General features: G+C 69.1%; 215 protein-coding genes, 10 tRNA genes and 1 pseudogene (2 of these 226 only partly in view). 83 read left to right on the top strand and 143 right to left on the bottom strand.

Features of this window, described 5'->3' with window-relative positions; all coding sequences use genetic code 11:
• Together LQ938_RS08030 and LQ938_RS08035 are read right to left on the bottom strand one after the other, a co-directional pair.
• Nucleotides 1–1,288: the 5' portion of a bifunctional 3'-5' exonuclease/DNA polymerase gene (locus LQ938_RS08030; protein ID WP_223721137.1), read on the bottom strand. It extends 422 nt beyond the left edge of the window; the window shows 1,288 of its 1,710 coding nt (coding positions 1–1,288); it begins with the start codon at nt 1,286–1,288; the stop codon falls past the left edge of the window.
• Between the two features lie 28 nt (nt 1,289–1,316).
• Nucleotides 1,317–2,048 (bottom strand): zinc ribbon domain-containing protein, encoded by a 732-nt coding sequence (locus LQ938_RS08035; protein WP_223721136.1) that lies wholly within the window; start codon nt 2,046–2,048, stop codon nt 1,317–1,319.
• 145 nt (nt 2,049–2,193) lie between these two features.
• On the opposite strand from LQ938_RS08035, the gene LQ938_RS08040 reads away from it, so the two are divergent.
• The 10 genes from LQ938_RS08040 (at nt 2,194) to LQ938_RS08085 (ending at nt 13,165) form a co-directional block, all read left to right on the top strand.
• A complete protein-coding gene (locus LQ938_RS08040) occupies nt 2,194–3,000 on the top strand; it encodes an ABC transporter ATP-binding protein (RefSeq protein ID WP_223721135.1) in 807 nt (268 codons plus the stop codon).
• Between the two features lie 55 nt (nt 3,001–3,055).
• A complete protein-coding gene (locus LQ938_RS08045; RefSeq protein WP_223721134.1) occupies nt 3,056–4,063 on the top strand; it encodes an aliphatic sulfonate ABC transporter substrate-binding protein in 1,008 nt (335 codons plus the stop codon).
• 26 nt (nt 4,064–4,089) lie between these two features.
• Nucleotides 4,090–4,914, top strand: coding sequence for an ABC transporter permease (locus LQ938_RS08050; protein ID WP_223721133.1), 825 nt, complete (start codon nt 4,090–4,092; stop codon nt 4,912–4,914).
• 34 nt (nt 4,915–4,948) lie between these two features.
• Nucleotides 4,949–5,021 (top strand) — tRNA-Val (locus LQ938_RS08055).
• 586 nt (nt 5,022–5,607) lie between these two features.
• The gene (gene aceE / locus LQ938_RS08060; RefSeq protein ID WP_223721132.1) at nt 5,608–8,334 is read left to right on the top strand and encodes a pyruvate dehydrogenase (acetyl-transferring), homodimeric type; all 2,727 of its coding nucleotides are present in this window, start codon (nt 5,608–5,610) and stop codon (nt 8,332–8,334) included.
• 2 nt (nt 8,335–8,336) lie between these two features.
• A complete protein-coding gene (locus tag LQ938_RS08065; protein WP_223721131.1) occupies nt 8,337–9,554 on the top strand; it encodes a PucR family transcriptional regulator in 1,218 nt (405 codons plus the stop codon).
• An 86-nt stretch (nt 9,555–9,640) separates the two neighbouring features.
• Nucleotides 9,641–10,561 (top strand): ACP S-malonyltransferase, encoded by a 921-nt coding sequence (locus LQ938_RS08070; protein ID WP_223721130.1) that lies wholly within the window; start codon nt 9,641–9,643, stop codon nt 10,559–10,561.
• Nucleotides 10,558–11,559 carry a beta-ketoacyl-ACP synthase III gene (locus LQ938_RS08075; protein ID WP_223721129.1) on the top strand — a complete coding sequence of 334 codons (1,002 nt, stop codon included), beginning with the start codon at nt 10,558–10,560 and terminating at the stop codon, nt 11,557–11,559. The genes LQ938_RS08070 and LQ938_RS08075 overlap by 4 nt, the downstream gene beginning before the upstream one ends.
• A gap of 69 nt (nt 11,560–11,628) precedes the next feature.
• Nucleotides 11,629–11,877: an acyl carrier protein gene (locus LQ938_RS08080; RefSeq protein WP_223721128.1), complete on the top strand. Its 249-nt coding sequence runs from the start codon at nt 11,629–11,631 to the stop codon at nt 11,875–11,877.
• 49 nt (nt 11,878–11,926) lie between these two features.
• Nucleotides 11,927–13,165 (top strand): beta-ketoacyl-[acyl-carrier-protein] synthase family protein, encoded by a 1,239-nt coding sequence (locus tag LQ938_RS08085; RefSeq protein ID WP_223721127.1) that lies wholly within the window; start codon nt 11,927–11,929, stop codon nt 13,163–13,165.
• A 151-nt stretch (nt 13,166–13,316) separates the two neighbouring features.
• On the opposite strand, the gene LQ938_RS08090 is transcribed toward LQ938_RS08085, so the two are convergent.
• Complete coding sequence (locus LQ938_RS08090) at nt 13,317–13,820, bottom strand: DUF3145 domain-containing protein (RefSeq protein WP_223721126.1); 504 nt, start codon at nt 13,818–13,820, stop codon at nt 13,317–13,319.
• A gap of 129 nt (nt 13,821–13,949) precedes the next feature.
• Here LQ938_RS08090 and LQ938_RS08095 point away from each other — a divergent pair, with 129 nt between their 5' ends.
• Entirely contained in the window at nt 13,950–15,341 is a 1,392-nt protein-coding gene (locus tag LQ938_RS08095) for a CoA transferase (protein ID WP_223721125.1), read from the top strand.
• Nucleotides 15,342–15,381: 40 nt separating this feature from the next.
• Here the strand turns inward: LQ938_RS08095 and LQ938_RS08100 are convergent.
• Nucleotides 15,382–15,455: transfer RNA gene (locus LQ938_RS08100), tRNA-Ile, on the bottom strand.
• Between the two features lie 32 nt (nt 15,456–15,487).
• Nucleotides 15,488–16,474, bottom strand: a complete 987-nt coding sequence (locus LQ938_RS08105) for a DMT family transporter (protein ID WP_223721124.1) — start codon at nt 16,472–16,474, stop codon at nt 15,488–15,490.
• Nucleotides 16,475–16,516: 42 nt separating this feature from the next.
• Here LQ938_RS08105 and def point away from each other — a divergent pair, with 42 nt between their 5' ends.
• Nucleotides 16,517–17,083 carry a peptide deformylase gene (gene def, locus LQ938_RS08110; RefSeq protein ID WP_223721123.1) on the top strand — a complete coding sequence of 189 codons (567 nt, stop codon included), beginning with the start codon at nt 16,517–16,519 and terminating at the stop codon, nt 17,081–17,083.
• Nucleotides 17,084–17,154: 71 nt separating this feature from the next.
• Here the strand turns inward: def and LQ938_RS08115 are convergent, their stop codons facing one another.
• The 4 genes from LQ938_RS08115 to LQ938_RS08130 all read right to left on the bottom strand — a co-directional run bounded on the left by LQ938_RS08115 (nt 17,155) and on the right by LQ938_RS08130 (nt 23,502).
• Complete coding sequence (locus LQ938_RS08115; protein ID WP_223721122.1) at nt 17,155–18,585, bottom strand: SPFH domain-containing protein; 1,431 nt, start codon at nt 18,583–18,585, stop codon at nt 17,155–17,157.
• A gap of 443 nt (nt 18,586–19,028) precedes the next feature.
• Nucleotides 19,029–20,117: a WxL protein peptidoglycan domain-containing protein gene (locus LQ938_RS08120; protein ID WP_223721121.1), complete on the bottom strand. Its 1,089-nt coding sequence runs from the start codon at nt 20,115–20,117 to the stop codon at nt 19,029–19,031.
• A gap of 86 nt (nt 20,118–20,203) precedes the next feature.
• Nucleotides 20,204–22,174: a purple acid phosphatase family protein gene (locus tag LQ938_RS08125; RefSeq protein ID WP_223721120.1), complete on the bottom strand. Its 1,971-nt coding sequence runs from the start codon at nt 22,172–22,174 to the stop codon at nt 20,204–20,206.
• A gap of 143 nt (nt 22,175–22,317) precedes the next feature.
• A complete protein-coding gene (locus tag LQ938_RS08130) occupies nt 22,318–23,502 on the bottom strand; it encodes a HupE/UreJ family protein (RefSeq protein ID WP_223721119.1) in 1,185 nt (394 codons plus the stop codon).
• 228 nt (nt 23,503–23,730) lie between these two features.
• Between LQ938_RS08130 and LQ938_RS08135 the strand changes: the two genes are divergently transcribed.
• Nucleotides 23,731–24,393, top strand: a complete 663-nt coding sequence (locus LQ938_RS08135) for a hypothetical protein (RefSeq protein WP_223721118.1) — start codon at nt 23,731–23,733, stop codon at nt 24,391–24,393.
• A gap of 74 nt (nt 24,394–24,467) precedes the next feature.
• Here the strand turns inward: LQ938_RS08135 and LQ938_RS08140 are convergent.
• The 5 genes from LQ938_RS08140 to dusB form a co-directional block, all read right to left on the bottom strand.
• Nucleotides 24,468–24,540 (bottom strand) — tRNA-Asn (locus LQ938_RS08140).
• Between the two features lie 52 nt (nt 24,541–24,592).
• Nucleotides 24,593–25,378 carry an ATP-binding cassette domain-containing protein gene (locus LQ938_RS08145; RefSeq protein ID WP_223721093.1) on the bottom strand — a complete coding sequence of 262 codons (786 nt, stop codon included), beginning with the start codon at nt 25,376–25,378 and terminating at the stop codon, nt 24,593–24,595.
• A gap of 33 nt (nt 25,379–25,411) precedes the next feature.
• On the bottom strand, nt 25,412–27,292 hold the full coding sequence (gene dnaG / locus LQ938_RS08150) for a DNA primase (RefSeq protein ID WP_223721092.1): 1,881 nt from the start codon (nt 27,290–27,292) through the stop codon (nt 25,412–25,414).
• Nucleotides 27,292–28,674, bottom strand: coding sequence for a deoxyguanosinetriphosphate triphosphohydrolase (locus LQ938_RS08155; RefSeq protein ID WP_223721091.1), 1,383 nt, complete (start codon nt 28,672–28,674; stop codon nt 27,292–27,294). Before LQ938_RS08155 ends, dnaG begins: the two co-directional genes overlap by 1 nt.
• Entirely contained in the window at nt 28,646–29,800 is a 1,155-nt protein-coding gene (gene dusB, locus LQ938_RS08160) for a tRNA dihydrouridine synthase DusB (RefSeq protein ID WP_223721090.1), read from the bottom strand. Before dusB ends, LQ938_RS08155 begins: the two co-directional genes overlap by 29 nt.
• 49 nt (nt 29,801–29,849) lie before the next feature.
• Between dusB and LQ938_RS08165 the strand changes: the two genes are divergently transcribed.
• Complete coding sequence (locus LQ938_RS08165; protein ID WP_223721089.1) at nt 29,850–30,350, top strand: glutathione peroxidase; 501 nt, start codon at nt 29,850–29,852, stop codon at nt 30,348–30,350.
• A gap of 1 nt (nt 30,351) precedes the next feature.
• Here the strand turns inward: LQ938_RS08165 and LQ938_RS08170 are convergent, their stop codons facing one another.
• Genes LQ938_RS08170 through recO form a run of 3 tightly spaced genes read right to left on the bottom strand, consistent with a single transcriptional unit; the run spans nt 30,352 to nt 32,632 of the window.
• Nucleotides 30,352–31,047: a DsbA family oxidoreductase gene (locus tag LQ938_RS08170; protein ID WP_223721088.1), complete on the bottom strand. Its 696-nt coding sequence runs from the start codon at nt 31,045–31,047 to the stop codon at nt 30,352–30,354.
• A 29-nt stretch (nt 31,048–31,076) separates the two neighbouring features.
• Nucleotides 31,077–31,907, bottom strand: coding sequence for an isoprenyl transferase (locus LQ938_RS08175; RefSeq protein WP_223721087.1), 831 nt, complete (start codon nt 31,905–31,907; stop codon nt 31,077–31,079).
• The gene (gene recO / locus LQ938_RS08180; RefSeq protein ID WP_223721086.1) at nt 31,904–32,632 is read right to left on the bottom strand and encodes a DNA repair protein RecO; all 729 of its coding nucleotides are present in this window, start codon (nt 32,630–32,632) and stop codon (nt 31,904–31,906) included. The genes LQ938_RS08175 and recO overlap by 4 nt, the downstream gene beginning before the upstream one ends.
• 34 nt (nt 32,633–32,666) lie before the next feature.
• Here recO and LQ938_RS08185 point away from each other — a divergent pair, with 34 nt between their 5' ends.
• Complete coding sequence (locus tag LQ938_RS08185; RefSeq protein WP_223721085.1) at nt 32,667–33,368, top strand: trimeric intracellular cation channel family protein; 702 nt, start codon at nt 32,667–32,669, stop codon at nt 33,366–33,368.
• 122 nt (nt 33,369–33,490) lie between these two features.
• Here LQ938_RS08185 and leuA read toward each other — a convergent pair whose 3' ends face one another.
• The 9 genes from leuA to hrcA form a co-directional block, all read right to left on the bottom strand.
• Nucleotides 33,491–35,245 (bottom strand): 2-isopropylmalate synthase, encoded by a 1,755-nt coding sequence (gene leuA / locus LQ938_RS08190; protein ID WP_223721084.1) that lies wholly within the window; start codon nt 35,243–35,245, stop codon nt 33,491–33,493.
• A gap of 132 nt (nt 35,246–35,377) precedes the next feature.
• Nucleotides 35,378–36,274, bottom strand: coding sequence for a GTPase Era (gene era, locus LQ938_RS08195; protein WP_223721083.1), 897 nt, complete (start codon nt 36,272–36,274; stop codon nt 35,378–35,380).
• A complete protein-coding gene (locus tag LQ938_RS08200; protein WP_223721082.1) occupies nt 36,271–37,608 on the bottom strand; it encodes a hemolysin family protein in 1,338 nt (445 codons plus the stop codon). The genes era and LQ938_RS08200 overlap by 4 nt, the downstream gene beginning before the upstream one ends.
• Nucleotides 37,605–38,081, bottom strand: coding sequence for an rRNA maturation RNase YbeY (gene ybeY, locus LQ938_RS08205; protein WP_223721081.1), 477 nt, complete (start codon nt 38,079–38,081; stop codon nt 37,605–37,607). The genes LQ938_RS08200 and ybeY overlap by 4 nt, the downstream gene beginning before the upstream one ends.
• Nucleotides 38,078–39,091 carry a PhoH family protein gene (locus tag LQ938_RS08210; protein ID WP_223721623.1) on the bottom strand — a complete coding sequence of 338 codons (1,014 nt, stop codon included), beginning with the start codon at nt 39,089–39,091 and terminating at the stop codon, nt 38,078–38,080. The genes ybeY and LQ938_RS08210 overlap by 4 nt, the downstream gene beginning before the upstream one ends.
• A 70-nt stretch (nt 39,092–39,161) precedes the next feature.
• Complete coding sequence (locus LQ938_RS08215) at nt 39,162–39,509, bottom strand: HIT domain-containing protein (RefSeq protein ID WP_223721080.1); 348 nt, start codon at nt 39,507–39,509, stop codon at nt 39,162–39,164.
• A 40-nt stretch (nt 39,510–39,549) separates the two neighbouring features.
• Complete coding sequence (locus LQ938_RS08220; protein ID WP_223721079.1) at nt 39,550–40,290, bottom strand: 16S rRNA (uracil(1498)-N(3))-methyltransferase; 741 nt, start codon at nt 40,288–40,290, stop codon at nt 39,550–39,552.
• 3 nt (nt 40,291–40,293) lie between these two features.
• Nucleotides 40,294–41,424: a molecular chaperone DnaJ gene (dnaJ, locus tag LQ938_RS08225; RefSeq protein WP_223721078.1), complete on the bottom strand. Its 1,131-nt coding sequence runs from the start codon at nt 41,422–41,424 to the stop codon at nt 40,294–40,296.
• Nucleotides 41,425–41,470: 46 nt separating this feature from the next.
• Complete coding sequence (gene hrcA / locus LQ938_RS08230) at nt 41,471–42,508, bottom strand: heat-inducible transcriptional repressor HrcA (RefSeq protein WP_223721077.1); 1,038 nt, start codon at nt 42,506–42,508, stop codon at nt 41,471–41,473.
• A gap of 101 nt (nt 42,509–42,609) precedes the next feature.
• Between hrcA and LQ938_RS08235 the strand changes: the two genes are divergently transcribed.
• Nucleotides 42,610–44,034: a carboxylesterase/lipase family protein gene (locus LQ938_RS08235; RefSeq protein WP_223721076.1), complete on the top strand. Its 1,425-nt coding sequence runs from the start codon at nt 42,610–42,612 to the stop codon at nt 44,032–44,034.
• A gap of 27 nt (nt 44,035–44,061) precedes the next feature.
• Here LQ938_RS08235 and hemW read toward each other — a convergent pair whose 3' ends face one another.
• From hemW to lepA, 3 genes are all read right to left on the bottom strand, one after another.
• Nucleotides 44,062–45,276 carry a radical SAM family heme chaperone HemW gene (gene hemW / locus LQ938_RS08240; RefSeq protein ID WP_223721075.1) on the bottom strand — a complete coding sequence of 405 codons (1,215 nt, stop codon included), beginning with the start codon at nt 45,274–45,276 and terminating at the stop codon, nt 44,062–44,064.
• On the bottom strand, nt 45,276–45,917 hold the full coding sequence (locus tag LQ938_RS08245; RefSeq protein ID WP_223721074.1) for a DUF1990 family protein: 642 nt from the start codon (nt 45,915–45,917) through the stop codon (nt 45,276–45,278). The genes hemW and LQ938_RS08245 overlap by 1 nt, the downstream gene beginning before the upstream one ends.
• A gap of 67 nt (nt 45,918–45,984) precedes the next feature.
• Entirely contained in the window at nt 45,985–47,835 is a 1,851-nt protein-coding gene (gene lepA / locus LQ938_RS08250; RefSeq protein WP_223721073.1) for a translation elongation factor 4, read from the bottom strand.
• 60 nt (nt 47,836–47,895) lie between these two features.
• On the opposite strand from lepA, the gene LQ938_RS08255 reads away from it, so the two are divergent.
• Together LQ938_RS08255 and rpsT are read left to right on the top strand one after the other, a co-directional pair.
• The gene (locus LQ938_RS08255; RefSeq protein ID WP_223721072.1) at nt 47,896–48,657 is read left to right on the top strand and encodes an alpha/beta fold hydrolase; all 762 of its coding nucleotides are present in this window, start codon (nt 47,896–47,898) and stop codon (nt 48,655–48,657) included.
• A 118-nt stretch (nt 48,658–48,775) separates the two neighbouring features.
• On the top strand, nt 48,776–49,036 hold the full coding sequence (gene rpsT, locus LQ938_RS08260) for a 30S ribosomal protein S20 (protein ID WP_223721071.1): 261 nt from the start codon (nt 48,776–48,778) through the stop codon (nt 49,034–49,036).
• A gap of 62 nt (nt 49,037–49,098) precedes the next feature.
• Here rpsT and holA read toward each other — a convergent pair whose 3' ends face one another.
• The 5 genes from holA to LQ938_RS08285 all read right to left on the bottom strand — a co-directional run bounded on the left by holA (nt 49,099) and on the right by LQ938_RS08285 (nt 57,175).
• On the bottom strand, nt 49,099–50,127 hold the full coding sequence (holA, locus tag LQ938_RS08265; RefSeq protein ID WP_223721070.1) for a DNA polymerase III subunit delta: 1,029 nt from the start codon (nt 50,125–50,127) through the stop codon (nt 49,099–49,101).
• A 9-nt stretch (nt 50,128–50,136) separates the two neighbouring features.
• The gene (locus LQ938_RS08270) at nt 50,137–52,497 is read right to left on the bottom strand and encodes a ComEC/Rec2 family competence protein (RefSeq protein ID WP_223721069.1); all 2,361 of its coding nucleotides are present in this window, start codon (nt 52,495–52,497) and stop codon (nt 50,137–50,139) included.
• Between the two features lie 4 nt (nt 52,498–52,501).
• On the bottom strand, nt 52,502–53,113 hold the full coding sequence (locus LQ938_RS08275) for a ComEA family DNA-binding protein (protein ID WP_223721068.1): 612 nt from the start codon (nt 53,111–53,113) through the stop codon (nt 52,502–52,504).
• Nucleotides 53,114–53,201: 88 nt separating this feature from the next.
• Nucleotides 53,202–55,781 carry a leucine--tRNA ligase gene (gene leuS, locus LQ938_RS08280; protein ID WP_223721067.1) on the bottom strand — a complete coding sequence of 860 codons (2,580 nt, stop codon included), beginning with the start codon at nt 55,779–55,781 and terminating at the stop codon, nt 53,202–53,204.
• Between the two features lie 47 nt (nt 55,782–55,828).
• Complete coding sequence (locus LQ938_RS08285; protein ID WP_223721066.1) at nt 55,829–57,175, bottom strand: anthranilate synthase component I family protein; 1,347 nt, start codon at nt 57,173–57,175, stop codon at nt 55,829–55,831.
• 41 nt (nt 57,176–57,216) lie between these two features.
• On the opposite strand from LQ938_RS08285, the gene LQ938_RS08290 reads away from it, so the two are divergent.
• From LQ938_RS08290 to LQ938_RS08305, 4 genes are read left to right on the top strand one after another with little or no spacing between them, the layout of a single operon-like run.
• Nucleotides 57,217–57,909, top strand: a complete 693-nt coding sequence (locus LQ938_RS08290; protein ID WP_223721065.1) for a DedA family protein — start codon at nt 57,217–57,219, stop codon at nt 57,907–57,909.
• Nucleotides 57,875–58,966 (top strand): App1 family protein, encoded by a 1,092-nt coding sequence (locus LQ938_RS08295; protein WP_374197461.1) that lies wholly within the window; start codon nt 57,875–57,877, stop codon nt 58,964–58,966. Before LQ938_RS08290 ends, LQ938_RS08295 begins: the two co-directional genes overlap by 35 nt.
• Nucleotides 58,967–58,976: 10 nt before the next feature.
• Nucleotides 58,977–59,696: an SOS response-associated peptidase gene (locus tag LQ938_RS08300; protein WP_223721063.1), complete on the top strand. Its 720-nt coding sequence runs from the start codon at nt 58,977–58,979 to the stop codon at nt 59,694–59,696.
• 36 nt (nt 59,697–59,732) lie between these two features.
• Complete coding sequence (locus tag LQ938_RS08305; RefSeq protein WP_223721062.1) at nt 59,733–60,608, top strand: 3-methyladenine DNA glycosylase; 876 nt, start codon at nt 59,733–59,735, stop codon at nt 60,606–60,608.
• A gap of 41 nt (nt 60,609–60,649) precedes the next feature.
• On the opposite strand, the gene LQ938_RS08310 is transcribed toward LQ938_RS08305, so the two are convergent.
• Complete coding sequence (locus LQ938_RS08310; RefSeq protein ID WP_223721061.1) at nt 60,650–61,756, bottom strand: cupin domain-containing protein; 1,107 nt, start codon at nt 61,754–61,756, stop codon at nt 60,650–60,652.
• Between the two features lie 404 nt (nt 61,757–62,160).
• Between LQ938_RS08310 and LQ938_RS08315 the strand changes: the two genes are divergently transcribed.
• The gene (locus LQ938_RS08315; protein WP_223721060.1) at nt 62,161–63,360 is read left to right on the top strand and encodes an MFS transporter; all 1,200 of its coding nucleotides are present in this window, start codon (nt 62,161–62,163) and stop codon (nt 63,358–63,360) included.
• A 154-nt stretch (nt 63,361–63,514) separates the two neighbouring features.
• Complete coding sequence (locus tag LQ938_RS08320) at nt 63,515–64,096, top strand: hypothetical protein (protein WP_223721059.1); 582 nt, start codon at nt 63,515–63,517, stop codon at nt 64,094–64,096.
• A gap of 11 nt (nt 64,097–64,107) precedes the next feature.
• Here the strand turns inward: LQ938_RS08320 and LQ938_RS08325 are convergent, their stop codons facing one another.
• Entirely contained in the window at nt 64,108–65,049 is a 942-nt protein-coding gene (locus LQ938_RS08325) for a LysR family transcriptional regulator (RefSeq protein WP_223721058.1), read from the bottom strand.
• Between the two features lie 124 nt (nt 65,050–65,173).
• On the opposite strand from LQ938_RS08325, the gene LQ938_RS08330 reads away from it, so the two are divergent.
• Both LQ938_RS08330 and LQ938_RS08335 read left to right on the top strand, forming a co-directional pair.
• Nucleotides 65,174–66,169: a putative oxygenase MesX gene (locus LQ938_RS08330; RefSeq protein WP_223721622.1), complete on the top strand. Its 996-nt coding sequence runs from the start codon at nt 65,174–65,176 to the stop codon at nt 66,167–66,169.
• A gap of 20 nt (nt 66,170–66,189) precedes the next feature.
• Entirely contained in the window at nt 66,190–67,227 is a 1,038-nt protein-coding gene (locus tag LQ938_RS08335) for a methionine synthase (RefSeq protein WP_223721057.1), read from the top strand.
• Nucleotides 67,228–67,287: 60 nt separating this feature from the next.
• On the opposite strand, the gene LQ938_RS08340 is transcribed toward LQ938_RS08335, so the two are convergent.
• The 10 genes from LQ938_RS08340 to rplU all read right to left on the bottom strand — a co-directional run bounded on the left by LQ938_RS08340 (nt 67,288) and on the right by rplU (nt 74,210).
• Nucleotides 67,288–67,360, bottom strand: a tRNA-Ala gene (locus LQ938_RS08340).
• A gap of 136 nt (nt 67,361–67,496) precedes the next feature.
• Nucleotides 67,497–67,874, bottom strand: coding sequence for a ribosome silencing factor (gene rsfS / locus LQ938_RS08345; protein WP_223721056.1), 378 nt, complete (start codon nt 67,872–67,874; stop codon nt 67,497–67,499).
• On the bottom strand, nt 67,871–69,043 hold the full coding sequence (locus LQ938_RS08350) for a hypothetical protein (RefSeq protein WP_223721055.1): 1,173 nt from the start codon (nt 69,041–69,043) through the stop codon (nt 67,871–67,873). The genes rsfS and LQ938_RS08350 overlap by 4 nt, the downstream gene beginning before the upstream one ends.
• A complete protein-coding gene (nadD, locus tag LQ938_RS08355; protein WP_223721054.1) occupies nt 69,040–69,636 on the bottom strand; it encodes a nicotinate-nucleotide adenylyltransferase in 597 nt (198 codons plus the stop codon). Before nadD ends, LQ938_RS08350 begins: the two co-directional genes overlap by 4 nt.
• A gap of 11 nt (nt 69,637–69,647) precedes the next feature.
• Nucleotides 69,648–69,878, bottom strand: coding sequence for a hypothetical protein (locus LQ938_RS08360; protein WP_223721053.1), 231 nt, complete (start codon nt 69,876–69,878; stop codon nt 69,648–69,650).
• Between the two features lie 63 nt (nt 69,879–69,941).
• Entirely contained in the window at nt 69,942–71,228 is a 1,287-nt protein-coding gene (locus LQ938_RS08365; RefSeq protein ID WP_223721052.1) for a glutamate-5-semialdehyde dehydrogenase, read from the bottom strand.
• 9 nt (nt 71,229–71,237) lie between these two features.
• Complete coding sequence (gene proB, locus LQ938_RS08370) at nt 71,238–72,065, bottom strand: glutamate 5-kinase (protein WP_223721051.1); 828 nt, start codon at nt 72,063–72,065, stop codon at nt 71,238–71,240.
• The gene (gene obgE / locus LQ938_RS08375) at nt 72,062–73,552 is read right to left on the bottom strand and encodes a GTPase ObgE (RefSeq protein WP_223721050.1); all 1,491 of its coding nucleotides are present in this window, start codon (nt 73,550–73,552) and stop codon (nt 72,062–72,064) included. Before obgE ends, proB begins: the two co-directional genes overlap by 4 nt.
• Before the next feature lie 73 nt (nt 73,553–73,625).
• The gene (rpmA, locus tag LQ938_RS08380) at nt 73,626–73,883 is read right to left on the bottom strand and encodes a 50S ribosomal protein L27 (RefSeq protein WP_223721049.1); all 258 of its coding nucleotides are present in this window, start codon (nt 73,881–73,883) and stop codon (nt 73,626–73,628) included.
• 18 nt (nt 73,884–73,901) lie between these two features.
• Entirely contained in the window at nt 73,902–74,210 is a 309-nt protein-coding gene (rplU, locus tag LQ938_RS08385; RefSeq protein ID WP_223721048.1) for a 50S ribosomal protein L21, read from the bottom strand.
• A 229-nt stretch (nt 74,211–74,439) separates the two neighbouring features.
• Between rplU and LQ938_RS08390 the strand changes: the two genes are divergently transcribed.
• Nucleotides 74,440–74,712, top strand: a complete 273-nt coding sequence (locus LQ938_RS08390) for a DUF4031 domain-containing protein (protein WP_223721047.1) — start codon at nt 74,440–74,442, stop codon at nt 74,710–74,712.
• A gap of 7 nt (nt 74,713–74,719) precedes the next feature.
• Here the strand turns inward: LQ938_RS08390 and LQ938_RS08395 are convergent, their stop codons facing one another.
• Nucleotides 74,720–77,134, bottom strand: coding sequence for an Rne/Rng family ribonuclease (locus LQ938_RS08395; RefSeq protein ID WP_374197460.1), 2,415 nt, complete (start codon nt 77,132–77,134; stop codon nt 74,720–74,722).
• Between the two features lie 286 nt (nt 77,135–77,420).
• Between LQ938_RS08395 and LQ938_RS08400 the strand changes: the two genes are divergently transcribed.
• From LQ938_RS08400 to LQ938_RS08425, 6 genes are all read left to right on the top strand, one after another.
• On the top strand, nt 77,421–78,023 hold the full coding sequence (locus LQ938_RS08400) for a vitamin K epoxide reductase family protein (protein WP_223721045.1): 603 nt from the start codon (nt 77,421–77,423) through the stop codon (nt 78,021–78,023).
• Nucleotides 78,024–78,141: 118 nt separating this feature from the next.
• On the top strand, nt 78,142–78,546 hold the full coding sequence (locus tag LQ938_RS08405) for a YbaB/EbfC family nucleoid-associated protein (RefSeq protein WP_223721044.1): 405 nt from the start codon (nt 78,142–78,144) through the stop codon (nt 78,544–78,546).
• A 4-nt stretch (nt 78,547–78,550) separates the two neighbouring features.
• A complete protein-coding gene (locus LQ938_RS08410) occupies nt 78,551–78,847 on the top strand; it encodes a WXG100 family type VII secretion target (protein ID WP_223721043.1) in 297 nt (98 codons plus the stop codon).
• Between the two features lie 67 nt (nt 78,848–78,914).
• Complete coding sequence (locus LQ938_RS08415) at nt 78,915–79,337, top strand: hypothetical protein (RefSeq protein WP_223721042.1); 423 nt, start codon at nt 78,915–78,917, stop codon at nt 79,335–79,337.
• Nucleotides 79,334–79,654 (top strand): hypothetical protein, encoded by a 321-nt coding sequence (locus LQ938_RS08420; protein ID WP_223721041.1) that lies wholly within the window; start codon nt 79,334–79,336, stop codon nt 79,652–79,654. Before LQ938_RS08415 ends, LQ938_RS08420 begins: the two co-directional genes overlap by 4 nt.
• A complete protein-coding gene (locus LQ938_RS08425; RefSeq protein WP_223721040.1) occupies nt 79,651–81,189 on the top strand; it encodes a hypothetical protein in 1,539 nt (512 codons plus the stop codon). Before LQ938_RS08420 ends, LQ938_RS08425 begins: the two co-directional genes overlap by 4 nt.
• Before the next feature lie 102 nt (nt 81,190–81,291).
• Here LQ938_RS08425 and ndk read toward each other — a convergent pair whose 3' ends face one another.
• From ndk to ileS, 4 genes are read right to left on the bottom strand one after another with little or no spacing between them, the layout of a single operon-like run.
• Nucleotides 81,292–81,708: a nucleoside-diphosphate kinase gene (gene ndk / locus LQ938_RS08430; protein ID WP_223721039.1), complete on the bottom strand. Its 417-nt coding sequence runs from the start codon at nt 81,706–81,708 to the stop codon at nt 81,292–81,294.
• A gap of 6 nt (nt 81,709–81,714) precedes the next feature.
• Entirely contained in the window at nt 81,715–82,158 is a 444-nt protein-coding gene (locus LQ938_RS08435; RefSeq protein ID WP_223721038.1) for a DUF4233 domain-containing protein, read from the bottom strand.
• A complete protein-coding gene (locus LQ938_RS08440; RefSeq protein ID WP_223721037.1) occupies nt 82,134–83,492 on the bottom strand; it encodes a bifunctional folylpolyglutamate synthase/dihydrofolate synthase in 1,359 nt (452 codons plus the stop codon). The genes LQ938_RS08435 and LQ938_RS08440 overlap by 25 nt, the downstream gene beginning before the upstream one ends.
• Nucleotides 83,489–86,893: an isoleucine--tRNA ligase gene (gene ileS, locus LQ938_RS08445; protein ID WP_223721036.1), complete on the bottom strand. Its 3,405-nt coding sequence runs from the start codon at nt 86,891–86,893 to the stop codon at nt 83,489–83,491. The genes LQ938_RS08440 and ileS overlap by 4 nt, the downstream gene beginning before the upstream one ends.
• A 469-nt stretch (nt 86,894–87,362) precedes the next feature.
• Here ileS and LQ938_RS08450 point away from each other — a divergent pair, with 469 nt between their 5' ends.
• The gene (locus tag LQ938_RS08450) at nt 87,363–87,932 is read left to right on the top strand and encodes a GNAT family N-acetyltransferase (protein ID WP_223721035.1); all 570 of its coding nucleotides are present in this window, start codon (nt 87,363–87,365) and stop codon (nt 87,930–87,932) included.
• A 70-nt stretch (nt 87,933–88,002) separates the two neighbouring features.
• On the opposite strand, the gene LQ938_RS08455 is transcribed toward LQ938_RS08450, so the two are convergent.
• Nucleotides 88,003–88,851: a DUF559 domain-containing protein gene (locus tag LQ938_RS08455; RefSeq protein ID WP_223721034.1), complete on the bottom strand. Its 849-nt coding sequence runs from the start codon at nt 88,849–88,851 to the stop codon at nt 88,003–88,005.
• Nucleotides 88,852–89,101: 250 nt separating this feature from the next.
• Here LQ938_RS08455 and valS point away from each other — a divergent pair, with 250 nt between their 5' ends.
• Genes valS through LQ938_RS08470 form a run of 3 tightly spaced genes read left to right on the top strand, consistent with a single transcriptional unit; the run spans nt 89,102 to nt 94,017 of the window.
• Nucleotides 89,102–91,675, top strand: coding sequence for a valine--tRNA ligase (gene valS / locus LQ938_RS08460; RefSeq protein WP_223721033.1), 2,574 nt, complete (start codon nt 89,102–89,104; stop codon nt 91,673–91,675).
• Nucleotide 91,676: 1 nt separating this feature from the next.
• Nucleotides 91,677–91,928 carry a hypothetical protein gene (locus LQ938_RS08465; protein ID WP_223721032.1) on the top strand — a complete coding sequence of 84 codons (252 nt, stop codon included), beginning with the start codon at nt 91,677–91,679 and terminating at the stop codon, nt 91,926–91,928.
• Nucleotides 91,929–91,959: 31 nt separating this feature from the next.
• On the top strand, nt 91,960–94,017 hold the full coding sequence (locus LQ938_RS08470) for a M3 family metallopeptidase (protein ID WP_223721031.1): 2,058 nt from the start codon (nt 91,960–91,962) through the stop codon (nt 94,015–94,017).
• Between the two features lie 151 nt (nt 94,018–94,168).
• Here LQ938_RS08470 and clpX read toward each other — a convergent pair whose 3' ends face one another.
• The 6 genes from clpX to LQ938_RS08500 form a co-directional block, all read right to left on the bottom strand.
• Entirely contained in the window at nt 94,169–95,437 is a 1,269-nt protein-coding gene (gene clpX / locus LQ938_RS08475) for an ATP-dependent Clp protease ATP-binding subunit ClpX (protein WP_223721030.1), read from the bottom strand.
• Nucleotides 95,438–95,587: 150 nt separating this feature from the next.
• Nucleotides 95,588–96,253, bottom strand: coding sequence for an ATP-dependent Clp protease proteolytic subunit (locus LQ938_RS08480; protein WP_223721029.1), 666 nt, complete (start codon nt 96,251–96,253; stop codon nt 95,588–95,590).
• A 28-nt stretch (nt 96,254–96,281) separates the two neighbouring features.
• The gene (locus LQ938_RS08485; protein ID WP_263317338.1) at nt 96,282–96,959 is read right to left on the bottom strand and encodes an ATP-dependent Clp protease proteolytic subunit; all 678 of its coding nucleotides are present in this window, start codon (nt 96,957–96,959) and stop codon (nt 96,282–96,284) included.
• On the bottom strand, nt 96,913–97,443 hold the full coding sequence (locus LQ938_RS08490; RefSeq protein WP_223721028.1) for a tetratricopeptide repeat protein: 531 nt from the start codon (nt 97,441–97,443) through the stop codon (nt 96,913–96,915). Before LQ938_RS08490 ends, LQ938_RS08485 begins: the two co-directional genes overlap by 47 nt.
• 72 nt (nt 97,444–97,515) lie before the next feature.
• Entirely contained in the window at nt 97,516–99,036 is a 1,521-nt protein-coding gene (tig, locus tag LQ938_RS08495) for a trigger factor (RefSeq protein ID WP_223721027.1), read from the bottom strand.
• A gap of 75 nt (nt 99,037–99,111) precedes the next feature.
• Nucleotides 99,112–99,185 (bottom strand) — tRNA-Pro (locus tag LQ938_RS08500).
• A gap of 173 nt (nt 99,186–99,358) precedes the next feature.
• On the opposite strand from LQ938_RS08500, the gene LQ938_RS08505 reads away from it, so the two are divergent.
• A tRNA-Gly gene (locus LQ938_RS08505) sits at nt 99,359–99,432 on the top strand.
• Between the two features lie 25 nt (nt 99,433–99,457).
• Here LQ938_RS08505 and LQ938_RS08510 read toward each other — a convergent pair.
• Both LQ938_RS08510 and LQ938_RS08515 read right to left on the bottom strand, forming a co-directional pair.
• Nucleotides 99,458–99,994, bottom strand: coding sequence for a gamma carbonic anhydrase family protein (locus tag LQ938_RS08510; protein ID WP_223721026.1), 537 nt, complete (start codon nt 99,992–99,994; stop codon nt 99,458–99,460).
• Nucleotides 99,995–100,020: 26 nt separating this feature from the next.
• A complete protein-coding gene (locus LQ938_RS08515) occupies nt 100,021–102,162 on the bottom strand; it encodes an acyltransferase family protein (protein WP_231341311.1) in 2,142 nt (713 codons plus the stop codon).
• 183 nt (nt 102,163–102,345) lie between these two features.
• On the opposite strand from LQ938_RS08515, the gene LQ938_RS08520 reads away from it, so the two are divergent.
• A complete protein-coding gene (locus tag LQ938_RS08520; RefSeq protein WP_223721024.1) occupies nt 102,346–102,831 on the top strand; it encodes a Dps family protein in 486 nt (161 codons plus the stop codon).
• A gap of 63 nt (nt 102,832–102,894) precedes the next feature.
• Here the strand turns inward: LQ938_RS08520 and LQ938_RS08525 are convergent, their stop codons facing one another.
• The 5 genes from LQ938_RS08525 to LQ938_RS08545 are packed head-to-tail and all read right to left on the bottom strand — an operon-like array spanning nt 102,895 to nt 107,846.
• Nucleotides 102,895–104,388, bottom strand: coding sequence for an amidohydrolase (locus LQ938_RS08525; protein WP_374197454.1), 1,494 nt, complete (start codon nt 104,386–104,388; stop codon nt 102,895–102,897).
• The gene (locus LQ938_RS08530; RefSeq protein WP_223721023.1) at nt 104,385–105,020 is read right to left on the bottom strand and encodes an FMN-binding negative transcriptional regulator; all 636 of its coding nucleotides are present in this window, start codon (nt 105,018–105,020) and stop codon (nt 104,385–104,387) included. Before LQ938_RS08530 ends, LQ938_RS08525 begins: the two co-directional genes overlap by 4 nt.
• A 31-nt stretch (nt 105,021–105,051) precedes the next feature.
• A complete protein-coding gene (locus LQ938_RS08535; protein WP_223721022.1) occupies nt 105,052–106,050 on the bottom strand; it encodes an Fpg/Nei family DNA glycosylase in 999 nt (332 codons plus the stop codon).
• On the bottom strand, nt 106,050–106,598 hold the full coding sequence (locus tag LQ938_RS08540) for a ribose-5-phosphate isomerase (RefSeq protein ID WP_223721021.1): 549 nt from the start codon (nt 106,596–106,598) through the stop codon (nt 106,050–106,052). Before LQ938_RS08540 ends, LQ938_RS08535 begins: the two co-directional genes overlap by 1 nt.
• Nucleotides 106,599–106,619: 21 nt before the next feature.
• Nucleotides 106,620–107,846, bottom strand: a complete 1,227-nt coding sequence (locus LQ938_RS08545) for a ferrochelatase (RefSeq protein ID WP_374197453.1) — start codon at nt 107,844–107,846, stop codon at nt 106,620–106,622.
• Nucleotides 107,847–108,020: 174 nt separating this feature from the next.
• Here LQ938_RS08545 and pepN point away from each other — a divergent pair, with 174 nt between their 5' ends.
• The 3 genes from pepN (at nt 108,021) to LQ938_RS08560 (ending at nt 112,437) form a co-directional block, all read left to right on the top strand.
• Nucleotides 108,021–110,564 carry an aminopeptidase N gene (gene pepN, locus LQ938_RS08550; protein WP_223721020.1) on the top strand — a complete coding sequence of 848 codons (2,544 nt, stop codon included), beginning with the start codon at nt 108,021–108,023 and terminating at the stop codon, nt 110,562–110,564.
• Between the two features lie 137 nt (nt 110,565–110,701).
• Complete coding sequence (locus LQ938_RS08555; RefSeq protein ID WP_223721019.1) at nt 110,702–111,613, top strand: ABC transporter ATP-binding protein; 912 nt, start codon at nt 110,702–110,704, stop codon at nt 111,611–111,613.
• Nucleotides 111,610–112,437 carry an ABC transporter permease gene (locus LQ938_RS08560; RefSeq protein WP_223721018.1) on the top strand — a complete coding sequence of 276 codons (828 nt, stop codon included), beginning with the start codon at nt 111,610–111,612 and terminating at the stop codon, nt 112,435–112,437. Before LQ938_RS08555 ends, LQ938_RS08560 begins: the two co-directional genes overlap by 4 nt.
• A gap of 49 nt (nt 112,438–112,486) precedes the next feature.
• Here LQ938_RS08560 and LQ938_RS08565 read toward each other — a convergent pair whose 3' ends face one another.
• Together LQ938_RS08565 and LQ938_RS08570 are read right to left on the bottom strand one after the other, a co-directional pair.
• Nucleotides 112,487–113,206: an SDR family oxidoreductase gene (locus LQ938_RS08565; RefSeq protein ID WP_223721017.1), complete on the bottom strand. Its 720-nt coding sequence runs from the start codon at nt 113,204–113,206 to the stop codon at nt 112,487–112,489.
• Nucleotides 113,207–113,281: 75 nt separating this feature from the next.
• Nucleotides 113,282–114,148 (bottom strand): SDR family NAD(P)-dependent oxidoreductase, encoded by an 867-nt coding sequence (locus tag LQ938_RS08570; protein ID WP_223721016.1) that lies wholly within the window; start codon nt 114,146–114,148, stop codon nt 113,282–113,284.
• Between the two features lie 49 nt (nt 114,149–114,197).
• On the opposite strand from LQ938_RS08570, the gene LQ938_RS08575 reads away from it, so the two are divergent.
• The 4 genes from LQ938_RS08575 to LQ938_RS08590 all read left to right on the top strand — a co-directional run bounded on the left by LQ938_RS08575 (nt 114,198) and on the right by LQ938_RS08590 (nt 118,075).
• The gene (locus LQ938_RS08575) at nt 114,198–114,773 is read left to right on the top strand and encodes a TetR/AcrR family transcriptional regulator (RefSeq protein ID WP_223721015.1); all 576 of its coding nucleotides are present in this window, start codon (nt 114,198–114,200) and stop codon (nt 114,771–114,773) included.
• Between the two features lie 85 nt (nt 114,774–114,858).
• A complete protein-coding gene (locus LQ938_RS08580) occupies nt 114,859–115,944 on the top strand; it encodes a mechanosensitive ion channel family protein (protein ID WP_223721014.1) in 1,086 nt (361 codons plus the stop codon).
• Nucleotides 115,941–116,408, top strand: a complete 468-nt coding sequence (locus LQ938_RS08585; protein ID WP_223721013.1) for a globin — start codon at nt 115,941–115,943, stop codon at nt 116,406–116,408. The genes LQ938_RS08580 and LQ938_RS08585 overlap by 4 nt, the downstream gene beginning before the upstream one ends.
• A 2-nt stretch (nt 116,409–116,410) precedes the next feature.
• Nucleotides 116,411–118,075 (top strand): FAD-binding dehydrogenase, encoded by a 1,665-nt coding sequence (locus tag LQ938_RS08590; RefSeq protein ID WP_223721012.1) that lies wholly within the window; start codon nt 116,411–116,413, stop codon nt 118,073–118,075.
• 9 nt (nt 118,076–118,084) lie between these two features.
• Here the strand turns inward: LQ938_RS08590 and LQ938_RS08595 are convergent, their stop codons facing one another.
• A complete protein-coding gene (locus tag LQ938_RS08595; RefSeq protein WP_223721011.1) occupies nt 118,085–118,753 on the bottom strand; it encodes a hypothetical protein in 669 nt (222 codons plus the stop codon).
• Between the two features lie 44 nt (nt 118,754–118,797).
• On the opposite strand from LQ938_RS08595, the gene LQ938_RS08600 reads away from it, so the two are divergent.
• A complete protein-coding gene (locus LQ938_RS08600) occupies nt 118,798–119,730 on the top strand; it encodes an acyl-CoA thioesterase (RefSeq protein WP_223721010.1) in 933 nt (310 codons plus the stop codon).
• 15 nt (nt 119,731–119,745) lie between these two features.
• Here the strand turns inward: LQ938_RS08600 and LQ938_RS08605 are convergent, their stop codons facing one another.
• The 4 genes from LQ938_RS08605 to LQ938_RS08620 all read right to left on the bottom strand — a co-directional run bounded on the left by LQ938_RS08605 (nt 119,746) and on the right by LQ938_RS08620 (nt 123,075).
• A complete protein-coding gene (locus LQ938_RS08605; RefSeq protein WP_223721009.1) occupies nt 119,746–120,237 on the bottom strand; it encodes an acyl-CoA thioesterase in 492 nt (163 codons plus the stop codon).
• Complete coding sequence (gene ettA, locus LQ938_RS08610) at nt 120,230–121,909, bottom strand: energy-dependent translational throttle protein EttA (RefSeq protein ID WP_223721008.1); 1,680 nt, start codon at nt 121,907–121,909, stop codon at nt 120,230–120,232. The genes LQ938_RS08605 and ettA overlap by 8 nt, the downstream gene beginning before the upstream one ends.
• 175 nt (nt 121,910–122,084) lie before the next feature.
• Nucleotides 122,085–122,582, bottom strand: coding sequence for a DUF6993 domain-containing protein (locus tag LQ938_RS08615; protein ID WP_223721007.1), 498 nt, complete (start codon nt 122,580–122,582; stop codon nt 122,085–122,087).
• 16 nt (nt 122,583–122,598) lie between these two features.
• The gene (locus LQ938_RS08620; protein ID WP_223721006.1) at nt 122,599–123,075 is read right to left on the bottom strand and encodes a single-stranded DNA-binding protein; all 477 of its coding nucleotides are present in this window, start codon (nt 123,073–123,075) and stop codon (nt 122,599–122,601) included.
• Between the two features lie 232 nt (nt 123,076–123,307).
• On the opposite strand from LQ938_RS08620, the gene LQ938_RS08625 reads away from it, so the two are divergent.
• A complete protein-coding gene (locus LQ938_RS08625; RefSeq protein WP_223721005.1) occupies nt 123,308–123,562 on the top strand; it encodes a hypothetical protein in 255 nt (84 codons plus the stop codon).
• Nucleotides 123,563–123,585: 23 nt separating this feature from the next.
• On the opposite strand, the gene yczR is transcribed toward LQ938_RS08625, so the two are convergent.
• The gene (gene yczR, locus LQ938_RS08630) at nt 123,586–125,016 is read right to left on the bottom strand and encodes a MocR-like transcription factor YczR (RefSeq protein ID WP_223721004.1); all 1,431 of its coding nucleotides are present in this window, start codon (nt 125,014–125,016) and stop codon (nt 123,586–123,588) included.
• 61 nt (nt 125,017–125,077) lie between these two features.
• On the opposite strand from yczR, the gene yczE reads away from it, so the two are divergent.
• From yczE to LQ938_RS08665, 7 genes and pseudogenes are all read left to right on the top strand, one after another.
• Nucleotides 125,078–125,746, top strand: coding sequence for a membrane protein YczE (yczE, locus tag LQ938_RS15530; protein WP_223721618.1), 669 nt, complete (start codon nt 125,078–125,080; stop codon nt 125,744–125,746).
• A tRNA-Arg gene (locus LQ938_RS08640) sits at nt 125,709–125,781 on the top strand. Before yczE ends, LQ938_RS08640 begins: the two co-directional genes overlap by 38 nt.
• Nucleotides 125,782–125,827: 46 nt before the next feature.
• Entirely contained in the window at nt 125,828–126,451 is a 624-nt protein-coding gene (gene orn / locus LQ938_RS08645; protein ID WP_223721003.1) for an oligoribonuclease, read from the top strand.
• A gap of 37 nt (nt 126,452–126,488) precedes the next feature.
• Nucleotides 126,489–126,564: transfer RNA gene (locus LQ938_RS08650), tRNA-His, on the top strand.
• A 40-nt stretch (nt 126,565–126,604) separates the two neighbouring features.
• Complete coding sequence (locus tag LQ938_RS08655) at nt 126,605–126,946, top strand: metallopeptidase family protein (RefSeq protein ID WP_223721617.1); 342 nt, start codon at nt 126,605–126,607, stop codon at nt 126,944–126,946.
• Nucleotides 126,943–127,247 (top strand): annotated as a pseudogene (gene clpS, locus LQ938_RS08660) (ATP-dependent Clp protease adapter ClpS). Before LQ938_RS08655 ends, clpS begins: the two are co-directional and overlap by 4 nt.
• On the top strand, nt 127,244–127,753 hold the full coding sequence (locus tag LQ938_RS08665; protein ID WP_223721002.1) for a DUF2017 family protein: 510 nt from the start codon (nt 127,244–127,246) through the stop codon (nt 127,751–127,753). Before clpS ends, LQ938_RS08665 begins: the two are co-directional and overlap by 4 nt.
• Here LQ938_RS08665 and LQ938_RS08670 read toward each other — a convergent pair.
• The 6 genes from LQ938_RS08670 to gatC all read right to left on the bottom strand — a co-directional run bounded on the left by LQ938_RS08670 (nt 127,705) and on the right by gatC (nt 133,351).
• Complete coding sequence (locus tag LQ938_RS08670) at nt 127,705–128,328, bottom strand: hypothetical protein (RefSeq protein WP_223721001.1); 624 nt, start codon at nt 128,326–128,328, stop codon at nt 127,705–127,707. The two genes, LQ938_RS08665 and LQ938_RS08670, sit on opposite strands and share 49 nt — an antisense overlap.
• On the bottom strand, nt 128,303–128,623 hold the full coding sequence (locus LQ938_RS08675) for a hypothetical protein (RefSeq protein ID WP_223721000.1): 321 nt from the start codon (nt 128,621–128,623) through the stop codon (nt 128,303–128,305). The genes LQ938_RS08670 and LQ938_RS08675 overlap by 26 nt, the downstream gene beginning before the upstream one ends.
• Nucleotides 128,624–128,697: 74 nt before the next feature.
• A complete protein-coding gene (locus LQ938_RS08680) occupies nt 128,698–129,960 on the bottom strand; it encodes a DNA polymerase IV (protein WP_223720999.1) in 1,263 nt (420 codons plus the stop codon).
• 75 nt (nt 129,961–130,035) lie between these two features.
• Nucleotides 130,036–131,535 carry an Asp-tRNA(Asn)/Glu-tRNA(Gln) amidotransferase subunit GatB gene (gene gatB / locus LQ938_RS08685; RefSeq protein ID WP_223720998.1) on the bottom strand — a complete coding sequence of 500 codons (1,500 nt, stop codon included), beginning with the start codon at nt 131,533–131,535 and terminating at the stop codon, nt 130,036–130,038.
• Complete coding sequence (gene gatA, locus LQ938_RS08690; protein ID WP_223720997.1) at nt 131,535–133,055, bottom strand: Asp-tRNA(Asn)/Glu-tRNA(Gln) amidotransferase subunit GatA; 1,521 nt, start codon at nt 133,053–133,055, stop codon at nt 131,535–131,537. The genes gatB and gatA overlap by 1 nt, the downstream gene beginning before the upstream one ends.
• Nucleotides 133,052–133,351, bottom strand: coding sequence for an Asp-tRNA(Asn)/Glu-tRNA(Gln) amidotransferase subunit GatC (gene gatC, locus LQ938_RS08695; RefSeq protein WP_223720996.1), 300 nt, complete (start codon nt 133,349–133,351; stop codon nt 133,052–133,054). The genes gatA and gatC overlap by 4 nt, the downstream gene beginning before the upstream one ends.
• 84 nt (nt 133,352–133,435) lie before the next feature.
• Between gatC and LQ938_RS08700 the strand changes: the two genes are divergently transcribed.
• On the top strand, nt 133,436–135,133 hold the full coding sequence (locus LQ938_RS08700; protein WP_223720995.1) for a long-chain-fatty-acid--CoA ligase: 1,698 nt from the start codon (nt 133,436–133,438) through the stop codon (nt 135,131–135,133).
• Between the two features lie 88 nt (nt 135,134–135,221).
• Here LQ938_RS08700 and ligA read toward each other — a convergent pair whose 3' ends face one another.
• From ligA to LQ938_RS08715, 3 genes are read right to left on the bottom strand one after another with little or no spacing between them, the layout of a single operon-like run.
• Nucleotides 135,222–137,636, bottom strand: coding sequence for an NAD-dependent DNA ligase LigA (gene ligA, locus LQ938_RS08705; protein ID WP_223720994.1), 2,415 nt, complete (start codon nt 137,634–137,636; stop codon nt 135,222–135,224).
• A gap of 55 nt (nt 137,637–137,691) precedes the next feature.
• A complete protein-coding gene (mnmA, locus tag LQ938_RS08710; RefSeq protein ID WP_223720993.1) occupies nt 137,692–138,786 on the bottom strand; it encodes a tRNA 2-thiouridine(34) synthase MnmA in 1,095 nt (364 codons plus the stop codon).
• A gap of 9 nt (nt 138,787–138,795) precedes the next feature.
• Nucleotides 138,796–139,983, bottom strand: coding sequence for a cysteine desulfurase family protein (locus LQ938_RS08715; RefSeq protein WP_223720992.1), 1,188 nt, complete (start codon nt 139,981–139,983; stop codon nt 138,796–138,798).
• A 94-nt stretch (nt 139,984–140,077) separates the two neighbouring features.
• Here LQ938_RS08715 and glgX point away from each other — a divergent pair, with 94 nt between their 5' ends.
• From glgX to glgB, 3 genes are all read left to right on the top strand, one after another.
• Nucleotides 140,078–142,165 (top strand): glycogen debranching protein GlgX, encoded by a 2,088-nt coding sequence (gene glgX / locus LQ938_RS08720; protein ID WP_223720991.1) that lies wholly within the window; start codon nt 140,078–140,080, stop codon nt 142,163–142,165.
• Nucleotides 142,166–142,378: 213 nt separating this feature from the next.
• A complete protein-coding gene (locus LQ938_RS08725) occupies nt 142,379–144,361 on the top strand; it encodes an alpha-1,4-glucan--maltose-1-phosphate maltosyltransferase (protein WP_223721616.1) in 1,983 nt (660 codons plus the stop codon).
• Nucleotides 144,358–146,499: a 1,4-alpha-glucan branching protein GlgB gene (gene glgB / locus LQ938_RS08730; RefSeq protein ID WP_223720990.1), complete on the top strand. Its 2,142-nt coding sequence runs from the start codon at nt 144,358–144,360 to the stop codon at nt 146,497–146,499. Before LQ938_RS08725 ends, glgB begins: the two co-directional genes overlap by 4 nt.
• Before the next feature lie 35 nt (nt 146,500–146,534).
• On the opposite strand, the gene LQ938_RS08735 is transcribed toward glgB, so the two are convergent.
• Both LQ938_RS08735 and LQ938_RS08740 read right to left on the bottom strand, forming a co-directional pair.
• Nucleotides 146,535–147,485 (bottom strand): tetratricopeptide repeat protein, encoded by a 951-nt coding sequence (locus LQ938_RS08735; RefSeq protein WP_223720989.1) that lies wholly within the window; start codon nt 147,483–147,485, stop codon nt 146,535–146,537.
• The gene (locus LQ938_RS08740; RefSeq protein ID WP_223720988.1) at nt 147,485–149,359 is read right to left on the bottom strand and encodes a glycosyl transferase; all 1,875 of its coding nucleotides are present in this window, start codon (nt 149,357–149,359) and stop codon (nt 147,485–147,487) included. Before LQ938_RS08740 ends, LQ938_RS08735 begins: the two co-directional genes overlap by 1 nt.
• Before the next feature lie 152 nt (nt 149,360–149,511).
• Between LQ938_RS08740 and LQ938_RS08745 the strand changes: the two genes are divergently transcribed.
• Nucleotides 149,512–150,567 carry an AI-2E family transporter gene (locus LQ938_RS08745; protein ID WP_223720987.1) on the top strand — a complete coding sequence of 352 codons (1,056 nt, stop codon included), beginning with the start codon at nt 149,512–149,514 and terminating at the stop codon, nt 150,565–150,567.
• Here the strand turns inward: LQ938_RS08745 and LQ938_RS08750 are convergent.
• The 9 genes from LQ938_RS08750 to rpsB form a co-directional block, all read right to left on the bottom strand.
• The gene (locus LQ938_RS08750; protein ID WP_223720986.1) at nt 150,564–151,283 is read right to left on the bottom strand and encodes an alpha/beta hydrolase; all 720 of its coding nucleotides are present in this window, start codon (nt 151,281–151,283) and stop codon (nt 150,564–150,566) included. The genes LQ938_RS08745 and LQ938_RS08750 overlap by 4 nt on opposite strands.
• 1 nt (nt 151,284) lies before the next feature.
• Entirely contained in the window at nt 151,285–151,575 is a 291-nt protein-coding gene (locus LQ938_RS08755; RefSeq protein WP_223720985.1) for a hypothetical protein, read from the bottom strand.
• A 10-nt stretch (nt 151,576–151,585) separates the two neighbouring features.
• Entirely contained in the window at nt 151,586–152,281 is a 696-nt protein-coding gene (locus LQ938_RS08760; RefSeq protein ID WP_223720984.1) for a transglycosylase SLT domain-containing protein, read from the bottom strand.
• A gap of 57 nt (nt 152,282–152,338) precedes the next feature.
• A complete protein-coding gene (locus tag LQ938_RS08765; RefSeq protein ID WP_223720983.1) occupies nt 152,339–152,953 on the bottom strand; it encodes a DivIVA domain-containing protein in 615 nt (204 codons plus the stop codon).
• Nucleotides 152,950–153,978, bottom strand: coding sequence for a phosphatidate cytidylyltransferase (locus LQ938_RS08770; protein ID WP_223720982.1), 1,029 nt, complete (start codon nt 153,976–153,978; stop codon nt 152,950–152,952). Before LQ938_RS08770 ends, LQ938_RS08765 begins: the two co-directional genes overlap by 4 nt.
• 7 nt (nt 153,979–153,985) lie before the next feature.
• Nucleotides 153,986–154,525: a ribosome recycling factor gene (gene frr, locus LQ938_RS08775; RefSeq protein ID WP_263317366.1), complete on the bottom strand. Its 540-nt coding sequence runs from the start codon at nt 154,523–154,525 to the stop codon at nt 153,986–153,988.
• 79 nt (nt 154,526–154,604) lie between these two features.
• The gene (gene pyrH, locus LQ938_RS08780) at nt 154,605–155,321 is read right to left on the bottom strand and encodes a UMP kinase (protein WP_223720980.1); all 717 of its coding nucleotides are present in this window, start codon (nt 155,319–155,321) and stop codon (nt 154,605–154,607) included.
• Between the two features lie 79 nt (nt 155,322–155,400).
• A complete protein-coding gene (tsf, locus tag LQ938_RS08785) occupies nt 155,401–156,228 on the bottom strand; it encodes a translation elongation factor Ts (protein WP_223720979.1) in 828 nt (275 codons plus the stop codon).
• A 100-nt stretch (nt 156,229–156,328) separates the two neighbouring features.
• The gene (gene rpsB / locus LQ938_RS08790; RefSeq protein ID WP_223720978.1) at nt 156,329–157,264 is read right to left on the bottom strand and encodes a 30S ribosomal protein S2; all 936 of its coding nucleotides are present in this window, start codon (nt 157,262–157,264) and stop codon (nt 156,329–156,331) included.
• Nucleotides 157,265–157,565: 301 nt separating this feature from the next.
• Here rpsB and LQ938_RS08795 point away from each other — a divergent pair, with 301 nt between their 5' ends.
• Complete coding sequence (locus tag LQ938_RS08795; RefSeq protein ID WP_223720977.1) at nt 157,566–158,132, top strand: murein hydrolase activator EnvC family protein; 567 nt, start codon at nt 157,566–157,568, stop codon at nt 158,130–158,132.
• A 24-nt stretch (nt 158,133–158,156) separates the two neighbouring features.
• On the opposite strand, the gene LQ938_RS08800 is transcribed toward LQ938_RS08795, so the two are convergent.
• The 10 genes from LQ938_RS08800 to LQ938_RS08845 all read right to left on the bottom strand — a co-directional run bounded on the left by LQ938_RS08800 (nt 158,157) and on the right by LQ938_RS08845 (nt 166,059).
• Nucleotides 158,157–158,768, bottom strand: a complete 612-nt coding sequence (locus LQ938_RS08800; protein WP_223720976.1) for a hypothetical protein — start codon at nt 158,766–158,768, stop codon at nt 158,157–158,159.
• A gap of 10 nt (nt 158,769–158,778) precedes the next feature.
• A complete protein-coding gene (locus LQ938_RS08805) occupies nt 158,779–159,690 on the bottom strand; it encodes a tyrosine recombinase XerC (RefSeq protein WP_223720975.1) in 912 nt (303 codons plus the stop codon).
• A 252-nt stretch (nt 159,691–159,942) separates the two neighbouring features.
• Entirely contained in the window at nt 159,943–161,127 is a 1,185-nt protein-coding gene (gene dprA / locus LQ938_RS08810; RefSeq protein WP_223720974.1) for a DNA-processing protein DprA, read from the bottom strand.
• Nucleotides 161,124–162,653, bottom strand: a complete 1,530-nt coding sequence (locus LQ938_RS08815; protein WP_223720973.1) for a YifB family Mg chelatase-like AAA ATPase — start codon at nt 162,651–162,653, stop codon at nt 161,124–161,126. Before LQ938_RS08815 ends, dprA begins: the two co-directional genes overlap by 4 nt.
• Entirely contained in the window at nt 162,650–163,012 is a 363-nt protein-coding gene (locus tag LQ938_RS08820; protein WP_223720972.1) for a YraN family protein, read from the bottom strand. Before LQ938_RS08820 ends, LQ938_RS08815 begins: the two co-directional genes overlap by 4 nt.
• A gap of 96 nt (nt 163,013–163,108) precedes the next feature.
• Nucleotides 163,109–163,432, bottom strand: a complete 324-nt coding sequence (locus LQ938_RS08825; RefSeq protein ID WP_223720971.1) for a DUF2469 family protein — start codon at nt 163,430–163,432, stop codon at nt 163,109–163,111.
• A 44-nt stretch (nt 163,433–163,476) separates the two neighbouring features.
• Nucleotides 163,477–164,136 carry a ribonuclease HII gene (locus LQ938_RS08830; RefSeq protein ID WP_223720970.1) on the bottom strand — a complete coding sequence of 220 codons (660 nt, stop codon included), beginning with the start codon at nt 164,134–164,136 and terminating at the stop codon, nt 163,477–163,479.
• The gene (gene lepB / locus LQ938_RS08835; RefSeq protein ID WP_223720969.1) at nt 164,133–164,900 is read right to left on the bottom strand and encodes a signal peptidase I; all 768 of its coding nucleotides are present in this window, start codon (nt 164,898–164,900) and stop codon (nt 164,133–164,135) included. Before lepB ends, LQ938_RS08830 begins: the two co-directional genes overlap by 4 nt.
• A 140-nt stretch (nt 164,901–165,040) precedes the next feature.
• Nucleotides 165,041–165,388, bottom strand: a complete 348-nt coding sequence (rplS, locus tag LQ938_RS08840; RefSeq protein ID WP_223720968.1) for a 50S ribosomal protein L19 — start codon at nt 165,386–165,388, stop codon at nt 165,041–165,043.
• A gap of 167 nt (nt 165,389–165,555) precedes the next feature.
• Entirely contained in the window at nt 165,556–166,059 is a 504-nt protein-coding gene (locus LQ938_RS08845; protein ID WP_223720967.1) for an MFS transporter permease, read from the bottom strand.
• 138 nt (nt 166,060–166,197) lie between these two features.
• On the opposite strand from LQ938_RS08845, the gene map reads away from it, so the two are divergent.
• Nucleotides 166,198–166,980 carry a type I methionyl aminopeptidase gene (gene map, locus LQ938_RS08850; protein ID WP_223720966.1) on the top strand — a complete coding sequence of 261 codons (783 nt, stop codon included), beginning with the start codon at nt 166,198–166,200 and terminating at the stop codon, nt 166,978–166,980.
• A gap of 11 nt (nt 166,981–166,991) precedes the next feature.
• Here the strand turns inward: map and trmD are convergent, their stop codons facing one another.
• Genes trmD through rpsP form a run of 4 tightly spaced genes read right to left on the bottom strand, consistent with a single transcriptional unit; the run spans nt 166,992 to nt 168,976 of the window.
• The gene (trmD, locus tag LQ938_RS08855) at nt 166,992–167,681 is read right to left on the bottom strand and encodes a tRNA (guanosine(37)-N1)-methyltransferase TrmD (protein WP_223720965.1); all 690 of its coding nucleotides are present in this window, start codon (nt 167,679–167,681) and stop codon (nt 166,992–166,994) included.
• Between the two features lies 1 nt (nt 167,682).
• Nucleotides 167,683–168,330, bottom strand: coding sequence for a ribosome maturation factor RimM (gene rimM / locus LQ938_RS08860; RefSeq protein WP_223720964.1), 648 nt, complete (start codon nt 168,328–168,330; stop codon nt 167,683–167,685).
• Complete coding sequence (locus LQ938_RS08865) at nt 168,330–168,560, bottom strand: RNA-binding protein (protein WP_223720963.1); 231 nt, start codon at nt 168,558–168,560, stop codon at nt 168,330–168,332. Before LQ938_RS08865 ends, rimM begins: the two co-directional genes overlap by 1 nt.
• A 5-nt stretch (nt 168,561–168,565) precedes the next feature.
• Nucleotides 168,566–168,976: a 30S ribosomal protein S16 gene (gene rpsP, locus LQ938_RS08870; RefSeq protein WP_223720962.1), complete on the bottom strand. Its 411-nt coding sequence runs from the start codon at nt 168,974–168,976 to the stop codon at nt 168,566–168,568.
• A 185-nt stretch (nt 168,977–169,161) separates the two neighbouring features.
• Here rpsP and LQ938_RS08875 point away from each other — a divergent pair, with 185 nt between their 5' ends.
• The gene (locus tag LQ938_RS08875) at nt 169,162–170,319 is read left to right on the top strand and encodes a glutamate--cysteine ligase (RefSeq protein WP_223720961.1); all 1,158 of its coding nucleotides are present in this window, start codon (nt 169,162–169,164) and stop codon (nt 170,317–170,319) included.
• 2 nt (nt 170,320–170,321) lie between these two features.
• On the opposite strand, the gene ffh is transcribed toward LQ938_RS08875, so the two are convergent.
• Nucleotides 170,322–171,875 (bottom strand): signal recognition particle protein, encoded by a 1,554-nt coding sequence (gene ffh / locus LQ938_RS08880; protein ID WP_223720960.1) that lies wholly within the window; start codon nt 171,873–171,875, stop codon nt 170,322–170,324.
• Between the two features lie 18 nt (nt 171,876–171,893).
• Nucleotides 171,894–172,457: a TetR/AcrR family transcriptional regulator gene (locus LQ938_RS08885; RefSeq protein WP_223720959.1), complete on the bottom strand. Its 564-nt coding sequence runs from the start codon at nt 172,455–172,457 to the stop codon at nt 171,894–171,896.
• A gap of 104 nt (nt 172,458–172,561) precedes the next feature.
• Here LQ938_RS08885 and LQ938_RS08890 point away from each other — a divergent pair, with 104 nt between their 5' ends.
• The 4 genes from LQ938_RS08890 to LQ938_RS08905 are packed head-to-tail and all read left to right on the top strand — an operon-like array spanning nt 172,562 to nt 177,520.
• Nucleotides 172,562–174,208 carry an ABC transporter substrate-binding protein gene (locus tag LQ938_RS08890; protein ID WP_223720958.1) on the top strand — a complete coding sequence of 549 codons (1,647 nt, stop codon included), beginning with the start codon at nt 172,562–172,564 and terminating at the stop codon, nt 174,206–174,208.
• 26 nt (nt 174,209–174,234) lie between these two features.
• The gene (locus LQ938_RS08895) at nt 174,235–175,203 is read left to right on the top strand and encodes an ABC transporter permease (protein WP_223720957.1); all 969 of its coding nucleotides are present in this window, start codon (nt 174,235–174,237) and stop codon (nt 175,201–175,203) included.
• Nucleotides 175,200–176,033 (top strand): ABC transporter permease, encoded by an 834-nt coding sequence (locus tag LQ938_RS08900; RefSeq protein WP_223720956.1) that lies wholly within the window; start codon nt 175,200–175,202, stop codon nt 176,031–176,033. The genes LQ938_RS08895 and LQ938_RS08900 overlap by 4 nt, the downstream gene beginning before the upstream one ends.
• Entirely contained in the window at nt 176,033–177,520 is a 1,488-nt protein-coding gene (locus LQ938_RS08905; protein WP_223720955.1) for an ATP-binding cassette domain-containing protein, read from the top strand. Before LQ938_RS08900 ends, LQ938_RS08905 begins: the two co-directional genes overlap by 1 nt.
• A gap of 6 nt (nt 177,521–177,526) precedes the next feature.
• Here LQ938_RS08905 and LQ938_RS08910 read toward each other — a convergent pair whose 3' ends face one another.
• The 3 genes from LQ938_RS08910 to smc form a co-directional block, all read right to left on the bottom strand.
• Nucleotides 177,527–178,027, bottom strand: coding sequence for a DUF2004 domain-containing protein (locus LQ938_RS08910; RefSeq protein ID WP_223720954.1), 501 nt, complete (start codon nt 178,025–178,027; stop codon nt 177,527–177,529).
• A gap of 71 nt (nt 178,028–178,098) precedes the next feature.
• Complete coding sequence (ftsY, locus tag LQ938_RS08915; RefSeq protein WP_223720953.1) at nt 178,099–178,971, bottom strand: signal recognition particle-docking protein FtsY; 873 nt, start codon at nt 178,969–178,971, stop codon at nt 178,099–178,101.
• A 23-nt stretch (nt 178,972–178,994) separates the two neighbouring features.
• A complete protein-coding gene (gene smc, locus LQ938_RS08920) occupies nt 178,995–182,510 on the bottom strand; it encodes a chromosome segregation protein SMC (RefSeq protein ID WP_223720952.1) in 3,516 nt (1,171 codons plus the stop codon).
• 181 nt (nt 182,511–182,691) lie between these two features.
• Here smc and LQ938_RS15460 point away from each other — a divergent pair, with 181 nt between their 5' ends.
• The 3 genes from LQ938_RS15460 (at nt 182,692) to LQ938_RS08930 (ending at nt 184,380) form a co-directional block, all read left to right on the top strand.
• Nucleotides 182,692–182,823, top strand: a complete 132-nt coding sequence (locus LQ938_RS15460; RefSeq protein ID WP_263317336.1) for a hypothetical protein — start codon at nt 182,692–182,694, stop codon at nt 182,821–182,823.
• Nucleotides 182,824–183,004: 181 nt separating this feature from the next.
• Nucleotides 183,005–183,262 carry a hypothetical protein gene (locus LQ938_RS08925; RefSeq protein ID WP_223720951.1) on the top strand — a complete coding sequence of 86 codons (258 nt, stop codon included), beginning with the start codon at nt 183,005–183,007 and terminating at the stop codon, nt 183,260–183,262.
• Between the two features lie 38 nt (nt 183,263–183,300).
• A complete protein-coding gene (locus tag LQ938_RS08930) occupies nt 183,301–184,380 on the top strand; it encodes a GNAT family N-acetyltransferase (protein WP_223720950.1) in 1,080 nt (359 codons plus the stop codon).
• A gap of 31 nt (nt 184,381–184,411) precedes the next feature.
• On the opposite strand, the gene mutM is transcribed toward LQ938_RS08930, so the two are convergent.
• From mutM to LQ938_RS08960, 6 genes are all read right to left on the bottom strand, one after another.
• Nucleotides 184,412–185,326, bottom strand: coding sequence for a bifunctional DNA-formamidopyrimidine glycosylase/DNA-(apurinic or apyrimidinic site) lyase (gene mutM / locus LQ938_RS08935; RefSeq protein ID WP_223720949.1), 915 nt, complete (start codon nt 185,324–185,326; stop codon nt 184,412–184,414).
• A 3-nt stretch (nt 185,327–185,329) separates the two neighbouring features.
• A complete protein-coding gene (gene rnc, locus LQ938_RS08940; protein WP_223720948.1) occupies nt 185,330–186,022 on the bottom strand; it encodes a ribonuclease III in 693 nt (230 codons plus the stop codon).
• Nucleotides 186,023–186,032: 10 nt separating this feature from the next.
• Complete coding sequence (gene rpmF / locus LQ938_RS08945) at nt 186,033–186,242, bottom strand: 50S ribosomal protein L32 (RefSeq protein WP_223720947.1); 210 nt, start codon at nt 186,240–186,242, stop codon at nt 186,033–186,035.
• A gap of 13 nt (nt 186,243–186,255) precedes the next feature.
• A complete protein-coding gene (locus tag LQ938_RS08950) occupies nt 186,256–186,753 on the bottom strand; it encodes a YceD family protein (RefSeq protein WP_223721615.1) in 498 nt (165 codons plus the stop codon).
• Between the two features lie 145 nt (nt 186,754–186,898).
• Nucleotides 186,899–187,399, bottom strand: coding sequence for a pantetheine-phosphate adenylyltransferase (gene coaD / locus LQ938_RS08955; protein WP_223720946.1), 501 nt, complete (start codon nt 187,397–187,399; stop codon nt 186,899–186,901).
• 41 nt (nt 187,400–187,440) lie between these two features.
• On the bottom strand, nt 187,441–189,627 hold the full coding sequence (locus LQ938_RS08960) for an ATP-dependent DNA helicase RecG (RefSeq protein ID WP_223720945.1): 2,187 nt from the start codon (nt 189,625–189,627) through the stop codon (nt 187,441–187,443).
• Between the two features lie 68 nt (nt 189,628–189,695).
• Between LQ938_RS08960 and LQ938_RS08965 the strand changes: the two genes are divergently transcribed.
• Both LQ938_RS08965 and LQ938_RS08970 read left to right on the top strand, forming a co-directional pair.
• Nucleotides 189,696–190,280 (top strand): 1-acyl-sn-glycerol-3-phosphate acyltransferase, encoded by a 585-nt coding sequence (locus LQ938_RS08965; protein ID WP_223720944.1) that lies wholly within the window; start codon nt 189,696–189,698, stop codon nt 190,278–190,280.
• A gap of 54 nt (nt 190,281–190,334) precedes the next feature.
• On the top strand, nt 190,335–190,943 hold the full coding sequence (locus LQ938_RS08970; protein ID WP_223720943.1) for an RsmD family RNA methyltransferase: 609 nt from the start codon (nt 190,335–190,337) through the stop codon (nt 190,941–190,943).
• On the opposite strand, the gene thiL is transcribed toward LQ938_RS08970, so the two are convergent.
• A complete protein-coding gene (gene thiL / locus LQ938_RS08975; RefSeq protein ID WP_223720942.1) occupies nt 190,913–191,902 on the bottom strand; it encodes a thiamine-phosphate kinase in 990 nt (329 codons plus the stop codon). The genes LQ938_RS08970 and thiL overlap by 31 nt on opposite strands.
• Nucleotides 191,903–191,925: 23 nt before the next feature.
• Here thiL and LQ938_RS08980 point away from each other — a divergent pair, with 23 nt between their 5' ends.
• Nucleotides 191,926–192,393 (top strand): DUF3515 family protein, encoded by a 468-nt coding sequence (locus LQ938_RS08980; RefSeq protein WP_223720941.1) that lies wholly within the window; start codon nt 191,926–191,928, stop codon nt 192,391–192,393.
• Between the two features lie 13 nt (nt 192,394–192,406).
• On the opposite strand, the gene LQ938_RS08985 is transcribed toward LQ938_RS08980, so the two are convergent.
• Genes LQ938_RS08985 through leuC form a run of 6 tightly spaced genes read right to left on the bottom strand, consistent with a single transcriptional unit; the run spans nt 192,407 to nt 198,758 of the window.
• Nucleotides 192,407–193,486 carry a D-alanine--D-alanine ligase family protein gene (locus tag LQ938_RS08985; RefSeq protein WP_223720940.1) on the bottom strand — a complete coding sequence of 360 codons (1,080 nt, stop codon included), beginning with the start codon at nt 193,484–193,486 and terminating at the stop codon, nt 192,407–192,409.
• Entirely contained in the window at nt 193,386–194,522 is a 1,137-nt protein-coding gene (locus LQ938_RS08990; protein WP_223720939.1) for an NAD(P)H-dependent glycerol-3-phosphate dehydrogenase, read from the bottom strand. Before LQ938_RS08990 ends, LQ938_RS08985 begins: the two co-directional genes overlap by 101 nt.
• Nucleotides 194,519–195,304 (bottom strand): lysophospholipid acyltransferase family protein, encoded by a 786-nt coding sequence (locus LQ938_RS08995; protein ID WP_223720938.1) that lies wholly within the window; start codon nt 195,302–195,304, stop codon nt 194,519–194,521. Before LQ938_RS08995 ends, LQ938_RS08990 begins: the two co-directional genes overlap by 4 nt.
• Nucleotides 195,304–196,665: a UDP-N-acetylglucosamine 1-carboxyvinyltransferase gene (murA, locus tag LQ938_RS09000; RefSeq protein ID WP_223720937.1), complete on the bottom strand. Its 1,362-nt coding sequence runs from the start codon at nt 196,663–196,665 to the stop codon at nt 195,304–195,306. The genes LQ938_RS08995 and murA overlap by 1 nt, the downstream gene beginning before the upstream one ends.
• A 10-nt stretch (nt 196,666–196,675) precedes the next feature.
• Nucleotides 196,676–197,287, bottom strand: a complete 612-nt coding sequence (leuD, locus tag LQ938_RS09005; protein WP_223720936.1) for a 3-isopropylmalate dehydratase small subunit — start codon at nt 197,285–197,287, stop codon at nt 196,676–196,678.
• 1 nt (nt 197,288) lies between these two features.
• Nucleotides 197,289–198,758 (bottom strand): 3-isopropylmalate dehydratase large subunit, encoded by a 1,470-nt coding sequence (gene leuC, locus LQ938_RS09010; protein WP_223720935.1) that lies wholly within the window; start codon nt 198,756–198,758, stop codon nt 197,289–197,291.
• Nucleotides 198,759–198,997: 239 nt separating this feature from the next.
• On the opposite strand from leuC, the gene LQ938_RS09015 reads away from it, so the two are divergent.
• On the top strand, nt 198,998–200,341 hold the full coding sequence (locus LQ938_RS09015) for an O-acetylhomoserine aminocarboxypropyltransferase/cysteine synthase family protein (protein WP_223720934.1): 1,344 nt from the start codon (nt 198,998–199,000) through the stop codon (nt 200,339–200,341).
• Entirely contained in the window at nt 200,338–201,651 is a 1,314-nt protein-coding gene (locus tag LQ938_RS09020) for an LLM class flavin-dependent oxidoreductase (protein WP_223720933.1), read from the top strand. Before LQ938_RS09015 ends, LQ938_RS09020 begins: the two co-directional genes overlap by 4 nt.
• A 15-nt stretch (nt 201,652–201,666) precedes the next feature.
• Here LQ938_RS09020 and LQ938_RS09025 read toward each other — a convergent pair whose 3' ends face one another.
• A complete protein-coding gene (locus LQ938_RS09025; RefSeq protein WP_223720932.1) occupies nt 201,667–202,728 on the bottom strand; it encodes a TerC/Alx family metal homeostasis membrane protein in 1,062 nt (353 codons plus the stop codon).
• A gap of 142 nt (nt 202,729–202,870) precedes the next feature.
• Between LQ938_RS09025 and LQ938_RS09030 the strand changes: the two genes are divergently transcribed.
• Nucleotides 202,871–203,419: an RNA polymerase sigma factor gene (locus LQ938_RS09030; protein ID WP_223720931.1), complete on the top strand. Its 549-nt coding sequence runs from the start codon at nt 202,871–202,873 to the stop codon at nt 203,417–203,419.
• Nucleotides 203,416–204,516 carry a DUF4349 domain-containing protein gene (locus LQ938_RS09035; protein WP_223720930.1) on the top strand — a complete coding sequence of 367 codons (1,101 nt, stop codon included), beginning with the start codon at nt 203,416–203,418 and terminating at the stop codon, nt 204,514–204,516. Before LQ938_RS09030 ends, LQ938_RS09035 begins: the two co-directional genes overlap by 4 nt.
• Nucleotides 204,517–204,544: 28 nt before the next feature.
• Here LQ938_RS09035 and LQ938_RS09040 read toward each other — a convergent pair whose 3' ends face one another.
• From LQ938_RS09040 to LQ938_RS09055, 4 genes are all read right to left on the bottom strand, one after another.
• Nucleotides 204,545–205,216 carry a copper resistance CopC family protein gene (locus tag LQ938_RS09040; RefSeq protein ID WP_223720929.1) on the bottom strand — a complete coding sequence of 224 codons (672 nt, stop codon included), beginning with the start codon at nt 205,214–205,216 and terminating at the stop codon, nt 204,545–204,547.
• Between the two features lie 14 nt (nt 205,217–205,230).
• Complete coding sequence (locus tag LQ938_RS09045; protein WP_223720928.1) at nt 205,231–205,968, bottom strand: YcnI family copper-binding membrane protein; 738 nt, start codon at nt 205,966–205,968, stop codon at nt 205,231–205,233.
• Between the two features lie 75 nt (nt 205,969–206,043).
• Nucleotides 206,044–206,655, bottom strand: coding sequence for a hypothetical protein (locus LQ938_RS09050; protein ID WP_223720927.1), 612 nt, complete (start codon nt 206,653–206,655; stop codon nt 206,044–206,046).
• Nucleotides 206,656–206,893: 238 nt separating this feature from the next.
• Nucleotides 206,894–206,969: transfer RNA gene (locus LQ938_RS09055), tRNA-Glu, on the bottom strand.
• 110 nt (nt 206,970–207,079) lie between these two features.
• Here LQ938_RS09055 and LQ938_RS09060 point away from each other — a divergent pair.
• Entirely contained in the window at nt 207,080–207,718 is a 639-nt protein-coding gene (locus LQ938_RS09060; RefSeq protein ID WP_223720926.1) for an MBL fold metallo-hydrolase, read from the top strand.
• Between the two features lie 75 nt (nt 207,719–207,793).
• Here the strand turns inward: LQ938_RS09060 and LQ938_RS09065 are convergent, their stop codons facing one another.
• The 5 genes from LQ938_RS09065 to LQ938_RS09085 form a co-directional block, all read right to left on the bottom strand.
• Nucleotides 207,794–208,063: an HPr family phosphocarrier protein gene (locus LQ938_RS09065; RefSeq protein WP_223720925.1), complete on the bottom strand. Its 270-nt coding sequence runs from the start codon at nt 208,061–208,063 to the stop codon at nt 207,794–207,796.
• A gap of 32 nt (nt 208,064–208,095) precedes the next feature.
• Nucleotides 208,096–210,132, bottom strand: a complete 2,037-nt coding sequence (locus LQ938_RS09070) for a PTS fructose transporter subunit IIABC (RefSeq protein WP_223720924.1) — start codon at nt 210,130–210,132, stop codon at nt 208,096–208,098.
• A gap of 23 nt (nt 210,133–210,155) precedes the next feature.
• The gene (locus tag LQ938_RS09075) at nt 210,156–211,100 is read right to left on the bottom strand and encodes a 1-phosphofructokinase family hexose kinase (protein ID WP_223720923.1); all 945 of its coding nucleotides are present in this window, start codon (nt 211,098–211,100) and stop codon (nt 210,156–210,158) included.
• Nucleotides 211,097–211,882: a DeoR/GlpR family DNA-binding transcription regulator gene (locus tag LQ938_RS09080; protein ID WP_223720922.1), complete on the bottom strand. Its 786-nt coding sequence runs from the start codon at nt 211,880–211,882 to the stop codon at nt 211,097–211,099. The genes LQ938_RS09075 and LQ938_RS09080 overlap by 4 nt, the downstream gene beginning before the upstream one ends.
• Nucleotides 211,883–212,009: 127 nt before the next feature.
• Complete coding sequence (locus LQ938_RS09085; RefSeq protein WP_223720921.1) at nt 212,010–212,549, bottom strand: GNAT family N-acetyltransferase; 540 nt, start codon at nt 212,547–212,549, stop codon at nt 212,010–212,012.
• Between the two features lie 18 nt (nt 212,550–212,567).
• On the opposite strand from LQ938_RS09085, the gene LQ938_RS09090 reads away from it, so the two are divergent.
• Complete coding sequence (locus LQ938_RS09090; protein WP_223720920.1) at nt 212,568–213,167, top strand: helix-turn-helix domain-containing protein; 600 nt, start codon at nt 212,568–212,570, stop codon at nt 213,165–213,167.
• Between the two features lie 63 nt (nt 213,168–213,230).
• On the opposite strand, the gene LQ938_RS09095 is transcribed toward LQ938_RS09090, so the two are convergent.
• Nucleotides 213,231–214,004, bottom strand: a complete 774-nt coding sequence (locus LQ938_RS09095; RefSeq protein WP_223720919.1) for a hypothetical protein — start codon at nt 214,002–214,004, stop codon at nt 213,231–213,233.
• Between the two features lie 183 nt (nt 214,005–214,187).
• Between LQ938_RS09095 and LQ938_RS09100 the strand changes: the two genes are divergently transcribed.
• Nucleotides 214,188–216,200, top strand: coding sequence for a DUF262 domain-containing protein (locus LQ938_RS09100; RefSeq protein WP_223720918.1), 2,013 nt, complete (start codon nt 214,188–214,190; stop codon nt 216,198–216,200).
• Between the two features lie 28 nt (nt 216,201–216,228).
• Here the strand turns inward: LQ938_RS09100 and LQ938_RS09105 are convergent, their stop codons facing one another.
• From LQ938_RS09105 to LQ938_RS09125, 5 genes are all read right to left on the bottom strand, one after another.
• The gene (locus LQ938_RS09105; RefSeq protein ID WP_223720917.1) at nt 216,229–216,975 is read right to left on the bottom strand and encodes a formylglycine-generating enzyme family protein; all 747 of its coding nucleotides are present in this window, start codon (nt 216,973–216,975) and stop codon (nt 216,229–216,231) included.
• A 9-nt stretch (nt 216,976–216,984) separates the two neighbouring features.
• Nucleotides 216,985–218,931 carry a glycogen debranching N-terminal domain-containing protein gene (locus LQ938_RS09110; RefSeq protein WP_223720916.1) on the bottom strand — a complete coding sequence of 649 codons (1,947 nt, stop codon included), beginning with the start codon at nt 218,929–218,931 and terminating at the stop codon, nt 216,985–216,987.
• A complete protein-coding gene (locus LQ938_RS09115) occupies nt 218,928–219,854 on the bottom strand; it encodes a carbohydrate ABC transporter permease (protein WP_223720915.1) in 927 nt (308 codons plus the stop codon). Before LQ938_RS09115 ends, LQ938_RS09110 begins: the two co-directional genes overlap by 4 nt.
• Nucleotides 219,851–220,855 carry a carbohydrate ABC transporter permease gene (locus LQ938_RS09120; protein WP_223720914.1) on the bottom strand — a complete coding sequence of 335 codons (1,005 nt, stop codon included), beginning with the start codon at nt 220,853–220,855 and terminating at the stop codon, nt 219,851–219,853. Before LQ938_RS09120 ends, LQ938_RS09115 begins: the two co-directional genes overlap by 4 nt.
• Before the next feature lie 106 nt (nt 220,856–220,961).
• Nucleotides 220,962–222,200 (bottom strand): sugar ABC transporter substrate-binding protein, encoded by a 1,239-nt coding sequence (locus tag LQ938_RS09125; RefSeq protein WP_223720913.1) that lies wholly within the window; start codon nt 222,198–222,200, stop codon nt 220,962–220,964.
• Between the two features lie 177 nt (nt 222,201–222,377).
• Between LQ938_RS09125 and LQ938_RS09130 the strand changes: the two genes are divergently transcribed.
• Nucleotides 222,378–223,382, top strand: coding sequence for a LacI family DNA-binding transcriptional regulator (locus LQ938_RS09130; RefSeq protein WP_223720912.1), 1,005 nt, complete (start codon nt 222,378–222,380; stop codon nt 223,380–223,382).
• Nucleotides 223,383–223,427: 45 nt separating this feature from the next.
• Here the strand turns inward: LQ938_RS09130 and LQ938_RS09135 are convergent, their stop codons facing one another.
• On the bottom strand, nt 223,428–225,062 hold the full coding sequence (locus tag LQ938_RS09135) for a substrate-binding domain-containing protein (RefSeq protein WP_223720911.1): 1,635 nt from the start codon (nt 225,060–225,062) through the stop codon (nt 223,428–223,430).
• 432 nt (nt 225,063–225,494) lie between these two features.
• Nucleotides 225,495–225,566: transfer RNA gene (locus tag LQ938_RS09140), tRNA-Gln, on the bottom strand.
• Between the two features lie 133 nt (nt 225,567–225,699).
• Here LQ938_RS09140 and LQ938_RS09145 point away from each other — a divergent pair.
• Both LQ938_RS09145 and LQ938_RS09150 read left to right on the top strand, forming a co-directional pair.
• On the top strand, nt 225,700–227,715 hold the full coding sequence (locus tag LQ938_RS09145; RefSeq protein WP_223720910.1) for an ArnT family glycosyltransferase: 2,016 nt from the start codon (nt 225,700–225,702) through the stop codon (nt 227,713–227,715).
• A gap of 55 nt (nt 227,716–227,770) precedes the next feature.
• Nucleotides 227,771–227,989: the 5' portion of a bleomycin resistance protein gene (locus LQ938_RS09150; protein ID WP_223720909.1), read on the top strand. 168 nt of this gene lie beyond the right edge of the window; 219 of the gene's 387 nt are visible here — the first part of the coding sequence; it begins with the start codon at nt 227,771–227,773; its stop codon lies beyond the right edge, outside the window.

Genomic DNA, 227,989 nt, shown 5'->3' on the forward strand with positions numbered 1-227,989 from the left:
GCTCCTGCAGGGCGAGCTCGGGAGGCGGCGACGTGCGGCCCAGCCACGTGCGGACGACCCCGCCGTCTTCACCCGTCGCAGCCGCATCGTCGACGAGCGCCATCGCGACCGGATAGGCTCGGCGCAGCCGTGGCACCAGCCGACCGCTTTCGCCCGTCGTCGCCCCGTACATCGCACCGAGCACGGCGTACTTCGCCTCCTCGCGGGTCGCGACCGCGCCCGAATCGACGATGCCGGAGTAGAGATCACGACCCCGCGCCGCGGACGCCAGGGCGAGGTCTCGCGACATCGCGGCGAGCACACGGGGTTCGAGCTGCGCGACGTCGGCGTCGACGACCACCCATCCCGGATCGGGACGTACCGCGGGGCGAAGAAGGCGCGGGATCTGGAGTGCGCCCCCGCCACTCGACGCCCAGCGGCCGGTCACCACACCACCCGGCACGTAGACGGGCCGGAACCGCCCCGCGTGCACCCATTCATCCAGCCACGCCCAACCGTTCGCCACGAGCAACCTGCTCAGCCGCTTGTACTCCAGGAGCGGTTCGACGGCCGGATGCGGATGCTCCGCCAGCTCCCACCGGCTCGTCGAGGCGACCTGGATGCCCGCGCGGCGGAGAGCACGCAGCAGCTTCGGGGGTGAGTCGAGCGACACGGTATCGTCGCCGAGTTCCGCGCGGATGCGGACGGCGAGCTCCTGCATCCGCCGCGGCGTGCCGCCCGGAAGCGCACGTTCGCCGAGCTCGCGCACCAGGATGCGGTCGTGCTCCGCTGCATCCCACGGCAAGCCGCCGGCGCGCATCTCCTCCGCGATGAGCGCCCCGACGGACTCCGCGTGCAGCAGCATCCGAAGCCGCCCGGGGTCGGGAGCCGCGGCCACTGCGCGCCACTGTCGATGGAGCTCCGCCCGTACCTCGTCCGCATCCGGGACCAGCTCGTCGTCGACGGCGAACAGACCGTCATCGCGGTCGACGGGGGTCGCCGCGCCCGCCCAACGGCGCTGGGCTCCGAGCTCGGCGCCGGGGAGCGCGGAGCGCAGGATGCGGTGGCACAAACGCAGATCCCAGGCCCGCGGGACCCGCACGCCGGCCGCGAGCATGCCCGGGTATGTGCGGGCAGTGTCGGCCCACACCCAGCGCGTCAGCGGGCGCGCAGCGACGACCGAGGCGGCTTCGGAGGCCACCCACGGCGCCCGAGAGAGAACCTCGCCGTCCTTGTCCAGATCCACCAGGTCGAGAGCACCGGCGCCCGTGCGGGCGATGACACTCCAGCGGATCGCGTCGGGATTCACCGGCGGCCGCCGCGAGAAACCGAGCGGGTCAGAGCCCGGACTCGGGGGTACGTACCAGGATGCAGTCGCACTGCGGGCAGGTGACCACCGCATCCTCAGCCGCCTGGCGGATGACGTTCAGATCGCTGCCGGTCAGCATCATGTGGCAACCGAGACAGGTACGCGCCTGCACGAGCGCTGCCCCTGCGCTCCGCTCGTGCAGTTTGTCGTAGAGCGTGACGAGGGCCGCAGGAATGCCCGAGGCCACGGCCGCGCGATCGCGGGTCAGCTGCTCGAGGCGGGCCGCAGCTTCGGCGATGTGCTGCTCGGCAGCGCTCGCCAGAAGCGCGTATTCATCCGACGCCGCGGTGATGACCGCCTGCTGATCGTCGACCGCCGCCTGGGCCGCCTCGAGACGCTCCATCAGATCGAGCTGTGTCTCTTCGAGGTCGTCTTTACGGCGCTGCAGCGACGCGAGCTCGTGCTCGATCGCCGTCGCGTCCTTCGCGCTCGACGTCGTGCGCATCAACTCGTTGTCACGCGCGCGTCGCGCGTCAACGACGGCGACGTCGGATTCGATGCGGCGCAGTTCCGCCTGCAGATCGTCGACGGTCCCCTGTCTCTGACCGAGCTCGCGGGCGAGCGCCTGACGGTCGGCGGCGAGCTCGCGCAGCCGGGGAGCCTGCGGGGGGTTGCGCCGCGCGGCATCCGCCTGCGTCCGGCGTGTGTCGGTGGCGGCGAGATCCAGAAGACGAAGCTGATCGGCAGGGGCGGCATTCACTCTCCCAACCTACGCCAGCACACGCGCCTCGGCCGGGGCGCCCACGTGAACCCGTGTTACCTCGCGTGTCGCTCGTCGTGCTTCCGGCGAGGAAGCTCGTTAATTTCGACACATCCCACCCGCTGTGCGTCGAGAGGAGCTTCGCATGACCGCCGCTCTCACCGACATCCCGACAACCGGATCCCGCGAGGTTCCGGCCGCGCGGCTCCGATTCCGCGGACTCGGCCGGACGTTCGGTACACACGTCGTGCTGTCCGACATCGACCTCGAGGTCCAGCCGGGCGAGCTCGTCGCCATCCTCGGAGCCTCCGGTTCCGGAAAGTCGACGCTTCTTCGCATCGCGGGCGGACTCGACCGCGCGAGCACCGGCGACGTTCTGATCGACGACGACCCGGTGACGGGGATCGACGCGCGAATCGCGGTCGGGTTCCAGGAACCGCGCCTGCTCCCCTGGCGGTCGGTCGCCGAGAACATCGCTCTCGGCCTGCCGCGCGGGCTGCCCCGCGCCGAGCGCGACGCCAGGATCGCCGACCTCCTCGACCTCATCGGCCTCACCGACTTCGCCTCCCATCGTCCCCGCCAGATCTCCGGTGGCATGGCGCAGCGCACCTCCCTCGCGCGCGCTCTCGCGCGGCGCCCGGGCGTGCTGCTCCTCGACGAACCGTTCGGCGCGCTCGACGCGCTCACTCGGCTCCGGATGCAGGATCTCCTCCTGTCGGTGCTCGCCGAGGCGCCGACCACGACACTCCTGGTGACGCACGACGTCGACGAAGCCCTGCAGTTGGCCGACCGCATCATCGTGCTCGGGTTGCAGGACGGCGTCGCCGGCGCCGGCATCCAGCAACTCCTCACCGTTCCCGGCGACCGCCCGCGCGACCGCGGGTCGGCGAAGTTGGCCGAGATGCGCGCTGACCTGCTCGGCGCTCTCGGTATCGACCGTCACGCTCATTGACCTCGACGTGCACGCACCGCACGTCCTCCCTCACCGCACCCCGAAAGGCACTCACATGTCTCTGTCCCGTCGCGCACTCGGCTTCACCGCCGGTGTCGCTCTCGCCGCGCTCGCTCTCACGGGCTGCGTCGCCGGCGAAGACTCTCCCGCCGAGCCGGCCGCATCCGGTGCCTCTGCCGAAGGAACCACCCTCCGGCTCGATTGGGCGACCTACAACCCGCTCAGCCTGATCGTGAAGGACCAGGGCTGGCTCGAGGAGGAGGGCTACACCGTCGAATGGGTTCAGTCGCTCGGGTCCTCGAAGGCCAACGAAGCCCTCCGCGCCGGCGCGATCGACTTCGGTTCGACGGCGGGCTCGGCGGCGCTCCTCGCCCGCGCGAACGGCGCACCGCAGCAGATCGTCGACGTCGTCGCACAGCCCGAATGGGCCGCGCTCGTCGTGCCGGCAGGCTCCGACATCAGCTCCGTCGAGGACCTCAAGGGCAAGCGCATCGCGGCAGCGCTCGGCACCGACCCGTACTTCTTCCTCGTGCAGGCGCTCGAGGAAGCCGGTCTGTCGGTCGACGACGTGACCGTCGAGAACCTGCTGCACGCAGACGGCTGGGCAGCTCTGCAGTCCGGTTCGGTCGACGCGTGGTCGGGCCTCGACCCGATCATGGCGACCGCTGAGGCGAGCGGCGCGACGCTCGCGTACCGGAACCTGGACTTCAACTCCTACAGCGTGCTGAACGCGAGCGAGGACATCATCACGCAGAACCCGGATGCGGTCCAGGACGTCGTCGACGCCTACGAACGTGCCCGCGCCTGGGCCCTCGAGAACCCGGAGGACACGGCGCAGATCCTCGCCGACGCCGCATCCATCGATCTCGCGGTCGCCCAGAAGGTCATCGACGAGCGCGAGGGCCTCGACACCGACCCGGTTCCCGGCGATGCCCTGAACAAGGTGCTTGCGCCGATCGGCGCGATCCAGGTGTCGCTCGGTGATGTGGCAGATCAGGCGGCCATCGACAAGGCGCTCGAGACGCTGTTCGCCCCGCAGTTCGCGGAGAACGCTGCCGGCTGACGCCGGACGTACGAAGGACGACACCCATGAGCACGACCGGCACGAAGCCCGCACGAGACTCCGCAGAGCCCCGAACCGGACGAGGACTCCTCGCCCGACCGGGCGTGCGAGTGATCGTCGGCGCGGTCGTGCCGGTCGTGCTCATCGTCGTGTGGTTCTTCCTCACGCTGCCCGGCGACCCGATCGTCCCCCCGTACAAGTTCCCCAGCCCCGCGGCCGTCATTCAGGCGGGCGTCGACCTCGCTGAACGGGGTGAACTCTGGCAGTTCACCGCCATCTCGTTGCAGCGCGTGATCATCGGGTTCGCCGTGGGCGCGCTTCTGGGTATCGCACTCGGCGGTCTCATCGGCCTATCCAGGTTCTGGGATGCAGCGCTCTCGCCGACGCTGGGAGTTGTGCGAGCCGTCCCGAGCCTCGCCTGGATTCCGCTCCTGATCGTGTGGTTCTTGATCGGAGAGCAGTCCAAGATCATCCTGATCGCGATCGGCGCGTTCTTCCCTGTCTTCACGACGGTTTCGATGGCCCTCCGCCACGTCGACCCGCACCTGGTCGAACTCGGCCGGTCGTTCGGCTTCGGAGGTCTCCGGCTCTTCTTCACGGTGCAGTTGCCTGCCGTGCTCCCCTCGCTCTTCTCCGGTCTCCGTCTGGCGCTCGTGCAGGCCTGGCTGTTCCTCGTTGCGGCCGAGTTGCTCGGCGCGTCGATGGGACTCGGGTTCCTGCTCTTGCGTGGGCAGAACAACGGCCGCGTCGACCAGATCGTGCTCGCCATCATCCTGTTGGCCGTGCTCGGAAAGCTCACCGACTCGCTTCTCGCCGTCGTGCAGAAGTGGGCCGTGCGGCGCTGGGGCTGATGGCCGCGGAGTCGCCGCGTAGACTTGTTCCCGAGGGCCTTTAGCTCAGCTGGTAGAGCGCCACGTTTACACCGTGGATGTCGTCGGTTCGATCCCGGCAGGGCCCACGGAGCGAGGGGCCCCGTGCGTCGCGGATGCGACGTGTGGGGTAGCGACGGGGCGGCCCACGGAGCGAGGGGCCCCGTGCGTCGCGGATGCGACGTGTGGGGTAGCGACGGGGCGGCCCACCGAGCAGGGGCCCGCGCGTCGCGACCGCGACGTGTGGGGTGGCAAGGGGGGCGGCCCACCGAGCAGGGGCCCCTGACATGAGGATCATCCGCCGAGGCGAGGGCATATCGGGCCCAGACGTCCTCGTCTCAGCCGATCATCCTCATCTCGCGAGGACCGGATGCGGTGCGCGCAATCTCGCGAGAGCCGGAGGTGGTGCGCGCACGGCGCGAGCTACCTCTTCTCCCCCGTCACGCCCGACGGCGCCCGCGTCCGTGCGGCCGCGCACGGCGGGAGGCACCCCGACCACCACGGCGCACCCTGCACCGCGGGCGACCCCGGCCGGAGTCATATCTCGCGCCAGGGCGATCCGGGCCACCGACCGTTGGCTAAGCTGGTCGATGGTGCGTTGTTGCCGCCGAACAAGGCATGCACCGATCTGATGGTTCCTTCCGGCAAGACCTGCCGTGTGATGAAAGGCGTCTAGTGACTGTCCACGATCAGGATCCGTACTCGCAGGGCCCGCAAGACAGCGACCCCGAAGAGACCGCCGAATGGCAGGAATCCCTCCAACAGCTCGTCGATGCGCGGGGGCACGCTCGCGGTCGCGAGATCATGCTCAGCCTTCTCAAGAGCTCCCGTGATCTGCACCTCGGTGTGCCGATGGTTCCGACCACCGACTACATCAACACGATCGCGCCCGAGAACGAGGCCGAGTTCCCCGGCGACGAAGAGATCGAGCGCCGCTACCGCGCCTGGATCCGCTGGAACGCAGCCATGACGGTGCACCGGGCACAGCGCCCCGGCATCGGGGTCGGCGGCCACATTTCGACGTACGCGTCGTCCGCCGCGCTCTACGAGGTCGGCTTCAACCACTTCTTCCGTGCGGCCGACCACCCCGGTGGCGGCGACCAGATCTTCTTCCAGGGCCATGCCTCCCCCGGTATGTACGCCCGGTCCTTCCTCGAAGGTCGCCTGACCGAGCAGCAGCTCGACGGCTTCCGTCAGGAGAAGTCCGCCGGCGCGAACGGTCTCCCGTCGTACCCGCATCCTCGCCTGATGCCGGACTACTGGCAGTTCCCGACCGTGTCGATGGGCCTCGGCCCGATCAACGCGATCTACCAGGCGATGACCAACAAGTACCTCACCAACCGTGGCGTGAAGGACCTGTCCGACTCGCGCGTCTGGGCCTTCCTGGGCGACGGCGAGATGGACGAGGTCGAGAGCCGCGGTCAGCTCCAGGTCGCCGCGAACGAGGGTCTCGACAACCTCACGTTCGTCGTCAACTGCAACCTGCAGCGACTCGACGGCCCGGTGCGCGGTAACGGCAAGATCATCCAGGAGCTCGAGAGCTACTTCCGCGGCGCGGGCTGGAACGTCATCAAGGTCATCTGGGGCCGCGAATGGGACGAGCTGCTCGCCCGCGACTCCGACGGCGCTCTCCGTAACCTCATGAACGTCACTCCGGATGGTGACTTCCAGACGTACAAGACCGAGAACGGCGCGTACGTCCGCGAGCACTTCTTCGGACGGGACGAGCGCAGCGCCGCCCTGGTCAAGGACTACTCCGACGAGCAGATCTGGAACCTGAAGCGCGGCGGACACGACTACCGCAAGGTCTACTCGGCCTTCAAGGCCGCCGTCGAGCACAAGGGCCAGCCGACCGTCATCCTCGCGCACACCATCAAGGGCTACGGCCTGGGTCCGCACTTCGAGGGCCGCAACGCGACCCACCAGATGAAGAAGATGACCCTCGACGACCTGAAGCACTTCCGCGACGCGATGCACATCCCGGTCACGGACGCGCAGCTCGAAGAGAACCCGTACACCCCGCCGTACTACAACCCCGGCGCCCAGGACGAGACGATCCAGTACATGCTGGAGCGCCGTCGCGAGCTCGGCGGATTCCTGCCCGAGCGGCGCTCGACGCACGTCGGCCTCACCCTGCCGGACGACAAGGCGTACGCGCTGCCGAAGAAGGGTTCTGGCACGCAGGAGGTCGCCACCACGATGGCGTTCGTCCGCCTGCTGAAGGACCTGCTCCGCGTCAAGGACTTCGGCAACCGGATCGTGCCGATCATCCCGGATGAGGCACGCACCTTCGGTATGGACGCGTACTTCCCGACCGCCAAGATCTACAACCCGAACGGCCAGAACTACACCTCGGTCGACCGGGAGCTGCTGCTCGCCTACAAGGAGAGCCCGCAGGGTCAGATCATGCACGTCGGCATCAACGAGGCCGGCGCGGTCGCCGCGTTCACCGCGACCGCGACGTCGTACGCGACGCACGGCGAGCCGCTCATCCCGGTCTACGTCTTCTACTCGATGTTCGGCTTCCAGCGCACGGGCGACGCCCAGTGGGCGGCGGGCGACCAGATGTCGCGCGGATTCATCATCGGCGCGACGGCCGGCCGCACCACTCTGACGGGTGAAGGGCTCCAGCACGCGGACGGACACTCGCACCTGCTGGCGTCCACGAACCCGGCCACGGTTTCGTACGACCCGGCCTACGGTTACGAGATCGCGCACATCGTGCGGTCCGGAATCGAGCGGATGTACGGCGGCGAGCACTCCGACCCGAACGTCATGTACTACATCACCGTGTACAACGAGCCGATCGTGCAGCCCGCGGAACCCGAGGGCGTGGACGTCGAGGGCATCGTCCGCGGCATCCACCGCATCTCCGAAGGCTCCGGCAACGGACACCGCGCGCAGATCCTCGCGTCGGGTGTCGGAGTGCCGTGGGCGCTCGAGGCGCAGCAGTTGCTGCGTGACGACTGGGGCGTCTCGGCGGATGTCTGGTCGGTCACCTCGTGGACCGAACTGCGCCGTGACGGCCTCGCCGCCGACGAGCACACGTTCCTGAACCCGTCCGACGAGCCACGGACCGCCTACGTGACGGAGAAGCTGCGCGATGCGCAGGGACCGGTTGTCGCGGTCAGCGACTTCATGCACGCCGTGCAGGACCAGATCCGCCAGTGGGTGCCGAACCGGTACCTGACGCTCGGCGCCGAGGGTTTCGGTTTCTCGGACACGCGCGCCGCTGCCCGCCGGTTCTTCAAGATCGACGGCCCGTCGGTCGTGGTCCGCACCCTGCAGGGCCTGGCCGAAGAAGGCGTCATCGATCGCTCCGTCATCGCCCAGGCAATTGAAAAGTACCGCCTGAACGACGTCACCGCCGGCACCTCCGGGAACGCGGGCGGCGAGAGCTGAGGATGAGCCGATCCCCGGAGTCGCCAGACAAGGCGGAGACACTCGCCTGGTTACGGCGCATCTCCGGGGATCTGGCCACCATCACCATCAAGCGGCTCGAAGACACCCTGCCGTGGTACGCCGACATGCCGCCCGCGCGGCGGTCGTCGGTGGGGCTGGTGGCACAGGCGGGCATCACCGCATTCATCCAGTGGTATGACGATCCGACATCGACACCCTGGATCGCTGCCGACATCTTCGCCAGCGCTCCGCGTGAGCTGCTGCGGAGCGTCAGCCTGCAGCAGACGCTCCAGCTGATCCGCGTGACCGTCGAGGTCACGGAAGAGCGCGTCGCCGGTCGCGCAGAGGACCTCCGCGAGGCGATCCTGCTGTACTCGCGTGACGTCGCCTTCGCCTCCGCCGATGTGTACGCCCGCGCGGCAGAAGCTCGCGGTCTCTGGGATGCGCGCCTGGAAGCTCTCGTGGTCGACTCCATCCTCACGGGTGAAGCCGACGAAGAGCTGCCCAGCCGCATCGCGGCGCTCGGCTGGCACGGCCACGGCGAGGTCTCGGTACTCGTCGGCACGACGCCCCCGCAGTTCGACGTCGATCAGCTTCGGCGGCGTGCCAGAAAGCTCGGCGTCGACGTTCTCGTCGGCGTGCAAGGGTCGCGCCTCGTGCTGGTCATCGGACGGACGGATCCGTCGCACCAGGCACACGACGACGAGACCGATCTTTCGCTCGCGGAGATCGCCAAGCGTCTCGAGCCGGGATTTGGCCCCGGCCACCTCATCCTCGGCCCCACCGTTCCTGCTCTCATCGACGCGAGTCAGAGCGCCCGCGCGGCGTTGGCCGGATTCGCTGTCGCACGTGCCTGGCGGAACGCGCCGCGGCCCGTGGAGGCCGATGACCTTCTGCCCGAGCGCGCGCTCGCCGGCGACCCGCTCGCCAAGCAGACCCTCGTCGAGCGCGTGTATCGCCCGCTCCGTGCCCACAGCGCCGACCTCGTCACGACGCTCTGGAGCTATCTCGACAACGGCCGATCGCTCGAGGCGACCGCGCGCGAACTGTTCGTGCATCCCAACACCGTGCGTTATCGGCTCAAGAAGGTTTCTGACGTCATCGGATGGGACGCGACCGGCCCCCGCGAGGCGCTGATTCTGCAGACCGCGCTCATTCTCGGGGCGATCGGAACCGACACGACACGGCGACGCTCGTCGGCAACACGCCGCCCGCGCTGACCGACTATCGATCGGCACCAAAGGAAGAACGGATTCTTGTCTGGATTCCACCAGAATGCCGCTCCCGATCTTGGCAGGATGGAATTGTGATCATCGGTCTTTTCCCCGGGCAGGGGTCTCAGACGCCCGGGTTCCTCTCGCCGTGGCTCGAACTCGAGGGCGCCCGCGAGCGCATGGCGGCCTACTCGGATGCTGCGCAGGTCGACCTGATCGCCGCCGGCACCGACGCGGATGCCGACGAGATCCGCGACACGAAGATCGCACAGCCGCTGATCGTCGCCGCCGCGCTCCTCTCGTGGCACGCACTCGCTGAGCGCACCGAGGCCGTGATCGGCGGTGTCGCCGGACACTCGGTCGGCGAGCTCGCCGCGGTCGCCGCATCCGGAGTCCTCACGGACGACGACGCTCTTCGTCTGGTCGGCATTCGCGGCCGCGCCATGGCTGCCGCAGCCGCTGTCTCGCCCACCGGGATGAGCGCGATCCTCGGCGGCGACGAGGAGACGGTGCTCGCACGACTCGCCGAGCTCGATCTGACGCCCGCCAACCGCAACGGAGGCGGTCAGATCGTCGCTGCCGGCGCGCTCGACGCACTGACGGCGCTGGCGTCCGATGCCCCGCGCGGCACCCGCGTCGTACCGTTGCAGGTGGCCGGAGCCTTCCACACGCACCACATGCAGCCCGCGGTCGACGCTCTCGCGCGCGCTGCGGCGGCGCTGGCGCCGAACGACCCCGACCGCACGCTCTGGACCAACTCGGACGGTTCCGTCGTCGCCCACGGCCGCGCCGCGCTCGACCTGCTCGTCGGCCAGGTCGCCGCGCCCGTGCGCTGGGACCTCGACATGGCCTCCTTCGCGGAACACGGCGTGACCGGGCTCATCGAGTTCGCGCCCGCCGGAACCCTCGTCGGCCTCGCCAAGCGCGGCCTGCGCGGCACCCCCGCCGTCGCCGTCAAGACGCCCGACGATCTCGATGCGGCCGTCGCGCTGCTCCCGGAGGAGAACGCATGACCCCCACCATCCGGCAGTCCCAGGGACCCGCCTACACGCGGATCTACTCCTACGGGGCCGCCCGCGGTGAGGTCGCGGTGACCAACGACGACCTGATCGAGCCCATCAACTCGAGCGACGAGTGGATCCGTCAGCGCACCGGAATCATCACGCGCACGCGCGCGGTGCCGGAGACCAGCGCGACCGACCTGGCCACGATCGCCGCGACCGAGGCGGTGGAACGCTCCGGTATCGCCCCCGACCAGATCGATCTCGTGATCATCGCTACGATCAGCAACTCGCGGCAGACGCCGTCGATGTCTGCGGTCGTGGCCGATCGGATCGGCGCCAACCCGGCGGCGGCCTACGATGCCAACGCCGCCTGCGCCGGATTCACGTACGCGGTCGCGCAGGCCGACGCCCTCATCCGCGCGGGTGCCGCGCACTACGCCGTCGTCGTGGGCGCGGAGAAGCTCTCCGATGTCGTCGACCCGACCGACCGCAGCATCTCGTTCCTGCTCGGCGACGGTGCCGGCGCCGTCGTCGTCGGACCGAGCGACACTCCCGCCATCGGCCCTACGGTGTGGGGATCGGACGGCTCGAAGGCGGATGCGGTCGGCATGGACGCGACCCTCACCGAGTTCCGCGACGGCGCTGCCCCGTGGCCGACCCTGCGCCAGGACGGGCCCGTCGTGTTCCGGTGGGCCGTGTGGGAGATGGTGAAAGTCGCGCGACGCGCGATCGAGGCCGCGGGAATCGAGGCATCCGATCTCGCCGCGTTCGTGCCCCACCAGGCCAACATGCGCATCATCGATGAGTTCGCCAAGCAGCTCGGGCTTCCCGAGACGGTGATCATCGGGCGCGACATCGCCACGACCGGCAACACGTCGGCGGCATCCATCCCGCTCGCCACCCACCGGTTGCTGGAAGAGAACCCCGAGCTCAGCGGCGGTCTCGCCCTGCAGATCGGGTTCGGCGCGGGACTCGTCTTCGGCGCCCAGGTCGTGGTGCTCCCATGACGGACGAAGCGACGCATCTAGACTGATTCGCGGTCACCGACCCCCTAAGCCTCAACATAAGGAGACACCATGGCTTTCACCACTGACGAAGTTCTCGCGGGCCTCGCCGAGCTGATCACCGATGAGACCGGCATTTCGGCCGACGAGGTCGCCCTCGAGAAGTCGTTCACCGATGACCTCGACATCGACTCCATCTCGATGATGACCATCGTCGTGAACGCCGAGGAGAAGTTCTCCGTGACCATCCCCGACGACGAGGTCAAGAACCTCAAGACCGTCGGCGACGCGGTCACGTTCATCACCAGCAACCAGGCGTGAGCCGACGCGGTGGGGACCTCGTCCCCACCGCACCGACCAGAGAGAGAACATGAGCCCGTCTCGCATCGTCGTCACCGGAATCGGTGCGTCCACGCCCATCGGCGGCACCGCACCGGAGAGCTGGACCGCCTTGCTCGGCGGCGCCTCCGGTTCTCGCACCCTCGAGCACGAATGGGTGGAGAAGTACGGACTGCCCGTGACCTTCGCTGCGGAGGCGATCGTTCGCCCGGAAGAGGTGCTTGCGCGTCCCGTGGCAAAGCGGCTCGACCCCGCCTCGCAGTTCGCGCTGATCGCCGCGATGGAAGCGTGGGCGGATGCCGGTGCCCCGGAGGTCGATCCCGTCCGTCTGGGCGTCGACTTCGCGACCGGTATCGGCGGCGTATGGACCCTGCTCGACGCGTGGGACACCCTGCGTGAGAAAGGTCCGCGGCGCGTCATGCCGATGACGGTGCCGATGCTCATGCCGAATGCGGCGGCCGGAAATCTCTCTCTGCACTTCGGTGCCCGAGCCTTCGCACGGACGGTCGCCAGCGCGTGCGCGTCGAGCATCGAGTCGATTGTGAACGCTGTCGAGCATCTGCGTGCGGGTCTCGCCGACGTGGTAATCGCCGGCGGCACCGAGTCCGCCATCCACCCGATCACAATGGCGTCCTTTGCCTCGATGCAGGCGCTTTCCAAGCGTAACGACGACCCGGCCACGGCATCCCGTCCCACCAGCATCGATCGTGACGGTTTCGTCATGGGCGAGGGCGCTGCGGCGCTCATCCTCGAGACCGAGGAGCACGCAAAAGCGCGCGGTGCGAAGATCTACGCGGCGGTCGTGGGCGGTGGCGTGACCGCCGATTCGTACCACATCACGGCGAACGACCCCGAGGGGCACGGCGCAGCGCGCGCGGTCACGCTCGCGCTGGAGATGGCGGGCGCATCTCCTGACGACGTCACCCACATCAATGCGCACGCGACGTCGACGCCGGTCGGCGATCCGAACGAATATCAGGCGCTGCGCCAGGTCTTCGGAGCGCGGATCGACGAGATCCCGGTGTCGGCGACCAAGGCTTCCACCGGGCACCTGCTCGGCGGGACCGGTGCGCTGGAGGCGATCTTCACCATTCTCGCCATCCGCGACCGTCAGGCGCCCCCGACGATCAACTTGACCACTCAGGATCCGGCCGTACCGTTCCGCGTGTCGGGTGAGGTGCAGAGCCTCGGCTCCGGCGATCAGCTCGCCATCAGCAACTCGTTCGGTTTCGGCGGGCACAACGCCGTCGCCGCGTTCGCGTCGGTCTGAGCCGTCCCGAGACGATCACCGCAGAGAGATGCCCCCGGAGTACGCTCCGGGGGCATCTCTCGTTTCTGTCGGGCGGCGGTGCGCCTTCCCGGTGCCGGGACGTATCACCGACCTCCGGTAGCAGCACTCCCGCCGCCCGAAGCGTGGGGGCTCAGCCGACCTTGTGCAGCCAGACGATCGGAACTTCATCACCGGCGTGCCGGAACGCCTCGAGTTCTTCATCCCATGCCGCGCCCAGCGCGACCGACAGCTCGCGCTGGAGTTCGATCGGGTCACCGGCGGCGATCTCCATGGCGTACCGGATGCGGTCCTCACCGACGACGATGTTGCCCGCCGTGTCGGTCTGGGCGAAATGGATGCCGAGGTCGGGCGTGTGCAACCACCGACCGCCGTCGCTGCGCGGAGTGGGGTCCTCCGAGACCTCGAAGCGCAGGTGCTCCCACCCGTGCATCGCACTGGCGAGCGCCGCGCCGGTGCCGCCCGGGGCTTCCCAGTAGAACTCGGCACGCCGACTGCCCGGCAGTACCGGCTGATCGATCCAGTCGAAGTTGACTGCGCGCCCGAGGGCACGACCGACAGCCCACTCCAGGTGGGGGCACAACGCGCGTGGCGCCGAGTGGATGAGCACCACTCCGCGCGCCATGTGAGCAGCCATCTTTTCTCCGATCCTCAGGTACGTCTTCCCCTACGACCTGCGCCTCGGAGTGAGGCTGGTTATGCAATTGTTACACGGCTATTATCTCCGGCGCGCCCGGGAATCACAAGTCTGTGATTCGGTGGTGCCGTGAACCTGGGATCGGTGGGCATCGACGTGGCCGAAGCGCTGGGTATGGAGCACGCGCTCGGGCAGATTGCGGAGGCACGCGGATCTCTGCCGTGGTCATCACCGCTCGCCGTCGGAACGCTCGCATGCGACAGCGTCGCTCTTGCTTCGCTGGCTCTCGGCCTCGCGCGGAACGCCCGCACCCCGGCCCCCACCTCACCCGTCCGCGTCGACCGAGCGCGGGTCGCCACCTCCTTCACGAGTGAGCGGATCTTGCAGATCGACGGCCAGCATCCGGCCGTATGGGCACCGCTCTCGGGCTTCCGGACCGCGCGTGACGGTTTCGTTCGCACCCACGCGAACTATCCCCACCACGAGAACGCGCTGCGCCGGGTGCTCGGCCTTGGCGACGGGGCCGACGCGGCCAGCGTAAGCGCCGCGATCGCCGAGCGAGATTCGGTCGAGCTGGAGACCGCCGCAGCACAGGCAGGAGCGGTGGTCGGCGCCGTGCGGACGAGCGAGCAGTGGCGAGAGCATCCGCAGGCGCGCTCGATCGCCGCCGCGCCGATCGTCGAGGTGACCCGCACCGGTGCCGGCCGGCCGCGCGCCTGGACCACGGATGCCGCGCCCCTCGCCGGCATCCGCGTTCTCGATCTCACCCGGGTCCTCGCCGGTCCGATCGCCGCACGTGATCTGGCGCTGGCGGGCGCCGAGGTGCTGCGCGTCGACGCGCCGTTCCTGCCGGAGACAGGGTGGATCCATCTCGACACCGGCCAGGGAAAGCGCTCGACGCTGCTGGATCTCTGCGATCGAACTGACGGCGCGCGGTTCGAATCGCTGCTGAAGCGCGCGGATGTCGTGCTCACCGGGTACCGACCGGGCGCCCTCACGCGGTTCGGTCTCGACCCGGAGGATCTCGCGCAGCGGCATCCCGGTCTTGTCACCGGCTCGGTCTCGGCGTGGGGAACGCAGGGCCCCTGGGCGGGCAGACGTGGCTTCGACAGCATCGTGCAGGCGGTCACCGGGATCGCGGTCGCGGTGACCGCCGATGGCGAAACCCCGGGCACGCTGCCGGCGCAGGCACTCGATCATTCGACAGGGCACTTCTTGGCCGCCGCGCTGACGATGGCCCTCGTCGGGCAGCGCACGGTCGGCGGCTCCGTCGACGTGCGGATGTCGCTCGCCCGGGTCGCCCACGCTCTTCTCGACTCCACCGACGGCGCGACCGTCCCGCCCGATGCGGGCGCACCGGCTGCACCGTGCCGAACGCGTGCACCGAGCGAGAGCCGGCCCTTCTCGCTCACGTACGCGCCGCCCGTCCTCGCCTTCGACGGCGCGCCGGACGACTATGCCGACGTGGGTGGTCCGTGGGGCATCGACGCGCCCGATTGGGCCCGTTCGAACGCGTCGTAGGCATCGGACGGCGCCCGGGACACCCCGCAAGACAACGGAGTAGGGCGGGTGGGACTTGAACCCACGATCGTCGGGTTATGAGCCCGCTGCCTTGACCAGCTTGGCCACCGCCCCCTGTGAGGAAAAGCCTAGTGCCCGGCGCCGGGCTACTTCTCGTCGCCGAGTCGCCCGCGCAGAATCGGGAGTTCCTGGCTGTCGCTCACGATCTGCGGGTGATTCTTCGTCAGCGAGAACACGCCGTAGATCGCGATCACACCGGCCAACACGAAGCCGCCGATCGCCCACGGACCGGCGGTCGCCGCTTCCTGCAGGATGACGAGACCGATCAGCACCGCGACGATCGGGTCGATGACGGTGAGCCCGGCGATCACCAGATCGGGCGGGCCGACCGAGTACGCAGTCTGCACGAAGTACGCGCCGACCGACACGGCCAGCAGAAGTCCGACGATGCACAGCACACTCAGCCAGCCGAAGTCGCCCGACTGGATGTTCTTGATGACGACCTTGGCCAGGGTCGCGACGAAGGCGTACAGCACCCCGGCGGCGGCGATGTAGAACAGCGCCGCGCCGTGCGCACGCCGAAGCAGGAGCCACAGTGTCGTGAGCACCGCAAGAACGACGACCAACAGACCGAGGATCGTGAGCAGCTGACTGTCGGAGATCGGCATCTCGGTGGCGACGAACGCGGCGATCGTGACGAACACGAGAATGCCGCCGATGCAGAACGCGATCGATCGAATCGACGCGCCGGTCGGCTTGTGACCCGAGACCCGTGCATTCAGGAGCGTGGTGATGACCAGCGACACCGCCCCGAGCGGCTGCACCAGGATGAGCGGTGCGAACGCCAGGGCGGCGAGCTGACAGGCGATCGCGAGTCCGAGCATGACGGTACCGGCGACCCACGAAGGGCGGGTCAGAAGCTGCAGGAGCTGCCCGCCGCTCAGTCCGCTCGATCCCGACGAACCCGAGATGCGTTCGACCTTCATGACACCGCGGTGCTGGTACTGCGCGCCGAAAGACATGAACACCGCGCCGAGCAACGCCAGCGGAATGCCGATCAGGATGCCGGGATCCCGGAACACTCCGATGAGCCCATCGGCGACATCGTCCAGGATCACATCGGTCCAGATCACCCTTAGACACTAACGGCGAACCCGGCTCGATAGGCTCAAGGCGTGGCCGTACTCCCGATTCGCATCATGGGCGATCCCGTCCTGCACTCCCCCGCCTCACCCGTCGAAGAGGTGACGGACGAGATCCGCACCCTCGTCGCGGACATGTTCGAGACCATGGACCGCGCCCCCGGCGTCGGACTCGCCGCACCTCAGGTCGGCGTGCCGCTGCGCATCTACACCTACTCGTACCCCGACGATGACGGCACCGCGTGGCGGGGGGTCATCCTTAATCCGGAGCTCTGGATCACCCCGGCCGAGCCGGGCGATCCCGATCCCGACGAGGAGTCGGAGGGATGCCTGTCGTTCCCCGGCGAACGCTTTCCGCTTCGTCGTTCCGAGCGCGCCCGGGTGACCGGCACAGACCTCGACGGTGCCCCCGTGGTCATCGAGGTCGACGGATGGCGTGCACGCATCATGCAGCACGAGTTCGATCATCTCGACGGAATTCTCTACATCGACCGGCTCGGCGACGCCGATTGGAAGACGACTCAGAAGATCGCTCGCAAGCGCGGGTGGGGGCGGCCGGGCAGCGCATGGTTGCCGGGCGTCGACGATCTCGACGCCTGATCCGCCGCAGACGGCAACGACGAAGCCCGGATCGAGGCGGTCATCCCGCCATCGATCCGGGCTTTCGTGGATCAGAAGGCTTCCGCAGTCCCGGGGTCGGTCGTCGCCTTCGGCGCCTGTGCGGGGGTGCCCGCGCTGTGCGCCTGCTCGGGAACCGTTCCTCCCGCGCTTCCCTCGGCGATCGCGTGCCCGATCGCCCGTCCCTGGATGATCTCGGCGAGATCGATTCCCGTCGCGGCGCGGACTGCGTCGAACGTCGCCCGGAGACCGCCTGCGGACTCGTTCGCCAGATGGCTGCTGGCGCCCTCGCCTCCGAGCACGGTGATGGACCCGACCTTGTCGTAGCCCTTCGCGAACTCGGTCATCATGGGCACGAGCGCCTCGAGCGCCCGCTGCGCGAGAAGCGCCTGCTGGTTCTTGCTGAGAGCATCGGCCTCGGCGGAGATCGCCGAAGCGCGTGCCTCACCGGCCAAGCGCACGGCATCCGCATCCGCCTCCGCGCGCAAACGCGTCGCGGCAGCCTCCTGCGTCGCGATCTCTGCCTGCGCCTGCGCGGCACGGATCTTGGCGTACGCATCCGCGTCCGCGTTCCGCTCGCGCTGGTACAGGTTCGCGTCGGCGACCTTCTTGACCTCGGAATCGAGCCGGGCCTGAGTGTTCTCCGCTTCCTGCAGCAGCACCGCCTGCTGGCGTTCGGCGCGCTCCAGCGTTTCGGCCTGCTCCGCTTCGGCGTTGGCACGACCGACCTGCGCCTTCGCGGCCGCGGAGTTCTTGTCGAGGGCGGTCTGCTCGATGAGGTTCGCCTCGTCGGTCGCGATCTGCCGCGCCCGGATCTCGCGGTGGGCGTTGATGTTCGCCACCTCCGCGTCGCGCTTGACGCGCTCGACCTCGGTCGCGCCGAGCGCCGCGATGTAGCCGTTCAGGTCGGTGATGCCCTGGATCTGGAACGAGTCGAGGATCAGACCCTGCGACGACAGATCCGCCTTGATGCCTTCGGCGATCTGATCGGACAGCCGCTGCCGGTCGCGCATGAGCTCTTCGACCGTCAGCGTGGCGACGACCCCGCGAAGCGCACCCTCGAGCTGCTCGGTGGTGAACTGCTCGATGGCCTTGTCCTGCGACGCGAAGCGCTCGGCTGCACGGCGCACGGATTCCGGATCGGATCCGATCTTGACGAGGGCGACACCGCTCACGTTCACCGTGACACCGTTGGACGACTGCGCGGTCGGCTCCATCTTGATCTGTCGCGCGCGCAGCGAGATCATCTCGGCGCGCTGCGTCAGTGGGTTGACGATCGCCCCACCACCGGTGATGACGGTGATGCGCGACGTCTCACCGTCGCTGCGCTTCTGGCGCTTACCGACGATGACGAGCGCTTCGTCGGCCTTCGCCACGCGGTACCAGGCGCGGATGAGAACCGCGACGATCACGAGCACGACGATGAGAATGACGACGCCGATGAGGGCGAACAGTCCGATCGCTCCGAGGGCAGCGAACTCCATTGGTCCTCCTGTGGGGTCGTTCGGCACCGACATTCGGATGCCGCCTTCTCTCCAGCCTATCCGGAGCGGCCCGAGCGACAGAGGGTTTTGGACAGTCCGTCCAAACCGGCGCTCCACCCACGCGCCAGGTTCCTGCTCCCGCGCCTCAGATCGGTAGCGCGGATGCAGGAAAGTGACGCGCGGGGCTGAAGGCTCGCTGCGCGGGGTGTTCTGGGCGGGGCAGCCCCCCGCCGGCCATCGGCCGGCTCCCGCCAATCCCGATGCCAGCCCCGCCCAGAACACCCCGCTCCGCTGTGCGTCCGCGTCCGGTCGTTCCGCCTCGGACGCTCCACCCACGCGCCAGTTTCCTGCTCCCGCGCCTCAGATCTGTAGCGCGGATGCAGGAAAGTGGCGCGCGGGGGCTGAAGGCTCGCGAGGGTGTGGGTGAGTGACGGCGCTCGGGGTCAGTCGCCCGTCGTGGCGCTGGCCTTCGCGCGCTCCTGCGCGAGGGCCTCGGCAACGGCGCGCTCGACCCGTTCGGCCTCCCCCGCATCCCGCGCGCGCTTCCGGCCGCGACGACCGCGGAAGAACAGGACCGCCGCGACCGCCAGCAGCAGAACCAGGATCAGAAGCGTCCACGGCACGGCCCATCCGGTCGCCGACGCCGTGACCGCGTCGAGCGGAGCGGTCGATCCCGCCGCATCCGTCACGAGCGGCGTGAGCGTCGCCGTCGCCGTCAGCAAGACGACGGCCGGCACATCGCGAACCGTGACGGTCTGGGTCCATTCCTCGCCGGGGAGAAGAGTCGGCGTCGGGTCCACCGCATCCGCGTCTGTCGGGAACATCCCGAACAGGCCGCTCACCTGAGCGGTTTGCGCAGCGGATGCGGAGACGTTGCCGGTGTTGTGCAGCGTGTACGTGAGCGTCGCGTCACCTCCGACGAACGGGTTCCATCCGCCGTTCCACGCGACATGCACGTCATCGACGCTCAGCGAAGGCGCGAGTTCCCCACCGACCCGCAGATCGAGGCGCACGGCGAGGCGGCGGTCGACGTTGACCCCGGCGGCCTGATCGGGCACGGTCAGGGAGGTCACGACCCCGCCCGCATAGTCGCCCGGAGTCGCGTTCTGCGGGACCGAAACGGTGAACGGCACGGTCGCGACCTGTCCCGGACCCACGGTGATGTGGTCGTTGTCGGGCGTGACCCACGCTCCGACGCCGTGGGATTCCTCGCCCGCCACGAGCAACGCGAGCTGGCCGTCGTCCGAGGTGTAGCCGTCGATCGCATAGAGATCGAGTTCGACGGCCTGGGCGCCGCGGTTCGTGATCACGATGCCGTCCGACACGCTCGAACCCGGCTCCACGGTGTAGCCGAAGCTCGTTCTGCTGTCCCCTCGCTCGTTCGACGCGGTGCGAACGGTCCACGTCACCTCATCGGCCGTATCGGCGAAGGCGGCGGGAACGGTGAGGAGCGAGGCTGCCGCCGCGATCGTCGCCGCACCGATCAGGATGGCACGGCGGACGCGGCGTGAATACGAGGACGAAGTGTGCACGACGGGGGCTTTCTGTGTGTGGAGATGAACAGGGTCTGCGGGAGGAGGACCCTGGGTCCCCCTCCCGCAGACGACGGGAAACGCGCTCAGCCGGCCAGCGCGGTGACCGTCAGCGTGGCGCGGTAGGTGCCCTTGTCGGTCGCATCCGGGATCTTCAGATCCAGGTCGGCGCCGAGCACCGCAGAACCACGGTCGTGTCCTTGGGCTGCGGAACCGAGCACGCGCGAGATCGCGAGCCCCTTGCCGCCGTCCCACCCGGAGCCGACGGCGGCACCGGCGGTCGCACCCGCACCCGCCGTGACCACGCGCGGCGTCCAGCCGAGATTGTCACCCGGGAAGGTCTTCGACCCGTCCTGGAACTCACCGACGACCGCCGAGAGCGACCAGGGCGACTGCGCAGCCCGCGTGTCCGACACCGCGATCGGGTTGATCGCGCCGGTCGCCTCGAAGTAGCCGTCCTTCTCGACGGCCGTGCCGAGGTCGACGAGGCCGTTCTGACCGTCGATCGTCCAGCCGAACTCGCCCGGGGCCGCCGCAGGCACGTCGACCTGGATCTCCTGCCCGTCACCGTGATCGGGGTGGATGGTCACCTGGTCGATGATCGAGCCGATCGGCTTGGCCGCGGCCGTGCCGTTGTTCGGGCCGCACCAGAGAACCTTGCCGAGCTCGACCGCCGCGTTCGGCGCATCGCACGTGCCGCTGCGGATCCCCTCGACGACCAGAGCGTCCTTCTTCACCTGCACCTTGACGTAGCTGCGCACGTGCTCCTGGTTCTCAACCGAGCCGTACCAGTAGTTGCCCGGGTTCAGCGGGTCGGCGCCGTTGCCCGCGCCGGAAGTTCCGCTCGCGTCGGGTGCGGTGATGTCGTAGTACTTCGAACCGGATGCGGAGTTCGCGGTCACGTACACGACCCCACCCGGCCCTTCGAAGACCTCATCCTGCCCGGGCTGCTCGTCGGGGTTCGCCTTGGCGCCGTTCTTGATCTCGTAGGTGCGGGCGTAGCTGTGGTCGTGACCCTGGAGCACCAGGTCGACGCCGAGGTTCGAGAACGTCGTCGGGAAGTCGACGCGACGCACCTTGTTGTCGGAGTCCTTCGCGTGGTCGGCCGGCGAGTAGATCGAGTGGTGGAACACCAGCACCGTGTACTTCGCTTCGCCGCCGTGCTTGTTCACGACGTCCGTCACGTACGAGACGTGCGCCGCATCGCCGCCACCGGTGGCGTTGTCGTAGCTGTTGCTGTTCAGGTCGATGAACAGCACGTCCTTGTAGATGTACCAGTAATCACCGCCCGACTCCGTGGCCGTGTTGCCCTTGCGGTAGTAGGCCGAGGAGTAGTCCGTGTTCGGCGTGTAGAAGTGCTGCTCGTACGCCTTGCCGCCGACGTCGTGGTTTCCGATCGTCGCCGCCCACGGGTACTGGCGAAGCTGGTCGGGTGCGAGGAACGCGTCCCACTGGGTCTCGGTGTTCGCGGTCTCCACCTGGTCGCCGCCCGACACGAGAAGCTCCGCGTTCGGGTTCGCGGAGGTCGCGACGGCGAGCGTGTCTGCCCAGCCGGCGCCATCCTTCGCCACGTTGCCGGACGAACCGATCTGCGGGTCGCCGAGGAACAGGAAGTCGTAGTCCCCCTCGAAGGACTGCGTCTTGAACGAGTAGGTCTGGGACCACGCGCCATCGGAGCCGACCCGGTACGAGTACTGCGTGTTCTCCTGCAGCCCCGAGAGCGCCGCGTGCCGGTTGTACCCGCCGCTCGAGGCGATGTTCGCTGTTCCCGTCGCCGTGAACGACGTGGCGCCGGTGGCCGGGAACACGCCGCCGACGACGGCCGTGGTCGGGACGAGCTGAACGATCTGCGCGGAGTCGTCGGAGCTGTACCAGGAGACGACGCGCTGCGTCTCATCGGCGCCGACACCGAGCACGATTCCCGTGTACGACGCGCCGGCTGCGTAAGCGGCCGCGGGCACGAGGGACGCACCGATCACGGCGGTCGCCGCGATCGCGGCCGCCGATAGCCACATCGCCGCCCGGCGACGAGGCTGGTGAGATTCGAGCAGGAGCATGGATTCTCTTCTTTCTCAGGTGGAGGGGGAAGTCGCTGCGAGGTCCCCGAATCTGAGAATCAACCCAGAAGCTTGCGAGCGTGTGAACGGACGACGACGCACGCACGCGACGCGCACGAACGGTCGTCATGCACCGGGTGACGTCACTGGCCGAGCAGGCGCTCGACGAACCAGATGAGCCCGAAGACGGTCACCGTGACGGCCATCAGACCCGTCGCCCACGTGCCGATCCGGGGCGAACGGCGACGCAGAAGCACGAGGAGCGGGAAGACGATCACGATGATGCCGAGTTGCACGGTCTCGATGCCGACGTTGAACACGAGAAGAATCCACAGCAGTGTCCACGACCAGGGTTCGTCGATGCCGAGCGCGGAGGCGAAGCCGAGTCCGTGCACCAGCCCGAACAGGAAGACGACCCCGATCCGCAGCCAGCCGGGGCCATCGATCCCGCCGTAACCGCTGCGTGCGGTGAGCTCGGTGGCCACGCGCCCCCGACGCGCGAGGTTCCACAGGTGCCAGGCACCCACGATCGCGATGGACAGCGCGATGATCGGCTCGATGATCGTCGCGGGCACGCCCAGCAGTCCGGTCGCCGCCAGGATGAACGTCACCGAGTGCGCCACCGTGAACGCGGTCGCCGCGAACACCAGCTCGCGAAGGCGCCGGGATCCGGCGATCAGAGCCAGCAGGAACAGGATGTGATCGATACCGCTGAGGAGATGCTCCGCCCCGAGCAGGAAGAACTCGCCGAAACGCTCCCCGATGCTCTGGGCCGTCGAGAACGACGGATGCTCCGCGTCGAGCGCGGCGCTCCCGGTGTGCACCCCGACCTCGTACGTGAGGATGGTTTTCGTCCCCGTGACGAAGCCTTCCGCATCCGGGAACAGATCCGACGCCACCGTGTACGCGGCGTCATCTCCCGCCGCCCCCGGCGGGCAGTCGTAGTCGATGATCACGGCCGCGTACGGGACTCCGTCGCGCTCCGTCATCTCCACCGATTCGCCCACGACCGGAGCGCACGCCGCGTCACCGGCCGCAACCGTGAACCGGTCGCTCACGTACGCCGAAACGCTGTCGCGGTGGCGCTCGAGAGCCGCCGCCTGCGCGTCCGCATCCCCGTCGTCGAACGCCGACGTGCCCTCCTGGAACAACGCATCGTCCGAGGCCGCATCGGCAGCGGAGACGACGAGCAGGTCGTACTCCAGCTGCAGGGTGACCGCCACCCGATCGTGCGTGCGCGTCACGTCGGCGTACACCACCGAGCTGAAGCCGTGCGCGGCGGCGGGCGCGGCAACAGCCACGACCAGCGCGATCGCGGTCAGGAGCAACCCAACCGCTCCTCCCCCCGCTCGAAAGCGCACTGCCGAGGCAGAGGAAGAATTGGACAGGGAGTGTGACGATGATTTCATAGCAGGACGACCGTGCACCCGCGTCGTGAACGGCGGACCGATGGCGGTGGAACGATCTGCAAACATCGGCGCCCCGAGCGCGGATGCTGCGGCCGTATCCCGCAGGGTGGAGACGTCTCCGTTCTCTCCCGTCGAGGTCTGTCTCCCGTGCCCAGTCGCGTACCACCTCTCGCCGCCCTCGCCGCGGCGCTTCTCGCGGTCGCCGTGCTCAGCGCGTGCGCGCCCGATCCCTGGCAACAGCCGCGCGTCGACGCCGGCGCCGTCGGCGCACCGGGCGAGGGCTTCCATCCGGATGACGCACCCGCCCCCGAGGCGACCGTCGATCCCGTGGCGGGATCATGGGAGGGCGTTCGTCCCGCGCCGGGGTACCGCGTCGTGCTGCTGACGGCCGGAGACGATGCGCCGACCGCCACCCTCACCGACGCCGTGGCGTCGTGGGCGGAGAAGGAGCAGGTCACGCTGCGCACCGTGCGCGCGGACGACGACGCCCTCGGCGGCATCGTGGAGGCGATGGAACTGCAGCCGAACCTCATCATCAGCGCCGGGGCGCCCCTGATCGACCCGCTGGCGCTCGTCTCCGCCAGTCACCTCGATGTGCCGTTCCTGGTGCTCGGCGCCGAACTCCCGGAGCCGACGAGCAACGTCACGGCCGTGGAGTGGAACGGTGCCGGCTACCGGGGCGAAGGGCTCGTCACCTCGACCGAGTACGACCCCGCCACCTTCACACCGGAGCGTTCCGCATCCGCCGTCCACGCCGGCGTGACCGCGGTGCTCACGGGGCTCACGGGCGTCGTCATCTGGATCGACTGACGGGCAAAAAAGTAAGGCCAGGGGTGGAAGCCCTGGCCTTGGTGAGAGCCACGTTAGATGACGCAGTACTCTCGCTCCCCGGCTTGGACTCGAACCAAGAACCTATCGGTTAACAGCCGATTGCTCTGCCAATTGAGCTACCGAGGAATATCGCCGTTCTCGCGAAGGCAACCCCACTATCGTAGCAAAGCTCTGGGGGTCACGACGACACCAGACGCCGATCCGCCTCCGAACTCGGCGTCCACACCATCCCCCGCACACCGTGCCCGATGCCCACGACGTGACCCGCTTGCAGCGCGAGCACATCGGCATCGAATCGGGCCACGGTCTCCGGTTCGTTCGCGACCATGAGGAGCGACAGGCCATGTTCCCGCTGGCGCCGCGCGAGGGCGGCGCGGACGATCTCCCGCGCTTCGACATCGAGGTTCGCCAGCGGTTCATCCGCGACCACCAGGCGCGGCTCGAGCATGAGGGTGCGCGCGAGCGCGACGCGCTGCCGCATCCCGGCGCTCAATTCATACGGGTACTTGCCGACCGCTCCGAGCGGCAGGCCGAGTTCGTCCAGCAGCGTCGCCACCCGGAAAGACAGCGCCCGACCGTTGACCTTCCGCTGCCGACTGGTGACCGGCTCGGCGACGATCTCACCGACGGTCAATCGCGCCGGCAGGGTGGCGCCGTCGGACTGTCCGAGATGACCGGTGAGCACACTCAGCAGTCGTCGCTTGCGCCCTGGGCGGCGCACGGAGATGCCCTCGACCACCGCATCGCCCCCGACGATCTCGACGCCGGCACCGGCCGCGCCGGCGAGCACCGCGGCGAGCGTCGACTTTCCTGATCCGGTGGCGCCGAGCAGAACAAGCGCCGTACCGCGGGCCACCGTGAAGGTGACTCCGTCGACGACTCGCTGGACATCGCCGCGCGCACCCGTGTGGGTGATGCTCAGGTCGGAACAGACGATGCTGTCAGCGGCGATGTCGGAAGTCACAGGTGTCATCCTGCCCGCTGCAGCCGGACGGCGCTACTGCTCGCCGGTCAGTCGCTGTCGGTCGGCGTCGAGCTCGCGCAGGCGAAGGCGCACCGTGCGCCCTTCTTCGGAGTCCGCCGCGAGACGTTGGATCGCCGCCACCAGCTCGCGTTTCTCACGCTCGATGCCGCGCAGCCGGATGCGGCGTGCGAGGTCCTTCGCCGAGGTGATCGCGTGCCGGTCGTCGCGGGCGGGAAAGTCGCCCGTGAGCAGCTCTGCCGCGAAAGAGCGGTACGGCTCACGGACGGCGTCGACGGCGGCCGCCGCCCACCCGGGCCGCGTGTGGTCGGGAACGGCCGCGATGCTCGAGCGCACGGCCTCGAGCGCCGGATGCCGGAAGCTCTCATCGAGGGCGGCGCGCAGATCCTCCGGATCGATGCGGTGCCCGTACTGCAGGAAGCCCATCAACGCGTCCCGCTCGAGGGCGACGTCGGGGTCGCGCGGAAGCGTCGCGATCGTGACCCGCGGAACCTCTGCCACGGGCGGAGTCCCACCATCAGGCGTGGGACCGGGGCGGGATGCGGACCGCCCCGACGTCGACGAATCGCCGGCCCGGGAGGCGCGCCCTGCCCGATCGACGGCCTGACCGACCTCGGACAGATCGAGGCCGAGCCGCCGCGCGAGCACGCGCGTGTAGCCCGGGCGCAGGGCGGGGTCACGGATCTCCGCGACGATCGGAGCCGCCGAGCGGAGCGCGCCCGCCCGGCCCTCGACCGTGCTCAGATCGAACGTGCCGACGCGCTGATCGATGACGAACTCGAACATCGGCACCTTGGTCTCCAGCAGTGCCCGCACCGCGCCGTCACCGCGCTGCAAGCGCAGGTCGCACGGGTCGAGTCCGGCCGGAGCGACGGCGACGTAGGTCTGCGCGGCGAACCTCTTCTCCTCGCCAAACGCTCGCAGCGCCGCCTTCTGGCCAGCCGCATCCGGGTCGAACGTGAACACCACTTCACCCGCGGCGGAATCGTCTCCCATCACCCGCCGGAGCACGGTGATGTGGTCGGTGCCGAACGCCGTACCGCACGTCGCGACCGCCGTCGTGATGCCCGCGAGGTGGCAGGCCATCACGTCGGTGTAGCCCTCGACGACCACGACGCGGTGATCACGGGAGACGTCGCGTTTGGCGAGGTCGAGACCGTACAGGACCTGAGACTTGCGGTAGATCGGCGTCTCGGGGGTGTTCAAGTACTTCGGACCCTGATCGCTTTCGAGAAGTTTGCGGGCGCCGAAACCGATCACCTGACCGGTCACGTCGCGGATCGGCCAGACGAGCCGCCCGCGGAATCGGTCGTACACACCGCGCTGCCCCTGCGAGACGAGGCCGGCCGTCGTCAGCTCGTCACGCGTGAATCCCTTCGCGGTCAGCGCGTCGAGCAGCGCAGACCACCCGGGCGGGGCGAACCCGACTCCGAAGTGCGCGGCGGCGCCGGCGTCGAAGCCGCGCTCGCCGAGGAACCGTCGACCCACCTCGGCCTCGGGCGTGAGCAGCTGGGAGCGGTAGAACTCGGCCGCGGCGGCGTTCGCCGCATACAGACGCGCACGCCCGGAGGTCTCGGGCGCGGCGCCGCCCTCCTCGTAGTGCAGCGTGAAACCGATGCGCGCGGCGAGGCGTTCGACCGCCTCGGTGAACGAGACGTGATCCATCTGCCGGAGGAACGTGTAGACGTCGCCCGATTCACCGCATCCGAAGCAATGGTAAAAACCCACTTGCGGACGCACATGGAAGCTCGGGCTGCGCTCGTCGTGGAAGGGACACAGCCCCTTCAGCGAACCGACGCCGGCCGATTTCAGCGCGACGCGCTCCCCCACGATGTCGGCGATGTTGGTGCGGGACTTCACCTCTTCCACATCGGCCTGCGCGATGCGGCCGGGCATCAGAGTCCCTCGAGCGGTTCGGGCAGCGCGTACACCGATCGCGCGAGCGCGCGACCGCTCGGCATCCAGACGTCGAGGGATTCGCTGTCGAGTTCGCCGACCAGCGAGTGATGCCAGCCGAGTGCGCCGCGGTCCGTGAGGCTCGCGACCTGGTCGACGACGACCCGCCGACGCGCCGCATCCGTCTCCGCCTGGGTGAAGTCTTCGGCGTGCAGCGAATCGAGGTTCTCCGGCGCGTCCCAGAGTGCGGTGGCGAGCCGCTTGAGGACGCGGCGCTGCTCTTTGTAGAGGGTCTTGCGGCCTTCGATCGTGACGACGAACGCGCCGATCGTTCCCTTCAGAACAGCCATCTCCGCCTCGATCACACGGGGCACGACAACGTGGCCCCGGTAGCGGGTGAGCACCGGAGCAGAGTAGGCCTCGCGGGTCGCGGCGGTCGCCGCACGGGCGAATCGGCCGATGAGGTCGGAGGTGAGGTTCTTCAGACGCGCGTGCGCCGCACGCGATCCGTCGAACTCCGGCAACCATTCCGGAAGACGCATGAGCCGGAAGAGGGCGTCGGCAAGCTCGTCGCGGGTGAAGTCGTACCCCACCCAGGTTTGGATCGCACTCAGGATCGCCGCGTGCTGACGCGGGTCCGACAAGCGGGCCGGGTCGAGGTAGCCGTTGACGATCGCGTCTTCGAAGTCATGCACGGAATAGGCGATGTCGTCGGACAGGTCCATCACCTCGGCCTCGATGCACCGGATGCGGCCGGGCGCCCCCTCGCGCATCCACCGGAAGACGGCTTCATCTTCCGGGTAGACGCCGAACTTGAGCCGACCACCCGGGTCGGGCACCGGACTGTCGACCGTCCACGGGTACTTGCACGTGGCATCCAGGCTCGCGCGCGTGAGGTTCAAGCCGTAGCTCTCGCCGTCGGCCCCCACGACCTTGGACTCGAGCCGGGTCAGGATGCGGAGCGTCTGCGCGTTGCCCTCGAACCCGCCGATGTCTTCGGCCCACTCGTTGAGAGCGCGCTCACCGTTGTGCCCGAACGGCGGGTGCCCGAGGTCGTGGCTCAGGCACGCGGTATCGACGACATCGGGAGCGAGCTGCAGAGCGGTCGCGAGTTCACGCCCGACCTGCGCCACCTCGAGCGAGTGCGTGAGTCGGTTCCGCGCGAAGTCGGCGGGACTCGCGGGACTCAGCACCTGGGTCTTCGCCGCGAGACGACGCAGCGATGCCGAGTGCAGCACGCGGGCGCGGTCTCGCGCGAAGTCGTCGCGCTGCGAACGGTGCTGCTCTTGCAGGAACCGCTCCGCATCCGTCGTGTCGTAGCCCGCGGGTCTCGTTCCCACCGCGGCGATCGCGTCAGCCCCCACTGTGGCTGAGCTCCGCATCGGCCAGCACACCGGCGGCGTCGGCCGCGAGTTCGCGACTGTTCAACCAGCCATCCGGGAGCGCGGGGCGCTTCGGGGTACCGGCCCGGCCGCGTTGCCCCTCCGCCGCCTCTCCCGGGTACGGAGCGTCGAGTTCCAGCGTCGCGAGCAGGTCGTCGAATTCCGCGAGAGTGGACGAGGTGGCGAGAGCGGCGCGCGTGTCGCCCCCGACCGGATAGCCCTTGAAGTACCAGGCGACGTGCTTGCGGATGTCGCGGCAGCCGCGGCCCTCGTCCTCGAAGAACTCCACGAGGAGCTCGGCGTGGCGGCGGAAGGCGTTCGCGACGAATCCGAGGGTCGCGTCGACCGGCGGGGCCTCCGCGCCGAAGGCCCGGGCCAGATCGCCGAACAGCCACGGCCGGCCGAGGCATCCGCGTCCGACGACGACGCCGTCGGCCCCGGTCTCATCGAGCATGCGCACCGCATCTTCGGCTGACCAGATGTCGCCGTTCCCGAGCACGGGGATGCTGGTCACCGCCTGCTTCAGCGCGGCGATTGCCGCCCAGTCGGCGGTGCCGGAGTAGAACTGCGCGGCGGTCCGCGCGTGCAACGCCACCGCGGAGGCCCCCGCGTCTTCGGCGATCCGGCCGGCGTCGAGGAAGGTCAGGTGGTCGTCGTCGATGCCCTTGCGCATCTTGACCGTCACCGGCACGTCGCCGGCGTTCTCGACGGCCGCGCGAACGATCGCGGCGAACAGGTCGGATTTCCAGGGAAGCGCTGCTCCCCCGCCCTTCCGCGTCACCTTGGGCACGGGACAGCCGAAGTTCAAGTCGATGTGATCGGCGCGATCCTCGTCGGCGAGCAAGCGGGCAGCACGACCGACGGTGAGCGGATCGACACCGTACAGCTGCACCGAGCGGGGAGTCTCCGACTCGTGGTGCTGGATGAGCCGCATGGTCGTCTCGTTGCGCTCCACGAGAGCGCGGGATGTGATCATCTCGCTCACGTAGAGGCCCGCGCCGTACTCGCGGCAGAGGCGACGGAACGCGGTGTTCGTGATTCCGGCCATCGGCGCGAGCACCACGGGAACGTCGACCTCGATGGGGCCGATGCGCAGTGGACGCGCGGGCGCGATTGTCGTGGTCATCGTTCCATTCTCCCATCCCGGAGCCGATGTCGCGGCGTACTGTGGACGCATGAGCGACACGACCGAAACCGACCTCCGCAGCATCCCGTTCACCACCGCGGAGGGCACGGATTCCACGCTCGCCGATTACGGCGACGGCGTGTTCCTGATCGTCAACGTGGCATCGCGCTGCGGCTTGGCGCCCCAGTACGAGCAGCTCGAGGAGCTTCAGCGCACCTACGGCGATCGCGGCCTCCAGGTGCTGGGCTTCCCCTGCAACCAGTTCCTGCAGGAGCTGGGCTCGATGCACGAGATCCTCGAGTACTGCTCCACGACCTGGGGGATCTCGTTCCCCATCCTCGACAAGATCAAGGTCAACGGCGCGAACGCGGCCCCGCTCTACAAGGCGTTGAAGAAGGCGAAGGATGCCGAGGGCAAGCGCGGACCGGTGATCTGGAACTTCGAGAAGTTCCTCCTGACGCCCGCGGGCGAGGTCCACAGGTTCCGCCCGACGGTGAAGCCCGACGACGCGGCGATCGTCGGACTCATCGAACGGAACCTGTCGGCCTGAGTCAGCCGGCGACGGCCGCCGAATCCTCGGCGGCCTCAGCGGCGCGCTCGGCCCACACCTGGCGGGCGATCTGCGAGAACGCCTCCGGGGGCTGTGCTCCGCTCACGCCGTACTTGCCGTCGATCACGAAGAACGGCACCCCGTTGATTCCGTACGCCGCGGCCTGCGCCTGGTCGGCCCGAACGTCCGCGACGTAACGCTCGTCTTCAAGGGCGGCGCGCATCTCGGCGGGGTCGAGCCCGACCTCGGCGGCGAGGTCGACGAGATCGTCGACGCGGCCCACGTGCCGGCCCTCGACGAAGTATGCCGACATGAGTCGCTCCGCCATCTCGTGCTGACGCCCCACGGCCTTCGCCGCGTGCAGCAGTTCGTGCGCCTTCACCGTGTTGGTGTGCTTGACGGTGTCGAAGTGGTATTCGAGGCCGGCCTTCGCGGCCACCTCGGTCACGTTGTCGAGCATCTGCCGAACCTGCGGCCGATCCAGTCCCTTGCGATCGACCAGGAAGTCCAGCTCGTCACCGTCGAAGTCGACGGGTGTGTCGGGCGAGAGCTCATACGAATGGAATGTCACCTCCACCTGGGGGGCATTCTCATCTGACTCGATGTCGCGGAGCCCCGCCTCGAGGTTGCGCTTGCCGATGTAACACCACGGGCACGCGATGTCACTCCATACGTCGATCCGGATCGGGTCTGTCATGACAAACGCAACACCAATCCGGGGTGCGGCTATTCCCCCGCGTCAACCGAAGACGCGTGGGCCTGCGGTGTGTCGATCGCACCGCCAAAGCGGCGATCGCGACCGAGGTACTGATCGATCGCCTGCCAGAGGTCACGCCGGGTGAAGTCCGGCCAGAGCGTGTGGAGAAAGACGTACTCGGCGTAGGCCGACTCCCAGAGCAGGAAGTTCGACGTGCGCTGCTCGCCGCTCGACCGGATGAACAGGTCGACGTCCGGCATCTCCGGGACGTACATCCGGCGCGCGATGAGCTTCTCGGTCACCGCAGACGGCTTCATCCGGCCCGCGGCGACGTCGTCGGCAATCGATCGCATCGCATCGACCAGCTCGACGCGACCGCCGTAGTTGACGCACATCGTCAGCGTGAGCACATCGTTGTCGCGGGTCAGCTGCTCGGCGTACTGCAGTTCTTTGATCACCGATCCCCACAGGCGGGGCTTCCGCCCTGCCCAACGGATGCGGACGCCCCACTCGTTCAACTGATCGCGGCGGCGGTGCAGGACGTCGCGGTTGAACCCCATCAGGAACCGCACCTCGTCGGGAGAGCGCGACCAGTTCTCCGTCGAGAAGGCATACACCGACAGGTGGCGGACGCCCGCCTGGATCGCCCCCGCGACGACGTCGAGCAGGGCGGCCTCGCCGGCCTTGTGCCCTTCCACCCGGGTGAGACCCCGCCCGTTGGCCCACCGCCCGTTGCCGTCCATGACGATCGCCACGTGGGCCGGCACGCTGTTCTTCGGAAACTCGGGCGGGTACACGCCCGTCCAGTCCAGCGGTCGGTACGGCACCGCATCCCGGTGCGTGAAAGGTTTGGGGGTCATCGGGCGCCCTCCACGTGCGACAGCGATCGGATTCCACGCTCCAGGTGCCACTGCGCGTACGCCGCGATGAGACCGGATGCGGCCGCCGAGGTGCGGGCAGGAGCCGCATCGACGTGCGTCCAGTCACCGGAGAGCAGAGCACGAAGTTGCACGGTGGTGTCATCCTCGACACGAGCGGAGCCGACCGGCGCACACGAACTGCACACCATCCCACCCGCCTGCGCGACGAACGACCGGTGCGGACCGGGCGCGCCGCATCGCGCGCACTCGTCGAGCCCGGGAGCCCAGCCCGACAGCGCCAGTGCCCGCAGCAGATACGAGTCGAGGATGCTGCGCGCCGCGTGTTCGCCCTGCGACAGGGCGCGGAGCCCACCGACGAGCAACAGATAGTGCGACGCGGAGGCTTCTGCATCGCCGAGTCGGTCGGCCGTTTCGGCCATCGCGCTCGCGGCGACATAACGGTCGTAGTCCGCGGCGATGTCGGCCCCGTAGGTGCCGAGCGAGTCCGCCTGCTGCACGATGTCGAGAGAACGGCCCTTGTAGAACTGCACGTCGGCGACCATGAACGGCTCGAGCCGCGCGCCGAGCCGCGACGAGGTGCGCCGAACACCTTTGGCGACGGCGCGGATCTTGCCCTGACGCCGCCCGAGCATCGTCACGATGCGGTCGGCTTCACCCAACTTGTGGGTGCGCAGGACCACGACTTCATCGCGATATGTGGGCACCCTCCATTATCCCGCCGTCCGGGACAATAGGGGGGTGACCGAGCCGCTCTTCGTGATCCCGTTGTGGGCAGATCTGACCGCCGTCGCCCTCGGCGGGGTGCAGGGCGCGTTGTTCGCGTCCGGGTTCCGCGGCGAGCGACGCCTCGACCTGCTCGGCGTCGCCATCATCGGCATCGTCGTCGGAATGGGCGGCGGCCTCATCCGCGACCTGCTGCTCGGACTCTCCCCGACGACGCTGCAGAGCAATTGGTACCTGCTCACCGCGACCGCGGCAGCGCTCGTGGGCATGCTCCTGGCGGGCGTGTTCCAGCGCCTCAACCGGGTCATCGTCGGCCTCGATGCGCTCGTGATCGGCTTGTTCGGCGCGTTCGGCACGAGCAAGGCACTCGCGCTCGGATTGCCGCTCGTGCCTGCCGTGTTCGTCGGCGTGTGTTCCGCAGTCGGCGGCGGCATCCTGCGCGACATCATGATGGGCCTGCCGGTGGCGATCATGCACGTCGGGTCGCTCTACGCCGTGGCGGCCGCTGTCGGCAGTCTCGTGCTGGCCTCGGCGCACACGTTCGGCCTGGCGCTGCCGGTCGCAGCGGTCATCGGCGTGGCCGTGACGACCGTCATCCGCATCCTGGCCGTCGTCTTCGACCTGTCCCTCCCCGAACAGCGCATGCTCTACCGACGGAAGGTTGCAGTGGAGACCGCCGCCATCCCGATCGTCCGCACGCCCGACTCCCCTCGCTGACCCGCGCTCCCCGGTCCCTCATAGCCCGCGAGACGGGATCTGCGCGCCGAAGCCGTGGGGTTACCCCAACGTCTCGGCGCGAAGATCCCGTCTCGCGGAACAAAGGGACCTCGGGCGCGGGGTCAGACGGCCGTGAGCTCGCGGGCGCGGGAACGGATGGCGCGGTTCACGCCCGACACGACCGCCTTCAGGCTCGCGGTCGAGATGTCACCGTCGATCCCGACGCCCCACAGGCGCTGACCGTCCACCTGCAACTCGACGTACGCTGCGGCCTGCGCGTCGCCGCCGGCGCTGAGCGCGTGCTCGACGTAGTCGTACAGCGTCACGTCGAACCCCTGAGTGCGCACGATCTCGAGGAACGCGGCGATCGGACCGTTTCCGGATGCGGACGCATCGAACCGGTCGTCGCCGTCGCGCAGGGTGATGTCCAGGCGCACATCGCCCGACATGTCGCTCTGCGTGCGCGTGCTGAGCAGCTCGAACCGTCCCCAGCGGTCTTCGGCGACCGTCGCGGGCAGGTACTCGTCGGTGAAGACCGACCAGATCTGATCGCTCGTCACCTCGCCGCCCTCTTCGTCGGTCTTGGCCTGCACGACACCGGAGAATTCGATCTGGAGCTTCCGCGGCAGGTCGATCGCGTGGTCGGACTTCAGCAGGTACGCGACTCCGCCCTTGCCCGACTGCGAGTTCACGCGGATGACGGCCTCGTAGGAGCGTCCGAGATCCTTCGGGTCGATCGGCAGGTACGGCACCGCCCATTCGATCTCGTCGATGGATCGACCCTCCGCCTTCGCGCGGGCCTCCATCGCCTCGAAGCCCTTCTTGATCGCATCCTGATGCGAGCCGCTGAAGGCGGTGAACACGAGGTCACCGGCCCACGGACTCCGCTCGGGAACGGGCAGCTGGTTGCAGTACTCGACCGTGCGCTTGACCTGGTCGATGTCGCTGAAGTCGATCTGCGGGTCGATGCCCTGCGTCAGCAGGTTGACACCGAGCGCAACCAGGTCGACGTTGCCGGTGCGCTCGCCGTTGCCGAAGAGGCAGCCTTCGATGCGGTCGGCCCCGGCCATGTAGCCGAGCTCTGCCGCCGCGACCGCCGTGCCGCGGTCGTTGTGCGGATGCAGCGACAGGATGACGTTCTGCCGGTGCGCCAGGTGGCGGCTCATCCACTCGATCGAGTCGGCGTAGACGTTCGGGGTCGCCATCTCGACGGTCGCGGGCAGGTTGATGATGACCTTCCGCTCCGGAGTCGGCTCGAAGACCTCGATGACCTTGTTGCAGATGTCGAGCGCGAACTCGAGTTCGGTTCCTGTGTAGCTCTCGGGCGAGTACTCGTAGAACACCTGGGTCTCGGGGATGCGCTTCTCGAACTCCCGGCACAGTCGGGCACCTTCGAGGGCGATGTCGATGATGCCCTGCTTGTCGGTGCGGAAGACGACCTCGCGCTGCAGCACGCTGGTGGAGTTGTACAGGTGCACGATGGCTTGCTTGGCGCCGGCGATCGACTCGTACGTGCGCTCGATGAGGTGCTCGCGCGCCTGGGTCAGAACCTGGATGGTGACGTCATCCGGAATGACGTCGTCTTCGATCAGGTGCCGTACGAAGTCGAAGTCCGTCTGGCTGGCGCTCGGGAAACCGACCTCGATCTCTTTGTAGCCCATCTGCACGAGCAGGTCGAACATGACGCGCTTGCGTTCCGGGCTCATCGGATCGATCAGCGCCTGATTGCCGTCGCGCAGGTCGACGGCGCACCAGCGCGGCGCCTCCGTGATGCGCGAGGCCGGCCACGTACGATCGGGCAGATCGACCCGGATCTGCTCGTGGAACGGACGGTACTTGTGCGTCGGCATGCCCGACGGCTTCTGCGTGTTCTTCATGACTGGTTCTCTCTCGTCTGATGTGACGGGCCGACGACGGGCTCCGCGACGAGAAAGGCCCTAGATCGAGGTCTCGTCGCGGCGGCTAAGGAGAAGTCGCGCACGCATGCGCCCCACCTTACACCGGGTCGGTCAGAACCCGAGTCGGCCCAGCTGCTTCGGGTCGCGCTGCCATTCCTTCGCGACGCGCACGTGCAGGCTCAGATACACGCGCGTGCCGAGCAGTTCTTCGATCCCCGCCCGCGCCTGGGCGCCGACATCACGCAGCCGCGCCCCCTTGCGTCCGATGATGATCGCCTTCTGGCTGTCGCGCTCGACGATGATGTCGGCGAACACATCCGTGAGGTCGGAATCCTCGCGCGCACGGATCTCCTGCACGACGACGGCGATGGAGTGCGGCAGCTCCTCGCGGGCGTCGCCGAGGGCGGCCTCGCGGATCATCTCGGCGATCCGGTCGTCGTCCTGCTCGTCGGTCGCGATGTCGTCGGCGTAGAGCGCGGGACCCTCGGGCATCAGGGCGAGCAGTTCGTCGGCGAGGACGTCCAACTGGTCGCCGGTGATGGCGGATAGTGGAATGACGGCGGTCCAGTCCTCGCGGAGTGCGTCGACCTCCATCAGGCGCTCGGTGATCTGCTCCCGCGTCGCGGCATCCGTCTTCGTGACGATCGCCACCTTCTTCGCGCGGCCGTACCCGTCGAGCGATTCGACGATCCGGCGGTCACCGGGGCCGACCTTCTCGGTGGCGGGAGCGCAGAAGGCGATGACGTCGACATCGCCGAGCACATCACCCACCAGGTCGTTCAGCCGCTGCCCGAGAAGGGTTCGCGGCCGGTGGAGCCCCGGGGTGTCGACGACGATGAGCTGCCCGCCGGGACGATTCACCATCCCGCGGATGGCGCGACGGGTCGTCTGCGGCTTCTCGCTGGTGATGGCGATCTTCTCACCGACGAGGGCGTTCGTGAGCGTCGATTTGCCGACGTTGGGTCGACCCACGAAGGTCACGAATCCACTGCGGAACTGGTCGGTCATCGTTCTCCCCTGGCCGAACCGGCCTTCGTCGTTACGGCGATCTCGCCGGTGCGCGGACGATCGTCGTCCGCGCCGTCTTCCTGTGCTGCCCGCTCGACGAACACCGTCGCGAGACCCCGCCCGCGGCCACGGGATGTGCCGCCCGTCAAGACGAGTCCCTCGTGCACGGCGGTCGCACCCGGCTGCGGAACGCGCCCGAGCGCCTTGCCGAGCAGTCCACCGACGGAGTCGACGTCGTCGTCATCGAGTTCGATGTCGAACAGATCGCCGACCTCGTCGAGCCCGAGACGAGCGCTCACGCGGTACCGACCCGGTTCGATTTCGACGACCTCGGTGGCCCGAGCGTCGTACTCGTCGGCGATCTCACCGACGAGCTCCTCGATCAGGTCCTCGAGGGTCACGAGACCCGCGATGCCGCCGTACTCGTCGACGACCATGCATACGTGCACGGCGTCGCGCTTCATCTGCTGCAGCAGCGCTTCGGCGCGCATCGATTCGGGCACGAACACCGGCGGCCGCGAGATGCGCGACACGGGCTGCTGGTCCCAGTGCAGTTCGTCGCGGAAAGAGAACTGCACGAGGTCCTTGAGGTACAGCACCCCGTCGACATCCTCGCCGTCCTCTGTGAGGACCGGCATCCGCGAAACACCCTTGTCGAGGAAGAGCCCGAGGGCGGTGCGCGCGGTGTCGGATCCGGAGACCGAGACCATGTCGGTGCGCGGCACCATGACGGCGCGGACGAACGTACCGGTGAACTCGAACACCGAGTGGATGAGTTCGCGATCGTCCTCTTCGATGAGATCCTGCTCGGCGGCCTCATCGACCATGCTGAGCAACTGCTCCTCGGAATCGAACGACGACGCGCGTGCGCCACCCGGGGTCACGCGGCTGCTGAGGGCGACGAGTCCGTGCGCGAGCGGGCCGAGCAGGATGCGAACGCCCCGGATGACGGGGGCCGCGCCGCGGAGCAGCGCCCAGGCGTGGCGCCGTCCGACCGCGCGCGGGCTGATGCCCACCGCGACGAACGACATGCCGGTCATCAGGACGACGGCGGCCAGCAGCGCCCAGCCGATGCTGTCGAACAGCAGCATGAACGCGGCCGTCACCAGCACGGCGGCCGCGGTCTCCGCGAACACGCGGATGAAGACGACGACGTTCGCGTGCGCTTCCGGGTCGGCCGCGATGCGGGTCAGCATCCGGGCGTTGCGTCCCGACGACCCGAGATCGGCGAGGTCGGCCCGCGATGTCACACCGAGCGCCGCGTCGATGGCGGCCATGAGCGCGCCGAACGCGATGAGCAGAACGGCGGCGACGAGCAGGAGAAGTGCGGTCATCCGCGCGCCCGGCGGCGCTCCTGGGTGGCGAACGCGACGATCAGGTCACGCTGCAGCCCGAACATCTCGGTCGCATCCTCGGGCTCTGCGTGGTCGAAGCCGAGCAGGTGCAGGAGGCCGTGGGTGGTGAGCATGATCAGCTCGTCCTGCGTCGAATGCGCGGGGGTCGCCTCTCGCGCCTGGGTCTCGGCGACCTGCGGGCACAGCACGATGTCGCCGAGGAGGCCCGGCGGGGTCGGCGATTCCTCGGTTCCGGGGCGCAGTTCATCCATCGGGAAGCTGAGCACGTCGGTCGGACCGGGCTCGTCCATCCACTGCACGTGGAGGGCTTCCATCGCGCCTTCGTCGACGAGCAGGATCGCCACGTCCGCATCCGGACTCACGTTCAGTTCGGCGAAGTTGCTCTCCATGAGCCGCAGCAGGACGGTCTCGTCGATCGCGACGCCCGACTCGTTGGTGATCTCGATCGTCATGGTCGTCCTCGCTTCGGTAGATGATCGCGCGCGCCGCCGCGGCGGTCGGCGCGGTTCGCGAATTCGCTCGCCTCGTCGCGTTCGCGGCGGGTGGCGAGTCGCTGTTCGTCGTATTCGCTGTACGCGTCGACGATTCGTCCGACGAGCGTGTGGCGGACGACGTCCTCGCTCGTGAGCGTCGCGAAATGAATGTCGTCGATGTCCTTCAGCACCCGGGTGACCAGGCGGAGCCCGGACGTTCCCTGCGGAAGGTCTACCTGCGTGATGTCGCCCGTGACGACCATGCGGGTGCCGAAGCCGAGGCGGGTGAGGAACATCTTCATCTGCTCGGGCGTCGTGTTCTGAGCCTCGTCGAGGACGACGAACGAATCGTTGAGCGTGCGGCCGCGCATGTACGCCAGGGGTGCGACCTCGATCGTGCCGGACGCCATGAGCTTCGGCACGATGTCGGGATCGAGCATCTCGTTGAGCGCGTCGTAGAGCGGGCGCAGGTACGGGTCGATCTTGTCGTTCAGCGTGCCCGGCAGGAACCCGAGCCGCTCCCCCGCCTCGACCGCCGGCCGCGTGAGGATGATGCGGCTGACTTCCTTGCGCTGCAGGGCCTGCACCGCCTTCGCCATCGCGAGGTACGTCTTTCCGGTACCGGCCGGACCGATGCCGAACACGATCGTGTTCTCCTCGATCGCATCGACGTACGCCTTCTGACCGAGGGTCTTCGGGCGGATGACTTTACCCCGGGACGACAGGATCGCCTCGCCCATCACCTCGGACGGGCGGATGTCGCCGTCCGCGCGCAGCATCCGTCCCGCCGAGGTCACGTCGGCCGGGCCGACGTCGTGTCCGTCACGGGTCATAGTGAGCAACTCCTCGACAAGCTTCTTCGCCGCGGCGACGTCGGCCGCCGTCCCCGACAGGGTGATCTCGTTGCCGCGGACATGCACATCGACGGTCGGATGTTCGCGCTCGACGACGCGGAGCAGTCGGTCCTGCGGACCGAGGACGCGAACCATCGCGATGCCGTCCGCGAGCAGACGTTCGACGGTGCGGTCTTCATCTCCCCCGGATGCGGGAACGCCGGGATCAGGCACCGGTGCTCACCTCGTCGAGTCCGCCGGCGAGAACGTGGGCGTGCACGTGGAACACGGTCTGGCCCGCCGAAGCTCCGGTGTTGAACACCAGGCGGAACTCGCCGTCCGCGTGCTCGGCGGCGACCCGGTGGGCGAGGTCGACCACCTCGGCGAGCAGTGCGGGGTCTCCAGCGGCGAGTTCGACGACGTCGCGGTACTGCTGGGTCTTCGGGATCACCAGCAGATGCACCGGCGCCTGCGGCGCGATGTCACGAATGACGAAGGCTCGCTCGGTCTCGGCGACGATCTCTGACGGGATCTCGCCCTGCAGGATGCGCGTGAAGACGGAGGGCTCGCTCATTCGTCCAGTCTACCGACGGCGTCCCGCCGTCGGCGGAGCGTCACCACTGCCCCCGCGCGACCTCGAACGCGGCCAACGCGACCGGGCCCGCCGTCGACGTGCGCAGCACGCTCTCCCCGAGCCGCACCGCACGCGCACCGGCGGCGGCGAACGCGTCGAGCTCGCTGCGGTCGATTCCGCCCTCGGGCCCGACGACGAGGAGCACCTCGGTCACCGATTCGTCGAACTCGCGGACGACGTCGGTCAAGCGGTCCGACGCGGTGGGCTCCAGAACGAGGACCACGGATGCGGCGGCGCGCGCGGCGATCCGGGCGGTCGTCGTTACCGGCTCCACCTCGGGAATCCACGCGCGATGGGCCTGCTTCGCCGCCTCCCGGACGATGCCGGCCCAGCGGACGCGACCCTTCTCGGCCTTCTCCGCGCCCCAGCGGGAAACGCTGCGCACGGCCTGCCAGGGCACGATCGCATCGACGCCGAGTTCGGTGGCGGCCTGGATGGCGAGCTCATCCCGGTCGCCCTTGGCGAGAGCCTGCACCAGCACCAGACGCGGCGTGCGCGCCGGCACGTGCCGACGCGCAGTGACGCGCACCGTGACTTCGCGCGGCGTCACGTCTTCCACGGCACCCTCGATCCAGAGGCCACAGCCGTCGCCGACCGTCACCGCTTCGCCCGGGCGCACCCGCCGCACCGAGGCGGCGTGGTGGGCCTCGGCTCCGGTCAGCGCGACGATGTCACCGACTGCGGCCGCGGCCGCATCCTCGACCAGAAAGTGCAGCGCCACCGGTCACCCGTTCCGGAAGCGGTCGCGGAGTTTGGCGAACAATCCCTGCTGGAACTCGGACAGCCTCGGAGCAGGAGCCTTGGTCTTCTTCGCGAAGTCCTCGATGAGCGCGCGTTCCTTCGCGTCCAGGCGCGTCGGCGTCACGACGTGCACTCCGATGCGGAGGTCGCCGCGCTGCGTGCCACGGAGCGGGGTGATGCCTCGCCCCTTGATCGTCAGCACGTCTCCCGCCTGCACGCCCGCGCGCAGTTCGAGATCGACGGGTCCGTCGAGCGACTCGATGCGGGTCGTCGTTCCGAGGATGGCATCGGGCATCGACACATCGAGGGTCGCGAGCAGGTCGTCGCCGTCACGGCTGAAGACCTCGTGAGGTGTGACGGTGATCTCCAGGTACAGGTCGCCGTGAGGTCCGCCCGCCGGTCCGACCTCGCCCGAGCCCGGGAGCTGCAGACGCAGACCCGTCTCGACCCCGGCCGGGATGTCGACGGAGACGGTGCGACGAGCGCGCACGCGACCCTGTCCCTGGCAGGTGGCGCACGGGTACGGGATGGTGGTGCCGTAGCCCTGGCAGGTGGCGCACGGCGCGCTCGTGACGACGTTGCCGATCAGGCTGCGGACCGTGCGCTGCACGTGTCCGGAGCCGTGGCAGATGTCGCAGGTCACGGGGGTCGTGCCCGGCTGGCAGCATCCGCCCTCGCACGTCTCGCAGAGCACGGCCGTGTCGACCTCGAGGTCGCGGTGCGCCCCGAAGACGACGTCGCTGAGCTCCAGGGAGACGCGGACGAGGGCGTCCTGGCCGCGTTCGGCGCGCGACCGGGCGCGGACTCGACCACCCTGGCCGCCACCGCCTCCGCCTCCGCCGAAGAACGTCTCGAAGATGTCGCCGAAGCCGCCGAAGTTCGCGCCGCCGCCTCCGCCGAACCCACCGGAGTCGCCGCCCATGTCGTAGCGCCGACGCTGCTCGGTGTCGCTCAGCACGTCGTACGCGTGCGTGACGAGCTTGAACTTCTCGGCCGCATCGTCACCGGGGTTGACGTCCGGGTGCAGCTGGCGGGCCAGCTTTCGGTACGCCTTCTTGATCTCATCCGTGGTCGCCTCGCGCGAGACGCCCAGTACTTCGTAGTGGTCAGCCACTTTCGCCTTCCCGTCCGCGCCGTGCGCGGAGATCGTCTGCGAGCGCTCAGCGCGCCCGGTCGTCTTCGTCCAGCAGTCGGCTGAGGTAGTGGGCCACAGCCCGCACCGCCGCCAGATTGCTGGAGTAGTCCATGCGCATGGGGCCGAGCACGCCGATGCGGGCCTGCCCCACCGTGGCCTCGTAATCGCTGGCGACCACGGATGCCTCGACCAGGCCGAACGATGCGTTCTCACGCCCGATCGATGCAGCCAGTCCCTGCCCGTCGGCCACCATCTCGCTCATCAGCCGCATGAGCGTCACCTGCTCCTCGATGGCCTCCAGGAGCGGGTAGATGCTGCCCCGGAAGTCGCCCTCGGAGCGAGCGAGCGTCGCCGCCCCCGCCATCACGAGCCGGTCCTGTCGGAACTCGTCGAGTTCCTCCCCCACCACGCGCAGGATGGCGCGCAGCGCGCCGTCCGCGCGGGTCGGTACGGCGGGTGCGGCGACGGCTGCCTCGACCCGGCGGGTGCCCTCTCGCACCGACGCTCCGGTGACGAGTGCCGACACCGACGTCCGCAGCTGTGCGACCACCGTCTCGTCGAGCTCATCGGGCGCGAACGCCACGCGCTGGGAGACACGGCCCGTGTCGGTGACGAGGATCACGACGAGTCGCGACCCCCCGAGGTGCACGAGCTCGACGTGGGTGATGTTCGCACGCTCGAAGGACGGATACTGCACGAGCGCGACCTGACCGGTGAGCTGGGTGAGCGCGCGAACCGTGCGCGCCAGCAGGTCATCGAGGTCGGCGGGGCCGTCGAGGAACGCCGTGATTGCGCTCCGCTGCGCGGTCGTCAACGGGCGGAGCTCGGCGAGGTGGTTGACGAAGACACGGTAGCCCTTGTCGGTGGGCACGCGACCCGACGAGGTGTGCGGCGCGACGATCAGTTCCTCGTCCTCCAGGAGCGCCATGTCGTTGCGGATCGTCGCCGCCGACACACCGAACGAGTGGCGGTCGACGATCGACTTGCTGCCCACCGGCTCTCGGGTCTCCACGTAGTCCTGCACGATCGCGCGGAGGACATCCAGACCACGTTCGCTGACCATGCGGATCCTTCCTGGCACTCGTGTACGGGGAGTGCCAATTCTAACCGGTCGTTCGCGCGGTGGGCAGATGACGGGTCCGTAGACTCGCGGCGGAGGCCCTGATGAACGACACCACCGTACCCACGACCGGCGGCACGATCGCCGGACGCAGCGACGCGGGAATCCGCCGTTTCCTCGGCATCCCCTACGCGCTGCCGCCCTTCGGCGAACACCGCTTCGGCCTGCCGCAGCCCGTTCCCGCGTGGGATGGCGAGTTCCGCGCGACCGACTTCGGACCCACGGCACCCCAGTCCCCGTACCCCGGCGCGATCGGGAAGCTGCTCCCGTCCGTGGCGATCGCGGGCGAGAACATCCTCACGCTGAACATCTGGGCCCCCGAGGATGCGGCGGGAGCGCCCGTCATGGTGTGGATCCACGGCGGTGCTCTCGAGCGCGGGACGAGCGCCCTGCCGTCGTACGACGGCACATCGTTCGCGCGCGACGGCGTGGTGTTCGTCTCGATCAACTACCGCCTCGGCGCGGAGGGATTCTCGGTCCTCGACGGCGTGCCGCGGAACCTCGGGCTCGAAGACGCCGCCGCCGCCGTGCACTGGGTGCAGCGCGAGATCGCGGCCTTCGGCGGCGACCCCGCCCGCGTGACGATCTTCGGCGAATCGGCGGGCGGCGCGATCGTTGCGGCGCTCGCGTCCCGGCCGGACGTCCGCGGCGCCCTCGCGGGCGCCATCGTGCAGAGCGGCCCGCTGGATGCAGAACCCGTCGAACGCGCCGCGCGAGTCACCGCCGCCATTGCGAAGCACCTCGGGATCCCCGCCACCCGGGAGGCGTTCGCGGATGTTCCGCCGGAGCGTCTCGTCGCCGCACGCGATGCACTCGCCGCCCGCAGCTCGCTCCTGCGATCAGCCCCCGGGCACACGATCGCACTCGATCCGGTCAGCCTGCCCGTCAGTCCGCGCACCGCCGTGGGGGATGCGGAGTTCCCGTTGCTGATCGGCACGAACACCGACGAGTACCGGCTGTGGTTCACGCCCGACGCCCTGCAGCGTCTCAACCGAGTCGCCCCTGCCGTCGCCCTCCTCGGCATGAAGGTGCCGTTCCGGGCCTGGCGGGCGTACCGCGACGCGCTCCCGTCCGCCTCCTCGGCCGAGCGACTCGGTCAGGTGTTCACCGACCGCGTGCTCCGCGTGCCGGCGATCGAGCTCGCCTCGGCGCGATCCGCCCCCACCTGGGTCTACGAGTTCGCCTGGCAGAGCCCCGTCCGCGACCTTCGCGCGGCACACGCACTGGAGATCGGATTCGTCTTCGACGGCGTCCAGGACGACGCATCCATCGCACTCGCCGGCCCGGACGCTCCCGTTTCGCTCGCGCAGCGGATGCACGCCGAGTGGGTGCGATTCGCTTTCACGGGCTCGCCCGGCTGGGACACCTGGACGGCGGATGCAGACGGCCCCGTGCAGCGCTACGACGTCGACTCATCGCCCGTGCCGCTCCCCCGCGCCGCGGCATTGCACGCGCTCAGCCGGTCCTGACCGACGGTCGACGCACGTCCGTGCGGGTCACTCCGTGAGCGCGCGGACGACGGCGTCGGCGAGGAGCCGGCCGCGCCGTGTCAGCACGATGCGACCGCCGATGGCGGATGCCCCCTCGATCAGGCCGTCGGCGATGAGCCCCGCGACGGCGCTTCGCCGTACCGGGGGGATCGCCTGCATCGACAACCCCTCGCGGATGCGCGACTGGAGCAGGATCCGCTCGAGGGTGCGGGCCTCGGCATCCGGAACCTCCCGCGCCGCCGCCGGCGACACGTCCTGCGCCAGGCGCTGCGCGTACGCCGCGGGGTGCTTCACGTTCCACCACCGGACGCCGGCGACGTGGCTGTGCGCACCGGGACCGAAGCCCCACCAGTCGGTGCCCCGCCAGTAGGCGAGATTATGGCGCGAGCGCTGCGACGGCGTGCGCGCCCAGTTCGACACCTCGTACCAGTCGAAGCCCGCGGCGGCGGCCGCATCGTCGACGAGCTCGTACATGTCGGCCTGCAGGTCGTCGTCGGGCGCCGGCACCTCACCGCGGCGGATGCGGCGGGCGAGCTGGGTGCCGTCTTCGATGATGAGCGCGTACGCCGAGAGGTGATCGGGCTCGAGAGCGAGCGCGGTCGAGACCGACGTGCGCCAGTCCTCGATGCTCTCGCCGGGAGCGCCGTAGATCAGGTCGAGGCTCACCGCGAGGCCCACGGCGCGCGCCGCGGCGACCGCATGCGCGACGTTCGCCGGATCATGAGTGCGGTCGAGCGCCGCCAGCACGTGCGGCACGGCCGACTGCATCCCGATCGAGACGCGCGTCACACCCGCATCCGCGAGCTCCTGCAGCGACTCCACCGAGACCGTGTCGGGATTGGCTTCGACCGTGATCTCCGCGCCGGGCGCGATGCCGAACGCGTCCCGCACGTCGCCCAGCATCCGAGCGAGAGATCCGGACGGCAGGAGGGTCGGGGTGCCGCCCCCGAAGAACACGGTCTGAGCCGGCCGGCGGTGCTCACCGAGCACCCGCGTCGCCATCGCGATCTCCCGCGACACCGAATCGGGGTAGTCCTCGCGGCGCTCTCCGCGGAGCTCCTCGGCGGTGTACGTGTTGAAGTCGCAGTACCCGCAGCGCACCCGGCAGAACGGCACGTGCAGGTAGACGCCGAAGTCGACCTCCGGATCGGCGACGACACCGTGCGGCAATGCGCCGTCGGCCGGAACCGGGTCACCGTCGGGAAGAACCGAGGGCGACATCAGGTGTACATCGGCGAGATCGCCCGCAGGTAACGGCCGAACAGCTCGCGACGCCGACGCCGAACCAGCACCGGCAGCATCCGGTACGCGAGCGCCACCGGGCGGTCGAACGCGCGCACCGTGAACCACACTTCATCGTCGCTGCGCCACTCGATCATGAACGACTCCTCGCCGCTCACCACCGAGCCCTCGACCGTGCCCAGCGCGAAACCGATGCGACGCTTCTCCTCCACGACGAAGATCACGCGAAGTTCCGCATCCACGCTCATGCCGCCCACGCGGCCGTGGACGTGCACCGTCGCGCCCGCGCCGACGTACGGCGTGCCGTCGGCGTCGAAGCGCAGGTCGGCGTCCAGACGGCTCGGCGCGATCGGCTGACCCTCGTCGTCGAAACTCACACCCGAGTAGGCGGGCCCGGCGGCCGGACGAATGTCGCGCAACTCCAGACCCCCGTCGCGCAGCGCGCGCCACGACAGCAACGCCTCGCCCGCGGCGCGGAAGCGATCTTCGCCGCTGCCGATCTTCCACGACTCCTGGGCCGGAAGACTGCGTTCCGGCGGGTACTGCATGAGATCGGATGCTTGGGTCGCCCCGACGGCGGCATAGTCGACGGTCTCGTCCCGGAAGGTCCCGCGGCGCATATCCCTCAGCCTAACCGTGGTGGTTCGCGGCACGCCCGGCGATCATCCTCCGGAGCGCGCCCCGCCACTACTTCTTGTCTTTGGTTTCCACATCGCCCGAGAGCGCAGCGATGAACGCCTCCTGGGGGACCTCCACGCGACCGACCATCTTCATGCGCTTCTTTCCCTCCTTCTGCTTCTCGAGCAGTTTGCGCTTTCGCGTGATGTCGCCGCCGTAGCACTTCGCGAGCACGTCCTTGCGGATGGCGCGAATGCTCTCTCGGGCGATGATCCGCGCGCCGATGGCCGCCTGGATCGGCACCTCGAACTGCTGGCGCGGGATGAGCTTGCGCAGGCGCTCGGTCATCAGCGTGCCGTACGCGTACGCCTTCTCTCGGTGCACGATGGCGCTGAACGCGTCGACCTTGTCGCCCTGCAGCAGAATGTCGACCTTCACGAGATCGGCCTCCTGCTGTCCCGACGGCTCGTAGTCGAGGCTCGCGTACCCCTGCGTGCGGCTCTTCAGCTGGTCGAAGAAGTCGAAGACGATCTCACCGAGCGGCATGTTGTAGCGCAGCTCGACGCGTTCCTCGCTCAGGTAATCCATACCGAGCAGTGTGCCGCGACGGGACTGGCAGAGCTCCATCACGGTGCCCACGAAATCCTTCGGCAGCAGGATCGCGGCCTTGACCATCGGCTCGGATACGGAGGCGACGCGGCCATCCGGATACTCGCTCGGGTTCGTGACCGTGACCGTCTGCCCGGTGTCGGTCTGCACCTCGTAGATCACGCTCGGCGCGGTCGTGATGAGGTCGAGGTCGAACTCCCGAGCGAGACGCTCGGTCACGATCTCGAGGTGCAGGAGCCCCAGGAACCCGCAGCGGAAGCCGAAGCCCAGCGCGACCGACGTCTCCGGCTCGTAGACCAGCGCCGCATCCGAGAGCTTCAGCTTGTCGAGCGCTTCACGGAGGATCGCGTAGTCGCTGCCGTCGATCGGGTAGAGACCCGAGAACACCATCGGCTTGGGGTCGGTGTATCCGGGCAGGGCTTGGGTCGCGGGCTTGCGGGCCGTCGTGATCGTGTCACCGACCTTCGACTGGCGCACGTCCTTCACGCCCGTGATCAGGTACCCCACTTCGCCCACGCCGAGACCCGTGGACGGCGTCGGCTCGGGGCTCGAGACGCCGATCTCCAGCAGCTCGTGCGTCGCGCGCGTCGACATCATCTGGATGCGTTCGCGGGGCTCGAGCTTGCCGTCGATCATGCGCACGTAGGTCACGACACCGCGGTAGGCGTCGTAGACGGAGTCGAAGATCATCGCGCGGGCCGCGGCGTTCGGGTCACCCTGGGGGGCGGGGATCTCGGCGACGATGCGCTCGAGCAGCTCTTCGACGCCCTGGCCGGTCTTACCGCTCACGCGGAGCACGTCTTCCGGCTTGCCACCGATGAGGCCGGCGAGCTCGGCGGCGAACTTGTCGGGATCGGCGGCCGGCAGGTCGATCTTGTTGAGCACCGGGATGATCTGCAGGTCGTTCTCGAGCGCGAGGTAGAGGTTCGCGAGCGTCTGCGCCTCGATACCCTGCGCGGCGTCCACGAGCAGCACAGCGCCTTCGCAGGCGGCGAGCGACCGACTCACCTCGTAGGTGAAGTCCACGTGCCCGGGGGTGTCGATCATGTTCAGCGCGTAGGTCTGCCCGTTCGACTCCCATGGCATGCGCACGGCCTGGCTCTTGATGGTGATGCCGCGCTCGCGCTCGATATCCATGCGGTCGAGGTACTGGGCGCGCATGTCGCGGTCGTTGACGACGCCCGTGATCTGCAGCATCCGGTCGGCCAAGGTCGACTTGCCGTGGTCGATGTGGGCGATGATGCAGAAGTTCCGGAGCGACTCGGGAGGAGTCGCACTCGGCTGCAGGGACGTAAGCGCGCGCGGTGACATGTTCCGTCGATTCTACGGGCGGCGACCGTGGACCGTGTTCCCCGCGCATAGCCTGGTCGGATGACGGTGCAGGTCGTTCTGGTCCACGGCATCCGCACGTCCGCGTCGATGTGGCGGGCACAGGTTGAAACCCTCGCGGCGCGGGGCATCACCGCGACGGCCGTCGACCTCCCCGGGCACGGAACGCGGATGGCGGAGACGTTCACCCTGGCGGAGGCCTTCGCCACGATCGATCGGGCCGTGCGCACGGCGGCTGAGCGCGGGCCGGTGCTGCTGGTGGGTCATTCCATGGGCGGTCTGCTCTGCACCGAGTACGCGGGTGCGATCGATCCGCCCCCCATCGCGGGCTTCGTCGCGGCGTCGTGCACGTCGATCCCGCGCGGTGTCGGGCTCCGCACCTACCGTGCGCTCGCACGAACCGTCGACGCGCTCCCCGACCGCGGGATGTGGATGACGAAGCGGATGCTGGCCGCCACTTTGCCGGAAGAGACCCGCGCCGACTTCGGCGCGGGCGGGTACGCCTTCGACACCCAGGACCTCGCCCTGAGCCTGCTCGCCACCCTCGACGTCGCGGGAGCGGTCGCCCGCATCCGCGTGCCGCTCTGGTTCGTCAACGGCCAGTACGACCAGCTCCGCCTCCACGAACGCCTCTTCACCCGGCTCGCGCCGCACGCGGAACTGATCGTCGTGCCACGCACCAGCCATCTCGTGACCGCCATGCGTCCCGCCGCGTTCGACGCCGTCCTCGCGCTCGCCATCGCCACGATCGATGCCCGGCACGCGAGCGACCCGCAGGACCACGGGGTTTCCGCGCAGACCTGATAGAGTTGTTCCTTGGCTTGCATGCGGGGATTTTCCCGTCCCTCATGACCGCCGGAAAGCGCCCTCTTCGCCGACCGGCACGATCCTATTTCTCTCAAACGAAAGTCCGACGACACACGTGGCAAACATCAAGTCGCAGATCAAGCGCAACAAGACCAACGAGAAGGCGCGCGAGCGCAACAAGGCCGTTAAGAGCGAGCTGCGTAGCGCGGTGCGCCGCACCCGCGAGGCTGTCGCCGCCGGCGACAAGACCGCTGCGGTCAAGGCCCTCGGCACGGCGACCAAGAAGCTCGACAAGGCCGTCAGCAAGGGCGTCATCCACCAGAACCAGGCGGCGAACCGCAAGTCGGCCATCGCCAAGCAGGTCGCGTCGCTCTAAGCACCGCTTTTGTTCGAAGGCCCGTCGTTCGCGACGGGCCTTCGTCATTTCTGGCGCCGGTCTCAGGCGGAGCCATAGGGAGCGCGCGTCGCAATCACGGTGATGAGTCGCTCCAGGGCGAACACCGGGTCGCGGGAGGCGCCTTTGACCTCGGCGTCGGCACGTGCGGTCGCCTGGATCGCGAGCCCCAGCGCATCCTGGTTCCAGCCGGCGAGATCGCGCCGCGCGCGATCGACCTGCCAGTCCTTCATCCCGAGCCGCGACGCGAGGGCACCGGATGACTCGCGGGTTCCGGCCACCCGCGCCATCGTGCGCAGCTTCATGGCGATCGCCGCGACCATCGGCACGGGATCCGCACCCGACGCCAGCGCCTGCCGCAGGCTCACCAGCGCGTCTCCGTAGCGACCGGCGATCGCGATGTCGGCCACCGTGAACGCCGATGTCTCGACGCGACCCCCGTAGTACCGCTCGACGATCTGGTCGGTGATATCGCCCTCGACGTCGACGATGAGCTGCTGACAGGCCGCCGCGAGTTCGGTCAGATCGTCGGCGAACGCCGCCACGAGCGAGCGCAGAGCGTTCGACGCGATCCGGCGTCCTGCCTCGCGGAACTCCCCCGCGGCGAAGTCGTACCGGTCGGAATCGCGGCGCACCGCGGGGCACGCGATCTCGATGCCGCCACCGGTACCGGCGCGGATGGCCTCGAGGAGCTTCTTGCCACGCACGCTCGCCCCCGTGTGGCGGAGCACGATCGTCGCGCCGTCCTGGGGACCGGCGAGGTACGAGATGGCCTCCGCGAGGAACGCGTCGGAACACTTCTCGACGCTGCTGACCCGAACGAGGCGGGGCTCGCCGAAGAGCGACGGCGCGCTCACCGCCAGCAACGTCCCCGCCGTGTAGTCGGCCGCGTCGATGTCGGAGATCTCGAGACTCGGGTCTTCTGCGCGCAGGTACTCGCGAAGCCGCGATGTCGCGCGCTCCGCGCAGACCTCCTCGGGACCCGAGATCAGCACGATGGGCGCCGGTCGGGGTTCCCGCCATGACACCTGCGGGATGGCCGACCGCGGGGCGGACGGTCGACGAGTAACCATCGCTCCAGCCTACTCAGCCCCACCGACGCCGGGCGGCGCCCGCTCGCGCCAGAGTGTCAGGCGGATGCCGATGTCGGTCGACACCGTTCCGACCAGCACCAGACCGTCCTGATCCGTGCGGGCGATGCTCATGCCCAGGTTCTGCGCCATCCGGAGTGCCTCGTCTCGAGGATGCCCGTAATCGTTGTCGATGCCGACCGAGATCAGCGCGAGTTCCGCCCCGAGGGCGCGATAGAGCGCCGGCTCCTGGTCCGCCGAGCCGTGGTGCGACAGTTTCACGACGCGGTAGGGCGGATGCAGCACTCTCGACGAAAGGAGGGCGCGCTGCGCGTCGGCGCCGAGGTCTCCGAGCAGGATCGTGCGCGGCAGATCGGGCCCTTCGATCTCGACCACCACGCTCGCGTCGTTGCCCGGCGGGAACGCGGCGGAGGCCGGCCACAGCACCCGCCACATCGCGTCGCCGAGCGTGCCGCGCATCCCGACCTCGCCCTGGACGGTCCGCGCCGCCCCGACCCCGGATACCGTGCGTTCGTCCTGCGCCTCACCGACCGGACCGTGCACCAGGAGGTCGGTGCGACCGGCGAGGGCCGCGGCACCACCGACGTGATCGAGGTCGAAGTGCGTCAGCACGGCGACGTCGAGCCGACCGATCCCGAGCCGGTCGAGACACCCCGTGAGGAGATCGGGATCCGGCCCCGTGTCGACGAGCATGACCCGGCCCGCCGAACGCAGGAGCACCGCGTCGCCTTGCCCGATGTCGCACATCGCGATCCGCCAGTCGTGGGGTGTGCGCATCGGCACGATCACGGCCGCGACCACGACCGTTCCCGCGAGCACCCCGGCAGCGATCAGGAGACCCAGCGCGCTCAGGCGGCGCGCAACCAGAGCGATGCGTCGCCGACCCGGCCGGAGGATCACGAGGGTGATGGCCACGCCGGCCATCGTGAGAGCGAGGAGGCCGGGAAGACCCTCCGCCCACGGCAGGATCGCCCCCGGGAGGGCCGAGACCGCCTCCGCCGTCGCCGCGATCCAGGCCGCGGGCACCCAGGCGAGCGCGGTGAGTCCCGCCGCCAGAGCGGGGAGCGGCGCGGCCAGGCAGGCCGAGAGCCCGAGGATCGTGGCCGCCGGAGCCGCCGGCCCCGCGAGGAGATTCGCGGCGACTCCGTACAGCGAGACCCCGGGGGTGATGAGCACGATCAACGGGCCGCAGACGAGCTGAGCCGCCAGAGGCACCGCCAGGGCAACCGCGACCGCGCGGGGCAGAACACGTTCCAAGCCCCGCGCGAGCGGCGGCGCGAGCACCAGGAGCGCACCGGTGGCGGCGACCGACAGGGCGAAACCGAGCGACGACGCCAACCACGGATCCCCGGCGAGCAGCACGGCCACCGACAGAGCGAGGACCGCGACCCCGGCGCCCCGCCGCCCGAGGAGGAGGGCGAGCATCGCCACGGCCGACATGGTCGCCGCCCGAACGACGCTCGGCTCGGGGGTCACCAGGAGCACGAATCCACCGAGGGTCAACAGCCCGGCGGCAACTCGGGCACCCCGAGGCAGGCCGAGCGCCGCGGCCAGGAGGAATGCGAGGCCCACCACGATGGCGCAGTTCGCGCCGGACACGGCCGTGAGGTGCGACAGCGATGCGGCCTTCATCTGTTCGTCGAGCTCGGGCGCGACCTGCGAGGTGTCGCCCACCGCCAGCCCGGGAATCAGGCCGGCTCCGGGCGCCGGCAGACCGCCGCTCGCCGCGAGAAGAGCGGCCCGGAGGCCGGCGAAGACCGCCATCGTCCCCGTGGGAGGTTCGACCACCGCTCCGGACGGGCGGACGCGAACGACCAGCACCGCACGCTCCCCCGCATCGGCCGCGAACGCGGTCGCGTCGGCATGCAGCCGAGCGCCGACGTCGAGACCCTCGGGGCGCTCCTCGAGAAGAAGCGTGACGGGTACGCCGGCAGGAAGATCATGCGCTCCGGCGCGGATGCTCTCTGCGACGGCGTCGACGCGCCACCCGAGGATCGATCGCTCGGGTTTCGCCGTGATCTGCGCGGTGATCTCGAGCGCGCGCGACGTCGCTGACGCGACCGCCGCCTCGCGCGCCGGCGCCGCGACCGCCGTGGTCGCGGCGGCCGCAGCGGCGAACGCGAGCGCGACGATGACGACCGCAAGAACCGTCACCGGATCGACGGCCCGCTCGGCGCGGGTGCTCGGCCGCATCCGGATGCGGATCAGCAGCGCGAGAGCGACGACTACCAGTCCGCCGCATCCGGCCGCGATCGCGCCCGCCATTTCGGGGAAGAACGTCGACGCCGCGGCCGCCGCCCAGGTCGCGACGGCGGCGGGAACCATCCGGAAGGCTCGAGAATCCACCGTCACGCCGTCACACCGTCACGAGGTCGCGGATACCGGCCAGCATCTTGTCGCCGATACCGGGTATCCCCAGCAGGTCGTCCACGCTCGTGAACCGGCCGTTCGCCGTGCGCCAATCGATGATGCGCTGCGCGATCGCCGGTCCCACGCGGGGCAGCGTGTCGAGGCCCGCCAGATCGGCCGTGTTGAGGTCGATCTTGCCGCCCGCGAGCGGACCCGCCGCTCCCGGGCTCGCGGGGTCCGGAGCCTCCCCGACCAGCGGGACGTGCAGCTGCTCCCCGTCGTCGACGGTCCGGGCCAGGTTCACCGCCGCGCGATCGGCTCCCTCCGCGAACCCGCCGGCTGCCGCCACCGCGTCGAACGCGCGGGCGCCGGCGACGAGTTGATACAGGCCCGGCTCGGTCACCGCACCCGAAACGTGCACGAAGATGTGGCCGCTCGCCACGGAGGCGTCACCGGGCGCACTCGATGCCACCGCGGGCGGCACGACCTCCGGACCGCCCGCGGGACGCAGCATCCCGATCCCCGCCGTGGCCGCGAGCGCCAGCAGCACGATCACCACAACCGCTCCGGCTCCTAGGCGCGCACGCGCGCGCGGGGGAACCGGATCGGAGGACGTCACCCGGCCCACGGTAGGCAGTCGCCGCCGTCGAACGAGCGTCGGCCCCCTCCCGTGTGCACAGAAGGGGGCCGACGCGGTGCTGGGGAGGTTACGTCGTGCTGAAGCTGACGACCTTCGGCGGCCGCACGATGGCCCGGGTGATGGCGCGGTCGCCGAGCGCGCGCTGCACGCGGGCGTCCTCGCGGGCGAGGCGCTCGAGCTCGGCGCCGTCGATCCGTGCGGACACCTCGAGGGTCGCTCGCACCTTGCCGTCGATCTGTACGATCGCGGTGATGGTGTCTTCGACGAGCAGAGTGGAATCCGGCTGGCGCCAGACCGCGAGGCCGACGGACGGCGGGTAGCCGAGCTGCGCCCACATCTCCTCCGCCGTGTGCGGCGCGAACAGGTCGAGGATCATCGCCACGGCCTCGGCCGCCTCACGGACAGCCGGGTCGCCCGCGCCGGCACCGGAGTCGATGGTCTTCCGGATCGCGTTCACGAGCTCCATCAGGCGAGCCACGACGACGTTGAACTTGGTCTGCTCGATGAGCGACGGCGCCTCGGCCCAGAGCCGGTGCGTGACGCGGCGGAGCGCCGCATCTCCCTCTGCCCAGACGACATCGGTCGGGCTCGACACGTCGGCGGCGACGCGCAGCGCGCGCGCCAGGAACTTCGTGGCGCCGGTGGTCGAGACGTCCTTCCAGTCCTTGTCGTCTTCCACGGGACCCGCGAAACCGAGTGCGACGCGCAGCGCGTCGGCGCCGTGAGCGTCGAGCTCTTCCTGGAAGAGCACCAGGTTGCCCTTGCTCTTCGACATCTTGGCGCCGTCGAGGATCACCATGCCCTGGTTGATCAGGCTCGAGAACGGCTCGGTGAAGTCCAGGTGCCCCATGTCGTAGAGCGCCTTGGTGATGAACCGTGCGTACAGCAGGTGCAGGATCGCGTGCTCGACGCCGCCGATGTAGAAGTCGACGGGCGCCCAGCGCAGCGCCTCGCGCGATGAGAACGGCTGGGTCGAGTCCCCCGGCGCGAGGAAGCGCAGGAAGTACCACGAGCTGTCGACGAAGGTGTCCATCGTGTCGGGGTCGCGGCGGGCCGGCTCACCCGTCTCCGGGTCGACCGTCGTGACCCACTCGGTCGCCGCGCCGAGCGGCGATGCGCCCTTCGGCGTCAGGTCGAGATCGGCAGCATCTGGCAGGCGCACGGGCAGTTCCGCATCCGGAACCGGCATGATGCGACCGTTCTCGCCGTGCACCATCGGAATCGGGGTGCCCCAGAAGCGCTGACGGGAGATCAGCCAGTCCCGCAGGCGGTAGGTCTTCGATGCGCGACCGGTACCGGCCGCGGTGAGCTCGGCGATGACCCGGGTGATGGCGGTGCGCTTGCTCAGTCCGTCGAGCGAGCCCGAGTTGATCATCCGGCCCTCGCCGGTGAGCGCGATCCCGGTGCGCGCGGGATCCACGTCATCGCCGTCGGCGTCGTCGCCCAGCGGGTCGATCGGCCGACCGTCCGCATCCGTTTCGATGACCGGGATGGCACCGGTGATCGGCGCGGTCGTGTCGACGACCACCCGCACCGGCAGGTCGAACACGCGAGCGAAGTCGAGGTCGCGCTGGTCGTGCGCAGGCACGGCCATGACCGCGCCGTGGCCGTAGTCGGCCAGCACGTAGTCGGCCGCCCAGATCGGCAGGCGCTCCCCGTTGATGGGGTTGATCGCGTACCGGTTCAGGAACACGCCGGTCTTCGGTCGGTCGGTCGCCTGACGCTCGATGTCGGTCGCCTTCTGCACGGTCGACAGGTACGACTGGAAGCGCGCCTGCGCCTCTTCGCCGGCCCCGGCGGCCAGCTCGGCCGCGAGGTCGGAGTCGGGTGCCACGACCATGAAGGTCGCTCCGTGCAGAGTGTCGGGGCGCGTGGAGAAGACCGTCACCTTCTCAGCGCGGCCCTCGATCTCGAAGTCGATGTCGGCGCCGATCGAGCGGCCGATCCAGTTGCGCTGCATCTGGATGACCTTCTGCGGCCAGAAGCCCTCGAGCTGGTTCAGGTCGTCGAGCAGCCGGTCCGCGTAGTCGGTGATGCGGAAGTACCACTGCGTGAGCTTCTTTTTCACCACGACCGTGCCGCACCGCTCGCAGCGGCCGTCGATGACCTGCTCGTTGGCGAGTACGGTCTGGTCGTGAGGGCACCAGTTGACCGGGCTCTCCTTGCGGTACGCGAGCCCGCGCTCGTAGAGCTGCTGGAACAGCCACTGGTTCCAGCGGTAGTACTCCGGGTCGCTCGTGTGCAGCACCCGGCTCCAGTCGAACGAGACGCCGTATGCGCGGAGGCTCTCCTTCTGCTGGGCGATGTTGTCGTAGGTCCACGTGACCGGGTTGGCACCGCGCTTGATGGCCGCGTTCTCAGCGGGCAGGCCGAACGAGTCCCAGCCGATCGGATGCAGCACGTTGTACCCGCGGTGGCGCCAGAAGCGCGCGACGATGTCGGAGTACAGATAGTTCTCGGCGTGACCCATGTGCAGGTCGCCGGACGGGTACGGGAACATCGCCAGGACGTACTTGCGCGGGCGCGTGTCGGCATCCCCGCCGGCGCGGAACGGGTCCTGAGCGGCCCAGCGCTCCTGCCACTTCGCCTGGATCGCGTGCACATCGAAGCCGCCCTCGGCGGGAGCGGTCGGGAAGTTCTCGGACACGTGAAGACCAATCGATGTATGTCGGGAAAGTGCGCATTGCGCGTCTTTCAGGTTACCGGACCCCGACTCGCCCAGTCTTCGGGCAGGGTCGCGCCGATCGCGCGCAGCGGAGCGGACGCCTTGAGCGCCACTTCTGCGACCTCTGCCGCGGGCACCGACGCCCACGTGATTCCGCCGCCGGCGCTGACGTACGCGCCCCCGGGAAAGGTCACGACCGTGCGGATCGTCATGGCGAGATCCAGCCGTCCGTCCTCGCCGACCCAGCCGAAACATCCCGAGAACGCACCTCGCGCCTCTTCCTCGAGACGATGCAGGATCGTCATCGCCGAGAGCTTCGGCGCGCCGGTCATGCTCCCGGCTGGGAACGTCGCCGCCCACAGGTCGCCCACGGTCGCGCCCGGGCGCGGCCGACCCGCGACGGTGCTGACCAGCTGGTGCACCGTTGCGTAGCTCTCGATGTCGAGGAGCCGCTCGACCGTCACCGTCGCGGGATCGCAGACGCGTGCGAGGTCGTTGCGCATCAGGTCGACGATCATCACGTTCTCGGCGCGCTCCTTCGGGTCGGCCGCCAGGTCGGCCGCCAGCGCCGCATCGTCGTCCGCGCTCGCCCCGCGCGGCCGTGTCCCCTTGATGGGGCGGGTCCGGACGATCCCGTCGGCGACCTCGAGAAAGCGTTCCGGACTCGCGCTCACCAGCGCGACATCGCCGGTGCGGATGAGCGTGCCGTGGTGCGACGGCGACGCCGCACGGAGCGCCGCGTGCGCCGCGATCGGGTCGATGTCGCCGCGCACGGTGAACCGCGTCGTGAGGCACAGCAGATAGGCCTCGCCCCGACCGATCGACGCACGGCAGTCTTCGATCAGGCGGGCGTAGTCGTCCGCGCCCACGCGCGCGGCGGCCGTGACCGGCGCCGACGGCGGCGCGGCAACGTCGGCGTCGGGAGCGATGCGGATGCGGCGCGTCACCGCATCCGCATCGCCCGCGACGATCCAGACGCTCCGCGCGGCGTGGTCGAACGCGACGAGGGTGTCGGCGCGCATCCACGACTCGGCCGGAAGGTCGTCGGCGGCGACCGGTGCGCCGGCGTCGGATGCTCCGGATTCGTACCCGAGCCAGCCCACCCAGCCGCCGCGGAAGGGTCCGCCCGTGCGATGCGGTGCGTCCGGCGCTGCTCCCCGGGCCGTCACCGCGCCGTCGCTGTGCAGGCGTTCGAGGGGTGTGCGCCGCAGCTCGGCCGCATCCGCGGGTGATCCGATCCCGACCCAGCTCCAACCCGTCGTGGCACTCGGTCCCGCGTCGAGCCAGAAGGTGTGCGACGCGTCGAGGAAGGCCGCGTGCACCCGCGCGGGGTCGATCCAATCCTCGAGCAGGACGGGCGTGGCAGCGGCGGGCACTCTCCCAGGCTATCGATGCGGCACGCCCTAGGCTTCGTGCTGTGAACGATGTGCTCACCTGGATCCTCGACGCGGTCAGCGCGGTGGACCCCGGGCTGCGCATCTTCCTCGCGGGGATCGCCATCATGCTCGAGACGAGCATCCTCGTGGGACTCATCGTTCCGGGGGACACCGTCGTGATCGTTGCGGGCACCGCGGTCGAGACCCCGCTGCAGGGGATTCTGCTCGGAGTGGCCGTCGTCGTGGGGTCGCTGCTCGGTGAGAGCATCGGCTACTTCCTCGGGCGGTGGCTCGGGCCTGCGATCCGTGCGTCGCGCCTCGGCCGCCGTATCGGCGAAGCGAACTGGCGCCGGTCGGAGCGGTACCTCGAACGGCGCGGGGGTCCGGCGATCTTCCTCTCCCGGTTCCTGCCCGTCCTGCATTCACTCGTTCCCCTGACCGTCGGTATGACGGGCTACTCGTACCGGCGTTTTCTCGCGTGGACGGCCCCCGCCTGCATCCTGTGGGCGACGCTGTACATCGGAATAGCCGCCGCGGCCGCGGGCACGTATCGCGAGCTGGCCGATCAGATCCACTTCGCGGGCTACATCTTCGTCGGCATCATCGTCGTGTTCCTGGTTCTGATCTTCATCGCGAAGAAGGTCATCGAACGCGTCGAGCGCCGACACATGACGGACCCGGATGCGGACCACGCCCCGGATGCGACGCGGGCGCGAGGAGACATGGAAGACTGAGGCCGTGGCCGAATCTTCCCGACCCGCCCTGCCCGTCAAAATTCTCTGGCTCGCCCGCTTGGAACGTCGGTTCCACTCCTGGCGGGAACGCCGCGCCCGCGCGCGCGGTCTGACGCCGACGGTCAGCGCCTTCCCGGGGTACGGCTCCCAGAGCTGGGTGCGAGTGCTCGGGCGCGTCGTCATCCCGCCGCGCGGCGCGCGCGGCCGGAACGGCGACTACTCGGGCGTGCGCGGGTGGCGGAGTTTCGCCGCGGTTCCCGTGGGTTTCGCCCAGGTCGTCGTCACGATCGATGGGGTAGACCACGAGGTGGTCGCCGATCGCGGCGGAGTCGTCGACACGGTGCTTCCGGCAACGCTCGCGCCCGGCTGGCAAGACCTCCGCGTCCGCGTCGAGAACGGCGAGTCGACACGACTGCGTGTTCTGGTCGTCGCAGACGACACCACCTTCGGTGTCGTGTCGGATGTCGACGACACGGTCATGGTCACGGCTCTTCCGCGCCCCTTCCTCGCCGCGTGGAACTCCTTCGTTCTGAACGAACACGCGCGTCAGCCCGTTCCGGGGATGTCGGTGCTGCTCGACCGGGTCGTCGCGGAGTATCCCGGGGCGCCGGTCATCTACCTCTCCACGGGCGCGTGGAATGTGTCGCCCACGCTCGCGCGCTTCCTGCGGCGCCATCTCTTCCCTTCCGGCGCCATGCTGCTCACCGACTGGGGACCGACGCACGACCGATGGTTCCGCAGCGGCCAGGAGCACAAGACCTCGAACCTGAACCGGCTCGCGCAGGAGTTCCCGCACATCACCTGGCTGTTGATCGGCGATGACGGCCAGCACGACGAACAGATCTACACGGCGTTCGCGAGTGCGCATCCCGCGCAGGTCGCGGCCGTCGCCATCCGCCAGCTCACGCCCGCCGAGGCCGTGCTCGCCGGTGGCCGATCGACCGTCGACGACCATTCGGCTGCGTCGGTGCCCTGGGTCACCGGCGGCGACGGCGCGCACCTGTTGGAGCGGCTCGGCGAAGTCGGCGTTCTGAACGATGTCGGCGGTGCGGCGTAGGGTCGGCAGCATGTGCGGTCGTTTCGTCGTAGCCAACGTCGGGTCCGAACTCGTGGGTGTCCTCCGAGTCGACATCGAGAACCCTGAACTCCCCCCGCCCTCGTACAACATCGCCCCCACCGGCACGGCCGCGATCGTGCTCGATTCGGCGAAGACCGACCCCCCGACGCGGCGTCTCGAGCCGGCGCGCTGGGGGCTCGTGCCGTCCTGGGCGAAAGACCCGAAGGTGGGCGCGCGGGCCTTCAACGCTCGCGCCGAAGAACTCGAAGAGAAGCCGATGTTCCGGCAGGCGTTGATCAAGCGCCGGGCCGTCGTGCCCGCCACCGGGTACTACGAGTGGAAGGTGACGGGCGACACGAAGACGCCGCACTTCATCCGTCCCGCCGACGGCTCACCGATGTTCTTCGCCGGGCTGTACGAGTGGTGGCGCGACCCGGCGAAAGCAGACGATGCCGCCGACAAGTGGATGCTCTCGTTCACGATCCTCACCCGCGACGCCATCGGGCACCTGGGTTCGATCCACGACCGGATGCCGCTGTTCCTCGACGCCGACTTCGCCGATGCGTGGCTCGACACCGACACCGAGAACGTGGGCGACGTCCTGGATGCGGCCCACGACGCGGCTCCCGACGTCGCCGAGACGCTCGAGGACTACCCCGTCTCCGCCGCCGTGGGCAACGTGCGAAACGACTCCCCCGACCTGATCGAGCCGGTCGCGACCGAGGGCTGAGCGCCGCGCACGGCGCACACGACGTATCCTCAACCGGTGGAGACCGCGACGGAAACGGTGCTGTCGCGTGCGGATTGGCATGCGCAGGAGTCCGCGCACACCGATCGCGCTGACGCCCTGACCGCGGGTCGACGTGCGCGCGCATCGCGCGGGCAAACGCACCCGGTCGACGATTTCCTCTACACGTACTACTCGTACAAGCCGTCGGTGCTCCGGCGCTGGCACCCGGGCATCGGGGTCGCCCTCGCCGACGCGACCGATTCACCGCGCGCGGCGTGGCGGTGGTACCGCGCCGATACAAACATCCTGCGCGTCGATGCCCCGGCGTACGTCGCCGAACGCGGCGTTCTCCTCCGCGCGGTGCGAGCCATCCTCCGCGGGGCACTCGATCGCCCGGCTTCGTACGGATGCTTCGGCCTGCACGAGTGGGCCATGATCTATCGAGACGACTCCCCCCGACACGACGTGCCGCTGCGCCTGGGCAGCCGCGGCACCGACGACGTGGTCGAGGCCCACGACATCCGCTGCACGCACTTCGACGCGTTCCGGTTCTTCACCCCGGATGCGGTCCCCCGCAACCGGACGCCGTTGGATCGCCTCACGCAACCCGAGCGCGAGCAGCCCGGCTGTCTGCACGCGGGGATGGACCTCTACAAGTGGAGCGTCAAGCTCGGTCCCCTCGTTCCGGGCACAGTGCTTCTCGATGCGTTCGAGCTGGCCCGTGACATCCGCACGCTCGACATGCGGGCATCGCCCTACGACCTGAGCGCCTGGGGATACTCGCCGGTGCCGATCGAGACCGCATCCGGCAAAGCCGATTACGTCGCCGCCCAGCGCGAGTTCACCGCACGCGCACAACCCCTCCGGCGCGCGCTGCTTTCGGCCATCGCCGCCGCATCCGCCGACCTCTGACCGCGGGACGTCATCGGTCGGCGTCCGCCTCGCACCTCGGATCAGGTGCGGAGCGGGGTGATGCCCTGCGACGTGCGCGGGAAGGTCGCGAGCGTGGCCTCGTCGATGTTGAGGTGGGCCGCCACGAGCGACGGGGGCACGTGCGCGAGCCAGTTGGCGAGCGACACCTCCTCGTACCTGTCGGTGCGGAACACCTCGAGGAACTGCAGAACGTCTCCGCCGGTGTTCTCGATGTAGTGGCCGAGATTCTTCTTCACGACCCCGACGTCGCCCGCTCGAAAATCGGTCGTGTTCGCGTGCGGGCCGGTGTTGAACACCGTCATCCGTGCCGACCCGCGCAGGTAGTACTGCCACTCGTCGGCGTTCGGATGCCAGTGCAGTTCCCGCATCGATCCGGGCTCGACCGTGACGAGGGCCGCGGCGACCGTGTTCGACAGCGGAAAGTTGGTGCTGTCCGCGATCTGGATGCTGCCGCCGCTGTTCTTGTGCCGCGGCTGCGACCGCGAGAGCCGGAAGATGATGGGCTCCGCCGCGCCCCATTCCACGCCGGCGTCCGCCTGGTCCTGGGCGAGATCCCCCGGCTCGTCGCCGAGGAAGATCCAGAGGTTGTGCAGCGGGATGTCGGTGAAGACCTCCTGCGCCACGCCGAAGTTCTTCGCGAGCACATCGGGGGGCGTGTGCGCGAACCAGTCCGTCAGCAGCAACGTGTTGGACTCGGACTGATTGCCGTCATCGAACGCGAGGACGAATTCGGCGCCGTCGGGCCCGAGGCCCTGAAGGGAGTGCGGCGTGCCCGCGGGGAAGAACCACACGTCCCCTTCCTCGACATCTTCGACGCTCGGGGCACCGCTGCGGCTCAGCGTCGTGACCCGCGCCTTTCCGCGCGTCATCACCGCCCATTCCGCGGTCTGATGCCAGTGCAATTCGCGGATGCCGCCCGCCTGCAGGTACATGTTGACTCCGGCGATCTCGTCCGAGATGTGGAAGTCCTGTTTCGTCACTTCCCGGGCCCAGCCGCCGTCCTGCACGCGGCGCGGCGAGATGTTGAAGGACGACCAGAAGAACGGTTGGGTGCTGATGTCGGTTCCGGGTGCATCGATCTGGTTCGGGAACTGACTTGCGAGAACCGTGTTCTGCGGTCCGTTCATCTGGCGACTCTGCGGGTGCTGACGCGTGTTGATCTCGCCCTCGGGCGGAAGGTCCGGATTCCCCAGGACCGGGGCTTCATGATGAGGGGCGGCGCTCTCGGACGGTTCCATTCCGTACTCCTGTCTCGACGTGATCACGCGTGGGTTCAGTCTCGGAGCGCGAACCAGCGCGGGCATCCGTCAAAAGTCGTGACATCGTCCGGCCACATCCCGCAGGACGACTCTTCGGCGGCGGACCGCTGCCGCCCTGCCGGTCGCTCTCGCGGAGGCCGGTACGAGATGATGGTCGGGGTGTGCGCGCAAGGCGCACGTCCCGTGCGTGCGGCCGCGAGGGCTCCGTGCGTCGAGCGACGGCGTGTCCGCTGACGCTCCGGACCGCTGATCGAAGGGCAACTCCCGGACCCGTGTACTCCCTTCTGCTTGCGATCATCTACATCGCCTTCGTCAGCCTCGGACTTCCGGATTCACTGATCGGCGCCGGCTGGCCCGTCATGCAGCGAGACCTCGACGTGCCCGTCGCTTTTGCCGGGATCGTCACGACGATCATCGCGGTCGGCACGATCGTGTCGAGCCTCGCGTCAGAGCGCCTGACCCGCCGGTTCGGTGCCGGTGCCGTGACAGCCGTCAGCGTGGGCATGACCGCGGCGGCGTTGTTCGGTTTCTCGATGTCCGGTTCGTTCTGGATGCTGTGCCTGTGGGCCATTCCGTACGGCCTCGGCGCCGGTGCCGTGGACGCGGCGCTGAACAACTACGTCGCCGTGCACTACGCCGCCCGCCACATGAACTGGCTGCACGGGTGCTGGGGCCTGGGCGCGTCGATCAGCCCGTTCATCATGAGCTACGCCCTGACTGCCGGCGCGGGCTGGACGGGCGCTTATCTCGTCATCGGGATCGCGCAGGCGGTGCTCACGGTCGTGCTGCTCGTCAGCCTTCCTCTCTGGGGCAAGGTCAACCCTCTCGCGCCCAGTGCCGGACCCGCTGAGTCGGACGACGACGAGCCCGAGACGCGCGGGGCGCACGTCCCGCTCGGTCGGGTGCTGCGCATCCCGGGGGTCCCCGCCATTCTGGCCGCGTTCTTCGCCTACTGCGCGCTCGAGAGCACGGCGATCCTGTGGGCCTCGACGTATCTGGTCACCGAGCGGGAGATCGCTCCCGCCACCGCGGCCGCGTTCGCATCGCTCTTCCTCCTGGGCGTCACCGCGGGGCGTTTTCTCGCGGGGTTCTTCGCCGACCGGGTCGGAGATCGGAACATGATCCGCGGCGGCTTCGTGACGGTCGGCCTCGGAATCGTGCTGTTGATGCTTCCGCTGGGTACGGATGCGGGGGCGCTGATCGGGCTCGTCGCTCTCGGCCTCGGGTGCGCGCCGATCTATCCCGCGATCATCCACTCCACCCCGGTCAATTTCGGCCGTCGGAACTCGCAGGCCATCATCGGCATCCAGATGGCGGCGGCCTACACGGGTTCCACCGTGGCCCCGCCGCTGTTCGGCGCGATGTCGACGGCCTCCGGGCTCTGGATCTTCCCGGTGTTCCTCGCTGCGCTCGCTGCGCTCGGCCTGCTGATGTCGGAGCGACTGAACCACCTGGTCAGGCGACCGGCGTAGCGCCAGCGGCCTCCGGTGCATCGCGAGCCGCCGCAGTGCTGACCCCGGATTTCGCTGATCCCGGGCCCCGGCGTGGACTCGTCCTTCCGACCGGGGAGACGTCGCAGAATGAGAGACGACAGCGATCGCGATCGTTCGAACGAGGGGAATCACGATGGATGCTGATGCAGAGTCTTCCCGGCCGGAGTTGCCGTCGGGCACGGCAACGCCTGTCGACAACGCACCGCAGCCACTGATGGCGTTCACCTGGCGTGACGTGTGGCGGGGTGCGTGGGCAGCGTGGGGCGTATTCATGCTCATCGTCGTCGGTCTGCTGGTCGCCGTCACGATCGTGAACCCACCCAGCGGCACGTACGCGTCACTGGAGATGTTGGCGTTCGTGTTCTACATCGTCGGATCGGCGATCGTTTCGGCCATCGTCACCGTGATCATGGCGCCGATCGCGCGGGCGATCGAGCAGCGACTTCGCTATGTGGCGAGTCCCGGCATCCATGTCGCCGCGTTCGCCGCGCTCGGCGCGTTCGCCGCGCTCGGCGCGATCGTCGGCGTGGGATTCGTCGTCGCTGTCCTGGCGTGGAGCGCACAGTCCGGGGTGTTCACCGGACTGGAGAATCCGGTGGCGGCGTTCGTCGCGGTCGCGATCGTGGCGTTCTCTACGTCAGCGGGGTGGGCCTACGGGTACGGGCGGGCTCGTCGTGCGCGAGTGGGTGACGACGCGCAGACGCGGGAGGTCTGAGCGGCGCGGAGCTAGCCGAGCAGAACCACTCCGAACCCTGAGACGACGGCGCGCAGTTCGGCGAGATAACGCTCCGCCTGTTCCGTGAGCGGGATGGCGGAGTGGCCGATCCAGCCGATCTCGATCCGTTCATCGATGTCGAGCGGGATGGCGATGATCTCGGGGTCCAGGTCGTCGCTGATGATGCCCGTCGAGATCGTGTAGCCGTCGAGTCCGATCATGAGGTTGAAGATCGTCGCGCGGTCGGAGACCCGGATCTCCTGCGCACTCGAGAGCGTCGAAAGGATCTCCTCGGCGAAGTAGAACGAGTTGTTCGCACCCTGGTCGAAGGTGAGTCGTGGCGAGTCGGCGAGGTCGGCGAGGGTGACGCGCTCCCGCGCGGCGAGCGGGTTGTTCCGGGAGATGAAGATGTGCGGCTCGGCGAGGAACAGCGGGTGGAAGATCAACCCGGAGTCCCGGAGCAGTTTGTCGATAACGTTCCGGTTGAAGTCGTTCCGGTAGAGGATGCCGAGTTCGCTGCGGAGCGTGCGGACGTCTTCGATGATGTCCCAGGTGCGGGTCTCCCGGAGCGAGAACTCGTACTCGGCTGCGCCGCTACTCTTCACCATTCGAACGAACGCGTCGACGACGAACGAGTAGTGCTGTGCCGAGACGCCGAGCAGGCGACGGGACGGCGGCCGACCGAGATAGCGCTGCTCGAGGAGGGCCACCTGTTCGGTGACCTGCCGCGCGTAGCCGAGGAACTCGGCCCCCTCGGCGGTGAGTGTCACGCCCCGCGCCGAGCGCAGGAGAAGGGCGTGGCCCACCCGCGCCTCCAGGTCCTTCATCGCCGCCGACATCGTCGGTTGCGAGACGTAGAGCAGGTCGGCCGCGGCGCTGATGGATCCCTCCGCAGCAACCTCGACGAAGTAATGCAACTGCTGGAGCGTGATTGCTCCTGATCCGCGAGCCATAGATAGAACCTATAGGACCGCATAGCCTGGCCAAGTTACTCGATAGTTCCGGAGGGCCTGCACGATGGAGCGACAGACTTCCGCAAGGCCGAGCCCGGCCGACCAGCCACCGGATTGGCCGCTCATGGCGAACGACTTCGCGTTCCACATCACCACCACCCGCTTCGATGAGGACTACGCTCCGTCCGACAGCTCACGGATCACGACGAACTTCGCCAACCTGGCCCGAGGCGCGCACCGCCGGCAGAATCTCCGCAACGCCCTGACGATGATCGACCGCCGATTCAACGATCTCGCACCCGAAGACAACCCGAACCGGGACCGATACGGAGTCGAGCTCGAGATCGTCTCGGTCGAGGTGAAATTCGCTGCGGCAGGCGCGGATCAGATCTTCCCGCTGCTCGAGGTTCTCGACGTCCATATCGTCGACCACCGGACCGGCGAACGCCATCACGGGATCGTGGGGAACAACTTCTCGTCCTACGTCCGCGATTACGACTTCAGCATCCGCCTGCCAGCGGCGACGGCGGCCGCAGGAACCTTCACGGTGCCCGATGACTTCGGCGAGCTGCACGGCAAGCTGTTCCAGCACTTCCTCGAGTCGCCCGAGTACCGGGAACGGTTCCTGACGCCGCCGGTGATCTGCATCAGCGTCTCCACCAGCAAGACCTACCGCCGGGGCGACTATCGCCATCCGGTGCTCGGCGTCGAGTACCTGCAGGATGACGACTCCCTGACGGACGCGTACTTCGCGCGGATGGGGCTGCGCGTTCGATACTTCATGCCCCCCGGAGGCGTCGCGCCCCTCGCGTTCTACTTCCGCGGTGATCTCCCGAACGACTACTCCGACCTTCAGCTCGCCGGCACGATCGGCACCATGGAGACGTTCCAGAAGATCTACCGACCGGAGATCTACAACGCGAACTCTTCCGCCGCGCACCTCTATCGACCGAGTCTGGAGGGGCAGGACTACACGCCGACAGAGATCGCCTACGACCGCGACGAGCGAAATCGGCTCGCCGCGACGCAGGGCAAGTACACCGAGGAACACTTCATCACCCCCCACCGGACAGCGCTGGAGCAGTGGGCCGCCAACTACCCCGCGCCCGTCGTCCGATGAACAGCGGAGAGACATCGATCATGCACACGCTCTTGCCCACCTCCATCGTCGGCAGCCTGCCGAAGCCGTCGTGGCTCGCACAGCCGGAGACACTCTGGTCTCCGTGGAAACTGGAGGGTGCGTCCCTCGCCGAGGGCAAACAGGATGCGTTGCGCAGCGCCGTCCAGGAGCAGCGTCTGCGTGGCATCGACATCATCAGCGACGGTGAGCAGACCCGCCAGCACTTCGTCACGACGTTCATCGAGCACCTCAGCGGCGTCGATTTCGCGCAGCGCGAGACCGTGCGCATCCGCAATCGCTACGACGCGAGCGTGCCGACCGTCGTCGGCGCCGTGAGCCGGGAGAAGCCCGTCTTCGTCGAGGACGCGAAATTCCTCCGCCAACAGACGGACCAGCCCATCAAATGGGCGCTCCCCGGCCCGATGACGATGATCGACACGCTGTGCGACCGCCACTATAAGAGTCGCGAGAAGTTGGCGTGGGAGTTCGCGACCATCCTCAATCAGGAGGCGAAAGAGCTCGAGGCTGCGGGGGTCGACATCATCCAGTTCGACGAACCCTCGTTCAACGTCTTCTTCGACGAGGTTCAGGACTGGGGTGTCGCGACGCTCGAGAGGGCCACGGAAGGACTGCGCGCCCACACCGCCGTCCACATCTGTTACGGATACGGGATCAAGGCGAACACCGACTGGAAAGCGTCCCTCGGGGCGGAGTGGCGCCAGTACGAGGAGTTCTTCCCGCTTCTGCAACGGTCGACCGTCGACATCGTCTCGTTGGAATGCCAGAACTCCCACGTCCCCATCGACCTCATCGAGCTCATCCGCGGCAAGAAGGTCATGCTCGGCGCCATCGACGTGGCGAGCGAGCGCATCGAGAGTCCCGAGGACGTCGCCGACACCCTTCGGAAAGCACTCGCCTTCGTCGACGCGGACAACCTCATCCCGAGCACGAACTGCGGCATGGCACCGCTCCCCCGCGACGTCTCACTCCAGAAGCTCAGCGCGCTCAGCGCGGGCGCCGAGATCGTCCGTCAGGAGCTCGCGGCAGCACAGTCCTGACCCGCCCCCACCGAACGCTAAAAGAACCCCGGTCAGCGACTGACCGGGGTTCCTCGTGGGTGGACCTGAGGGGACTCGAACCCCTGACCCCCTGCATGCCATGCAGGTGCGCTACCAGCTGCGCCACAGGCCCTTAACCTTCGCCCCTGTCGGGGCAACCCCCCTAGCGTACTACATCCGAGACGGCCCCTCGAAACCCGCGTCACCGCTCGCGCGTGTCGTCGCGAAGGCAACGAAACGCGCGAGGAACAGCGCTCGCGAGGGGCGCGTCAGTCGGTGGTCGCGCGCTCGGGGAGCTCGATCGGCACCGTCGGGCAGTCCTTCCACAGGCGCTCAAGCCCGTAGAACACACGCTCCTGCTCGTGGAAGACATGCACGACGAGATCACCGAAGTCGAGCAGGACCCAGCGGGATTCCTGGCGGCCCTCGCGACGCAGACGCTTGACGCCTGCCTCGAGCAGCTGCTCCTCGATCTCATCGGCGATCGCGGCCACATTGCGCTCGTTGCGTCCGGTGACGAGCAGGAAGATGTCAACGAGCGGCAGCGGCTCGGAGACGTCGAGCGCCACCAGATCTTCACCGCTCTTCGAGTCCGCCGCGCGTGCGGCGATCTGCAATGCGTCGATACCTGCGGATGTTGCGGTCATGCGAAAGCTCCCGTCGCCACGGCGAGGATGAGGACGCCCACCAGAGCAAGAGCGAGAGCGCCCGCCGTGATCGCAAGGGTGAGCATGAGCCGGCTGCCTTTTTCGGGAGCCGGCGGACGGATGATCTCGTCCGCACTGCGGACGGTGCTGATCGCGGCGCTGGCCGCGATCGGAGTAGGGGAAGAGGAGGCCGGAAGCTCACCGTCGACGAGGATGGCGTCTGCTTCCTTGCCGTCGGTCGTTCCAGGCGCGTGCCCGTGCGAACCGAGTCCCTCGGGAAGCGCGAAGGTACCCGTGATGAGCACCTCGCCCGTCGCCGCGATCGGCGATGTGAGCGAACCCGTCGAGGGCGTCTGCGACAGGATCAGAGCGTTCGGCGCCATCGACGAGCCGGTCGACGCGCTGTCGCGCGTGAGCAGGTGATCGAACGACGGCGGAAGTTCCACCTCGGGAGCAGCGCCCTCGAGCAACGCCGAGCCGAGCTGCGGTGAAACCGTGGCGGCGGGCTCCGGAGCGAACACTCCGGCGTCCGCGCCCTTGTGCTCCGCATTCTCGCGCGCGTCGTCCTCCTGCAGAGCGGCTTCCGCGGTCAGCAGCGGCGTCTGGTCGGCGGGACGCTCGTCGTCGACCGCATCGAAGAGGCCCGCGATCGTGCGCGTCACCGTCTCCGGCTCGTCGGCCTCCGTCGCCGGCGCTTCCGCGGGGGACTCGGATGCAGCGCCCGCCGGTGCAGCCACAGGGGCCGCGGGGGCATCCGGCGTGATGACCGGAATGGACGCCGTGCGGATGCGCTCCTGCTCGCGCGCGGCGCGGCGGGTGAGCGGCGAGACGCCGAGATCGACGCTCGCGTCGGAGCGCGGCGCGGGCGGCACCACGGAGGGCGCAGCCTCACGGGCGAGAGGGGCCGCCGGCGGCGTCTTCTCCGGCGCCGACTCGTTCGCCGGGGCCACAGTGTCCGCGACCGGGGCCTCATCGGCCGTCGCGGACGACTCGGCTGCGGTCGGCTCTTCGGGCGCTACCGGCGCCTCGACGGGCTCGACCGGCACGCGTTCGGCCTCGTCGGCCGCTGCCATGTCGGGCGTGACGATGGGTGTCGATCCGGTGTTCCGGATCTCGCGCATCTGCCGCCGGGTCAACGGCGGCGTGCGGGAATCTTCAGGGTTGCTCATGCCTTGCTCCGATAGAGGTGGTGCTTCGCAATGTACTGGACGACCCCATCGGGGACGAGGTACCACACCGGTTGCCCGCTACGCACGCGGTTCCGACAGTCGGTGGACGAGATCGCCAGGGCCGGGATCTCGAGCAAGCTGACCTCGCCGTCCGGCAGGCCTGCTGCGCTCAAGGGATGCCCGGGACGGGAAACGGCCACGAAGTGGGCGAGGTCCCACAGTTCATCATGGTCCCTCCAGCTGAGAATCTGCGCCACGGCGTCTGCTCCCGTGATGAAGAACAGCTCCGCATCCGGGCGCTGCGTCTTCAAATCACGCAGGGTGTCGATCGTGTAGGTCGGCCCCGAGCGATCCATATCGACGCGGCTCACGCTGAAACTCGGGTTCGATGCCGTCGCGATCACGGTCATCAGGTAGCGGTCTTCACTCGGGGAGACGGTCGATTTCTGCCACGGACGACCCGTGGGCACGAAAATCACCTCGTCCAAATCGAACGAGGTGGCGACTTCACTGGCAGCGACGAGGTGGCCATGATGGATGGGGTCGAAGGTGCCGCCCATCACGCCGATACGCGGAGGTCGATCCGCGGTCATCGCGGAGCCCGTCAGTGGCCCTGTCCGTGGCCGGTGGGCTGCAGATCCGCCGCGTGCTTCTCGGCGTACGCCTTCGCCTTGTGCGCGTGACGGTTCGACACGTTGCGGTACGAGAACGTGACGAGCGCCAGGGAGCTGAAGACGATGAACGCGATCACGCCGAAGCCGACGGTCTCGAGAGCGACGTTGCCGTGGTGCTCGGCCTCTTCTGCGAGGAGGGCGAGGGTCGTGGCAAAGCTCATCGGGATCTCCGTTCGGTTCAGCGGGGCGCGTCCGCGTCGTGCCCCAGTCTAGTCACTCAGCGTTCAGCCGCGGACCTGACCGTCGCCGCGCACGATCCACTTCGTGCTCGTCAGTTCGCGAAGACCCATGGGCCCGCGCGCGTGGAGCTTCTGGGTCGAGATGCCGACCTCGGCGCCGAAGCCGAACTCGCCACCATCGGTGAAGCGGGTGGATGCGTTCGCCATCACGACGGCGGAGTCGACCTCCGCGAGGAAGCGATCGATCGCCGCGGCATCATCCGTGATGATCGACTCGGTGTGATGCGTCGAGTAACGCCGGATGTGTTCCAACGCCCCGTCGAGATCATCGACGACCCTTATCGCGACATCGAGGCTCTGGTACTCGGTCTCCCAATCCTTCTCCTCCGCGGGCACGATACCGGGCGCCAAGCGGCCCACCGTATCGTCGCCGTGCACAGTGACGCCGGCCTGCTGCAGCGCTTCGACGACGGGACCCACGATGCGCTCGGCGGCGGCGGCGTGGACCAGCACGGTCTCCACGGCGTTGCAGACGCTGGGCCGCTGCGCCTTCGCGTTGACGACGATGTCGCGGCTGCGCTCGATCGGTGCCGTCTCATCCAGATACACGTGGACGACGCCGGCACCGGTTTCGATGACCGGCACGCTCGATTCCGACACGACCGTCTCGATCAGCTGGGCGCTCCCCCGCGGCACGAGAACGTCGACGATCCCGCGCGCCTGCATGAGCTCTTTCGCCCCCTCGCGTCCGAACGCATCGAGCGTCTGGATCGCATCGGGATCGACCCCGGATGCGGCCAACGCCTCCCGCATCGCCGCGACCAGCGCGGCATTCGTCTGCTCGGCGGCAGATCCCCCGCGAAGGACGACGGAGTTGCCCGAGCGGAGCGCCAACGCCGCGATGTCGACCGTGACGTTCGGCCGGGCCTCGTAGATCGATCCGACCACACCGAACGGCACCGCGACCTTCGTCAGGTCGAGCCCGTTCGGAAGCGTCCGCTGCTCCAGCACCCGTCCGACCGGGTCGGGCAGGTCTGCCACGTCGCGGACGGCCGCCGCGAGGGAGGCTACGCGCCCCGCATCCAGGGTCAGACGATCCTGCAGGGCGATGCTCAACCCGGTCTCCCGCCCACGGGCGAGGTCGGCGCCATTGGCCGCCACGACGGTGTCGACCGCACGCTCGATCGCGTCGGCCATCGCGTAGAGCAGATCGCGCTTGCTCGCGTCATCGAGAAGGGCGATCTCGCGGGCCGCATCCTTCGCCCGCAGCATCCGTTCGCGTGCGGTGGCCGGGGCAGCGGAAGCGAGCGGAGTGGCGATGGCCTGCGTCATCGCGCCAGTCTAGCGAGCCACTCCCACGGGGCCGGTCGCGGGCACGGACAACGGTGTCGGATTCGGCTCGAACCACGTACCGACCGGGCCGCCCGCGAGTGCCTCGTGCACCAGGTCGGCGCTCGTGACGAGCACGCCGATTCCGGACGCTGCCGCGAGGCGCGCGGCCGAAACCTTCGTCGCCGCTCCCCCGGTACCGACGCTGTTCACCACGACCGAGCCGAACTGATAGCCCGACAGGTCGTCACCGTAGGAGACCTCGTGGATCGGCCGCGCGCCCGGTTCATCCGGGGGCGCGGTGTAGAGGCAGGCGATGTCGCTCAACAGCACCACACCGTCGGCGCCGATCAGCTGCGCGACGAGCGCCGCGAGCCGGTCGTTGTCGCCGAAGCGAATCTCGTGGGTTGCGACCGTGTCGTTCTCGTTAACGATCGGCAGGATCCGGAGCCCGAGGAGCCGCTCCATCGCGCGGCGCGCATTGGAGCGGTGCGTCGGGTTCTCCAGGTCTCCTGCGGTGAGCAGCACCTGCCCGGCGACGATCCGGAATGGGCGCAGAGACTCCTGATACCGGTAGATCAGGATGTTCTGTCCGACTGCCGCGGCGGCCTGCTGGGTCGCCAGGTCGGTCGGCCTGCTGTCGAGCTCGAGGAACGGCATCCCCGTCGCGATCGCGCCCGACGAGACGAGGACGACCTCGGTGCCTCGTCCGTGCGCGGCCGCGAGAGCCTCGACGATCGGCTGGATCTTCGCGGCGTTCTCACCGCTGATCGACGACGACCCGACCTTCACCACGACACGACGCGCGCCGGCGAGTTCGGCGCGCGTGCGGGCCGTCACGCGTCGTCCTTGCGGACACGCTCCGCTTCGAGCTCGGCGCGTGCTTCCGCCTTCGCATTCATCCGCTCGTGATAGCGCTCGCGTCGCTCGGACGTCGTCCGACGATCGTTTTGGAACAGACGCGGGTCGGTTCCTCGCGGCGCCGTCATGAGCTCCGCGGCGGAAGACAGCGACGGCTCCCAGTCGAACACGATGCCATCGCCCTCGCCGATGACGACCGTCGCCCCGGGAACAGCCCCCGCGCGGAAGAGCTCGGTCTCCACACCCAGCCGGTCGAGGCGCTCGGCGAGGAACCCGACCGCTTCTTCGTTCTGGAAGTCGGTCTGCTGCACCCAGCGCACCGGCTTCTCGCCGAGAATCCGGTACAGGTTGCCGTACGTGCCGCCCTCGACGCGCACGCTGAACTCCTTCTCGGAGCCGCGCGGACGGATGACGATGCGCTCGGGTACCGGCGCGTTCGCCGTTTCGATGCGGTGCTGTTCGACGATCTCGCCGAGCGCGAAGTTGAGCTCGCGCAGGCCCGCACGACTCACCGTCGAGATCTCGAAGACGCGGTAACCGCGCGCTTCCAGATCGGGACGCACGAGTTCGGCGAGCTCCTTACCCTCGGGCACGTCGATCTTGTTCAGCGCGATGACCTGAGGCCGGTCGAGCAATGGCACCTGGCCGTCCGGAACCGGGTACGCGGCGAGCTCCGCGAGGATCACGTCGAGGTCGGACAGCGGATCGCGGTCGGGCTCGAGGGTCGCGCAGTCGAGCACGTGCACCAGGGCGGTGCAGCGTTCTACATGGCGAAGGAACTCGAGGCCGAGCCCCTTTCCTTCGCTCGCGCCCTCGACGAGGCCGGGAACGTCGGCGACGGTGAATCGGGTTTCGCCCGCCTGGACGACACCGAGGTTCGGATGCAGCGTGGTGAACGGGTAGTCCGCGATCTTCGGGCGGGCCGCCGAGAGAGCGGCGATGAGGCTCGACTTCCCCGCGGACGGGAATCCGACCAACGCGATGTCGGCGACGGTCTTCAGCTCGAGGAGGACGTCCCCCTCCCACCCGGGCGTGCCGAGCAGCGCGAACCCGGGAGCCTTGCGCTTGACCGACGAGAGCGCGGCGTTGCCGAGCCCCCCGCGGCCACCCGGGGCGACGATGAATCGCATCCCCGGCTCGACCATGTCGACGAGCACCGTGCCGTCGGGATCCTTCACGACCGTGCCGATCGGAACCAGCAGTTCGAGCGACTCGCCGTTGGCACCGGACCGGTGATCGCCCATGCCGAAGCCGCCGTTCGTGGCGTGGCGGTGCGGCGAGTGGTGGTACGACAGCAGCGTCGTGACCTGGGGGTCGGAGACGAGGACGATGTCGCCACCGTTACCGCCGTTCGCCCCGTCGGGGCCGGCGAGCGGCTTGAACTTCTCTCGTTTGACCGACACACAACCGTTGCCGCCGTTGCCGGCGCGCAGGTGCAATGTCACTCGATCAACGAACGTGACCATGTGCTCCTGCTTCCTGAATGACGCGAGGGGCGGGCCGAAGCCCGCCCCTCGCGAACGAATACGTCAGTGCGGACTAAACCGCAGCTTCGACGATGTTGACGACCTTGCGGCCGCCCTTGGTGCCGAACTGCACAGCACCGGCCGACAGCGCGAAGAGCGTGTCGTCGCCGCCACGGCCGACGTTGTCGCCGGGGTGGAAGTGCGTGCCGCGCTGGCGGACGATGATCTCGCCGGCGCTGACGACCTGACCGCCGAAGCGCTTGACGCCCAGGCGCTGCGCGTTGGAGTCACGACCGTTGCGGGTGGAGCTTGCGCCCTTTTTATGTGCCATCTCTTCGTCTCCTGGGACTTACTTGATGCCGGTGACCTTGACGCGCGTGAGGTCCTGACGGTGACCCTGGCGCTTCTTGTAACCGGTCTTGTTCTTGAACTTCTGGATCACGATCTTGGGGCCGCGCTCTTCGCCGAGAACCTCGGCGGTGACGGTCACCTTCGCGAGCGTGTTCGCGTCGGTGGTGACCGCGTCTCCGTCGACCAGGAGGACGGCGGGAAGCTCGAGCGTCTCGCCGATCTTCGCCCGCTGACGGTCGAGGACGACGATCGTGCCGACCTCGACCTTTTCCTGCCGGCCACCGGCGCGCACAACTGCGTAAACCACTTCACACCTATTTCGTCTGGGAGCGTACGGCTCCGATTGTCTGGAAAGCCTCCGACTCGAGAGCCGGAGAAGTCCTGATGCGAGATCGGGTCGCGCTCCGCGCGGCCGCGGGCCGGTAAAGGCGACGCACCAAAGGAATACTTTACCCGATGATTCCTGAACGGCGCAAAGTCGCCCCCGCCGTGTCGCACACAACCTCGGCAGTTCGGGGCGCCCGTAGGCTTTGGGAGTGGCAATTCTGATCGACGATCCCCGCTGGCCGGCACACGGTCGGCTCTGGTCGCATCTGGTCAGCGACTCGGATCTCGCCGAACTGCACGCCTTCGCCGCCGCCAACGGCATTCCGCGCCGAGGATTCGACCTCGACCACTACGACGTCCCCGACGAGGCCCACGAGCGGCTCGTGGCCGCCGGTGCGCGCGCCGTCGACGGTCACACGCTCGTGCGGGCGCTCATCGCTTCGGGGCTCCGCATCACCGCCCGCGAACGTCGCGGACGGTGACGCGGAATCAGTCCTGATCGGGCTCGTGCACGACCGGCGTGCCGGTCAGCGCGGCGGTGCTGACGCGGCGACGCGCGCGGCCCTGGCCGGGAGCTTTCGGCTCCGGCAGGGCGCTCAGCACCGAGTCGAGCAGCAGATCCTTCTCCGTGCGGGGCTTCGCATCGTGACGGGGCTTGTTGCGCTTCGGGCGCCCGCGCCCTTCAGCGGGTTCCGCTACCTCGATGCTCGTCACCACGGTCGTCGTCTCCTCGGCGGTGACCTCCTCGGCCCCCGCGTGGATCGTAGATGCGGCGATCTGTGCGAGCGCGGACTTCACGCCCTCCGTGATCACGTGGGTCTGCGCCGGCGGACTGGCCGGCGCCTGGGGCGGCGGCTGCTGGCGACCGCGGCGACCGTTGCCGCCAATACTGCTGTTTCCGCCTCCGTTGCTGTTCCCGCCGCCGTTGCCGTTGCTCGAACGGTGCTTCGTCACGGGGTCGTGGTGCACGATGACGCCGCGGCCGGCGCACACCTCGCACGCTTCGCTGAAGGTCTCCAGGAGGCCCAGCCCCAGCTTCTTGCGGGTCATCTGCACGAGACCGAGCGAGGTGACCTCGGCGACCTGGTGCTTCGTGCGGTCGCGGCTCAGGCATTCGATGAGCCGGCGCAGCACGAGATCGCGATTGGATTCGAGCACCATATCGATGAAGTCGACGACGATGATGCCGCCGATATCGCGCAGCCGCAGCTGTCGAACGATCTCCTCGGCCGCTTCGAGGTTGTTCTTGGTGACCGTCTCCTCGAGGTTTCCCCCGGAGCCGACGAACTTTCCGGTATTTACGTCGACGACGGTCATCGCCTCGGTGCGGTCGATCACGAGTGACCCACCCGAGGGCAGCCACACCTTGCGATCGAGCGCCTTCTCGATCTGCTCAGTGACGCGGAGGTCATCGAACGGGTCGCCATCACTGTCGTACCGCTCGACGCGCTCGAGGAGGTCGGGGGCAACGCCCGCGAGGTATCCCTCGATCGTGCGCTGCGCGTCATCGCCCTGGATCAGCATCCGGGTGAAGTCCTCGTTGAAGACATCGCGGACGATCTTCACCAGCAGGTCGGGCTCGGAGTGGAGCATCGCGGGCGCCTGCATCGACGAGACCTGAGTGCTGATGTGCTCCCACTGCGCAGTGAGTCGCTGCACGTCGTGCGTGAGCTGCTCTTCGGTGGCACCTTCGGCAGCGGTGCGCACGATGACCCCTGACGACTCGGGCAGAACCTCCTTGAGGATGCGCTTCAAACGCGCACGCTCGGTGTCGGGGAGCTTCCGCGAAATGCCGTTCATGGCTCCGCCCGGGACGTACACGAGGTACCGGCCCGGAAGCGAGATCTGGCTCGTCAGGCGTGCGCCCTTGTGGCCCACCGGGTCCTTCGTGACCTGCACGAGGACCTTGTCGCCGCTCTTGAGGGCGAGCTCGATGCGGCGCGGCTGGTTACCGGTCTCGACCGCATCCCAATCCACCTCGCCCGAGTAGAGCACGGCGTTCCGGCCACGGCCGATGTCGACGAACGCGGCCTCCATGCTGGGCAGCACGTTCTGCACGCGACCGAGGTACACGTTGCCGATCAGCGACGCCTCCTGGTTGCGTGCGACGTAGTGCTCGACGAGGACGTTGTCTTCGAGGACCGCGATCTGGATGCGGCCACCCTTGGAACGGACGACCATGACCCGGTCGACGGCCTCGCGTCGGGCGAGGAACTCCGCCTCGGTGACGACCGGCCGACGCCGGCCGGCGTCACGGCCGTCACGGCGGCGCTGCTTCTTGGCTTCGAGGCGTGTCGACCCCTTGATGCGCTGCGGCTCGGTGATGAGCTCGACAGCGCGCTGGCGGGGGGCGCGGGGCGCCTCGGCCGGTTCGTTCGGTTCGGTGCGCTCTCCGCGCTCCGGTGCGCCCCGGCGACGTCCGCGCCGCCGCGCATTCGCGGAGACCGGCACATCGTCCTCGTCCTCGTCGTCGTCCGGCTCGACGAGAGCCGGGCGCGGGACGAAGGCGGGGGCGTAGAAGTGCAACGCCGTGGAAACGGCCGACACGAACTTCTCGGGCAGAAGACCGAGCGCCACCGCGGTGAGTTCCTGGGGCTCGGCAGCTGCCGCAGGTTCTGCTGCGGGCGCCGGCTCTGCCGCTGGCAGAGGCTCTTCCTCGGCAGGTGCCTCTTCCTCGGCCGGTGCCTCGGACACCACATCCGTCTCAGTCACCGTCTCCGGCGCCGTCACGGACTCTGCGACGGCCGGCTCATCCGTCGGTGCGTCGACCGGTTCAGGAACGTCCACGACAGATGTCGTGTCAACCGCGGACGACTCAGGCTGCGCACCCGCGTCGGGCGTCAGCGCGCCGCTCTCGGCGTCGTGGTTGTCGTTGTTGTCGAATTCAACTGCGTCATCGGCTATCACCGGCGTACTCCCCACCGGGCGACACCGCGCGTCACCCGGCGAAATCTCGTGCGGCTCCGCACCTGCGGTGCCACGAACTCACTCGGTCTGCAGCCGGCACTCGGCTCGGGCTGCGGGGCGGTCATCGCCCAAAGTCTGCGTGATGCCCTCGCGGCGCGGCCGCGCGGTGCATCACGGACCAGTATCGCATCCCCCGGCCGAATCTGCGCGATCGGGGCCGATCGGTGCGTCTTCCTCGACGATCACGCGGCGGGCGGATAGGCGGGGGTGTCATAATCCGGCCATGCCCGAAGCCCCTGCCCCCGCGCGTCCCACCATCCTCGCGGTCTGGCTCATCCTCGCCGGCGCGGTCGGATGGTGGGCCGCGTTCTCGCTCACCACCGAGCGCTTCCACCTCTTGACGGATCCGACGGCGACCGCCTCCTGCGACTTCAGTGTGCTGGTGCAGTGCACCGCGAATCTCGAGTCCCCGCAGGGCAGCCTCTTTGGTTTTCCCAACCCGATCCTCGGCCTCGGCGGCTGGATCGCGCCGATCGTCGTCGGGGCCGCGATCCTCGCCGGTGCTCGATTCGCACGGTGGTTCTGGGCGCTCTTCTGGGTCGGGATGCTGGGGGCGTTCGTCTTCGTCTGCTGGCTCATCAGCCAGAGCATCTTCGTGCTCAGCACCCTGTGCCCCTGGTGCATGGTCACGTGGGTGGTCACGATTCCCTCGTTCTATGCGGTCACCCTGCACGTCGTCCGGAGCGGAGTCGCCCCCGTCGGGCCGCGCGTGCAGCGGATCGCCGACTCGCTCATGTCCTGGGTGCCGCTGATGGCCATTCTCAGCTTCGCGGTCATCGCGGTCCTCGCCCAGGTGCGGCTCGACGTGCTCGGATCGCTCTTCTGACCGCTCCCGACCTCGGCGCGGAACGCCTTCCCTCGCGGTCGGATCGGATTATCCACAGCCTTTCCGTCGGCCCACGCGCCTTCGCTAGGGTGAGGGCGATGCTTGAGGGGGGCCGTTCATGACGCTCGAAAACGACACGCTGGCTGCCGTCGAATCCGCACGGATGCGGGTTATCGCACAGACGGAACGCGCACGAACTGCAGCGAAAGACGCCGCGGTCATGGCGGACGAGGTGCGTGCGGCGGCGTCGACCGCCCGCTCACCCGGGGGTGAGGTGTCGGTGACCGCGCAGGCCGGGGGCGCCGTCACCCGAGTCGACATCACCGAGCGCGGGCGCGAATGGGATGCCCGCACACTGTCGAGCGTGCTCACCGACACGATTCGCAAAGCACAGCGCGAAGCGGCCGAGGCGGCCGTCCGCCGCTTGTCGTCATCGGTCGGCGCGGATTCTCCGCTGGTATCGAGCGTGCGCGCGCAGATCGACGCCCAGTTCGGCACCGATTCCGTCATCGAGAACCGCTGACGCGATGGACCGCCTGGAAGTGAACCCGGCCAAGATCGCTGAATCCGCCGCGTCGATCGCGTCCGCGGGAAAGGCGATCGACGACGCTCTCGCGCAACTCGACGAAGCGGCCTCGGTTCTGCGATCGCAATGGTCCGGAGATGCGCAGGTCGCGTACGACGCTGCCCACGCGAGGCTGGCAGACCTGTTCGCGACGCGCACCGAGCTCCTGCAGACCGTCAGCACGGCGCTCGACCAACTCGCGACGGGGTACTCGACCGTGGACCTGGAGGGCGCTCACACATTGGGCGTATCCGGATGAGCCACCCCAGACCCGGCGCCCTGTGCGCGAATCACAGAGATCGAGACGAAGGAAGACGATGACCCGGATGCGTAAAGTTCTCGCCTGGACAGGGGCCCTGGCCGCCGCGGTCGCGCTGGTGGGGTGCACCGCATCCCCCTCGGCGGACGATTCGGCGACCAGCACCATTCCGGAGGCGGTCGAATCGGCGGGTCTCGGCATCACCAATGTCTGGGCGGACACCGGCGTCGACGGCTTCAGCACCGTGCTGTCGGTCGGCGGCACCGTGGACGCGGCCGAGATCGACTCCGCGGATCTGCGCACGCTGATCTCCGTGGTCGTTCAGGAGAACACGGTCGACGCCCGCTGGCTGGAGCTCTCCCTGCGCGATTCCGCGGAGAAGCGGATCGACATCCGGGCGGGGTTGGAGGAGCTCGGCGCGGATGTCGTCGCCGACAAGCGCATCTCTATGGATGACGCCGAGCGCATCGCCGGCGGCGGTGCGTCGTGACCGGCGCCGCGAACCAGCACATCGAGATCGACGGGTCGGTCCTGTCGAAGCAGGTCACGACGCTGAAGGATGCGGCATCCACCTTCCAGGCGACGAGCACGTCGGTAGACGGACGTCTGGCTGAGGATGCGTTCGGGGCGCTCTGCCGGGGGATTCTCGTTCCCTCCGTGACCGCTCTCGCCGGGCGTGCCCGCGAACTCCTGTCGACGGCGCACGAGCTGAGCGATCGGATGTCGAGCGCCACCGGAGCCGCACTGAACGCGTTCGACACCCTCGAGACCGAGGCGGCGGATGGCTTCACGAAGGCAACATCGTGAGTGCCGGCAGCGCTATCGCGGGTGAGATCCGTGGCGGTGGTTGGGCCTCGGGTCTGGCGACCAGCGGCCCCGGAGCCAATTCGTGCGCGGATATCCCCGGCATCGCGGGCATGCTGCTCAAGTACGTCGAGCCGCTGCGCGAATGGTTCGACGATCTCCTGGGCGATTCGGCCCAAGTCGCCGGTTTCGCGGCGACCTGGGAGGACGCGGAAGGAACGCTGCGGGATCTGCACCCCCAGCTGGTCTCCGCGAAGTCGCAGCTCAGCGAACTCGACGGACGAACCGCGCGAGCGCTCCGCGAGCGCTATGAGGATCTGCTCGAGGTCAGTCTCGACACGGTGGAGTGGACGGGCGCCGCGGCGGCTGCGCTCCGGCTCGCCTCCCGCATCGTCGACGCGACCCGGACGTTCATCTGCGATCTGCTGACGAAGGTCTCCCGCCTCGCCGACGACATGTTCTCGTTCACACTCAACCCGATCGAGGCCGCAGACCGGGTCAAGGACTTCGCCTCGGCCGCGTTCGACGTGGTGGAGTCGGCCGGCCGCATGGTGACCGACCTGCTCGAAGCTCTCGCGGCGCTCGCCTCCCTGCTGCAGAAGCTCATTCCGATCCTCGCCGAGGGTCTCAGCCATCTGCGCGAGATCATCGCGCAGATGCTCCCGCTCGTCGGCGGCATCCTCGGCGCAGTCGTCGGCGGACCCCTGGGCGGTGGTCTGGGGTTCATTCTGGGCGGCGCTGCGGAGAACTTCCTGCAGAGCGACGCGGATGTCGAAGAGGTCGACCCGGCGAAGCTCACCGACAAGCAGCGGGACGCGTGGCTCGACTCCCAAGACGTGACCGAGCTGACGTCACTGTCCGACCTCGTCGGAGTGAACGGAACGACCGACTCGATGGGCGGCGCGGACGCGACCGTCATCGACATCAAGAAGGTGATCGGGCCGGACGGCTCCGAGCACTGGGTGGTCTCTCTCCCCTCGACGCAGGACTGGGAAATGCAGGGAGATACCGGAGCCATGAACGACCGCGACTCGAACCTCGCGCTCCTGATGGACAACCCCCTGCTGCGCACGGCCTACGAGCGCGCCGTCCTGCAGGCGATGAGCGACGCCGGGGTTCCGGCGGGCGGAGACGTCGTGCTCACCGGATTCAGCCAGGGCGGGATCATGGCCGCGAACCTCGCCGCCGACGGATCCTTCCCCTACAACACCATCGGCGTCGTGACCAACGGCTCCCCCATCGACACGTTCAACGTTCCGCCCGACATCCCGGTGTACGCGTTCCAACACGCCACAGATGTCGTTCCCATGCTCGATGGCAACGTGGTCGGCGACGTTCCCCCCAACATCCACCGAGTCGTTCTTCCGGACCCCTCGGGGTCGCATGGCCCGGCCGCGCACGACAACGGTCTCTACACGGACTCGGTGCGGGCGTGGGAGCAGCAGTACGCCCAGCAGTACGGCACTCCCCCGCCTTCCATCGATCTGTTCACCGGGGAGGTTGTCGACCACAGCGTCTTCACGGCCTCCGAGAAGTGACGAGCGGCCGCACCCGCACTGGACCACTGCAGAAAGAAAAGCCCGCCCTCGAGTCCGAGGGCGGGCCTTCGCTCTGTCCGTGAGCGTCGTGCAGGTGCGAGGTCAGTCGAACCAGATGCCGAGTTCGCGCGCGGCCGACTCGGGGCTGTCGCTGCCGTGTACGAGGTTCTGCTGCACCTTCAGACCCCAGTCGCGACCGAAATCGCCGCGGATCGTGCCGGGCGCGGCCGACGTCGGGTCGGTCGTGCCGGCGAGGGAGCGGAAGCCCTCGATCACGCGGTTGCCCGCGAGGCGGATGGCGACCGACGGGCCCGACATCATGAACTCCACGAGAGGCTCGTAGAACGGCTTACCCTCGTGCTCTTCGTAGTGCTGTTCGAAACGAGCGCGATCGGGCTCGACGAGGCGGATGTCGACGAGGGCGTAACCCTTGGCTTCGATGCGGGCGAGGATCGCGCCGGTCAATCCGCGTGCGACACCGTCGGGCTTGACGAGAACGAGTGTTTCTTCGGTGGCCATGATCGGTCAGTCTCCGTTCGCGAGGGTGGGGTCAGCGGCGAGTCGGGCGTTGCGTCGATCGAGTGCCGCTCCCTTGATCGTCGCATACGCCCACATGCCGCCGAAAATGAACGCCACGATAAGAATGGCCGGCACGAGGAACGCGGCCAGTGCCAGCACCACCTGCATGATCCAGCCGACGACGATCCCCCAGCGCCAGCGCACGACTCCGCTCGCGGCGACCATCAGCACGGCGAACACCGAACCCGCGACGATCCCCCACCAGGGCTCGATTCCCGCCGGGAGCACCTCTAGCCCGTAGACGGTCAGACCCGCGAGGAAGACGATGACCGATTCGAAGACGAGCACGATCTGGGCGAGGGACTCCTGGGCACCGCGCGCGCGGCGCTGCCGTGGCACGCGGCCCGCCGGGTCGGTGCCGGCGCTCACGCCGTCCACCCGTCCTTCCACGACTCCGCCTCGGCGAGGGCGAGCGCCTCACCCGCGAGGACGACGGATCCTGCGACGATGACCGCGCGGCGATCGGCTGCAGCCGCCCACTCCCGGGCGGCTTCCGCCGCCGCCGGAAGATCGTCGTGCACGGTGACCCTCAAGCCCGCCTCTTCTGCGAGATCCGCGATGGTATCGGCCTCCTCGGCGCGCTCCGATTCGGGCGCGGTCGCGAAGACATGCGCGGCGATCGGCTGCAGCTGAGCCACGATACCGGCCGCATCCTTGTCACCCAGAATGCCGAGCACCACGCCCCACTCGTCGAAATCGAAGGAGCTGCGCAGCGCCTCCACGAGGGCGGCGGCGCCGTGCGGGTTGTGCGCGGCGTCGACGACGACGGTCGGTTGGATGCCGACGAGTTGCAGGCGTCCCGGCGACGTGGCCTGCGCGAATCCGTCGGTCAGCACGTCGGCAACCAGACGCTGCGCTGCGCCGCCGATCAGCGACTCCACCGCGGCGATCGCCAGCACCGCATTCCGGCCCTGGTGCACGCCGTAGAGCGGCAGGTACAGCTCGTCGTACTCGCCGGCGAGACCCCGCACGTCGAGCAGCTGCCCGCCGACCGCCAGGCGGTCGGCGACCAGAGCGAAGTCCTGGCCCTCGAAGGCGATCGTCGCGCCGACCCGCTGGGCCTGAGCGCGGAGCACGGCCTCGGCCTCGGGAGTCTGCGCCGCCGACACGACCGCGGCATCCGGCTTGATGATTCCGGCCTTGACGGTCGCGATCTCCGCGATCGTGTTTCCGAGCCGATCCGCATGGTCGAGACCGATCGGCGCGATCACGGCGACGTCACCGTCCGCCGTGTTCGTCGAGTCCCAGGTACCGCCCATCCCGACCTCGATGACCGCGACATCGACGGGCGCGTCGGAGAAGGCGACGAACGCCAGCACCGTCAGAAGCTCGAAGAACGTCAGGGGGGCGTCGTCCTCCGCGGCCAACTGCGCGTCGACCAGCGCCACGAAGGGGGCGATCTCGTCCCACGCGTCGGCCACCGCCGCATCCGCGATCGGCTCGCCGTCGATCATGATGCGCTCGGTGAACCGGGTGAGGTGCGGGCTCGTGAACAGCCCGGTGCGCAGTCCGTGCGCGCGCAACAGGCTCTCGACGATTCGACTCGTCGACGTCTTGCCGTTGGTTCCCGTCACGTGCACGACGCGATACGTGCGCTGCGGATCATCGAGCAGCTCCAGCACGCGCCGAGTGCGCTCGATCCGCGGCTGAACCCACTGCTCGCCCTGCCGGGCCAGCAGCTGCGTGTAGACCGCATCCGCCCGCTTCTGATCGTTGCCGCTCATTCTGCTTCTCCTCCGATGCGGGTGACTCCCACCGTGAACGCTCCGCCATTCGCGAAGGCGCCTCCGGCGAAGTCGGCGGAGAACTCCGCGGCGGATGCGGCGTCGAAGGTGCTGCCGGCCACCACGGCGCCATTCACGGTCGCACTGCGCGCCAGCGTCTCACCGGCGATGTCGGCCACGTCGAACGCGGACACGACCGCGGACGCGTCGGCCGCGTCCGCGAAGACGAGCGAAAGCGCGATGCGATCGCTGACGTCGAAGCCCGCGGCCTTCCGGGTGTCCTGCACGGCGCGAACCACGTCGCGCGCGAGCCCTTCGGCCTCGAGTTCGGGCGTCGTCCGCGTATCGAGGAGCACGAAGCCCCCCGTCGCGAGCACCGACAACGCTTCGCCCTCCGGGCGGCCGCTGGTCTCGAGGGCGAGCTCGTACTCGGCCGGCTCCAGTTCGATGCCGCCGGCGACGACGCGACCGTCGATCTCCGTCCAGTCACCGCTGCGCGCGGCCTTGATCACCTGCTGCACCTGCTTACCGAGGCGAGGGCCGGCGGCGCGCGCGTTGACGGTGAGGCGATGGGTGATGCCGTACTCGGTCGCCGTCTCGGGGCGGAGAGCCACGAGTTCGACGGCCTTCACGTTCAGCTCCTCGCGGAGGATGTCGTCGAACTGCGCGAGGGCGTCCGCATCCGGCACCACGACCGTCAGCAGCGGCAGCGGCAGGCGCACCCGCTTGCCCTCGCGCTTGCGGAGGGCGTTCGCCACCGACGACACCTCGCGCACCGCATCCATCGCGGAGCGGATGACCGTCGCCTCCGGGAATGCGGATGCATCCGGCCAATCCTCGAGGTGCACGCTCCGCCCGCCGGTGAGTCCCTGCCAGACGCGCTCGGCCACGAGCGGCAGCAGGGGCGCCGCGACGCGGGTGACGGTCTCGAGCACCGTGTAGAGCGTGTCGAAGGCCTCGGTGTTCCGCGGGTCGTCGGACACCCCCTGCCAGAAACGGTCGCGCGAACGGCGGATGTACCAGTTCGTGAGCACCTCCGCGAAACCACGGAGCTTGGCGGCGGCACTCGTCGAATCGAGAGCCTCCAGGTCGGCGGCGACACCGCGCACCAGCTCTCCGGTGAGGGTCAGGATGTAGCGGTCGAGCACATCCGTCGAATCGGTGCGCCACTGCGCCTCGTAGCCCGCGCCCCCAGCGCCCCGGGCGGCATTGGCGTAGGTCGCGAAGAAGTACCACGTGTTCCACAGCGGCAGCATGAACTCCCGCACGCCCGCCCGGATGCCTTCCTCGGTGACGACGAGGTTTCCGCCGCGCAGCACCGAGCTCGACATCAGGAACCAGCGCATGGCGTCGGAGCCGTCGCGGTCGAAGACCTCGCTCACGTCGGGGTAGTTCCGCAGCGACTTCGACATCTTCTGACCGTCGCTGCCGAGAACGATGCCGTGGCACGATACGCCCGTGAACGCGGGGCGGTCGAACAGCGCGCCGGAGAGCACGTGCATGACGTAGAACCATCCGCGCGTCTGGCCGATGTACTCGACGATGAAGTCCGCGGGCGAGTGCGAGTCGAACCACTCGCGGTTCTCGAACGGATAGTGCACCTGCGCATACGGCATGGAGCCGGAATCGAACCAGACATCGAAGACGTCCTCGATGCGTCGCATCGTGGACGCGCCGGTCGGGTCGTCCGGGTTCGGGCGCGTCAGGTCGTCGATGTAGGGCCGGTGCAGATCGACGTTGCCCTCGGGGTCGAGCGGAAGCCGACCGAAATCGCGCTCCAGATCCTCGAGAGAACCGTAGACGTCGACGCGCGGGTACGCGGGGTCGTCGCTCTTCCACACCGGGATCGGCGAACCCCAGTAGCGGTTGCGGCTGATCGACCAGTCGCGGGCGCCCTCGACCCATTTGCCGAACTGACCGTGCTTCACGTTCTCCGGCGCCCAGGTGATCTGCTCGTTGAGATCGATGAGGCGACCCTTGACGTCCGTGACGCGCACGAACCAGCTCGAGACAGCCTTGTAGATGAGAGGGTTCCGGCAGCGCCAGCAATGCGGGTAGGAGTGCTCGTAGCTGGCCTCGCGGAGAAGCCGCCCACCCTGACGGAGCAGGCGGATGATCGGACGATTCGCGTCCATCCAGAGCTCGCCCGCCACGTCGGTCACCTGCGGCAGGAAGCGGCCGCCGTCGTCGAGGCTGACGATGGTCGGGAGCCCGGCCGCGTCCGCGAGTCGCTTGTCGTCCTCACCGTACGCCGGGGCCTGATGGACGATGCCGGTTCCGTCGGTCGTCGTGACGTATTCATCGGCGAGGATGTGCCACGCATCCGCGGTCCCCCAGGCCTCCGCGTCGGCGTAGTAGTCGAAGAGCCGGTCGTAGGCGACGCCCGCGAGTTCGGCTCCGGTGAGCGACTGCTGCACCGCCTCGCGCGCCGCATCCAGCGACTCGTAGCCGAGGTCCTTGACGTAACCGCCGAGCAGGTCCTCCGCGAGAAGGTACCGATGCGCCGCGGACTCCACGACATCGTCGGGAGCGCCCTCGGGGGTGTGATGCAGATCCGCCGCGCCCGCGGGCCCCGCCGGCAGGACGACGTAGCGGATGCCGGGACCGACCGCGAGCGCGAGGTTCGTCGGCAGCGTCCACGGCGTCGTCGTCCACGCGAGTGCGCGCACACCGGTGAGTCCGAGCGCTTCCGCCTTCGCCCCCACGAGCGGGAACGTGACGGTCACGGACGGGTCCTGACGCATCTTGTAGACGTCGTCGTCCATCCGCAGCTCGTGGCTCGACAACGGGGTCTCGTCACGCCAGCAGTACGGGAGCACGCGGTAGCCCTCGTACGCGAGGCCCTTGTCCCAGAGGGTCTTGAACGCCCACAGCACCGACTCCATATAGCCGGTGTCGAGCGTCTTGTAGCCGCGCTCGAAGTCCACCCAGCGGGCCTGCCGGGTGACGTAGTTCTCCCACTCCTGGGTGTACGCGAGCACGGATTCACGCGCCTTGCTGTTGAAGGTCGCGACCCCCATCCGCTCGATCTCGTCCTTCTCGGTGATGCCGAGCTGCTTCATCGCCTCGAGTTCGGCCGGGAGACCGTGGGTGTCCCAGCCGAAGACGCGGTCGACCTTCTTGCCGCGCATGGTCTGGAAACGGGGGAAGAGGTCCTTCGCGTATCCGGTCAGCAGGTGCCCGTAGTGCGGCAGGCCGTTCGCGAACGGCGGGCCGTCGTAGAACACCCACTCGGGCGCGCCCTCGCGCTGCGCGATCGACGCGCGGAACGTGTCGTCATCGCGCCAGAACTCGAGGACGTTCTGTTCGATCTCCGGAAAGCGCGGGCTCGGCGTCACGGGCGCCGCCGGTTCGGTGGGCGCGGCGGCGGGACCGAAGGCGGAAGTGCGGGGGTATGTCATCGTCATCTCGCAGGGGGTCGAATGCGGCCTGCGGGGACGACCTCGAAGAGACCGCGGTACCACCCTGCATTGCCGGGATGCGCTCCTCGCGGAGAACAACCGACCACTCTCACTGCGGCGATGACGGGCCTGCCCCGCTCGGTTCTACTGGGCGCGAACGCTGTTCTTCCGAGTGCTCCCCGGTGATGGCCGGATCAACGCGTGTGCCCCGATCTTACCCGCTCAGGGGCCTGCCCGGGAGATCGTCGTGGCGGCCGCATCCGCTCCTCCGTTTCGGGCCGTGGCGCACGCTCGACGGGCCGTCCGCACGGTCCTTCCCCTGTCCCGTGCCGCGTGGCGGGCGTCGCGGGATTCGGAGATGCGACGAGATTCGGATAGCCCGACCCCGAAGCCTCCGAATCTCGCGACATCTCCGAATCCGGTGACGCGCCCCGAACCAGGACCGCACGGTGTCCGACAGAATCGACGGATGCTGCCGGACACCGCACGACTCACGCTCCGCGCGCTCGACGACGGCGATCTGCCCGCCCTTCGCGCCATCCTCGGCGATGGCGAGACCATGGCGGCGTACGAGGGCGCGTTCAGCGAGGCCGAGACCCTCGATTGGTTGCGACGACAACAGGATCGCTATCGCGCAGACGGCTTCGGGCTGTGGGCCGTCGTCGAACGGGCCACCGGGGACGTCATCGGTCAAACGGGCATCACCCGCCAGACGCTCGAAGACGACGAGATCGTCGAGGTCGGATACCTGTTCCGTCGCGACAGGTGGCACCGCGGATTCGCCGTCGAGGCCGCATCCGCCAGCGTGGATTGGGCCTTCACCACGCTTCCCGTCGAGCACGTCTGGGCGAAGGTCCGCGACACGAACCTCGCCTCGATGAACGTGGCGATCCGGCTCGGGATGCGGGTACGCCGCCGGTTCGTCACGCGCTACCGCGGCGTCGACATGCCGCACTTCGGTTTCGCCCTCTCCCGAGACGAGTGGCAAGCGTCACGGGATTCGGAGATGCGACGACATTCGGAGAACCCGACCGCGTAGCCTCCGAATCTCGCGACATCTCCGAATCCGGCGACGCGCCTCGAACCAGGACCACGGATGCGGCAACCACTCACCGTGCGAGGTGCAGGCCCTGGGCGACGGCGCGCATGATGCGGCCCTGAACCTCCGGCCACCCGTGCACGACCTGCGCGTACCCGATGCGGATCACGCAGTAGCCGAGCAGCATCAACGCCGCATCGTGGGCGATGTCCGCCTCGCGTTGCGCGCCCACGTGGTGCCCGCCGTCGATCTGCACCACCAGACGCTCACCGATCAGGAAGTCGACCCGGTGGCCCGCGATCCAGGCCTGCGGTGTGATCTGCAGCCGCATCCATCTGAGCCGCGGAATGAAGAACGTCTCCAACCCCGAGTCCGACCAGGGCGATGCGGCCGTGATCAGCGATCGTGCCGCCTGCGTCAGCGGGAGGCGAAGCAGCGCCTCCCGCTCGACCACGTGCTGACGCAGCGCCGACTCGACGATCGCCCTGGCCTCTTCTTCCGGCCGGCACGCGATCACCAGGGCCAGCGTGTTCTCCACCTCGTCGACCAGCGTGCCGGGCCGACGCACGACGAGGGGCTCCGCCCAGTGCACGACGGCGCCGGGGGCGACACGCACGCTCGCCCCGTGCGGCGGCGCAGCGACGTGCGCCGGACCGTCTCCGAGCACCCACAGTCCGTGACGGCGTGCCGCCGTGACGCAGGAGAGCACGACGCCCTCCCGCGCTGCGGCCACCGCGAGCGGGTCGGCATCCGGAAGAGCGATCCACACGCGGCGGATGCGCACGAGCATCCCGTCCTCGACGAGCGATCGGAGCGTCCGCTGGGTGTGCCCGGCGGCGACGAGCTCTCTCGCTCGGGCCACGCCGCCCGCCGCGCGGACGGCGTCGAGCGCCCGCATCCGTTTCGCCGCTGCATCCATCGCTCCATCGTCCCGATCGAGCGCCAGGAACGAGGCTCGAACAGCGACTCTGTGCAGCGCCTGGCGCATTCATCGCCCTGGGGAGGCAAAGTCGCTCACCGCGCCTGCGTCCCGAGCAACACACAGCCCCGACACCCCCACCTGCCGCCACTCCCGCCGCTCGGTTCCGGCGGCGCGGGCTCCCGTAGACTGAGGGGGCATCCACACTCAGGCACGCTCACACAGTGCCGCACATATCGAGGAGATTCCCATGACCGCGATTCCCGACAAGCCCGCCCTCGAAGGGCTCGAAGCGAAGTGGGACGCCCGCTGGGCCGAACGCGGCACCTACCTCTTCGATCGGGATGCGGCCCAGGCCTCCGGCCGCGGCGGCGTGTTCTCCGTCGACACTCCCCCGCCGACCGCCTCCGGCTCGCTGCACATCGGGCACGTCTTCTCGTTCACGCACACCGACCTCACCGCGCGGTTCGAGCGGATGCGGGGCAAGACCGTGTTCTACCCGATGGGGTGGGATGACAACGGCCTGCCGACCGAGCGCCGCGTACAGAACTACTACGGCGTGCGCTGCGACCCGTCGCTGCCGTTCGACCCGGACTTCACCCCTCCGTTCGAGGGCGGCGACAACAAGTCCACGCGCGCGGCCGACCAGATCCCGATCAGCCGACGGAACTTCATCGACCTCTGCGAGCGCCTGACTGCGGAAGACGAGAAGCAGTTCGAAGAGCTCTTCCGCAAGCTCGGACTCAGCGTCGACTGGACGCAGACGTACCGCACCATCTCGGACGACACCATCCGGGTCAGCCAGCTCGCGTTCCTCCGCAACCTCGAGCGCGGCGAGGCCTACCAGGCGCTCGCTCCGACACTGTGGGACATCGACTTCCGTTCCGCGATCGCGCAGGCCGAGCTCGAGGACCGCGACCAGCCCAGTGCGTACCACCGGCTCGCGTTCCACCGGAGCGATGACTCGGGTGACGTGCTGATCGAAACCACCCGGCCCGAACTCCTCGCCGCGTGCGTCGCGCTCGTGGCGCACCCCGACGACGAGCGCTATCAGCCGCTGTTCGGCTCGACCGTGCGCACCCCGCTCTTCGATGTGGAGGTGCCGGTTCTCGCGCACCCGCTCGCCCAGCCCGACAAGGGGTCGGGAATCGCCATGGTCTGCACGTTCGGTGACGTCACCGACATCATCTGGTGGCGCGAGCTCGACTTGCCGAACCGCACGATCATCGGCAAGGACGGCCGCATTCTCGCCGACGCCCCCGACGTCATCGTGACGGATGCAGCGCGCTCCGCGTACGCGGAGCTGGCGGGCAAGACCGTCTTCAGCGCCAAGAAGGCCGTCGTCGACCTGCTGCAGGCCTCGGGCGAACTTCTCGAGGTCTCGAAGCCGTTCACGCACGCCGTGAAGTTCTTCGAGAAGGGCGACCGTCCGCTGGAGATCGTGTCGACCCGTCAGTGGTACCTCCGCAACGGGGCGCGCGACGGGGCGCTGCGCGAGAAGCTCATCTCGCTCGGGCAGCAGATCGACTGGCACCCCGACTTCATGCGGGTCCGCTTCGAGAACTGGACGAACGGGCTGACCGGCGACTGGCTCGTCTCCCGTCAGCGGTTCTTCGGGGTGCCGATCCCCATCTGGTACGCCCTCGACGAGAACGGCGAGCGGGACTACGGTCGCGTTCTCACCCCCGAGCTCGGCGCCCTCCCCGTCGATCCGACGAGCGATGTACCCCCGGGATTCAGCGAAGAGCAGCGCGGCGTGCCGGGCGGTTTCGATGCCGAGCGCGACATCTTCGACACCTGGGCGACCTCGTCGCTGACCCCGCAGCTCGCGGGCGGGTGGCAGCGCGACGACGAGCTCTGGAATCTCGTCGCGCCGTTCGACCTGCGTCCGCAGGGCCAGGACATCATCCGCACCTGGCTGTTCTCGACGCTGCTGCGGAGCGCCCTCGAAGACGACCGGTCACCATGGACGGATGCGGCGATCTCCGGCTTCATCGTGGACCCCGACCGCAAGAAGATGTCGAAGTCGAAGGGCAACGTCGTCACCCCCGCGTCGATCCTCGACCAGCACGGTTCGGACGCCGTGCGCTACTGGGCGGCTTCCAGCCGTCTCGGCACCGACGCGGCCTTCGATCCGCAGAACCCGACGCAGATCAAGATCGGTCGTCGCCTCGCGATCAAGGTGCTGAACGCGGCGAAGTTCGTTCTGTCGTTCCCCGTGCCGGATGGCGCGCAGATCACGCACGCACTCGATGCGGCGATGCTCGCGACCCTGGACGGCGTCATCCGAGACGCGACTCGCGCATACGAGCAGTACGACCACGCCCGTGCGCTCGAGATCACCGAGGCGTTCTTCTGGACGTTCTGCGACGACTACCTCGAACTCGTCAAGGAGCGTGCGTACAACCAGGCCGACAGCGGCCAGGCGTCTGCCGCGCTCGCCCTGCGCATCGCCCTCGAGACGCTGCTCCGCCTCTTCGCGCCGGTGCTCTCGTTCGCCACCGAGGAGGCGTGGTCGTGGTTCCACGACGACTCCGTGCACGGCGCCGCGTGGCCCGACGCCCTCGGTATCGAGGGTGACCCGGAGGTCCTGAGCGCGGTCAGCCAGGCCCTCATCGGCATCCGTCGCGCGAAGACGGAGGCGAAGGCTTCGCAGAAGACTCCGGTGGCTCGCCTCGTCCTGGGCGCCCCGGCCGCGCTGCACGCGGCACTCGACTCGGCGGTGGGCGATCTGAAGGCCGTCGGTCGTATCGAAGACCTCACCTTCGCGGACGCCGACGCCATCGTCGTCCACGAGGTCGACTTCGCCCCTCAGGAGGACTGACATGCAACTCGGAACACGCTGGGATGCGTTCGCCACCCCGCCCACGGCGGTGCCCGACGCGCTGCGGGCACAGATCGCGGCCGTCGAGCGCCTGCTCTCGAACGACCAGATCGATCACCAGCCCACCCCGCGGTGGACTCTGACGTGGCTCGAGGGGCGCCCGATCGCCGAACTCGATTCGGGCGTCATCGTCTCCCTCGACGCCGACGGCCAGGCTGTCGTCCGTCACGATCCCGAGGACGAGTTCGGCTGACCCGCATCCGTCGCCGCACTACTCTGGGCCTATGGCGACGGATGCGGCGAACCCCCTGTTGACAGAGACGACCGGGGAGTTCGGGCTTCCGGATTACCGCAGAATCGACCCCGCCCACTACCTGCCGGCGTTCGAGACCGCCTTCGCCGCCCACCGCGCGGAGATCGAGGCGATCGCGACGGACGCGGCCGCCCCGACGTTCGCCAACACGCTGGAGGCGATCGAACGCAGCGGCGAGGTGCTGGATCGGGTGTCCCGCACCTTCTACACGGTGTCCTCCGCCGATGCGACGGCGGAGATCCAGGCCGTCGAGGAAGAGCTGGCGCCGCTGATGTCTGCGCATCAGGACGCGGTCACCCTCGACGCTCGCCTCTTCGCACGCGTCGCGGCCGTGCACGCGCAGCTCGATGACCTTCCGCTCGACGCCGAGCAGCGCTACCTCGTCGAGCGACGATTCCGGGAGATGACCCACGCCGGGGCGGGGTTGAGTGCCGACGAGAAGGCACGGCTCACCGCGCTGAACCAGAAGCTCTCGACCCTCACCACGACGTTCGAGAAGAATCTGCTCGCCGACACGAACGACCTGGCTGTGGAGTTCGCCTCCGCGAGCGAGCTCGAGGGCCTCACCGCCGGCGAACTGTCCGCCGCCGCACAGGCCGCTTCCGACCGCGGGCTGACCGGACGCTACCTCGTCACTCTGCCGCTCTACACCGGGCATCCGTACCTGGCGTCGCTGACCCGACGCGAGAGCCGTGCACGGATCATGACCGCGTCGCAGTCGCGCGGGCGGCGCGGCAACGGGAACGACAACCGCGACGTCCTGCGAGACATCGTGCGGACGCGCGCCGAACGCGCCGCGCTCCTCGGCTACTCCTCACATGCTGCGTACATCACATCGGATGAGACGGCGGGATCCCCCGAAGCCGTGCACGACCTGCTCCGCCGGCTGGCCGCGCCGGCGGCCCGCAACGCGCGCCAGGAGCGAGATGCGCGTCAGGCGATGATCGACTCAGAGCCCGCGTCTTTCGCGCTCGCCGCGCACGACTGGGCGTTCTACACGGAGAAGGTGCGCGCCGCCGAGTACGATCTCGACCGCGCCGCACTGCGTCCGTGGTTCGAGGCGGAACGCGTGCTGCAGGACGGCGTTTTTCGCGCGGCGACCGAGCTCTACGGGGTCACGATCACCGAACGGCCCGATCTGCACGCGTATCACGCCGGAGCCCGGGTCTTCGAAGTCGCCGAGGCGGATGGCGCGCCCGTGGGGCTGTTCATCCTCGATCTCTACACCCGCGACTCGAAGCGCGGTGGCGCCTGGATGAACTCCCTCGTCACGCAGTCCGAGCTGCGCGGAACGCTCCCCGTTGTCGTGAACAACCTCAACGTGTCGCGTCCGGGCGACGGCCTGCCGACGCTTCTCACATTGGACGAGGTCACCACCCTGTTCCACGAGTTCGGACACGCGCTGCACGGCCTTTTCGCCCGCGTCACGTACCCGCACTTCGCCGGCACCGCGGTGTTCCGCGATTTCGTGGAGTTCCCGAGCCAGGTGAACGAGATGTGGATCATGTGGCCGGAGATCCTCACCCGCTACGCACGTCACCTCGACACGGATGAGCCGCTCGATCCGACCGTCGTGGAGAAGCTCGCGGCATCCGAAGCGTTCAATCAGGGCTTCGCCACGAGCGAATACCTGGCGGCGTCCTGGCTCGACCAGGCCTGGCATTCCCTCGACACCGACGCCGCATCGGCGGACATCGACGTGCTCGCCTTCGAGGCGGCAGCGCTCTCGGACATCGGGCTGGATGATCCCGCCGTTCCCACCCGATACTCGTCGACCTACTTCGCGCACATCTTCTCGGGCGGGTACAGCGCCGGGTACTACTCGTACATCTGGAGCGAGGTTCTCGACGCCGACACCGTCGAGTGGTTCCGCGAGAACGGCGGACTCACCCGCGCGAACGGCGATCGGTTCCGCGCGCGGCTTCTCGGCGTGGGGGGCTCGAAGGATCCCCTCGAGGCCTATCGTGACTTCCGCGGCCGCGATGCCGACATCGAGCCGTTGCTGCGCAGGCGCGGCCTGCAGTCCTAAGCCCGCGAGGCGGTCATGCACCTCAGTGCGGTGCCTTCCGCCAGCCACTCCACCGCGCCTCCAAGACTTTTGGACGTCGCCCAGGCGCCTTTACCGGCCTCACGCGAGTCGAATCTCGTCGAAAGCGACCTCAGCGCGTGCGAGGCGGAGTTCAGGCGGACTTGCGCTTCTGCCGCAGGACCAGAGTCGGAGCCGCGCCATCCTCGACGGCGGCGCGGGTCACGACGACCTTGGCGACGTCTTCGCTCGACGGGATCTCGAACATGATCGGGCCGAGGACTTCTTCGAGGATGGCGCGAAGACCACGGGCGCCGGTCTTTCGCAGCACGGCGAGATCGGCGATGGCCTCCAACGCGTCTTTCTCGAAGTCGAGTTCGACGTCGTCGAGTTCGAACATGCGCTGGTACTGCTTGACCAGTGCGTTCTTCGGCGTGGTGAGGATCTCCATCAGCGCCTTCTGATCGAGCGGTGAGACCGCAGCGATCACGGGGAGGCGCCCGATGAACTCGGGGATCAGGCCGAACTTGTGCAGATCTTCGGGAAGCACTTCGGAGAAAAGATCGGGCGCATCGTCTTTGCGCTGCAGGGGTGCGCCGAAGCCGACACCGTGCTTGCCGACCCGCGAGGAGATGATCTCTTCCAGCCCCGCGAAGGCGCCAGCCACGATGAACAGCACGTTCGTCGTGTCGATCTGAATGAACTCCTGGTGCGGGTGCTTGCGCCCGCCTTGCGGCGGGACGGACGCGACCGTGCCCTCGAGGATCTTCAGCAGCGCCTGCTGCACGCCCTCGCCGGATACGTCGCGCGTGATCGACGGGTTCTCGGCCTTGCGGGCGATCTTGTCGACCTCGTCGATGTAGATAATGCCCGTCTCGGCGCGCTTGGTGTCGAAGTCGGCCGCTTGGAGGAGCTTCAGCAGGATGTTCTCGACGTCTTCGCCGACGTAGCCCGCTTCGGTCAGGGCCGTGGCGTCGGCGACGGCGAAGGGCACGTTCAGGCGCTTCGCGAGCGTCTGCGCGAGGTAGGTCTTACCGCAGCCGGTCGGGCCCAGCATGAGGATGTTGCTCTTGGAGATCTCGATCTCCTCCGCACGCTGCTCGGCAGAGGTGATCGTGGTCTGTGCGCGGACGCGCTTGTAGTGGTTGTACACGGCGACTGAGAGCGCGCGCTTCGCCTGCTCCTGGCCGACCACGTAGTCCTCGAGGAACGAGAAGATCTCACGGGGCTTCGGCAGGTCGAACTCGGTGACCTCGCCCGACGTCTGCTCCGCCATGCGCTCTTCGATGATCTCGTTGCACAGCTCGACGCACTCATCGCAGATGTAGACCCCGGGGCCCGCGATCAGCTGTTGCACCTGCTTCTGGCTCTTTCCGCAGAAAGAACACTTGAACAGGTCGGCGCTTTCACCGATGCGTGCCATGATGCCTCTCTTCCCCCCGGACGAGTCCGTCGTCATCCGAGCCTAACCTCTGCCCCCGACAACGGTGCGTATTGGGGGTTCGTCGCGTCGCGCCGCGTAAAACACGACGCCCCGGCCGGGGAACGGTCGGGGCGTCGTGATGAGCGTCGCTCAGGCGGTGAGCGCCGCGGGCGTGCGCTTGCGGGTCGTCAGTACCTGGTCGACCAGGCCGTACGTGACCGCATCCGCCGCCGACAGGATCTTGTCACGGTCGATGTCTCGGTTGACCTCTTCGGGGGTCTTGTTCGAGTGCTTCGACAGCGTCTCTTCCAGCCAGGTACGCATGCGGAGGATCTCTGCCGCCTGGATCTCGATGTCGGATGCCTGACCATGACCCGCCTCGCCCATCGCGGGCTGGTGGATCAGGATGCGGGCGTTCGGCAGCGCGAGACGCTTTCCGGGTGCCCCGGCGGCGAGCAGCACGGATGCCGCGGACGCCGCCTGGCCGAGCACGACGGTCTGGATCTGCGGCGACACGTACTGCATGGTGTCGTAGATCGCCGTCATCGCGGTGAACGAGCCACCGGGCGAGTTGATGTACATGATGATGTCGCGGTCGGGGTCCTGGGACTCGAGCACAAGCAACTGCGCCATGACGTCGTCCGCGGACGCATCATCGACCTGCACGCCGAGGAAGATGACGCGATCCTCGAAGAGCTTGTTGTACGGGTCCTGGCGCTTGTAGCCGTAGGCCGTGCGCTCTTCGAACTGCGGCAGCACGTACCGGCTGGAAGGCATCTGCAGGCCCTGCGGGATACCGAAGGTAGGGGTGTTCATTCGCGTTCTCTCTTTCGCCTTCGGGTGCCTAGTTGGCGGTGCCGCCGCCGCCGATGACGTCGGCTGCGGAGTCGCGGATGTGGTCGACGAAGCCGTACTCGAGGGCCTCGTCCGCGGTGAACCAGCGGTCGCGGTCACCGTCTTCGTTGACCTGCTCGACGGTCTTGCCCGTCTGGGATGCGGTGATCTCGGCGAGACGGTTCTTCATCGAGACGATGAGCTGCGCCTGCGTCTGGATGTCGCTCGAGGTGCCGCCGAAGCCGCCGTGCGGCTGGTGCAGCAGAACGCGCGCGTTGGGCGTGATGTAGCGCTTGCCCTTCGTGCCGGCGGTGAGCAGCAGCTGCCCCATGGAGGCCGCCATACCGATGCCGACGGTCACGATGTCGTTCGGCACGAACTGCATCGTGTCGTAGATCGCCATTCCCGCGGTGATCGAGCCACCGGGAGAGTTGACGTAGAGATAGATGTCCTTTTCGGAGTCCTCGGCTGCGAGCAGCAGGATCTTCGCGCAGATCTCGTTGGCATTCTCGTCACGCACCTCTGACCCGAGCCAGATGATGCGGTCCTTCAGCAGCCTGTCGAAGACGCTCGTCGCGACAAGGGGATCGGCCATGTTCACTCCTGTTTCGGTGGTAGTGATGTCGAATCTACCGGCGCGTTCAGAGACCCTCGCCGATGTTCGCCGTCGGCATACGTCGCGGCGCATGCAGGAGCTCGGCGGCGTATCCGGTCACGGATCGCGTGTAGCGGGGCAGGTGCGGAGCGAGTGCATCGAGGGCGATCGAGAGCGCCAGGCGGTCGTGCCCTGCCGAACTCAACGCCAGGGCGTAGAACGCGGCCGCGGCGTCCCGCATCCCGTCGCGGTCGCGGCGCTCGTACTCGGCGCGCAAGAGCTCCAGACTCTCCTCCACCTGGCCGAGGTTGCGGATCGTGCTGGCAAGTTGGATCACGGCCTGCGGCCGGTGCGCGTCGTCGAGTCCCGCCGCCAGGGCCGCCCGGTAGAGCGGCTCGGCCTCGGTCTCACGGCCGGCCGAGTCGTAACTGCCCGCGCGTTCGAACAGGGCGCGCGCGTCGTCGGCCGGGCGTTCTCGGGCGATCCGCTCGATCACGTCGATGCGCTCGTCGTCGGTGAGGGCCGCATCCGCCCATATCGCCGCGACGCGCTCATCCCACTCGTCTGTCGAATCCATCGATGCCTCCTTCGGCGAATGAACAGAAGAGGGCGGATGCTGATGCATCCGCCCTCTTCCTTCGGTATCCGATTACTCGGAATCGGCCTTCACGGCCGGAGCCTTCTTCGCGGGAGCCTTCTTCGCCGGTGCCTTCTTGGCGGCCGGCTTCTTCTCGGCGGCCTCCTCGGCGACCTCGCCGGTCGGCTTCGCTGCGGCGGGCTTCTTGGCAGGAGCCTTCTTCGCGGGAGCCTTCTTCGCGGGAGCCTCATCGACCGGAGCGGAATCCGCCTCGGCGACCTCGTCCGTCTCGTCGGCCTCGACAGCGGGCTCTTCCTCGACGGCGACGAAGCCGGTGAGGTCGACGGCCTTGCCGTTCGCGTCGACGACGGTGACCTTGCCCAGCGCCAGGGCGAGGGCCTTGTTGCGGGCGACCTCACCGATCATGGCGGGCAGCTGGTTGCCCTGCTGCAGAGCGTTCACGAACTCCTGCGGAGCCATGCCGTACTGCGCGGCCGACTGGATGAGGTACTGCGTGAGCTCTTCCTGCGAGACCTGCACGTCGGACTTCTCGGCGATCGCGTCGAGCAGCACCTGCGTGCGGAACTGCTTCTCGCTGGCCTCGGTGACCTCGGCGCGGTGCACGTCGTCTTCGAGGCGGCCTTCGCCCTCGAGGTGCTGGTGCACCTCGTCCTCGATGAGCTTCGGCGGGACGGGGATCTCGGACTGCTCGAGCAGCAGCTCGATGAGCTTGTCGCGCGCGGCGGCACCCTGGCTGAACGTGGACTGCTGCGCAACCCGCTCAGACAGGCTCTCGCGGAGCTCGGCGATCGTGTCGAACTCGCTGGCCATCTGCGCGAAGTCGTCGTCGGCCTCGGGAAGCTCGCGCTCCTTGACGGCGGTGACGCTGACAGCGACCTCGGCCTCTTCACCGGCGTGGTCGCCGCCGACGAGCTTCGAGCGGAACGTGGTGTCTTCGCCGGCCGTGAGCGACTCGATGGCCTCATCGATTCCCTCGAGCAGCTCGCCGGAACCGAGTTCGTACGACACGCCCTCGGCGCGGTCGATCTCGGCGCCGTCGATCGTCGCGACGAGGTTCAGCTCCACGAAGTCGCCGGTCGCGGCGGGGCGGTCGACGGTGATGAGCGTGCCGAAGCGCGCGCGGAGGCTGTCGAGCTCCGCGTCGATCGCGGCTTCGTCGGTTTCGACGGCGTCGACCGTGACGGTCAGGCCCTCGTACGCCGGCAGCTCGAACTCGGGGCGCACGTCGACCTCGACCGTGACCTTGAGGTCGCCCGAGAAGTCGGAGAGCTCGGGGAGCTCGACGACCTCGGCCTCGGGACGACCGAGAACGCGGATCTCGTTATCGGCGACGGCCGCACGGAAGAAGCCGTCGAGGCCCTCGTTGACCGCGTGCTCGATGACGGCACCGCGACCCATGCGCTGATCGATGATGGGTGCGGGGACCTTGCCCTTGCGGAAGCCGGGGATCTGCACGTCCTGAGCGATGTGCTCATACGCGTGATCGATGCTCGGCTTGAGCTCTTCGGGCGAGACCGTGATGTGGAGCTTCACCCGGGTGGGGCTCAGCTGCTCGACGGTGCTGGTGACCATGCCTGTTGTTCTCCTCTGGTTCCCGCGACAGCGCGCGGTGGCTGAAGGTTGTGGGGTCTTCGGGGGTCCGATACGTCGGGGCGACAGGATTTGAACCTGCGACTTCCCGCTCCCAAAGCGGGCGCTCTACCAAGCTGAGCTACGCCCCGGGCGGCGGGCACGCGAACGTGCACCGAAATCGGCCCCCGTTAGTCTAGCCGACCTGCTCCGCGCGTCGGGACGAACGCCGGTGTCCGCGTGCGGGCAGGCCATTGATGTCGGCTACACTTGCGGATGCAGCGAGTGATTGCTGCGCATATTCCGGCACTTTCCGCCGGAATATGGGGCTGTAGCTTAGTGGTAAAGCCTCTGTCTTCCAAACAGATGATGCGAGTTCGATTCTCGTCAGCCCCTCCACTTCTTGATCCGGGCACCCCGCCCGTCAGCGCGACGAGGATTCCGAGTGGCGCTCGATGTGCTCGAGGTACCGGGCTGCGTTGCTGACCAGACCGGCACGTTCCTCATCCGTCAGCGCGCGGCGTACCTTCGCAGGTACCCCGGCGACGAGCGAACCGTCCGGGATCACCGCGTTCTCGAGCACGACCGCTCCCCCGGCCACGAGGCATCCGGCACCGATCTGCGCACCGTTGAGCACCACGGCTCCCATCCCGATCAGCGAACCGTCGCCGATCGTGCAGCCGTGCACGACGGCGTTGTGCCCGACCGACACGTCGACACCGAGCACCACGGGTGAGCCGCGATCGACGTGCACGCTGACGTTGTCCTGCAGGTTGCTCCGGGCGCCGATCGTGATCGAGTCGCCGTCCGCGCGAAGCACCGCGTTGTACCAGACGCTCGCGTGCTCCCCCAGGGCGACCGCGCCGATCACGCGCGCACCGGCGGCGACGAACGCCGTCGGATCGATCGTGGGGCGTGAATCGCCGAGAGCGAGGATGGAGGCATCGGAGGAGACGGTCATGACCCGACCCTACCGACGCGGCATCCTCAGCCGGCGGCCGCCAGCGCGGACTTCAGCGCCGCCGTGTACTGCGGTGCCAGAGAGTCGACGAATGTCACCGTCAAGTGGTCCTGGTCGCGGTAGACGCCGGCACCGCCGACGACGGGGAAGCAGGTCGTGTCGTCGCAGTAGACCGACGTGAAATCGAGAAGGGTCACGTCCTGCTGCCCCTCGGCCGCCCCCCGAAGCGGATCGTTCGCCACGAGCACGTCGCTTCGCGCACCCTCGCAGGAAGCCGCATCCCTCGTCCGAAGGCACTTGTTCGGATCGGTCTCCCACACCGGGTTGTCGACGACGGTCACGACGGGCACGCCCGCATCCGTCATCGTCGACCACGCGGCCCGGTACCCCGCCACCGCGGCGTCGTACGACGAGTCGTAGCCCGCCGCCGAGTACGGCGTGGTCGCGAGCGCCGACGTGAAGACGACGTCCGGCGGGTCGGCCTGGAGGTCTGCCGCGACGTCGCCGCGCCACTGGGTGCACGCATCGCCGAACGCACCGCCCGTCGAGAGCGGGGTGTCATTCCACGGGCACGCGCCCTTGAAGTAGGTCACCAACCGCCAGCCGTTGTCGTCGGCGATCCGCTGGAACGTCGACAGCAACTGGAAGGCGTGACTGTCGCCGATGAGCGCCACGGTGGGCGCGTCGGGCGCGTCCGACCCGAACTCGCACGACACCGGCCGGGCGTCGTTCAGCTGCACGAAGCATTGTTCGTCGGACGGCTTGTCGACGCCGGCAAAACCTGGACTCGGCAGGATCGTGTCGGAGGGCGCCGCGTCCGCGCAGTCCTCATCGAGAACGGATGCGGCGCCGAAGCACTCCGGGGGATTGTCGCGCAGCTCGGCGAGCTGCTGCACACCCTGCTGGTAGGCGGGGGCGTTGAGAGCCCACGCCCCTCCCGCCGTACCCGCGACGAGCAGCATCGCAGCCAGTGACGCCCAGAGCGTCACCTTTGCGGGGCGGAGAGTCAGCACCCGCCAGCCGCGGGCTGGATCCTCGACGAACCTCTTGGTCAGCCAGGCGAGCACGAAACAGATCGCCAGCAGCGCGACACGGTGGTAGATCGACAGGCCCCAGAAGGGCACGGACGGCGCGATGATGATCAGCGGCCAGTGCCAGAGGTAGAGGGAGTAAGAGATGTCTCCGGTGAATCGCATCGGCGCGACCGACAGGATCCGCGTCGGATACCACCACCGTTCCGCGTTGGACGCGGCGATCACCGCGGCTGCCCCGAGCGCCGGAAGGAGCGCCGCGTACCCGGGGAATGTCGTCGTGCCATCGAATCTGAAAGCCGTATAGACGAGCGCGATGATCCCCGCCCAGCCGAGCACGAAGCTTCCCAGGGCGTGACGGATTCGGAGCGCCGGCACCAACGCGATCATCGCGCCGAGACCGAACTCCCACATCCGGGTGAAGGTGACGAAGTACGCGGGCGCCGGGTTGGTCAGCGTGAAGACGATCGAGAACAGGAGCGACGCGGCACTCACGACGGCGAGGGTCACGAGGATCGCCGTACGGCGACGCCCCGAGAAGAACTTCGTCCCGATCCACGCGGCGAGCAGCATCAGCAGCGGCCACAGCACGTAGAACTGCTCTTCGAGCGACAGCGACCAGTAGTGCTGCACCATCGACGGGTCGCCCGCGTGGTTCAGGTAGTCGGCCGACGTGAACGCCAGGTACCAGTTCTCGACGTAGAAGGTCGACGCGATGATCTCGCTGATCTCGCGCTGCAAGCCCGACACCGGCATCAGGTAGGGCGAGGCGGCGACGATCGCGCAGAAGAGCAGCACGAGAAGGGAGGCCGGCAGCAGACGGCGCGCGCGACGAGCCCAGAACTGGCCGAGACGTACCGTGCCGGTTGCCGTGAGTTCGCGCATCAAGTGGCCGGTGATGAGAAAACCAGAGATGACGAAGAACACGTCGACACCGGCGTACCCGCCGGGCAGGCGTCCGGGCCAGAAATGGTAGAGCACGACGAGCAGGACGGCGATCGCGCGCAATCCCTGCACGTGGGGAAGGAATCGCGACGGCTCCGCGTGCTCGGGCGACCGATCACGCCGAGGCCCTGCTCCGCCGGCGGCCGGTGCACCGGATCGCGGGGACGTCGAATCGTGTTCAGTCGCTGCCACCCCTCGACGGTAGCCGCTCGATCTCGAATTGCCCGGGCGCGACGCGTTCGGATAAGTCCGGCCGCAGCTCCTCACGCGTCACCGGCGGATGAGATAAGCGCAGCCTCATCTTGCTTGCGGAATTTTGCAGCCTCACTAGCGTTGGAAACAGCAGTTGAGACTGCAGAACATGGAGGCACCACAATGTCGAAGCATCAGACCATTCCCGCAACCGCTGCGGACCCCACGGTCGCGGCGGGTGCAGCTCAGTTCCTGACCCCCGTCACCCTCGGACTCCAGGCCCTCGCCGTCAACGGTAAGCAGGCCCACTGGAACGTTCGCGGCGCCAACTTCATCGCGATCCACGAACTTCTGGACACGGTCGTCGACCACGCGCAGGAGTATGCCGATCTCGCCGCGGAGCGCATCGTCGCCCTCGGCCTGCCGGTCGACGCACGCCTCAGCACGGTGGCCGAGAAGACCCTTCCCTCGACCGTCCCGGCCGGCTTCACGCAATGGGACGACATGATCCGCCACATCGTGGCCGACATCGACGGCGTGATCGTCGACGTGCAGACCGCGATCGACGGACTGGACGAGATCGACCTCACGAGCCAGGACATCGTCATCGCGATCCGCGCGGGCCTCGAGAAGGACCGCTGGTTCCTCTCCGCGCACCTCGCCGAGTAGCACTCGTGCAGAAAGCCCCGCCGATGTTGTCGATCGGCGGGGCTTTCTCGCGTCCGGGGGCGCTCAGGCGAGGTGGGTGGCGCGGCCGCTGAGGAGCGTTGCACGCACCTCCATGGAGCGGAGCCCCGGTTCGTCCGCCCGTCGAGGATCTTCGGCGCAGAGCACGAGATCTGCGCGCCCGCCGACCTCGATGGACGACGGATGCAGAGACCCGCGGTGCGTGGATGCCGCCAGCGCCGTCTCGAGCGGCAGCGTCTCCTCCGCGCGCCACGGCTCGCGGCCGTCGCGCGTGCGGAACACGGCCGCCGCCATGCTGACCCACGGATCGAGCGGTGCGACCGGTGCATCCGATCCGAGCAGCACGTTGGCACCCGCGTCGATGAAGGACCGGAGCGGGTACGCCGTCGCGGTCTGGTCCGCCCAGATCGTGTCGGTGAGGTCACGATCGTCGATGGCGTGAGCGGGCTGGACGCTCGCGCCCACGCCCAGCCGGGCGAAACGCGGGATATCGCTCCGCGCCACCAGCTGGGCGTGTTCGATGGTGCCCCACGCGCCGGTCGCGGCGAACGCATCGAGCGCGAAGCGATTCGCCTCGTCGCCGATGGCATGGATCGCCGAGGCGAACCCGGCTCCCGTCGCCGTCATCATGAGCGCCAGGAGCTCCTCCGGCGGCACGGCCAGCACTCCCCGGTCCGCCGGGTCGTCGCCGTAGGGATGGGAGCAGGCGGCCGTCCGCGTGCCGAGCGAGCCGTCGGTGATGACCTTCATCGGCCCGACACGGATGAGGTCCTGCGGGGCGCCGGCAAGCACATCACCGGTGCGCAGACCAGCGGCGATGGCACGCTCGAGGTCGTTCGGGTAGATTCCGAACTCGACGCGGAGCCCGTCGAACCCGGCCGCCGCGCGGCGCGACCAGGACTCCGCGTTCCACATCAGGTCGAGATCGACGATCCCGACGACCCCGCGGCGGGCCGCATCCGCTGCCATCGCGAGCACCGCGGCATCGGCGGAGAGTGGATCGCCGAGATTCATGCGCAGCCCCACTTCGAACGCGGGGCCTTCTCGGAGGACGCCGTCCGGGGTGTCGAATCCCTCGCGGGCGAGCGCCGCGCTGTTGACCCACACACTGTGCAGGTCTGCGTTGATGAGGTACGTGGGGACGTCGCCGGTGGCAGCGTCCAGGAGCTCGAGGCTCGGCGCATCCGGCCAGAACGCGTCGCGCATGCCCACGCCGATGCGGCGCCCGTCGGCGAGGATCGGCGCGTCGGCCATCCGCCGAGCCGCCTCCGCCGCCGATCCCATCGCATCCAGCGGTACGCGCCGCACGGCGAGGGCGTACTGGGTGGCGTGCACGTGGTGGTCCCACAGCCCGGGCACGAGGAAGGCCCCCTCCGCCTCGAGCACGTCGCCGGGCAGGCGCAGCGCGCCCGTGGGCGCGATGTCGGCGATGCGGCCGTCCGCCAGCAGGAGATCGTGGAGCCCCGCATCCGGCAACAACTCTGCGCCCGGACCGACGATCCGCGCACCCCGGACCGCGTCGAACGTGCGGCCGCTCACCGCGGTGGACGCGCCGCGTGGGCGCGGGCCATCTCGTCCGCGAGTGCGGGATTCGGATGCGGGCCGCCCTCCCGCAGCATGTCGACGATGTGCTCGACGGTCTCTGCGGGGCGGTTCTGGCTGAGTTTCCGCTTCGCGACGACGCGGGTCGGGGTCAAGCGGAAGCCCACCGTCCCCTTCTCGAGGCGCCGCACGAACGCGTCGTCGTTCGGGCGCTCCCACAACCGACGCGGTTCCGGCATCCCGCCTTCGAAGTGATCGACCAGCCGGTCGAGCACGGCCAGATTCTCCTCGGTCGACAACACCTCCGGCACGCCGCTCAGGTGCGCGGAGATGAAGTTCCACGTCGGAACGGCGGGCGCGTCGTCGTACCAGCCGGGCGAGATGTACCCGTGCGGTCCCTGCACGACGATGAGCAGCTCCCGCTCCCCCAGCCCGTGGATCAGGTCATCCGGTTTGCCGACGTGCCCGACGATCGTCAGGTCGTCGCGGTCTTCGTCGAGAAGCACGGCGTAATGCGAGGCGACCAGACCGGTGTCCGTCTGACTCACGAGCGTGACCCACGGATTGCGCGCGATCAGGCGGCGGATCTCGGCCACGTCCGTCATCGCGAAGCTCGGGTTCTGTCTCATTTCTTCCTCACGTCGAAAACGATCGGTGCGTTCAGCGCTGGCAGGAGGGGCACCAGTACAACTTCCGGGCTGCCATCTCCTCGAGCAGGATCGCGGTGCCGCACACACGACACGGCAGCCCGGCGCGGTGATATACCCAGTGCCGATCGTCGCGGCGTGCCATCGCCGCACGCCATTGGTCTGGATCCAGGTCGTCCATCGTCATCATCTGACCGGTCTCGACCCCGATGGCGAGCAGGCGCACCCAATCACGCCACACCTCCCGCACCGCCTGCTCGGGCACCTCTCTCCCCGGCGTGTGCGGGTTCAGTCGCGCACGGAACAGCAGCTCGGCGCGGTAGACGTTGCCGATCCCGCTCACGACCGACTGATCCATCAGCAGGAGCCCGATCGGGGTCGGCTTGCGGCGCACCACGGAGACGAAGCGCTCCTCCCCCTCGTCGGCATCATCGACGAGAGGGTCCGGCCCGAGCTTCGCGATCGCCGCCTGCACTTCTTCCGGGCTCTGGATCGCGCACGCGGTCGGGCCGCGCAGGTCCGCGCAGGTCGCCTCCGTCAGCAGGCGCAGCCGCACCTGACCGACGACGGGAGGAGGCCACTCGACGTCGGACTCGGGCAGACCGGTCGTCTGCTCCGACATCCGCACGTGCACGCGGGCCTTTCGCGGCGCGCCGATGGAGCTGAGCGAATTCTCCCCCGCCGCATCGAGCACCGCGTCGCCGGGGGCCGTGCCCCGCTGGTTCGTCTGCCCCATACGTCCGTTCGCCGAGGCGATCGTCGGGTCGACGAGGATCTCGCCCGAGAAGTCCCATGCGCCGTACATGCCAAGGTGCACCCGCAGCCAGGTATCGCCTTCGAACTCGAGGAACATCTGCTTGCCGACGGCGCGAACACGCATCGCCTCGCGCCCATCGAGCATCGCGGCGCCCTCCGCGAACCGCCCCTGCGGGCTGGCCGCCGATACTCGGTGGCCGACGATGTTGCGGTCGAACTGGCGAGCGATGCGGTGGACGGAATGCCCCTCGGGCATCAGCCCGCTTCCGGATCGAAGCTGCTCGAATCCGCCGCGAGCACGCTCGGGCCGGCCTCGAGCCCCGCCCGCGGATCGGGCAGCAGCGAACCGTCCTGCTCGAACGCGGCGATCTGCGCGATCCGGCGCACGTGACGCTCTTCGCCCGAGAACGGCGTGGCGATGAAGCGGTCGATGAAGGACGATGCTTCGTCGAACGTGTGCTGTCGTGCACCGATCGCGATGACGTTCGCGTCGTTGTGTTCACGAGCGAGCTCTGCCGTGGCGATGTTCCACACGAGCGCGGCGCGGATACCAACGACCTTGTTCGCCGCGATCTGCTCACCGTTGCCCGAGCCGCCGAACACGATCCCGAGAGTGGGGATGCCGGCCGCCTGGTCGCGGACGACGGCCTGTGCCGCACGGATGCAGAACGCCGGGTAGTCGTCGACCGCGTCGTACTCGAGGGGCCCGTGATCGACGACGTCATGGCCCTGTTCGGCCAGGTGATGCTGCAGCTGAGTGGAGAACTCCAGGCCGGCGTGATCGGTCGCGATGTGGATGCGCATGAAGCTCATCCTAGAGATCACTCAGGGCGCGATCCCGGCCGCAGCCGGCTTGAATCCGGCGCGCACGTTCTCGCAGCATCCGGGGCGGCACACGTCGAACCACGGACCGAGAGAGGTGCGGTGCGGTCGGTCGGATGCGGCGTCGCCGCGCAGACGCTCCTCGATGAGGTCGACGAGTCCCGACACGTACGCCGGGTCGATACCGGGCGTCGGCGTGCGGACGGCACGGATGCCGGCTTCCTCGGCCGCTTCCATCGCCTCGGTGTCGAGGTCCCAGAGCACCTCCATGTGGTCGCTGACGAAGCCGAGTGGCACGATCGCGACGGCGTCGATGTCGCGCCCCGGCAGTTCGCCGATCACATCGCACACGTCGGGTTCGAGCCACGGCTGCGTCGGCGGGCCGGAGCGGGACTGGTAGACGAGCTCCCAACCGATGCCGGTCGCCTCCGGGATCGCCTCGGCGATCTCGCTCATCACGATCTCGGCCACGGCTTCGTGCTGCGCGGCATAGGCGCCGCCGGGACCGAAATCGATGTCGCGGGGACCCGAACGCTGCGCGTCGGCCAGCGGGATGCTGTGGGTGGAGAAGAGCACCCGGATGCGGTCCGCCGGCACGCCCTCCGCGAGGAATCCCGCCACCGCATCACGCACACCGGCGATGAACGGCGCCACGAAACCGGGGTGATCGAAGAACTGCCGCACTTTGTCGATCGTGATCGTGCCCGCAAGCCCGGTCTCGGTCAGCACGCGGGCGTAGTCCTCCCGGTACTGGCGGCAGCTGGAGAACGAGCTGTAGGCGCTCGTGGCGAGTCCGAGAAGGGTCTTCGCTCCGGCATCCGCCGCCTCGCGGACCGCATCCTCGAGGTAGGGAGCCCAGTTGCGATTGCCCCAGAAGACGGGCAGATCGAGGCCCCGTGACGCGAGCTCCGCTTCGAGCGCCGCCTTCAGCGCGGCGTTCTGCGCGTTGATCGGACTCACGCCACCGAAGTGCCGGTAATGGTGGGCAACTTCTTCGAGACGTTCGTCGGGGATGCCGCGGCCGCGCGTGACGTTACGGAGGAACGGGATGACGTCATCCTGACCTTCCGGCCCGCCGAATCCCGCGAGCAGGATGCCGTCGTAGTCGGTGGGTTCCTCCACGTGAGGGGGCCCGGTCACCGCCTGCGCCGAAGCGAACGGGACGCCCTCGGGCGCTCGGGCCGACAGGGATTCACTCGCTTCAAGAGAGCTCACGCGTCTATTCTGCATCCGGATTCGGAGGAGGTGGACCGGTCCGCTCCGCACGTCGAGACGTGGTATCCGGTGATGCGGCGCCGCGAAGACGACCGATGTCGCCCGCCGACCGTAGGCTGGAGGCGTCGTCGTCGTCGCCAGCCGCGCGCCCTCGGCATCCATGACCCCAGAACCCACGGGAGCAACGCAGTGCCTGGAGAGAACCTCACCCGCATCGAGGCGCAAGAGCGCCGCGCTGTCGTCGATACGCAGTCCTACCAGGTCGTCCTCGACCTGACGACAGGTCCGGAGGTCTTCCGGTCCACCACCACCGTGCGCTTCACGGCGACCGAGGGCGCATCGACCTTCATCGACCTGATCGCGCGCGAGGTTCACGCGATCACCCTGAACGGCAGCGACGTGGACGTCGCCGCCTTCGCCGACTCGCGTGTCGCACTCGACGGTCTGGCTGCCGAGAACGTCCTCGTCGTCGACGCCGACTGCCTGTACACCAACACGGGCGAGGGACTGCATCGCTTCGTCGACCCGGTGGACGGCGAGGTCTACCTCTACTCGCAGTTCGAGGTACCCGATTCGCGCCGCGTCTTCGCGGTGTTCGAGCAGCCCGACCTCAAGGCGGAGTTCCAGTTCACGATCACCGCGCCCGACGCGTGGAAGGTCGTCTCGAACTCCCCCACCCCCGACCCCGTGCCCGCCGGCGAGGGCGTCGCGACGTGGACCTTCGAGCCGACCCCGCGCGTCTCGTCGTACATCACCGCCCTCGTGGCAGGGCCCTACGAGTCCACGTTCTCCGAACTCACCAGCGCCTCGGGCCGGGTCATCCCGCTCGGCGTGTACGCACGCAAGAGCCTGTGGCAGCACCTCGACGCCGACTACGTGTTCGAGAAGACCCGGCAGGGCTTCGCGTACTACGAAGAGAAGTTCGGGGTGCCGTACCCGTTCGCGAAGTACGACCAGCTCTTCGTGCCCGAGTTCAACGCCGGCGCGATGGAGAACGCGGGCGCGGTGACCTTCACGGAGACCTATGTGTTCCGCAGCAAGGTGACGGATGCGGTCAAGGAGCGCCGCGTCGTCACGATCCTGCACGAGCTGGCGCACATGTGGTTCGGTGACCTGGTCACCATGAAGTGGTGGGACGGCCTGTGGCTCAACGAGTCCTTCGCGGAATGGGCGTCCACCATCGCCACCGCCGAGGCGACGGAGTGGACCGAGGCGTGGACCACGTTCAACGCGATGGAGAAGAGCTGGGCCTACCGCCAGGACCAGTTGCCCTCGACCCATCCGGTCGTCGCCGAGATCAACGACCTCGAAGACGTTCAGGTGAACTTCGACGGCATCACCTACGCCAAGGGCGGCTCGGTGCTCAAGCAGCTCGCCGCGTGGGTGGGCATCGAAGAATTCTTCGCGGGCGTCTCCGCCTACTTCCAGAAGCACTCGTGGGGCAACACCGAGCTCGGCGACCTGCTCGTCGAGCTCGAACAGACCAGCGGTCGCGAGCTGACCGAGTGGTCGAAGAAGTGGCTCGAGACCGCGGGCGTGAACACGCTGACGCCCGCCGTGGAGGAGTCCGTCGACGGCACGATCACGCGGTTCTCGATCATCCAGACCGCGCCCGCCGACTACCCCACGATCCGTCCCCACCGCCTCGGCGTCGGGTTCTACGACCTGCAGGGTGACCGGCTCGTGCGCGTGCACAACCTCGAGCTCGATGTCGACGGTGACCGTACCGATGTCGCGGAGCTCATCGGGCACCGTCGTCCCGACCTCATCCTTCTGAACGACGATGATCTGGCCTACGCCAAGATCCGCCTGGACGACCGGTCGCTCGAGACCGCGGTCGCCCACCTCGCCAAGATCGAGGACCCGCTGGCGCGGTCGCTCGTGTGGGGAGCGGCGTGGGATCAGACACGCGACGCCGAGTCGTCCGCATCCGCGTACATCGATCTCGTGCTGGGCAACATCGGTTCGGAGACCGAGTCGACGACGGTTCGGACCACACTCGGACAGCTGCAGCTCGCCGCGAACTCGTACGTTGCTCCCGAACTGCGCACGCAGAGCCGCATCACGGTCGCAGACCGCCTGTGGGCGCTCGCGCAAGACGCCACGGCCGGCAGCGACAGCCAGTTGCAGTTCGTGACGGCGTTCGCCTCCGCTGCGGCGACCCCGGAGCAGGTCGAGATCGTGCGAGCCCTCCGCTCGGGCGAGATCGTGCTCGAGGGGCTCGAGATCGACGCAGACCTGTCGTGGGCGCTGCTCGTCTCGCTCGCCGCCGGCGGCGTCGTCACCGCGGGCGACATCGACGAAGCCCTCGCCGCAGACAACACCGCCAAGGGCGGGGAGTTCGCCGCGCAGGCGAAGGCCGCGCTCCCGAGTGCCGACGCGAAGCAGGCGGCGTGGCGCTCGCTCGTGGAGAACACGGATCTGCCGAACACCGTCGTCCGCTCCACCGCTGCGGGCTTCGTGCACCCGGCCACGGTCAAGTACCTCGAGCCGTTCGTCGCCTCGTACTTCGACATGCTGCTGCCGATCTGGGCGGACCGGTCGTACCAGATCGCGAGCTACCTGATCGTCGGACTGTACCCGGCCCCGCTGGCGAACATCGCGCTGCGCGATGCGACGCGGTCGTGGCTCACGTCGAACTCCGACGCGCCGGCCGCACTTCGCCGCCTGGTCGCGGAGAACCTCGCCGGCGTCGAGCGCGCCCTCGCGGTGCAGGAGCGCGACGCGCAGTAGTCGTCAGGCCGCACCGGATGCCCCGTTCCCTCGCGGAGCGGGGCATCCGTCGTCTCCTCCTCGGGGATGACACGGCGCGGCGGATCCGCTACTTCCGGCGGAGGCACGGACGAGGCACGCGCCGTAGCGTGGGATGCATGATCGTTGCAGAGAACCTCAGCAAGGACTTCGGCGCAAAGCATGCCGTCTCCGACGTCACCTTCACGGTGCACCCCGGCCGGGTGACCGGCTTCCTCGGCCCGAACGGTGCCGGAAAGTCCACGACGATGCGCATGATCGTCGGCCTCGACAACCCGACGCGGGGACGCGTCACGGTCGACGGCCGCGACTATCGGCAGATGCGTTCGCCGCTCACGGAGGTGGGCGTGCTCCTCGATGCGAAAGCCGTGCACACCGGCCGATCGGCGCGGAACCACCTGCGTGCGCTGGCGGCGACGCACGGCATCCCCGTGTCGCGGGTCGACGAGGTCATCGCCCTCACCGGGCTCGAGTCCGTCGCCCGCAAGCGTGCCGGCGGGTTCTCGCTCGGGATGGGGCAGCGCCTCGGAATAGCCGCAGCGCTCCTCGGCGATCCGCGAACGCTGATCCTCGATGAGCCCGTGAACGGTCTCGACCCCGAGGGTGTGCGCTGGGTGCGGGAGTTCGTGCGGTATCTCGCCGCCGAGGGACGCACCGTGCTGCTTTCCAGCCATCTCATGAGCGAGATGGCGATCACCGCCGATCACATCATCGTGCTCGGGCGCGGGAAGGTCCTCGCGGACGCCCCCGTCGGCGACCTCGTGCGCGATTGGACGAGATCCGCCGTGCGCGTGCGTACCCCTCGCCTCGACGAGCTGGCCGCTGCGCTGAGCAGCGACGACATCGATATCACCCGGATCGACCCGGGCCTCGCCGACGTGACAGGAGTGAGCGCCGAGCAGATCGGCGACACCGCCGCACGGCTCGGCCTGCCGATCCACGAGCTGACCCCCCAGTCCGGTTCTCTCGAGGAGGCCTACCTCGCCCTGACCGGCGAAGCGGTCGAGTACAAGTCCAAGGAGCTGTCATGACCACCGCCACCACACCGCAGACTGGCGTCGCCGAGTCCCCTTATCGTCTGAGCTTCCTCCGCGTCGTGCGGAGCGAACTGATCAAGCTCGTCACTCTTCGCTCGCCCTGGTGGTCGATCGGAATCGTCGCCGTGCTCTCGGTCGGGATGTCGCTGCTGATCGCCTTCGCGCTCACCGGGTTCCCCGGAGCCCCGGCCGGAAATGCGGAGCTGGCTCTGCAGGTCGTTCTGGCACCGACGAGCTTCACCGTGCTCCTGGCGGTCATCATCGGCAGCATCCAGGTGACCGGCGAGTATTCGACCGGCATGATGCGCTCGACGCTCACCGCCGCACCGGGCCGGATCGGCTCGCTACTGGCCAAAGCGACGGTCATCGCGGCGTTCGTCTTCGTGTCGACCCTGGCGATCTTCCTGATCGCGGCGGTCGCCACCGCTCCGATCGTCGCCGGCGCCGGCGCGGGTATCGACGTCGCCGACGTCGGCTCGTGGCTGCCGCGGTTTGCTGCGGGTGCCTTCATGCTGGCGGTCATCTCCGTCATCGGCGTCGCTGCGGGCTACATCCTGCGGAACGGTCCGGGGGCGATCGCGATGGGAGTCGGGATCGTCTTCGTCCTCCCGCTCCTGCCGGCCTTCTTCCCCGCATCGCCCGGCTGGGAGTGGATCCAGGATGTCGCGAAGTACCTACCGACGTCCGCCGGCCAGGCGCTGATGTCCGCGGGCGGTAACGGTGCGCTCGAGCCCTGGGCCGCAGCGCTCACCCTCCTCGCATGGGCGGTCGTCGGCCTCGGGCTCGGCGGAGTGATTCTGCGCAGCCGCGACGCGTAGGCCCCGCGGGGCCGCCGTGCATCACCGGCACGACGGCCCCGCCCCGTCTTCAGCGTCCGCCGTCCGCGGCAAAAAGTTCGGGGTACAGCGCTTCGATGGGCGCGGCGAGGCCGGCCTTCACCTGTGCGCTGAGGGCATCCGCGACGACCTCGAACTCGTCGTTCTCGACGGCGTCCAGCACGGCTGTCACCAGGTCGACGGGCGCCATCTTCGCGTCGTCGGTGTGCGCCGCCATCGCCGTGTCGACGTACCCCATGTGCACACCGGTCACGTGGATGCCGAGCGGAGCGAGCTCCAGGCGAAGCGAATTCGTCGCCGACCAGATGGCGGCTTTCGACGCACTGTAGATGCCTGCACCGGCATACCAGCTCGCGACCGAATGGATGTCGATGAGCACCGCGTTGTTCGCCGACGCGAGGAGGGGCGTGAAGGCGCGCGCCATCAGAACGGGCGCGAAGAAGTTGATCTCCATGTTCTGACGCAGCTGATCCTCGGTGATGTCGAGCAGACTCGCGGTGGGCGGAAGTCCTCCGGCGTTGTTGATGACCACCGAGACGTCGCTGGCCGCAGCGACCGCCGCCGCGATCGATTCGGCGTCGGTGACGTCGAGCGGGAGCGGCACGACGCGCGGATCATCCCACTGTCGAGGTGTGCGCGCCGACGCGTACACCTTGGCGGCGCCGCGAGCGAGCGCGGCATCGACGAACTGCGTGCCGATGCCCCCGTTCGCTCCGGTGACGAGGACAACGGCGTTGAGGAGAGAGGGCATGAGGTTCTGCTTTCTACGGAGAGGGATGGGGGTGACCGGCGGCAAGGCAACATCCTCGGCGTCTGCCGCCGGAGGTCAGCGGGACCTCGGGAAAAGCGGACGCAGCGCCGCGGCGAGCACGCGATCGAGAAGACGATCGGGCAGGATGCGGGCGAGACGGGTGAGGAGCGCGGCGTCACGGCCGATCGTGTAGCGGGTTCTGGGGCGGGAGACCGTCGCGGCGGTAGCGATGGTCTCGGCGGCATGGGAGGCATCCACACCATCACGCAGGAACCCCTCGGACTGGGCGAGGATCGCCTGCATCAGGCCGCCGTAGCGTCGTTCTTGTTCGTCGGTCATGTCGGCGGCGACCTTCTTCAGCGTGATTCCGCCGCGCCCCACCATCTCGGTGCGCACAGCGCCGGGTTCGACGATGACCACCGTCACTCCGTGGGGGGCGAGTTCGCGGCGAAGAGCGTCGCTGACGCCTTCGAGCGCATACTTCGATCCCGAGTAGGCACCGTAGGTGGGCTGCGCCAGGCGGCCGCCGAGCGAGCTGATCATCACGACCCGACCGTGGCTTTTCAAGAGAGCCGGGATCATCGCCTTCGTGACCTCGATGTGTCCGAAGAAGTTGACGTCGAACTGCCGGCGCCACTCCTGCATCGGAAGCACCTCGACGGGAGCATTCACCGCGATACCGGCGTTGTTGACGACCGCGCGGAGCGGGCGTCCGTCGGTGTCGATGAGGGCGGCCAGATCCGCGATCTGCTCGGGTTCGGTGACGTCGAGGATGACTGGACGGATGCGCGACGACTCCAGGCTCCGACCATCGATCTCTCGCCGGACGCCGGCCAGGACGTAATAGCCCCGCGCGGCGAGTTCGCGGGCCGTGGCGGCGCCCATCCCCGTCGACGCGCCCGTGACGAGGATGAGTTCGGACTTTTCAGGTGACGTTGTCATCTCAGAACCGTATCACTTCAGGTGACGTTGTCAACTGTAGGATGGGAGTATGGTCAGTCGTCTCGAATCGGCCGCGTCCACGCGCCGATCCCTCCTCGATGCCGCCCGTGAGCTCCTCAATGAGGGCGGTCTCCCGAAAGTGACCCTCCGAGAGGTCGGAGCGCGCGCCCAGGTGTCGCGCGGCGCGCCATACCGGCATTTCGCCGACAAGGAGAGCCTGCTCGCCGCCGTGGGCGCGGAGAGCTGGGATCGGATCGCCGCGCAGCTGAGTCGACTGCCGCGCAGCGCGTCGGATGACGGGACCGCCGTGCTGCGTGCTGCGCTGGAGACGCTCACCACGGTCGCGCGCGACGAACCCGAGGTCTATCGAATGATGTTCACGCTGCCGGCACAGAACCCGGAGATCGCCATCGACGCCGCCGGGCGCGCACAGGCGGAGTTCCTCCGAATCGTCGGCGGTGTCGTGGGCGCCGAACAGGCCCATCTCTACGGCGCCCTTCTGCTCACCAGCGCGCACGGCATCGCAAGTATGGGCGCCAGCGGTCACCTTTCGCCGCAGATGTGGCGCACGACGCCCGACGACGTGATCTCCGCGCTGGTCGTTCTCATCGCGCACCGGCGTTGAGTCGTCCGTCGGAACGTATCTCGGCGGGGAGTATTTCCTTCCCGCACCCAGGGAGGGCATCGGGGCGCTCGGTAACATCGAGACAATGGATATCGACATCACGGCCCCGGAGACCTGGGCAGCCATCGGTGGATTCTTCGCAGGCATCGGGTTCACACTCCTGCAAATCCTGCTGATCATCGCCGTCGCCCTCGTCATCGGCCTGATCCTGAAAGCGGTGATCCATCGGGTCGTCGAGCGAATCGTCTCCGGAGCGAAGACGAAGGCCCGCGTCGACGACACGCAAGCTCTCGACCGCTCGCCTCTCGCCGCCGTCCGCCTCGTGCAGCGCACGCGGACGCTCGGGTCGATCCTCCAGAACATCGCCGGGGTGACCGTCGTCATCGTCGCCGTCATCCTCATCGTGAATGTCGTCGCACCCGACATCCTCAGTTCCTTCGCCCTGCTGACCGCGGCGATCGGCGCGGGGCTCGGCTTCGGCGCCCAGAACATTGTGAAGGACGTGCTGAACGGCATCTTCATCGTGGCCGAAGACCAGGTCGGCATCGGCGACGTCGTCGACCTGGGGCTTGCGACCGGTGTCGTCGAATACGTGAGCGTCCGCGTGACGCACGTCCGCGACGTGAACGGCACGCTCTGGTACGTCCGCAACGGTGAGATCACCCGGATCGGGAACATGTCCCAGGGGTGGTCGCGCGTGATCATCGACCTCGCCGTGCCGGCCGACGCCGACCTCGACGCGGTCGAGAAAGCCATGCTCGACGCCGCCCGCGGCCTCGCCAAGGATCCGAAGTGGCGTACCCGCGTCATCGAGCAGCCGGAGATCTGGGGCCTCGAATCGGTGTCGGGCGATGCCCTCGTCATCCGCCTCGTGCAGAAGACCCGGTCGAACGCAAAGGACGACGTCGCACGCGAACTGCGCGTGCGGCTCAAGCGCGCGATGGATGCGATGGACGTGCGCCTCCCGCAGCTGAACTCCATCACCTTGACCGGTTTCGAGGGGGCCCAGAGCGTGCGCGGCGCGAATCCCCCGCGTACCCGGCCGACTCCGATCGCCGCACCGGTACGGCCCGTCTGGAAGCCGAAGCGCACCGGGCGCGGCGCCGCGGCGAAAGATGACAACGGGTCGACGCCTCCGGAGGCCTCTCCCGGCAAGGAGACGGACGCATGACCGATACCCCGATCAGCTTCTACGACCAGGTCGGCGGCCGCGCGTTCTTCGAGCGATTCGTCGACGTGTTCTACGAGGGGGTCGCCGACGATCCCGTGCTGCGCCCGATGTACCCGGATGCGGACCTCGGCCCGGCCCGTGAGCGGATGCTGCTCTTCCTCGAGCAGTACTGGGGCGGTCCCACGACCTACAGCGACGAACGGGGCCATCCGCGCCTCCGCCTGCGGCACGCCGGGTTCCACGTGAATCCCGACGCCCGCGACCGCTGGCTCGCGCACATGAGACGCGCGGTGGACGCCGTCGCTCTCCCCCCGATCCTCGAGGCGACGCTCTGGGACTACCTCACGCGCGCGGCGCATGCGATGGTGAATACCTTCGAGCCGAGCGGAATCGGTCCCTCGACGGGCGGTCGCCCGGAGCACGGGATCGCCGCCCCGACCGGAAACGAGCTCACGAAGGAGTAGCCGTGCCCGCCACGACCCACGAAACCGACGTCCTGGTGATCGGATGGGGCCTCTCCGGTCTCGTGGCGGCAGCGGAGGCCGCGGCCGCCGGACGGCGCGTCATCATCGTCGATCAGCAGGATCGCGCGGACTTCGGCGGACAGGCGTGGTGGTCGTTCGGTGGACTGTTCTTCATCGATTCCCCCGAACAGCGCCGGATGGGGGTGCGTGACTCGATCGAGCTGGCGCGTCAGGACTGGTTCGCGACCGCCGGTTTCGACCGACCCGAAGACGAGTGGCCGCGGCGCTGGGCGGATGCGTATCTCGCGTTCGCGCACGAGGAGAAGCGATCGTGGCTGCGGCAGAAGGGCGTCGGGTTCTTCCCCGTGGTCGGTTGGGCGGAGCGCGGCGGGTACACGGCGACCGGCCCCGGAAACTCCGTTCCCCGGTTCCACATCACCTGGGGCACCGGTCCCGGCATCGTCGCCCCGTTCCAGCGAGAGGTCGAGGCCGGTGAGCGGAGCGGGCGGATCACGGTGCTCCCCCGCCACCGCGTCACGGAGTTGGTCGCCCGGAACGGCGTTGTCGTCGGCGTGACCGGCGACATCCGCGAACCCACCGGTGCGCCGCGCGGCGTGGCCGCAGACGCCGCCGTCACCTCCGATTTCGAGGTCCGCGCGGGGGCGACCATCGTCTCCTCGGGCGGCATCGGCGGAAATCACGACCTCGTGCGGCGCAACTGGCCCGCACGTCTCGGCACGGCGCCGGAGACCATGATCACCGGCGTGCCCGCCTACGTGGACGGCGCCATGCTGAGCACCGCGGAGCGCACGGGCGCCCGACTCATCAACGGCGATCGGATGTGGCACTACGTCGAGGGCATTCAGAACGTCGATCCGGTCTGGCCCGCGCATGGGATCCGCATCCTGCCCGGACCGTCATCGGTGTGGCTCGACGCGAGCGGCACGCGACTCCCCGTTCCTCTGTTCCCCGGCTTCGACACGCTCGGCACCCTCGCGCACCTCCGAGCGACCGGTCATGACCATTCCTGGTTCGTGCTCTCGCAGCGCATCGTCGAGAAGGAATTCACGCTCTCCGGCAGCGAGCAGAATCCCGATCTGACCGGCAAGGATGTGCGTCTGCTCCTCAGATCGCGGCTTGGTCGCGGGGCGTCCGCACCGGTGCAGGCATTCCTCGATCACGGTGCCGACTTCGTCGTCCGGGACTCCCTCGACGATCTGCTCGCGGGGATGAGCGAGCTGCCCGGTGGTGACGCGCTCGATCTCGAGCGCGCGCGGTACGAGATCGAATCACGGGACCGGGAGATCGCCAACCCGTTCACGAAGGACGCCCAGATCGCGATGCTCCGCTCCGCTCGCGCCTTCCGGGGCGATCGCCTGATCCGCACGGCCGCACCGCACCGCATCCTCGATCCGGCCGCCGGCCCGCTCATCGCGGTCAAGCTCCACGTCCTCACCCGAAAGTCCCTGGGCGGGATCCAGACCGATCTCGACGCCCGCGCGCTCCGACCCGACGGCACCCCTATTCCCGGGCTGTACGCGGCCGGCGAAGCGAGCGGGTTCGGCGGCGGCGGGATGCACGGCTACCGCGCACTCGAGGGCACATTCCTCGGCGGATGCCTGTTCTCGGGGCGAACAGCAGGCCGTGCGGCGGTGCGCGCGGTGTAGTCGGCGGGGTCAGCGCCCGGTCGCGCGAACGGCCGTGAGGCCGCTCCGGCGCGGCTCACGGATCAGCACGTGACCGCGCTGCAGCGTGAGGCGGGTCCAACCCGGCGCCCGGAGAACCTCGATCGTCTCGTCGCCGAGCACGAACCCCATCGAGACGGCCGCGAACGCCGCGCCGCGAACGATGCCGTTCAACTCCGGGTCGTTCTCGCCCCAGATGCGCGCTCGAACCGTTCGGACGACGTCCTCGCCCGGGTCGGTCGGAAGTTCGTGCGCGACGGCCGCCATTCCCCACTGCGCGCGCGTCGCCAGCACCGCTGAGGTCAGCGGCGCCGCGCGCTCCCAACCCGACCGCGGCGGCGACACGCCGGCCCAGGCAGCCCGAACCGATGTCTCCGGCAAAGTGACCTGGTTTTCCGCGACGTCGGCGGTGAGTCCCGTGGCCGTCACCGTCAGGTCGCACTCTAGTTCGGCATCGACCGGGAGCACCCGCATCGCGAGGACGGTCGGCATCGACTCCAGCAGACTCCGCGGCGCGAGGACGCCCGCGGTCATCGCGAGCACGCCGGAGGCGGCGACCAGGCGCACGCTCGCATCGGGGTCGACGATCGCGACGCGACCGGCGAAGGTCAGGGCGTCGGCGGCCGCGGCGGCATCCGGGAACCGAAGGCGAGAAGACATCCGATCTAAACTATCAAGCGCACACGACGACGGAGGTAGACAGCGTGACGACACTCGGATCAGACCCCCTCCAAGGCGGCACCTCGACCGAGGGCGATCCGGTCGAATCGCTCCTGGAGGTCCTCTCTCTGGCCTCGACGGAGGCTCGCACCACGGAAGACATCTTCACCGGCATCTCACTCCCGATGCCCTACGGCCGCGTCTACGGCGGCCAGGTGCTCGCGCAGGCCGTCGTCGCCGCGTCTCGAACGATGGATGCGGACCGCCCGATCCATTCGATGCACGGGTACTTCCTCCGCGCGGGCGACTCGTCGAAAGGCATCACGTTCTCGGTCGACCGGCTTCGCGATGGTCGATCGTTCAGCGCCCGTCGCACGCAGGCATTCCAGGAGGGCGTGCCGATCTTCTCGATGATCGCGTCGTTCCAGACGGAGGACGACGGACTCGAGCACGTGATCCCCGCGCCCGACGTCCCCGGCCCCGATGAGATCTCCTCCCCCGAGGGAACCGGCGTGCACCCGATGTCACGGCGGCGGTTCGGCGACCTTCCGATCGAGGTGCGACACGTCGACGGATCGCTCTACGGCGCAGATCCCGTCGCTCCGCAGCCGCGCCAGGCGGTATGGGTGCGATCGCGCCGCGAGATGCCGGATGACCCACTGCTCCACCGCGCGGCACTCGCGTACCTGTCCGACATGACGATCCAGGAGTCGATCCTCCGTGCGCACGGCCTGACCTGGATGACGCCGGGTGGCACCGTGGCGAGCCTCGATCACGCCATGTGGTGGCATCGTCCCGTCCGGGTCGACGACTGGCTGCTCTACGTGCAGGAGTCCCCCACGTCCCGCGGCGGGCGCGGCCTGGCCACGGGACGCATCTACACGCGCGACGGCGACCTCGTCGCGAGCGTTGCGCAGGAGGTCATGGTGCGCGCGCCGAAGGAGATTCTCGAGGAGCGCGCGCGGGCCGAGGGCTGAGCACGCGCTCCGGCGTCAGCGCCGGCGACCGAAGGTCAGGGGCGCGCCGACGAACGGTTCCCACGCCTGACGCATCTCCGGCGTCATGCGCACCGGGCGCCCATTCTCGGCATCCGCCAGCACGATAACGGCAGAAGAACGCGCGTAAAGCGTCTGGGGCGCGCCCTCGGGGCTATACACCTCGTAGCAGACCTCGATGCTCGATCCGCCGAGCTTCCCGAACCACATCTGCACGTCGAGCGGTGCGCGCTGGTACGGTACCGGATGCAGATACTCGATCTCCTGACGAGCGACGAGCGTCAGTGTTCCTTCGCCGGTCGGAACGATCGCGGTGGGCGCGGCGGGCTCGCCGACGGGCGGCTTCCAGAACGCGCGCACGCGCGCTTCTTCGAGCAGCTTGAGCATCGACGTGTTGTTGACGTGATTGAACGCGTCGAGATCACCCCACCGCAGGTGGATCGGGATGTGCAGGCGCGCCGCGCCGCCGACCGGCGACGCGTCAGTCACGCGTGAGCTTGCGGTGAGTGGAGCGGTGCGGGTTCGCCGCATCCGGTCCGAGGCGCTCGATCTTGTTCTCTTCGTAGGCGTCGAAGTTACCCTCGAACCAGTACCACTTGTCGGGCTCCGCATCCGTTCCCTCGTAGGCGAGGATGTGGGTCGCGATGCGGTCGAGGAACCACCGGTCGTGCGTGATGACCACGGCGCAGCCCGGGAACTCGAGGAGCGCGTTCTCGAGCGAGCCGAGCGTCTCCACGTCCAGGTCGTTCGTCGGCTCGTCGAGGAGGAGCAGGTTGCCGCCCTCTTTCAGAGTGAGCGCGAGGTTCAGACGGTTGCGCTCACCGCCGGAGAGGACGCCCGCCTTCTTCTGCTGGTCGGGTCCTTTGAAGCCGAACTTGGACACGTAGGCCCGCGAGGGGATCTCGGTCTTGCCGACCGTGATGATGTCGAGGCCGTCGGAGACGACCTCCCACAGCGTCTTGTTCGGGTCGATGTTGGCGCGACTCTGGTCGACGTAGCTGATCTTGACCGTCTCGCCGATCTTCAGATCGCCGCCGTCGAGCGGCTCGAGTCCGACGATCGTCTTGAAGAGCGTCGTCTTTCCCACACCGTTCGGGCCGATGACACCGACGATGCCGTTCGGCGGCAGGCTGAAGCTGAGGCCGCTCATGAGCGACCGGCCGTCGAAGCCCTTCTGCAGCTTCTTCGCCTCGATCACGATGCTACCCAGTCGCGGACCGGCCGGAATTTGGATCTCTTCGAAGTCGAGCTTGCGCGTGCGCTCGGCTTCGGCGGCCATCTCCTCGTAGCGGGCGAGTCGCGCCTTCGACTTGGTCTGGCGACCCTTCGCGCTCGAACGCACCCACTCCAGTTCGTCCTTCAGACGACGGGCGAGCTTGGCGTCCTTCTTGCCCTGCACGTCGAGACGCTCGGCCTTCTTCTCGAGGTAGGTCGAGTAGTTGCCCTCGTAGCCGATGAGGCGCCCGCGGTCGACCTCGGCGATCCATTCCGCGACGTTGTCGAGGAAGTACCGGTCGTGGGTGATGGCGATGACCGCGCCCTTGTACGACTGCAGATGCTGCTCGAGCCACTGCACGCTTTCAGCGTCGAGGTGGTTGGTGGGCTCATCGAGGAGGAGCAGATCGGGCTTCTGGAGGAGAAGCTTCGCGAGCGCCACCCGGCGTCGCTCTCCACCGGAGAGCGGAGCGATGGCCGCGTCGCCCGGAGGCGTACGGAGCGCATCCATCGCCTGCTCGAGCTGGGAGTCGAGATCCCAGCCGTCGGCCGCGTCGATCTCTTCCTGCAGCACGCCCATCTCTGCCAGCAGCGCGTCGAAGTCCGCATCCGGATCCGCCATCAGTGCGGAGATCTCGTTGAAGCGGTCGAGCTTCGGCTTGATCGCGACGCCATCCTGGATGTTCTCGAGCACCGTCTTGGACTCGTCGAGCACGGGTTCCTGCATCAGGATGCCGACGGTGAAGCCCGGCGTGAGCTTCGCCTCGCCGTTGGAGGGGGCGTCCAGGCCCGCCATGATCTTGATGATCGTCGACTTACCCGCACCGTTCGGCCCGACCATGCCGATCTTCGCTCCGGGGAGGAACGACATCGCCACGTCGTCGAGAATCAGCTTCTCGCCGACTGCCTTGCGGGCACGGACCATCTGGTAGATGTACTCAGCCATAGCGGGAAAATCACCTTCGCTTGTCGAACAGGGCCGCTCAGGCACGCAGCGCGCCGCGCGGGAGGTCGGCGCTACTGGTCGGCGGAAGTCGTTACCAGCCTATCCGACGGGCCTTAATCGCGCGTGATCAGGCGCGCGCTCGTGATCACGCGGTGCGCACATCAGGACGCGAGCATCACCAATCGATGGTGCGCGTGCGACCCAGCAGGCATCCGCCGTCCGGCAGGCCCTCGGCGACGATCGACACGGGGTTACCGGTCGCCGGGCCCACCTGTCCGATCAGGCATTCCTGCCCCCACCGCACGGAGAACTGGATGCTCTCGGCCGGATTTCCCACCGTGGACTGGTCGGCCGTCACTTGCATCGCCGACTTGTCGAAACCGGCGGCGACCAGCGCGTCGACGTAGGCGCGCCCGGAAACGCGGTCTCCCCCGTTCCACACCTGAGCGACGAGCTCTGCGAAATACGGAAGGTTGTCGTCGGCCGATCCCTCCGGCACGAGCGCCGGCCCCGTCGGGGTGGGCGTGGCGCTCGGCGTATCGCTCACGACAACCGTCGGCGACGGCGACAGAGATGGCGCGGGGGTCGTGCCCGTGCACCCCGCGAGGGCGACCGCCCCGGCAGCGATGATCAGGAGGGATGCGGGCAGTCGGCCGAGACGGGTCGAAGTCACGGCGCCAGTCTAAGCATCAGAACGGTGTCTCCCCTGTGGAGACCAGCTCGCGCTCGGTGCCCGGAGCCGCCCAGGAGTCGGCAGCGGCGCCGTCGTCCTCCGACGCCGTCGGAGTCGGTGCCACCTCTTGGCGACTCGACTGCTTCCGGTCGAACGTGCTCGTTCCCCACAGCAGGTCGTGCCCGAGCGCGTCGGCGTCGATCTCGGCGCTGACTCCTTTCCGTCCGCCCGCCTCCCACTCGCGCAGACGGAACCATCCGGTGACCACCACCCGGTCGCCCTTGTGCAGCGACTCGTACGCGTGCTCGCCGAGCGCCCGAAACGCGCTGACGGTGTACCAATTCGTGTAGTCATCGACCCACGCGGAGGCCGTCTGGTCGTACCGCCGATGCGTGACCGCGATGCGGAAACTCGTCACTGCTCCCCCGCGCGGCAGGTCGCGGCGCTCGGGGACCGCGGCGATGTTGCCGACGATGGTGATCTTCTCGCTCATGTTCGTCTCCCATTCTCCTCCGAGGGCCTTCCCCGGATGCTGCGGCGCCCGAGTGCCCGTCGGACGCCGCAGCTGGGTCCACTGTCGCGCGAAGGCCGGGCGGGCGCCGGGACGATTCGCGCTTCCGTGGACAAACGCGCGCATCGCGGTGCTGGGGAGGAGCACTGCGCGGCGGCGGGTTCGGATGTCGGAGGCCCTGCGTACCGTCGGATCAGAACCGAGAGGACCATCCATGTCCGCGATCTCCACAGTCCCGTCATCCTCCGGCACGACGCGCATGCGCACCGAGATACTGGTGCCGCTCGGCTGGGGCAGATGGCGTGTGCTCGACGCGCAGGGTGCCGCGACGGGCCTGATCGAAGAGCACGAGAGCCCGCGCGGTGCCCGCTACCGCGCGCTCCGATATCGCTGGAGTTCGCGGTCCTTCGTCGGGATCGGCGAGTTCTGGAGCGCGGATGACGCGCTCGAGGCGCTCCGGGGTTCCTGAGCGCCTCCCGTCAGACGACCGCGTCAGACGACCGCGTCGAGCCGGTCGAGCATGACCGGGGCTGCACCGGCGCGGATCCGCTGCCAGGTCACCGCGAGCGCGTTCACCGCCGCGTCGATTCGCGCCGGCGCCACGGTGAACGGCACCCGAAGATTGCGCTCGTATCCGCCGTCGATGGAGAACCGTGGGCCGGCCGACAGGAGCACACCTTCCGAGCGCACCCCCATGACGAGCGCACCCGAAAGCGGCGCGCCCAGATCGACCCACAGCGACAGCCCTCCGTCGACGGTGGGGGTGCTCCACTCCGGCAGCCGTTCGTGCAGCGCGTCGACGAGCGCGTCCCGCCCCTCGCGAAGCACGTGCGCTCGCTGCGCGATGATCTCGGGCAGGCGGGGCACGAGCGTGCGCGCGATCAGCTGCTCCCACTCGGGAGTTCCGAGTTCGATCGCGAAGCGCGCGGCCATGACCCGCCGCAGAAGATCCGCGTTCGCCCGGATCCAGCCCACCCGCAGTCCGCCCCACACCGTCTTGCCGAAGGACCCTACGCGGATGACGGACGCGCCCGCGTCGGACATCCCGAAAGCCCGAGGCTTCACGGCGCGGTCGATGTCGAGGTCGGCCGTCGTCTCGTCCACGATCACGGTCGTGCCGGCGCGCGCGGCCGCCCGCTCCATCGCGTCGCGCTCCGCGTTGTTCATCGACCGCCCGGTCGGATTCTGGAAGTCGGGCATGAGGTAGGCGAGCGTCGGCGCCGTGCGCTCGAAGGCCTGCTCGGCGCGGTCGAGGTCCCACCCGTCGCCGGTCGTGACCGGCACACTCACCAGTCGAGCCCCCGCCGCCCGGAACGACTCGGCTGCGTGCGGGTAGGTGGGACTCTCGATGAGCACCCGATCACCCCGCACGACGAGGGTCGTCGCGAGAAGGTGGAGAGCGCTCTGCGCACCGTTCGTGATCATGATCTCGCCGGCATCCGTCGGGATTCCCGACCGCGTGTACCGCTCGGCGATGACCGCGCGCAGCGCCTCGTTGCCGATCACGTCGTAGCCCGGTGCGGTGAGCAACGTCGTCACGGAGCCGGCCGCTTCCGCGATGACGCCGGCGAGCCCCGGCCACGCGGGCGGACTGGCCTGCTGCAGGTCGATCGCTCGCGGGTCGGCGACGACCGTGCGGGCGACCGCGGCGCGGCCGAGCGGCTCCGTCACGCTCCCGGACCCGCGGATGCTTCGAATGTCGCCGGATTCACGAAGGCTCCGGTACGCGGCGGCGATGGTGGTGCGGCTCACGCCGAGAGCCGCGGCGAGCTCCCGTTCCGCCGGCAGCGCTGTGCGCGGGGCGATGCGGTTGTCGAGCCCGAGGAGTCGGATGCTGTCCGCGAGCGCCTCGTAGGCGGGCTCGCTGGTGCGCCATCCGCCCAGCAGGACCGTGAGGGCGCGTGCGGAGATTCGGGAGTCCATGCGGCCACTGTACGGCAATTGGCATCTTGCCTACAGTCCAATTGAGGGCTGAGATAGCCAGATGATCCGCCGCATCCTTCGCCTCCTCCTCGGCCTGCCGCTCTACGGGGCGGGCGCCGCGCTCACGATCGAAGCGGGCCTCGGCGTCGACCCGTGGACGGTCTTCGCGCAGGGCATCTCGCTTCACACCGGTATCGGCATCGGCTGGCTGACCAATATCATCGGGCTCCTCGTTCTCCTCCTCTGGATCCCGCTTCGACAGCGCCCCGGCATCGGGACGGTCGCGAACATCCTCCTCGTGGGCACCGCGATGCAAGCAACCCTGTCCCTCGTGCCGCCTGTGACGAACCCGGCGCTACGCGTGCTGGTTCTCCTGGCCGGGATCGTGCTCGTCGCCGTGGCGAGCGGTATCTACCTGGGCGCACGACTCGGCGCCGGCCCGCGAGACGGGTTGATGACCGGCATCCGATCACGGTGGGGCTGGCCGGTCTGGCTCGCGCGCGGCACCGTCGAGCTGAGCGTGCTCACCATCGGCTGGTTACTCGGCGGAAACGTCGGCATCGGCACCCTCGCGTTCGCACTCCTCATCGGCCCGCTCGTGCACGTCATGATGCCGTTGTTCGCCATGCGTTCGCGGACGCCGGCCGGCCGCCGACCGCGGCGAAGCGACCGCGATACCCTTGAGGGCGCTACCCCCCGTAGCTCAGCGGATAGAGCAGGAGCCTTCTAATCTCTTGGTCGGGTGTTCGAGTCACCCCGGGGGGACACAAGACCTGCGGCGGATGTCGGAGGCCCGGAGGAGGATGAAGGCATGAGCGGAACCGACGGAGACAGGCTGGTCTGGATCGACTGCGAGATGACGGGCCTCGAGCTCGACGTCGATCAGCTGGTCGAAATCGCGATCGTGGTCACCGACTTCGAGCTGAACCCGTTGCACGAAGGGTTCCAGCTCGTCATCCGGCCCGACGCGTCGGCGCTCGAGAACATGGGCGAGTTCGTCACCGAGATGCACCGCAGTTCGGGGCTCCTCGACGAGATCCCGAACGGCGTGAGCGTGGCCGAAGCCGAGTTCCAGGCGCTCGAGTACATCCAGCGCTTCGCGCCGGTCGAGGGCAAGGCTCCGCTCGCGGGCAACACGATCGGCACCGACCGTGCATTCCTCTCCCGGTACATGCCCCGGCTCGACCGCTGGCTGCACTATCGGAACGTCGATGTGTCGAGCATCAAAGAACTCTCTCGGCGCTGGTATCCCCGCGTGTACTTCAACGCGCCGGCGAAGGATGGCGGCCACCGGGCGCTCGCCGACATCCGCGAATCCATCCGTGAGCTCGCCTATTACCGCGAGGCCGTCTTCGTGCCCGAGCCCGGTCCCACGAGCGACGATGCACGCGCGGTCGCGGCGTCGGTCGTGTCCGCATTCGCTCCCCAAGTATGAGAGAATCTTTGGGTTGCCCGCTCGCGCGGGAGACATGGTGGGTATAGCTCAGTTGGTAGAGCGCGGCCTTGTGGTGGCCGATGTCGCGGGTTCGAGCCCCGTTACTCACCCCAATAGCGAAACCTCGCGGTCAGTGAGCGTTTCTCCGTGACAATGCAGATGGATGCCGAGGCGTTCGAGCGTCTCGTCGTGGACGAGCTCGACCGCCTTCCCGACGACATGGTGAACGGACTGGACAACGTGATCTTCGTCGTCGAGGACCGAAACGTCGACGCGGACCTGCTCGGCTTGTACGACGGGTGGGCGCTGACCGAGCGCGAACGATACGGTTCGGGCGAGCTGCCCGATCGGATCGTCGTCTACCGCGAGGCGCATCTCGCCGTGTGCGCAGACGAGAACGAACTCCGCGATGAGGTGCATACGACGCTCGTGCACGAGATCGCGCACTTCTACGGCATCGACGATGACCGACTGCACGAGCTGGGGTGGGCATGACTCCCCCGCTCGCCACACCCGACACGGTCGAAGGCGTCGACCTGCTCGACGCGCCCAGTTTCGACCCCGACTGGCAGACTGTCGTCTGGAACGACCCGGTCAACCTGATGAGTTACGTGGTGCACGTCTTCCGCACCTACTTCGGCTACTCCGAGGCCGAGGCGACCCGCCTCATGAAGGGCGTCCACCACGATGGGCACGCGGTCGTGGCGGAGGGAATGCGCGAGCAGATGGAACTTCACGCGCAGCGATGCACGACTACGGCCTCTGGGCCACCGTTCGAAAGGCTCCGCGCGCGTGATCGATCCACCCGAGACGGTCGTCCTCGAGCTCACCCGCGTCGAGGCCGTGCATCTGCGCGGTCTCGTCGATCAGTTCGTCGATCTCCTGTCGGATGCGCCGGATGCCGCCGCCGATCCGGCGATCGCGCGCCTCGTACCGTCCGCCTACCCCGACGATCCCGCGGCCGCCGCCCAGTTCCGGTCCTCGACCCAACCCGAGCTCCTCCGGCGGCGAACCGACGAGGCCGCGATGGTGCTCGCCGATCTGTCGGTGGCGGGGCACGCCGATGATCTCGCGCACGACGGCCCGGAGGACGCCCTCGCCGAGTTCGTCATCCGGCTCGACCGAGAGCGCACGGGCGCGTGGCTGCGGACCCTCGCGGCGGTGCGGCTCGTGTTGGCCGCTCGGCTCGGCATCCAGTCCGAAGACGATCACGAACCAAGTGATGCCCGTTACGGCGTGTACGAGTGGCTCGGCTATCGGCTCGACGGGCTGACACGGGCAGCATCCGGTTCTGACGTCTGAAAAGTGCGGGCGTCAACGCGGAATGAGGCGCGGGACTCCGGCGAGTTCTCGGCGAGGTGCACGTCCTCCTGCCGCGCCCAGCGATCCCAGTGCGGCTCGTACGTCGCACCGTCGCGTTGCAGAGCCCGACGGCGACGCTCGGTCGACGGCGCGTCGACCCAGACGCACACGTCCGCCCACCGCGCGCTCCGTGCGGTGAGAAGACCCGCTCCCTCCAGCAGGAGCGGACGTGTCGGGTCGATCTCGTGTTCGGCGCCGTACTGCGAGATCACCCAGTCCCATTCGCGCCAGCGACCGGGCTGTCCTGCCGCGTGCGGCTCGAGGATGTCGACGCACGCACGATCGGCGCCCTCGCGGAGACCGTCCCATCCGGGATAGATCGAGTCGAGGCCGACGCTCTGCACGGCCGGCATCCGGGACGCGATGGCGCGCGCGAGCGTGGTCTTGCCCGACCCCGAGCGGCCATCGATCAGGATGCGGGGCACCGCGCGCACGGCGGACGCGGCGGTGACGATGATGTCGACCGCCGCGTCGGGCGTGAGGTCGCGACTACTTCTTGAGCGCGCGGATGACACGGCTGAGCGCGCGACCCGCGACGAACAGGAAGGGGATCCCGACCGCGAGCAGAGAAACCACGTTGGGTTCGAAGCGGAGGTCGTCGCCCTTACGGATGTAGGCGCCGAGCGGAACCGCAGCGCCGCCCCCACCACCGCCGGAGGCACCGGACTCGTCGGCGCCGCCGCCGAACCCGCTCCACGTCAATGCCACCGGGATGATGCGGATGCCGTCGACATCCTGCTGCTCCCCGTAGACGGCGGTCACGCCGAGGGAGGTCGCCTGCTTGCCGAGGTCGAGTACGAAGTTGGACATATCTCCACGGTAGTGCCGTCGGCCGCCATGTCACAGTGCTTGACGGATGCAGTGCTTGACGGATGCGTTCGCCGTCACTCCGAGTGCGGCGCGGGCGGCCGAGGATGCGAGGGCAGCGTCGTTCCTCCGCGCGGTGGCCCGAGCAGCGCGGCGCGGGTCACGACGCCGCGACCGAACCGGGTCGTCGCGCCGTCCATCGCTTCTTCGACCCGGCGCCATTCCGCGTCGTCGTCCCACAGCATGGCCGACGCCGTGGCGCTGCGGAGGTTCTCTGCGCGGACGCCGATCAGGCGGATGGGGAGCGGTCGCTCCAACGCGCTCAAGAGCTCGCGCGCCGCATCGCCGATGCGCTGACCGACGGCCGTCGGCTCCGGCAGGGTCACCGACCGGCTCACCGTGCGGAAATCCGCGAATCGCACCTTGAGCGCGACGGTTGCCGCCTCGGCACCGTGCGCACGCAGGCGCGCCCCCACGCGGTCAGCGAGTCGGCGGAGCTCGGCTCCGAGGACCGCGTCGTCGTCGACGTCGTCCTCGAACGTCTCCTCGTGGCCGATGCTCTTCTCGATGCGTTCAGTTTGGATCTCGCGGGCGTCTTCGCCGCGCGCGAGATGCCAGATGCGCTCGCCCATCGACGCCCCCAGCGCGCGATCGAGTATCGGTCGCGGTGTGGCCAGCACGTCGCCGATCGTGCGGATGCCCCGCGACTCGAGAGATTCCGCGGACTTCGGCCCCACGCCCCAGAGCGCCCGGACAGAACGCGGACGAAGGAAGTCCATGGTGCGGTCGGCCGGGATGATCAGGAGGCCGTCGGGCTTGCTCATGGTCGATGCCATCTTCGCGACGTGCTTGGTCGAGGCGGCACCGATGCTGCACGTGAGCCCGGTGCGCTCCCGCACCTGCGCCCGCAACATCCGCGCAATGACTCCCGGTGACCCCCACAGGCGGCGCGCACCGCGCACGTCGAGGAAGGCTTCATCGATCGACAACGGTTCTACGAGGGGGGTGATCTCGTGGAAGATCGACATCACCGCGCGGGACGACTCGATGTACCGGTCGAAGTGCGGTCGCACGACGACCGCGGTGGGACACAGTCGCAATGCCTGTGAGACCGGCATGGCCGAACGGACGCCGAACTTCCGCGCCTCGTACGAGGCACTCGAGACCACGCTTCGCCCCTCGGGCGCACCGATGATGATCGGCTTACCCGCCAGGGCCGGGTTGTCGAGCACTTCGACGGCCGCATAGAACGCGTCCATGTCGACGTGCAGGATGCCCGCTCCGGTGTCGTCGGCATCATCCGGCGACACGATGCGTCCTGATCCGTCGCCGCGTCCCACGTTCCGATTGTCCCCCGCCCCACCGACATCGGCCTCGCCTCACCGGATCGGATCCGGTGGGGCGAGGCCGAGAGGTCAGACGGTAGCGCGCTCCAGGACCAGTTCGCGAACACGCGCGGCGTCGGCCTGGCCCTTCATCGCCTTCATCACGGCTCCGATGATGGCGCCGGCAGCCTGAACTTTGCCATCGCGGATCTTCTGCAGCACATCGGGCTGCGCCGCCAGGGCCTCGTCGATTGCGGCGATCAGCGGACCATCGTCCGAGACGACGGCCAGACCGCGTGCGTCGACGACGTCCTGCGGAGCGCCCTCGCCGGCGATGACGCCCTCGAGCACCTGTCGGGCGAGCTTGTCGGTCAGCGTTCCCGCGTCGACGAGCCCCTGCAGGGCGGCGACGTGCGCGGGCGAGACCAGCCCGGAGGGCTCGCGGTCCTGGGCATTGGCGACCCGGCTGATCTCGCCCGTCCACCACTTACGAGCAGCGGCGGGCGACGCACCCGCCGCGACGGTCGCCTCGATCTCGGCGATCAGGCCACCGTTGGCGACATCCTGGAACTCGAGGTCGGTGAAACCCCAGTCCGCCTTCAGCCGACGACGACGGGCGGCCGGCGGCTCCGGCAGCTCCGCGCGGAGCTTCTCGATGAGAGCCGGATCGGGCACGACCGGCAGCAAGTCGGGTTCGGGGAAGTAACGGTAGTCATCCGCATCCGACTTGGGGCGTCCGGGCGACGTGCGACCGGTGTCCTCGTGCCAGTGCCGGGTCTCCTGCGTGATCGATCCGCCGTCGGCGAGGATGGCCGCCTGCCGCTGGATCTCGTACCGCACGGCACGCTCGACCGAGCGCATCGAGTTGACGTTCTTCGTCTCGGTGCGGGTGCCGAGCTTCTCCTGTCCACGCGGGCGCAGCGACACGTTCGCATCGCAGCGAAGGTTTCCCCGCTCCATCTTGGCGTCGGAAATCCCGAGCGACAGCACGATGTCGCGAATCGTCTGCACGTACGCCTTCGCGATCTCCGGCGCCCGGTGCTCCGCACCGAAGATGGGGCGCGTGACGATCTCGACCAGCGGCACCCCGGCGCGGTTGTAGTCGACGAGCGAGTACTCCGCGCCCTGGATGCGGCCGGTCGCGCCACCGACGTGCGTCAGCTTGCCGGCGTCTTCCTCCATGTGCGCCCGCTCGATCGGCACGGTCACCATGGTGCCGTCGGCGAGCTCGACGACGACCTCGCCGTCGAAGGCGATGGGCTCGTCGTACTGCGAGATCTGGTAGTTCTTGCCGAGGTCGGGGTAGAAGTAGTTCTTCCGGGCGAAGCGGCTCGACGGCGCGATCGAGCATCCGAGTGCGAGACCTAGGCTGATCGAGAACTTCACCGCCTCTTCGTTCACGACCGGCAGCGACCCGGGAAGCCCGAGGTCGACGGGCGCGAGGTCGGTGTTCGGCTCGCGACCGAACGAGTTCGGGGCGGACGAGAACATCTTCGTCGCGGTGTTCAGTTCGACGTGGACTTCGAATCCGAGCACGGGCTCGTACAGTTCGAGCGCCTTGTCGAAGTCCATCAGCGCGGCCTTGGCCATCAGCGCGTCCCTCCCAGCTTCGGCGCCCGTGCCAGCAACGGGCCGCCCCATGAATCGATCAGCAGCGCCTCGAGCGCGGCGCCCACCTGATAGAGGCGGGCGTCCTCACGGGCGGGTGCCAGGAACTGGATGCCGACCGGCAGCCCGTCGTCCTCCGCGAGACCCGACGGGATCGAGATCCCGGGTACCCCGGCGAGGTTCGCGGGGATCGTCGTCACGTCGTTCAAGTACATCTGCAGCGGGTCATCCAGCTGCTCACCGAGACGGAATGCCGTCGTCGGAGCGGACGGCGTGGCGATCACATCGACCGATGCGAACGCGTCCGCGAAGTCGCGCTGGATGAGCGTTCGCACCTTCTGCGCCGACCCGTAGTACGCGTCGTAGTACCCGGCGGAGAGAGCGTAGGTTCCGAGGATGATGCGGCGCTTCACCTCGTCGCCGAAACCCGCCTCGCGAGTCGCGGCCATCACTTCTTCGACCGTCGCGCCCGCGTGCGGGGTGACCCGCAGCCCGAAGCGGACCGAGTCGAACTTCGCGAGGTTGCTGGATGCCTCGGCCGGCAGGATCAGGTAGTAGGCCGCGACGCCGTACTCGAAGTGCGGCGCGCTGATCTCCACGATCTCCGCGCCCTGCGCCTCCATCGTCGCGAGTGCCGCGCGGAAGGACGCGGACACGCCGCGCTGGAACCCGGCGTCGTCGAGCTCCTTCACGACACCCACCCGGAGCCCCTTGAGCACGTCGCCACGGGCGCCTTCCCGCGCCGCATCCGCAAACGACGGCCATGCGTCGGTGAGTGAGGTGGAATCGTTCCGGTCGTGGCCGCCGATGACGTCGTGCAGGAGCCCGGCATCCAGCACCGTCCGCGTGACGGGCCCGATCTGGTCAAGGCTCGAGGCGAGCGCGATCGCGCCGTACCGGCTCACGGCGCCGTAGGTGGGTTTGACGCCGACCGTTCCCGTCACGTGCGCCGGCTGACGGATCGATCCGCCGGTGTCGGAGCCGAGGGCGAGCGGCGCTTCGAAAGCCGCGACCGCGGCAGCGGAGCCACCGCCGGATCCGCCCGGGATGCGGTCGAGGTCCCACGGGTTGTGGGTCGGTCCGTACGCGGAATGCTCCGTCGAGGAACCCATCGCGAACTCGTCCATGTTCGTCTTGCCGAGCGGGATCAGCCCCGCCGCGCGCGAACGGGCGACGACCGTGGCGTCGAAGGGCGACATGTAGCCCTCGAGGATCTTCGATCCGCTGGTGGACGGCATGTCGGTGGTGACCAGGACGTCCTTGATCGCGAGCGGAACACCCGCGATCGGGCTCAGCTGCTCGCCGGCCGCGCGACGGCGATCGATGTCGGCAGCGGCCTCCAGCGCGTGGTCCGATACGTGCAGGAACGCGTGCACGTCACCGTCGACCGCGGCGATCCGGTCGAGATGCGCCTGCGTCGCCTCGACGCTGGACACCTCGCCCGAGGCCAGCTTGCTCGCGAGGTCCGCGGCGGTGAGGGTGATCAGTTCGGCCGCGCTCATTGCTCTTCTCCGAGGATGGCGGTGACGCGGAAGCGGCTGCCGTCCGCATCCGGAGCGTTCTGCAGGGCCTGCGCCGTCGTGAGCGTGTCACGGACCACGTCGGGGCGATAGACGTTCTGCAACGGAATCGGGTGGCTCGTCGCCGGAACATCGGCGGTCGCCACCTGAGAGACCTTGGCGATGTTGTCGACGATGGCATCCAGCTCACCGGTGAGACGCTCGGCCTCTTCGTCGGTCAGCTGGATCCGGGCGAGCACGCCGAGTTGGCGCACGAGATCGGGGGTGAATTCAGACACACCCCGAGTCTAGTTGCGGCGCCCACCGCGTCCTCACGGCCGGGCATCCCGCGCCGGGCGGAGACGCTCGCCTAGGCTGTGCCCGTGACGACGTTCCATCCGCCCCGTCCGTGGGTGCACAGCTACGCCGCGGGGGTTCCCGAGGATCTCGACCCGGTGACCGGTTCACTCGTGGACATCGTGGACGCCTCCGTCCGCGACTACCCCGACGCCCCGGCCCTGCAGTTCTTCGGACGGGTGACGACGTATCGCGAACTCGACGCGCAGATCGCTCGCGCGGCCGCGGGGCTCCGCGCCCTGGGCGTGGGTGCCGGCGACCCGGTCGCCCTCGTGCTGCCCAACTGCCCCCAGCACATCGTCGCGTTCTACGCGGTGCTGCGTCTCGGCGCGGTCGTCGTCGAGCACAATCCGCTGTACACGCCGCGCGAGCTGCGGAAGCAGTTCGAAGACCACGGCGCGAAGCACGCGATCGTGTGGAGCAAGGTCGCTCGCACGGTGCAGGACTTCCCCGCCGACCTCCAGGTGCGCTCTCTCGTCTCGATCGACGTGACCCGCGCGATGCCGTTCGCGACCCGCGCGGCGCTGCGATTGCCGATCTCGAAGGCCCGCGAGTCGCGGGCGGCTCTGTACGAGAAGGTGTCGGGCGCCGTGTCGTGGGAGGAGCTCCTCCGCGCGGAGCCGCTTTCCGCCCGTCACCCGCGGCCCGCGACCGACGATCTCGCGATCATCCAGTACACGAGCGGCACCACGGGAACCCCCAAGGGCGCCGCCCTCACGCACCGCAACCTGCTGGCGAACGCCGCGCAGTCGCGGGCGTGGGTGCCGCAGATCGTGCGCGGGAACGGATGCGTCGTCTACGCGGTGCTGCCGATGTTCCACGCATACGGCCTCACGCTCTGCCTCACGTTCGCGATGTCGATGGGCGCGCGGCTGGTGCTGTTTCCGAAGTTCGATCCCGACATGGTGCTCGCGGTGACGAAGAAGCATCCTGCGACGTTCCTGCCGTTGGTTCCCCCGATCGCCGATCGGCTCCTGCAGGCAGCGGTCGCCCAGGGTGTCTCGCTGTCGGGCACCGAGGTCGCGATCTCCGGAGCCATGGCACTGCCGCACGACCTCGTCGTGCCGTTCGAGGCGGAGACCGGCGGGTTCCTCGTCGAGGGATACGGACTCAGCGAGTGCTCCCCCGTCCTGATGGCGAATCCGGTCGCCGACAATCGCGTCGCCGGCACGGTGGGCCTGCCCCTCCCCGGCACGGAGTGCCGGGTCGTCGATCCCGACCAACCGTCCCAGGACGTGCCGCCCGGGGAGCGCGGTGAACTCCTGGTGCGCGGCCCACAGGTGTTCTCCGGCTACTACGGCAAGCCGGAGGAGACCGAAGCGGTCTTCGTCGATGACTGGTTCCGCACCGGCGACATCGTCACGATCGACGAGGACGGCTTCGTCCGGATCGTCGACCGCATCAAGGAACTCATCATCACGGGCGGCTTCAACGTCGCCCCGACCGAAGTCGAGAACGTTCTGCGACAGCATCCGCAGGTCGAGGACGTCGCCGTCGTCGGGCTGCCGAGCGAGCACTCCGGAGAGGATGTCGTCGCCGCCATCGTGGTGGCCCCCGGAACCGCGGTCGATACCGAGGCGATCCGCGAGTTCGCCCGCGGGATCCTCACCCCCTATAAGGTTCCGCGTCGCATCACCGTGGTCGAGGAGCTTCCGAAGTCCCTGATCGGCAAGGTCCTCCGGCGTCAGGTGCGCGAGAAGCTGCTCGGCAACCCGAGCGCCTGACACCCCAGCGCCGAACACCCACGCGCCTGACACGCGAGCCCCGGACTCCCCCGCGCCGGACACCCGCTGCCGGACGCGTCGACGACGCTCAGTCGACCGGAGCGGTCTCGGCGCCGTCCTCTCCGTCGGCGTCGGCCAACGGGTCGAGCGCCGCGGGCCCCTGTTCGACGAGGATGCGGAACTGCGCCGCATCGATGATGCGCACCCCGAGCTGCTCGGCTTTGCCGAGCTTGGAGCCGGCCCCGGGGCCCGCCGCGACGAAGTCCGTCTTCTTCGACACGCTCGAACCCGCCTTGCCGCCGGCCGCGAGGATCGCTTCCTGCGCGCCCTCACGGCTATACCCCTCGAGACTTCCGGTCGCGACGACCGTGATTCCCTCCAGGACCCCGCCCGCCGCGGCGGCCGCGCCCGGACCGGGGTGCCCCGGGGTGAACAGCTGCGCCCCCGAAGCCGCCCACCGGTCGACGATCTCGCGGTGCCAGTCCACGTCGAACCAATCGATCAGCGCGTCGGCGATGATGCCGCCCACCCCGTCGACGGCCGCCAGCTCTTCCCGCGTGGCACGACGGATGGCCGCCAGCGATCCGAACCACTGTGCGAGGGCCCGCGCCGCCGTCGGACCGACGTGACGGATGCTGAGGGCGATGAGGAAGCGGTAGAGCTCCTTCGTCTTCGCCTTCTCGAGCTCGGCGAGCAGCGTGAGCGCCTGCGCCGACGGGTGCCGCACGACATGGTCTTTCCGGATGCCGGCGGCGCGGCGCTCCGCGGCGCTCTTGTCTTCCCAGCCGGGCGGGTACGTGCGTTCGATGCGCTGGAACGGCGCCCGCCGGATGAACTCGCCGGTCTGCTCGTCGACCTTCTGGGCTCCGGTCTCAGCATCGCGAACGATGACCTCGATCGGGACCAGTTGCTCCAGCGTCAGATCGAACAGGCCCGCCTCGCCGTCGAGCGGAGGCGGTCCCTCTCCGCCCGCCTGGGTGAGCGCGGCCGCGGTGACCTCGCCGAGCGCCTCGACGTCGAGGGCGCTGCGCGACCCGATGTGTTCGACACGGCCGCGCACCTGCGCGGGGCAGGATCGTGAGTTCGGGCACCGCAGATCGATGTCGCCCTCTTTGGCCGGTGCGAGCGCGGTGCCGCATTCGGGGCAGAACTCGGGCATGACGAAGGGGCGTTCGGTGCCGTCCCGGAGTTCGACCACCGGCCCCAGAACCTCGGGAATCACGTCACCGGCCTTGCGCAGGACCACGGTGTCGCCGATCAGCACCCCCTTGGCCTTGACGACGTCCTGGTTGTGGAGGGTCGCCTGCCGGACCACGGAGCCGGCCACACGCGCGGGCTCCATCACGGCGAACGGTGTCGCGCGGCCCGTGCGACCGACCGACACGACGATGTCGAGCAGTCGGGTGTTCACCTGCTCGGGCGGGTACTTGTAGGCGATCGCCCACCGCGGGGCGCGGCTCGTCGCGCCGAGTTCGTCGTGCAGGGCGAGCTCGTCGACCTTGACGACGACCCCGTCGATCTCGTGCTCGACGTCGTGCCGGTGCTCGCCGTAGTTCGCGACGAAGCCGAGCACCCCCTCGATGTCGTCGAACGTCCGGGAGTACGGGCTCGTCGGCAGGCCCCACTGGGCGAGCAACTCGTACACCTCGCTCTGCGACGCGACGGGCGGATCGGCCCACGCGCCGATGCCGTGCACGAACAGGCGGAGCGAGTCGAGGCGCGCTTCGCCCGCTTCGAGTTCGAGACCGTCTTTCTTGTCGAGCTGCTGGCGGAGCCCCCCGCTGGCGGCGTTGCGCGGGTTCGCGAACGCCGCGAATCGGCGCTCGGCGCTGAGGCGCGCTTTGACCTCGTCGAACGTGCGCGGGCGTGCTCGTGCGTCGCCCACGACGCGATCCCGCAGACGTGCCTGCAGCGCGTTCAGGCGCTCGAACTCGGCGACCGGGATGAAGACCTCGCCGCGCACCTCGACCCGGGTGGGATGGCCGTCGCCCGCGAGCCGCTGCGGGATGCCGCGCACCCGGAGCGCGTTCACCGTGACGTCCTCGCCGATTCGCCCGTCGCCGCGGGTCGCCGCCGAGACCAGCACACCGTTCTCGTAGCGGAGGTTGATGGCGAGTCCGTCGATCTTGAGCTCGGTCAGCCAGCGCACCGGCCGCCCGGCCGACGCCTGCGTCTTCGCGCACCATTCGCGCAGCTCTTCGGCGCTGAAGACGTTGTCGAGACTCAGCATCCGCTCCGCGTGCTCGACGGGCGCGAACATCGTCGTGGATGCGGCGCCCACGCTGAGCGTCGGCGAGTCCTGACCCTGCACCTCGGGAAACGCGCGTTCGATCGCCTCGAGGCGGCGCATCCACCCGTCGTACGTCGCGTCGTCGACGATCTCCGCGTCTGCGCCGTAGTAGGTGTCGCGCGCGCGCAGAATGCGCTCGGTCAGCGCGCCGGACTCGGCACGGGCCTCGTCGAGCGTCAACGTCAGGTCGAGGGATTCGTCGGCATCCGTCACTCCGTCATTCTAAAGACGACCCCCGACACCACCCGGGAGGTTGACGGGGCGCGGCTCAGCCGACCGGGACGGCCGAAACGGTGCGGTCGATCGTGAACTGACCGAGCACCCGCGTGCCGTCGTAGAGCACGGCGGTCTGGCCGGGCGCCACTCCATCGAACGGCACGCTCGGGCGCACCGTCACGGTGCCGTCGACGATGGTGGCGCGCGCCGGCACGGGGTCGGCATGAGCGCGGATCTGCACATCGCAGTCGAAATCGTCGGCGACCGGCGGTCGGCCCGCCCAGGAGGAGCGCTCCCCCGCGATCTCGGCGGTCGCGAGCGCCTCCTTCGGGCCGACGACCACAGTGTTGGAGACGGGACGCACCTCGAGCACGAAGCGCGGCTTGCCGTCTGCCGCGGGGACGCCGATCGACAGCCCGCGCCGCTGCCCCACGGTGAACGCGTGGGCCCCCTCGTGCGTTCCGATCACGTCGCCCGACCGGTCCAGGATCTGCCCCTGCTCCGCGCCCACGCGCTCGGCGAGCCACCCGCGGGTGTCGCCGTCGGGGATGAAGCAGATGTCGTGGCTGTCGGGCTTCTGCGCGACGGTCAGACCGCGTTCAGCCGCCTCGGCCCGGACGAGGGCCTTGGACGGGGTCGAGCCCAGCGGGAAATACGTGTGCGCCAGCTGCTCCGCAGTGAGCACGCCCAGCACATAGGACTGATCCTTGGCCTGATCCGACGCGCGGTGCAGCTCGAGCCCCTCGGGCGTCGTGACGAGCGTCGCGTAGTGCCCCGTGCAGACCGCATCGAAGCCCAGCTCGATCGCGCGTTCCAGGAGCGCCGCGAACTTGATCTTCTCGTTGCAGCGCATGCACGGATTAGGCGTCCGGCCCGCCCGGTATTCGGCGACGAAATCGTCGATCACGTCGTCGCGGAAGCGCTCCGAGAAGTCCCAGACGTAGAACGGGATGCCGAGGCGGTCGGCCGCGCGACGGGCGTCCATCGCGTCCTCGATCGTGCAGCATCCGCGGCTTCCGGTGCGGAGCGTTCCCCCGGCGCGAGACAGCGCGAGATGCACGCCGACGACCTCGTGGCCGGCCTCGACCGCCCGGGCTGCGGCCACGGCCGAGTCGACGCCGCCACTCATCGCCGCAAGAATTCGCATCAGAACAGTCTACGAGCGCATCGAGCCCGCGGCGCCGGCGGCCGCGCGCGCCCGCTCGACCGCCCACGGCAACGCGGCGAGAGCGGCGTCCACGTCGGCGTCGGTGGTCGTTCGGCCCAGGCTCAACCGCAGCACCGAGCGCGCCGCCTCGTCGTCACGGCCGAGCGCCCGCACCACGTGCGAGGGCTCCGGGACCCCCGCCTGGCAGGCGGATCCGGTCGAGACCGAGATGTCGCGCTGATCGAGAAGGAAGAGCATCGTTTCCCCGCGGGCACCGTCGAACAGAACGTGCAGAGTGCCCGGCACGCGTCGCGCGGCGTCGCCCAGCACCTCCGCATCCGGGATGGTCGACAGGATGCCGGCGGCCAGCCGATCGCGGAGGCGTCCGAGTCGCCTTTGTTCCGCTCCGAGCTCGGCGATGGTGGCTTCGGCCGCGGCGGCGAATGCTGCCGCGCCTGCGACGTCCTGCGTGCCCGGGCGCAGCCCGCGCTGCTGCCCGCCGCCGTGCAGCTGCGCCCGAAGCGCGGCCGCGCGGGACACGACCAGCGCCCCCACGCCGACGGGGCCGCCGACCTTGTGCGCCGACACGCTCAGCGCGACGAGCCCGGCGGAGGCGGACGCATCCGCTCGCCACTCGGCGAACCGCACCGGCACGTGCCCGAACGCGGCGACCGCGTCCAGGTGCAGCGGGACGCCGTGGATGGATGCGGCGGCGGCGAGGGCGGCCGCATCCGACACCGTCCCGACTTCGTTGTTCGCCACCAGGGCGGTGGCGAGCGCGGCTCCGGGAAGCGCCTCGACGAACCTCGCGGTCGAGATCGCGCCCGTCGGTTCGAGGGCGACCGGACGCACCACCGCGCCCCACTCACCCACGAGTTCCGCGACGGAGTCGAGGGTCGCGTGGTGCTCTCCGTCGGGCAGGACGACCGCACAGGTTCCGGCGGCGCGCGCGGCCCACAGCCCCTTCACGGCGAGATTCACCGCCTCGGTGCCGCCGCTCGTGAACACCACCTCGATCGGGTCGCAGTCCAGGAGCGCGGCCAGCCTCTCCCGCGCATCCTCAAGCACGCGGCGGGCGGCCTGACCGCTGCCGTGGATCGACGACGCGTTGCCCCCCGCCTCCGCCGCGGCGAGCCACGCCTCTCGCGCCTCCGGCCGGAGCGGGCTCGAGGCGGCGTGGTCGAGGTACACGTGCACCTCTCCACTGTCCCACGTCCGCGCATCGCCCGGCCCGCGGCCGGCGCCCGTCCCCGTAACGAGCCGGACTCGGAGCGTAGCTAGGGTAGTCCGCATGGTCAGCACGAACCCGACCTCGGCCGCCCCCACCGCCGACACGATCCTCGACCCCGCTCTCGACGATCTCGGAGTCCGATTCGGCGACGGCGGCGGCACCCTCCGGGTCTGGTCCCGCGATGCCGACTCGGTCGAACTCGTGACGTTCGACGAGGGCGATCTCGACTGGCGGACAGCGAGCGTGCCGCTCGAGCGGCAGGCCCGCGGGGTCTGGCAGGTCGACTCCGAGCTCCTGCATCCGGGCGCCCGGTACGCGGTGCGGGCCACCGGGCCGCAGACCGGGGGCCACGCCTTCAACCCGGGCACCCTGCTCATCGAGCCGTACTCGCGAGGTCTCGTGAGCGGCGGCTTCGGTGACTGGCGGAGCGTCGCGGTACGTTCCGACTTCGACTGGGGCGGCGTGCAGAAGCCGGCCATCCCGCTCGATCGCACCGTGCTCTACGAGGGACACGTCAAGGGCCTGTCGAAGCGGCATCCGGGAGTTCCGACCGCCCTCCACGGCACGTACGCCGGCCTCGCCCACCCCGCGATGATCGAGCATTTCCTGAGCCTCGGCATCACGACGATCGAGTTGCTGCCGATCCACGTCTTCGCCTCCGAACCGCGTCTGCTCCAGCTCGGGCTCAGCAACTACTGGGGGTACAACACCCTCAATTTCTTCACCCCGCACCCGGATTACGCGACCGAGGCCGCCCGCCGCGAGGGACCGGAAGCCGTCCTCCGCGAGGTCAAGGGCATGGTCAAACTGCTGCACGAGGCAGGCCTCGAGGTCGTTCTCGATGTGGTCTACAACCACACCGCCGAAGAGGGACTCGGCGGACCACGGACGAGCCTTCGCGGCCTCGACAACCGCGGGTACTACCGCCAGACCGCCGATGGTTCTTACATCGACGTGACCGGATGCGGGAACGCCCTCGACACCTCGACCGATGCCGCCGCGCGGCTCGTGCTCGACTCGCTGCGCTACTGGGCGAACGACGTGCAGATCGACGGGTTCCGCTTCGACCTCGCGGCCACCCTCGGGCGCGACGCCGAGCACACCTTCACACCGGACCATCCGCTTCTGCGGGCCATCGTCGACGATCCGGCGCTGGCCGGGGTGAAGAAGATCGCCGAGCCGTGGGACGTCGGGATGGGCGGCTGGCAGACGGGCAACTTCGGCGAGGGCTGGAGCGAGTGGAACGATCGCTACCGCGATCGGGTGCGGAACTTCTGGCTGTCCGATGTCGACTACGCCCGTCGCGCGTCCACGGCACCCGTCGGGATCGGCGGTCTCGCGCACCGCCTCGCCGGGTCCGCCCAGACCTTCAGCGAGACGCGCGGGCCTCTGGCGAGCGTGAACTTCGTCACGGCGCACGACGGGTTCACGCTGCGGGATCTGGTGTCCTACGACGTCAAACACAACCTCGGCAACGGTGAGCAGGGACGGGACGGAGCCGACACCAACCGCTCGTTCAACCACGGCACGGAGGGCGCCACATCCGACGCTCGGATCCTCGCCACCCGGCGGAAGGCCATGCGCAACCTCCTCGGTACCCTGCTGCTGTCGGCGGGCGTCCCGATGATCACCGCGGGAGACGAGTTCGGCCGCACGCAGCGCGGCAACAACAACGCCTACTGCCATGACTCGCCGTTGACCTGGTTGAGCTGGCAGCACGAGCCCTGGCAGCGCGACCTGTTCGCGCACGTGCAGCGCCTGCTCCAGGTGCGCCGAGAGAATCCGGCGCTTCGGCCGAGCCGATTCGCCCGCGAGGACGCACCGACGCCGTCGGCCTCGGTCATGCACTGGTTCGACGAGAACGGCCACACCATGTCCGACGAGCGGTGGACGAATCCCGCCCACCGGACGTTGCAGTACGTCGCCGCGTCGACACCCGAAGTCGAAGACTTCAACCGCATCCTGCTCATCGTGCACGGCAACGAGACACCGGTCGACGTCACTCTTCCGACGATCGACGGCGTGAGCGGTTATGTGTCGCTCTGGTCGAGCGCGGAGGATGCGCCTTCGCCCGACGAACCGGTCTTCGCCCCCGGCGACATCGTGCCGACAGGGCCTACCTCGATGCGGCTTTTCCGCGCGATCTGAGTCACCGGGCCACCCGGCACGCCCGGTCACATTCTCGGACACGCTTTCGGACACGCGGCGCGGCCTGTCAAGTCGCCCGCCGTCGCGGAGGCCGCGCGATAGGTTCATCACGTGGCCACACAGACCCGAACCCCGAAGCTCCCGGCCTGGCGCAGCGCGTCGGCCATCGCCGTCCGACCCGCTCCGGTTCCCGGCGCAGCGCACGACACCGCCGTGCCGCGCATCCCGCTCAGCGATCCGCGCCCATCCGCTCTCGATCCGTCCTTCCGGCCGAGCGCCTTCGCCGGTGAGGTCGTGCCGTTCCGCGTCACCGCTTTCCGCGAGGGCCACGACCGCATCGGTGTGCAGGTGCGCCTCACCTCGCCCGACGGAACGGAGTCGCTGCACCGGCTCACCTCTCTGGAGAACGGCCTCGACCATTGGGCGACCGAGGTCGCGCTGCTCGAACAGGGAACATGGTCGTTCCGATTCGAGTCCTTCGCCGACGACTACGGCACCTGGCGGCACGCGGCCGCGCTGAAGATCGCCGCGGGCGTGGATGCGGCTCTGATGCGCGAGACGGGTTCGCTCCTGTTCGAACGAGCCCTCGCCGAGAAGGACCGTCCGGTCGCCGAGCGGCGCGTCCTGCGCGAGCGCGCTCGCGAGCTCCGCGACCCCGCGCTCGACGACCTCGCCGCGCTCGCGATCGTCAGCGACGACGTCATCGCCGGGTTCTTCCGCGACCGTCCGCTGTTTTCGCTGTTCTCGATCGGGGACCGTCGCGAGCTGCTCGTCGAGCGCGAACGCGCCGGCGTGGGGGCCTGGTACGAGTTCTTCCCCCGTTCGGAAGGCGCCGTGCGCGCCGACGACGGAACCATCACGAGCGGCACGTTCCAGACCGCGCGCCTTCGTCTGCCCGAGGTCGCAGCCATGGGCTTCGACGTGCTGTACCTCCCCCCGATCCACCCGATCGGTCGCACGAACCGGAAGGGTCCGAACAACACCCTCACGGCCGGGCCGAACGACCCCGGGTCGCCCTGGGCGATCGGCGCCGCCGAGGGTGGCCACGACACCGTCCACCCCGACCTCGGCACACTCGACGATTTCCGTGCCTTCGTCGCCGACGCCCGGTCCGAGGGTCTCGAAGTCGCGCTCGATCTCGCCCTGCAGGCCTCCCCGGACCATCCGTGGGTGACGTCGCACCCGGAGTGGTTCACCACGCTTCCGGACGGCTCCATCGCGTTCGCCGAGAACCCCCCGAAGAAGTACCAGGACATCTACCCGGTGAACTTCGACAACGATCCCGAGGGGATCCGCGCCGAGGTTCTGCGGGTCGTGCGTCACTGGATCGCCCAGGGCGTGCGGATCTTCCGCGTCGACAACCCGCACACCAAGCCGCTGCAGTTCTGGGAGTGGCTCATCCGGACGGTCACAGCAGAGACTCCGGATGCGGTGTTCCTCGCCGAGGCGTTCACCCGCCCCGCGCCCATGCAGGCACTCGCGCGCGTCGGGTTCCAGCAGAGCTACAGCTACTTCACATGGCGCAACACCAAGGCCGAACTCGAGGAGTTCTTCACGGAGATCGCGTTCGGCACGTCGGACTTCCTGCGGCCGAATCTCTTCGTGAACACCCCCGACATCCTCACCGAGTACCTGCAGTACGGCGGGCGCCCGGCCTACAAGATCCGCGCCGCGCTCGCTGCCACGGCCGCACCGACGTACGGCGTGTACGCCGGGTACGAGCTCTTCGAGAACGTTGCGCGCCCGGGCAGCGAAGAGAACATCGACAACGAGAAGTACGAGTACAAGATCCGGGACTGGGCGGGCGCCGAGGCGAACGGCGACTCGCTCGCTCCGTACCTCCGTCGCCTGAACGAGATCCGTCGCACCCACCCCGCGCTCCGCCAGCTGCGGAATCTGTCTGTGCACTGGAGCGACGACGACGCGGTGCTGGTGTTCTCGAAGCACCTCGACGCGGCGCTCTCCGCCGACGGCGTCGCCGACACCATCCTGGTCGTCGTGAACGTGGATCCGCACTCTACCCGCGAGACGACCGTGCACCTCGACACCACCGTGTGGGGCGTTGCGCCCGGCGCACCGTTCGTCGTCGAGGACCTCATCACCGGTGCGACCTGGACCTGGACCGACCACGACTTCGTCCGTCTCGACGCGTTCAGCGAGCCCGTCCACATCCTGCACGTGAAGGGCCTCGCATGAGCTCCGTAGATTCCACCGTCCTGGCGGCTCTCGCCGAAGGCACGCACCACTCGCCGCACGACATCCTGGGCATGCACGCCGGAGAAGGCGCCGACTCATGGGTGGTTCGCGCCCGCCGACCGCTCGCCGAGAGCGTGACGGCCGTCTTCGGGGACGGCCGTCGGGTCTCACTCGCGCATCTGGAGTCCGGCATCTGGGAAGGATCCGTCGCGGGCGAGTACATGCCGTACCAGCTCGTCTCGACTTATCGCGAGGGCCCGGCGCACGTCGCCGATGACCCGTACCGATTCACCCCCACAGTGGGCGAACTCGACCTGCATCTCATCCGCGAGGGCCGCCACGAGAAGCTCTGGGAGGTCCTCGGATCGCACGTCCGCCGCCACGGCGGCGCGGCCGGCACGTCCTTCGCCGTATGGGCGCCCAACGCTCGCGCCGTGCGGGTCGTCGGCGACCACAACGGGTGGGACGGCCGCGGGCAGGCGATGCGTTCGATGGGGTCCAGCGGCGTATGGGAGATCTTCCTCCCGGGGATCGGCGCGGGAACGGCCTACAAGTACGAGATCCTCACCGCGAACGACGGCTGGATCATGAAAGCGGACCCGATGGCACGCCTGGCCGAAGTGCCGCCGGCGACCGCATCCGTCGTCACGGACTCCGAGTACGTCTGGCAGGACGACGAGTGGATCGCCGAGCGCGCCCGCACGCAGCCCGTCGATCGGCCGATGTCGGTGTACGAGCTGCACCTGGGGTCGTGGCGTCCGGGCCTCGGTTACCGTGACGCGGCCGACCCGCTCGTGGAGTACCTCACGGCGCAGGGGTTCACGCACGTCGAGTTCCTGCCCCTGGCCGAGCATCCGTTCGGTGGGTCCTGGGGCTACCAGGTGTCGGGCTACTACGCCCCCACGAGCCGCTTCGGCGGCCCCGACGACCTCCGCTACCTCATCGACCGCCTGCACGCGGCCGGCATCGGGGTCATCATGGACTGGGTGCCGGGGCATTTCCCCAAGGACGCCTTCGCCCTGGCACGCTTCGACGGTCAGCCGCTGTATGAGCACCCCGACCCGCGCCGCGGCGAGCACCGGGACTGGGGCACCCTGATCTTCGACTACGGACGCAACGAGGTGCGGAACTTCCTCGTCGCGAACGCGCTGTACTGGTTCGAGGAGTTCCACGTCGACGGGCTGCGTGTGGATGCGGTCGCCTCCATGCTGTACCTCGACTACTCCCGTGACGCCGGTGAGTGGGAACCGAACGTTCACGGCGGACGCGAGAATCTCGAGGCCATCCGGTTCCTCCAGGAGACGAACGCGACGGTCTACAAGACGTTCCCGGGCGTCGCGATGATCGCGGAGGAGTCGACGAGCTTCCCCGGCGTCACCGCGCCCACGAGCGCCGGCGGACTCGGTTTCGGTTTCAAATGGAACATGGGATGGATGAACGACACGCTCGTCTACATCGCCCGCGATCCGATGTACCGCTCGCATCACGAGGGTGAACTCTCGTTCTCGTTCGTCTACGCGTTCACCGAGAACTTCGTGCTCCCGATCAGTCACGACGAGGTCGTGCACGGCAAGGGGAGCCTGTTCACGCGGATGCCGGGAGACCACTGGCAGAAGCTCGCCGGCATGCGCCTGTTCCTCAGCTACATGTGGGGGCACCCGGGCAAGCAGCTGCTATTCATGGGCCAGGAGTTCGGCCAGATGTCGGAGTGGTCGGAAGGACGCGGGCTCGACTGGTGGCTGCTCGACCAGCCTTCTCATCGTCAGCTGCAGGACTTCGTCGCCGCGTTGAACGCGGCCTACCGGGCTCAGCCCGCGCTGTGGGCGCGGGACAGCGACGGCGGCGCGTTCGATCGGATCGGCGGTCCGGTCTGGAACCCGAACGTGTCGGCGTTCGTCCGGCGTGACGGTGCCGGCGACACGGTCGCGATCGTGTGCAACTTCTCCGGAGTTCCCCTCACGGACTTCGCGCTCGACCTGCCGGCCGCGGGCACGTGGGCCGAGATCCTCAACTCGGACGCGTCCGAGTACGGCGGATCGGGCGTCGGAAACTTCGGCTCGGTGCAGACGGATGCCGAGGGCCGCGCGCGCGTCTCCGTGCCGCCGCTCGGCGCGCTCTGGCTGCGGCACGAGTCCTGACCGCTCCGCACCGCCCACACCGCGGCCGCTGAACCTCAGAACAGAAGCGAGGCGAGGCGGCCGCGGGCCCGGATGACGCGCGGGTCGGCGTCGCCGATCAGCCCGAAGAGCTCCAGCAGCCGTTCCCGAACGGGCGCCCGTTCGTCCGTCGGCAGTGCCGCGAAGAGTTCGAGGAGACGCTCGAAGGCATCCTCCACGTGACCGCCGGAGACGTCGAGGTCGGCGACGGCGAACTGCGCGCCCACGTCGAGCGGCGCTGCCGCCGCGGCGGCCCGAGCTTCCTGCAGGTTCAGTCCCTGCACCCGCTGCAGAAGCCGCACCTGTCCGAGACCCGCCTGCGCGTCCGCATCTCGGGGATTCTCCGCGAGCGCGCGCTCGTAGGCGTCGACCGCGCGAACGTAGTCGCCGGCCTCGATCGCGTCGTACGCTTCCGCGTGCAGCGGCGGCACCGGCGGCTCCTCGGGCTCGGACGCACCATCCGCCGCGTCCTGATCTCCGACCGGGACCGTGCCCGTCACACCGTTCTGCGCGGCGAGCTGCAGCAGCTGGGCGAACACTTCGCGCACCTGCTGCTCCGGCACCGCGCCGGTGAACATCGGCACCGGCTGCCCGGCGACGAGCGCGACGACCATCGGAATCGACTGCGCCCGGAAGGCTTGCTGGAGCTGCGGGTTCGCGTCGACGTCGACCTTCGCGAGCACGACCCGTCCGCCGAGCTCGATGACGACCTTCTCGAGGATCGGGCTCAGCTGCTTGCACGGCCCGCACCACTCGGCCCAGAGGTCGACGACGATCGGAACCGTCCGCGACAGCTCGAGCACCTGGGGGAAGCTCGCGTCGGTCACGTCCATCACGAGGGCGGATGCGGACGCTTCCGGCACGGGCTGGCCCGCGCCCGCGCCCGCGGCCGGGGGCTGAGGGCGGTTGCGGAGCGAGGACAGGTCGACAGCGCCGCGGAGGACCGCGCCGGGGGTGGGATCGGTCATCAGAGAACCTTTGCTTCCAGGATGTTGGACGAGTATCCGAGCAGCCGGATCTTCTCCGTCGAGCTCTGCGCCGGCACGTAGAAGAACAGCTGGTCCGCGAATGTGGTCGAAACGCCGCTCTTGGACTCCGCGACCCCGGTCAGCGCCTGCACGGTCGGGTTGCCCTCGAACTTGATCACGACGTCTTCGTTCGCGGGCTTTACCGTGTCGGTCTCGGTGACCGTGACGGCGACGATCGCGCCGCTTTCGAGCGTGGCCAGGGCGAGCGGAGCGTTGGCTCCCGCCGCTGAGCTGAACTCGAGCGTTCCCGTGTTGGTGGCCGTGGTGTTGAAGGCGTCTAGGCGCTTCTGACGGTCGGCCGCGACGCTCTCGCTGAAGAGGTCGGACTGCTCGTCGAAGAGTCCGGCGAACGAGCTCTGGTCGCCGTTGCTCAACACATCCGCGTAGGCCGAGGCCAGCTGGTCGGGTGCCACCAGCAGGAACGACGATCCGGGCGGCACCTGGGCTGCGCCGATGTAGGCGGGCGCGAGATCGGGCATCTCCGTCGAGCCACCGAGGTTTCCGAGGTACGAGAGCTTGTACTCCGACCAGGCGTCGTCCTGGGTCATCATCATGATGGTCGACGTCGTCGCATCCGAGGCGTTGTTCTGCACGACAGCCATGACGGTCCGGGGCCAGCCGTCGTAGGCCTGCGGGAGGATGATCTGCGTCGGCTCCGAAGGGATCGCCGGCAGCGCGGTGTAGTCCGCGATACTCCCCCGCAGCGTGTAGTTCGTCGCCCGCTCGGCCAGGGCCGCGCCGGTCAGCCGGGTTCCGGCGAGGGTCGCGTCGCGCGCCTCATCCGCCTGGGCCACCGTCTCGGAGATCCGAGCCAGGATCTGCCGGGCCTGCCCTTCGGTGACGGCCGGCGCCTGCTGTTCGTCGGAGTCGACGATCGGAGCCGTGGCACTCGGCGTAGGTGTGGGGGCAAACTGCGGCCAGGCATCGGCGGAGCACCCGGTGAACAGCAGCGCGGCGCCGACGAGAGCGGGCACCGCGATGACGGCCTTGCGCCGACCGCTCCGCCGTGTCGTGGGGCCTGCGGTGATGACACCCTTTTCGGCGGCTTCGATGGACACGTCGATCGGCTGGGTCTCCAGAAGCGGCGGGGGTGCTTTGCGGCGGGGGCCGCGCGACCTGCGGGCGTGGCGGATGGCGAGCACGTACAGCACGACGCCCCCGACGAGCACGATGATCCCGAGGAGGATGAGAGGACCCGACCAGGGTGTGCTCTGCGACACGTCCCAGGTGATGCTGATGGATGCGGGCGCCGCGTTCGTACCGTCGGACGCGACGAGCACGCTCATCGTCGGCGGCAGTTGCAGCGGAGCGACGACCGCAGCGGGGTCGGAGTACTCGGCCAGCCAGAGGTCGGAACCGACGGGGCTCCGCGTCGGGGTGGTCTCCGGTGCGGACCCGTCCGTCGCCGCATCCGTCTCCGCGGCGGCATCCGTCTCGGTCGCGGCATCGGGCGTCGCCGCGTCGGGCGTCGTGGTCGAGGAGGGCGTGGGCTCCGGCTCGACGACCGTGGAGACGATCGAGTTCTCCTCGCCGGCGGCGACCGCCGTGTACTTCTGGTCGGCGAGCCAAGCGGAGACGTCGGCGGTACGCCCGTACGCCACGAAGACGCCGTCGTCGCCCTCGACCTTCAGCGTCTGGGTGCCCGGCAGAGCATTCAGCACCGCGCCGTCGATCACCGTATACGGGGAGTCGTCGGTCAGCGCGATCTCCGCCGATTGCGTGGAGGGACCATGGAAGACCGTGCGCTGGGCAATGCCCGCACCGATGAGTACGGCCGCGACCACGAAGGCGGCGACAGCCCAGACGAAACGCACGAAACATCCTCCCGACGCCATGACGGCGGCTCGATCCGACGTTCCAGCCTAGCCGAGAGCGGCTGGGTGTTTTTCGAGAGGGGTGATTGTGCGGCCCAGACCCCGCGGAGCCGTAAAGTTGCCGCGTAGTCCCGCCCCCAAAGGAGTCTCCCGTGAAGGTGCACAACCCCTTCCGCGTCGCGTTCATCGGCACGCTCGGTGTCGGGCTCGGCCTGCTACTCATCATGAGCGTGCAAACGCTGTCGACGATCCTGCTCTACGTCGGTACGGCGCTCTTCCTCTCCCTCGGGCTCGAACCCGTCGTGGCGTGGCTCGAGCGACGCAAGCTGAAGCGCTGGGTCGCGGTCCTGATCACCGTGCTCGGGGTGCTGGCGATCTTCGCGGGCATCGTCTGGATGATCGTGCCGATCATCGTCAGCCAGGTGAGTCAGCTGGTCGATGCGATCACGACATTCCTGAACAGCACGTCGCTCGACGACGTCAAGGAATGGGTGCACTCGGTCTTCCCGGCCATCCAGGTGTCGTCGATCAACGACACGATCGCGAATTTCCAGGACTGGTTGCTCTCGAACTGGGGCGACATCACCGGAAGCGTCATCAACGTCGGCATCGCCTTCTTCAGCGGGCTGACGGGCGCCTTCATCGTGCTCATCCTGACCATCTACTTCACGGCCTCGACCCCGAACCTGAAGTCCGCGGTGTACAGCCTCGTGCCCGCCTCCAAGCGCCCGCGCTTCATCGATCTGTCCGAGCAGATCACCGACTCCGTCGGCTACTACGTCATGGGCCAGGGAGCACTCGGCGTAGCGAACGGCGTGCTGAGCGCCGTGTTCCTGTCGATCATCGGGGCACCCTTCCCGGCCGTGCTCGCGGTGGTCGCGTTCTTCTTCTCGCTCATCCCCCTCGTCGGCACCCTCACCGGCGCGGTGATCATCGTGCTGGCCTGCCTGATCCCCGACCTGGGATCCCCCCTGACGGCGCTCGTCGCCGCGATCTACTACCTGATCTACATGCAGCTCGAGGCGTACCTGATCTCGCCGCGCATCATGAACCGCGCGGTATCCGTGCCGGGAGCAGTCGTCGTGATCGCCGCTCTCGCGGGCGGCTCCCTGCTCGGCCTTCTGGGCGCGCTGGTGGCCATCCCGGTCGCGGCCAGCATCCTGATCATCTACCGCCAGGTGATCGTTCCCCGGCAGAACGCGCGTTAGCCGAGCGGTCCGTCCCACTCGGTCGGCAGCGGCGAGGCGGAGGGGTTCACGGCCCCGACGATCTCGTCGAGCACGCGCCTGGTCTGCGACTCCCCCACCCAGAGGTGCTTGCCGCCCTCGACGGGGATGAGTGTCGCCTCGGGCACCGACGAGAACCGCTCGACGGCCTCTGCCGGACGCAGGTAGTCGTCGAACTCGGGGATCAACGCGATGAGCCGACGATCGTCCCCGGCCCAGGCCGCGACCTCGTCGGGGGTAGCGCGATGAAGGGGCGGTGACAACAGGATCGCCCCGTCGATGTCGTGCTCGCGGCCGTACTTCAGCGCGAGCTCCGTTCCGAAGGACCATCCCACGATCCACGGATGCGGGAGCCCGCGCGCGCGGACGAACGCCATGGCCGCGGCGACGTCGTGACGCTCGAGCGCCCCACCGTCGAACGCTCCCTCGCTCGTGCCCCGCGGAGACACGGTGCCGCGGGTGTTGAACCGGAGCACCGCGAGGTCGGCCAGCGCCGGCAATCGCGCCGCCGCTTTTCTCAGGATGTGCGAATCCATGAACCCGCCGTGCGTGGGGAGCGGATGCAGCGTCACCAGGGTCGCGACGGGGTCGCGGTGCGCGGGCACGGCGAGCTCGCCGACGAGCGTCAGTCCGTCCGCGGTCCGGAGTTCGATGTCTTCGCGACGGGCGGGTAGCAGGGTGGCTCCGCGGATCTCCATGTCAGTGCACCTTCCAGCAGTGAGTGTGCCAGTGTCGTCGGGCCGCAAGATCGGCGGCATCCCCGAGTACGCCGTCCGCGCGCCACACCACGAGATGGGCCGTTCCTTCGGCGATCTGGCCGCCGCATCCGGGACACGTGTAGACCTTCGCGGCCTGCGCCGCGGAGATCGGTTGCACGGTCCATTCCGCCCCTCTGCGGAACTCCGAACGCTTCCAGCCCGCGAGCAACCGGTCGAACGAGTCCTCGTTCCGCGGCGCCTGCGACCGAGCACGGCGGCGAGGACGACTCATTCGCGCAGGCCTACCACCAGTGATTGCTGGTCCAGAACGCGAACGCGTTCTGCCAGCTGCCGTAGCGACCGACCGCGTAACCGTTCCCCCAGCGCAGGTTGTCGACCGGGTCGTAGCCGTTCCCCGGTACCTTGCTGCACGGCAGCGCCTGCACGAGACCGCACGCCCCGGAGGACCGGTTCGTCGCGTTCGGGTTCCAGCCGCTCTCGCGGCCGACGATGTAGTCGACGTAACCCCAGTCGCTCTCGGCGATACCGGCGGCCGCCATCCACTCCGCACTCGACCCGCCCCCCGTGTACAGGAGCGGTGCGGGGATCCCGCCGCCCTTCTTCACGGCGGCGGGCTCGGGGGTCGGGGTGGGGGTCGGCTTCGGCGTCTCGTAGGCCGTGTACCCGCCGCGATCGAACTCGACCGTGACCGTCTCGCCATCGAGGGCGAGAGACTGCGCATCACCGTAGGTGGCCGCGTAGACGGTCGTGCTGGCGGGCGTCTGATCGGAGGCCAGGGCGAGTCCGGCCGGTCCGAGGTACGCGGCGGCGAACCCCATCGCCGCGAGTCCCGCGAACACCCCGACCACGCCGCGCCGACGCGACCAACGGGCATCGGCCGCGCGCGGTACCGGGCGTGCCGGACGCGCCACAGTGCGAGCCGATCGGCGCGTCACGGCGGCGGATGCGGGGGTACGGATCTCATCGCCAGAAGTCACAGTGTCCCCGATCCTACCGAGCAGTCGGCGCGTTCGCCATCCGCATCCGGATCCGGATCAACCGACAGCCAGCATGATCTCTACGACCGCGTCGAGGAGGGAATCCACCTGGGCTTCGCGGTAGCCACCGCGCTGCATCCGGAACGCCACGGATCGCACCTGTTCGACGGAAACGCCGGTGCCGTCCGCGAGGTAGCCCGCGATCTTGTCCGCCACCAGGTCGACCTCTTCGAGGCGGTATCCGTATCGCGCGACGGAGACCCGTTCGAAACGGGCGCGGCGGGGACGCGACAGCCGGTCCAGAATGACCTGCGCATCGGCGCGCTGCTGCTCGACCCAGGCACGCGCGCCCAGCCGCGACAGCGCCTGCGCACGCTCCTGTGCGGCGAACGCATCCTCGACGCGGCCGAGCGCCGCATCGACGGCCGTGACGACGTAGCCGCCCCGCACGAGCGGAAACGACACATCTCGAACGGATGCCGCCGTGACGGCGTCGTCGGCCGTCCCGTCCGACTCGAACGAGGCACGGGCACGATCGAGGAACGCGTCCACCGCGGCGGCGTCGTACCCCTTCTCACGTCGCCGGGTGCGAGGGAACGCGTGCCGGACGGGCTCCACATCCGTCGGCGCAGACTCATCGGTCGTGAGGATCTCTTGCCCGGGCCCGGTCATGACACCGCCAATGGAGTGAGCAGGTAGTAGAGCGCGAGACCGGCGACCGCGGACGGCAGGATCGAGTCGAGCCGGTCGAGGACTCCGCCGTGCCCGGGGAGCCACGAGCTCATGTCTTTGATGCCGAGGTCGCGCTTGACCATCGACTCGCCGAGATCACCGGCGGTCGCGGTCCCGAGGATCACGAGACCGAGGATGATGCCGGTCCACCACGGCAGGCCGAGCATCAGCCACGCGAGGAGTCCGCCGGCGATCACCGAGGCGACCGCGGCGCCCGCGAAGCCCTCCCACGTCTTCTTCGGGCTGATCCTGGGCGCCATCGGGTGACGACCGAGGGTGAGCCCGGTCACGTAGGCGCCGGTGTCGGCCGCGATTGCGACGATGAGGAACGCGAGCACCCACCACTCCCCGCCGTCCTGGCGAAGCAGGATGAGCGCCAGGCTCGCGAGGAAGGGAACGTAGAGCTGGACGAATCCGCCGATCAGCACGTCCTCGATCACCGCGGCGTACACCCGCCCGTCCCGCGCGGCCATCTGCCCGACGAGCCGCCAGACGATGACGAGCGCCACCGCAACGAAGACCGCGACCCAGTGCACCCAGGGCTCGAGGAAGACCGCCGACAGCATCACGAGCGCACCGCCCGCGAGTTGCGGGACGATGTCGACGCGACGTCCTGCGGCCTGCAGTGCCCGGGTGAACTCGAACACGCCGAGCACGGCGACGCCGATGCAGAAGATCACGAACGGCCACTTGTCGAAGATGAGAGACGCCACCACCACGACGCCGATGCCGAGCCCGATCAGGATGGCCAGAATCAGATCGCGGCCCGTGCGCTGCTTGATGCGGGCGTTCGCCTCCTCGAACTCCGCCCGCGCGTGCGCGACCTGGAGCTCGAACTCGTTCCGTGCCGCACGCATCTGCGAGGGCAGCGCGACGGGATCGACAGACTCCCCCGGGCGCGCCGGAGCAGAGACACCGTCGGTGCTCTGGGGCGGCGGCGCGGATTCGCCGAGCGGATCGGTCATGAAGCGATCAGACCTCGAGCAGCTCGGCCTCTTTGCGCTTGAGCGCCTCATCGATCGCGTCGACGTGCGCCCGGGTCAGAGCGTCGAGCTCCTTCTCCGCACGCGCCAGCTCGTCTTCGCCGATGTCGGACTTCAGCGCATCGAGGTCGTCCTTGGCCTTGCGCCGGATGCCGCGTACGTGGACCTTGGCGTCCTCGCCCTTGCTGCGGACGATCTTCACATACTCCTTGCGGCGATCCGCCGTGAGCTCCGGCATCGTCACCCGCACGATGTTGCCATCATTGGTCGGGTTGACACCGAGGTTCGGGACGTCGCGGATGGCCTGCTCGATGGCCTTGAGCGCGGTCTTGTCGTACGGCGTGACGATGATCGTGCGCGCCTCGGGGGTGTTCAACGACGCGAGCTGTGCCAGCGGCGTCGGCGATCCGTAGTATTCGACGTTGATCTTCTGGAAGAGCTGGGGGTTCGCGCGTCCGGTCCGAACGGTGGCGAAGTCCTCTTTGGCCGCTTCCACAGCACGATCCATCCGACCGGCGGTCTCGGTCATCACTTCGGCGATCACGGTATCTCCCTCATGTACAGCAGAGTTCTCAGTCTAGTCGGCGCGGCACGCGCACCGCGGAACGTCAGACGGTGACGAGCGTGCCGATGCGCTCACCGAGGAGCGCACGGGTGACGTTGCCGGCCGGCTCCATCCCGAACACCCGCATGTCGATGCCGTTGTCCATGCACAGGCTGAACGCGGTCGAGTCGACGACCTTCAACCCCTGCACGAGGGCATCGCCGTACGTGATCCGGTCGAGTCGAACCGCGGTCGGGTCCTTCTTGGGGTCGGCCGTGTAGACGCCGTCGACGCCGTTCTTGGCGACCAGCACCTCGTCGGCACCGATCTCCAGCGCCCGCTGCGCTGCGACGGTGTCGGTCGAGAAGTACGGGAGCCCCGCGCCCGCCCCGAAGATCACGACGCGACCCTTCTCCATGTGACGCTCCGCGCGGCGCGGGATGTAGGGCTCCGCGACCTGCGTCATGGCGATGGCCGACTGCACGCGGGTAGCCGCGCCGGCCTGCTCGAGGAAGTCCTGGAGGGCGAGCGCGTTCATCACCGTGCCCAGCATGCCCATGTAGTCTGCCCGGCCGCGGTCCATGCCGCGCTGGCTGAGCTCGGCTCCGCGGAAGAAGTTTCCGCCTCCCACTACCACGGCGATCTCCACGCGGTCGACGGCAGCAGCGATCTCGCGCGCCATCTGGCTGATCACGTCGGGGTTGACCCCGAGGGAACCGCCTCCGAATGCTTCACCCGAAAGCTTGAGCAGAACGCGACGGCGTCCGGTCTTTTCGTCCATGGGGGGATCCTCTCGTCGGGAAAAACTTACGGCATGCGAAAGGCCCGCACCGGATGACGATGCGGGCCTTTCGAGTCGATTACGCGCCGACCTTGAACCGGGCGAAATCAGTGAGCGTGAGCCCGGCGTCCTGCGCGACCTTCGCGACGGACAGCTTGTTGTCCTTCGCATAGTCCTGGTCGAGCAGCGACACCTGCTTGAAGAACGCGTTGACGCGCCCCTCGACGATCTTCGGGAGCGCTGCCTCGGGCTTGCCCTCGTTGCGGGAGATCTCGGTGACGATCTCGCGCTCCTTGTCGACATCCGCCTCGGGCACGTCGGTGCGTGCGAGGTAGGTCGGGTTGGCGAACGAGATGTGCTGCGCGATGCTGCGCGCCGTCTCCGCGTCATCGCCCGAGTAGGCGAGGACCACGCCGACCTGCGGGGGCAGGTCCTTGCTGGTCTTGTGCAGGTAGATCTCGAAGTGCTCACCGGTGAGGGTGCGCACGCGACGCAATTCCACCTTCTCGCCGATGATGGCGGCTTCGTCGGCGATCAGCTGGTCGACGCTCTGTCCGCCGGCGTCGGCCGCGAGGGCCGCCTCGACGGAGTCTGCGCCGGCAGCGGCGGCCGCATCCGCGACCTTGTCGGCCAGCGCGATGAAACGCTCGTTCTTCGCGACGAAGTCGGTCTCGCAGGCGAGCTCGACGAGCGTGACCGCGCCGGCGGACTCGCGAGCGACGACGAGGCCTTCGCTGGTGGAACGGTCAGCGCGCTTCGCGTTGCCCTTCGCACCCTTCAGACGCAGGATCTCGATGGCCTTCTCGACGTTGCCGTCAGCCTCTTCGAGAGCCTTCTTGGTGTCGACCATTCCGGTGCCGAGCTGCTCACGGAGAGCCTTGATGTCGGCGATGGTGAAGTTTGCCATGAGTGGCGGCTCCTTCTGTGTGGGGAGTTCTCGTGGATGCCGATCGGCGCGGCCGGAAGCCGACCGCGCCGATCGTCACGGGTCTGACGACCCGCAGGGGTTACTTGGCTGCAGCCTCGTCGGCGACAGCAGCCTCGGCGCCGGCTTCGTCCGCAGCGGACTCGGTCGCGGCTTCGCCCTCGGCGGCCTGCTCGTCGGCGATGATCTCGGATGCGTCCTCGGACGCGATCTTCTCGTCCGCGACCGCGGCGGTCTCGGCGGAGGACTGCTCCGGCTCACCCTCGAGCAGCGCGCGCTCCCACTCGGCCAGCGGCTCAGCGGCCTGCTCGGCGTCGCCGGCGGGCTGGTGGCGCTGGATGAGACCCTCGGCCGCAGCGTCGGCGACGATGCGCGTCAGCAGCGCGACGGAGCGGATCGCGTCGTCGTTACCGGGGATCGGGTACTGGAACTCGTCGGGGTCGGCGTTGGTGTCGAGGATGCCGATCACCGGGATGCCGAGCTTCTTGGCCTCGTTGATCGCGAGGTGCTCGCGCTTCGCGTCGACGACCCAGATCGCGGAGGGCGTCTTGGTGAGGTTGCGGATACCACCGAGCGACTTGTGCAGCTTGTCGAGCTCGCGCTTCTTCAGCAGGAGCTCCTTCTTGGTGAAGCCGCTGTCAGCCGGGTTCTCGTAGTCGAGCTCCTCGAGCTCCTTCATGCGCGCGAGGCGCTTGGAGACCGTCTGGAAGTTGGTGAGGAGGCCACCGAGCCAGCGCTGGTTGACGTAGGGCTGGCCGACGCGCGTCGCCTGCTCGGCGAGGACTTCCTGAGCCTGCTTCTTCGTTCCGACGAAGAGGATGGTGCCGCCGTGGGCGACCGTCTCCTTGACGAACTCGTACGCCTGGTCGATGTACGACAGGGACTGCTGCAGGTCGATGATGTGGATGCCGCTGCGCTCGGTGAGGATGAAGCGCTTGACTTTCGGGTTCCACCGGCGGGTCTGGTGTCCGAAGTGGACGCCGCTGTCGAGCAGCTGGCGAATGGTGACGACGGCCATGGCCGTTCTCCTGTTCTGTGCGGTTGTGTCACCGGACCGGATGGTCGGCGAGCCTGGTGCCCGGCACGCACCCGCACGTCGCTTTCGCGAGTGACCGAAGGGTGGGTGTGCCGCGGTGGGATCCGAGGATCCACTCCGCTCTGGGCACGCGTAGTCACCCCGACGAGCGGGGTGCGTCATCAGTGTATCAGTCGGGGGCCTTCGCGAGCACTTGTCCTCCCCCACCGCCGAAGGGTCGGAGACGTCCACATATCGACCCTCTGGACCCCGCTGGCCGCTCCCTTCGGCCGAGAGTACGAGGATGATCTCCTCCTCCCTTCGCCGGTGCGCCCTCGCGGTGATCCTGGCCGCCGCCGTGGCCGCCGCGGTCGGCGCTCCGGCCGCCGCATCTGTCACCGACCCGTCGTCCGCAGGCTCATCCGCTTCGGCGCCGCCCGTGTGGTCCGTACCCGAAGACACCGCGACGGTGGCGGAGTGGGTCTGGCCCGCCCCCGGCATCGTGAGCCGCGCCTACCAGCAACCGGCGGATGCGTACGCGGCCGGCCATCGGGGCATCGATATCCTGGTCGGCACGACGTCGATCCGCGCGCCCGGCGCGGGCACGGTCGTCTTCGCCGGGATGGTCGTGGACCGGCCGCTTCTCACGATCGATCACGGCGGCGGACTGGTGTCCACCCTCGAACCGGTGACGACGGAGCTGACGGCGGGGGCTTCCGTCGCGCAGGGCGAGGTCGTCGGAGACCTCGCCTCGGGCGGCCACGCCCGACCCGGAGAACTGCACCTCGGCGCGCGCCAGGACGGGGAGTACGTGAACCCGCTGCTCCTTCTCGGCGACGTCCCGCGCGCGGTACTGCTGCCCTGCTGCTGAGACGCCCGGCGGCGCACGGTCCGCTCAGGACGCGGCGATGCTGTTGCGCTGGCCGTTGTCGGCGACGGTTCCGAGCCGCGCGGCCGAGACGACGTTGTCGTTCCCCGAGACCGTGACGGCGTCGAGCGCACCGCGCACGCTCGCCCCGTTCCGGTCGCCGTTGATCGTCAGAGCCCGGATGCTGTCGGCCTCGACGTTGTTCCCCTGCCCGCCGACCGTCACGCTGTCGGCGGCCGCGGCGTCCAGCTCATTGCGGTCGCCGCTGAGCTGCAGTGCGCCAACGGTGGCAGCGGTGGTGTCGATATCGAGGTCCGTGCCGCTGATCGTGACCGACGGGCAGTCCCCCGAGAGCACGAGATCCAGGTCCGCACCGCCGAGGGTGACAGGGGCGCCGCCGCAGTCCGTGACGCCCTCCGGTGTCGCGGGGGCGGATGGCGAGGGCGCTGCGGTCGTCGCAGCACCGGTGGGCGCCGGCGAGCTCACCGATGGGCTCGGCGCGACGGTCTGCCGCGATCCGTCGGTGGGAAGCACGGTCGCCCGATCACCCGAGGTCATCCCGCATCCGCTCAGAGCGATCGCCGCGCCGACGAGCAGAGCGGGAACGAGGAGACGGCGGCGATACGTGACGACGGGCATGGGATCCACGCTAGGCCCGCGGATGGGCGAGACGGTAGCTGGAGATCAGACGTTCACCGGAGACGTGCGTGTAGATCTGGGTCGTGCCGAGGCTCGCATGGCCAAGGATCTCCTGCACGGCACGAAGGTCGGCGCCGCCATCGAGAAGATGTGTGGCCGCGGAGTGGCGGAGGGCGTGCGGCCCGACCGCGCGCGTGCCGACGGCGGGGCCCACGGTACGGGCGACGAGGTCGTAGACGCTCCGGGGTCCGAGCGCACCCCCGCGGACGCCGAGGAAGAGCTGCTCCACGGCGCGGTCGGTGTGGGCGCGCGCGGCGAGGGCGGGCCGGCCGCGCACGGCGTAGGCGTCGATCGCGCGCCGGGCCGGCACCCCGAACGGGACGACGCGGTCCTTTCCGCCCTTTCCCGTCACGCGCACCGTCGCCCGGTCGGTGTCGATGTCGGCGAGCCGCACGGCGCAGAGCTCGGAGACCCGGAGCGCCGCACCGTAGAGCAGCTCGAGGACGGCGTGGTCGCGGAGCGCGACCGGGTCACCGGAGGCAGCCGCATCCGCCGCTGCCGTGAGAACGTCCGACAGTGCGGGCGCCGTGGCGACGGCGGGCAGGGTGCGCCCGCGTTTGGGGCCGACGAGGCGCAGACTCGGGTCGACGTCGATCAATCCGCTCTCGCGCGCCCAGCGGAAGAAGTTCCGCGCGGACGCCGTCCGGCGCGCGACGGTCGCCCGGCTGTCTCCGCGGGTGGTCGAGGCCCAGAGCCACTGTCGGAGCTCTTCGAGGTCGACGCGATCGAGGTCGGCGCCCGGTCCGACGGCACGCGTCAGGTCAGCGAGATCTGCGCGGTACGCGCGCACCGTCACGGGCGACAGGCGCCGCACGTCGGCCAGATATGACGCCCATCGCTCGATCGCCGTCCGAAGGTCCATGCCGCCAGCATGCCTCGTCAGGTCCCTTCGCGCGGCGAGCCACCCCGGAGTTCCGGCGACCGCTCCTGGAGGCATCCGCTCCTGCGGGCCCCTCTCGCGGGCACCCGCTCCTGCGGACGTCCGCCTCTGCCCGACGAGCGGGGCCGCTCCGTCCCCGTGGACCGACCCCGCTCGCATTGCCCCGCCGGGTCCGCCCCCGCGAACCCGCTCCCCCAGCTCGTCCCCACGAGCTCCGCTCCCCCGCGTGCGCCGTCACCGGGCGCGTCGTCGCCATCCGTTCCCCGACGGCTCGACGCGCCCCTCCAGCAGGAGAGAACCAAGCACCGCTTCGACATCACCCACCGACATGCCGGCGCGGGCCGCCACGTCACCGACCGGCCAGGCGGTCCGCTCGCTCAGGGCATCGAGCACGCGGGTGCGGTCTGCGCCGCCGGCATCCGTCGGGCTCGGCGCGCTGGCCTCTTCCCACCCGACGAGTTCTCGCGCGTCGGGTGGCCCGGTGATGCAAACGGCATCGAACTCGCGCAGCAACCGGTGCGTGCCCGCGGATGCGGCAGAGGTCACCGGCCCGGGCACGGCGCCGAGCGGACGCCCGAGCGCCGCCGCATGCCCCGCCGTGTTGAGCGACCCGCTACGGATGCCGGCCTCGACCACGATCGTGGCGTCGGATGCAGCGGCGATGAGACGGTTCCGCTGCAGGAACCGCCACTTGGTCGGCGCCGCACCGCACGGGACCTCGCTGATCACGGCCCCGGATGCAGCGATACGCTCGATGAGGTCGGTGTGCCCGGCGGGATAGGGACGATCGCATCCGCCCGCGAGGTAGGCGAACGTCACGCCGCCGACCGCGAGCGCGGCACGGTGCGCCGCGCCATCGATGCCGTACGCCGCACCGGAGACGACCGCGATACCCGACTGCGCAACCCCCGCCGCGAGCTCGTTCGCCACGTGCTCCCCGTAAGACGTCGCCGCCCGCGCGCCGACGAGCGCGACCGACGGAGCATCGAGCGCCAATCGCGCCGCATCGCCGCGCACCCAGAGGCACGGCGGCGCGTGGTCGCCCAGGTCGTGCAAGAGCGAGGGCCACGACGCATCCCCCGGCACGATGACCTGCACGCGGTTCCGACGAGCCCGGTCCACCGCGTCGGGCATCGCGTTCGCGGCGACCCGCGGCTGCCACCGTGCGAGAGCTGCCCGCGCTTCGGCGGGAGAAACTCCGGCGATCACCGCGAGATCACGCGGATCCGGACGGTGTCGGACGATCTCCTCGGCGGCCGCCGCACCCCGGGCCCGGAGGAGAGCGCCGCCGACACGGTCTCCCGGCTCGATGATGCAGCTCCACCACACGCGTGCCGCGCGATCGCGTCGCGCGTCCTCGGCGTCGCCGCGAGGACCCACCGCATCCGCGACGGACTCCCACTCGATCGGCCCGCTCATGCGGCGATCCCTTTCTTCATGTACAGCGCCTTCCCGATGTCACGGGGTTCGAGCCGGGGTCGATGATCGAGGTCGGCGAGCGTCCAGGCGAGCCGGAGCACACGGTCGTACCCGCGCAGCGTGAGAGCACCCCGTTCCAGCGCGACATCGAGCGGGCGACGGATGGCGGGTTCCGGTGCGGTCGGCCCGTCTCGAAGCCACGCGCCGGACACGTCGACGTTGCGACGCCAGGGCGTGAGGCGAAGTCGGTCCGCCGCGCGCGAGCGCGCATCCGCGACGCGTTCGCGCGCCTCGGCGCTCGTCACCCGCGACGCCATCGGGTCAGCGGCGACGGTCGAGACCCGTCGCAGCGGAAGTTCGATGTCGACGCGGTCGAGCAGCGGCCCCGACAGCCGACTCAGGTAGCGACGGATCGCATAGGGCGCGCACTCGCAGACCGCCCCGCGCACCCCGTAGTTTCCGCACGGGCACGGGTTCGTCGCGAGAACCAGCTGGAACCGCGCCGGATAGCGGACGGCGGTGCCGGAGCGGTGGATCTCGATATCGCCGCGCTCGAGCGGCTGCCGGAGCGCATCGAGCACCGAAGCGGGAAATTCGCCCGCCTCATCGAGGAACAAGACTCCCTCGCTCGCGCGGGCGATCGCCCCGGGACGGATGACCCGCGACCCGCCTCCCACCAGCGCCACCACGCTCGCGGTGTGGTGCGGCGCCTCCAGCGGAGGCGTTCGACTCAGCGTCGTCACGGTCTCGCCCGACAGGGAACGGATGGAGGCGACCGCCAGCGCGGCGCGCTCGTCGAGCGGCGGCAGGATGCCCGGCAGCCGCTGGGCGAGCATCGTCTTGCCGGCCCCGGGCGGTCCGCTGAGCAGCATGTGGTGGCCGCCGGCCGCGGCCACGACGAGCGCGTCGACCGCCTCGCGTTGCCCGATGACGTCGGCCAGGTCGGGCGCGTCTGGCCCGGCCGGCGGCGCGGCGACCGGTCGCGCAACGGGTTCGGCATCCGGCACCTCCACATCGGCGCCGTACCGACACGCGACCTCGGCGAGGCTCGTCGCACCGAAGACCTCGATGTCGTCGACGAGGGCGGCCTCCGGGAGGTTCGCCACCGGAACGACGATCCGGCGGCGGCCGGCCCGCGCGGCGGCGATGACCGCGGGAAGCACCCCCGCGACCGGGCGGATCCGCCCGTCCAGACCGAGCTCGCCGAGATGGACCGTCGACTCCACCGCGGTCAGATCCAGGCCACCGTCCGTCGCGAGCGCCGCGATGGCGATCGCCAGGTCGAAGGACGACCCCTGCTTGGGCAGACTCGCCGGCGACAGGTTCACGGTGATCCGACGGCGCGGCAGCGGGAGCCCGGAGTTGGCGCAGGCGTTGTGCACGCGCTGCACGGCTTCTCCGAGCGCACGATCACCGAGTCCGATGATCCGGAACTCCGGCGTCTGCGCACTCAGATCGGCCTCGACCTCGACGAGTGCTCCGTCGAGTCCGGAGAGCGCGACCGCCCACGTCCGCGCGACGCTCATCGGAGATCCTGCAGGTGCTCGACGCGGAACTCCGACGCGCTCGCGCCCACGATCGCGACGGCATCCACCCGCACGCCGCGCCCCCGTGCGAGGTCCGGATGCTGACGGCACCACGCGGCCGCCAACTTCCATAGCCGGGATCTCTTGCGCATGTCGACCGCCTCGAGAGGATGCCCGTACCGCTCGGTCGTTCGCGTCTTGACCTCGACGACGACGATCTCGTCGCCGTCGCGGGCGATGATGTCGACCTCGCCCAGCGGACACCGCCAGTTGCGGTCGAGGATGTCGTACCCGGCGTCACGCAGATAGTTCGCTGCGGTGTCTTCGCCGTCCCGACCGAGAGTGTCTTTCGCTGCCATGACGACAGCATCGCGATCAGCGGGCGGCCCGCGCGGCCCGCACCCCCGCTTCGGGGACGGATCGATCGTGATCAGTCCCTGGGGAGGGGCAGTCGATCAGTTGTCGAGCGACAGCTCTTCCGGAAGTTGGAAGTCCCGGCGCGAGAGCTCCTCGACGTTGACGTCCTTGAACGTCAGCACCCGCACGCCCTTGACGAACCGATCCGCGCGATAGATGTCCCACACCCACACGTCGTTCATCGAGATCTCGAAGTAGAAGTCGTGCTCCGTGTCGCGGCGGACGACGTTCACCTCGTTGGCGAGGTAGAAGCGCCGTTCGGTTTCGATCACGTACTGGAACTGCGAAACGACATCCCGATACTCGCGGTAGAGAGCGAGTTCGAGTTCGCGATCGTAGTCTTCGAAGGCGTCCTCATCCATGGTGAGTCCATCCTAGATCGCGCGGCTGCACCCCTGGCCACTCCTCAGAACAGCGCGGGCGCGTCTGAGATCGCCCAGGACGACCGATGATGCGCGGAGATGCCGTGCTCGGCGATCGCCGCCCGGTGCACGGCGCTCGCGTATCCCTTGTTCCGGTGCCAGGCGTACACGGGGGCCTCGTCGTGGAGATCCACCATGAGGGCATCGCGACCGACCTTCGCGAGCACGGATGCGGCCGCCGCGCTCGCACAGTCCCGGTCGGCCTTGATGACCGGTCGCACGGCGCACTCGAGCGCGCCCGCCGGGGTGATGTAATCGTGGTTTCCGTCGAGGATCACGATCGCGTCCGCGATCGGCACGCCCTGGGCGCGGAGCACGTCGATCGCGCGGTGCGCCGCCCGCCCGAGCGCCCGGATGATGCCGACCTCGTCGATCTCCGCCGACGTCGACCAGCCGAGCGCCGACGCGTCCACCCACGCACCTGCGCGCGCGGCGACATCGGCCCGCCGCGGCTCCGGGATCAGCTTCGAGTCGCGAAGCCCCTCCGGCACCCGCGGTCGCCCCGAGCGCGGAGCCATCACCGTCGCCCCGATCGCGACCGGGCCCGCGAGCGCACCGCGACCGACCTCGTCGCACGCGATGACGATCCGGCCCTCGGCCCACAGCGAACGTTCCAGGCGCAGCGTCGGCACCGGAGGCGTCACGGTTGCGGGTCCTCCTCGGCATCCGGAACGGCGCCGAAGACCTCGTGGTGGAAGTCGAGCGGACCGAAGCGGTCGAACGGCCACGTGATGATGAACGCGCGCCCGACGACGTTGTCGACCGGAACGAACCCCTTGCCGGGCTGATCCTGGTTGAAGCGGGAGTCCTGCGAGCGGTAGCGATTGTCCCCCATGACCCAGAGCGAGCCCGCCGGCACCGTGATGTCGAAGTCCACGCCCGACGCCGGTGCACCGGGCTCCGGCAGCTGGGTGTACGACGTCTCGTCGATCGGGGTGCCGTTGACGGTGAGTTGGCCGAGTTCGTTGCAGCAGACGACGTGGTCGCCGGGCAGCCCGATGATGCGCTTGATCAGATGATCGTCGCTGTCGGGGGCCGCGAGACCGACGAGCGACAGCACCCACTCGATCGCGTCCACGACGGGCCCCTGGGACGGCGCGGCCATCTCAGGGCTGAGCCAGCCGCCCGGGTCGCGGAAGACCACGACGTCGCCCCGCTCGTACCCGCCGAAGCGGGGGGTGAGCTCGTCGACCAGGATGCGGTCCTGCTCGATCAGCGTGTGCTCCATGGACGCGGAGGGGATGTAGAACGAGCGCACCAGGAAGGTCTTGACGAGGAATGAAACGAGCAGCGCGATGATGATGATGACCACCACGTCACGCAGGAACGTCAGCATCCCTCGCCGACGTCGGTCCCGGATCGGAACCTCGGGGGCCGCGTCGTGCGCCCTGTTGTCACTGGTGGTCATGAAGGTCCTTCGGTGCGGGGCGGCAGACGCCGGTATCTAGGGTCGCACACGGATTCGGCGGCAGCCGCACGACGCCTCGGCGCGCTCGCGAAACGACGAAACCCCCGGCGCGGAGCACCGGGGGTTTCGCACAGACGCGATCAGTTGTCGCGCTTCTCCTTGATCTTGGCCTTCTTGCCGCGCAGGTTACGCAGGTAGTAGAGCTTCGCGCGACGCACGTCACCGCGGGTGACGACCTCGATCTTGTCGATGACCGGGGAGTGGACCGGGAAGACGCGCTCGACGCCGACCTGGAAGCTGATCTTGCGGACCGTGAAGGTCTCGCGCACACCGTCGCCCTGGCGGCCGATGACGACCCCCTGGAAGACCTGGATACGAGAGCGGGTGCCCTCGGTGATGTTCACGTGCACCTTGACGGTGTCACCGGGAGCGAAGACGGGGATGTCGGAGCGGAGCGATGCCGCATCGACGACGTCGAGGATCTGCATGTTGTTCTCTTCCTGCAACCGCCACAGGTCGGCTGCGAAAATGGGTGTTCACGAAGTGTGGATGGTGCCCGTGCCGATCGCAGAGCGACCGGCGGTATCCCCTGAGGCAGAGACCGGTGAGGGCACAAACGTCTATTCTGCCATGTCCGGGCTCGCCCGGCAAAACGTCAGCGCTCGGTGTGCGCGGTTTCTTCGACGACGATGACCTCGTGCGGCTGGGCACCACGCTGCGCACGTGGCTGTTCGGCCGGCGCGGGGATGTAGGTGGCCCCGTTCTCCGCACGCAGGAGCATGGCGCTCGGCGCCGCCTCCCGCCAGAGCCGACGCAGCTGCCACCAGATCAGCACGACACCGAAGACGACGGTCAGCACCATCACCGGGGCCCACCACGCCGAGACGTAGAACCCGAGGGCGATCGTGAGCGCGTGCCACACGCCGATCCCGGCGACGTCTCCCCACGACACCGCACGCGCGGCGCGCACACTCGGTCGGCTGCGCGTGATCAGCGTGAGCGCGATCTGCCCGAGGAAGACCGAGGGGATGGCGATGAACAGCACCCAGAGGAACGCCCACCCGCCGGCGTTGAAGACGCCCCATCCGACGAAGAGCCAGAGCGGCAGCGCGAACGCGGCCGGGAACAGCCAATTGAAGAACGCTCGCCTCAGCCACATGGCCCCGATGCTACGCCGCCGCAGGCCTCGGGGGGCGGAGCGCCGGCGTACTCACCGGGAGCGCACAGCGACGCCGACCAACGGGGCGACACGTTCGCTCCGCATCCGGGAGAATGGACGAGACATTCAAGGAGCACCATGATCGAACTGCGCACCCCGGCCGAGATCGAGCAGATGCGGCCCGTCGGCCGCTTCGTCGCCGAGGTTCTCGCGACCCTCCGGGACGAGACCTCCGTCGGAACGAACCTGCTCGCGATCGATCGTCGCGCGCACGACATGATCCGACGGGCCGGAGCCGAGTCCTGCTACATCGACTACCACCCGTCGTTCGGTGCGAGTCCCTTCGGAAAGGTGCTCTGCACCTCGGTCAACGATGCAGTGCTGCACGGGCTCCCCCACGACTACACGCTGCGCGACGGCGACCTCGTCAGCCTCGACTTCGCGGCATCACTCGGTGGCTGGGTCGCCGACTCCGCCGTATCGTTCGTCGTCGGCACACCGCGCGATGAAGACCTGCGGCTGATCGAGACGACGCAGCGGGCACTGGATGCGGCCATCGAGGCGGCCATCGTCGGGCACCGCATCGGCGACATCTCGGCCGCCATCGCCGAGGTCGCCCACGGCGAGGGGTACTCGATCAACATGGACTTCGGCGGCCACGGCGTCGGTCGGGTCATGCACGGCGATCCGCACATCGCGAACGACGGAAAACCGGGTCGCGGATACCCGCTGCGCGCGGGCCTCGTGATGGCCCTCGAGCCGTGGTTCCTCGCGACGACCGACAAGCTCGTCACCGACCCGGACGGCTGGACGCTCCGGAGCGTCGACGGATCGCGCGGAGCGCACTCCGAGCACACCATGGCCGTCACGGCGGACGGTCCGATCGTTCTGACCGACCGGTCCTTCCTCGGCGTCGACTGACCCGCGCTCGGCTACTCGCCGAGCAGGTCGGGGCGACGCGCGCGCGTGCGCTCGATCTGCTGCTCCCGACGCCACTGCGCGACGCGGCCGTGATGGCCGCTCAGCAGCACGTCGGGCGCGTCGAGGCCCCGCCAGGACGCGGGCTTCGTGTACGAGGGGTACTCGAGGAGCCCGTCCTCGTGTGATTCCTCCACCAGGCTCTCCGGGTTTCCGACCACGCCGGGCACGAGTCGCCCGACCGCTTCGATCATCGCCATCGCCGCGACCTCGCCGCCATTGAGCACGTAGTCGCCGAGGCTCGCGAGCCTCACCGGGCCGAGCGTCGCCGCGTAGGTGAACACACGCTCGTCGATGCCCTCGTACCGACCGCATCCGAACACCAGGTGTTCCGATGTCGACCACTCCCGCGCGGTGCGCTGGACGAACCGCTCACCGGCGGGCGACGGGAACACGAACGTCGGGGTCGAGTCCGCGTCCGCGACGATCGCATCGAGCACGTCACCCCATGGCTCGGGCTTCATGACCATCCCGGCGCCGCCTCCGAACGGCGTGTCGTCGACCTTGCGATGACGATCGTTCGTGTAGTCGCGCAGGTCGTGCACGCGCACATCCAGGATGCCGTTGCCTCGCGCTTTGCCGAGGAGAGAGACCTCGAGGACGTCGAAGAACGCCGGGAAGATCGTCACGACGTCGATGCGCACGTCAGTCCTTCGGGTCGGTCGGGGCCGGATCCTCGACAGTGTCGGCGTCCTCGGCGGACTCGGGCTCCTCGGGGGCGGGATCCTCGTCGGTGTCGTCGGAGGGAAGCTCTTCGAACAGCCCGGGCGGCGGGGTCACGATCACGCGGCCCGCAGCGACGTCGACCTCGGGGACGATGGCCTTCACGAAGGGCACCAGCACTTCGCGGTCATCGGAAGCGGTGATCACGAGCAGATCCTGCGCGGGCATGTGGTCGACACGCGCCACGCGGCCGACGGTCTGACCGTCGCGGACCACCGCGAGTCCGACCAGCTGGTGATCGAACCAGGCATCGTCTTCGCCCGACTCGGTCTCGGCATCCTGATCGATCCAGAGGATCGCGCGAACGAGAGTCTCGGCGGCGGAGCGGTCTTCGACTCCATCGAGGAAGAGCACCGCGTGGGAGTTCATCCATTTGAACTCGCGCACCGTGACGCTCTTTCCGAACCACGGCGACGAGTCGGGAACCTGCAGCGTGAAGGAGGCCCCCGGCGTGAAACGCCCGTCGGGGTCGTCGGTGTAGAGCTCGACCTTCATCGCACCCTTGAGTCCGTGGGCCTTCACGAGGCGGCCGACGCGGAGCTGGGTCTTGGCGGTGTGGGGGGAACTCATCAGTCGTCGGCGACGTCGACGCGGACGCGCGCACCGTCGGCGAGGGCGCCGATCACGGTGCGGAGGGATTTGGCGGTGCGACCGCCGCGCCCGATCACGCGACCCCGATCATCGGGGTGGACGTGCACCTCGAGCACGTCACCGCGAGGCGACATGGACGAGACGATACGCACGGCGTCCGGGTGATCGACGATCCCCTTGACGACGTGCTCGAGCGCGGCGGACAGCACGATGATTACGCCTCGGTGTTCTCAGCGTCGGCGGCGGGCGCCTCGGCAGGTGCGTCGGCCTTCTTCTCGGCCTTCGGCTTGACGACCGACTTCTTGGACGCGTCGACCGAGAACGGCTGCTTCGGCTCGGCGACCTGGACGGTGCTGACGGCGTTGGCGTCGCCCTGGTAGCGGCCCCAGTCACCGGTGAGCTTCAGCAGCGCGAGGACCTGCTCGGTCGGCTGTGCGCCGACGCCGAGCCAGTACTGCGCGCGGTCGGAGTCGACCTCGATGAACGAGGGCTGCTCGGTGGGGTGGTACTTGCCGATCTCCTCGATGACACGACCATCGCGCTTGGTGCGCGAGTCGGCCACGACGATGCGGTAGTACGGCGCACGGATCTTGCCGAGTCGCTTGAGACGGATCTTGACAGCCACGATTCTCCTGAATGTGTGGAAGGTGGTTGAACTGGGCGCCTGGAGAGTGGGGTGCACACCCGGCGGAAGCTCTGAAGGGGGCGGATCGGGTCGGATAGAGGGTCGGACGACGATCCAGCGTCCTATTTTGCCAGATGACGGGCCATGCTGCGAACCGAACCGGCTCACATGTCAGACTTTCCCCCGTGACGGTGCCTTTCGCGACTTCCCCGCGCTCCTCTGTCGGCCTCGAATGGGAGATCATGCTGGCCGACGGCGCCAGCGGCGACCTCGTTCCCCGCGGACCCGAAGTCTTGGACGCCATCGGCGATCAGGTCGCCGGAGAACGCTTCTCGATCACCGGCGAGCTGCTGACCAACACGGTCGAAGTGACCAGCGGTGTCGGCGGCACGGTCGAAGCCGCCGTCGACGACATCGCCGACGCGATCGCCGCCGTTCGCGAAGTGACCGATCCCCGCGGCATCGAGCTGCTCTGCGCGGGAAGCCACCCGTTCGCGCAGTGGTTCGACCAGCAGGTCACCGACAAGACGCGCTACCACACCCTCATCGAGCGCACCCAGTGGTGGGGCCGCAACATGATGATCTGGGGCATCCACGTGCACGTCGGAGTCGACGACGTGAGGAAGGTCATGCCCATCATCCGCGCCCTCACGGTCTACCTGCCGCATCTGCAGGCTCTCTCGGCGTCCAGTCCCTTCTGGGCCGGCGAACGCACCGGGTACGCCTCGAACCGATCCCTCGTCTTCCAGCAGCTGCCGACCGCGGGGCTCCCCTGGCCGCTGACCGACTGGGCCGCCTATGAGGCGTACTTGGACGACATGGTGCGAACGGGCGTCATGGAGGACGCCAGCGAGGTGCGCTGGGATGTGCGGCCCGCACCGAAGTGGGGAACCATCGAGATCCGCGCGTGCGACGGCATGTCGACTCTGCCCGAGCTCTCCGCGGTCGCCGCGTTCGCACAGGTGCTCGTCGAATGGTTCTCGCGACGACTGGATGCGGGAGACGACCTCGTCGAACTCCAGCCGTGGTTCGTGCGGGAGAACAAGTGGCGCGCCGCCCGCTACGGAATGGACGCGGAGCTCATCGTCGGCTCCGACGGACGCGAACTGCTCGTCTCCGACCACCTCGCCGAAACACTCGCCGACATCCGCGACATCGCCGACGAGCTGAAGTGCGGCGAAGAACTCGCCGGCCTCGACACGATCGTCGCGCAGGGTGCGAGCTACCAGCGCCAGCTCGCGGTAGCCGATGCCGCCGACGGCGATCTTCGCGCGGTCGTGCAGCACCTCATCCGCGAGTTCCGGAACGGACCCTCGCGTCGAGACGTGCTGCAGGACCGGTAGCCTCAGCCCTTGCCGAGGAGCTTCTGCAGTTCGGCGAGATCCGCGGCGCTCGGGGCCCCCGTCGCCGGCGCTCCACCGAGCCCGAAGCCGGAGCCCGTGGGAGCGGCCGCCTCGACCGGGGCGTTCGCGTTCTCTGCCGCGCGACGCGCCGGGTTACCCGACCGCGAGCCCTTCGCCTTCTGCTGCTTGCCTCGCTTGCTCGAGGCCCCCGGGCGGCCCATCGAGCCCATTCCCGGAACGTTGGGTACCCCGCCGCGGGCGACGGTCTTCATCATCTTCGCGGCCTGATCGAAGCGCTGCACGAGCTGGTTCACGTCGGTGACCGTCATGCCCGACCCCTTCGCGATGCGCATGCGCCGCGATCCGTTCAGCACCTTGGGGTTGCGTCGCTCCCCCGGCGTCATCGATCGGATGATCGCCTCGGTGCGGTCGATCTCGCGCTCGTCGAAGTTGTCGAGCTGCTGCTTCATCTGCCCCATCCCCGGGAGCATCCCGAGCATCTTCTTCATCGAACCCATCTTCTTCATCTGCTGAAGCTGGTCGAGGAAGTCTTCGAGGGTGAACTGCTCGGTCGCGAGCTTCTCGGCGACCTTCATCGCCTCCGCCTCGTCGAACGCGCCCTGCGCCTGCTCGATGAGGGTCAGGATGTCGCCGAGGTCGAGAATGCGGCTCGCCATGCGGTCGGGATGGAACGCCTCGAGATCGTCGAGGCCCTCACCCGTGGACGCGTAGATGATGGGGCGGCCGGTGACCGAGGCGACCGAGAGCGCCGCGCCACCGCGTGCGTCGCCGTCGAGCTTGGACAGCACGACGCCGGTGAAGTCGACGCCCTCCTGGAAGGCTGTGGCGGTGTTCACCGCATCCTGACCGATCATCGCGTCGATGACGAAGAGCACTTCGTCGGGCGATGTGGCCCGACGGATGTCGGAGGCCTGCTTCATCAGCTCGGCGTCGACGCCGAGGCGACCGGCCGTGTCGATGATGACGATGTCGTGCTGCTGGCGCTTCGCGTACTCGACGCCGTCGCGAGCGACCTTCACCGGGTCACCGACGCCGTTGCCCGGCTCGGGCGCGTAGATGGTGGCGCCGGCACGCTCGGCGACGACCCGCAGCTGATCCACCGCGCTCGGCCGCTGGAGGTCGGCGGCGATCAGGAGCGGGGTGTGGCCGTCCTTTTCGAGCAGGCGCGCGAGCTTGCCCGCGAATGTGGTCTTACCGGAGCCCTGGAGGCCGGCCAGCATGATCACGGTGGGCGGGTTCTTCGCGAACTGCAGGCGACGCTGCTCGCCGCCGAGGATCGTCACGAGCTCCTCGTTGACGATCTGCACGACCTGCTGCGCGGGGTTCAGGGCCCGGTTGACCTCATCGCCGAGGGCGCGCTCGCGCACCTTCGCGGTGAACTCCTTCACCACGACCAGCGCGACGTCCGCGTCGAGCAGTGCGCGCCGGATCTCGCGGACGGTGCCGTCCACATCCGCGGGGGTGAGCTTGCCCTTCGTGCGAAGGTTGCGGAAGGTCTCTGTGAGCCGGTCGGAGAGGGTGCCGAAAGTCGCCATGGTTCCCCGATTCTACGGCTACGGCGCCGCTCGCGCCGCGAGGTCCAGCGCGCGGCCGAGCACATCCGGCAGCGACGCGCCGCTTCCCGCACGGTCGGCCCACGTCCAGACGGCGGCCAGCACCGCTCCCGCGTAGGCGGCGGCGGCGACTTCCGCGTGCAGATCACCGGCGCCCTCCCGCACGAATCGGACGGCGACGGCGCGCTGCACGCGCGCCTGCCGGACCGCGCGTTCCCGCTCCCATTCACTGCCGAGTCCCATGACCTGCGCGTGGGTGATCGCGAGGGCGAGCGAGTCGGGGGCGAAGTCGTCGGCGATCTCGGCGAGCGCCGCACGCACACCCGCACCCTCGGCGAGCGCCTCCTCGGCTCGGCCGATCCGGTCGTCGAGTCCGGACCAGAGCACGTCGGCCTTCGAGCCGAAGTAGTTGAAGAAGCTCGACCGCCCGACCCCGGCCCGCTGGGTGATGTCGGCGACGGATGTCGCGTCGTACCCGCGTTCGAGGAAGAGTTCGCCGGCTGCCTCGGCGATCGTCTCACGCGACGAGGCACGGGGGCGCCCGGAGCGAGCGGATGCGGGCATGCCCACAGCATACGGACCTCGGCTCTCGTGCAACGGCCTAGGATCGACTTATTGGACTGCATCCGGAAAGTCGGCGGTCCGCACCTCACAGCGAAGGCACACCCATGCACAGCGTCCTCGCCGCGCCCCGCGGCCGCATCCTCTCCCTGCTCGCTCTCGGCGCCGCCACCGCGCTCGCCCTGACCGCGTGCGCCGCCCCGGCCAGCACGCCCTCCGCAGCCGAGGGGGGCACGCTCGTCTACGCGACCGGCGACGCCGAGCCCACTTGCCTCGACCCGCACGTGGGCGGCAACTACCCGCAGGCCCTCATCTCGACGCAGTATCTCGAGCCGCTGGTCGGTCGTAACTCGACCGGCGAGATCACCCCCTGGCTGGCGACGGACTGGACCGTGTCGGACGACGGACTCACCTGGGACTTCACCCTCAAGAGCGACGTGACGTTCACCGACGGCACCCCGCTCGACGCAGCCGCGGTGAAGACGAACATCGAGCACCTGCAGAACCCCGACACGGGCTCGTCGACCGGCTACCTCGCCGTCGCGAAGGTCGCCTCGGTCGAGGCGGTCGATGCCACGCACGCGCGTTTCCATCTCTCGGCCCCCGACTCGGCGCTCCTCGAATCCCTCAGCCAGCAGTGGACCGCGATCGAGTCGCCGGCCGGCCTCGCCCGGGGCACCAACGAGAACTGTGCCGCCCCGATCGGCACGGGTCCGTTCATCGTCGACGAGTGGGTTCCGCAGCAGCAGATCACTCTCGTCCGCAACGACGATTACGCAACCCCTGATTCGGAGACGGAGAACGACGGCGCCGCCCATCTGGACGCCATCGAATGGCGTTTCATCCCGGATGCGGCGACCCGCTGGGCCGCGCTCCAGTCCGGCGACGTCGACGTCATCGACAACCCGCAGCCCGACGCGATCGTCGCCGCGGAGAACTCCGACGACATCACCCACATCGACGCACCCCGACCCGGTTCGTCGAACCGCATCGAACTGAACGCGGGCCAGGCGCCGTTCGATGACATCCGCGTCCGCGAGGCGTTCATCCGCGCGGCCGATCCCGATCCGGGCATCGCCGCGCTGTACCTCGGCACCGTGGACCGCTCGTACTCCGCCCTCGCCAGCACGGAGCCGGTCGGCATCTCCGACCCGGATCTATTCACGACGGATGCCGCGAAGGCCGCTTCCCTCCTCGACGAGGCGGGGTGGACCGCGAAGGATGCGGACGGGGTCCGCACGAAGGACGGACAGCGCCTCACCGTGCGCTTCCCGGTCAGCACGAACCAGTCGGTCGCCGCGGAGCAGTCGTTGTTCGAGCAGATCCAGGCGAACGCCGCGGGGGTCGGGTTCGACGTCGTGCTCACACCGATGGACCTCTCCAGCTGGTACGGGGCTCTCGCGGCCAACGAGTACGAGGCGGTCAGCGCGCCGTACACGAAGGTCGGTCCGGACGTCCTGCGGATCCTCTACGACTCCGACGGGATCACCCCGGCACCGTCGGGATACTTCGCGAACCACGCGCAGCTGTCCGACCCGTCGCTCGACCAGCTCCTGGACGCCGCGTCATCGGCGTCGGATGCGGCGGAGCGCGCCGACCTCTACGCGCAGGCCCAGCAGATCATTCTGGAGAGCTACGCGATCCTGCCCCTGTACGACCAGCAGAACCACTTCCTCACCCGCGGGGTGACCGGAGTGCGCACGCTCGGCACGGTCGCGACGCCGACGTTCGTCGACGCGCAGCTGAACGGCTGATCCCGCCCGTGCGGGTTGCGCGGTGGATGCTTGCCCGCCTGGGTTCGGCGGTGCTGGTGGTGTGGGTGGTGACGACGGTGGTGTTCTTCGCCCTCCGCGCCTCCGGCGACCCGCTCGAGGCGATCCTGGGCGGACCCGGGTCGCAGGCCGGTGAGGAGGCGGTGGCGCGCGCGCGGGAGACCTACGGTCTGGATGCCCCGCTGCTCTGGCAGTACGCGCTGCTGCTCGGGCGCACCGCCACCCTCCAGCTGGGCGACTCGTACGCGCGCCGCCAACCGGTCATGGAGCTGATCGGCGCGCAGTTGCCGTCGACGCTGCTCCTGGCCTCGCTCGCGCTCGTGCTCGCGTGGGTCCTCGCGCTCACCGGCGCTCTGATCGCCCGCACCGCACGCGGCCGGATCGGACGCTCCGTCGCCGCCCTGGTGCGCGGGGCGGAAGTCGTTGCGACCGTCATGCCCCAGTTCTGGTTGGGGGCGGTGCTGATCCTCGTCTTCGCCGCGAACCTCGGCATCCTTCCCGCGACGAGCTCCGGTGCGGATCCCGCGGGGCTCATCCTCCCGGTGATCACGCTGGCCGTGCCGATCGCCGGTTTCCTTGCGCAGATCATGCGCGATTCGCTGGCCGACGCGGATGCGGCGCCGTTCGCGGTCACCGCGCGTTCGCGCGGCGCCTCGGAGGCCCGGGTGCTGCTCCGGCACACGCTCCGCCACGCCAGCCTGCCCGCGCTGGCGCTGTCCGGCTGGGCGTACGGCAGCCTTCTCAGCGGCGCCGTGGTCGTGGAGACCCTGTTCGCGCGCCCCGGGCTCGGGCGCCTCCTCATCGACGGCGCCATGCAGCGGGACGTGCCCCTCGTCATCGGAGCGGTCGTCGTCGTCGCGCTCGTCTACGTCGTCGTGATGGTGCTGGTCGATGCGCTCGAGCTCGTCGTGGACCCACGGCTCCGGACCCGCCGCAGCGCCGTGGCCACGCCCGCCGATGTGGCAGTCGGCTCGTGAGCCTGATCGCCGGCCGCGTCCGGAGCGTCACGGCAGGACTCGCCCCGGCGGGTCTGATCGCCGCGATCGCTGTGCTCATGATCGCCCTGGCGGCGATCTGGCCGAGTCTGTTCGCCCCGGGCGATCCGCTCGCGATCTCTCCCGCCGACGCGTTCTCGCCGCCCGCGTGGGGGCACCCGTTCGGCACGGACGAGTCCGGGCGCGACATCTTCACGCGCATCGTTCACGGCACGGCGCCGTCTGTCGGTATCGGACTCGCCGCCACGGCGATCGGCATCGGCGCGGGTCTCGTGCTGGGGTTCGCCTCCGGTCTCGGTCCGCGGATGCTGGACGCCGCGCTCGGGCGAATCATCGAGGTGCTGTTCGCGCTGCCGACACTCGTCATGGCGCTGCTGCTTGTGGCGGTGATGGGCCCGGGATCGGATGCCGCCGTCCTCGCCATCGGCGCGGCGACCGCCCCGGGCTACGCCCGCATCCTGCGCGCACGCGTCCGTGGGGTCGCGCGAAGCGACTACGTCGCCTACGCCCGTCTGGAGGGAACACCGGTGTGGCAGATGTTCCGCCGGCACATCGCCCCCAACGCGCTCTGGCCGCTCGTCGGTGTCGCAACCCTCGGCATCGGCCAGGCGATCGTGTGGGTGTCTGCGCTCAGCTTCCTCGGCTTCGGCGCGCTCCCGCCGTCTCCGGAGTGGGGCGCGATGCTCAACGCCGGGCGCGTCTACATTTCGACCGCCTGGTGGATGACGATCTTCCCGGGCGCGGCGATCGTCGTCACGGCGACCGCGCTGACGGTTCTCGGCCGGCGCCTCGCCGCGAGAGAAGGTGCGTGATGCTGCACATCGACGGACTCACCGTCTCGCTCCCGGGATCGGGCGAGGTGCTGCACGGCATCGACCTCGCGGTCGCCGCCGGCGAGTGCCTCGCGGTCGTGGGCGAATCCGGGGCGGGCAAGTCGGTCCTCGCCCGCACGCTGCTCGGTCTGACGCAGGACGACCCCGGCACGCGTGTCGCCGTACGCCGCTTCGAACTCGGCGGGAAGGACGTGCGCCGGCTCTCGAAACGGGGATGGCGCGCGGTCCGCGGCGTCGAGGTGTCCCTGGTGTTGCAGGATGCCCTGCAGTCGCTCGATCCGCTGCGAACGACCGAGGCCGAGGTCGGTGAGACGCTCGCGATCCGCGGCGTCCGACGAGCGGCCCGCCGCCTGCGGGTGATCTCGGCCCTCGACGACGCGGGCCTCCCCCGCGCCGCGGATCACCTCAAAGTACGTTCGGAGGAGCTCTCCGGCGGGATGCGGCAGCGCGCCCTCATCGCGTCGGCGCTCGTCGGGGGCGCACGACTCGTCGTCGCGGACGAGCCGACCACCGCGCTCGACGCGACCGTCGCCGCCCGCATCCTCGCCCTCCTCGCACGTCTCCGCGACGAGGGCCGGGCGCTGGTGCTCATCAGCCACGACCTCGCCGCCGTCGCGGCGATCGCCGACCGGATCGCCGTGATCGATCACGGCCGCATCGTGGAGACCGGGCCCGCCGCGGAGGTCCTCTCCGCCCCCCGACACGACGTGACCCGCGCTCTCGTCGCGGCGGCGCCGCGCGGCGCCAAGCCGTTCTCCGCCGCTCCCGGGGACGATCTCGTGACGGCGACCGGGCTGGTGCGCCGCTACCGGTCCGCACAGGGGTCCCGCATCGACGCGGTCGACGACGTGGCGTTGCGGGTGCGCGCAGGAGAGACGGTCGGGATCGTCGGAGAGTCGGGGTCGGGGAAATCCACGCTCGCGCGCCTGCTCGTCGGCGCGGAATCCCCCGACGCGGGCGTCATCTCGCGCACCGCGCGCTGCATCCGGCTCATTCCGCAAGACCCCGCCGCGTCCTTCGACCCGCGGTGGAGCGTCCGGCGGATCCTCCGTACCGCCGCAGTGAAGGGCACCGCCACTCCGGAATCGCTCCTGGAGCGCGTGGGTCTCGATGCCTCGCTGCTCGGCCGCCGCCCCGCCACGCTCTCCGGCGGTCAGCGTCAACGCGTCGCGATCGCTCGCGCGCTCGCCGCCGATCCCGATCTCCTGGTGTGCGACGAACCCGTTTCGGCGCTCGACGTCACGACCCAGGCGGGCATCCTCGAGCTGCTGATGACTCTGCAGCGTCAGACGGGTCTGGGACTCGTGTTCATCTCCCACGATCTCGCGGTCATCCGGAAGATCAGCGACCGGGTCGCCGTGATGCGCGCCGGCAGAATCGTCGAGACCGGACCGACCGAAGAGGTGTTCGCCCGCCCGAGGGAAGCGTTCACGCGCGAACTCGTGCAGGCCGCGCGCACCTTCTGAGAGGACTCAGTCGGCGCTCGTGACCGACTGCACCTTGCCTTCGGAGTCGAGGTTCACCAGCAGCACATCGTCGGTCTCGTCGGCGTCGAGCGCGTATTCGAGCACCGCGAACGGATCGGAGCCGCCGTGTTCGTCGGCGAGGATCGTCATGCTCGTGAACTGCAACGACCGGATGACGTCCACGTGCACGTCTCCCGAGAGATCGACGAGGAGGTCGGGCAGGGTCTCACCGAAACGAGCCTGCTGCTGCAGGATGTACTCGGTCACCTCGCTCGTGCGGTCGTCGAGTTCGGTGATCATTGCGTTCCGCGCCAGCATGTCGAGACTCTCGAGCGACGAGACGAGCGACGCCGCGACGTCGAGCGCCCCCTGGGAGACGTCCTCCTGGTCGGGCGCGGTGAGATCCACGGTGACCGACTGGTCGCCGAACTCCACGTTCTCGGACCAGAAGATGGATCCGTCGGGCCCGGACTCGAGGAGGCCGAAGAAGTCGTGCTCGATCGCCATCCCCCCATGTAATCAGCACGGCCGTCGAGGAGGAAGTCCGACGCGCGGCGCGCCGCCGCGGGAAGGGCGGTTCAGCCGACGAGCGCGTCGACGAATACGTGCGGGGTGAAGCCGGTCAGGTCACCGATGCCCTCGCCCTGACCGAGCAGCTTGACCGGGATTCCCGTGCGTTCCTGCACCGCCAGCACGAAGCCGCCCTTGGCCGACCCGTCGAGCTTGGTCAGCACGAGGCCCGTGACACCCGCTTGCTCGAGGAAGGCCTGCGCCTGCAACAGCCCGTTCTGACCCGTCGTCGCGTCGAGCACCAGCAGCACCTCGCTGATCGGAGCCTGCTTCTCCACGACGCGACGGATCTTGCCGAGTTCGTCCATCAGGCCGCCCTTGGTGTGCAGCCGCCCAGCGGTGTCGATCAGCACGATCTCCGTCCCTGCCGCCTTCGCGTGCTCCACCGTCTGGTACGCCACGGATGCGGGATCCTGCCCCTCGTGCTGCGGGCGGACGATCGTGGCCCCACCCCGCTCCGCCCAGGTCGCCAACTGATCGACGGCGGCCGCGCGGAACGTGTCCGCCGCTCCCACCACAACCGACCGGTCGTACCGGCGGAGGAAATGCGCGAACTTGCCGATCGTGGTCGTCTTGCCGACGCCGTTCACGCCCACGACGAGAACGACGGCGGGGCGTTCGGTGAGCCGCAGCGTGGTGTCGAACTTCGCGAAATGCTCTTCGAGCGTCTCCTTCAGCATCCGCTGCAGGTCACGCGGGTCGGTCGTCCGGTAACGGTCGACCTTCGCACGCAGCTCGTCGACGAGCCGCTCGGAGATGTCGGGACCGAAATCGGCCGTCAACAGCGCCGTCTCCAGGTCGTCCCACGTGCTCTCGTCGATGACGGGCTTGACGAACATCCCCCGCAGGGCGCGCCCCAGCGACCACGATCTTTCGGCCATGCCCCCAGCCTACGCGGCGGCGATCATGCGGTTTCCCGCTCGCGTTCACGCACGCGCTGTCCGACGACCGCCGAGACGCCGTCCTGACGCATCGAGACGCCGTAGAGCGCGTCAGCGATCTCCATGGTGCGCTTCTGATGCGTGATGACGATGAGCTGGCTCGACTCGCGCAGCTGCTCGAACACGCTGAGCAGGCGCCCGAGGTTGGCATCGTCGAGCGCCGCCTCCACCTCGTCGAGGATGTAGAACGGACTCGGCCGGGCTTTGAAGATCGCCACCAGCAGCGCGACCGCCGCCAGGGATCGCTCGCCACCCGAGAGCAGCGAGAGCCGCTCGACCTTCTTGCCGACCGGACGCACCGACACCTCGATTCCGGTGTACAGCGGATCGTCCGGGTTGGTCAGCGCGATGCTGCCCGTCCCGCCCGGGAAGAGGATGGGGAACACCTCGGTGAAGGCCACCCGCGTGTCCTCGAACGCCGCCACGAAGATCGTCTGCATCCGCTCGTCGAGGTCGGCGATGATCGTCAACAGGTCGCTGCGGGTCTGGGTGAGGTCGGCCAGCTGCTCGGTAAGGAACGTGTGGCGCTGCTCGAGCGCGGCGAACTCCTCGAGCGCGAGCGGGTTCACCCGGCCGAGCTGTCCGAGTGTGCGTTCCGCGTCCTGCAGACGACGTTTCTGCTCCGCGCGATCGTACGGACGCGTCTCAGGTTCGTCGGATTCGTCCGCCGCCACGTCGGGGATCCCCTGATCCGGACCGTATTCCGAAACGAGAATATCTTCGCTCAGGCCGAGTTCGCTCTGGACGCGTTCGAGGAGCGACGTGACGTGCAGGCGCTTCTCGTGGATGCGGAGCTCGAGCCCATGCACGCTCTCGGTCAGCCCGCTCAACCGCTCTCGGAGCGCACTCTCCTCCCGGCGCGCGTCGGCGAGCTCGGCGGTCACCGCCGTCCGGGCGGACTCCGCGGTCGCGAGCTCGACGCGTGCCTGCGCCACCGAGCGATCGACCGAGTCGAGAAGCGCAGGGAGCTGCGCGGCGACGGATGCGGCGATGTCGCGCTGACGACGACGGAGCACCGCCCGACGGGCGGCCTCTTCTGCGGCGGCCCGCTCGCGCTCGCGCTGCCGTTCGAGAGCGACCACACGGGCCTCACCGGCACGGATGCGTTCGCGCAGCGTCTCGACGTCGAGCCGGGAGCGCATCTCGCGGTCGCGCGCCTCTTCCAGCGCGGCCAGCATCCCGTCGCGGGCAGAGACGTCGAGCATCGGCCGCGGGGCCTCCTGCGCCGACCTGAGTCGGTCCTGCGCGACGCGGGCCGAATCCTCCGCCTCGGCCACGGCTGCTTCGACCTGACGAAGCGTCGCCGTGAGCCGTTCGCACTCCGCGACGGCGGCCTCGTGCCGGACCGTCGCGCGATTGACCTTCTCCGCGTGCGCCGCGAGCGCCGCGTCGTGCTCGCGAAGGTCCGTGAGCGCCGATTTCGTGTGCGCACGAGCGGCGGCCAGATCCTGGGAGCGGTCGGTCAGCGCTTCTCGGAGGGAGTCGGCGATGACCGTGATCTCGGCGAGTCGTTCGGCGGCGGTGTCGCGCTCGGCGGCGAGTTCCAGACGAGAGCGGCCCTGGCCCGTCCCGGCGCGAACCGTGAACCGGGTCACGACCTCACCCGCGCTGGTCACGATCGTCAGGTCGCTCTCGTGCTCTGCGACCAGGTCGAGCGCCGTCGACAGGTCGCTCGCGATCACCACCCGCGATAGCAGCCCGAGCACTCCCGCCGGTGCCGTGACGACATCGCGTGCCGCGACGATCCCCGGAGCTTCGGGCAGCACGGGCGGCTCGGCGGACGTCTCTGCGACGACGATGTCGACGACTCCGTACTCACCCGACCGCGCGGTGCCCGCCGCGGTCACTGCGTCGGCGCGCGTGTCGACCAGCACACCCTCGGCGACGGCCCCGAGGGCCGCCGCGATCGCGGCCTCGTATCCCGAGGCCACCTGGACCGAATCCCCGACGAGACCCCGGATGCCGGAGCCTCCGCCCGCGATGAGCTCCGATGCTCCCGTCCGCACGTCGAGCGCCCGGCCGAGGGTCGCCACCTGGGCCGTCAGCGCGTCCTGCTCCCGCTCGGCTGCGTGCAGTCGCTCGCGGATGCCGGCGACATCCGTCTCCGCTTCGCTCGCACGGCGCTGCGCCTGCTCGTACGCCGCGGCATGCTCGGCCGACGACTCCTCCGGCACGAGGTCGGGGTTCACTCCGGCGAGCTCGTGCGCGGCATCGTCTCGGCGCGCGATGGCGGCGTCGAGGGCCTTCTGCTGTCGCTCGACCGCCGCGCGAACCGCCGCGAGGGCGGATTCCGCCGCGTCCGCGGATCCGCGGAGGGCGGTCAACCGCATGTCGTGCTGCGAGACCAGCGCGCTCTGCTCGGCGATGTCGACGTCGAGTGCGTCCAGTTCCGCGCGGGCGCGAGTCACGTCGCGTCCAGCGGCGACCGCGGCATCCTGCGCCGCACCGACGCCCGCGGAGATCTCATCGAGTTCCGCGCGGGCCTCGTCGATCGCCGCCTGCGACACGGTGGGTGCGGTCACGAGCGCATCGTCGCCGTCGGCGAGGAGCGCGAGGCGTTGGCCGGCCAGCGTGTACAGCCCGCGCAACCGCTCCTGCACCCGCTCGAGACCGAACGTGACGCTGCGCGCCCCGTCGACGGCGGCGGAGCGCTCCTGGGTCTCGAGAGTCACCACGCGGGCGCGCACATTCTCCGAGCGGTCCTGCAGCAGGGTGCGCTCGGCACGCCGCTCCTGCTCGTTGCGCGAGTAGCCGGCGAGTTCCGCTCGAAGCGCCACCAGTTCATCGGCCAGCAGACGTGCCTTCGCGTCCCGCACGACGGCCGCGATCGTCGCGGCCTCGCGCGCGACTTCGGCCTGTCGACCCAGGGGCTTCAGCTGGCGGCGCAGTTCACCGGCCAGATCGCTCAGCCGCGTCAGGTTGGCTTCCATCGCCTCGAGTTTGCGAAGCGTCTTCTCCTTGCGGCGACGGTGCTTGAGGATTCCCGCGGCCTCCTCGATGAACCCGCGCCGGTCTTCCGGACTCGCCTGCAGCACGGTGTCCAGGCGCCCCTGCCCGACGATGACGTGCATCTCGCGCCCGAGCCCCGAGTCGCTGAGCAGCTCTTGCACGTCGAGCAGACGACAGGACTGGCCGTTGATCGCGTACTCGCTCGCGCCGTTGCGGAACAGGGTTCGGCTGATGGTGACTTCGGCGTACTCGATCGGAAGTGCGCCGTCGGCGTTGTCGATCGTCAGTTGCACTTCGGCGCGGCCCAAGGGCCCCCGGGTCGAGGTGCCCGCGAAGATGACGTCTTCCATCTTGCCGCCGCGGAGAGTTTTGGCGCCCTGCTCGCCCATGACCCAGGCGAGGGCATCGACGACATTCGACTTACCTGATCCGTTCGGCCCGACGATCGCCGTCACTCCCGGTTCGAGAGCGAACGTCGTCGGCTGCGCGAACGACTTGAACCCTTTGAGCGTCAGGCTCTTCAGGTGCATGGTTGTCCTCCGACGTCGAATCCTGTTCACGCTACCGGAGCGGGCCGAGGACAGCCGGATGCCACGCCCCGACCCGCGCTCGGACCGCCGGCGACGCGCCGCGACACGCCCGGGATGTTGACAGTGTTCTCCCAGCCCCGCTACTGTCCAATCCGTAACCGATGTCGAAAAGGAGGTCATCATGATGATTCACACATCCCCCGCAGAAGCGCCGTTCAGCCGCGCCGCCGGAATGACCTCCGCCCTCGGTGACGTCCGGAACCGCACCCGTCTCGGGGCGTTCCAGAACAGCCGCACGCACACCGCCGGCTAACTCCGCGCAGGAGACGACTCTGCCCGCATCCGGGCCTCGCTGTCGCCTTCGTGCGCCTCGGTTCCGCGCTGTCTCTCGGCGCCCCGCCGATCCGCGCCTCGCTTCTTCGCGTGCCGCCCGTCGCGCATGCCCGGCATCGCGCCCCGCCCCACTTCCTGCTCTTTTTCCACGAAGGACCATCATGAGCACCCTGCACGACCGCGTCGTCAGCTCGGCACCCGCCGAGGCGACGCATCCGCCCATGCCGCTCGGACGGACGACTCTCATCGACCGCACCGCCATGCGGCTCGGAATGTGGCTGCTCCTCTGGGGCCGCCACCGCTCCCAGCGTCGCGGCGCTGCCGACGACGTATACGCGCGGATGCGGCTTGCCGCTGACACCCGCGCCGAACACGACCGCGCTCTGGCGCACTTCGTGTTCGACCGACCGATCCGATGACCCGCGGCACCGCCGCATCCGCACCTGGAGGTGCCCGCATGTCCCCTCTGTCCACCCTCGAGATCCGCCCGGTGCATGCACCGGAATCCGTCGACGCCGACGGTGCGGAGGACTTCCTCCGCACCGTCGAGGTGCGCAATCGCGTGTACCGGGAGATCTCGGGCCACGATGACAGTGCCGCGCTGCCCGGCGAGCTCCTGCCCTTCTACCACGAGAGCGCGAGCGAGCGGCGCTACCTCTGGCTCGTGCTCGACGACGGACGTCCGGTCGGGCGGGTCGGTCTCAACGTCCCGCTCGAGCCGGGGTCGCGAACGGCGTACGCGCTGATCGAACTCCTGCGCGAAGCGTGGGGGCGCGGCATCGGTACGGCCGCCCACGCGCGCGTCGAGCAGGTAGCCCGCGACGAGGGGCGCACGATCCTCCAGACCTGGGTCGAGCACACCGCCGCCGAGGGCGAACACTTGGCTCCGCCGACCGGATACGGTTCGGTGCCCCGTGACCACGCCGCGCGCTTCCTGCTCCGGCACGGATACACCCTGGAACAGGTCGTCCGCATGAGCGTGTACGACCTGTTCGGGTCACGCGACGCGCTCGAGTCGCACGCCGAACGGGCGCGGGCGGCCGCATCCGATTACCGCGTGGTGCAGTGGGAGCTGCCCACGCCGGAGGAGTACGTCGACGGCTTCGCATGGATGAAGTCGCGCATGTCGACGGACGCCCCCTCCGCGGGGCTCGAATCCGACGAGGAAGCCTGGGACGCCGCGCGCCTCCGCGAACATGACGCGCACTACCTCGACGGCGGACAACGGATGCTGGTGACGGCCGCGCAGCACATCGAAACCGGGGAGCTCTGCGCGTTCAACGAACTCGTGATCGGTGCGGACCCGACCCGTGCCACCAACCAGGAGGACACCCTCGTGCTGTCGACGCACCGTGGCCACCGGCTCGGGCTGCTGGTGAAGGCCGAGGGACTCCTCGCCTGGCGCGACATCGCGCCCGAGTCACCTCGCGTCATCACCTACAACGCCGAAGAGAACCGGCCGATGCTCGACATCAACGAGGCGCTGGGGTTCGTTCCCCGTACATACGAAGGAGCGTGGAAGAAGGTGCTCGAGTGACGGAATCCGCCCGCGCGTCCGCGACTGCGGCTCAGCCCGCGACCGCGGTGAGACGCTGGCACCGCGGACAGTAGTGGCTCGAGCGGTTCATGAATCCGACGCGCACGATCGGGCGACCGCAGCGCGGGCACGGCTGTCCGGTACGGCCGTAGGCGTTGAGCGAGTGGGCGAAGTACCCGGCCTGCCCGTTCACGTTCACGTACTGCGCGTCGAAGCTGGTTCCGCCCTCCGCGAGCGCCTTCTCGAGCACGACGCGCACCTCACCGAGCACACGCGTGACAGCGCGGGACGAGAGCGCCAGAGCGGGAGTCTCGGGGTGGATGCGGGCCGCCCAGAGTGCCTCGTCGGCGTAGATGTTGCCGATTCCGCTCGTCACGGTCTGATCGAGCAGCACGCGTTTGACCGCCGACGCCTTCCGCGCCAGCGCCGCACGGAAGGCCGCATCCGAGAACGCGGGGTCGAGCGGATCACGCGCGATGTGCTGCACCTGGGACGGGACGGCGGGGCGGTCGCTCCCCCGCCCACCCGGTCGCCCATCGGGCGTGGCGACGAGGGCGTCGATGGCGAGCGACCCGAACGTGCGCTGGTCGGCGAACACGACACTGAGCTCGCCGTGGTGCGGGTGCTCGACCTCCAGCCGGATCCGCTCGTGCCGCTCCCGCGGCGCCCCGGGCGCACGCAGGAGCAGTTGCCCGCTCATGCCGAGGTGGGCGACGAGGGCCTCGTCAACCCCGCCGTGCTCGTCCAGCGGCAGCCACAGGAACTTGCCGCGTCGCGCCGCGGAACGGATGCGGCGGCCCACCAGGCGAGCCTCGAACTCCGCCCCCGTACCGAGATGCCGCGTCAGCGCGCGTTCGTCGAGCACATCGACGGCGCGAACCGTCGCACCGCTGACGGCCGGTTCCAAGCCCGCCCGTACGACCTCGACCTCGGGAAGTTCGGGCATCGCTCAGTCGCGGCCGCTGAGCACGTTCCACGCACGAAGCGCGGCCGCCATCTCGGCGTGCTTCTTGCTGGTGCCCGTTCCCGGTTCGACGATCGAGTCCACCGTCACGGTCGCCGTGAAGACGCGCGCGTGGTCGGGACCGGTCGCTTCGACCCGGTACACGGGCGCGGCGAACCCGCGCGCCGCCGCGAGTTCCTGCAGGCTCGTCTTCGGATCCACGGCAGCGCCGTAGCGATCGGGATCGGCCAGCAGGGGCTCGACGAGTCGGAGTACGAGCGCGGTCGCCGCATCCGGGCCCTTCGACAGGTAGGTGGCGCCGATGATGGCCTCGGTGGTGTCGGCCAGGATCGAGTCTTTGTCGTCACCCCCGGTGAGCTGCTCACCGCGCCCGAGGAGGATGAATCGACCGAGCCCGAGGGAACGGGCGACCTCCGCGAGCGCCACCGTCGAGACCACGCTGGCGCGACGTTTCGCCAGGGCACCCTCGTCGAGTTCGGGATGCGCGGTGTACAGCCGCACGGTGACGGCCTGACCCAGCACGGAGTCGCCCAGGAACTCGAGGCGCTCGTTGTGCGGGATCTGACCGTGCTCGTATGCGTACGAGCGGTGCGTCAGAGCGAGTGCGAGAAGCTCGGGATCGATATCGACCCCGAGCTTCTCGGAAAGTGCGGACACATCCGCAGTGACGTCAGTCACGTGGTACCGATCAGACGTCGGCGACCTTGCGGCCCTTGTACTCCAGGAACAGCTCGGTGCCCTGCGAGTCGGTGACGACCTTCGCCTGGTGCGGACGGCTGTACACCGTCTTGCCGTTCTCTACGGTCTTGACGAGCTTGGTGGGAGTCGCCTTCCACTGCGCGCGACGCGAACGGGTGTTCGAGCGCGAAACTTTGCGCTTCGGGGGGTTACCTGCCATGGTCTTCTCTTTCCTACGAGGTCTGTGTGCTCTGTCCGGACCCGCCCGGCTCGGTGTTCTGATCCGAGGCCAGGTCCGCAAGCGCTGCCCAGCGAGGATCGAGGGCTTTGCGCGGCTCCGTGTCAGCGTGCTCTGCCAGACGTTCACCCGTCTCGGGGTCGAGACCTGGGCAGTCCGGCCGGCACACTGGCTGGAACGGAAGCGAGAGGACGATAGCATCCCTGACCAGATTTTCAAGATCCACGTGGTCGTCTTGAACTTCGAAATCAGCCGCTTCTTCTCCAGGATACGCGAAAAGCTCCTGGAACTCGACTTCGACCGGCAGGGCGATGTCGATCAAGCATCGACCGCAGATTCCGGTCGCCTCCGCGGACGCCGTGCCGGAGACCAGAATGCCCTCGTGCACCGATTCGAGGCGAGCGTCGATGTCGACACTCTCCTTCTCGGCGACGGAGACGAGACCCTCGCCCCACTTGTCTGCGAGGGCGACGTCGCGAACGACTTCGCGCATCTCACCGGGTCGGCGGACGATGTCGCGCACATTGACGCTGAACGGGCCGGGACGTTGGTTTCTCACCACGCGAGTCTAGTTGGCGCGGCGCCGCAACGGGCCGTCGCTCCGGCGGGCGGCACCGCACGTGCGCCGCCTCGGCGATTCAGATGTCGCGGGCGCCGGTGTCAAGGAATCGCGCGACAACGGCCGGCACGTACGGCGATACATCGCCGCCGAGACCCGCGACCTGCCGCACGAGCGAACTCGAGACGAGCGCGTGCGACGGGTCGGGCAGGAGGAACACGGTTTCGATGCCCGCGAGATGCCGGTTGACGATCGCCATCGGCGTCTCGTAGGCCACGTCCACCTGGGATCGGATGCCCTTCACCAGTACCCCCGCGCCCACATCGACCGCGTAGTCGACGAGCAGGCCCATGCTCCACGCGGCGACCGTCAGGTGCCCCGCGTCCATGCCGTCGTCGACGATGGACTGCTCCAGGAGCGCCACGCGCTGGGCGATCGGCAGCATCGCCTCTTTGCCCGGGTTGTGCACGACGAGCACGTGCACGTGGTCGTAGAGACTCGCCGCCCGCCGGATGACGTCCAGATGACCGTGGGTCGGCGGGTCGAACGAACCGGGGACGACAGCGATCCGATTGCTCACGCGGTCAGCCTACCGGGCGCCCCCTGCGACCACTCTGCGGATCAGTTCTTCGCGAGGGCGGCGCGCTCGACCGTGTCGAGTCGGCGCTCGATGGCCCCGGCGAGCCCCGGATGCCGGCCGAGCCCCGGGTCATCGGCGAGAATACGCTCGCCCTCCTCGCGGGCCATGGCGATGAGATCGGCATCCGTGACGACCCGGAGCAGGCGGAGCGACGAACGGACACCCGACTGGGCGTCGCCCAGAACGTTGCCCTCGCCCCGGAGTTCGAGATCAACCTCGGCGAGTTGGAACCCGTCGAGCGTGGCGGCCACCGCCTCCACGCGCGAGCGCGCGGGTGTGCGGGTGGGGGCTTCCGTGACGAGTAGGCAGAGGCCCGGCACGTCACCTCGACCGACGCGTCCGCGCAACTGGTGGAGTTGCGACACCCCGAAGCGGTCCGCATCCAGGATCACCATCGTCGACGCATTGGGAACGTCGACGCCGACCTCGATCACGGTCGTCGCGACGAGCACATCGATGTCACCCGCCGAGAACGCGCGCATGATCGCGTCTTTCTCTTCGGCCGGCATCTTGCCGTGCAGCGTCGTCACCCGGAGCGCCGCGAACAGCGGGTGCTCCGCCAGGAGCTGAGCCGCCTGAACCACGCCCCACCGGGTGCGACTGCTCTCTGGGGTGTCGAGGTCGTCGGGCGCGTTCGCCGGGTCGGGCGGATCGGACGAGTCGTCGTCGACCGGGGCGCCCGAGGGATCGATGTCGATCGCCGGGGCCACGACGAACACCTGATGCCCCTTCCGCACCTCTTCGGCGGCGCGCTCCCACACCCGTGCGAACCATCCCGGTCGCTCGGCCAACGGCGCGACGAAGGTCTCGATACCTGCGCGACCGGCGGGCATCGTGCGGATCGTCGAGACGTCGAGATCACCGAACACGGTCATGGCGACGGTGCGCGGAATGGGCGTCGCGGTAAGGACGAGCGCATGCGGACTCGTACCCTTCGCGCGAAGCGTCTCGCGCTGCTCGACACCGAACCGGTGCTGCTCGTCGACGACGACGAGGGCGAGATCGGCGAACGATGTCTTCGGGCTCAGGAGCGCGTGCGTGCCCACGACGATGAGCGACTGCCCCGATGCGACGCGGAGAGCCGCCCGGCGCCGATCGGCCGCGCCCATCTGACCCGTCAGCAGAGTCGGCATCACCTCGGGGGCGAGCTGGGGGCCCAGCATCCGGGTGATCGAACGCAGATGCTGCGCCGCGAGCACCTCGGTCGGGGCGATGAGCGCCGCCTGCCCACCGCTCTGCGCGACCTGCAGCATGGCACGCAGCGCGACCAGCGTCTTTCCCGAACCCACCTCGCCCTGCACGAGCCGGTTCATCGGCCACTCCCCGACGAGGTCGGCAGCGATCGCCTCGCCCACCGCCACCTGGTCGGGCGTGCGCTCGAACGGGAGCGCGGCGTCGAATCGCTCGAGGAGGGATCCCGGGGGGCGCGGCGTCGCCGCCAGCGCGCGCACAGCTTCGCGCTGCTGCAGAAGAGCGGTCTGGAGCACGAGGGCCTCATGCCATCGGAGCGTGCGCACCGCGGGGGCGATGCTGTCTTCGAAGTCGGGACGGTGCATGCGCTCGAGCGCCTCACCGAAGCCGAGCAGTTGCTGCCGCTGACGGAGATCGAGCGGCAGCGGATCATCGAGTGGCGCCAGCAGATCGAGCACCGTGCGGATGAACGACGTCATCTGCCAGCTCGAGATCGTCGAGGTGGCGGGATAGATGGGGATCGGCTGCGTCGCATACGCCTGGGCGCTCATGAGCGCCTCGTCTTCGCCCGCGAACAGCTCGTAGTCGGGGTGCGCGAACTGCTTGCCCCCGCGGTACTCCCCCACCTTGCCGGAGAAGATCCCTCGGCTGCCCACCTTCAGATCTTTCATCCGCCACGCCTGGTTGAAGAACGTGAGCTTCACATCGCCGACACCATCGGTGATGACGACCTCGAGGAGCGAACCGCGCCGACTCTGCATCGTGCGCTCGGAGACGCTCTTGATCTGCGCGACGATCGTCACCTGCTCGCCGACGGCGAGCGAGTCGATCGGTGTGAGCTCACCACGTTTCGCGTAGCGCCGCGGGTAGTGCGAGAGAAGGTCGCCGACGGTGTGCATCCGGAACGATCGCTGCAGAGCGGATGCGGTCTTCCCACCCAGGACGCCGTCCAGGCGACTGTCGAGCGTGACCGGCATCCCTGAAGTCTAGGACGCGCCCCCGACATGCGCGGAGGAGCTGGGGCGGCATCGCGTACGGTGGGGCGATGCGCCGCCTCATCGCCCGCCTGTTCTGGATGTTCAGTCGCTGGAAGCTCGTCACCGAACCCGCTCCCACCCGGCCGACGATCCTGGTCGGCGCGCCCCACACCTCGAACTGGGACTTCGTCCTCATGCTCGCGATCGCCTGGCGACTCGGCATCCCGGCGCGCTGGCTCGGGAAGAACGGCCTGTTCCGCGGATGGCGCGGGCCGATCATGCGCGCGCTCGGCGGCATCCCCGTCGACCGGAACAACCCGGCACGCGTCGTCGACGACGTCGTCGCCCGCATCCAGACCGGTGAGGTGTTCGGCCTCGTCGTGACGCCGGAAGGCACCCGATCGGGCGCCGGCTGGAAGTCCGGCTTCTACCGCATCGCTCGACAGACGGGCATGCCGGTCGTGCTCGGGTACGTCGACCGCACGACCATGTCGACGGGCCTCGGCCCGACGATCGAGATGACCGGTAACGTCGCGGGCGACATGGACCGCATCCGCGCCTTCTACGCCGACAAGGCGGGATTCCGTCCCGAGCTCCGCACCGAGCCGCGCCTGTCCGACGAGCCCACCTCGGACTCCGCCGCACCCCTCTGAGCGGCCAGCCCGCGCCGTCCCCGGGGTGCGCACGCGCGTCGGTAGGCTGTTCCGGTGACGCGCATCATCGCTGGAGCCGCGGGCGGCATCCGCCTCGACGTGCCGGGATCGGGAACGCGCCCCACGAGCGAGCGGGTGCGCGAAGCGATGTTCGGCTCCCTCGACTCCGCCGGCGCGATCGACGACGCCCGGGTGCTCGACCTCTACGCCGGCTCCGGCGCCCTCGCGCTCGAGGCGCTCAGCCGCGGAGCCTCGACGGCGGATCTCGTCGAGCTGGGCGGCCCCGCCGCATCCGTGGCCACCCGGAACGCCGACCGCGTCGTGCGTGCGTGCGGCGACGTGACCGCGCGTGTGCACCGGGCGGCCGTGTCGGCGTATCTCGCCCGCGCCGTCGGCCCGTTCGACCTGGTCTTCATCGATCCGCCGTACGACCTGACCGATGCCGACCTCGCCGCCGCCCTTGCGCTCCTGAGGCCCTCACTTTCCCCCACCGCGCTGGTCGTCGTCGAGCGCGGCAAGCGCTCGGTCGAGCCGGACTGGAACGCGGCGGGCCTCGACGCGGTGCGTGCCCGCACCTACGGCGACACGACGGTCTTCTGGGCCGAGCCGCACGCCGCTCCGGATGACGCGGCTCAGCCGCGCGACGAATCCCAGTCGCGGTAGGGGTCCCAGCCCGTCCGCCCCGCGTAGTGGGCTCCGTCGACGAGAACCGGGGCTTCGCCGCGCTCCCGCACGACGCCGATCGGCCGAAAGCCATCGGCCACGGATCCCGGTGGGAACGTCGCGAGGAGGGCGTGGTCTTCGCCGCCCGACAGAGCCGACGCCGCATCCGGCCCGAGGGCCGCGCTGTCGATCGCGAGGGTGACGCCCGAGGCATCCGCCATCCGGGTGGCGTCCAGCAGCAGACCGTCCGAGACGTCCATCATCGCGGTCGCCCCGGCGCGGGCAGCCTCGGGTCCCCGGCCGAGCGGCGGATGCGGACGCAGCTGCGCCGCGACCAGGTCGCGCTCCGCGGGTGTCAGGGCCACGTCGTCCACGCGCACCGGGGTGCCGGAGCTGTCGCGGAAGCGGTCGAAGAGGATCTGGAGTCCGCGGGCCGCGTCGCCCGCAGCACCCGCCAGCGCGATCGTGTCGCCGGGCTGCGCCCCCGACCGGCGCAGGGCCGGGCCGTCCAATGCACCAAGCGCGGTGACCGCCACCGTCAGCGTGTCGGAGATCGTGAGGTCGCCGCCCTCGACCGCGCATCCCGGCGCGAGCGCCTCGCAGGCGGCACGCAGGCCGTCGGCGATCGCCTCGACGAACGAGATACGGGTGTGCTCGGGCATGGCCAGCGCCACGAGAAGCGCGACCGGACGCGCTCCCATCGCCGCGACATCCGCGAGGTTCACCACCGCGGACTTCCAACCCAGGTCGTAGCCCGTCGTCCAGGCGAGGCGAAAGTCGGGGCCGTGCACGAGAGTGTCGACGGTGGCCACCACGCGGCCGCCGCCGAGCCCGATCACGGCCGCATCGTCGCCCGGACCGATCTCGGCGGTGCTCGGTGCGAAACGGCTCAGGATGCGGCGCAGGATCTGGCCCTCGCTGAGGTCTCCGACCGTGGGGTCTTCGGAGGGAGCGGTCATCTCTCCACGTTAGCCTGGGAGACGTGCCACGCCCGCGTCTTCGCCCCCTCCTCGCCCTCGCCGCGCTCGCTCTCGCACTCAGCGGCTGCTCGTCGACCGTGGCGCTCGAGCCCGCCGGCGACGCCAACAACCCGCTCTGCGCCGAGGTGACCGCCTACCTGCCGTCCTCGATCGCCGGGCAGGACCGCCGGTGGACCGATGCGCAGTCGACCGGCGCGTGGGGAAACCCCACCACGATCCTCATGACCTGCGGGGTGACGCCCCCAGGGCCCTCGACCCTCCCGTGCCAGACGGCCGGCGGTGTCGACTGGCTGATCGACGACACCGAGGCCCCGAACTACCGCCTCACCAGCTTCGGCCGCACACCGGCCGTCGAGGTGTACCTCGACTACGACGTGGTCTCCAGCGCCGACGTGCTGAACGCGCTCGGAACCCTCGTCGCGAAGCTCCCGAAGACCGGCGAGTGCACGGAGCGCCCCGGCACCGAGTGACCGGGCGCGTCCGCTATCGGGCGAGCGCCGTCTCGATCAGGTCGGAGATGAGCTCCGGGTAGGTCATCCCGGAGGCGATCCAGCACTTCGGGAACATCGAGATCGGGGTGAAGCCCGGCATGGTGTTCAACTCGTTGACGACGGGACCGTCAGCGGACAGGAAGAAGTCGACCCGCGCGAGGCCCCGCCCGTCGACCGCGGCGAACGCGCGGAGCGCCATCTGCTGCAGCGAATCGATCTCCGCATCCGTCAGGTCCGCGGGGCAGACCACGTCGACACCCTCGCCGCCGAGGTACTTGCCCTCGAAGTCATAGAACTCGCGTGTGGTGAGCACGATCTCTCCGGGCAGCGAGGCGCGGTTCTCGGCGCCCGCGCGGCCCTCGAGCACGCCCACTTCGACCTCGCGGCCGACGATCCCCTGCTCGACGAGCACCTTGTCGTCTTCCGCGAAGGCGACGCGGAGCGCCTCATCCAGCTCGTCGACGGAGTGCACCTTCGAGACGCCGACACTGGATCCCGCACGCGCCGGCTTCACGAACCACGGGAAAGCGGCATCGCCCATCGCGGCGACGACGGATGCGGCATCCGCATCCGCGCGTCGCACGGTGATTCCCGGCGACACGGGAACGCCCGCTCCGCGCAGCGCGACCTTCATGAAGTGTTTGTCCATGCAGATGGCCGAATCGATCACTCCGGCGCCCGCGTAGCGCAGCTCGAGCGTGTCGAAGAAGCCCTGGATCGTGCCGTCCTCGCCGTGGCTGCCGTGCAGGATCGGCAGCACGACGTCGACATCGCCGAGTTCCTCGACCGAGCCGTCGGCCGTCCGCACCCGCATCCGCCGCGCTCCGGCCGCTTCCGGCCACAGCACGCGCGATCCGTTGTCGGCGACCTCGGGAAGGTGCTCGGGATCGAGCGCGAACTTGTCGGGGTCGTCGTCTTCGAGCACGAACGCGCCATCGCGCGTGACGCCCACCGGGATCACCCGGTAGCGATCACGATCGATCGCCCGCAGCACCCCGCCCGCCGTGGCGGAGCTGATCGAATGCTCGCTGGATCGACCGCCAAAGAGCACCGCCACCACCGGCTTGTCCATGCTGCGTCCTCTCCCCTTGGGGGGTGTCGTCGTCTGTTGTCAGATGGGGCGCGATCTCGCGCGGGTTCATCGTGCCGTCGAGCACGCGCTTGACCTGCTCGACGATCGGCATCTCGACGCCGCTCGCGCGGGCGAGTTGAAGGATCGGGGCGACCGAGGCCAACCCCTCCGCCGTCTGCTGCATCTGCGTGACGACGTCCTGGAACTTGTACCCCTGGCCGAGCAGGCGCCCGGCCGTGTTGTTGCGGCTGAGCGGCGATTGGCAGGTGGCGATGAGGTCGCCGAGTCCGGCCAGCCCCTGCAGCGTCTCGGGCTTCGCGCCCTGCGCCACCGCGAAGTCCGTCATCTCGACGAGCCCCCGCGTGATGATCGACGCCTTGGTGTTCTCGCCGTACCCCACGCCATCGACGATGCCGATCGCGACCGCGATGAGGTTCTTCAATACCCCGCCGAACTCGGTGCCGATCACGTCGTCGTTCACGAACGTGCGGAAGTAGCGGTTGCGGGCGCGCCGGGCAACGGCCGCGGCGGTCTCTGCGCTGATCGACGAGATGACCGCAGCGGTCGGCTGCTCCTGGGCGATCTCGAGCGCGAGGTTCGGACCCGATGCCACCGCGATGCGTGCGGGGTCGATCCGGAGCTCCTGCTCGATGACCTGGCTCATCCGAAGCCCCGTGCGCTTCTCGACGCCCTTCATGAGCGAGACGACGGGAACGTCGCTGTCGGCGAGCAGCGCCCGGAGCACGGTGAGGTTCTCACGCAGCGACTGGCTCGGAATCGACAGATAGATCTGTTCCGCGCCTTCGATCGCGCCGGCGAGGTCGGCGGTGGCGGTCATCGACCGGGGAAGGTTGATCCCCGGCAGGTAGCGGGTGTTGCGCTTGCCGGTGTGGATCTCGTTGGCGAGCTCAGGGCGCCGCGCCCACATCTCGACCTGCGCACCGCCGTCGGCGAGCACCTTGCCGAAGGTCGTTCCCCAGCTGCCGGCACCCAGTACCGCGACCCGGGGCGGACGCACGTCCGTTCGACGACTCACGCGTCGCCGTCCCGGCCGAGGCGACCGGTCTCGGTCTGGCCGTGCGCTCCCGGGTTCCACCGCTCCGCCGGCGCGGGCAGGCCGCGGAGCCCGGACAGCAGCTCCGCGATGTGGTTCATCACGAGGGTGGTGGCTTCCTGCTGCGCGGCCGGATGCTGCGCACGGTCGGTGAAGCCGTCGAGATCAAGAGCCGGCCCGATCACGACGCGAACGCGCTTGCGGAGGGGCCAGAAGCTCAGCTTCCCGTAGCGGGGATAGATACGTTCGGCGCCCCAGTGCGCCATCGGGATGAGCGGCATCCCGCCGGCGAGAGCCAGCCGCGCCGCACCCGTCTTACCCCGCATGGGCCACATGTCGGGGTCACGCGTGAGCGTACCCTCCGGGTAGACGATGACGCCCGCCTTCTGCGCCGCGAGCTTCTCCGCCGTTTCGATGGCCTGCTTGGCGGCGGCGCCGCTCGTGGCGCGCGCGACCGGGATCATTCCCGTCGCCCGGAGCGCCGCCCCGAGGACGGGCACCCGGAACAGGCTCTCTTTGGCCATGAAGCGCGGGGCCCGACCGAGACGCCACACGGCAGCTGCCACGATCACCGGGTCGATCTCGCTGTAGTGGTTGGGCGCGAGCACGTAGGCGCCGTCCTCGGGAAGGTTCTCGGCGCCCTCGATCTCGATCTTCGCGATGAGTCCGACCAGCGGCACGACGATCGCCGCGAGCGGCCAGAACACGCTCGGACGCGTCTTCTCCGCCGACAGCCGGCGACGTCGGGTGGGGCCCGGGGCCATCAGCCGATGACGTCGAAATCGGCGCCGAGGGCGGTGAGCTTGTCGAGGAAGTCGGCGTAGCCGCGGCGGATGATGCCGATGTTGCGGACCGTCGATTCGCCCTCGGCCGTCAGCGCCGCGATCACGTGGCTGTACCCGCCGCGAAGGTCGGGGACCGTGATGTCGGCTGCGCGGAGCGGGGTCGGGCCAGTGATGACCGCCGCCTGCTCGAGCGAACGACGGGGCACGCGACGCGGACCCTCCTGCAGGCCGTGCGGGTAGACCGTGATGTCGGCCCCCATCTTGACGAGCGCACCGGTGAAGCCGAATCGGTTCTCGTAGACCGTCTCGTGCACGACGGAGCGTCCGTTCGCCTGCGTGAGGGCGACGATGAGCGGCTGCTGCCAGTCGGTCATGAAGCCCGGGTGCACGTCGGTCTCCACCATGACGCCGCGGAGGTCGCCGCCGCGGCGGAACATGATGCCGTCCTCGCGCACGTCGAAGTCCGCGCCGATCTTGCGGAGCACGTTGAGGAAGGTGAGCATCTCCTGCTGGCGGGCACCCGCGACGAAGATCTCGCCGTCGGTCGCGATCGCCGCGCTCGCCCAGCTCGCGGCCTCGTTGCGGTCGAAGATGGCCCGGTGGTCGTACCCCTCGAGCCGCGGCACGCCCTCGATGAGAATGACGCGGTTCGGCTCGTAGGAGATGATCGCGCCCATCTTCTGCAGGACGGCGATGAGATCCATGATCTCGGGCTCGATCGCGGCGTTTCGGAGCTCCGTGATGCCCTCGGCACGCACCGCGGTGAGCAGCACCTGCTCTGTCGCCCCGACGCTCGGGTACGGCAGGTGGATGTTCGCGCCGTGCAGTCCGCGCGGCGCCGACAGTCGGATGCCACTCGGAAGCTTCTCCACGACCGCACCGAACTTGCGGAGCGCATCGAGGTGGAAGTCGATCGGACGGTCGCCGATGCGGCATCCGCCGAGGTCGGGGATGAACGCCTGACCCAGCCGGTGCAGCAGCGGACCGCAGAACAGGATCGGGATGCGGGACGCCCCGGCGTGCGCATCGATCTCTTCGAAGTGCGCACTTTCGACGTCGCTCGGGTCGAGCACGAGCGTGCCGCGCTCGGTCTCGTCGACGCGCACGCCGTGCACCTCGAGGAGCGAACGGACCACGGCCACGTCGCTGATCTCGGGCACGTCGCGCAGCGTGCTGGGGCTCTCGCCGAGCAGCGCCGCCACCATCGCCTTCGTCACGAGGTTCTTGGCACCGAGCACCTGCACGGTGCCCCGCAGCGGTCGACCGCCGCGGATCGCCAGAATCTCGCCCGCTTCGCCCTTCCGGCCGCCAGTTGTCGCGGTGTCGCCGAGCAGTGTCATATGTGGTGCCTCACTGTGCGGGAAGGGGCGGCACCGGTAAAGTGCGCGGCTTCCAGGATTCGCGTCGCGCTTCGTAGGCGGCGATCTTGTCTTCGTTCCGGAGGGTGAGCCCGATGTCGTCGAGACCCTCCAAGAGCCGCCACCTAGTGTAATCGTCGATCTGGAAAGGGACCCGGAGGTCGCCGATCGTCGCGTCGCGTCGCTCGAGGTCGACGGTCATCTCCGCGCCCGGCTGCGCCTCGATCGCGGCCCACAGGGCTTCGACATCCGCCTCCGTGACGACGCCGGTGACGAGACCCTGCTTGCCCGCGTTCCCGCGGAAGATGTCGGCGAACTTGGGGCTCAGGACCACGCGGAAGCCGTAGTCGCGCAGGGCCCACACCGCGTGTTCGCGGCTGGAACCGGTGCCGAAGTCGGCGCCGGCCACGAGGATCGATGACGCCGCGTAGGTGGGCTGATTGAGCAGGAAGTCCGGATCCTGTCGCCAGTTCGCGAAGAGGGCGTCTTCGAAGCCCGTCTTCGTGACGCGCTTCAGGTACACCGCCGGAATGATCTGGTCGGTGTCGACCGCCGACCGCTTGAGCGGTGCGGCGATTCCGGTGTGCGTGGTGAATGCCTGCATGTCAGACCCCCGATCCGACGGCCACCGGCGCGGTGGCGGGTTCCAGGTCGCTCGGGCTGGAGAGCGTGCCCCGCACGGCGGTCGCCGCGGCGACGAGCGGCGAGACGAGATGGGTGCGACCGCCCTTGCCCTGACGTCCCTCGAAGTTGCGGTTCGACGTGGAAGCGCACCGCTCCCCCGGCGCGAGCTGGTCGGGATTCATCCCGAGACACATCGAGCAGCCGGCGAACCGCCATTCGGCGCCGAACTCCTGGAAGACCGTGTGCAGCCCTTCGGCCTCGGCTTCCAACCGCACCCGCGCCGAGCCGGGAACGACCATGACGCGCACGCCATCCGCCTTCTTCCGGCCCTTCACGATCGACGCGAAGGCCCGCAGGTCTTCGATGCGGCTGTTCGTGCAGGAGCCCATGAAGACCGCATCCACGGGCACGTCCTTCAGCGGGGTGCCCGGCACGAGGTCCATGTAGTCCAGCGCGCGCTGCGCGGCGACCCGGTCGTTCGCGTCCGCGAAGTCGCCCGGCGTGGGCACGACGTCGTTGAGCGACACGCCCTGACCGGGGTTGGTGCCCCAGGTCACGAAGGGTTCGAGCAGATCGGCGTCGAGGAACACCTCGGCGTCGTAGACCGCGCCCTCGTCGCTCGGGAGCGTCCGCCAGTAGGCGACGGCGTCGTCCCAGTCCTGTCCTCGGGGAGCGTGCGGGCGCCCCTCGAGGTAGGCGAACGTCGTCTCGTCGGGGGCGACCATGCCGGCGCGCGCGCCCGCTTCGATCGACATGTTGCACATCGTCATGCGCCCCTCCATGGAGAGGGCGCGGATGGCGCTGCCACGGAACTCGAGGACGTAGCCCTGACCGCCGTTGGTGCCGATCTTCGCGATCACGGCGAGGATGATGTCTTTCGCGGTGACGCCCGGGCGCAGCTGGCCCTCGACGGTGATCGCCATGGTCTTGAAGGGCGTGAGTGGCAACGTCTGCGTCGCCATCACGTGTTCGACCTCGCTCGTGCCGATACCGAAGGCCATCGCGCCGAACGCGCCGTGGGTCGAGGTGTGCGAGTCGCCGCACACGACCGTGATGCCCGGCATGGTCAGACCCAGCTGCGGGCCGACGACGTGCACGATGCCCTGTTCGGCATCGCCGAGGGAGTGGATGCGGACGCCGAAGTCGGCCGCGTTCGCACGCAGGGTCTCGATCTGCAGCCGGCTCGTCGGGTCGGCGATCGGCTTGTGGATCTCGAGTGTCGGGGTGTTGTGGTCTTCGGTCGCGATCGTGAGATCCACCCGACGGAGCGGACGATCCTCGGCGCGCAGGCCGTCGAACGCCTGCGGGCTGGTCACCTCGTGGATGAGGTGGAGGTCGATGTAGATGAGGTCCGGCTGGCCGTCCTCACCCTTCACGACGAGGTGGTTGTCCCAGACCTTTTCGGCCAGGGTGCGCGGCGCGGACGCTGCGGAGTGCTCGGGTGTGCTCACTGCTCTGTCTCCTGAATGACGGTGGATCAAGCCCGCAGAAAACTCCGCGACGAGAGTGGCCTGGGGCTAGGACTCGTCGCGGCCGCTAAGGAGGAGTCGGGCGATCCGCACGCGCCCAGGCTACCACCGAGACGTTCTCCACCGGCCCTCACCCCGGTGTCGCTCTGTTTCAGCACGCGAGCGCCGAGCGGCGCGGCATGCGACGCTGGTGCGCAACACCCGAACGTGACAGGACCGCCATGACGACCGAGAATTCCGACGCCAGCGACCGCGCCACCGGCTTCAGCACCCGGCAGGTGCACTCCGGAACGGACTGGCACGACGCTGCGGCGCGCGCGCTGCCGATCTACCTGACGGCCGGATTCCGCTTCGAGGATTTCGATCACGCGGCACACCACTTCCAGACGGGCGCGGGATTCGGGTACACCCGCACCGGCAACCCCACGATCGACGCTCTCGAGCGGCGCCTCGCCGATCTCGAGGGCGGAGCGGATGCGGTGTTCGTCGCGAGCGGCCAGGCTGCGGTGTCGACGGCGCTTCTCGGCCTGCTCTCCGCCGGCGACCACCTGGTCTGCTCCACCCACGTGTACGAGGGTACGCGGGGCCTGCTGCTCGACAACTTCGCACGCCTGGGGATCACGGTCGACTTCGTGGACGACGTCTCCGACCCGGAGGCGTGGCGCCGAGCGACCCGCGAGAACACCCGCGCCTACTTCGCCGAATCCATCGCGAACGCACGGAACGACATCCTCGACATCGCCGCGATCGCCGCGGTGGCCGACGAACGCGCCCTCCCCCTCGTCGTCGACAACACCTTCGCCACCCCCTATCTCCTCCGCCCGATCGAGCACGGCGCCGCGATCGTCGTGCACTCGGCGAGCAAGTTCCTCGCCGGTCACGGTGCAGCGCTCGGCGGAGTCGTGATCGACGACGGCCGGTTCGACGCCGCACGGGCGGGCGCCCTGTTCCCGCATCTGGTCGCGGCGAGCCGCAGCGGTGGCCCGAGCGTGTGGGAGAGGCACGGCGGCTCGGCCCGGATCGGCTACATCCGGGAGTCGACGGCGCCCCGCCTCGGCCCCTCGCCGTCGCCGCTCAACGCGTTCCTCGTCGCCCAGGGCATCGAGACCCTGAGCCTTCGCGTTCGGGAGCAGTCGGGTAACGCGCTCGCGCTCGCTCGGTGGCTCGAGGAACAGCCCGAGGTGGCATCGGTCGACTACGCGGGCCTGCCTTCGCACCCGCATCACGACCTCGCGGCGCGCTACCTGCCGCGCGGATTCGGGTCGGTGTTCACGGTGACGCTGCACGGCGGCGAGCCCGCTGCGCGCGCATTCGTGGAATCCGTGCGCGTGTTCACGCACATGACGCACCTCGGCGACGTCCGTTCCCTCGTGCTGCATCCGGGAACGACGAGCCACGCGCAGCACAGCGAGGCCGATCGCGTGGCCCTCGGCGTTCATCCCGGCACCCTCCGCCTGTCGATCGGCATCGAGGAGATCGACGACCTCCTCTCCGACGCCCGCCGCGCCCTCACCGCGGCCGCGCAGGCGGGCTCCGGGGAACGGGTGGTCGAGGTGCTCGGGTGAGTCGCCCGCAGCACTTCGGCTGGTTCCTGGCCCGCGGCTTCGGCCCGCACGGGTGGGGTCATCCGTATCTCGACTGGAATTACCGCTGGACCGAGCCCCGGCTGTACCAGGAGTCCGCGCGCGCCCTGGAACAGGCCGGCTTCGACCTGCTGATCATCGAGGACGCCCCGTCTCTCGGTTCCGCCGACACGATCGACCTGCGGGTGCGCCACGCGTTCGGGGGCCCCAAACACGATCCGCTCCTGCTCGCTCCCTACATGTTCGCCGCCACGGAGCACCTCGGCGTGGTCCCGACCGTGAATCCCGCGGCGTACCTTCCGTACACGGCGGCACGTCAGTTCGCCTCGCTGCAGCACCTGAGCGGTGACCGTTTGGGCCTGAACGTCGTCACCGACACCGGCAGCGCCCGGCACTTCGGCACCGCCCCGCCCCTCGGTCACGACGCGGCGTACGACCGCGCGGAGGAGTGGCTCGGCGGCATCCGGTCGCTCTGGCGCAGCTGGGGGGACGGCGCGCTCCTCGAAGATGTCGCGGGCGGACGGTACGCCGACGGATCACGGATGCTGCCCACCGCGCACCGCGGCGAGTACTTCTCGTTCGACGGGCCGCTCAACGCCGTGCCGTTCCACGAGGGTGATCCGATCATCGTCTCCCCCGGCGGGTCGGGTCGCGGCCTCGGGTTCGCGGGCGCGAACTCCGATGTGCAGCTCGCGCTCGCCCCGCTCGATGAGAAGAGCATCCGCGCCTACCGCGCGAAGATCCACGCAGCGGCCGAAGCCCGCGGACGCTCGGCGAGTGACATCTCGGTGCTGTTCGCCATCCAACCCGTCCTCGTTTCTTCGGCGGAAGAGGCCGATCGGCTGGTGGCTGCCTCCCGGAATCCGGATGAGGAGACGCTCCGCACGATCGCGCGGCGCCAGTCGTCGGACCTGGAGACCGACCTCACCGCGCTCGATCTCGACGCTCCGCTCGACCTCCGCGTGTTCGCCGACCACGTCTCGCACGGCAGCATCCGTCGCCTGATCGGCGACCACGCCCCGAACACCCCGCTCCGCGAGATCCTCGGCGCGCAGGCGCGCTTGGGCCGGCTCCGCGACGGCTCGGGGTTCGTCGGCACCGCCGGCGAACTCGCCGATCGCATCGAGCAGCTCGGCGACTGGGGCAACGACGGCGTGCTCCTGTGGGGCGACCTGCATCCGGTCACCGTGCACCGGATGCTGGACGAACTCGTGCCGATCCTCCGCCGTCGCGGCATCCTCCGCGACGAGTACGACCAGGGCGGACTCCGCGCGAACCTCCGCTCGTTCTAGTCGAGCGGCGCGCGGTCAGTCGTTCGGCTGCTCGACGGTCGGCGGAGTGCCCTTCTCCTGGGCGACCTTCGCCGCCGCATCCGCGTCGGTCGTGCTCTTCTCGTCTGCGCGCGCGGCGATGAGGCTCGCGATCGTCGCGACCGCCATTGCGGCGATGATCACCGCGAGCGACGCGAGCGTCGAGATGTCGGGGGCCCACTCGACGTGCTCTCCGCCGTTGATGAAGGGCAGCTCGTTCTCGTGCAACGCGTGGAAGAAGAGCTTCACGCCGATGAAGGCGAGGATGAACGCGATTCCGTAGTGCAGGTACTTGAGCTTTTCGAGCAGGCCGCCGAGCAGGAAGAACAGCTGACGCAGGCCCATCAGGGCGAAGAGGTTGGCCGTGAAGACGATGAACGGACTCTGGGTGATGCCGAAGATGGCCGGGATCGAGTCGATGGCGAAGACGAGGTCGGTGAAACCGATCGCGATGAACACGAGGATCATCGGCGTCCAGATGCGCTTGCCCCCGACCGTTGTGCGCAGCTTCGACCCGTCGTAGGAGTCGCTGATGTTGATGAAGCGGCGAAGGATCCGCACGAGTCCGGTCTCGGTCTCGGCGCCGTGGTCTTCTTTGCCGGGGAACGCCTGACGCCAGGCGGTGAAGATGAGGAACGCCCCGAAGACGTAGAAGATCCAGCTTAGGTTCTCGATCAGCACAGCGCCGAGCATGATGAAGCCGCCGCGCAGCACGAGCGCGATGATGATGCCCACCATCAGCACTTCCTGCTGGTATTTGCGCGGAACCGCGAACTGACTCATCAGGAGGACGAAGACGAACAGATTGTCGACCGAGAGGCTGTACTCGGTGAGCCAGCCCGCGACGAACTCCCCCGCGGCGTCGCCGCTGCCGGTCACCCCGAAGAGGATCACGGCGAACACGAGCGCGAGGGACACGTAGAACGCGACCCACAGTGTGGCCTCCTTCATGGAGGGGATGTGCGGCCTCTTCAGGATGATGAGAAGGTCGGCCAGCAGCACGAGCACCAGTGCGACGAGCGCCGTGATCTCGAACCACACGGGGATTTCGTAGCCCATGAGAGCCTTTCCGTGGGATGCGGGGGAAGCCACGAGTCTACAAGCGGGGCGGATTCTGTCGGGATCCATGTGAGACGGTCAGGATTCTCCGGACACCTGAGGGTGAGAGACATCGACCGGCGGGATCGGCGAGGGGGACGGCATGGCGACGGACGCGGAGTTGATCGCGCGCGCGGAGGGCGGAGAGGCGGAAGCGTTCCGCCAGCTCTACCGCCGGCACGTGGACGCGGTGTATCGCATTGCGGTGCTGCTGCTGGAGGACCGGACGGATGCGGAGGACGCCGTTCAGGACGCCTTCGTCACGGCGTGGGGCAAGCTGACCGGGTTCCGGCTCGAGGGCGAGTCCGCGCTCCCCTGGCTCGCGACGATCTGCCGCTTCACGTGCGCGAATCGGCTGCGGGCGCGTCGTCGGGAACGCGCGCACGTCGTCGGTCCGGCCGATGAGCACCTGCCGGCCACGGTCGACGTGGAGCAGGACGTCGTCAGCGCAGAACTCGCCGAACGCATCGCACGCGAGGTGGGTCTCCTGTCGGACATCGACCGGGAGATCTTCGTGCTCTGCGTCGCCGAGGGGTACGCCTACGGCCCCGCGGCCGCGGCGCTCGGCCTCAGCCACGGCGCCGTCCGAAACCGTCTCTCCCGTATCCGCGGCCGGTTGCGGCGGACCGTCGAGGAGGGAACCCCATCATGAACGAACAGGACGAACGGATGCTGCCGGAGCCGCCGACGACGGATCAGATCGATCGAATGGAGACCACGGTGATGAACAGCATCCGCAGCGCACAGCCCGCCGCACCCAGCGCGACGCGGAAGACGTGGCGCCCTCGCGTGTGGGGCGGGGCGGCCGCCGCGGTGGCGGTCGTGGCTCTGGCGGCAGTGATCGCTCCGGGGCTGACGTCGAGCATGTCCGGCAGCAGCGGATCATCGTCGACGGTGGAGGGTGCGGCGGTGCCCCTCACCGGCGAGGTTGCGCTCGAACAACCGGGTCAGATGGTCGACGGCACCGCGCCGGAGTCCGTCACCGGCGCGGCCGGGGATGCGGCGCGCGACACGGTCGGCGATGCGACCGCGGGACGCGATGTCGTCGCGACCGGGTGGGTGCAGATGACCGTCGCCGATGTCAGATCGACGATCGCCGAGATCACCGACCTGGCGCAGACCGAGGGCGGATACGTCGAATCGGCGAGCGTCGGGTCGAGCGGCGCGCAGCCGCTGGAGGGGGACGTCTCACTGCCGATGTCGGGCAGCCAGGTCACCGTGCGCGTGCCGGCCGAACGTCTCGACGCCGTCATCGAGAGCATCGGCGGGCTGGGCGAGGTCACCTCGTCGACCCTCGACCGCACCGACGTCACCGATCAGACCGTCGATCTGCGGGCGCGGATCGCAGCCCAGCAGGCCTCGGTCGATCGACTGACCGAGCTCATGTCTCAGGCGGGGTCCGTGGGCGACCTGATCGCGGCCGAGACCGCGCTCTCGGAACGCCAGGCCGCGCTCGACTCCGACACCCAGCAGCTCGCCTCGCTCGAAGACCGCGTCGCGCTGTCGGGCGTGACGGTGTCGCTCACGCCCGAGAGTGCCCCCGCGAAGGCGGACCCGGCCGGGTTCGGCGACGGATTCGCGGCGGGCTGGAACGGCCTCATCGCCGCCCTGAACGGCACGGTGGTCGCGCTCGGATTCTTGCTCCCGTGGATCGCGCTCGTCGCACTCGTCGGAGCGATCGTCTGGGGCGTGCGGCGCGCCGTCACGCGTCGGCGCACACGCGAACGCCCCACCGCATCCGACGAATAGCGGATGCGGCGGGGCGCGGCGGCGACGGTCAGCTGCGGCGGGACCGCAGGATCACAACGACCGCGATGGCGACGATGACGACGGCGACGCCGCCGATGCCGAGCCCGAGGGCCAGCCCATCGGCGCTCGACCCCGCGGCGGGTGCCGCTGCGGAGGTCGTGAGGGCATCCGCATCCGGATCCGACTGGGTCGTCACAGTGCCTTCCTCGGTGCCCTCCGCAGTGCCCTCCGCAGTGCCCTCCTCCGCGGCGACCGCGGCGCAGGCGGTCTCGGGCGAACCCGTCGCCGCCTCGGTGCCCGCGGGCGGTGCGTACTCGAACGTGTACGCGTCGGCGATGGGGTGCCCGTCGGACGACACCGCGCGCCACGCGACACGGTAGGTGCCGGCGGGCCCGAGGGCGACCGGGGTCGTGATGGTCGGTCCGCTGAGCACCGAACATCCCGCCTCGTAATGCAGTCCGTCGGGTCCGGTGACTTCGGCGAAGTTGCCTTCCCCGGCGTCGATGAGGTTCTCACTGAACCTCTGCGAGACCTCGGTGATGCTCGCCGCGGTCTCCCCCGCGGCCGGCGTCGTGCCGGTCAGACTGTCGTGCGCCGAAGCACCCTGGGACCCCAGGGCGACCGCACCGATGGTCAGCGCGAGGACGACGGCCGTGCGGACGAACGCGCGGCGACCGGATCTCGGTCGGGTGGAGGTCATGCGCGGCGACCCGGTCATGCCTTGCGCGGACGACGCGCGAGGCCGAGCGCGGCGAGGACGGCCGCGAGGGCCGCGATCACGAGCGCGGCGATGCTGAGTCCGAGCGAGACCCCGGCCTGCGGGTCCGCCGGGGCGGCCGCGGTCACGGTCGTGTCGTGGTCGGTCGTGTCGGTGGCGTGGCTGCCCGAGTGCTCGTCGGCCGGCGGGGCGTCGTTGACGTAGAGCACGGGTGCCGGGTCCAGGGTGTCGTCGGCGGCGACCTCGTCGGGCGTCGCCGTCCACTCGGCGACCTCGCCGTCGTCGTACGTCTGCACGGCGGGCAACAGGATGCTGCCGACATCGGGCACCGGGCCGAGCGAGACGGTCATGTTCTGGAACTGGCCCTGCGCGATGCCGGCGCCCGGCTCCGCCTCCCAGATGATGCTCGTCGCGGCCTCGGAGATCGTGTTTCCGGCGACTTCCACCGGCGCCGGCAGCGTCGACCGCACGATCGTGGTCGTCCATCCCGGGATCGGCTCGTAGCGCACGCTCGTGAACGGGGTGTCGGTCGGAAGGGTGACTTCGAGCTTCACCGTGGAGGCGGTCTCGGACTCGTTGGGCACGCGGAAGACGACCGCGGAGTAGCTGCCAGGCTCTGCCTGATTCGGGTTGACGGTGACGTGTGCGGATGCGACGAGTGGCACCGCGATCGCGAGGGCGACGCCGGCGGTCAGGCCCACGAGGGCGCGACGAACTGTGTTCTTCGATGACATGTTGTGCTGCTTTCTGAGTACGCACGGGCGCGTCGAGGCGCCGGATGTGCGGAAAAGGGTGAGGGTGACGAGGCGTTACGCCGTCACCGGCGGCCCCCGCCGCCGCATCACCGAAAGCAGAGCGAGACCGAACAGCACCGCGGGCTCGCGGCGTGCCACCGGCAGCACGGGCGCCGGGTGCATCGCGCGCCCGGGGATGAGGGCGCGGAACGCGCGCGACACGAGCGCTGCGAGCAGCCGGACGGCGCGTTCGCCCAGGCCGAGGGCGAGGACGGTGATCACCGCAGCGATGGCGTGAGCCACCCACATCCAAGGTGATTCGGCGGTGTGGCTCGTCGCGGCACCGTCGATGATCACGCCGGCCGCAGACCCCGAGACGTGGTGCGCGTGCGCAAGGCTCGATGCGGACGAGGCCGTGCCGATCCCCTCGCCGAGCTGCAGTGCCAGGAGCGAGTGGAACATCGCCTGGCTTGCGCCGACCGCAATGCTGAGACGCCACCACGAGTGGGTGCGTCCGGCGAGCAGGACGCAGAGGGGTGCCGCGATCCCAAGTCCGAGGACGATGCCGAGAAGCGACGGCGGATGGGCGGTCGCGGCGGAGTGGGAGACGGTGGCGACTAAGGTCGCCAGGAGGGCCGCGATGGATCCGCGGAAGACGCGCCCTGCGCGATCAGCCCGAGACGACATGCCCCTCCTCCCCTCCCATCCTATTCCGCGTGCTCACACGCTTCGGATGGCGCGCGCGCCGCTCCGGCGCCGGGTCGCCTGTCCGCTGAGACGAGGACATCTGCGCGAGACGAGGGCTTTCCGGGGCGAATTGCCCTCATCTGGGCTGTTCGCCCTCGCCTCGGCGAGCTCGCGAGAGAACACACTCATCCCACCAACGACGAAACCCCCGACCGTTCGGTCGAGGGTTTTATCGTGTTGGTGACCCCAGCGGGATTCGAACCCGCGTTACCGCCGTGAGAGGGCAGCGTACTAGGCCGCTATACGATGGGGCCGCATTTTGGCAACCGTTCAATTATGCACGGGATTTCGGCACGCGACAAATCGAGCCGGCATCCGCGCGGCGCCGCTTGCCGCATCCGCAGACCGGGAGTTGACTCGTCGTATGCGTATCACCAAGCACGAGCACGCCGCCCTCACTCTCGAGAAGCAGGGCCGCAAGCTCATCATCGATCCCGGGGTCTTCACCGCTTCCCTGGAGCCCCTCGACAACATCGTGGGGGTCGTCATCACCCACGAGCACCCCGACCACTGGACCGGCGATCACCTCGACCGCATCCTGATGGCGAACCCGGGCATCCCGATCGTCGCGCCGCAGGGTCTCGCGAACGCGGCTCCGGGGTACCCGATCACGGTCGTCTCCCCCGGCGACAGCATCGACATCGACTCGTTCCATCTCGAGTTCTTCGGCGGCGAGCACGCGGTGATCCACGAGAGCATCCCGGTGATCGACAACGTCGGCGTTCTCGTCGACGATGGGTTCTACTACCCGGGCGACTCGTACAGCGTGCCGAAGGGCGCCGCCGTCGAGGTGCTGGCGGCCCCCGTGGGTGCGCCGTGGCTGAAGATCGGCGACGCGATGGACTTCGTCCTCGCCGTGAAGCCGCGCCGCGTCTTCGGAACGCACGACATGACCCTGTCGGTCGCGGGTCGTGACATGGGGCTCAGCCGGCTCCGTTGGGCCGTGGAGCAGAACGGCGGCGAGTTCATCGCTCTCGAGCCGGGCGACAGCACGGAGCTGTAGACACCGCACGCGAAACGGCGGATGCCGCGGACCACTCGGGCCCGCGGCATCCGCCGTTCTGGTTCGTTGCGCGAATTACTGCGCGTCGAGGTCCGTCTCGAGGAGAGCGACGAGCTCGTCGAGCACCTTCTCGGCGCCCTCACCCTCGGCCTTCAGCGTCACGACGGAGCCCTTGGCCGCACCGAGTCCGATGAGCGAAAGGATGCTGCCCGCGTTCAGGTCGGGTCCGCCGGCGGCGGCGATCGTCACCGGGAGCTTCTTCTCCTGCACCGCCTGCACGAAGAGCTTCGCGGGGCGAGCGTGCAATCCGGAGCTGCTCGCGATGGTTGCCTGACGTTCTGCCATGACTGTTTCCTTCCGTCTTTGGGTTTATTGTCTCAGGCGGCGACGGGTACCGCTTCTGCCTCGGCCAGTTCTTTACGCCCGACCCACTTCTTCAGTGCCACGACGGCGAAGGCGGAGACCACGGTTCCAGCCAGGACGGCGATGAGGAAGCCCCACCACGGGTCGATGGCGAAGAGCACGAAGATGCCGCCGTGCGGGGCGAGCGACGAGACGCCGAGGGCCATCGCGAGCCCACCGGTGACGGCGCCACCGACCATGGACGCCGGGATGACGCGCAGCGGGTCTGCCGCCGCGAAGGGGATCGCACCCTCGCTGATGAACGACGCACCGAGCAGCCAGGCGGCCTTGCCGTTCTCACGCTCGACGGGGGTGAAGAGGTTCTTCGCGAGCACCGTGGAGGCGAGCGCCATCGCGAGCGGCGGCACCATCCCGGCGGCCATGACGGCGCCCATGATGAGGAACGGAACGGCGTGGATGTCGCTGGTCGACGCGCTGGCGAGTCCCGCGGTCGCGAAGGCGTATGCCACCTTGTTGATCGGTCCGCCGAGATCGAAGCACATCATGAGCCCCAGGATCACGCCGACGAGCACGATCGCGGAGGTGCCGGCGAGGTTGGTGAGTCCGTCGTTCAGAAGCTCCATGAGCGCAGCGATCGGCCGGCCCAGGAACAGGATCATTAGACCCGACGCGACGATAGACCCGACGAGCGGAATGATCACGACCGGCATCAGCCCGCGCAGCCAGCGCGGCGGGTTGAGGCGTCCGAGCCACCAGGCGACGAATCCGGCGAGCAGACCGCCGATGATGCCGCCGATGAAGCCGGCGTTCATGAGCACGGCCACGGCACCGGCGACGAAGCCGGGCGCGATGCCGGGCCGGTCGGCGATGGCGAACGCGATGTATCCGGCGAGAGCCGAGACGAGGAAGCCCATCGACGTCGAACCGATCATGAACGCGACCGAGCCAAGGTACTGGCCGATGCCGCCCGCGGGCAGATCCCAGAGCGAGTTCTGAATGATGACCGTCGCCGCATTCTCGGTGACGTTGAAGCCGCCCAGCAGGAAGCCGAGTGCGATCAGCAGACCGCCACCGGCGACGAACGGGATCATGTAGCTGACACCCGTGAGCAGGATGCGCTGGATCTTCGCGCCCCAGCCGATCGACTGCGTCGGCGCGTCGGATGCGGCATCCGCGGTCGCTGCCGCGACGCGCGCGGCGCGGGGGTTCCGCGCGGCGGCGACGGCTTCGGTGATCATCGCGACCGGCTGCTCGATGCCGCGCTTCACGCCGGAGCGGATGACGGGCTTGCCCGCGAACCGCTGCTGCTCGCGTACGTCCACATCCGTCGCGAAGATCACCGCATCGGCGTTGTCGATGACGCTCTGCGGGAGGGCCTTGTAGCCGCTCGAGCCCTGCGGCTCGACGACCAGGTCGACGCCCTCGGCAACGCCCGCGGCGGTGAGTGCGTCGGCGGCCATGAACGTGTGCGCGATGCCGGTCGCGCATGCTGTGACGGCCACGATCCGGGCGGGGCGTCCGTCGATCAGGAGCTCGCTCGACGCCTCAGCGGCGGGCGCAGCAGCGGGCGCAGCGGCGGGGGCTGCCGGCGCGGACGCTTCCTCACCGATCGCCTCGCGCACGATGTGCACGACGGCATCCGCGTCGGCCGCGGAACGCAGCGCGCTCGTGAAGGGATCCTGCATGAGGCTCCGGGCGAGCTTCGAGAGCACCGCGAGGTGCTCCTCGGCCGCGTGCTCGGGGGCAGCGATCAGGAAGACGAGGTCGGCGGGACCGTCGGACGCACCGAAATCCACTCCCGGCGTCAGGCGAGCGAAGGCGAGCGACGCCTGCGTCACCGCGGAGCTCTTCGCGTGCGGGATGGCGATGCCGCCGGGAAGCCCGGTCTCGTCCTTCTCCTCACGCGCCCACGCGTCGGCGAAAAGCGCTTCCGCGTCGGTCGCGCGGCCTGCGGCGACGACGCGCGCAGCGAGCGCGCGGATGACCGCGGCTTTGTCGGCCCCCAGGTTCTCGTCAAGGCTGACGAGCTCCGGGATGATGGTGTCGGACACGATGACCTCCAGTGGTCGGGTTGTCAGCGGCTGAAGCGCCGGACGGGGATGTCGGCGGTGGGCAGATCCGCCGGCGTCGGGGGTTGGGTTCCAGGAAGGGATGCGGCGGCCGCGCCGTAACGCATGCCGCCCCGAAGACGGTCCTCCGGAGAGAGACCGGCGACGTCGGCGAGCAGATATCCCGCGAGCGAGCTGTCGCCGGCACCGACTGTGCTGACCGCGGTGATGCGAGGGGCGGTTCCGACCCATGCGCCGTCTGCGGTGACGAGGAGGGCGCCGGCCGCGCCGAGGGTGACGAGGGCAGCACCGACGCGACCTCTGACGAGGCCCTCGGCGAGCTCGATGATGCCCGGGATATCGTCAGGGTCCGCCTCGGCACCGGTCAGCTCGGCGAGCTCGTGCTCGTTGGGTTTGATCAGGTCGGGCGACGCGTCAGCGACGACCGCGTGCAACGCGGGGCCCGACGTGTCGACGGCGATGCGGGGAGCCGCATCACCGTGGGCCCCGCGGACGGCGGCGATGATGCGCACGTACAGGTCCGGCTCGGCGCCCGGCGGCAGGGATCCGGCGAGCACCAGCCAGTCGGCCCCCGCGGCGGCGGCGATGACGTTCTCGAGGAGGGCCGCCTCTTCGGCGCCGCCCAGGTGCGGGCCCGGGAGGTTGATCTTCGTGGTCGTGCCGTCGGGGTCGAGCACGGTCAGGTTCGACCGCGCGTGACCCGAGATCGGCACCGCGTGCACGGCAACGCCCGTCGCCGCGAGTGCCGTGGCGAACGGATCCGTGTCGGCGAGCGGCAGAACCGCGAGCGTCGCGACGTTCGCCGCGGCGACGACGCGCGCGACGTTGATTCCCTTGCCGCCGGCGTCTTCACGCACGCCCGCGGCGACCTGCACCTCGCCGACGCGGAGCGGCTCGGTGAGGGTGACCGCTCGATCGAGCGAGGGATTGGCGGTGACGGTGACGATCATGCGACTCTCACTTCCACGCCCGCCTCGGCCAGTGCCGCGGCGAGCTCGGCGGATGGTTCTGCATCGGTCACGAGCGTGTCGATGGCAGACAGGGGGGCGAACCCGACGAGCAGTTCGGTATCGAACTTGCGCGAGTCACTGACGACCACGATGCGGCGCGCCGCCGCGACGATCGCGCGCTTCACCGCCGCTTCTTCGGGGTCGGGAGTGCTGAGCCCGAAGTCCGCCGACAGGCCGTTCGTGCCGATGAAGGCGACATCGGGGCGGAGGCCGGCGACGATCGATGTCGTCGACGCCCCGACGGCCGCACCGGTCACGCCGCGGATGCGACCGCCGATGAGCGTGAGGGTGACGCGGTCGGATGCCGCCAGGGACGGCGCGAGGGCGTATGCGTGGGTGACCGCATCCGCGGTGCCCTGCGTCGCTTCGAGGTAGGCGGGCAGTCGTTCGGCGATCGCACCGACGGTGGACCCGGCGTCGAGGAAGACGGATCCGGCGAAGCCGGAGCCGAGCTCGTCGAGGGCGGCCGCCGCGATCAATCCCTTCGCGTCGCCCCGCTCACGGATGCGTTCGGTGAGTGAGATCTCACGGGTACTCGACCGGTCGGCGCCGACGGCGCCACCGTGCACGCGGCGAAGCACGCCGCGCTGTTCGAGGACGCCCAGGTCACGGCGAACGGTCTCGGTGGTGACGTCCAGACGCTGCGCGAGGTCGATGACGACGAGTCGTCCCTCGAGCTGCAAAATGCGCTCGATCTCGTCTTGGCGCTCCGTTGCGTACATGGTCATCCTCCCTGATGCCCACAGATTACAACACAAATCAACATAAGCACAGAGATATGGACCGCGAGAATTCACCCGAATCGCGGATGCTCGACGGGAGTCCCGTCGATCGGTCGCCCTCCCCGCGTCAGCTCAGCTCCGCCGGAGGTGTGCGCAGATCCGCACCGGGCATCAGATCGAGCTCCGCCCACGCCACGTCGTGCCAGGCGCCGTGCTTCCACCCGATCCGGCGATGCAGTCCGGCCCCCTCGAACCCGTAGCGCTCGTGCAATCGCATGCTGGCCGGATTCGGCTGTGTGATCGCCGCGACCGCCCGTCGATATCCGCGCGCGCGAAGGTCGCGCAGCAACCCGTCGTAGAGCGCCCGCCCCCCGCCCGCGCCTCGATGGTCGGGGCGGACATACACGCTCACCTCGCAACTCCAGCGATAGGCGGCGCGGGCCTTGAATGGTCCGGCGTAGGCGTACCCGACGACCGATCCATCGATCTCCCAGACCAACCACGCGTGCCGGTCCTGCGCCTGCGCGATACGACGGGCCATCTCCGTCTCGGTGGGAGCCTCGGTCTCGAAGGTGATCGCCGTGTTCTCGACGTAGTGGGCGTAGATCGCCGCGCACTCCGCAGCGTCGCTCGGCTGTGCCGTTCGGGTGGTTCCCTCGTGATGCATGTTCGTATAATAGGCACTATGCGTGCACATAGTGACACTCCCGCAGCGTCCGACGATCTCGGACCGGCGCTCGGCCGTGCGGTGCATTCCGCGCGGTCCGAACAGGGCCTCTCCATCTCGGGCCTCGCCACGTCGTCCGGAGTGTCGCGCGCGATGATCGCGCGGATCGAAGGCGGCGATGTGCAGCCGACGGCGGCGCTGCTCGCCCGGCTTTCCGCCAGCCTCGGTCTCACGCTGTCCGAACTCATCGCCCGCGCCGAGTCCGACGGCACCCGCCTGCGCCGCGCCGCCGAGCAACCGGTGTGGACGGATCCCGAGTCCGGGTACAGCCGCCGTGCACTGTCGCCGTCCACCGGCGCGGCGATCGAGCTCATCGAAGTGACCCTTCCCCCGGGGGCATCGGTCGACTATCCCGCCGAGGCGTATCGGCACATCACTCAGCAGATCTGGGTCATGTCCGGAACCCTGCGATTCCGGGAGGGCGCCGACGTTCACGAGCTCCGGTCCGGCGACTGTCTGCAGCTCGGCGAACCCGCTCACTGCGCGTTCGAGAGTGCCGGCCCGTCGGAGTGCCGGTACATCGTGGCGCTCGCCAAGACGGCGCATCCTCGCCGCTGACGTCCCGGACACAGCGATGGCCCCGGTCCAGGCGGACCGGGGCCATCGCTGATGGTCTGTGGATCAGGCTTCGCTCATCGCGCGAACCTCGGCCTGCCCCTTGGCCGCGTAGTACGCGGCACGGGCCGCATCCTTCCGCGCCTGCTCGGCGTACCCCGCCTCGAGCTCCTCCTGCGGCACCTCGACGTTCGGCGCGTGCGGCACGCCGTTGTACTTCTCGATATACGCGTCGAGCTCCGGACCGCTGGTCCAGGAGGTGATCAGGCAGTAGCGCGGGTCGGTGCCGCGGTGCGTGGCGGCGTGCCACAGCCGCTGGGTGTCGATGATGAGCTGAGCACCCGCCGGAAGAGCGATGCGAACCTCGCCCTTCGGGTCGGTGCGGTTCTCCCGGAGCACGAAGAAGCTGTCGGTGTCGTTCGTGAGGTTGAAGAACCCGCGCACGACCCAGCCGGTGCCGTCGGGGTTCAGACGGTTGTTGTCGTCCTGGTGGAGGTTGTACAGCGTCTCGCCGTAGGGCGTCGGCTGCAGCTCGATCACGCGGCACCGGCCGACGTTCGCGCCCGGCTCCTGCGCGCGGCGGGCCAGGTTCGGGGCCTTCGCGACCTGCGAGTCGATCCAGACGCCGTCCTTGTCGGTGCGCGGCGGCTTGTGGTTCCAGAAGCCGTTGCACTCGATGTCGCCGAAGGCGCTGGCGAGCGGGGCGAACCGGGTGTCGCCCGAGGACTTCCAGTCGTTGTACTCGATGTCGAGCCACTCTTTGGGATCGAGTTCCTGGTTATAGCTGTCGAGGACGACATAGCCGGTCTCTTCGAGAGCGGCAGACTTGATGTAACCCATGACGGATCACGCCTTTCTTCTGGGGCCAGCGAAGTTTTTACAGGCCCTGGTAAGGGCAGCCTACCTCCCGTGTTCCGCCGAGCCGAGGGGCGACGCGGGCCTCGGAGGGCATCCACATAGAGTGGGATGCAGGTGGTTCCGACCACCCGTCGGAGTGCACGTCGAGGGACGAGAACGAGGAACATGGTCAGCGCCACCAACGTCGATGCCACGGCCGTGAACACGATCGCCTGGCTGTCCGCATCCGACACCCGGATCGTCGTCCCCGTCTACCAGCGCCAATATCGCTGGGACATCGGCGCATGCGAGCAGCTCCTCGGCGACATCCGCGCGGTGGCCGACCTCGGCGATGGGCACACGCACTTCCTCGCCTCGATCCTGTCGTCCCGGGGCAGCGATGCGGACGCGGGCGAGCTCGTGCTGATCGACGGCCAGCAGCGCATCACGACGCTCATGCTCCTGATCGCGGCGCTGCAGCACACCGTCGCCCACAGCGACCCGGCGCTCGCGGCGGAGACGCAGCGCGTGCTCGTGCGGTCGGATGATCCCGAGCGCACCCGGCTGCGCCCGCACCGGGCTTGGGCCGGCGTCTTCGAGAGCATCGTGCGGGGCCGGCACTCCCCCGGGGCCGACGAGCCCGAGTCGCGGTTCGCCGACAACTACGCATTCTTCCGCAGCCAGATCCGCGCCGACGAGGCCCCGCGCATCTGGCGGGGACTCCAGCGCCTGGAGCACGTCGCGATCGCGCTCGGCGCGGGCGCGAACGCGCAGCAGATCTTCGAGAGCCTGAACTCCACCGGCGAACCCCTCCGCGATCACGAGCTCATTCACAACTACGTGCTGATGGGCCTCTCGCACGCCGAACAGACGGCGGTCGAAGACGCATTCTGGGTGCCGATCGAACAGAACACCGGCTCGTCGATCGCCGACTTCTGGCGGCACTACCTCGTGATGCGCACGGGGCGAGAGCTCGCCGGGGCGGCCCCCCGGGGCGTGTACGAGGCGTTCCGTCGCGAGTTCCCGGTGCTCGATCCGGCGTCGCTCCCCCACCACGCGGCCGAGTGGAAGCAGTTCTCCGAGATCTATCGGGTGCTCCTCGAACCCGCGCATGCGCCCGACGAACACGTCGCCCGGCACCTGGGTTACGTGAACACCTTCGGGCGCAGCATGTATCCGCTCGTGCTGCGCGCGTACGGCGAATGGGTGCGCGGAGAGACCGATCGGGATGAACTCGTGGCCGTGCTCGAGAGCATCCAGTCGCTGCTGGTGCGACGAGCGATCGTCGGCCTGTCGAACGACCGTCTCGTGGCCCGGCTGTGCCGGGCGCGCAGCGAGAGCGCCGAAGAACTCGGGCGCGCGTTCGGGCGCATCACCCCGTCCGATGTGCGCGTGCGGGCCGCGCTCAAATACACCGACCTGCCGCATCCGGCGTACGTCCTGGGCCGCATCTCGGGGGTCGATTCGGTCGCCGAGTTCGGCGTGGAGCACGTCTTCCCGCTCGTGCCGGGTGACGGCTGGAGCGGCGACGACACGCGGGTGTGGGCGGACTACTCAGATGACGAGCAGAACAGCCACCGCGCCCTGGCGCGCACGCTCGGCAACCTCGCGCTTCTGGAGGATCCGCTGGCCGAACGGATCCTCGATGCGTCGTTCCCCGACAAGCGCGCGATCTACGCGAAGAGCGACGTGCCGCTGACGCGCGCCTTGGCCGCGCGGGATGCGTGGGGAACGGCCGCGATAGCCGAGCGCACCGTGACCCTGAGCGACACGTTCGTCGCGACCTGGGAGCGCCCGGTCGACGTGCTGATCGATGACGACGACCTCACCCCGATCCTCGACGCGACGCAGCGCCGCGGCTTCCCGCCCGGCTGGCAGCGGGAGTGGTCGTATGTCGAGTACCGCGGCGAGCACTGGGAGATCTACGACGTCGCGGCACTCTTCAACCGCATCTTCAGACGGCTGTGGGCCGACGCGCGCAGCGCGGTCATCGCCTTCAGCGACCGCCGCGGCGGGCCCGTCTACGACGCCCAGGCGTGGAACGGTCAGTGGGACGAGCTCGGCGACGGCGCGTTCCTCTACATGGGCTGGGACTCGGGTTACATGCTGAGCGCCATCCAGGGCGTGCTCGATGAAGCGGGGATCGCCGCCGAGGTCTTCGTCAAGTACTCCTACATCGGCACCGCGATGCGCGACTGACCGGCCGGGCGATCGACCGGCCGGCGGATCAGCGCCTGATCGGCGTCCAGCCGGGCGGCAGCGGATCGTCGTAGGCGGCGCGTTCGTCGTCTGCCGCCCGCGACCACCCCTGGGCGGCATCCGGGTTCTCGGACGCGCCGCGCGCGACGCGGAACCCGACGTCATCCTGGGAAGAACCGGGTGATCCGCCGCGTCGGACGGAGGCACGCACGCTCCACGCGTCGTCGGCGAACCCACCGCCGCGGAAGACGCGGTAGTCGCCGTAGCGGGCCGGGTCCAGAAGGTCCCAGCACCACTCCCAGACGTTCCCGAGCGTGTCGAACATGCCGTTCAGGTTCGGCATCTTGCCGCCGACGTTCTGCGGTGCGCCGACGCCGTCGAGCGATGTCCATGCCACGTCCGGAAGCGCGCCGTAGTGCGGAGCCGACGAGCCCGCGCGGCAGGCGAACTCCCACTCTGCCTCGGTGGGGAGGCGGAAACCGTCGGAATCCGCGCTCCAGCGCACATCCGATCCGTCGAACGTGTACGCCGGGTCGAGCCCCTCCCACTCCGACAGCGCGTTGCAGAATCGCACCGCACGCGTCCAGCTCACATCGACGACCGGGCGACGCGGATGCGTTCCGCCGAGGCCGAGCAGTTCACCGAACGCATCCTGGGTGATCGGGTACACCGAGATCTCGAACGGCTCGAGATCGACGTCCCGGCGGATGCGGCGCCGCGCGTCGTGGAGCGTCACGGTGCCGCCGGGGATCGCGGCCAGCTCGATGTCGGTCACCCCGGAACTCTACGCGCGCAGACGCAACGCCTCCGCGCGAAGAACGGCCAGCGCGGTGACGGATGCGGCGGCCGACCAAGCCTGGGGGCGACAGGCCGCGGGGTAGGGCACCGGAGCGCCGGTCTGCGCTTTCGGGTCGCCCGCGTGCAGCTCGGGCACGCGATAGTCGAATCCCTCTGCGGCGTCGAGCAGCGCCCCCACGACGGATCCCGCGGCCTCGACCAGCCCGGCGCGCAGCATGCCGTGCGCGGCGATCGCGGTGTCATGGGTCCAGACGCTGCCGCCGTGGTACGAGAGCGGCCAGTAGCCGGCCGCATCCGTCGACAGGGTCCGGATGCCGAACCCGCTCGACATCGTCGCGCCGAGCAGAAGACGGGCCACGTGCGCTTCTTCGTCGGGGTCGAGGATTCCGGTGCCGATGAGGTGGCCCACGTTGCTCGTGAGCGTGTCGACGGGGCGCTTGTCGCGGTCGAGCGCCACGGCCGGGTAGCGGCCCTCGGGCGTGCTCACCCAGTAGGCCCGGCGGAATCGGTCGCGGAGGGCCGCCGCCCACTCGCGCAGGTCTCCCGGAACGTGCCCACCGTCGTGATCGTCCAGAGCCTCGAGGATGTCGGCGGCTGCGACGGCCGCTTCGTACGCGTATCCCTGGACCTCGCACAGGGCGATCGGCCCCTCGGCCAAGCGACCGTCGCGCCACTGGATCGAGTCGCCCGAGTCCTTCCACCCCTGATTGGTGAGCCCGCGACCCGAGCGATCGATGTAGTCGAGGAAGCCGTCTCCGTCGCTGTCACCCGAGACCAGCATCCACTCGAGCGCGCGATGCAGCGCGGGAAGCAGGTCGCGCACCTCCTGCTCCGGCATACCGGCCCGCCAGGCGTCCGCGAGCAGGCAGATCCACAGCGGCGTGGAGTCCACGCTCCCGTAGTAGAGCGGGGGGAGCACGACGCCCTCCCCCGGTATCTCGAGCGCCGTCGCCCGCAGCTCGTGCAGGATCTTTCCCGGCTCCTGGGCCGTGTCGACGTCGTCGATACTCCCCTGCAGACGGGCCAGGACCCGGAGGGTGGATGCGGCGATGCCGACGTCCCGCGGAAGGGCCAGGCGTGCCGACCACAGCGAGTCCCGCCCGAACAGGGTGAAGAACCAGGGCGCGCCGGCGGCGTAGAACTCGTCCGCGGGGTGGCCGGGGATCACGAGCCGCAGGGCATCGAGATCGGAGAGCGCGCGGCGAAGCCAGGCGCCGAGTCGGGGCTCGAGCGCGCGGCCTTCCGCGATCGCCTCGTCGTGGCCGCCGGCCGAAGGCCCCGTCGGTGCGGCGACGACGATCTCGTCGTCGTGCAGGGCGAGCGCGAAGGTGACGGTGCGCGCACTCCGCGCCGGCGCGGTCACCGTCCACCGCGCGTGGATCCCGTCCGCGTCGACCGCGATCTCGGCTTCCGGTGCCCGCAGCACGCTGCGTTGCGGGCCGGAGACGATCACGGCCGTCTCCCCCTCCACGCGCACGTCCACGTCGCCACCGCCGGGCTGCCCGGCTTTCACGTCGTGCATCGAGGCGAAGTCGGGGACGAGTCGGAGACGGAGCTCGGTGGTCACGTCGACGTCCCGGCCGTTACGCAGCATCCACGTCTCGGTCAGCGCGCCCGGGCCCACTCGTCGAGAACGCTCGAGACGCACCCTCGGGTCGGGTTGGCCGCCGTCGAGTCCGCGCAGAAGTCCGACGAACAGCAGGTCGCTCGCCCCTTCCTCCGCGGCGGAGATCCACTCGATCTCGGAGCCCTCGCACGCGCATTCGAGCAGGCGCACGTGCCGCACATCGCCGTGGTAGACCCCGTGGATCGGCGCTGTGCCCAGGTCTCCCGTTCGCGCGGACCACACCTGGGTCGGCGCGCGCAGGGCGATGAGCGCGTCGTGCAGGAACGGCTGCTGCGCGGATACTGCCGCGGTCGTCTCGACGGTCATTCCTTGACGGCCCCTTCGCTGGCGTTCATGATTCGGCGTTGGAAGATGAAGAACATCACGGCGACGGGGATCGTCATGATGGCGGCGGCGGCGAGCTTCAGGGGGAACTGACTGCCCTGGCTGAGCTGTCCGCTCGCCAGCGATGCGACCCCCTTGGTCAAGGTCGTGAGTTCGGGCGACTGCGTCGAGATCACGAAGTGGCTCAGCTCGTTCCACGATCCCTGGAACGAGAGGATCACGATCGTGATCAGCGCGGGCCGCGCCATCGGCAGCACGACCGACCAGAAGATCCGGAACGACCCGGCCCCGTCGATCCGCGCCTGCTCCTCGACCGAGGGCGGGATCGACTCGAAGAAGTTCTTCATGATGAACACGCCCGCCGCATCCACCAACAGCGGCAGGATCATGCCGGCATACGAGTCGTAGATGCCGAGCTGGTTGATCACCAGGAACTTCGGAATCAGCAGAACCACGGTCGGCACCGCCATGACCGCGACGAGCGCGGCGAAGACGACGCCACGGCCGCGGAAGCGGAGCCGGGCGAGCGCGTACCCCGCCAGCGAGTTGAAGAACACGCGCCCGGCCGTGACGAACACCGTGACCACCGCCGAGTTGGCGAACCAGACCGGGAAGTCCGAGTTCAGGAACAGCCGCTCGTACGCCGCCCACGTCAGGGGGTTCGGCACGAGCGACATCGGGTCGGCGGCGGCGTCCGCATCCGTCTTCACCGATGTCGCCAGCTGCACGAGGAACGGGGCGATGTAGATCGCCGCGAGTGCGAGCAGGAGCGCATAGAGCGCGATCTGCCACGCCAGCCCGCGTCGGGGCCTCCCCACGCGCCTCTTCTTCGGAGCAGCCGGCGCCGCCGCCGCGCCGCGCTGCTCCGCGAGCACGTCGGCCTGCAGGGGGGTGATGCCGCTCATGATCGGCCGCCCTTCACTTCGTACTGCCGGGCTCGACGCCGCGACACGGGCCGATCCCGCAGGATCCAGCGCTGCAGGATCGTGAAGGCCACGATGATCACGAAGAGCACGAAGGCGATCGCCGCGCCCTGACCCCACTGCTGAGAGATGAACGCGGAGTCGTAGCTGAGGTAGGCGGGGGTCAGCGTCGTCTTCGCGGGGCCGCCCTGGGTGCCCGTGTAGATCTGGTCGAACACCTGCCAGGTGCCGATCAGGCCGAGCGTCAGCACGGTGAACAGCGTCGGCTTGAGCTGCGGAAGAGTCACGCGCCAGAAGCGCTGCCAGGCGTTCGCGCCGTCCATCATCGCCGCCTCCTCGACATCGGCTCCGATGTTCTGCAGCCCCGCGATGAACAGCAGCATGAACGTGCCGGATGTGGTGAAGATCGCCATCAGGATGAACGCCGACATGGCCACCGACGGGCCGGCCGCCCAGTCCCACCAGCTCACCCCGAGGAAGTCGTTTCCGGTCAGCACCTCGGGACCTGTGGTGACCCCGAACACGCCGAGCAGGTTGTGAAGCACCCCGCTCGGGTCGTTGAACCAGTTGGGCCCGTTGATACCGAGCCAGGACAGCACCTCGTTGATGGCGCCGGAGGTGGAGAACAGGAAGAGCCACAGAACGGTGATCGCGACCGAACTCGTCACCGACGGAAAGTAGAAGGCCGTGCGGAAGAACCCGCGCCCGCGCAGCACCGCGCGGTTGACCAGCACGGCCAGGAACAGGGCCAGCGCCGTCTGCAGCGGTACCACCAGCAGCACGTACCAGGCGTTGTTGCGGAGCGCGATGCCGAAGTCGCGACGGGCGAGCCCGCTCTCGGTCGTGACCGCGGCGTAGTTGTCGAGGCCGACGAACCCCACTGTCGAGGCGAGGGGGCTGCCGCGCCCACTCCAATCGGAGAAGCTCACCCACAGCGCCATCAGCACGGGGATGAGCAGGAACACACCGAGGATGACGAGCACGGGGAGCGTGAAGAGCCAGCCGGCGGCGGCCTCGCCGCGCCGAAGTCCCGCGTGGGGGGCTTCGGCGCGGGGGGCCGCGAGGCGAGAACGGTCACAGCGAGACGCCCTATTCGACGATCGCCTCGAGGTTCGACTGCGCCGAATCGAGGATCGACTGCGGGTCCGCGGTCTTGAGCGTCTCGAGCTGCGCGTTGAAGTCGCTGATGACGTCCGCGGCACCGGCCATCGTGGGCGGGAACTGCGCGTACTCGGCGCCGCTCAGGAAGGCAGTGAGGTCGGGGTTCGCGCTCGTCCATGCATCCGCCGCCGATTCGATCGACGGCATCGGTCCGAACGCTTCCGAGAACGCGAGCTGCTGATCCGTGCCCGTGAGGTACTCGACGAGCGCGAGCGCGGACTCCTGGTTGCCGCTGTCTGCCGCCATGCCCCAGCAGTTCGTGAACTGCAGGGTGCCCTTGCCGCCCGGACCCGCCGGGAGCTCGGCGACCGTGTAGGCGACATCCGGGTAGTCGTTGGTCATGGCTCCGGTGATCCAGTTGCCCTCGATCACCATCGCGGCCTTGCCGGTTCCGAACGCCTCGCCGCCCCAGCCCGCCCCCACGTCGGCGGCGAAGGCGAAGCTGCCGTCGTTCAGGTGCGTCTTCACGTAGTCGAGCGCCTCGAGGTTCTCCGACCCGTTCGCAATGACCGCGCCGTCTCCGTCGACGAGTCCTCCCCCGGCCTGGGCCATGAAGGCGCCCACCCGCTGGTACTCGGCGCCGAACGCGAGCCCGACGTGGTCGGCCGTCGTCAGCGTCGCGGCGACGTCGGCAAGCTGATCCCAGTCGGTCGGGATGTCGGCATCCGTCAGTCCGGCGGCCGCCCAGAGATCCGTGTTGATGATGAGGCCCAGCGTCGAGAAGTCCTTGGGCGCGCAGAAGAAGTCGCCGTCGAGGCTGAAGTTGTCGACGAGCGACGGATAGAAGTCGTCCTTGTTCGCGAGCTGGTCGCCGTAGGACGCCAGGGACCCGTTGCCCGCGTACCCGGCCAGCGCCTCCGGGGCGAGGTAGAACAGGTCCGGCGGCGAACCGGCCGCGAACCCCTGGGAGAGCTGCTGCGGAAGGTCGTTCGCCACCTGGACGGTCGCGTCGACGCCGGACTCGGCCGACCAGGCGTCGACGGCGGCTTCCACGGCCGCGGTCTCGGCGTCGCCGGACGAGCCGATCAGGAGCGTCAGTGCTCCGCTGCCACCGGACGCGGTCTCGCCGGCGTCGTCGAACCCGGAGCCGCCGCAGCCCGTGAGGACGAGCGCTCCGATCGTGAATAGCGTGCCCGCTCCGAGCAGCGCGCGCGTGTTCCGTTCCATTTCTCTCTCCTTTGATGAGTGCGATCGTGCGGGCAACGGTGCCGTCGTCGATCATTCGAACAGAATTTGATCGTTCAAGTCTTGTCGGCGATGCTAAGCAGACGTCGTTCCGGTGTCAAGGTTCCCGCGCGGCTTAGGATGGCGATTTGATCCGATGACGGCCGAAGGAGGCATTGCGTGTCGAAGTCACCGACGGTGGAAGACGTGGCTCTGGCGGCGGGCGTATCTCGCCAAACGGTGTCGAACGTGCTCAACTCACCGCACATCGTGCGACCCAAAACGCGCGAACGCGTCGAAGACGCCATCCGCTCCCTGAACTACCGTCCGCACGCGGCCGCGCGGCAACTGCGCACCCGACGGAGCTCGACGATCGGCATCCACCTCGACCCGTATGCCGGCGGTGTCTCGGGCGTGGTGCTCGACCGCTTCGTGCACGCGCTCACCGAACATGCCGGCGAGCGCGGGATGCGAGTGATGCTGTACGCCGCACGGGACGCGGACGACGAGATCGAACGGATGGGCGAGCTGGTCGACCGGGGCGAGGTCGACGCGATCGTCATCACCGGTACGTTCCGCGGAGACCCGCGCACCGGATGGCTTGCCGCGCACGACGTGCCGTTCGTGTCGTTCGGCCGCCCATGGGGCGCGGATGATGTCGCCGATCCGGCGCATCTCTGGGTCGACGTGGATGGCGCGGCCGGAACCCGCGCGGCGACAACCCATGCGCTCGGCATCGGCGACGGGCCGGTGGCCTTCTTGGGTTGGCCGTCCGGGTCGGGCACCGGCGATGATCGCGAGCGGGGCTGGCGCGAGGCCCTGTCGGGCGTCGGCGAGGGCCCGCGCTGGGTCGCTGAGGAGTCCGTCGACGAAGCGCGCCGCGTCGTCGGCGAGGCGGTGGCGGCAGGAGAGGTGACGCGGGCCGTCGTCTGCGCCAGCGACTCGCTCGCGATCGGTGCGCAACTGGCGTTCGTCGCCGCCGGCCGGGACGTACCGGTGATCGGGTTCGACAACACGCCTGCCGCCGAAGCGCTCGGCATCTCCAGCATCGAGCAACGCCCGGAGGACGTCGCCTCCGGCGCCCTGCAGCTCCTGATGGGATCGAGCGGCACGATCGTCGCTCCCCGCGTCGCGGCCGCCGGCACCGCGCACGTGCTGGTCGAACCACGTCTCGTGCTGCGCTGAGCGCCGTGAGACGCGCGGTCCGCGCGACTTCTCCGGGCCGGGTGGTTACCGCGAGACGACGGTGAGGGTCGTCGTCGATCGGTAGGTACCCGCGGGGACGTCACCGGGGACCTCGAGTCGAAGGAGCGCACTGAGAACGGCCCGACCGACTCCGGTTCCTTCCGCCGCCGATGCGAACGTCATCGCCCCGGTGCCCGCGGCGAAAGGCTCCGCCAGAACGACCCCTCGCGCCGTCGAGTCCGTCGGAACCCTCACGGGCGAGAACGTCAACGCGTTCGCTGGCATTCGGGCGCTGTCGGCGATGAAGTCCGTGGTGGTGACCTGGACCGTGTATCCCGGCCGCGAGAGAACGCGAGCATCCTCGACAGCGAACGCGGGCAGTACCCCGGTGGACACCCGGATCCCGTCGTGCCGGGTCTCGGGCATCAGGGTCACGCGGGCGCCGACGGGAACGGCGAGCGAGAGCGCGCCATCGTGACCGTCCACGACCGGCGCCTCGATGCCGATCTCGCCCGCCGTCGGATCGACCGCGGGTGCACTGCATCCGGATCCGGCTTTCGCCGCGCCCGGGATCCGCGCCACCTGCGCGATGCCGACCGCGACGAGAGCGGCCGGGAGCGGCGCGTATCCGAGCGACGCAACGCGCTGCTGCCCGGCGCACAGGGCGTAGCGAGCGAACGCGGCGAGCGTCTCGCCCTTCGCCACCGTGAAGCGAGTGCTGGTCTCGGTGGGCACCATGAGCGCGGCGTAACCCGAGATCGGGTATGCGATCGGATCGGCGCTGCGGTACACGCCGTCGAGGTTCGGCGTCTCGGCGGCGGACGACGAGTCGGGGTCGATGTCGACCCCCGCGAGTGCCGCGGTGACGTTGACGGCGCCCGGACCGACGAAGTCGCCGTGCGCATTCCGCACCGCTGCCACCGTCAGCCCCAAGCTCTCCGCGTACGATGCCTCGACGTACGCGATGGCTCCCCTGCCGTAGCTCTGCGAGACGTATCCGGCGACCCCCAACGAGCCGCTCTGTGCACGGAACGCGGATGTCGGCGGCACAAAGAGCGACGTTTCCCCCTGCGTCCAGATGTTCGGATGCTCAGACGCCATCCACGCGGTGAACTGCGAGGAAGAACCGGAGGCATCGGCCCGGACGACCGGAACGACGGCGAGGTCAGGAAGGGCGATGCCCGGGTTGTCGGCGAGCAACTGCGGGTCGTTCCACCGCGTGATCGCTCCGCTGAAAATCCCCGCTATGGCCGCGCCCGACAATCGGAGATCGGCGAATCGTGCGCCGTCGATGGTGAGGTTGTAGGCCAGGGCAGTGCCACCTCCGAGGAGAGGCACAGAGGCGTAGGCGCGAGCGGGCAGCGCAGCACCGGAATTCCCCTCCGGGGACCGAGGGAAGGGCACCTCGCCGACCGCGAAGTCGACGTTCTCCCTCATGAAGTCCTCGCGCCCCGCAACGGAGCCGGTTCCGGCGTAGGAGACAGTCATCCCCTCGTCCGCCGCAGCATCTCTGGCCCACGCACTCATTGCGCTCTGCGCCCACACGGACCCGGAGCCGGAAACGGATGCGCCGCTCGCCCCCTGCGCAGGAACGGCACCCAGCACGAGAACCGCGCTGACGACAACGAACACCGCCAGGCGAGCCGTCCGGCGCGCCGTCCGTTCTCGCGCTCCGGACACCGTGAACATTCTTCTCCCCCGCACGACTGAACGGTATCGAGGGGAGGACCCTCGACGCGCCGACCGCGCCCAGTGTGCGCATGCCGTTCACCCGTAGGTCACGGGCCGACGAATCCGCGATGCGCCCTTCGGCACTTGAGCGTGGCGACCCGACGATGCGAAGGATTCCCTCGAATCCGCCTTCGCGGTCGTCATCTGCCTCCGCCTGCCGATGCTCGGCGGGTGCGGGCCGTCCGACGCTCGTAACTCCTCCAACTCCGCGCTTTCGGGCAGGAAAGTAGCGACGGCGGTCGATTCTGGAGGAGTTAGCCGAGCTAACGCCGCCCCAAAGGAGCGAGCGACGGGGTCAGCTCTATTCAGGCGGCGCGGGCGGTGAGTTCAACCCTGTTCGGGGTACGCAAAAACCCCCGGAAAACCGGGGGTTTTACATTGCTGGGGTACCTGGACTCGAACCAAGAACAAAGGTACCAGAAACCTCCGTGTTGCCAATTACACCATACCCCAAGGGCTACTCCGAGAAGCAGCACCGAGTGTCTAGCTTAGACCACCCCGGGCGATGGTTCAAACCGGCCCGACGTGGAGCGAACTCATCGGCGCCGCATCCGAGACGCAACGACGCGCTTCGTAGTGTGCAGCGGTGACAACCGTGGACACCCCCCTCTCTCCGCCCGTATCCATCCGGAATCCGAAGCGACTCGCGTGGCCGATCGGGTTGCTCTCCCTGTCGGGCATCGCCGTCGTGCTGACGGCGTGGAACGTATCCGGCTCGATGAGCGAGTACTACGGCGCGATCGCGCTGTCGATGAGCCAGAGCTGGTCGAACTTCTTCTTCGGCGCCTTCGATCCGGCGGGCACGGTCACTCTCGACAAGATCCCCGGGTCGTTCTGGATCCCGGCCCTCTTCGTTCGCGCCTTCGGCTTCTCCCCCGCCATCGTGATCGTCCCGAACGCGTTGGCGGCCAGCGCGGCGGCGGTCGTCACCGCGATCACCGCGCGGCGCCTGGCCGGCACGGGCGCGGGACTCTTCGCCGGCGCGATCGTCGCGACCACGCCGATCCTCGTCGCCGTCGCCCGTTCCAACCAGCCGCAGTCGTTCTTCGTTCTCGCCCTCGCGCTCGTCGCGTGGGCGTCGGTCCGGGCGATCCAGCGGGCGAGTCTTCGCTGGTATCTCGTCGCGGGGCTGTTGATCGCCGTCGCGTTCCAGACCTACATGCTGGAAGCGTGGGCGGTGTGGCCGGCCCTGGCCGCGGCGTATCTGTGCACCCGCCAATCGTGGTGGCGGCGCATCTGGCACACCGCGGTCGCCGGCGCGCTCAGCCTCGTCGCCTCGCTGACCTGGGTCGCGATCGTGTGGCTGATTCCCGCATCCGCGCGCCCCTACGTGGGCGGCACCAACTCGAACAACCCGTGGGAGATGGTGTTCGGATACAACGGCCTCGGACGATTCACGGCATCCGCCGACAGCACCGACTACCGATCGTTCACACCGCCCTTCTCGGGTGACCCCGGTGCCCTCCGGCTCGTCAACGAACAGCTCGCCGGACAGATCGCCTGGCTGCTGCCGGCGGCGTTGCTCGCGATCGTGGTGCTGGCCGTCCTGCGCTTCCGGTCGGCTCTCGTGGTCTTCCTCGGCGTGTGGTTCGTTACCTTCGCCGCCATGTTCTCGGTCGTCGCGGGAATGCACCAGTTCTACACGTCGGCGCTCGCGATTCCGGTCGCTCTCCTCGTGGGAACGGCGTTCTTCGTCGCCCGCGCGCGGCGGGTGCTGTGGGCGCAACTCGCGCTGCTCGCGACCGCCGCGGTCACCGCCGTCGCTGTCGCCGCGATGTACACCGACCCCACCCCGGTCCTCGCCGGCGTGCAGGCGGCCATCGCGGTCGTCGCCCTGGTCGCGCTCGTCGTCGAGCATCGGCGCCGAGTCGCGCGCACCGCGACGGTCGTGCTCGTGCTGATCGGGATGCTGTTCGCTCCGGCCGCGTGGTCGGCGCTGACCATCGCCGCGCCGAGTTCGATCAACCCGACGGCGGCCGGGGTGGCGGTCATGTCCGTGGGCGGCGGGGCCGGCAGCGGCGGATTCGGCGGCGGGTCCGGCAGCGGCGCGCCCGGTGCGGGCGGCAGCGGCCCCGGCGCCGCGCCCGGGGCAGGCTCCGGCGCCCGAGCCCCCGGCGGGTCGGCCCCCGGCGGATCTGCGCCGAACGGCGGCATGCGGGGCGGCTCGTCGGCCCGTGACGGCGGCTCGTCGACGACCGGCCGCACTCCCTTCTCCTCCGTCGAGGCGGGGTCCGATGGCGAACTCATCGACTACCTCGTCGCACATCAGGACGGGGCGAGCTACCTCGTCGCGACGTTCGGCGCACAGGCGGCAGCGTCCCTCATCATCGATTCGGGAGGTGAGTCCGTCCTCCCGATCGGCGGATTCGGCGGCAGTGATTCCGTGCCGACGCTCGAGGAGTTCCAGCAGATGGTCGCGGCCGGCGAGGTCGTCTATGTACTCGGTTCGGCGACGGGAGGATTCGGCGGCGGGTCGTCGTCGTCGACGACCGAGGCGATCAGCGCGTGGGTGCAGGAGAACTGCGCCGTCGTGAGCGACGCCCCGGGCACGGCGACCCTCTCATCGTGCGCCGCCGTGGATGCGGATCGACCCGCCTCGTGACGCGTGCACGCACCGGAGCGTGCGCGGTGGCCGGACGGGTCGATAGGGTCGCGGAATGACCGAGCGCACCGTGCCGAACCTGCCCTCCCGCGACTTCGCCGCAACGGTCGCGTTCTACGGGGCCTTCGGCTTCACCGTCACACACCGGAGCGATGAGTGGCTGGTGCTGCGCCGAGGAACCCTCGAGCTGGAGTTCTTCCGATTCCCCGATCTCGCACCAGAGGACAGCTCCTTCATGTGCAGCATCCGCGTCGACGACGTCGACGAGCTGTAT

Origin of the sequence: Microbacterium sp. cx-55, assembly GCF_021117345.1 — a bacterium.
Lineage (GTDB): Bacteria > Actinomycetota > Actinomycetes > Actinomycetales > Microbacteriaceae > Microbacterium.

Excerpts from the sequence above, each read along its gene's own strand:
- LQ938_RS08040 (WP_223721135.1), top strand. The coding sequence starts at position 2,194 with ATGACCGCCGCTCTCACCGACATCCCGACAACCGGATCCCGCGAGGTT.
- LQ938_RS08045 (WP_223721134.1), top strand. The coding sequence starts at position 3,056 with ATGTCTCTGTCCCGTCGCGCACTCGGCTTCACCGCCGGTGTCGCTCTC.
- LQ938_RS08050 (WP_223721133.1), top strand. The coding sequence starts at position 4,090 with ATGAGCACGACCGGCACGAAGCCCGCACGAGACTCCGCAGAGCCCCGA.
- LQ938_RS08065 (WP_223721131.1), top strand. The coding sequence starts at position 8,337 with ATGAGCCGATCCCCGGAGTCGCCAGACAAGGCGGAGACACTCGCCTGG.
- LQ938_RS08075 (WP_223721129.1), top strand. The coding sequence starts at position 10,558 with ATGACCCCCACCATCCGGCAGTCCCAGGGACCCGCCTACACGCGGATC.
- LQ938_RS08080 (WP_223721128.1), top strand. The coding sequence starts at position 11,629 with ATGGCTTTCACCACTGACGAAGTTCTCGCGGGCCTCGCCGAGCTGATC.
- LQ938_RS08085 (WP_223721127.1), top strand. The coding sequence starts at position 11,927 with ATGAGCCCGTCTCGCATCGTCGTCACCGGAATCGGTGCGTCCACGCCC.
- LQ938_RS08090 (WP_223721126.1), bottom strand. The coding sequence starts at position 13,820 with ATGGCTGCTCACATGGCGCGCGGAGTGGTGCTCATCCACTCGGCGCCA.
- LQ938_RS08115 (WP_223721122.1), bottom strand. The coding sequence starts at position 18,585 with ATGGAGTTCGCTGCCCTCGGAGCGATCGGACTGTTCGCCCTCATCGGC.
- LQ938_RS08125 (WP_223721120.1), bottom strand. The coding sequence starts at position 22,174 with ATGCTCCTGCTCGAATCTCACCAGCCTCGTCGCCGGGCGGCGATGTGG.
- dnaG (WP_223721092.1), bottom strand. The coding sequence starts at position 27,292 with ATGCCCGGCCGCATCGCGCAGGCCGATGTGGAAGAGGTGAAGTCCCGC.
- LQ938_RS08155 (WP_223721091.1), bottom strand. The coding sequence starts at position 28,674 with ATGCGGAGCTCAGCCACAGTGGGGGCTGACGCGATCGCCGCGGTGGGA.
- dusB (WP_223721090.1), bottom strand. The coding sequence starts at position 29,800 with ATGACCACGACAATCGCGCCCGCGCGTCCACTGCGCATCGGCCCCATC.
- LQ938_RS08165 (WP_223721089.1), top strand. The coding sequence starts at position 29,850 with ATGAGCGACACGACCGAAACCGACCTCCGCAGCATCCCGTTCACCACC.
- LQ938_RS08170 (WP_223721088.1), bottom strand. The coding sequence starts at position 31,047 with ATGACAGACCCGATCCGGATCGACGTATGGAGTGACATCGCGTGCCCG.
- LQ938_RS08175 (WP_223721087.1), bottom strand. The coding sequence starts at position 31,907 with ATGACCCCCAAACCTTTCACGCACCGGGATGCGGTGCCGTACCGACCG.
- leuA (WP_223721084.1), bottom strand. The coding sequence starts at position 35,245 with ATGAAGAACACGCAGAAGCCGTCGGGCATGCCGACGCACAAGTACCGT.
- era (WP_223721083.1), bottom strand. The coding sequence starts at position 36,274 with ATGACCGACCAGTTCCGCAGTGGATTCGTGACCTTCGTGGGTCGACCC.
- LQ938_RS08200 (WP_223721082.1), bottom strand. The coding sequence starts at position 37,608 with ATGACCGCACTTCTCCTGCTCGTCGCCGCCGTTCTGCTCATCGCGTTC.
- ybeY (WP_223721081.1), bottom strand. The coding sequence starts at position 38,081 with ATGACGATCGAGATCACCAACGAGTCGGGCGTCGCGATCGACGAGACC.
- LQ938_RS08210 (WP_223721623.1), bottom strand. The coding sequence starts at position 39,091 with ATGGTTCGCGTCCTCGGTCCGCAGGACCGACTGCTCCGCGTCGTCGAG.
- LQ938_RS08215 (WP_223721080.1), bottom strand. The coding sequence starts at position 39,509 with ATGAGCGAGCCCTCCGTCTTCACGCGCATCCTGCAGGGCGAGATCCCG.
- hrcA (WP_223721077.1), bottom strand. The coding sequence starts at position 42,508 with ATGGTCAGCGAACGTGGTCTGGATGTCCTCCGCGCGATCGTGCAGGAC.
- LQ938_RS08235 (WP_223721076.1), top strand. The coding sequence starts at position 42,610 with ATGAACGACACCACCGTACCCACGACCGGCGGCACGATCGCCGGACGC.
- hemW (WP_223721075.1), bottom strand. The coding sequence starts at position 45,276 with ATGTCGCCCTCGGTTCTTCCCGACGGTGACCCGGTTCCGGCCGACGGC.
- LQ938_RS08245 (WP_223721074.1), bottom strand. The coding sequence starts at position 45,917 with ATGCGCCGCGGGACCTTCCGGGACGAGACCGTCGACTATGCCGCCGTC.
- lepA (WP_223721073.1), bottom strand. The coding sequence starts at position 47,835 with ATGTCACCGCGCGCGCTTACGTCCCTGCAGCCGAGTGCGACTCCTCCC.
- LQ938_RS08255 (WP_223721072.1), top strand. The coding sequence starts at position 47,896 with ATGACGGTGCAGGTCGTTCTGGTCCACGGCATCCGCACGTCCGCGTCG.
- holA (WP_223721070.1), bottom strand. The coding sequence starts at position 50,127 with ATGGTTACTCGTCGACCGTCCGCCCCGCGGTCGGCCATCCCGCAGGTG.
- LQ938_RS08295 (WP_374197461.1), top strand. The coding sequence starts at position 57,875 with ATGCGACGCGGGCGCGAGGAGACATGGAAGACTGAGGCCGTGGCCGAA.
- LQ938_RS08300 (WP_223721063.1), top strand. The coding sequence starts at position 58,977 with ATGTGCGGTCGTTTCGTCGTAGCCAACGTCGGGTCCGAACTCGTGGGT.
- LQ938_RS08310 (WP_223721061.1), bottom strand. The coding sequence starts at position 61,756 with ATGAACGGACCGCAGAACACGGTTCTCGCAAGTCAGTTCCCGAACCAG.
- LQ938_RS08320 (WP_223721059.1), top strand. The coding sequence starts at position 63,515 with ATGGATGCTGATGCAGAGTCTTCCCGGCCGGAGTTGCCGTCGGGCACG.
- LQ938_RS08325 (WP_223721058.1), bottom strand. The coding sequence starts at position 65,049 with ATGGCTCGCGGATCAGGAGCAATCACGCTCCAGCAGTTGCATTACTTC.
- LQ938_RS08330 (WP_223721622.1), top strand. The coding sequence starts at position 65,174 with ATGGCGAACGACTTCGCGTTCCACATCACCACCACCCGCTTCGATGAG.
- LQ938_RS08335 (WP_223721057.1), top strand. The coding sequence starts at position 66,190 with ATGCACACGCTCTTGCCCACCTCCATCGTCGGCAGCCTGCCGAAGCCG.
- rsfS (WP_223721056.1), bottom strand. The coding sequence starts at position 67,874 with ATGACCGCAACATCCGCAGGTATCGACGCATTGCAGATCGCCGCACGC.
- LQ938_RS08350 (WP_223721055.1), bottom strand. The coding sequence starts at position 69,043 with ATGAGCAACCCTGAAGATTCCCGCACGCCGCCGTTGACCCGGCGGCAG.
- nadD (WP_223721054.1), bottom strand. The coding sequence starts at position 69,636 with ATGACCGCGGATCGACCTCCGCGTATCGGCGTGATGGGCGGCACCTTC.
- LQ938_RS08360 (WP_223721053.1), bottom strand. The coding sequence starts at position 69,878 with ATGAGCTTTGCCACGACCCTCGCCCTCCTCGCAGAAGAGGCCGAGCAC.
- LQ938_RS08365 (WP_223721052.1), bottom strand. The coding sequence starts at position 71,228 with ATGACGCAGGCCATCGCCACTCCGCTCGCTTCCGCTGCCCCGGCCACC.
- obgE (WP_223721050.1), bottom strand. The coding sequence starts at position 73,552 with ATGGTCACGTTCGTTGATCGAGTGACATTGCACCTGCGCGCCGGCAAC.
- rpmA (WP_223721049.1), bottom strand. The coding sequence starts at position 73,883 with ATGGCACATAAAAAGGGCGCAAGCTCCACCCGCAACGGTCGTGACTCC.
- LQ938_RS08400 (WP_223721045.1), top strand. The coding sequence starts at position 77,421 with ATGCCCGAAGCCCCTGCCCCCGCGCGTCCCACCATCCTCGCGGTCTGG.
- LQ938_RS08405 (WP_223721044.1), top strand. The coding sequence starts at position 78,142 with ATGACGCTCGAAAACGACACGCTGGCTGCCGTCGAATCCGCACGGATG.
- LQ938_RS08410 (WP_223721043.1), top strand. The coding sequence starts at position 78,551 with ATGGACCGCCTGGAAGTGAACCCGGCCAAGATCGCTGAATCCGCCGCG.
- LQ938_RS08415 (WP_223721042.1), top strand. The coding sequence starts at position 78,915 with ATGCGTAAAGTTCTCGCCTGGACAGGGGCCCTGGCCGCCGCGGTCGCG.
- ndk (WP_223721039.1), bottom strand. The coding sequence starts at position 81,708 with ATGGCCACCGAAGAAACACTCGTTCTCGTCAAGCCCGACGGTGTCGCA.
- LQ938_RS08440 (WP_223721037.1), bottom strand. The coding sequence starts at position 83,492 with ATGAGCGGCAACGATCAGAAGCGGGCGGATGCGGTCTACACGCAGCTG.
- ileS (WP_223721036.1), bottom strand. The coding sequence starts at position 86,893 with ATGACATACCCCCGCACTTCCGCCTTCGGTCCCGCCGCCGCGCCCACC.
- LQ938_RS08450 (WP_223721035.1), top strand. The coding sequence starts at position 87,363 with ATGCTGCCGGACACCGCACGACTCACGCTCCGCGCGCTCGACGACGGC.
- LQ938_RS08455 (WP_223721034.1), bottom strand. The coding sequence starts at position 88,851 with ATGGATGCAGCGGCGAAACGGATGCGGGCGCTCGACGCCGTCCGCGCG.
- valS (WP_223721033.1), top strand. The coding sequence starts at position 89,102 with ATGACCGCGATTCCCGACAAGCCCGCCCTCGAAGGGCTCGAAGCGAAG.
- LQ938_RS08465 (WP_223721032.1), top strand. The coding sequence starts at position 91,677 with ATGCAACTCGGAACACGCTGGGATGCGTTCGCCACCCCGCCCACGGCG.
- LQ938_RS08470 (WP_223721031.1), top strand. The coding sequence starts at position 91,960 with ATGGCGACGGATGCGGCGAACCCCCTGTTGACAGAGACGACCGGGGAG.
- clpX (WP_223721030.1), bottom strand. The coding sequence starts at position 95,437 with ATGGCACGCATCGGTGAAAGCGCCGACCTGTTCAAGTGTTCTTTCTGC.
- LQ938_RS08480 (WP_223721029.1), bottom strand. The coding sequence starts at position 96,253 with ATGAACACCCCTACCTTCGGTATCCCGCAGGGCCTGCAGATGCCTTCC.
- LQ938_RS08485 (WP_263317338.1), bottom strand. The coding sequence starts at position 96,959 with ATGCGCCGCGACGTATGCCGACGGCGAACATCGGCGAGGGTCTCTGAA.
- LQ938_RS08490 (WP_223721028.1), bottom strand. The coding sequence starts at position 97,443 with ATGGATTCGACAGACGAGTGGGATGAGCGCGTCGCGGCGATATGGGCG.
- tig (WP_223721027.1), bottom strand. The coding sequence starts at position 99,036 with ATGGTCACCAGCACCGTCGAGCAGCTGAGCCCCACCCGGGTGAAGCTC.
- LQ938_RS08510 (WP_223721026.1), bottom strand. The coding sequence starts at position 99,994 with ATGACCGTCTCCTCCGATGCCTCCATCCTCGCTCTCGGCGATTCACGC.
- LQ938_RS08520 (WP_223721024.1), top strand. The coding sequence starts at position 102,346 with ATGTCGAAGCATCAGACCATTCCCGCAACCGCTGCGGACCCCACGGTC.
- LQ938_RS08530 (WP_223721023.1), bottom strand. The coding sequence starts at position 105,020 with ATGAGACAGAACCCGAGCTTCGCGATGACGGACGTGGCCGAGATCCGC.
- LQ938_RS08535 (WP_223721022.1), bottom strand. The coding sequence starts at position 106,050 with ATGCCCGAGGGGCATTCCGTCCACCGCATCGCTCGCCAGTTCGACCGC.
- LQ938_RS08540 (WP_223721021.1), bottom strand. The coding sequence starts at position 106,598 with ATGCGCATCCACATCGCGACCGATCACGCCGGCCTGGAGTTCTCCACT.
- LQ938_RS08545 (WP_374197453.1), bottom strand. The coding sequence starts at position 107,846 with ATGCAGAATAGACGCGTGAGCTCTCTTGAAGCGAGTGAATCCCTGTCG.
- LQ938_RS08555 (WP_223721019.1), top strand. The coding sequence starts at position 110,702 with ATGATCGTTGCAGAGAACCTCAGCAAGGACTTCGGCGCAAAGCATGCC.
- LQ938_RS08560 (WP_223721018.1), top strand. The coding sequence starts at position 111,610 with ATGACCACCGCCACCACACCGCAGACTGGCGTCGCCGAGTCCCCTTAT.
- LQ938_RS08565 (WP_223721017.1), bottom strand. The coding sequence starts at position 113,206 with ATGCCCTCTCTCCTCAACGCCGTTGTCCTCGTCACCGGAGCGAACGGG.
- LQ938_RS08570 (WP_223721016.1), bottom strand. The coding sequence starts at position 114,148 with ATGACAACGTCACCTGAAAAGTCCGAACTCATCCTCGTCACGGGCGCG.
- LQ938_RS08575 (WP_223721015.1), top strand. The coding sequence starts at position 114,198 with ATGGTCAGTCGTCTCGAATCGGCCGCGTCCACGCGCCGATCCCTCCTC.
- LQ938_RS08580 (WP_223721014.1), top strand. The coding sequence starts at position 114,859 with ATGGATATCGACATCACGGCCCCGGAGACCTGGGCAGCCATCGGTGGA.
- LQ938_RS08585 (WP_223721013.1), top strand. The coding sequence starts at position 115,941 with ATGACCGATACCCCGATCAGCTTCTACGACCAGGTCGGCGGCCGCGCG.
- LQ938_RS08595 (WP_223721011.1), bottom strand. The coding sequence starts at position 118,753 with ATGTCTTCTCGCCTTCGGTTCCCGGATGCCGCCGCGGCCGCCGACGCC.
- ettA (WP_223721008.1), bottom strand. The coding sequence starts at position 121,909 with ATGGCTGAGTACATCTACCAGATGGTCCGTGCCCGCAAGGCAGTCGGC.
- LQ938_RS08620 (WP_223721006.1), bottom strand. The coding sequence starts at position 123,075 with ATGAGCGAGAAGATCACCATCGTCGGCAACATCGCCGCGGTCCCCGAG.
- LQ938_RS08625 (WP_223721005.1), top strand. The coding sequence starts at position 123,308 with ATGTCCGCGATCTCCACAGTCCCGTCATCCTCCGGCACGACGCGCATG.
- yczR (WP_223721004.1), bottom strand. The coding sequence starts at position 125,016 with ATGGACTCCCGAATCTCCGCACGCGCCCTCACGGTCCTGCTGGGCGGA.
- yczE (WP_223721618.1), top strand. The coding sequence starts at position 125,078 with ATGATCCGCCGCATCCTTCGCCTCCTCCTCGGCCTGCCGCTCTACGGG.
- orn (WP_223721003.1), top strand. The coding sequence starts at position 125,828 with ATGAGCGGAACCGACGGAGACAGGCTGGTCTGGATCGACTGCGAGATG.
- LQ938_RS08655 (WP_223721617.1), top strand. The coding sequence starts at position 126,605 with ATGCAGATGGATGCCGAGGCGTTCGAGCGTCTCGTCGTGGACGAGCTC.
- LQ938_RS08675 (WP_223721000.1), bottom strand. The coding sequence starts at position 128,623 with ATGTCCAACTTCGTACTCGACCTCGGCAAGCAGGCGACCTCCCTCGGC.
- gatB (WP_223720998.1), bottom strand. The coding sequence starts at position 131,535 with ATGGCCAAGGCCGCGCTGATGGACTTCGACAAGGCGCTCGAACTGTAC.
- gatA (WP_223720997.1), bottom strand. The coding sequence starts at position 133,055 with ATGAGCGCGGCCGAACTGATCACCCTCACCGCCGCGGACCTCGCGAGC.
- mnmA (WP_223720993.1), bottom strand. The coding sequence starts at position 138,786 with ATGCGAATTCTTGCGGCGATGAGTGGCGGCGTCGACTCGGCCGTGGCC.
- glgX (WP_223720991.1), top strand. The coding sequence starts at position 140,078 with ATGGTCAGCACGAACCCGACCTCGGCCGCCCCCACCGCCGACACGATC.
- glgB (WP_223720990.1), top strand. The coding sequence starts at position 144,358 with ATGAGCTCCGTAGATTCCACCGTCCTGGCGGCTCTCGCCGAAGGCACG.
- LQ938_RS08735 (WP_223720989.1), bottom strand. The coding sequence starts at position 147,485 with ATGACCGATCCCACCCCCGGCGCGGTCCTCCGCGGCGCTGTCGACCTG.
- LQ938_RS08750 (WP_223720986.1), bottom strand. The coding sequence starts at position 151,283 with ATGGAGATCCGCGGAGCCACCCTGCTACCCGCCCGTCGCGAAGACATC.
- LQ938_RS08755 (WP_223720985.1), bottom strand. The coding sequence starts at position 151,575 with ATGAGTCGTCCTCGCCGCCGTGCTCGGTCGCAGGCGCCGCGGAACGAG.
- LQ938_RS08765 (WP_223720983.1), bottom strand. The coding sequence starts at position 152,953 with ATGACCGGGCCCGGGCAAGAGATCCTCACGACCGATGAGTCTGCGCCG.
- LQ938_RS08770 (WP_223720982.1), bottom strand. The coding sequence starts at position 153,978 with ATGACCGATCCGCTCGGCGAATCCGCGCCGCCGCCCCAGAGCACCGAC.
- frr (WP_263317366.1), bottom strand. The coding sequence starts at position 154,525 with ATGACCGAGACCGCCGGTCGGATGGATCGTGCTGTGGAAGCGGCCAAA.
- pyrH (WP_223720980.1), bottom strand. The coding sequence starts at position 155,321 with ATGGACGAAAAGACCGGACGCCGTCGCGTTCTGCTCAAGCTTTCGGGT.
- tsf (WP_223720979.1), bottom strand. The coding sequence starts at position 156,228 with ATGGCAAACTTCACCATCGCCGACATCAAGGCTCTCCGTGAGCAGCTC.
- rpsB (WP_223720978.1), bottom strand. The coding sequence starts at position 157,264 with ATGGCCGTCGTCACCATTCGCCAGCTGCTCGACAGCGGCGTCCACTTC.
- LQ938_RS08795 (WP_223720977.1), top strand. The coding sequence starts at position 157,566 with ATGATCTCCTCCTCCCTTCGCCGGTGCGCCCTCGCGGTGATCCTGGCC.
- LQ938_RS08800 (WP_223720976.1), bottom strand. The coding sequence starts at position 158,768 with ATGCCCGTCGTCACGTATCGCCGCCGTCTCCTCGTTCCCGCTCTGCTC.
- LQ938_RS08805 (WP_223720975.1), bottom strand. The coding sequence starts at position 159,690 with ATGGACCTTCGGACGGCGATCGAGCGATGGGCGTCATATCTGGCCGAC.
- dprA (WP_223720974.1), bottom strand. The coding sequence starts at position 161,127 with ATGAGCGGGCCGATCGAGTGGGAGTCCGTCGCGGATGCGGTGGGTCCT.
- LQ938_RS08815 (WP_223720973.1), bottom strand. The coding sequence starts at position 162,653 with ATGAGCGTCGCGCGGACGTGGGCGGTCGCGCTCTCCGGACTCGACGGA.
- LQ938_RS08820 (WP_223720972.1), bottom strand. The coding sequence starts at position 163,012 with ATGGCAGCGAAAGACACTCTCGGTCGGGACGGCGAAGACACCGCAGCG.
- LQ938_RS08825 (WP_223720971.1), bottom strand. The coding sequence starts at position 163,432 with ATGGATGAGGACGCCTTCGAAGACTACGATCGCGAACTCGAACTCGCT.
- lepB (WP_223720969.1), bottom strand. The coding sequence starts at position 164,900 with ATGACCACCAGTGACAACAGGGCGCACGACGCGGCCCCCGAGGTTCCG.
- rplS (WP_223720968.1), bottom strand. The coding sequence starts at position 165,388 with ATGCAGATCCTCGACGTCGTCGATGCGGCATCGCTCCGCTCCGACATC.
- LQ938_RS08845 (WP_223720967.1), bottom strand. The coding sequence starts at position 166,059 with ATGTGGCTGAGGCGAGCGTTCTTCAATTGGCTGTTCCCGGCCGCGTTC.
- map (WP_223720966.1), top strand. The coding sequence starts at position 166,198 with ATGATCGAACTGCGCACCCCGGCCGAGATCGAGCAGATGCGGCCCGTC.
- rimM (WP_223720964.1), bottom strand. The coding sequence starts at position 168,330 with ATGAGTTCCCCCCACACCGCCAAGACCCAGCTCCGCGTCGGCCGCCTC.
- ffh (WP_223720960.1), bottom strand. The coding sequence starts at position 171,875 with ATGGCGACTTTCGGCACCCTCTCCGACCGGCTCACAGAGACCTTCCGC.
- LQ938_RS08885 (WP_223720959.1), bottom strand. The coding sequence starts at position 172,457 with ATGCCCGCATCCGCTCGCTCCGGGCGCCCCCGTGCCTCGTCGCGTGAG.
- LQ938_RS08890 (WP_223720958.1), top strand. The coding sequence starts at position 172,562 with ATGCACAGCGTCCTCGCCGCGCCCCGCGGCCGCATCCTCTCCCTGCTC.
- LQ938_RS08895 (WP_223720957.1), top strand. The coding sequence starts at position 174,235 with ATGCTTGCCCGCCTGGGTTCGGCGGTGCTGGTGGTGTGGGTGGTGACG.
- LQ938_RS08905 (WP_223720955.1), top strand. The coding sequence starts at position 176,033 with ATGCTGCACATCGACGGACTCACCGTCTCGCTCCCGGGATCGGGCGAG.
- LQ938_RS08910 (WP_223720954.1), bottom strand. The coding sequence starts at position 178,027 with ATGGCGATCGAGCACGACTTCTTCGGCCTCCTCGAGTCCGGGCCCGAC.
- ftsY (WP_223720953.1), bottom strand. The coding sequence starts at position 178,971 with ATGGCCGAAAGATCGTGGTCGCTGGGGCGCGCCCTGCGGGGGATGTTC.
- smc (WP_223720952.1), bottom strand. The coding sequence starts at position 182,510 with ATGCACCTGAAGAGCCTGACGCTCAAAGGGTTCAAGTCGTTCGCGCAG.
- LQ938_RS15460 (WP_263317336.1), top strand. The coding sequence starts at position 182,692 with ATGATGATTCACACATCCCCCGCAGAAGCGCCGTTCAGCCGCGCCGCC.
- LQ938_RS08925 (WP_223720951.1), top strand. The coding sequence starts at position 183,005 with ATGAGCACCCTGCACGACCGCGTCGTCAGCTCGGCACCCGCCGAGGCG.
- LQ938_RS08930 (WP_223720950.1), top strand. The coding sequence starts at position 183,301 with ATGTCCCCTCTGTCCACCCTCGAGATCCGCCCGGTGCATGCACCGGAA.
- mutM (WP_223720949.1), bottom strand. The coding sequence starts at position 185,326 with ATGCCCGAACTTCCCGAGGTCGAGGTCGTACGGGCGGGCTTGGAACCG.
- rpmF (WP_223720947.1), bottom strand. The coding sequence starts at position 186,242 with ATGGCAGGTAACCCCCCGAAGCGCAAAGTTTCGCGCTCGAACACCCGT.
- LQ938_RS08950 (WP_223721615.1), bottom strand. The coding sequence starts at position 186,753 with ATGCGCGAAGTCGTTCGCGACGTCGCCCTCGCAGACAAGTGGGGCGAG.
- LQ938_RS08960 (WP_223720945.1), bottom strand. The coding sequence starts at position 189,627 with ATGCCGGTCACGCTCGACAGTCGCCTGGACGGCGTCCTGGGTGGGAAG.
- LQ938_RS08965 (WP_223720944.1), top strand. The coding sequence starts at position 189,696 with ATGCGCCGCCTCATCGCCCGCCTGTTCTGGATGTTCAGTCGCTGGAAG.
- thiL (WP_223720942.1), bottom strand. The coding sequence starts at position 191,902 with ATGACCGCTCCCTCCGAAGACCCCACGGTCGGAGACCTCAGCGAGGGC.
- LQ938_RS08985 (WP_223720940.1), bottom strand. The coding sequence starts at position 193,486 with ATGGACAAGCCGGTGGTGGCGGTGCTCTTTGGCGGTCGATCCAGCGAG.
- LQ938_RS08995 (WP_223720938.1), bottom strand. The coding sequence starts at position 195,304 with ATGGCCCCGGGCCCCACCCGACGTCGCCGGCTGTCGGCGGAGAAGACG.
- murA (WP_223720937.1), bottom strand. The coding sequence starts at position 196,665 with ATGACACTGCTCGGCGACACCGCGACAACTGGCGGCCGGAAGGGCGAA.
- leuD (WP_223720936.1), bottom strand. The coding sequence starts at position 197,287 with ATGCAGGCATTCACCACGCACACCGGAATCGCCGCACCGCTCAAGCGG.
- LQ938_RS09015 (WP_223720934.1), top strand. The coding sequence starts at position 198,998 with ATGACGACCGAGAATTCCGACGCCAGCGACCGCGCCACCGGCTTCAGC.
- LQ938_RS09025 (WP_223720932.1), bottom strand. The coding sequence starts at position 202,728 with ATGGGCTACGAAATCCCCGTGTGGTTCGAGATCACGGCGCTCGTCGCA.
- LQ938_RS09030 (WP_223720931.1), top strand. The coding sequence starts at position 202,871 with ATGGCGACGGACGCGGAGTTGATCGCGCGCGCGGAGGGCGGAGAGGCG.
- LQ938_RS09035 (WP_223720930.1), top strand. The coding sequence starts at position 203,416 with ATGAACGAACAGGACGAACGGATGCTGCCGGAGCCGCCGACGACGGAT.
- LQ938_RS09040 (WP_223720929.1), bottom strand. The coding sequence starts at position 205,216 with ATGACCTCCACCCGACCGAGATCCGGTCGCCGCGCGTTCGTCCGCACG.
- LQ938_RS09045 (WP_223720928.1), bottom strand. The coding sequence starts at position 205,968 with ATGTCATCGAAGAACACAGTTCGTCGCGCCCTCGTGGGCCTGACCGCC.
- LQ938_RS09050 (WP_223720927.1), bottom strand. The coding sequence starts at position 206,655 with ATGTCGTCTCGGGCTGATCGCGCAGGGCGCGTCTTCCGCGGATCCATC.
- LQ938_RS09060 (WP_223720926.1), top strand. The coding sequence starts at position 207,080 with ATGCGTATCACCAAGCACGAGCACGCCGCCCTCACTCTCGAGAAGCAG.
- LQ938_RS09065 (WP_223720925.1), bottom strand. The coding sequence starts at position 208,063 with ATGGCAGAACGTCAGGCAACCATCGCGAGCAGCTCCGGATTGCACGCT.
- LQ938_RS09075 (WP_223720923.1), bottom strand. The coding sequence starts at position 211,100 with ATGATCGTCACCGTCACCGCCAATCCCTCGCTCGATCGAGCGGTCACC.
- LQ938_RS09080 (WP_223720922.1), bottom strand. The coding sequence starts at position 211,882 with ATGTACGCAACGGAGCGCCAAGACGAGATCGAGCGCATTTTGCAGCTC.
- LQ938_RS09085 (WP_223720921.1), bottom strand. The coding sequence starts at position 212,549 with ATGCATCACGAGGGAACCACCCGAACGGCACAGCCGAGCGACGCTGCG.
- LQ938_RS09090 (WP_223720920.1), top strand. The coding sequence starts at position 212,568 with ATGCGTGCACATAGTGACACTCCCGCAGCGTCCGACGATCTCGGACCG.
- LQ938_RS09095 (WP_223720919.1), bottom strand. The coding sequence starts at position 214,004 with ATGGGTTACATCAAGTCTGCCGCTCTCGAAGAGACCGGCTATGTCGTC.
- LQ938_RS09100 (WP_223720918.1), top strand. The coding sequence starts at position 214,188 with ATGGTCAGCGCCACCAACGTCGATGCCACGGCCGTGAACACGATCGCC.
- LQ938_RS09110 (WP_223720916.1), bottom strand. The coding sequence starts at position 218,931 with ATGACCGTCGAGACGACCGCGGCAGTATCCGCGCAGCAGCCGTTCCTG.
- LQ938_RS09115 (WP_223720915.1), bottom strand. The coding sequence starts at position 219,854 with ATGAGCGGCATCACCCCCCTGCAGGCCGACGTGCTCGCGGAGCAGCGC.
- LQ938_RS09125 (WP_223720913.1), bottom strand. The coding sequence starts at position 222,200 with ATGGAACGGAACACGCGCGCGCTGCTCGGAGCGGGCACGCTATTCACG.